Raw genomic sequence first — 219,430 nt, 5'->3', positions numbered from 1 at the left:
CCTGATGGTCGCACTCGCGGAACGAGTTCTTCCCGAAGAGGGTGTCCATCTCCAGTCCTGCCAGCGTGTCGGCGACCTCGTCCGGGTCGGCGCTTCCGGCCTCCTTGATTCCGTTTGCGACCATCCGGATGGAGTCGTAGGCGACGCGCGCGAAGTTATCCGGTTCGGTTCCGTTCGCCTTCTCGTAGGCCTTCACGAACTGCTGGTTGTCGCCGACGTCTATCTTCGGCACGTATCGCGTCCCGCTGTAGAGTCCGTCGGCGGCCTCGCCGAGCGCGCCCCGAACGACCTGGAACGTTCCCGTCGTCGTCATCACCTTCTTCTGGCCGACCAACCCCTGCGATTTCGCCTGTTTTGCGAAGTTGATAAGGTCGCCGCCGGTCGAGCCGACGACGACCACGTCGGCGTCAGAGTTCTTTATCTGGCTGATGAAGGAGTCGAAGTTCTTCGCGCCGAACTCCGCCCGAGAGACGCCGACCTCCGTGAAGTCCGCGCTCGACTTCTTCATCCGCGAGCGCCACTCGCGGAGCACCGACTGGCCGTACGCGTAGTCCGCGATGTGGAACCACACCCTGCTCCCGAGGTTGTTCAGCGTCCACTCGGAGCAGGCTTCCGCGATCTGTGCGGTGTTCGTCTCGCAGCGGAAGACGTACTTGTTGCAGTTCTTCCCGGTGATGGGGATGGCCGCCGCACCGGGGGAGTAGATTACGCTCTCTTCCGACGCGAACTCGTTGAGACCGAGCGCGACTGAACTGGAGATCGCACCCATCAGGAACGACGCGCCGTGCTGTTCGACCAACCGCTGTGCCTCCTGCTGGCCGGTTTCGGTGTCGGCCTGCGTGTCGCCGTACTTCGCGTCGATGGTGAACTCGTACTCGTCGCTGTCGTTTATCGTCTGTATCGCCAGTTTCACTCCTTTCCGTTGCTCCGCCGCGAGTCCCGCGTACGGTCCGGTCATCGGATTGAGAACACCGTATTTGACCGTATCGACGCTTCCTCCCCCACCGCCGCCACCGATGTTCCCGAGACACCCCGCCACGCCTGCCAACCCGCCCGCCCCCACCGCGCCAAGTACGGCGCGCCGAGTCGTTCCGAATCTGTTTGCCTGCTTCGGATTATCGTCTGCCATGCCAACAAGGAACAAGGCGTGACTAATAAATGATTGTATATTATTGACTGAATTTCTTCGACGGAACGGAATTGTCGAGAACGTGTCGGAGATTTCCGTAGACGCGACCGGTTTTCCCGTCCGCGATAGCGTTACCGTGACTCGTATCACCGGGGGAAATGCTCTCGCGTTTGATAGTCCCTCGGGATGATGAACATCCCCGGCGAATCGCCGACGGCGACCGACTTCTGGCGACGGGTGTCGATTCGACGCTCTTCGGGTGCTTTATGGCACCGCGAACCCTGCCCTCGGATGAAATGTACAAACACGTCGCATTACTGGTGCGCAAAGAGGGGATGAGTCACGGCGAGTTCGTCGATTACTGGCAGATCAATCACACCGAAATCGCCCGCGAGATCGAGGGCGTCGTGAAGTACGCCACGGTGCTCCCGGTGAATCCCGAGGCGGCCGAGTTCGACGGTATCGCCGAGCTTTACTTCGACGACCTCGACGCCCTGCACGACGCGCTCGGGAGCGAGGGATCGCGGGATTACGACCCCGCCAAGGGGAAGGCGAAGGAGGCTCGCGAGGACGTGGACAACTTCCTCGCCATCGAGGAGCGCCCGCGGTTCATCGGCGAGGTCGTCACGCAGAAGGACGAGGTGGGCGGCGAGACGGACGGTCTGTACAAACACAGCGCGTTTCTCGTCCGCAAGGAGGGGATGAGCCACGATGAGTTCGTCGACCACTGGCAGAAAAATCACACGCCCATCGCCCGCGAAATCGAGGGCGTCGTGAAGTACGACACCATCCTCCCGACCGACCCCGAGAACGCGGAGTTCGACGGTATCGCCGAGCTTTACTTCGACGACCTCAACGCCCTGCACGACGCGCTCGGGAGCGAGGGATCGCGGGATTACGACCCCGCCAAGGGGAAAGCCAAGGAGGCCCGCGAGGACGTGGACAACTTCCTCGCCATCGAGGAGCGCCCGCGATTCATCGGTGAAGAGACCGTGCAGAAGGACGAGATACGGAACTGAAACGACGGATTTGACCGACTGTTTTTCTTCTTGTTCGTTTCACTATCTCTGCTGATGAGTAAGTTACGCGGTGTATTATCCCGAAAGTTCCCAGTCGTTTGCAACCCGCGCGCCACTGCGACAGAAGCCGACCAGCCGCCGAGAGTTCCCGCTTGTCAAGCACGAAAACCGCCAGCCCGTCCTTGCCTCTCCCCGGCGGAGTGAAAGGGCGAGGGGTACGAGGCGCGGAGCGCCTCGATTTCGAATGGTGAAACCGTGAGCGGGGAGACGAAACACGACCCCGCAAACCCCACAGGCACGATTGAAAGGAGTGCCGAGGCGCGCAGCAGGGGGCGCGCGATGGTAGCACGCGAGGGCTTTCTGAGACTCTAACTTTCTGTTCGGAGAATCAGCAAGCAGGAAGACTTTCCGTGATACAGTCATCCCGCTGTCATTGTCGAATGGAGTCCGAACGAGAAACGCTATTCTCTACCGAATTTCACTCGAATCAACGACCGCTAGCAACTCCCCGTATCGCTCGTTCGAGCCGAGTAGCACCAACGTCCAGCCGGGAGGACGAAATCAGACCGCGCGAAGACGAACGACGAAGCCGGAAGCAGTGTCACCAGAGCGAAGAGCAGGAAGGGACTCGCGGCGGCGACGAGACCGCCGAAGAACGTCAGGTCGTCCGCGGAATACCGCGGCCCCGAGTCGGGGTGCACGAGACCGAGGTGGAACGCGACACACGCGACCGCGAACTCGACCGAGCCGAGGACGACGGGGGGCTGCCACTCGACGAACACCGTCGCCATCCCGGCGGCCACGACGGGAGCGCCGCCGACCACGAGGAGCGTTCGAACCTTCGCCGTGCGGGTGCGACCGATCGCGCCGGGAATCGACGCGAGTGATGCGGAGATAGTAGGGGGAACCAACCGGTAGAGATAGAGTTCCTGAAGAGATTGCTGACGAGACCGAACAGGACGAGCACCCAGCTGAGCGACACCGGGAGCGTCACCAGCGGCGATAGAACCGAATCGCCCGGCAGTGGGCTGAATAGCTCGCTGACGACGGTTCCGACGAACGGACCGACGACGGAGAGTACGGCACCACGGGCGACGAATCTGCGCTGACGCCGGGAGAAGCCGAGTTCGGGGTCGCCCGGAACTCTGGACGCGCCCGGAATCACCAACCCGGTCGAGACGAGCGCGACGCCGACGAGGGTGGTGACGGCGACGATCAGAAAGAGGAATATCGCGCCGAGCGAGACGCGGCCCCCGACCCGAGCCGGAGCGCGAGCAGGCCGTCGAGGTACCGCCACCCGAAAGCGATCGCCGCGAGCCCCGCCACCACGAACGGGATTCGAACCCTCGGCGGAAGGGGGAACGAACGTTCGGAAATTCTACTGGTGTGAGCCATGGATTCTTTCGGAAAGTAACTAGTAAAGAATTGTCTGGCTGGTTGAAGGGAGATAAAAGGGGCGAGACGACCGCACGCGAGATCAGCCGACGAAGTACATCGCGGCGAAGAGCAACGCCAGCAAGAGGAGCAACACTATCACCGGTTTAAACGCATCGAGGATCGAACTCTCGGGCTTCTTCGAGCCGGAACTCGTCAGCGGTCCATTCATAGTTTAAAAGCCAAAAACAGGCGATAAAAGCCCTGTGCGGGTATCATCGGATGTTGGAGACGAATGCCACCGACTGGTCTTTATAAACGATTAAGACGCCAGCCTTCGATTTCCGGGTATGAAACTCGGGACAGGGTTGTTCACCTGCCAGCGACGCCCCGACGACGACCGTTCGATGACCGAGATCTACGACGAGATGCTGGAACTCGTCTCGGCTATCGACGCCGCGGGTCTCGACAGCGCGTGGGTGTCGGAACACCACTTCGCCGAGGACGGTTACCTCTCGGCGACGATGCCCTCCTTGGGTGCGCTGGCGACCCGCACCGAGAACGTCGAACTCGGGACCTGCATCGCGCTCGCACCGCTCTACGACGCGGTTCGCCTCGCGGAGGACGCCGCGACGGTCTCCCTGCTCGCCGACGGCCGCCTCACGCTCGGACTCGCCATCGGATCGAACCCCCGCGAGTTCAAGTCGTTCGGCGTCCCGCGGGAGGAGCGAGTCGAACGGTTGATGGACGCGACGAATCTCCTGCGGGCGGCGTGGTCTCCGGGGTCGCTCGACTACGACGCGGAGTTTCACGACGTGTCGCCCGACGCGAGCGTGACGCCGAAACCCGAATCGAACGTCCCCATCATGTTCGGCGGGGGAGTCAAACCCGCGGTCAGGCGGGCGGCCCGCGTTTCGGACGCGTGGTGTGCTCCCTCGTCGCTCTCCGTCGAAGGCGTCCGCAAACGGAAGGAGGATATCGAGCGCGTTCGGGAGGAGGAGGGACTCGAAGGCGACTTCGAGGTGTACGTCCTCCAGCACGGGTTCGTCGCCGACTCGCGCGAGGAGGCGTGGGAGGCGATGAAACCCGGCTACTTCTACATCCAGCGCCGGTACGCCGAGATATTCTCCGGCGAATCGGTGGCCGAACTCGACGCCGAGCGAAAGGAGGATTTGAAAGAGCAGGCCATCTTCGGCACACCCGAGCAGGTCGCCGAGGAACTCCGAGCGTACCGCGACGCGCTGGGCGACGATATCCACTTCATCTTCCGCACGTACCACCCCGGCATCGGCACCGACACGATGGTCGTGTGCGTGGAGCGTCTCGGCGACGAGGTCGCCCCGCTCGTCCGATAGCACCGCGTCGGGCGACACGGACTCGACGGATTCTCCGTCGACACCCCACCGTTTCCGCTGTTCTACGACCGTTTCCGGCGTCCGAAACGGTCGAGCGACGCGAGCAGTCTGGCGCTCTCCTCGCGGCGTTTATCGGTCTCACGGGGACGAAGTGTCCGTCTGACTACGTTCGACCGCGGAGTTGGACGAGGAGAGCGCCGACGCCGACCAGTCCGATGGCGATCAGGTGAAGGCGGTGAGCGCCTCGCCGAGAAACGCCCAGCCGAGCACCGCGACCTGCACCAGCATCGTATTGTTGATGACAATCGATTCGACCGCGGAGAGCGTCTGAAGCGTCCGGTTCCAGAGCGTGAACGCGAACGCGGTGTTCACGACGGCTAACCAGCCGACGACGAGCCAGTTCTCCGGCGTGAGATACGGAACGCCTTGCGCGGCGACTCCTGCGCCCAGAAGGACGAGCGACCCGAAACCCATACTGAGTGTGGTGACCGTAAGCGAAGAGAACCGCGCGAGCCGGTTGAACCGACGGCCGAGAACCGACGGGAGCGCGTTTCCGACCAGTGCAACCACCATCACGCCGAGTCCAACGAGTTCCGCGGTCGGAAACCGGAGCGGATAGAAGTAGGCGCCGACGCCGACGAGGAGCACGCCCAACCCGAGGCCTTGGCGGCGCGACGGGCGCTCGCCGAGGAACGGGGTGCTGAACAGCGCGACACCGACTGGGGTGAAGATCAGCACGAGGCTAACCGTCGCGGACTGGTGATGTTCAAGACCGACGAATTAGGCCCCTGCGTGACCGCGTAAAGCAGGAGACCGAGGAGCAGCAGGAATCCCCAATCGCGCCGCGAGAATCGGTCGAGCGTCACCCATGCAGACCCGTTCTGATTTGTAGGAATCCATCCTCCGAACCTCTGGGCCTTCTGTGCTGTCCGGATGGATATAGCGAAGTGCAATATACGACGTGCCTCACGTCGCCAACAGAACGACGGCCCCGACCGCCAACCCGATTCCCGCCACGTCGCGCACGTCAACCGACTTGCCGAGGAAGACGATGCCCAAGACGGCGGCGACGACGAAGTAGAGCACGGTGACCGTCGTGACGATGGCCCTGTTCCCGCCCTTGAGGGCGGCGTAGTAGCTTATCGACCCGATTACGGAGAAGAGTCCGCCGACAACCGCGAATGCGACGCCCGAACCGGCGAGCGACACCGCCCCCGACTGCGCCGCGATGTAGGTGAGCGCGACGCCGACGCCCACCGCGTAAGAGACGGCCATCGCCACTTCCGGCGCGAGCATCCGAGTGGAGAAATCGGCGAACATCGCCCACATACCCACGAGACTGTTCCGAGCAGCGCGAAGAGAACTGCGGTTCGAACCATGCGCTGGAGCGCGTCCCGCACCGAGGAATCGGTTTGGATTCCGGCGGAGCAAATGCGGGCTACCGACGTTCAGTGGCGTCCTGTTCGCTGCGCAGTCACGGCATAACAAACTCGGTCGTCCGCGACCAACGCGCATGACACGCACTGCGACACTCGTGTTCGTCGTGCTCGTCGCGTCCTGCGCAGGGGTCACGACCCTGTTCGGAAGCGCGGTCGAGGCGGAGACGGAACCGGAACCGGCCGAAAGCTGGAACCGAACCTACGGCGGTTCGGGCGACGACATCTTCGCCGACATCGCCCGAACCGAAGACGGCGGCTACGTCCTCGCCGGCGAGACGGAGCGTTCCGGCACCGGAATCGACGGCTGGGTCGTGAAGATAGGCGCGGACGGCGAACAGGAGTGGGCGCGAACGCTCAGCGGACCGGGGACCGACAGGCTGTACTCGGTCGTCTCGACGGACGACAGGTACGTGGTCGCCGGGCGAACGGATCGCGACGGAGGGGCGCGAGGCTGGGTGGTCGAACTCGCCCCCGACGGTGCGACGCGGAACGAGCGAACGCCCGGCGTCGGAGCGTTCTACGGGGTGGAGCGCGACGGCGAGGGGTACGTTCTCGCGGGATGGACGCGGGGCGACTCCGGCGCGGCGGGATGGCTCTTAAAACTCGACGGTTCGGGGTCGAGAACGTGGGAGCGAACCTACGCCGCCCCGGACGGCTACTCGACGGGGCGACTGAAGGCGGTCGTTCCGACGTCGAACGGCTACTTCCTCGCCGGCGAGGTGGAGGGCGAAAGCCAAGACGCGTGGACGCTACGGGTCGGAAACGGGGGAGACCGACGCTGGCAGCGGACGCGGGGTGGCTCGGCCAGTGAAGCCGTCTGGGCGGCGGCGGGCGGTGACGGCGGAGTCGTGCTCGCGGGCGAGTCGGAAAGCGGCGACTCCCGCGACGGCTGGGCGCTTCGCTACGGCGCGAACGGCGAACTCACGTGGGAAGAACGGTACGGCGGGGAGCGCGACGATTGGCTCGACTCGGTAACGCGAACGGAGGACGGGGGATACCTGTTCACCGGCGGAACGCTGACGGGTGGAATCGGCAGCGCGGACGGGTACGTCGTGAAGACCGACTCGGACGGGCGCGTCCAGCGGGAGACGGCCCACGGAAGCACCTCGTGGGACAAGCCGTGGCCCGCGATTTGGGCGCACGACGGCGGCTACCTCCTCGCGGGACAGACTGGCGGCTTCGGTGCGACGGGGATGGACGGTTGGGTGCTCCACCTCGGTTCGGACGGACACGGCTCCGATTCGGCGCGAACGACCGATGAGCGCGACGACAGAGCAGGGGGGTCGACGAAAAGCGAGACGACGGACGGATCGGCCTCGGGAGGAAAATCGAGCCTCCCCGGATTCACGGCCCTACTGGCGCTCGTCGCGCTCGCGCTCTCGGCGTTCCTCTGGCGAACGCGCTCGAAAGAGTAGGGTCGCTATCCGCCTTTCGTCCCCCGCGTTTCGAGCGCCAAAATCGGATGTTCGTCGAGGATCGTGGCGCCGCCACGCGATTTCCGATGGAAGACACCGATCCGATAAGATCGAGATACTGACGGTTTTCGGCACAGTCGGTGAAACGGAATGGTCTGTTGATTTTAATTATTATCGAGGTTCTTTTATCCTTGTAACCAGTTTGCCCCATCAATTGAACAGTAACGGTTCGTGAGACTATGAGAGAAGAGCAACTGACAGAACGAGTGGCGGAACTCGACCGTGACGAGTACGTGGCGTATCGAATCAAAGGAGGTGACGACGATGTCAGCACGCGGATAATCCGGGAAGTAGAGGCTATCGTCGGAACAGACGATGACAAGACGACGTGGCTCTACGACAGTATCGACCCGGACGCACTTGACGCCATCTTCAGTCGAAAACACGACGGAACGCCGCGGGAGGACGGAAAGGTCGTCTTTACTGCCTGTAATTGCAAGATTTCCGTTCGCGGTAGCGGCGAGATAACGGTATACGTTCCGAGAGACGACACCTCCAGGGAGTGATCGAATCGATTTCGAAACGGTATTGATGGTGCGCTCGTGAGTCGCGTTAAGAACCGATTGATGACCGACAAAGCAACCGTTTCCTTCCGCGAACTGTGCCGCGAACTACCGGTACAGACCGGCCTGTTCAGTTTCGGCCCCGTGGCGCTCGGGGTCGCCCAGTTATGGAACGGCTACTCGCACGAAACGGAACTCGCGTTCCACGCGCTGTTCGCGCTCGTCATGGTCGGGTTCGCCGTGCTCGTCACTCGCTACCATCTCGCCGCGTTTCGGCTGAAGAAATTGGAACGAAGTTAAGTGGTTCCGGCGGTTGCGCCAGTTCTCGTCCCTCGGCCGGCGTAGGCGTTATACCCGGCGACGACCGCGACGATTACCCCGGAGATGACGTCGCTCCAGAACGCTTCGCCCACGGCCATGACGAACGGCACGAGTATCATCCACAGCCCCAGCAGCGCGACGAACGACGAACTGCCGACGCTGGCGGACAGCCCCTTCGACATGCGGTAGTAGTTATACCCCGCGACGAGGAAGATGGCGGCCCCGATGATGAGGTTGTTCCAGTAGCTCGCGACGGACATCGTCGGGTAGACGAACGCCGAGATGAATATCCACGCGCCGACCAGCGACACGAAACCGCTCAGCCACCTCAGATTCGACTCCCCGGTATCGGTTCTCCGCGTCGTTTGCTCTCTCGTTTCGGTTTCACTCATCACTTATTTCCTCCGAGCGAGGGTAGGCCGAGTGAGCGAATAAGCAGCGCGACCGTTCAAGAACTAATGAACCATTACACCCGACCGGGGTCGTGCGTCTCGAACCACTCGGTCAACTGTTCGAGACGGTGAACGGCGCGGTCGGGGTCGCCGATGTTGTGGTTTTCGTCGGGATAGACGACCAGTTTCGACGGGACGCCCTGCTTTTTCACGCTGACGTAGAGCTGTTCGGACTGCGAGGGTGGACAGCGCCAGTCTTCGCCGCCCGCCGTGACCAAGAGAGGCGTTTCGACGTTACCTACGTCCGTGATGCTGGAGGCGGCGTCGTACGCCTCCGGATTCTCCCACGGCAGGCCGAAATCGTTCTCCCACCACTTGTGGGCGTCGTCGGTGCCGTAGCACGACCGCAGGTCGTAGATGCCGTGTTCCGCCGCCGCGGCCGCGAACCGATTCGTACTCGTGACGAGATAGCCGGTCGTGATACCGCCGTAGGAGAAGCCAGTGACGAAGGTGCGGTCGGAATCGACCCAGCCGCGTTCGACGAGGTGATCGACGCCCGCGAGCACGTCTTCGACTTCTCGCGGCCCCCACTTCCCGCGGATGACTTCGCTGAACTCGCGCCCGTAGGAGCTACTGCCACGGTAGTTGGGCCGGAGCACGACGTAACCGCGGTCGGCCCAGTAGGCGTACTCGAACTGGAACTCGGGCGCGTCGTAGGAGACCGGCCCGCCGTGAATCGAGACGACAAGCGGGCGGGGGTCGGGGTCGTCGGGGACGAAATCGGGAGGGTAGTAGGCGATACCTTCGATATCGTCGCCCGCGTCGTTCTCGAAGACGACGCGCTGGCAACCCGGCATCGCGTGGGTCTCCTCGAACGCCCCGTTGAGGTCGGTGAGCCGAGTCGGTTCGCCGGTTGCGAGTTCACCCGCGTCCATCGCGTACAGGTCGCCGACCGTCTCGGGTTCGGTGAGCAGGAAGGCCGCCTTCTCGCCAGCGAAGTCGAACGTTCGAATCGTCCGGTAATCGCCCCGCGACCCGAAGGCGAACTCGGGGTCGCTCCCGTCTGCGAAACAGCGCACGAGCCGGACGCTCCCCTCGTCAGCGATGGGCGCGAGAACCGTCTCGTCGTCCAGCCAGCGGAGTCTGCTCGCGTGGGAGACGGTTCTGTCGAGCGATGCGGTGATCGACCGGTACTCGTCGTCTTCCGCGACGTACACCTGCGTCGGAACGTGCCAGTTCGTAGCGTCGCTCCCGACGAACGCGAGGCGAGAACCGTCGGAACTCCACCGGGGCGCACCCGCGGTGAGTTCGGAGTCCGTGACCCGACGGAGGTCGCTCCTGTCCGGGTCGATGGTGTACACGTCCATCACGCTCGAATCGTCCGGACGCTCGGTGCGGTTCGAGATGAACGCGATTCGCTCCGGTCCCCACGTCGGTCGCAGGCCGGACATGGGTTCGTACGTCCCGCCGCCGTAGGTGTTGTCCAATCGGCGTTCCTCCCGAGTCGCCACGTCGACAACGAACAGGTAGGTCGTCACGTCGTCCAGAAAGCCCTTCCCGTCGAATCGGTGCTGGAGGCGCTCTATCTCGACCGGGCCGCCGTCCCGTTGGTCGGCGAGATACTCCTGCTCCGCCTCGGTCGGGTCGCGCGCAGCGACCACGAGGCGGTCGCTCTCCGGTCCCCAGTCGAACTCGCGGACGCCCTCCTCGCGGTCGGTCACCTGCCTGGCGTCGCCGCCGCGTTCGAGGTCGAACACCCACACCTGCGATTTCGGTTCCTCGTCGCCGGTTCCCGCCGCGTCGTTCTCGCCGTCTTCGGCGTCTTCGGCGCCCTCGCCGTCCGAATCGTCGCGCACCGAAAGCGCGGTGTCCTCATCGCGGGCGGCCAGAAATCCGAGTTTCGACCCGTCGGGCGACCACTTTGGCGACCCGGCGTCGGACGCCCGCGAGAGTCGATACGGGTCGTCGCTTCCGTCGGTCGGGACGACGAACTGGGACGTTCGCCGTTCGTCTTCGTCCCGGTCGAACTCGCTCGCGACGAAAGCGAGGCGGTCGCCGTCCGGCGAGAGCGCGATGTCGGCCGCGAGCGTCAGATCGTAGAAGTCCGTCAGTTCGAACGTCTCGGTCATCGATGGCACGTCTCACGCGAGGGATATAGTTGTACGGTCGCCAGCAAGTCGAGCGGAATCGAGCGGTACGGAAGATGCGCCCGCGTATCAGGCCACATTCCACTCTTCGACCGTCCGCTCCTCCTCGAATCGCGCGCCGTCCAATCCCGAGATATCCACGAGCGACGCACTCCCCTCGAAGACGAGTTCCGCGACGAGTTTTCCGGTCGCGGGCGCGTGCTGGAACCCATGGCCCGAGAAGCCGACCGCGTTCACGAACCCCGGAACCGTCTCCTCGATGATGGGGTGGTGGTCGGGCGTGACGGCGTACAGGCCCGCCCAGCCGCGGCGGACGCGGGAGTCCAGGCCGAAGTAGGTCGCGCAGTCGGCGGCGTGTTCCAGCGCCTCGACCGTCCAGTCCAGGTCGGTCGTTCGGTCGTAGGCGTCCGGGTCGGCGCTCGCTGGAGACGAGAAGTGACCCCCGACGAGCGCGGCACCGTCACGCTCGGGGCGGAAGTACGACCCGGTGTCGAGGTCGATGGTCATTGGCACCGACTCAGGAACCGGGGTTTCAGGCTCGACGACGACGATCTGACGGCGTTCGGGGACGACGGGGAGATCGATGCCCACCATCCCGGCGATTCGCCGCGCCCACGGGCCTGCGGCGTTGACGACGAAATCCGCCTCGATTCGGCCCCCGGTCGTCTCGACGCCGACGACCGCGTCCTCCTCGCGGAGCACGCCCGTCACCTCAACACCGGTTCGAATCTCGGCACCCGATTCGCGGGTACCCGTGGCGAATCCTTGGAGCGCGAGGTGTGGGTCCGCGAAGCCGTCGGTTGGGGAGTACGTCGCGGCACGGAACGCTTCGCACCGTAGACCGGGGCAGCGTTCTTGGGCTTCTTCGGGCGTTAGCAGTTCGCTCGGGACGCCCCGTTCGTTCTGCACGGCGACGGCGTCGGCGAACCCCTCCGCGGTCGCTTCTTCGCGCGCCAGAAAGAGGTAGCCGGGGCGGCGGTAGGCGATGTCGGTGTCGAACTCCTCCTCGAATTGCTCCCAGACCTGCGCGCTTGCCTGCGAGAGCGCGACGTTGACGGGCGTCGAGAACTGGGCGCGGATACCGCCCGCGGAGCGTTCTGTGCTCCCGGCTCCAATGTTCGAGCGCTCGCAGACGACGACATCGGCTCCGCGCTCGGCGAGGTAGTACGCGCCCGCACAGCCCACGATACCTCCGCCGACGATGACCACTTGCATGACTCGGAGTACGAACCGCCGGGTAATGGTTCCACCGCCGGAAGATAAGATGGACCGGGACGAAACGCCGCCATGGTTCGAATCCTCTCCGACGCCGACGTTGCGTCCCTCCTCGATATCGCGTCTCTGCTACCGGTCGTCCGCGACGCCTTCGTCAAGCAGGGTCGCGGCGAAGTCGAACGCCCCGCCAGACCGCATTTCCCGGTCGGCGCGGGACTCACGGGCGACGACCCGCTCGGAACCGGACTCATCATGCCCGCCTACGTTCACGGGGCAGACCATTACGCCACGAAACTGGTCGCGGTTCACGAGGGGAACGCCAACCGAGGGCGTCCGACCGTCAACGCGCAGATCGCGCTCACGGACGCCGAGACGGGGGAACCGGCCGCCTTCGTCGCCGGGACGAGGATCACGAACGCGAGAACCGGCTGTATCGGCGGACTCTCAGCCGCCGAGCTCGCACAGTCGCCGGTCGAACTCGCGCTCGTCGGTGCTGGAACGCAGGCCCGATGGCAGGCGCGCTGCATCGCCGAAGCGACCGAGCTCGAATCGGTTCGGGTGTACTCGCCGAGCGACTCCAAACGCGAGTGCGCGGCGGAACTCGAATCGGAGCTCGACGTTCCGACGAGAGCGGTCGAATCGCCGCGCGACGCCGTCTCGAACGCGAACGTCGTCGTTACCGCGACGACGGCGACCTCGCCCGTCTTTCCCGGCGACGCGCTCGAACCGGGAACGCTCGTCGTCGCCGTCGGCGCGTACACCGCCGAGATGCGCGAACTCGACCGCGCGACGTTCGAGCGCGCCGACGAGGTCTTAGCCGATGTCCCCGGCGAGGTTGCGGAAATCGGCGATCTGCGGGCGACCGACTTCGCGGAAGACGACCTCGTGCCGCTCTCGGACGTGTTCGACGGACGCCCCGGCCGCGACGCCGAATCCGAAATCATCGTCGTCGAAAGCGTCGGCTCCGCCGTGTTAGACGCCGCCGCGAGCGAGCACGTTCTCGAACGAGCGGAGACGACGGGGAACGGCCGGGACGTAGAGCTGTAGCGAAAGCTGGGGGGTCTTCGTAGGGATATTTCTATGGAGCTATCCGGATAGCTTTCCGGATTCGGGACAGGAGAAAGAAGCGAACTGGCGGACGTTACGGAAAGATATCCAGAGAGCTATCTGAAGAGATAGCTAACTCGCCAGGGAGCCCCACCCGGCAGTGGGACGTAAAACAGGTGAATAATGGCCCCGTATTTCGGATATCTGAAAAGTTATCCAAGATTCTATCCGGACAGATAGCTATCTAGATAGCTATCCGAATAGTTCAACCCAATTGTCTGACGAGATTTTATGAGGGGTAAGCGTATAACGACCGACTGTATGAAACGGGCCATCACACTGTGGAGCGAATCCGGCGGGGTCGGCAAGACGACCATGGCGACCAATGTAGCCGCCGCGCTGGGACGACGAGGCGAACGGGTGCTCGTGATCGACTTGGACCCCCAACTTGGCAGTTTGACCGACCACGTCGGCTACCAAGAGTTGAAGACCGGCGACCGCGACCATCTTGGCCACGTCCTATTGGACGACGAGAAAGACGTTGGCTCGCTCATCGTGGAAGCGGGGGACTTCGACCTGCTGCCGTCTCACGAAGGGCTTGCGAACATTGAAAGCGAGATGGCCGCGCGAAACACCTCGCTTCGAGAGTTTCAACTTCGATCCGCGCTCAAACCCGTCGCGTCGGAGTACGATTACTTCATCATCGACCCGCCCGCGACGCTGAACGTTCTCGTCGACAACGCGCTCGTCGCGGCGCGAAACGTCGTCATCCCCATCGAGCTCACGCGAAAGGGAAGCATCTCCATCGAAGGGCTGGAAGATACGCTCGACAGCATGGAGCGCGGATTCCGGAAGTTCGACGATAGTTTCACGCTCGGAATCCTCGCCGTGGTTCCGAACGAAGTGGGCGATTCCAACATCTACCGAGACACGCGCGAAGAGTTGGAAGCCGACGGGAAACCGGTGACGCCGTTCGGCGTGCGAAAGCGCGACGTGCTGAAAGAGGCGTGGAAGAACCAGATGAACGTGTTCGAGTTCGCGGAGAGCGACGAAACCCGCGACCTGCGCGAGTACGAACACGACCTCCTCTCGAACTTCGTGCATCTCGCCCGGATCATCGAGCACGGAACCGTCGATACGCCGGAGGTCGAAGCATGACCAAAGACGACCGCTACGGTGCGACCGACGACGATTACGGCGACGATCTCGACGGTTACGATTCGGAGACTGCGAGTCCGAACACGGACGCGACGGATTCCGCGACGACCGAACCCGAATCGGCCGCCGATTCGCTCCCGTTCATCTTCGCCCGCAGAACCGTGAAAGCCGATCGGGAAGCGGTACCAGTGTACGTTCAGGACGAGACGGCGGCGGAGATCGGCGACCTCGAACGCGAACTGAGTCAGACATTCGACGGCGACAAGGTGATGGCTCTCGACGTGCGGGAAGCACTCATCCGCGCCGGGCTGGAGAACTCGGACGACGTGCAACGCGTGATGAAAGAGTGGGGGTACGGTCGTCGGTGAAGAAGTAGGCTACGTCTTGCGGATATCTCGATAGCTTTCCGAATATCTATCTACCAAGATGTGTGGAGAGTTGTCGAGTTAGTAAGGCTGGCGAATCAACTTAGTTACTATCCAGAAGAACGGCTTCAGGAGGAGGAATGCCGGGAAGGACAAGCGTACACAGCTGGCCAATTCAGTTCCCTCGACAGGGCGGGCGGTCGACCGACTCATATGGAAAATGTGGCCGTGTCGGCGAACCAATCTGCGTTGACGGTGTCGGTGCCGGACAGCTCACAACTCACTCGAGAAACATTCTTTATTGTGCCAGCGGTCGGAGATAAGACGAGATGGGTTTTCACACGTTCGACCCGGAGAGGGCGAGCAAACTGGAGGACACGGAGCGATATCGGTACGTCTCCCGCGACGAGTTGGTCGGGTATCTCGACGGCTCCGGCGACAATTTCGTCGCCGACCTCGGGAGCGGCACCGGTTTCTACACCGGCGGTGTCGCGCCCTTCGTCCGGAGCGTGTACGCCGTGGACGTGCAGGAAGCGATGCACGACCGATACCGAGAGAAAGGCGTCCCCGAAAACGTCTCGCTCGTCACGGCGGACATCGCCGACCTACCGTTCGAAGACGGCGAACTCGACGCCGCGTTCTCCACGATGACGTTCCACGAGTTCGCCAGCGAGGATGCTCTGGCGGAAGTCGCCCGCGTCGTCCGACCGGGCGGACGTGTAGTCATCGCCGACTGGAGCGCCGAAGGGTGCGGCGAGAACGGGCCGCCGGTCGAGGAGCGCTACGATCTCGAAACGTCGCACGAGCTAATCGAGTCCGCCGAGTTCGAGATTCAATATGGAGTTGAACGACCGGAGACGTTCGTTCTCGTCGCGCTGCGATGAGATGAATCGTCGATCCCTGCTCAGCGTGCTGGCGCTGGCTTCGAGCGCGGGGTGCGTCGAACATCCCCTCCCGACGCTCCGCGGCGACGTGACGCGAAAACGAGTCGTCGGCCCAGCGGGAGCGCTGCTTGTCGTTACGGAAGACGATATCTCGGTAGAAAGCGCACGACTCGCGGGTGACTTTCCGCGTGAGCGAGAGCGAGAGCGTGGCAACACCTCCATCACCGGAAAACAATTCGAAAAACTCCCGCAAGTTGAGTTTCGTGTGATGATTCGGCACGGAAATAGAAGCTATGTCGACGATATCGAATCGGGCGAAACGGGGGAGTATCGAACGAATCGAAGTGTGTTCAACCGACTGATGGCCGCCGACCGAATCGAGTTCCAAATCGACCTGGTGAACCGACCGTCGCTGCTCACGCTGAGTCGCGTGGTTCGAACGGGACGAGTCGAACGAAAGTGGATCGTCGGGACACACAGGAAGGAGCCGGAAGGCGGACGAAAACGACCGAAGCAATACGAGTTGTTGAACGACTCCGAGGACGAAATCGAGGCGAACCGGTCGGTTCTCGACGCCGAGCGAACGGTGGGGGCGAAAGTCGGTGCGAAGTTACGGAAACGGTTCGATACTCTCGGCTACCATCTCGCTATCGAACACGACGGGCGTCGACAAATCTATCGGACGAAACGACCACAGTTCAATAGGGCCCAGGTCGGAGGACAAAGGACGTTCGAGGTGGACGGCGAGTACGGTGGGCAGTTAGTTCGGTACCTCTCACGGGAGAGTGGGAGGTGATAAATCTCATTTCGCTATATTATTCTGGAGTCTCGTTCTCCGAGCGTCTCGGCGTCGAAAAAATGATGCTCGTTTCTTGACTCGTTTGCGGTCATCGGCGGCGGCCCGTCGTTGGGAACTGTTCCCGCGCCGACTTCCGTATCGGCGGTCGCGCTCGTCGCCGCCGCGTTCACCGCCGTACTGTACCTCCTCGTGGGGTTCGTTTTGCTCGGTGTCGCCGTGTCGGTGGTGGCTTCCTCGTTGTCCACCGAGACGGCCCGCGATTCCCGTTTCGCGGTGACTCCCGGCGCTGACTTCCATCGTGGGGGTTTCCGGCCTCGGCCGTCGAACGCGAGGGGCGGCGCGTATCGAAACGATCCGACGCCTGACGACTAGCTCGGTCGGAGGTGCCCTCGTCGAATCGCCGCCCACCTCGAACGTAGCGGCTGGATTCGTGACGGTCATGGGATTCACGCTCAGAGTCGTCCCGCTCGTGCTCTCGTGGTTTTCTCGTCCGTAGGTCGTCCCGTTTACCACCGTATCGCGGAACGGGATTCTGGTCGCTCCGGTCGTCCCGGTCGGTTTGGTTCCTCTGATCGTCTCGCTCAGTTCGATTTCTCTGGTCGTTCCGATCGTGCGACATCGGATTACACCAGAGAGGAGTTCGGCGTGCAGTTCCTTTGGCGTGGTGGCGCTCCGTCGAATCGCGGTTACGGCGACCGGTTCCGGTAGCGCTCGGCAGGCTCTAACAACTCCAATGACGTAGTGGTCAGAGCACCCAGATGTTACCGAGTGACACACTTAACCGTCTTCGGCCCTAACCTCAGGTAAGTCCGGTCGTCGGAACGAAACCCCGCGGTCGGAATGGAGCATGAGCAAGGAGAAAACGTACGAGCAGTTGTACACCGAAACCATCCCCTCCGTCGTCTCCGTCTACGTCACGCCGCGAAACGTCGCCGGACGGGCGCGGTCGGGCGCGGGGTCGGGATTCGTCTACGACCGCGAGGGGCACGTCGTCACGAATCATCACGTCGTGAGCGGTTCCGATGAAGTGGAACTCAGATTCAGCCAGGGCGACTGGCGATCCGGAGGGGTAGTCGGCCGGGACATCGACACCGACCTCGCCGTGGTGCAGGTAGCCGACCTGCCGGAGTACGCGAACCCGCTCCCGGTGGCGGCGGACGAACCGAAACCAGGCCAACGAGTCGCCGCCCTCGGGAACCCGATGGGTCTCGACGGAACCATTACCACGGGCATCGTCAGCGGGACGAATCGCTCGCTTCCCACCGGCAACGGGTTCGCCATCCCCGATACGGTGCAGACCGACGCCGCCATCAACCCCGGAAACAGCGGCGGTCCGCTCGTGACGCTCGACGGCGAAGTCGTCGGTGTCAACCGTGCTCGGCAAGGCGACAACATCGGATTCGCCATCTCGGCTGCTATCGTCGGGCGCGTCGTTCCCGACCTGATCGCCGACGGTTACTATCGGCATCCGTACCTTAAGGTATCGACACTGGACGTCTCCCCGCTCGTCGCGGAAGCGAACGGTCTGGCGGAGACGGGCGGCGTCCTCGTCGTCGACGTGCGCCTCGGCCCGGCGAGCGGTGCCCTCGTGGGCTGCGAAGCGGTTCGAGTGCTCCGGGGACGCGAGATTCCGGTCGGCGGGGACGTCATCGTCGGCGTGGACGACCGGGCCGTCCGCTCCCACGAGGAACTGATGCGATACCTCATCACGGAAACCCATCCTGGCGAGGTGGTCGAGGTCAAACTCGTCCGAGACGGGCGACGAACGACCGAACCGGTGACCCTCGGAGAACGACCGAAGAACTCCGGGCATGATGGCGTCAGCGTCATCGTAGAGTGATTTTGAGCGGAGAAAACAACGGAAGCGGTGGTGTTAATTCGAACTGGCGATCATTTCGGAAACAACGGAAATAGTGGTGTTCGATGGTGATCAAAGTGCCAGCGAGGACGAACGACGGGTGAACGATGGGCGAACGACGGACGTGAACGGCGAGTAAAGCGAACGGTGTCCGTGGCTGAATCTGGTCGCGAGTACGGGTCGAACAGCGGAAACGGCAGGGTTATCGAAAGAAGAGTCATTCGTGAGCTGTTCGTCGGCGAGCGGAGTTTTGCCGAACAGTCATCGAAAATTGGAATTCGAAAACAGCAAAAACAGCGGAAATGGTGGTGTCTGACGCCCCGCCGTCCGGGAAAAATCATGAGTAAGCCTCGTGGCGATGGGCAAACCCGGCGTTGGTGGTTAATCGGTGTTGATGGTCAACCAGGGTTGAATCATTCTGTGCTGGTGGTCAACTCGTGCTGCCGGTTAGCTATCGTTTTCTTCGACGAGCGATTGGTAGTACGGGCGGATGCTCTCGTGGACGCCGGCGAGTTCGATGGTCTCTTCGAGTGCACTGACGACGAGTTGCAGGTCTTGTTTCAGGGCGTGTTCGCGGTACTTCCCACCCGACATTCCCTCGTTTTTCTCCGTCGAGGAGATGACGCCGAGCATGGCGAGGTCGGCGAGGTGGTCGCGCATTCGTCTGCTGGTGAGCGCTTCGGTACCGATGTGGTTGCACAATTGTTCGTAGCGCGGACGGATGTCGCGCGACCGGGCGGGGGTGTTTCCCTCGGCTTCGATCGACGTGAGCGCGTAGAGGATGAGGCGGGCGTGTTGCGTGAGATCCGCGACGCCCTCCATGATTCGGTCGCGTTCGAGCTTCCGCCGCGCCTCTTGGACGTGCTGGTCGACCACCTGTTCCGCGGCGTCTTTCCGCGCGAGGTCACCGGCTTCGAGGAGCAAGTCGAGGGCTTGCCTGGCGTCACCGGCATCCTGTGCGCCGTAGGCGGCACAGAGCGGAATCACGTCCTCCGCGAGCGCGCTCTCGTGGAACGCGACTTGGTCGCGCTGGCGAAGCACCTTCTGGAGTTCCGTCGCGTTGTACGGCGGAAACGAGACCTCCTTCTCGCAGAGCGACGAACGAACCTTCGCCGACAGGGAATCGCGGAACGAGAGGTCGTTGCTAATTCCGATGAGACCGATTTTGGCGTGTTCGAGGTAACCGTTGCTCCGAGCGCGCGGAATCTGGTAGAGGATAGAGTTGTCGTTGATGTGGTCGACCTCGTCGAGGACGATGATGATGGTTCCACCGACCTTGTCGAGTTCGTCCCACAGGAAGCTGTAGACCTGCGCTTGCGGGTAGCCGGTGTTGCTGATCTGGTCGGCGGGGTCGCGGAGCGTGTTGACGAGTCGAACCGCGACCTGATAGCTCGAATTGAGCCCGTCGCAGTTGATCTCGATGACGGAAAGCGAGATATCGTCGTACCGGGCGGCGTCCTCTTGGAGTTGTTTGAGCAGGAATCGCGTCGCCGCGGTCTTCCCGACGCCGCTTTTCCCGTAGAGAAAGATGTTCGACGGGGCTTCGCCGTTGATGATCGGCTGGAGCGCGGCGTGGTACTCCTCTAACTCGTCGTCCCGACCGACGAGATTGTTGGGAGTGTACTCCTCCAAGAGGGCGTCTCGATTCTTGTAGAGGGAGTTATCTCGGTCGAAACTGAACGATGACATTACCGAACTCTTTCACCGAACAGTATATAAAACTGGGGCGTCCGTTGTTTCTTCTGTCTCCCGATGTTTAAATATCTGCGTGGTTGGAAGGAGTGCGTTGTTTCCGATGTCCGTACTCGGATTCGATGGTCTGGTTCGAGGTTCGTCTTCCTCGATGGTCGTAATTTCTAACGGTCGCGATTCTCCAACGGTGTGTGATTGAGGAAGTACGAACACGGCCGATTTCGCTCGACCATCGACTGACGGGAAGGGAAGAACAGCGGAAACGGTGGGGTAAACGCAGGATGGAGAGAGGGGGAGAAAGGACTAAAACGGTTGTATGGAGATGGACGCGAGAGAATTCCGAAGTCTAGCGTTTGCCCGATACTTCGGGTTCGTCCCAGGATTTATAAACACACACCCACCCCACGATTTCCTGTGTTTGGTAGGGGTGTAGTGTAATAGCAGAAAAGAGACTCTAATGAGTCGATAGTTTTATCATCCACTCCGTTTAACCTTACCCGTGGTACTAGAACAAAGGATTGGTTGAACTCAGTTCAACTATAATCCTGTTTTTTCGGCGTTGTTTTGCTACTGTTTTCGTTGGTAGTTCCCCCGACTTCGTTTCCCGTCGATGTGTACTCCATATTCCCGTTGTCGAATCGAAGGATGAAGTCTCCACCCACCTACTGACGGCAATTCGGCATTTGACCCCTCTTTCCTACTTCTTCGTTTCGAATTCGACTACTCGCTCTCCCAAGATCCGTCGCTGCTTTTCCCCTTTACCGATAGACAAGAACAACGGAAACGATGGGGTGGGTGTCTGAGAGCCGGTGTCCACAAGAAGCGAACGGTAGCGAGACACTTCACTCATCGAAGTCCGATTTCCGTCGTTCACTCCACCCGTCCAAACAGCGGAAATCACGGGGTCTCTGTCCCATCGAAGTCGCCCATCACCACGCGCTCGCATGGCTCGTCGGCGGAGATTCGATAGTAGAAGACGGAGAATGACAGACACTCTTTCGGGGGTGACGAACGATGTTTGACTCGGGTCCGGTTCGGGAAACAGCGGAAACCACGGGGTCGATTCGATACGAGAATAGATACGCTACAGATGCGAACCGCTCGGACGTGGTCGATGCCGATTTAGACGCAGACGTGCTCTCCCATCGACGAACCGGCCGGAACTCTTCCATCGAGTTCAAACAGCCTCCGTCGTTATCCGAGCGTCTCCACGTGACCCAACCGCTCGCTCATCCACCTCTATCGACGCTCGAATCGTCAGAAGACCGTCCTTCGGTGATTTCGTCTCCGCCAAAACACCGGAAATGGTGGTGTCCGACGAAAGCCGAACTTACACGTCGGTTGACTGAAACTCGACTTCATCGCACGTTCCGCAACCGTCCGAACCGGAGGGATCGAGGTAATCAAAGGAATCGAAGAAACCAGTGTATCAGAGTAATTCAATATCCCCGTCGAGTGACTTTGCTCCGCGCCGAAACAACGGAAATCGCGGTGTTGCGGTCTCGGCCGCTGCTCCTTTGGAACGGCACTCGGAATCGCTCCTTCAGAACCACTCCCCCGGAATCGCGATCTCGAGACTACTATCTTTGCTCTCTCGAATCGAGCGGACGATTTCGACCCGCGGCACGCGCCGACGAGACGGTTCGAAGTCGATTCGAGAACGACTCGAACTCCCCGAATTATCGGTTCTGTTCGACTTCCAAAATACGTGCGTCACAGCCCTCACAGGTCGCGGCCACGACCTCCATCGAGCGACAGCAGGACTCGACTGTCTCTTGTTCCGCCGTGATAGTACCGCCGCACTCCGGGCAGGTTTCGAGGAAGATACGGAGACCACTCAGGATACGACTCTGGTTATCTACGGTGAGTTCGTCCCAATCGTCGTATCGGTCGCCGAGTACGCGAGCAGCGGCGAGGTCGGCGACTAGCGCGGCGCGGGACTCCCACTGCCCGAGTCGTCGGCCGTCGATTCGTGCGAGGAAAGCGTTGTCGTGTTCTTCGAACTCCAGATTCGCCTCGTCGGCGTCGAGGATGCGGCTCAGGTCGCTCTTCTCGGCACCTTCCTCCATGACGCGCTCCATGGTGTCGTGCCAAGTCGTTCGAAATTCCTCGTCGAGACAGAGGTCGTCGATCTCCTCGCACGAGGCGATTACGTTCGCTTCGGTGAGCACTTCCTCCGGTTCGCGGTCGGTCTCCTGCGGAGCTGGCGTCGCCGTTTCGTGCTTGTCGAACAGTCGCAGCAGCCGGTTGGGGAAGTATCTCTTCGTGAGCGTCGGCGTCCCGGGTACGAAATACCCGCGAAGATAGATCGCCGCCAGACTGAAAGCGAAGAAGACAACGCCGAGGAGCGGCGTGACGAACGTCAAACCAGCACTGACGAAGACAGCCATCGTCACGTTGACTATCGTACAGGGGGTACAGCGGTTCTTCCCCGTGTACTCCGGCTGTCGGAAACGGTCGACGAATCTCGGGAATTCCGTACTCATTTCGTTCACTACGATTCCGCTTCACCAATATATACTTATTGTTGAACATGGATGAAAAAAGGCGGCGTGTCGCACCTCGACGACGCTCTATACGTAAGATAGCGATTTCCTTTTTCGTCGTTCCCATCCTCCTACTCTCGTCGTTCGGACGGTTCCGCACGCGGAAGGCGAATTGTCACGGCGCTCCCTCGCGGTTGGTTCGTGTTGAATGTGAGTTCACCGCCGAACTTACCGACGACCCAATTCGTCAACCCCAGACCGAGTCCGCTCCCGTGCTGGAGTGCCGTCTCCCGCCCTCGCTGAGCACCGACTGTTCTTCCTTCGGAATCCCCGGACCGTCGTCGGTGACTGTTATCTCTATCCACTTCCTTCGGTTCGACTCGACAGTCGCCGCCGCGATAGTCACGACCGGGCTTTCCCGGTCGTTGTGCTGGACCGCGTTTTCCAGTATCTCGTTTACGACGGTGTCGAGCGTCTTGTCCCCGTACACCCAAGAGACGTCTGGTAGGTCGGCGGTGAGTCCCACGTCCGGATACGATTCTCGGGGGTAGGAACAGGCGCGTTCGACGATACCCGTGATTTCGATGGCAGTCCTCGTTCTGCTCTTTCTGTCGAGCGTCTTCCCTATCTCGTGGGCCTTCTCACTGACGTCGATCGGTTCGGTCGCTTTCCGTTTTATTATCTCGGCGCTCTCCGCTGTCTCCGGAATTGATTCCACGAGGTTGTCCGCGTGCCCGAGTACGACGTTCAGGTCGTTCCGGAGGATGTGACGGAGGATACGGATGAACACCTGAAGCTGCTATTCCCGGTGGAGCAACTCCTATCGCGTTCGGATCGAATTTATCGCGTACGCGATGCTGTTTCCGAACTTCGAGAGAACGCGCTGTTCGGTTTCGTCGAACGCGTGCGGGTGGTCGGCGTACACGTTTAGCACGCCGTAGACGGAGGCTTCGTACCGGAGCGGAATCGCGGCTCTAGAGCTGCGGTCGCGTTCGAGCGCCTGCTCTCTCCACTTCTCGGACGAGTCGTCTACGTTCTGGATGATCTGTATCTCCCCGAGTTCGACGGCCCGCGAGGAGGATCTGGACTCGTCTCCCGCCCTTCCATCGCGAAACACGGCGTCGAGATACTCCGCCTCGGTTCCGATGGAAACGCGCGGAACGACCTTCCCGCCGTCCACCTTCCCTATCCACGCAAAGAGATACGATTCCGAATCCGCGAGACGTTCGCAGACGGACTCTTCGATCTCTTCGCGGGTCGTCGCTTCGAGAAGTGACTGGCTGACGTCCCATATCAGGTCGTTGATGTCGATCTGCCTGCGGACGGCCCGCTCGGTGCGTCGATGCGAGACGGCGTTTTCGATTCGATTTGCGAGCACGACGAACTGGCGTCGGCCCGTTCCCTTCCGGAGATAGTCGGTGACACCAGCCGAAATCGACTCGCTCGCCGTCTTCTCGCTACCGCCTCCGGTCATGAGGATGACCGGAATCTCTGAGTGCTCCCGCCTGACGGCATCGAGCAGTTCGAGTCCGTTCATCTCCGGCATCTCGTAGTCACTGACGACGCAGTCGAACTGCTCTCGTTCGAGTCGGGCGAGGGCCTCCTTCCGGTGATTCTCGGTGTGAACCGTCACGTTAGGGGGGTTCTTCCCTGAGGACATTCGACGCGACCGTCGCGAAGAACTCGTTATCTTCGACGTGCAACACCCGGAAAGGGCGACCTTTCATTCTACACTACAGGTCTTGAAGATGACTGATGAATAACTTTGTTCTGTTCCTCGCTTCTCACTTGGTAGTATAAACCGATGGTCACTGATGATCCTCTCTCTCGGCTTAAGCGCATTTAAGCACATCTACCCCTCGACATTTCCGACCTTGAAGCGTCGGTTCAGTTCTCCGAAACGGGTCTCGAACTTCCGATACGAGAACGAGCGGACGACCCTCTGGTCCCCTTCTTCGAACTAGCGGGAACGTGGCTCGCACTCTATCCCCGCGAACTGCTCGCCGAGGACACGACCAACTCCCCCGATGGAAGCGGGTTCGAGGGGGGTACCCTCGCTCACAACGTCGAATCGAAGACGAGCGTGGACGCGGCTCTCGACGAGGCGGTCGCGTCGGGCGCGGAGCCAGTCAAACCGGCACGAGATACCGATTGGGGCGGCTACGCCGGCTACTTTTCCGACCCAGACGACCACCTCTGAGAGGTCACGTGGAATCCTCACTGGGGGTTCGACGAGTCCAACTAATCTCCAGACACCGCGTCGCCTTCCCATCCTTCGCTGTACACCGACTCGTCGGGAACTTCGATGGCCGCGAGTTTCTCCTTCGTTTCGACGACCATCTCCGGCACGCCGCAGACGTAGAACTCAGTCGCTTCGGGGTCGGGAACCACCGCTTCGACGTGATCTTGGACGTGTCCAGTTCTCCCTTCCCACTCTGTTTCGGAGAGCGAGTAGGCCACGGTGAGGTTCTCGTGTTCCGATTCTAACTGGTCGAGCGTCTCACGATACATGATGTCCTCCTGCGTCTTCTCGCCGTAGAGGAAGGTCGCCCGCCCCTCGCCCGCTCGAAGATATTGTTTCAGCATCGCCATCATCGGCGTAATACCGGTGCCGGTCGAGACGAACGCAACGTCCGATTTGAGATTTCGGAGGTAGAGGTTCCCGCCGAGGTCTTCGATTCGAATTGTATCGCCGGGTTCCCGGTCGTGCATGTACACCGATGCGGTGCCGTCGTCGTACCGCTTTATCGCCAGCGTGATGCTGTTCGTTCCCGGAAGCGACGTCGCGGTGTAGGGACGAACTACCTCGTCGTCCGCGTCATCTTCCTCATTCTCGCTGTTCTCGCCACCTTCTCTCCCCTCGTCGTTTCCATCGCCCGATTCGTCCTCGCCGTTCCCGTCACCGTCTCCGTTCTCCGCTTCTCGTTCGAAGTGGAGGTGCGTGTGCTGGCCGGGTTCGAAATCGAACGGTTCGTCGTCGACCAGTCGGAACTGTTTCACTCGCGGCGTCATCTGATGTATCGACGCGATTTCGACCTCTCGCATGGGCGACGAAAAGTCCGTGCGGCCCGTAAACGAACTGGCCGAGGAACCACCGGCCCGGAGCGGGCGGACTCCACGGAAAGGCCGGAGGGCATAACTGCGCCGGAGACGGAGCTATTTCATGGCAGACCTCTCCGACCTCCCCGCCGACTTGCCCCGGAACAAGCGTCGTTCCATGCGGCGAGTACGGATGGTGAGCAACCTGCTGGACGAGGCGTTCCGCGTCCCCGGCACGAACTTCCGATTCGGTCTCGACCCGGTTCTCGGCATCCTTCCGGTCGGCGGCGACGCCGCCGGCGCGCTCATCTCGCTCTACATCGTCGGGGAAGCGTATCTGATGGACGTTCCCCGGCACGTTCTCGCGCGAATGATAATGAACGTCGCCATCGACGCCTTCGGCGGGTCGATACCCATCCTCGGGTCGCTCTTCGACGCCACGTGGAAGGCGAACCGACGCAACCGCGAACTGCTCGAAAAACACGTCGAACGCTACTGAGGGCTCGCCGTTCGTTTACGTCTCGCTCGTGAGGAGCTGGGCGATCGAAACCGCCGCGAACGCGGCGACGAGAACCACGCCCCAGACCAGATCGGGAATCAGCGAGACGGGAGGGACGCCGAGCCACGCTGCCGCCGCCGTCAGCACCCCGATGGTGGTGATGCGGCGGTAGTAGCTGAACCATGGGTCTTCATCGTCGGTTTCTGACTCGGCTGCCCGCTCGATTTCCTCCGCGTTCTTTCCTGGGAGGTCGAGATATGGATCGAACTGGTCGGCCAGCGGGCCGCGCTCGACGATGCCGCGACTCTTCTCGTACTCGATGATACCCTCGCTCTCCAACTTTGGGAGATGTGATTGGTACAGTGCGATGTAGACGCGCTGGCGCTCGTCGGAGGTGAGCGCTTGGAGCGTCGTGTCGTTCTCCCACGCCGCCACCTGCTCGGCGACATCGCGCATCTCGACCGGGCCGTCCGTCCCCTTCAGGTAGCGCAGGGCGTACCGACGGCGTTGGGTCTGGAGGATGTGGAATATCTTATCGCGCGATAAGGGTTCCGGATGTTCCGTTTCGGTACCCCCGAATCCGTCGGTCGCTGCCGAGTTGGATTCGGCACTCATCGTTCTGCGGTTTGGTATGCGTCGCTTTCTCCTCGTCGTCGGTCGTTCAAGCCGGGATTGCCGTCACCGTTTCTCGTTCGGTATCCTTCTCCTCCCGGTAATCGGTCGTTTCGTTGCTCGCGTGCCATGTACTTCAATATAACCGGTGCATTTTAAAAAGGTACTGGGTTCGCGTCGACGGTAAACGGCTCGTTTACGTTTCATCCACATTTCAACTGCTCGGCGGTAGTTCCACGTCCGTGAACGTTCTCTACGCCGAGTCCGTCACAGGGCTTTTAATATCTCGAAAGCGAAGTTTTCTCCGACGATGGCGAGTTTCGATAGGGGAGAGTATCGACGGGTCGTTCGTCGGTTCTCGAATGACGTTCACGAGCGGATGGCCGCCGGGATGAGCATGCACTCCGCCTCTACCGCTTGGTCGGCGAGTGCGTCGTCGACCTCTGGAACCGCGAGGTGTCGCTTCGTATCTGTGAACTCTCCGAGCGCGACCGGAGATCGACGTGGTGGCCGAGGTGGTTGCCGAAGACGCAAGCGACACGCACGCAGACTACGAGGTGTATATTCGAGCGATGGCGTTCTCCGTTCTCTCGTAGGACGTCCGCGAGATGGTCGAGAGCACCGTTCGGATAGATGCCGAAGTACCGGACTCCCGCGACGCTCACGAACTTCCCGAGTAGGCAATACACTTACCCATTATGAGGCCGTCTTTCCGTTATGTCCGACTCGGATCGCGCTGACGAGGAGTTCTCCCCCTGCGCTAACTGCGGAACCCTCATCGATCTCGCCGACTTCCACTCTACTGTGATCGTCGAGCGCAGCGTCACCGCCGACGAAACCGAACGAGTGACGCTCCATTTCTGTAGCGACGACTGCTTAGAAGAGTGGACGGGGCCACTACCGGAGTGACTGGCAACACGATTCTCGGGTAACCGGAACGTACCGTAAAAACGCTCTTACTACTTTACCCGCTTTCGAGTCCTTCTCCCCGTATGGAGCTTCCGCGCCCCGAATCGCCGTGGAAACGCGCCGCGCTCGTCGTGGGTGCCGTCGTCGGATTCCTCGTGCTCTCGCTCATCGGCTTGCCCGTCGTGCTGCTCGCCGTTGAGTTCGTCGTCGGAACCGCGGCGACGGTCGTCTCGATAATCACCGAACCTCGTAGGGGTCGGCGTCCGGCATGAATCGCCCCAAATCGACCGTCTGCTGGTAGTCCGAGGCGAGGATGGCGTTCAGCCTCGCTCGGAGTCGGTCGGCGTCGCGCGGCCCCCACTCGCGCGGGTCACGAATCGGCACGACGAGAAATCCACGACCCTTGATCTCCTGCGCGTGGATCGACTCCATGTCGACGTCGTACTTCTCGGCTTTTGCGGTGAACTCCCGGAAGACGTGTTCGGTCGCGCGTTCGCCGACCGGAAGCAGGACGTGCGCCGCGATGGCCCGGAGTTCCGCGTCGAAAAATCGCTCCATGTCGGCGTACTCCGCCGGGGTAGGTTCCCGACCGTCGGGCGGACAGCACATGTGGAGGTAGCTCGCGAACAGGTTCGCCACCGCCGGTTCGTCGCTGTAGGCGTCCCCTAGAAAACCCGCGTCGTTCAGCACCGGCTGGAGTTTCTCGCCGACCTCGCTTCCGGTGAAAGGGACGCCGGTCTCGGCTCCGCCGTGGACGCCCGGGTGGTCCCCGACGACGTGGAAATCGGCGTTCGCGTCGCCGTAGCCGAACACTGCATGCGCTCCGCCTGGGATACACTCGTACTCGCAGGGGGGACGCATTCCGAACGGATTGCTCGTTCTGTCCGTGACGTTCTGCACGGGACTTCGTAACACCGTGACCGTTAAAGGCGACGCGGTTTTCGGCTCGAATCGGCCGGTCGGTTTACGGGAATCGAAGTCGAACTGTTTGGAATGTCGAACACTGACAGCGGTTCGATAGAACTATCCCGACCGGAGGCGAGAACGATCATCTCGGCGCTCTCGGAGTTCCAGACCGCGGCCGGGGGGAGCGGGGGCGAGCGAGCCCTGAACGTCAGAGAGCACGTGAAAGAGGAGTTCGGTTTCGAGGAGGAGGAGACGCCGAGCGCGCTGTTCGAGCGATTCGGCGAAGGATTCTTCGATGACACCAGCAGCGAGACCGACAAGTTGTCCGACCGGGAGGCGGAGACGGTCGTCTCCGCGCTCTCGTCGTTCGAGAACGAAGCGCCCGACGAAAACCGCAAGACGCTCCGCGACGTTCGACGCCGGTTTGAAAACGAGTTCGGCGTGAACAGTGAAGGGATGTAGTCCCGGCCTACTTCTCGTTCACTTCCAGCACCCGCCCCGCAGCAATAGTCTGTCCCATGTCGCGCACCGCGAAACTCCCCAGTTCGGGAATCTCAGAGGACGGCTCGATGGAGAGCGGTTTCTGCGGTCTGACGGTCACGACCGCCGCGTCGCCGCTCTGAATGAAGTCGGGATTCTCCTCCTCGACCTCGCCGCTCGCCGGGTTGATCTTCTGGTCGATGGCTTCAATGGTGCAGGCGACCTGCGCTGTGTGGGCGTGGAAGACCGGCGTGTAGCCCGAGGTGATGACCGAGGGGTGTTGCATCACGACGATCTGGGCTTTGAACGTCTCCGCGACCTTCGGCGGGTCGTCCGCCGGGCCAGCCACGTCACCGCGCCGAATGTCGTTCTTGCCAACGCCGCGGACGTTGAACCCGACGTTGTCGCCCGGTTCAGCTCGCGGCACCTCCTCGTGGTGCATCTCGATGGTCTTCACGTCCCCGCTCACGTCGCTCGGTTGGAAGGAGACGGTGTCGCCCGTATTCAGCGTCCCCGTCTCGACGCGCCCGACCGGGACGGTTCCGATACCGGAAATGGTGTAGACGTCCTGAATCGGCAGGCGGAGCGGCGCGTCGGTCGGCGGTTCCGGTTCGGGCAGATTGTTCAACGCTTCGAGGACGACGGCTCCGTCGTACCACGGCGTGTTGTCGCTGTGGTCGACGACGTTGTCCCCCTCCAGCGCCGATACCGGGATGAACTCGGCGTCCTCGGTGTCGAAGCGAACTTGGTTCAACAGGTCTTTCACCTCCGCGACCACCTCGCGGTAGCGGTCTTCGTCGTAATTGACCGCGTCCATCTTGTTCACAGCGACGATGAGTTCGTTGATGCCGAGCGTGCGGGCGAGGAAGACGTGCTCTTGGGTCTGCGGCTGGACGCCGTCGTCCGCGCCCACCACGAGCACCGCGTTGTCGGCTTGGCTCGCGCCCGTGATCATGTTCTTCACGAAGTCGCGGTGACCCGGCGTATCGACGATGGTGAAATAGTACTCGTCGGTGTCGAACTCCTGGTGGGCGATGTCGATGGTGACGCCGCGCTCGCGCTCCTCGGCGAGGTTGTCCATCACGTAGGCGAACTCGAAACCGCCTTTGCCCTTCTCCTCGGCTTCCTTCTTGTGCTGTTCGATGACGTGCTCCGGGACGCTCCCCGTCTCGAAGAGGAGTCGTCCGACTAAGGTGGACTTTCCGTGGTCGACGTGGCCGATGATGGCTAGGTTCTGGTGTGGTTTGTCTGGCATATCCCCATTCCCCGTAACTAATGTTCTCGTTCGCCAGCCACAAAAACAGTTGCGCCGAAATCGTCTGTTTCCCGTCCTATGAACGTCGAATTAATTCGCTGGCGGATACCACTATTTCCGGAGGAGTATTTATAATTAAAACGTGATGGTAACAATATATCATATGTCATCGCTCTCTCGTCGCATGGTTCTTCGGCTCGGCGGTGCGACGCGCGTTTCCGCAGTATCCGGATGTTCTGGTCTCGCTTCTAGTCGACCCCCCGACGACCGCGAATCGTGGACTTCGAAGTCACAAATTTCGACGACGAACCGCACACCGCCCACGAGCTCCTCCGAAGAGGCGGTAAATCGGTCTCCTGCGAGTCGCCTCGGCTGAAAGCCGGTGACCCGGACGCTCCTTTCGAGGGTGAGTTCGAGGGATATCCGACCGAGCGAGGTGCCGACGTCATCTACGCGTCGCGGGACGACAAGCCGGAGGAACGGCGGCGGAAACCCGATTTCAGCGATTACAACTCCGATTGTATCGGGTTTTGATAGAGGTTAGAGGTATCGTCGAACGACATTCGCGGATTTCCATCTGGCAGACGTCGGACTGTAACCCACCCGGAAACTGATTTCGAAAACGACGCTTGCCGCTCCCCGCCGTTTTAAGCCACTCACGCGCCTCGTTCCGGTATGAAAGCCGCAGTCCTGAAAGCCTACGGCGAACCGCTGGCTATCGAGGAGGTATCGGAACCCGACCCGGCGGAGCACGGCGTCGTCGTCGAAACCGAGGCGTGCGGAATCTGCCGAAGCGACTGGCACGCGTGGCAGGGCCACGGCGAGTGGGCGGACGACCAAGTTCCCGTCGGGCAGATTCTCGGCCACGAACCCGCTGGACGTGTCGCGGCGGTCGGGGAGCGGGTCGAGAGCGTCCGGGAGAGCGACCGAATCGCAGTTCCGTTCAACCTCGGACGCGGGCACTGCGGATACTGTCGGAACGGTCACGGCAACGTCTGCGAGAACGGCATTGCTCTCGGCTTCGAGGAGGCCGCCCCCGGCGCGTTCGCCGAGCGGGTTCACGTTCCCTATGCCGACTACAACGCGGTGCACCTCCCCGACGGCGTCTCGCCGGTGGAGATGGCCGGGCTCGGCTGTCGGTTCGTGACGGCGTACCACGCGCTCGCCCATCGCGCCGACCTGACGCCGGGCGACTGGGTCGCGGTTCACGGCTGCGGCGGCGTCGGCCTGTCGGCGGTTCACGTCGCGGACGCCCTCGGCGCGAACGTCGTGGCGGTCGACGTGGACGACGCGAAACTAGACCGGGCGCGGGAACTCGGCGCGGACGAGACGATAGACGCCCGGGGAGAGGACGTACCCGCGACGATTCGCACCCGAGTCGGCGGGGCGCACGTCTCCGTCGACGCGCTCGGCATCGCCGAAACCTGCCGAAACTCCGTCGACTGCCTCCGCCGCCAGGGCCAGCACGTCCAACTCGGACTGACGACCGACGAGGAACGGGGTGAGGTTTCCCTCCCTACGGACGCGATGACGATGCGCGAGATCACCTTCATCGGTTCGCGCGGAATGCCGCCCTCGCGGTACGGCGAACTCCTCCGGATGCTCGAACGCGGGGCGCTCTCGCCCGAGAAACTCGTGACGAAGACGGTGTCGCTGGCGGACGTGCCCGCCCGCCTCGCCGCAATGAGCGAGTTCGAGACGACCGGAATCGAAGTCGTGGAGTTCTCGAGTTAAGGTGTCGCCCGGTCAGCGGTCGAAGAGAAGGAAGAGAAAGCCGAGACCGAGCGTGACGGAGATGATACCGGCCATCACGAATGACTCGCTGGCCGTACGGAGCCGAGACGGTGTCGAACTTGGATAGTACGAGCGCGCCGACGCTAACGAAGAGCGAACCGAAGTCGACGAACAGGGGCGTTTTCACCAATCGAACGTTCATACGATATGATACCTTCGCGGACACATCAACGCTCCTCTCGTTCGCGTACCATTTCAATCTCGTTCTAGCGTGACGCTTTGCGTCTCGGTCGGGTACGCTGGCGTCGATACTCTCGGCACTTATATGATAAACGGAATGTCTATTTTAGGTATGGGTTCCTCGACCGGTCTCGACCTTCCCCGAATCGTCCTCATCGTCCTCCTCCTGCTGGCTACTCCCGTTATCGCGTTCTTCCTCATCGCCGGTGCGGCGACCGCCGATACCGGTTTCGTCGAGTGGTTCTGCATCGCCGTGGTTCCGCTCGCGCTCCTCGGAACCGGGCTCTACTTGCTGACCGGCGACGAGCCGAGCTGGTGGCGGTCGGTCGAAAACCGGGCGTAGGAGGCGTCTCACACCGGCGCTTCTTCGAGACAGCGCACCTGCTCCCAGTCGCGCGTCTCGTCCAGCCGGTAGAGGCGCTGGCGAGCGTCCGGGATGTACACCTCCTCTTTGACGGCACCGATATCCGTCAAGTTGTCCAGCGCGCTCCTGACTGTCCGCGCAGAGAGCCGCGACCGTTGGACAATCTCCTTTTGCGTGTGAGAACCGTCGTACTCCAGAACTTTGAAGACGAGCTTCGCACTCGGGGGTAGCTCGCAAAGGCTCGCCAGCGTCTGCTCTTTCATGGACGGGACGACGAACGCCGACCACTAAATTACTCGCTAACTTGGAGGTAACCCAGTGTCGTGCGTGTCACCGGTAAAAGCGGAGGTTCTTTTATGGATGACTGTGAATCATAGGGTATGCAGCCTGAACTTGCAAGTCGGGAGCGTGCGTCCGACGTAGACCGACTCTTCTGCCGGGAGTGCGGGGAACGTTTCGACGCCGACACTGCGACCGACGACGGTTGGCGATATCGATGCCCGAACGACGACTGCGACGGGGAGGGCATCCGAGAAGACCTTTATCCGGTAGAGGACGTACTGCCCTCCCGCCAATAGCCGAGACGGCTTTCGACCATCGCTCCCGATGGTTTTCTTTCGCCGACAGTTCGATGCAAATGCTTTAAGTCGCCACGCTACTCGAAGATGAACGTCGAATGCGGATAGACGGACTACTCATCTAGGTGCTCGCAACCCTCATGCTCGTCGCCGGACTCTCGCTCACCGGCTACGCCCTCCTCCAGTCGCCCTAGGGTGACACGACGTACACGTTCTCGGTCGAGCGGGTGAACGAGAACGAACCCGGCGTGCGCTCCGCGTCGATGGAGTACGGCGATCTCGCACTCGAGGCGCGCGTCGCCTTCGGGCGCGCGAAGCTCGGCGGTTCGTATCGGTTCCCCGAGAAGCCCCCGTCGCAGTTGGACGCCCACTCGTTCGTCATCACCGACGACGCCGTCTACGCGCTCGAAATCTCCAAATGGGAGCACATCACCGAGCGCATGGCGACCCTGTTCGGCGGGACGATAACCGCGCTCATCGGCGTCTTCGTCTCGTGGCTCGACGTGGTCAGCGGATTCCGCTCGCGGACGAACTAGCTTCCGGTCAACTCCGCCACTTCCTCGACCAGTCGGTCGGCGTACTCGCGTCTTATCCGAAGCGCCTCCTCGCGCGGAAGCGTCCATCCATGTTCGATGCGGTCGGATATCGGGTGGTAGCGCGTCGTGTCGAACCCCATCGTCGTCAGGTAATCCTGCACGCGAAGCGACCCGAGTCCCTCGTTGATGGCCGCGGTGCTGAGTTCGCGTACCTCTGGAAACGGCGGGATTCCTATCTTCTCCGTCCGCACGCCCGTCTCCCCGACGACGACGTCTTTGTACTCCGTCTGCTGTAGGAGGTTCGCGACGTCGCTCACGAGGCGGAGGATCTGACTCGGAAGCGCGGTGTCGGGCGCGCGCCACTCGACCGTCGGCGACCGGTGGCGCAGGCGAACCGGCGTCAGCACCGCGTCTTCGCGCTTGAAATATCGGGAGAACGTCCCCGTGTCGATGCCGCGCTCCCGCGCGATGAGTTGGAGGACGAAATACTGCTCGTCGATGCGCTCTTCCCACTGGTCTTCGCTCTCGGCGTAATCCCAGAGGTCGCGATAGCGCGCGAACGTCGAGTGCGACTCGTAGCGATACACCGCGGCGCGGGAGGAACTCGCCAGTTTGCTCCCGTCGAAGTACGGTGACGAGGAGACGAGCGCGAGCGCCGGGTCGAGCGCCGTGAGCAGGTTCAACTGCCGAACGACGTTCCCCCGGTCGAAGTGGACGTGCGTCCCCGCGCAGTTCTTCGCGTACGCCATGTCGTCCCCGTACATCCGTTCCAGCAGCCGCCCGCGTTCGCTGGTGACGGGAAGCGATTCGCGGGCCAGCGGCGTTCCGAGCGGAACCAGCGATAGGCCGCGTTCGTCCGCCGCGTCGCAGACGGTTCGCAGTACCGACCCGAACTCGCGGCGGAGTTCATCCGTGTTCGAGACGGGCGGCGTCTGCACCTCTATCAGCGGCGCGACGAACTCGGGAACGACGTGCTCGCTCACCTCGGCGATGTCGCCCGTGTCGGTCGCTAGTTCTCCCAATTCGTCGACGACCCAGTATTCCGCTTCGAGTCCAATTTTCATCTCCCCTCCCCGGTCGGTGACCGTCGCCGTCCCCCTCGTACCTTCCGTCCCCCTCGAACTTGTCGTCCACCGCGTTCTCGCTTCCCCATCATATCCGGCGCCTCGGGAGTCGAATGTCACCGAGCGATAGGAGTAGTAGGACACTCATCTGTTAATATCTTACGCGGATTATGTCCCTTCAGAGCCCCCAGAACGAGACGATTCCCGCAACCGTCACGACCGAGAGAAGCAACTGGAGTGGCGCGCCAATTCGGAAGTAGTCAGTGAACTTGTACCCGCCCGGTCCGTAGACGAATAGGTTGGTCTGGTAGCCGACCGGTCCGAGGAACGACGTCGAGGCGGCGAACGTCACCGCGAGGACGAACACGAAGGGGTTCGCGCCGATGCGAATCGCCGCCTCGATGGCGACGGGAATCATGAGGACGACGCTGGCGTTGTTGCTGATGACTTCGGTGATGAGGCCGGTGGCGATGTAGAACACCCAGAGCACGGCGATGAGGGGGAGGAAATCCGCGCTGGCGGCGACGAGACCGCCGAGCAGTTCCGCCCCGCCAGACTGTTCGAGCGCGATGCCGAGCGGGATGACGCCCGCGAGCAGGAAGATGACGTTCCACTCCACCGAGTCGTACAGTTCGGTGGGTCGCAACACTCCGGTTGCGACCATCGCCACCACGCCGCCGAGCGCCGTCACGAGGATGGGGAAGACGCCGAGCGCGGCGAGCGCGACCACGCCGAAGACGATGGCGATCGCCGCCGGAATCTTGTCGGTTCGGTAGTCGGGGTCGGACGCCTCGTGCGCGACGATGAAATCCCGGTTCGCGGAGAGGCGGTCGATGCTGTTCGCGGACGCCTGCACGAGCAGGGTGTCGCCGACGCGAATCGTCACCTGGTCGAGTCGGTCGTGGATAAGTTCCCCGTGGCTTCGAAAGGCGAGGACGGTGGCGTCGTACCGCTCGCGGAACGTCGAACTCTCCAGCGTCTCGCCGACGAGCGTGGAACCGGACGGGACGACCACCTCGACCAGCGTCTGCTCCTCGCCGGGCCGCATCTCCGCTTCCGTCGTCGGCGTTCCGACGAGCGTCAACTCGTCCAGCGTCACGAGCGAACGGAGGGTCGAACGGTCGGTTCAGAGTTTGAGCACGTCGCCCACTCGGATGGTCTTCTGGCCGAGGGGCTCGATGAACGTCTCGTCGTCGCGGACGATCTGGAGGATGTCCGCGTCGAAGATCGCCCCGTCGATGGCTTCTTCGGCCGTCTTGCCGACGAACGGCGAGCCGTCTTCGACTCGCACCTCGGTGAGGTAATCTTCCATCTCGTACTCTTCGATGTAATCTTCCTGCGGCGGCACGCGTTCCGGCAGGAGTCGATGACCGACGAGCAGGAGATAGAGGCTCCCGGTAACGAGGACGATGAGTCCGAGGCCGGTGAACTCGAACATCGAGAAGGCGTGAAGCGAGGGGTGCTCGTCGGCGAGTCGCCCCGCTACGTTGCTGGCGAGGATGTTGGTCGAGGTGCCGATGAGCGTGAGCATCCCGCCGAGCATCGAGGCGTAGGAGAGCGGGATGAGCAGTTTCGACGGGGACGTTCTCCCCTCGTGCGCGAGGTCGGTGATGACGGGAACGAGGATCGCCACGACGGGGGTATTGTTCACGAAACCGGAGGCCGGGCCGGCGACGCCGATGGTGGCGAACAACTGCTTCCGGAGGTCGGTGCCCGCGAACCTCGTCAGTCTGCTCCCCAGAAGCTGGACGACCCCGGTCTGGCTGACGCCCGAACTCAGGATGAGCATCGCCAGCACCGTGATGGTCGCCTCGTTCGAGAATCCCGAAATTCCTTCTACCGTGTCGATTCCGGTCCACGGTTCCAACACCATCAGCGTAACCATCACCAGAATTACCGTCACGTCCACGGGCAACAACTCGGTCGCAAAGAGCACGAGCGCGAGCACGACGACGGCGAACACTACCAGCATATCCGTCGTCACGCCCGTCATCCCGGCCTGCAACATGCCCGAAAATACGGAGGTACCTCGGAAAAAGGTTTCCAGACGACTCGCGTAAAAACGTTTCAATAAGTTATGGATGCGTGTACTAATAGATTAGAAAAATATTTCAAGTGCTTTCGAGTAAATCATAGCATGGCGCTTTCCGTTCTTCTCGCGGTCGGCATCGTCACCGCGATCTTCGTCGGTGTAAACGTCGGCGGCTCTTCGACGGGGGTCGCGTTCGGCCCCGCGACGGGGAGCGACGCGCTTTCCATGCGTCGCGCCTCCGCGCTGATGGCCATCTTCGTCTTGCTCGGGGGAGCGACGCTCGGTACGCACGTCGTCGAGACGCTCGGCGGCGAGTTCGTCGCGCCCGAACATTTCACGCTCGGCGCCTCCATCGGTATCCTACTGTTCACCGGTCTCGGCATCCTGCTCGGCAACGTGCTCCGCGTCTCCGTCAGCACGAGTGAAACGGCGGTCGGTGCCGTCGTCGGGATGGGTGCCGCCCTCGGCGTTCTCGACTGGTCGGTCGTCGGCGTCGTCGTGACGTGGTGGTTCGTCTCCGCGGTCGCCGCGTTCTGGGTCTCGGCGGTCGTCGGGCGGTACCTCTACAATTCGCTCGTCTCGTGGCTGGCGCTCGAATCGAACCGTCGGGCGAAACTGGGACGGACGGTCGTCATCGTCGTCGGGTGCTACATGGCCTTCTCCGCCGGGGCGAGCAACGTGGCGAACGCGGTCGCGCCCCTCGTCGGCTCCGGTCGACTGGCGATGAACTCCGGCGTCGCAGTCGGCGGCCTCGCCATCGGCGTCGGAGCGTTCCTGCTCGGCCCTCGAACGATGAAGACGGTCGGAAACGAGATCACGGATCTGCCGGTCGAAGCCGCGCTCGTCGTGGAAGTCGTCTCTGCCACCATCATCACCGGTCTCAGCTGGGCCGGCATCCCTGCGAGTCTGGCGGTGACGACGACGATGTGCGTCATCGGACTCGGCTGGGGTCGGGCCAGTCGCCGCGTTACGTTTGGTTCGGCGCTTCGTTCCGGTTCTGCCGACGAGTGCAACAGGCGGGAAGATGGCAAGTTACAACTCTACGACGATGGCGTCACGAGGCGCGTCGTCTCCACGTGGTTCGCCACCCCCATCCTCGCCGGGGCGGTCGCGTTCGCCGCCTTCGCGCTCGTCGGGCGGTTCCACCTCCCGTAGCTTGGTCGTCCTCGTTTTTCATCCTGTCCGGTCACTCGACCAATCGCTCTATCGTCCCGATTTCCTCCGGTGAGAGACCGTAGGCCCGATAGACAAGTCGGTCGATGGCGGCGTCCGTTCGCGCCAGTTTCTCGTCTAGCTCAGCCGCGCGACGGCAGGAATCGACGAACTCCTCGGCGTCGTCGGGCGACGGTAGGCGAAGCGATTCGAGTCGGTCGCGGAGCGAGATGGTCTTCGTCGCCCGGTCGGGGAACGCGTCGCCTTCGACCGCCCGCGGGACGTACCACCTGAGCAGGTCGCGCCACGCCTGGTCGCCATCGAACGCCAACGCGGGAATCGACTCGGTCTCGACGAACCCCCACGAATCGGTGTTTCCGATTTCCCTTCCTCCCCCCTCGCCGGGTCGGTACCGCGCCGTGGCCGCGAAGACGAGTTCTCCGCCTCGCTCCGCGACCGACACCGTTCCGAGTCGGAGTCCGTCCCGCGCGCTCGTCGTCTCGGTCAGTATCGAATCGCCGAGCGAGTCGGCGAGGTCGCCGAACAGCGGTCCGTCCGCTTCCGGAAGCCGGACGACGATGTCGTCTCGTTCGCGTCGGAGGTCGCTCATTCGGGTTGCCAGCGCGGCCAGCGCGTCGCGTTCGTTCGTTCCGGCGGGGACGGGCAACTGCGTTGCGAACATCGGTTTGAACCGGAGGTACCCCCCGCTGACGTGCGTGCCGCCGTACACTTGCCGGAACCAGCAGGCGGCCGCGCTCGAGTTGATGACCGCGAGGAGGTATCGAAGCGGGAGGTCGGAGTGAGAACGCGGGCGAACGCTGTAGAGCGTGTTGAGGGCGTAGAAGCCGTCCGCGTCGTACGTCGCCATCGGGCGGTCGCTGATATCCCGAAGCAGCAGCTTCTCGCACTCGAAGACCCCCCGGTCGCGCAGACCGCCGTATTCGCCCTCGCCGATGAGCGACGGGTCGAACCGTATCCACTCGTCGTCCCACTCCAATCCGTAGCGCGAGACGTCACCCCCGCAGACGAGTCTCTCGCAGTCTGGGCCGGGGTCGTCCGCGAAGAGCTTCTCCCGCACGTTTCCGGTGTGGATTCCCTCGGTCAGACCGACGTGTTCCCCGAAATCGTCGTGGTCGCGTCGAAGTCGCTCCGCGATGGGGACGAACGCGGGGTCGATGCCGACCGGAATCACCCGGTCGCCGAGTTCGTCCACGAACGACCGCGAGAACGTCGTCTCGGTCGCCCGATGGAGCTCCCTCGGCGAGTCGGCCCGCCGGACGCGAATCGTCTCGGTCGGCCCCGCGTCCGTCTCGACGGTGACGACGAGCGGGTAGACGCTGGCGTCCGCGAACACCGACACCGCCGACACGTCGAGCAGTTCCACCAGTCGGTGTCGGTCGAGAAGGTGGTTCCGGAGCGTCCTCCCGTACTGCGCCGTCGTCCACTTGTTCGGGACGACGCACGCCACCCGGTCGCCGAGTTCCGTCATCCGCTCCAGAAACGGCACGTAGAGATCGAACGCGCCCGTCGCTGCGGCGTACCGCTCCTTGAGGTCGGTTTTCGTCTCCGTCGGGATGTGTCGGCTCCGAACGTAGGGCGGGTTTCCAACGACCGCGTCGAATCGCCTCCCTCGGAGCACGTCCGGCCCGTCGCCGGCGAGCGCGTCGCCGACTCGGAGGTTGTCATCCGGCCAGACGCCGGTTTCCAGCCACACCGCCGACCGGGCGAGTTCTACCGCCAGCGGGTCTACGTCCACGCCGAAGACGGAGTTCTCGGCGACGTACCTTCGCGCTTTCCCCCCCGGTTCGTCGCGCGACTCCGCGAGTCGGTCGATGGCACGGACGAGAAAATGACCGCTCCCCATCGCGGGGTCGAGCACCCGCGCGTCCCCCGCCCCGTCGAGCGCCTGCGAGACGGCATACTCGACCACGTCTTCCGGCGTGTAGTACGCGCCGACCGCCGCCCGGCGCGTCGGCGCGTCGACGAGTTGAACCCCGTCGTCGGTCGCGGCCGGCTCGCGGTCGAGTAGCCGCTCGTACATCCCGCCGATGTGACGGGTCGAGAGGGGTTCCAAATCGATATCGGCAACCAGCGACGAGAGCCGCGCCTCCGTCGCCAACGACAGCGAATCGAGTCGCTTTCGCTCCGCTTCGAGTTCCGGCCCAACGGCGAACGGCGGTTCACTCCGCCCTCGCGCCGCCGCGAACTCCGCGACGAGAGCGCGAAACACGCCGACCAGAGCGGCGTCGAACGCTCGTTCGAGGTCGTCTGCGTCGTCCGCGTCGAGTAACCCGTCCGTGACTAGTTCGGTGGCCAGTCGGACGGTTTCGTCCGTAATCTCCGCATCGAGCCCGTCGTCGCCGCGGAGCGCGTCCATTGGTTCCGAATCACTCCCCGGTAGGATAACTCTACTCCGCGTACAGCGAGTAGGCGATGGCGGCGAAGCCGATGACGGTGAGCGCGCTCTCGATGACGAGCACGAAGTCGCGGTTCACGGTGAACACCTGATCCGCGAGCCCCGCGAGAATCGCACCGAGGGTGACGACGCCGAATCCTATCGCCAACGACCGAAGCGCGGGCGACCCGGTTCGGCGGTACGCTTTGAGCGCGAAGTACGTTATCACGCCGCCGAGGACGAGCGTGAGCGTCTTCAGGACGATGACGAGTGGCGTGACGTTCATGTTTCCTTTCGCACCTCCTCCCAAAGTCGTTCGAGGCGTTCGTCGGTCGTCCGCGGCGGTCGCTCTATCGAGACGTCGAACTCGCGGTCGTCCGTCAGCGCGATGTTCACGGACTTGACCGCGATTCGATACCGCGACGTGTGGTGTCCGTCTTCGCGAATTTCGGTCAGTTCTGACACGAGCGATGCGTCGCTCAGCGTGTCGAGCTTCCGGTAAAGCGTCGAAAGCGGGATGTCGGTCGAATCGGCGAGTTCGCGTGCTGTCATCGGATTGTCCAACTCCATGATGATTCGTCGGCAGGCGGGGTCATCGAGGGCGTCGAGGATGTCCTGCAGTTCGGGCGCGTCGTCTGCCAAGTCCCGCACCATTCGCCCCCACCTTTCTCGGCTCGACACATAACTGGTTCGACTACTGCGAACGTTCTCGTCCCCCGAGAATCGCCGAAAAATCGCCAGAGGGAGCGGAAATCTACCCCACCATTTCCGCTGTTCACCGACGAAAACCGAGGAGTCGGTAATCGCGGTCGGGCTCGTACCTGCGGAAGAGCAGGCTGTTCGCCAGCACGCTCACGCTGGAGAACGCCATCGCGCCGGCCGCGAGCGCGGGTTGCAGGAGGCCGAGCGAGGCCAGCGGAATCATCGCCGTGTTGTAGCCGAGCGCCCAGAAGAGGTTCTGTTTTATCTTCGAGAGCGTCCCCCCCGAGATGCGGACGGCTTTCAGCACGTCGCGCGGGTCGTCGCGCATGAGGGTCACGTCCGCCGCCTCGATGGCCACGTCCGTTCCGCTTCCGATGGCGGTTCCGACGAAGGCCGCGACGAGCGCCGGAGCGTCGTTCACGCCGTCGCCGACCATCATCACTCGCTTTCCGTCCGACTGCACGTCTTCGACCGCGTCCGCCTTCTCGTCCGGAAGCACTTCGGCGTGGACGCCGTCACGGTTGATCCCGACCTGCTCGGCCACGGCGCGCGCGGTTCGCTCGTTGTCGCCCGTGAGCATGAGCACGTCCAGACCGCGCGCTCGGAGGTCGGCGACGGCCCCTTTGGCACCTGCTTTCACCTCGTCGGCGTCGGCGACCACGCCCGCCAAGCGACCGTCGACCGCGACCAGCATCGCCGTCTTACCCTCGCGTTCGAGTCGTTCCATCGCACCCTCCGCGGGCGTCGGGTCGATTCCCTCGTCGCGGAGCAGTTTTCGGTTTCCGACGAGGACGGTTCCGCGGCTCGTCTCCGCCCGGACGCCGTGTCCGGGGACGTTCTCGAACGAGGCCGGTTCTTTGACCACAACGCCGCGTTCTCTCGCACCCTCGACGATGGCTTCCGCGAGGGGATGTTCGCTTCCGCGTTCCGCGCTGGCCGCCGCGGAGAGGACGAACTCCTCCGTCGCTTCGGGACGCGTTCCGCTCTCGACCGCCTCGACGCCGCCGTCGGCGGCGGGTTTGATGGCGACCACGTCGGTCAGACGCATCTCGCCCTCGGTGAGCGTTCCCGTTTTGTCGAAGACGACGGTGTCCACGTCCTTCACTCGCTCCAGCACGTCGCCGCCTTTGAACAGGACGCCGGTGCGAGCGCCGATGGCCGTGCCGACCATCGTCGCGGTCGGCGTTGCGAGCCCCAGCGCGCAGGGGCAGGCGATGAGTACCGCGCTAGCGAAGACGACAATCGCGAACTCGAACTGCGAGACGCCCCCGCCCGCCGCTTCGGGGCCGCCCGCGACCGGACTCCAGAGGGGGAGCACGTCCACGAATCCGGCGAGCATTTCGGGGAAGAGATACCAGACGACACCCCAGAACAGCGCGTTGGTGATGACTGCCGGGACAAAGTAGGCGCTGCTCCGGTCGGCGAGGTTCTGAATCTCGGGCTGGCGGGACTGGGCCTCATTCACCATCCGAACGATCTGCTGGAGGGCTGTCTCCTCGCCTACCCTCGTCGCGCGAACCGTGAGCACGCCGTTCTCGTTGATGGTCGCGCCTATGACCTCGTCCCCCTCGCGTTTTTCTACTGGAACGGACTCCCCGGTAACCATCGACTCGTTCACCGCGCTCTCGCCATCGACGACGACGCCGTCGGTCGGAATCTTCTCGCCGGGACGGACGCGGAGCAGGTCGCCTTCTTCGACTTCGTCCAGCGGAATTTCGCGTTCGTTTCCGTCCGCAACCACCGTCGCGGTGTCGGCTTCCAGTTCGAGCAGTTCGCGGAGGGCGTCGCTGGCGCGGCCCTTCGACCGGGCTTCGAGCCAGTTGCCCATCGTGATGAACACCAGGATGAGCACCGCGCTGTCGAAGTAGGTTCCGCCGGGGACGAGGTTCAGCAGGACGGCGACGCTGTAGAGGTACGCCGTGGTCGAACCGAGTGCGATGAGCACGTCCATGTTCGCCGTCCCGTTCCGAACGAGTGCCGTGTAGGCGTTCTCGTAGAACTCCTTGCCTAACGCGACCTGCACGGGCGTCGCCAGCAGGAACTGAATGAGGCGAATATCGACGCCGAACAGCGTTTCACCCAGAAATTCGGGGAAAAAGAGGTGTTCGAACATGAAAAAGACCAGCGGGAGCGCGAGCACCGCTCCGAACAGCGTCAGGCGAAATTGTTTTCGAATCTCCGCGTGGCGGGCCGCTCGCCGGGCGTCTCCGCCCTCGTCCTCGGTTTCGTCTTCTCGAACCGGCGCGTAGCCCGAAGCCTCGATGGCGTCGTAGAGATCCGCGACGCTCGCTTCGGCGGGATTGTACTCGACGCTCGCCTCGTCGGCGGCGAAATTCGCGTCGGCGCTCACGACCCCGGGAACCGCTTCGAGCGCCGTTTCGACCGACTCCGAGCAGTTCGTACAGGACATATCCGATACGCCGACGGTCGTCCTCGCGCGAATCGGGTCGTACCCCGCATCCTCGATGGTCGCGTAGATATCCGCCAGAGAAACCTCGTCGGGGTCGTACTCGACAGTTCCCTCGTCGGTGGCGAAGTTGACGGTCGCTTCCCGCACGCCGTCGAGCGATTCGAGCGCCGCCCCGACCGTTCCGGAGCAGTTCGCACAGCTCATCCCGCGGATTTCGAGTTGCATTTTTTCTGCCACGGTCATTTCCTTGTCACTAACTACGGCGTCCTTATTCATGCACCTTCTCCTTTGAGAAGTTCGGATATCGCCTCCCGAAACCTTCGATTCATTAGGTCGACACGCCGAAACGCATCATCGAAAGAACCGAAATCGGGAGCCGACCCGTTTCACCGACCGAACTCCGCCCTATCCGTAACGTTTTAAGTAAAAACGAAGACAATTCGTGGTGATGCGTCGCGCCCTCCTCGCGTTCGTGCTCGCCCTCTCCGTCGTCACCGCCGGGTGTAACTCCTTTTTGACGGCGTCGGGCCGACTCCCGCTCTCGAAACGACTCACCTCTCGGGCGAACTCGTTCCGGGATTGTCGGCGGAAGGGGTCACTGACCGCGGCGAACTGACGGAGGCGCACGCCCGGATACTCCTCGAAAAATCGTTCACGGTTCGGTCTCGTCTCGTCGAGCGAGCCGCCGACGGCAGCGTTCTGGGGCGAAGGAAGTCCGCCACTCGAGTCGGGTCGAACCACAGTCACTACTCCATTTACTCTGCCAGCAACGGGTCGATGGTAGACGTATTCTTCCGCTCTCCCGGAAACGGATCGGCGGCGGGCGAACGCGAGGCCGAGTTCGCCGTGTGGTCGAAGGGAAGCCTATCGCTGGTGGCGACGACCGTGGACGGCCGAACCAACTACGGACGCCGTCGAGGTGGGGGCAGATTCCTGGTCGGTGGTGTCGGATCGGCCACGAACCACGACCGCCTGTACGTCCTCTTCACTGCGATGAACGTCACCCGCGTCGAACGAATCGAGACGGCGGAATCGGGAACGCCGACGTACAGGGTCGTCGCAAACGACCTCTCTAACCCGGTCGCGCTCGCGAGCAACGACGGTTTCGATTCGGTCGAAAACGCCTCGCTCGTCGCCGTCGTCGATACTTCGGGATTGGTTCACCGCTATCGGTTCGAAGCAACCGGCGTCAGGAACGGGAATCGAATACACCCTATGGAGACGTTCGAGGTGACGAACGTCGGCGAGACGGCGGTGAAACGACCGTCGTGGTACGCGGAGGCGACGAAAAACAACTCGCGGCGGTGACTCACCGCTGACCGGTCAGTGCTCGTTCGGTCACCGCCGCCGAGCGCGCCTCTCGAATCGCCCGTCCGCCGAGAGCCGCCAGCAGGACGCCGATTATCGCGTCGCCCCAGAGAGGAAGCGGTCCGGCGGTTGCGACGACGAATGGGCGCGTCGTCTGCCAGAGGCCGAGCAGTCCGAGGAAGCCACCCGCTGCGATGCCCGTCGACCGTCCGCGCCACGTGGAGATCGCTCCGTAAAGCGCGAGGAGCAACACCGCGACTCCGACGAGCATATCGTTCCAGAAGTTCTCGGCGAGCATCGCCTCGTAGACGACGAACGGTGCGACCAGTAACCAGACGCCGAGCGGTGCGCCCGCCACGACGGCCCTGTTCTTCCGCATTGCTGTACGCTTCGAACGACGCTTCCGACGATAAGTCGAACGGCTATCTAATCAAACGAACTTTCAATAAAACAAGCTCAGATGATTTATCTGTGAGAACCACGTAGCGACGATCGATGCGAGACACCGCGACATTATCGGATTCGCACACGGTCGTGAGCGAGATCCTGATGCCGAACGACGCGAACAACCTCGGGCGGGCGCTCGGCGGGTCGATACTCCACTGGATGGACATCTGCGCCGCCATCGCCTCCCGCCGGTTCCCCCGACGACAGGTCGTCACCGCGTCGATGGATCACGTCGATTTTCTCGGTTCCATCGATCTCGGCGACATCGTTGTCGTCGAAGGGTACGTGTTCGAAACCGGGCGAACGAGTATGGACGTGCTGGTCGACGTTTGCGCGGAACGACCGAGCGAAAACGCGGTTCAGGACACCGCGACGTCGTTTTTCACGATGGTCGCGCTGGACGACGACGAGCGACCGACGGACGTTCCCGACGTCGCTTGTCCGACTGACGAACAGGCGATGCTCCGCGACGACGCGCTTCGGCAGCGTCGCGAGCGCCGGGAGTCGCTCGAAACCGCCCGCTAGGACCAGTCGAGCGACCCGGCGTCCCGGTATTCGGCGACGTTCGTCTCGAAGAAGTTCTTCTCCCTGTTCAAGTCCGTCGCCTCCGACATCCACGAGAACGGGTTCTCCGCTCCGTATCGCTCGTCCATCCCGAGTTGACGCAGCCTGCGGTCGGCGACGTACTCGACGTACTCCGCGAACTGTTCCGCGCTCATCCCGACGATGCCCTCGGGACAGGCTTCGCGGGCGTAGATCTTCTCCAGTTCGACGGCTCGTTTCACGAGTCGGTTGATCTCCGCTTCGAACTCGTCCGTCCAGACGCCCGAGTTTTCGCGGCGAATCTCCTTGATGAGGTCGATGCCGAACGCGAGGTGGAGCGACTCGTCGCGCATGATGTACTCGAACTGCTCGCCGACGCCGACCATCTTCCCCTGTCGTTTCAGGCCGAGCATCATGGCGAAGCCCGCGTAGAAGAAGATGCCCTCCATGATGACGTAGAATCCTACGAGGTCGCGGACGAGCGCTCGCACATCCTCGGTCGTCTCGACGCTGAAATCGTCGCGGTCGATGGCCCGCGTAAGTTCGACGACGAACTCGTCCTTCTCGGCGATGGAGGGAATGCGGTCGTACATCCCGTACAGATGCTCGGGGTCGAACCCGAGCGAGTCACAGCAGTAAATGAACGTGTCTGTGTGGATCGCTTCCTCGTAGGCCTGCCGGAGGAGATACTGGCGGCACTCCGGCGCGGTGACGTACTCGTAGAGGGCTAGCACGACGTTGTTCGCTGTCAACGATTCGGCGGTCGAGAAGAAGCCGAGGTTCCACTCGACCAGCCGTCGCTCCTCGTCGCTCAGTTCGTCGCCGTTCCACTGTCGCACGTCGTCGCCCATCGGAATCTCCTCGGGCGTCCAGTTGTTGGCGACGCCAGCGCGGTAGTACTCACGCGCCCAGTCGTAGTCGATGGGCAGGATCTTGTTTGGGTCGTGTTGATTGTCGATGTCGAGTATCGGCATTGTTACTCACTGACAGGCGTCGCAGGTCGGGTCTTCGACGCTCGGCACGTCTGTGGTTCCGTCGTTCGTCCCCGTCTCGTCGCTCGCTCGGGTCTCATCGTCCGTCCGCGTCCCGTCGGTTCGGGTCTGCGTCTTTCCGTACTCGGCCATGTCGACGGTGGATTTCTCTATCTGGCTCGCGCCGAGCGTTCGCAAGTAGTACGTCGTCTTCAGCCCGTGTTCCCACGCGAACTGGTAGATATCGTCCAACAGTTGCCCGTCGGAAGACGGGAAGAAAACGTTGTGCGACTGACTCTGATCTATCCAGCAAGCTCGCCGCGCGGTCAGCCGAATCTGGTGGCGCGGGTCGATTTCGAACGCGCCGCGGTGCAGTTCGCGGAGGTCGGAGGGGATTGATTCTATCTCCTGTATCGACCCGTCGTGGTACTTGATGCGGTCTAACATCTCGGCGTCCCACAGGTCGCGTGCCTTGAGGTCACTGACGAGACGTTCGTTCACGACGGTGAAATCCCCCGTGACGTTTGATTTCACGTACAGGTTCGAGTACATCGGTTCGATGGAGGGCGTCGTCCCCGCGATGGTCGAGATAGTCGCGGTCGGCGCGATAGCCATCGTGTTGGAGTTTCGCATTCCCTGGTCGGCGACGTGTTCGCGGACGCGCTCCCAATCGAGGCGCTCTTCGAACTCGACCGGAATCTCGTAGTCTCGTTCGTCGGCGAGCAGTTCCACGGTATCCTGCGGCAGCAGTCCGCGACTCCACTTCGACCCCTCGTAGCTGTCGTAGGTGCCTCGCTCGCGCGCCAGTCAGGAGGAGTTCAGGATAGTGTGGTACGAGACGAACTCCTGCGTTTCGCCCGCGAACTCGATAGCGCGCTCCGACTGCATCGGAATCCCCTGCTCCAACAGCGCGTCGTGAAAGCCCATCACGCCGAGACCGACGGGACGGTGGCGCATGTTCGAACGCTCCGAGTCCTCGGTCGGGTAGAAGTTCAAGTCGACGACGTTGTCGAGCATCCGCATCGCCGTTTCGACGGTGTCGGCCAACCGCTCGTGCCGGAGCCCGTCCTCGGTGACGTGCCGGGCGAGATTCACCGACCCGAGGTTGCAGACCGCCGTTTCGTCAGTGCTCGTGTTGAGCGTAATCTCGGTGCAGAGATTCGAAGAACGGACGACGCCGGCGTGGTCTTGCGGCGACCGAACGTTGCAGGCGTCTTTGAAGGTTATCCACGGATGTCCGGTTTCGAACAGTCGCGTCAGCATCGTCCGCCAGAGTTCACTCGCCTCGACCTGCTCGTACTGTCGAAGCTCTCCTCGCTCGGCTTCGCGTTCGTAGTCTTCGTACCGCTCCTCGAACTCGGCTCCGTAGCTACCGTGCAGATCGGGAACCTCGTCCGGCGAGAAGAGCGTCCACGTCTCGCCCTCCCGAACCCGCTTCACAAACAGATCGGGAACCCACGCCGCGGTGTTCATGTCGTGGGTGCGTCGGCGTTCGTCGCCCGTGTTCCGACGGAGGTCGAGAAACGCCGGGAAGTCGAGGTGCCACGGTTCGAGATACGCGCAGGCCGCCCCCCTCCGCTTTCCGGAGCGATTGATGGCGGCGGTCACGTCGTTGCTTATCTTCAAGAACGGGACGATACCGCTCGACTCGACGCCCGTCGATTCGATGAGCGAACCGGACGCCCGGAGGTTCGTCCAGTCGGTGCCGATGCCGCCCGACCACTTCGAGAGGCGGGCGTGGTCGCCGTATCGCTCGAAAATGTGATCCAAATCGTCCGCTATCGTCGTGACGTAACAGGACGATAGCTGCGGTTGAGTCGTCCCCGCGTGGAACAGCGTCGGCGTCGAGGGAACGAACCGAAGTCTCGACATGACCTCGTAGAACTCCGTCACGCGTTCCTGTCGCTCGCTCACCTCCTCCTGGAGCGCGAGACCCATTGCCACCCGCATCCAGAACGCTTGTGGCAGTTCGATGGGCGCGTCGTCCACCCTGAGGAAGTATCGTTGCGAGAGCGTCTCCATCGCCATGTAAGAGAGTAAGTCGTCTCGGCCGGGCCGGAGCGCGTTGGCGAGACCGTCGAGGTCGTACGAGAGCAGGCGTTTGTCCAGCAGATCGGCGTCGACGCCTCGACGGACGTTCTCGACGAACGTCTCTCTATACGCTCGTTCGTCGTTGTGCGAACCGACGACGTTCCGTCGATACCCTTGTTGGAACGCGTCCGCCGCGATATCGTCGTACGCCGGGTCGCGCTCGATGCGCGCGCTCGCCGCCTTCGCCACGGTGTCGTACTTCTCATCGCGGGTCGCGCCGTCGTACAGCTCCCGCTCCACCTCGCGGACGAGTTCGTCGACGGCGTCGTCCGTGACCGATTCGACCCCCGTTTGCGCTCGTTCTACTATCGAGCGAATCCCCTCGCTCGTCGTCGTGCTGTGACTCATTGGCTCCACCCTGCCCTGACCGACGACGGAGGTATAAAGCTTTCCAAGTAGACTTTCATTTCCTAAAGTCTATTTGATTTACGCGAGAGTTAGTTCGTCTCGTGTATCTTCTCGCCGCGGTTCAGTCGCTCGGCGATGACGTAGGTCTGTTCGGCCTCCCGGCGCGTCGGGAAGTGGGCGGCCATGTAGCGAGCGAGCGCGACGAGCGCCAGTTCCCGCTCGCGCTCGTCCTCGCGCAGGTCGAACTGGGCGAACGACGCTTCGAGGTTCTGGAGCGTGTGGAAGCCCGCGTCTTCGCGCAGGAGGGCTCGGCCGAGCGTCCGCTTCAGGTCGGCGGGGTCGCCGCCCGCCGCGAAGTGCTCGGCGACGAGCGTCGCGGCGTCGTCGACGCCTCCCTCCTCGTCGAACGTTTCGAGCAGTTCGTCGCGGAGTTCGGCGGGGTCGGCGTCTGATGCCGCGACGTTCGGCAGGGGCACGGGCGGCGTGTTCAGGAAGCGGTCGAGGTAAACGCTCATCGCGCCCGTCAGGACGCCCCGATACAGCGCGATCGAACTCGCGCGCCTCGCGGCCCGCTGGACGGCGTTGTTGTAAGTGAAGGTGTGGTGAACGGTGTTCCAGTCGTTGAACTCGTTCGACGTACCGAACTGCGCGATTCGCATCACCGACGCGAACGAGATGCTATCGGCGAGTTGTTCGCAGGTCGCACCGTTCCGGACGGCGTCCGTCAGCGCGTCGAGGATGGCGTGCGGGTCGTCCGAGAGCAGGGTGTCTGCGAAGTCGTCGGGTTCTTCCCACGTCTCGTTCGCTCCCGCTTCGACCAGTTCGGGCAACTCGTCGAAGGCGTCGAACAGCAACTCCGCGATGTCGATGGGTTGCGTCCACGAGGAGAGTTCTTCGCTCCGCCGGGCGTCGGTCAATCGCGGGATGACGCTCGGCAGGACGGTCGAGGCGTGCTCCCAGCCGACGTGATCTAACAGTTCGAGGCTCTTGTTGATGAAATCGAAGCTGTGGCCCGCGTCGAGGTAGAGGTGGTCGGTCGCGGCGGCGTAGAGCATTTCGGCGACCTGCTCGGGTTCGAGCGTCGCGATGGCGGTCTGGAGGCAACGTTCCGCGCCGTCGTCGTCGCGCACCTCCGCGCAGTCGCGGAACCACCGCCGGAGACGCTCCGCGGACACGTCCTGCGTCTCGAAGGAGGGCTGGTCGAAGTGCGGCGCTTCGCCCTGACAGTCCGACGCGACGTGGCGCAGCCCCGTGAACAGCGCCCGCGGGCGGTCGTCGGCCCGGAGGTCGGGGAGCACGTTTGCCATGCAGGAGTGGATGGTCAGCCCCGAACTCCAGCCCTGGTCGCGGTAGCGTGTTCCGAACTCCGCCCCGATTCGCAGGGGTTCGGACGCCGAAACGCCCTCGTTCGACAGGCCGATGACCGACTTGGCGACCACGAGACGGAGGTTCTCTTCGAGGCCGGTTTCGAGCCGCCCTTTCCAGCGTTCTTCCGGCGACTCGTCCGGCTCCGGGTGGAGGTCGACGTACACGTCGCCGTCGCGTTCTTCGATAGGGTACGCCTGCACGTCGTCGGCCCACGGGTCGAACGTGTCGCCGCACGAGAGTTCGAACCGAGCGTGGTGCCAGTGGCAGGTCAGGATTCCATCGTCGACGCTGCCATCGCTCAACGGGAAACCCATGTGCGGACAGCGGTTATTGACCGCGCGAAACTCCCCTTCGTGGTAGAACAGCGCGAGCGACCGCCCGCCGCGGTTCACCAGCAGTCGTCCTTCGTCTCGGAGTTCGTCGGCGTCGGCTACGCGAACGAACGTCTGGTTCGTTGCCATGTACGTTCGTTTGGTACACGTCACCAAAACCCTTCCCTGAAACGGATTCCTGTTCGGAGTCCGTCAGTTCGACACGCCCTCTTGGAGTCGTTCGTACCGGTCGGCGAACTGCGACCGACACGACGGACAGCAGAAGTGGTAGAGTTCGCCCTCGATGCGGGTGGACTCGCCCTCGCTCGTGACGGTGTTACCGCACTCGACGCAGTCGGGGACGAATTCAATGGTTCCCGGCTGCGGGTTCCACTCGTCCTCCACGAGCAACTGCACGTCGTATTCGAGGACAGCGTCCTCTCCGATGGCGTCCGAGAGGAGCGTCTCGACCGCCCGTTCGCGGAGATTCGTCTTGCAGACGAGGTGCGCGTCGGCGGTGACGAAGACGTGTTCGACGCCCTCGAACGACGCCAGCGACTCCTTGACCTCGTCGACGTAGCCCGGTCTGGCGTTGACGGTGACGAGAAGCGAGAGGCCGTCCGTGAGGATGCCGTGGTCGAGATCGACCGTGAAGCGGCGAATGACCCCCAGTTCCTGCAGGCGCTCGACGCGGTCGGACACGGTCGGCGGCGAGAGACCGACCGTCTCGGCGATCTCGTTGTACGGGCGGCGCGCGTCCTCCACGAGCAACCGGATTATCTCCCGGTCGGTGTCGTCGATCTGTCTCATTGCGTTTCGTTTGGGATAGGGTGATAAAACAGCTTTCGATATTTCGATTCCGCGTCGTCGGATACCTGTGTATGATGGGTGCGAATGCAAATTCCCTTCGGGAAATAAATGAATTATCCGTCGATGGATGGCGAGGGAGAACCGCGCTACGGACTCGAAACCGAGAAAAAGGTCGAACGAGAAACTTCCCGCATGGTAACGACGATTACGGTCGATGGAATGAGTTGCGGCGGCTGCGAACGGAACGTCGTCGACGCGCTCGAAGATATTTCGGGCGTCTCCGAGGCGAGCGCCGACCACGAAAACGGAACCGCGACGGTCGAAGGCGAGGCGAACATCGACGAACTCGTCACTGCCGTCGAGAATGCCGGCTACTCGGCTTCTCCCTGAAGCGTTCGTCTCTCCTCGCGCGCTTCTCTCACTCGTTCGAGGAGCGCGCCGACGTTCACCGTCTCGCCGGTTGCGGCGGACTCGTAGGCCGCCTCCGTGAGCGCCGTCACCTGCAACCCGAACTGGCCCGACACCGCCGGTTCGCGCTCTCCCTCGACCACCTGCACGAACGCGGCGAGTTTCCGTCGGGTTAGTTGGCGGAATCCGGTGGTCGATTCGTCCTCTCGGACGTGCGTCGTCCCGTCCGCATCGACGACGGTCATCTCGCCGTCGTGGTAATCGATGCGCCCGTCCGTCCCCCAGATGACGATTCCCTCGTGCGGGTCGGCCTTGGATCCGTCGCCGGTCACGCCGATGCTCGCGGTGATCGTCTTCCCGTCGCGTTCGAGCGTGGCGGCCAGCGCCGAGTTGACGTCGACGTCGTGGCCGCGGGTGTCGGTCACCGTTGCGACGGACGCGGGGCGCGAGTCAGTCGTCCAGAGCAGTGCGTCGAGCAGGTGCGACCCGGAGTCGTACAACTGACCGCCGCCCGACAGGGAGGGGTTGGTTCGCCACGTTCCCTTTTGAATCGATATCCACTCCTGCCCGAGATAGCAGTTGACCATGTGAACGTCGCCGATACGCCCGCTCTCGACCGTCTTCTTGAGTTCGCGGAACAGAGGGTGGAAGTGTCGCTGATAGCCGACCTGGAGAACGCGGTCGAGTTCGTCCGCCGTCTCGACGAGGTCGACGGCATTCTCGATGCCCGTCGCCATCGGCTTCTCGACGAACACGTCCACTCCGGCGCGGAGGCAGTCCATCGCCTGCTCGTAGTGGAGTGTGTGCGGCGTGACAATGCTGACCGCGTCCAGTTTGTCCCCGTGCGCTTCGAGCATCGAGTTGTGCTTCTCGTACGCGGGCGCTCCGTGCGCCGATTCGAACGCCTCGCGCGACGCCACCGAAACGTCCGCCCCCGCGACGATTTCGACGCCGTCGATGTCTGCGAGGATGTCGAGTTCGATGCTTCCGAGACCGCCGAGGCCGATGGCCCCCAGTCGCGTGCCCATACTCGTCCCGCAGTATCTCGCGGTGATAAATGAATCGGATTCTATGAACGACGGTCTTCGGCCCCGAACTTCCCGGACGGCCGAAATCGCCTCATCTATCGAGAATACGTTTGCCAGCTTACTATTCCTTCTTCTACACCTTATGACGTGTTTCGAATCGCCCAGAACACCTATTGAAAGTCGCGTCGGCCAATTGATAGAGGGGTGATAGAATGGCCGATGTAGCAGTAATTCACATGGATATGATGGCGAAAGGAGGTGGGGAAGCGGTGGCGATGAACGTCCTCGAAGCGCTTCAGGGCGACCACGACGTGACGCTACTGACGCTGACGACGCCCGACTTCGAGGAACTCAACGACTACTTCAACACGAACGTCGACTCGGTTTCGGTGCAGAAAGCCGGTCACCTCGCGCCGTTCGTACACGACACGTACGGACTGAAGTACTACGTCCTCCAGAACGCGTTGCTCAGTCGATACGCCCGGCGTCACGCGGACGAGTACGACCTGCTCGTCAGCACGATCAACGAACTCGGCCTCGAAACGGATTCCGTCCAGTACATCCACTTCCCGTTCGACTGGACGGTCAGCCTCGACAACCGCGAGCACATCTTCCATCCCACGGTGGAGGACGACTCCTTCTACGAGAAGCTCTGTACGCAGATCGCGGGTGTCAAACAGGAGGATATCCGGGCGAACACCCTCTTGGCGAACTCCCGCTGGACGGCGTCGGTCGTTGAAGACGCCTACGGGACGAAGCCCCGAGTGGTTCATCCGCCCATCGATACGAACGAGTTCGAACCCCGTCCGTGGGAGGAACGCGAAAACGGGTTCGTCACCCTCGGTCGAATCGAGCGAAGCAAGCGCATCACGGAGATGATAGAGATCATCGACGCACTCCGCGAACGCGGTCACGATACCCACTTCCACATCATCGGCCCGACGGTCGACGAGGAGTACCGCGAGGAAGTGGCCGAGATGGCGCGAAGTCGTCCGTACATCGAACTGGAGGGCGAGGTTCCGCGGTCTACGCTCGTCGAACGAGTAAGCACCCACAAGTTCGGTATCCATGGCAAACAGTTCGAACACTTCGGGATGGCCGTCGCGGAACTCGCCGCTGGCGGTGCGATTCCGTTCGTTCCGAACGACGGCGGACAGCACGCCATCGTGGACGGCCGGGAGGAACTGCTCTACGAGTCACCGTCCGATGCAGTCGAGAAGATAAACGGCGTGCTGTCCGACCCGTCGCTCCAGCGCGACCTCCGAACTCGTCCCGACGAGATACGCCGTCGGTTCGGTCGAGAACGCTTCCGCGACGAGATTCGCACCGTCGTGACGGACGCGCTCAAACGGTCGGACGGTCGCCGCTCCGGCGTGCCGATCGAACTTCTGGACGACGTGACCGAGAGTACCGATTAACGCCACTCCGAGTACACCGCTTCCAGCGATTCGACCGTTCGCTCCCACGTGTAGTTCTCCTCGGCGTACGTCCGGCAGGCGCGAGACGCCGACCGACGAGTTTCCGGAAATAGCTCCGCCCACGCCGTCATCCTCCGCGCCAACGCTTCGGGGGTCGTCGCCTCCGCGAGCACCGGCGTCGGAACCGCCGGTTTCGATTCGAGATCGGAGAGCAACTCAACCGTCCCGCCGACCGGCGTCGCCACCGCCGGAGTTCCGCTGGCGAGGGCTTCGAGCGTCGCTAGCCCGAACCCTTCTAGTTCCGTCGTCGGCAGGACGAACAGATCTGCGGTGGCGTACGCGCTCGGCAGCGCCTCGTCCGGGACGTATCCGAGGAACGCGGTTTCGTCGGCGACGTCGAGTTCGTCCGCCGTTCGCTCCAGTTCGTTTCGGAGCGAACCATCCCCGGCGATGTAGAGTCGGGCGTCGGGATGCTCCGCGACGACGTGCGAGAACGCTTCGAACAGCAGGTCGTGACCCATCCGCGGACTGAGCCGACGTACGGTGAGAAACGACGGTGCTCCCGTCATCGACTCGAATTCGCCCGCCCCCGGATGGAACGTCTCGATATCGACGCCGCCCGGCACGACCTCCGACCGGGAGGCCTCGTCGTACGTCTCGCGCATTCGGTCGCGCATGAACTCGCTCAGGGTGATGACGCCCCTCGTCCGGTCGAGAACGAACTGCTCGACGGCAGTTCGAACCTTCGCGTTCAGCTCCCGCCGCGATGTCGACCCGGCGTCTGCGTTCCGCGTTCGAATTCGGTACTCGGTCGGCCACGGGCTGTGGAACGTGGCGGTTCGCGGAATCTCGTCGTCAGCGCAGAGATGAACCAGCAACGACGTGACCGGCCCCTGAAAACTGAGCAGGTCGAGCGGTTCGTTCTCGCTCGCCTCCCGCACGAACTCGTCGACGCGCCCGAGTGCAGCCGGAACCTGCGAGAGAACCTCGTCCGCCCGTCGGTTGGCGACCTCGATGTCGTACCGATACACGTCGATTCCCGCGACCGATTCGCGGCGCGGAACGTCGCCCCGACGCCGGGTGACGACCGACACGCGGTGGCCCCGCTCGACGAACCGTCTCGCGGTCTCGTAGACGTAGCGACCGGTGCCCCCGGAACCGGGGTCGGGATAGAAGTCGTGGGAACCCGCGAGGATGTGCATGGTCGTCGTTCCACGTCCGCGCTCTAATGCACACCGGCCAATGCTTAGTTGACCCACCCCGTCGAATAGCAACAGGGGACTACAATGGTGGAATATGATTTCGACGATAAGGTAGCGTTCGTGACCGGCGCGGCCCGCGGTCAGGGCCGTTCACACGCGGTTCACTACGCGAAGCACGGGGCCGACGTGGTGGCGACGGATATCTGCGAAACGAACGAGCAGTCCGGGTACGAGATGGGCGACAAAACCGAGTTGGACGAGACGGTCGAACTGGCCCGCGAAGAGGGGGCCGACGTTCTCGGCGTTCAGCTCGACGTTTCGAAGGAGGGCGACGTGGAACGCGGCGTGGAGCGGGCCATCGAGGAGTTCGGCCGGATAGATATCCTCGCCAACAACGCGGGCGTCGCGCCCGCTGCCGGGTTGCTGGAGATGGATGAGGAGACGTGGGACTACGCGCTCGAGGTGAACCTGAAAGGGATGTGGCTCTGCGCCAAGCACGTCGGACTACACATGGCGGAACGCGGCGAGGGCGGACGCATCGTCAACACGTCCTCCACGGCGGGACTCGTCGCCTCGCCGGGACTCGGCCACTACACCGCCGCCAAACACGGCGTGCTCGGTCTGACGAAGACGCTCGCCATCGAACTCGCACCGCACGACGTGACGGTCAACGCCGTCTGTCCGACCGCCGTGGACACGGCGATGGTCGGCGGCATCATCGAGAACATCGACGACGAACTCGCCGAACTCGCGGAGCAGTCCGGCCCAGACAACGTGCTCGGGGACATCGTACAACCGGAGGACGTGAGCGCGGCGTTCATGTGGCTCTCCAGCGACGAAGCGCGCTACGTGACGGGTATTTCGCTTCCGGTCGCGGCCGGGGCGACCGCGATCTGAAAGCGTCGGACGTCCCCCGAATCAGAAGCTTCGTGCCGGAAAGCGAACCTACTAAGCGGTGGCCGACCGATTCTTTGCATGGACGATACATCAGTCGATAAGGGGTTGGAGAATGTCGTCGCGGGCGAGACGCGGCTCTCGTCCATCGACGGCGAGGCCGGGGAACTCGTCATCGGTGGCTTCCCTCTCGCCGAACTCGCCGCGAGCGCGACGTTCGAGGAGACCGTCTTCCTGCTGTGGAACGACCGCCTGCCGACGGCGGACGAACTCGACGATCTCCGGGCCGACCTGCGCGAGTACCGCACGATTTCGGCCGAGACGCGGAATCTACTCCGAGAAGCCGCCGACCGAGGGCAACCGGCGATGGACGCCCTCCGGATGGGCGCGGCGAGCGCTACCCTCGCCCGAACCGACGGCGAGAACCCGGAGCGGGACGCCCTCGTCGCCGTCGCGCAACTCCCGACCGTGGTCGCCACCTACTGGCGATGCCGAACGGGAGCGGAGCCGATCGACCCGCGTTCCGATCTCGACCACGCCGTGAACTACCTCTACATGCTCACCGGCGAGGAACCGAGCGAAGCGGCGACAAGAGGGCTAGAGACGTACCTCAACACGGTCGTCGACCACGGGCTGAACGCCTCGACGTTCACCGCCCGCGCCATCGTCTCGACCGAATCCGACGTCATCTCCGGGGTCACCGGAGCGGTCGGTTCACTGAAGGGGCCGCTCCACGGCGGCGCTCCCGGCCCGGTGTTGGACATGCTGTTCGACGTCCGCGAGACGGGCGACCCCGAAGGGTACGTCGCGGAGACGCTCGACGCCGGGGAGCGACTGATGGGCTTCGGCCACCGCGTCTACCGGGTGCGCGACCCGCGAGCGGAGGTGCTGTCGGACGCCGCCGAGCGGTTCTACGCGGACGACGGCGACTCGGCATTCTTCGAAATCGCGCGCGAATTCGAGGGAACCGCCGTGGACGTGCTGGCGGAGCGCAGACCGGACCTCTCCCTGCAGACGAATGTCGAATTCTACACCGCCGTCCTCCTGAACGGCATCGGCGTGCCTCGCGATCTCTTTACAGCCACCTTCGCCGTCTCGCGCGTCGGCGGCTGGACGGCCCACTGTCTCGAACAACTCGAAGACAACCGGATCGTTCGCCCTCGGGCCCGATACGTCGGGGAGACCGGTCGGACGTGGACGCCCGTCGAGAGCCGGTAGCGCGGTCGCGGTTCAACCACTGAATTCCCGACTCGCCGTCAGTACGGATGAGAGTCCGGTCCCTCGGGGAACGTGTACGCCGACAGCCACGGCGGTGGTTCGCGGTCTTTCGCCCACCGGAACAGGTCGCGCTTCTCGTTGGCGTAGTAGAGTCGGTACGCATCCATGTAGTCGTCCGCCTTCCACTTACCCGTCACCTGCGGTGGGTCACCGGGCGCCCCCGGCCAGTCGAGCGCCGCGACCCGGTCGTCGTCGAGTCGGCGGACGGTCGCCCACGAGCCGTGGAACTCGTCCTCCGCGTGGTTCCAGCGATATCGCCACTCGTCGTGAGCGCAGGCCGTGTACTTGCGGAGATACTCCCAGTTTTCGAGCGCCTGCGTGGCCCACCGCGTCAGCGGATGGTCGGGGTGAGTAAAGTACAGTTCCTCGCCCTCGTATCCGCGAAGCTGTGCCGCCGTCGTCAACACCATCGAGCACTCGAAGACACTGCTCGTGACGTGACGGTCGACGAGCCATCGGGCCGCCCGTTCTAAATTCCTGTCCAACCAGAACGCGTTGACCACGGCGAAATCTACGTCCGCTCCCGAATTATGTCCACCGGCCGGTTCGACGGAACGTCGGCGTCCCTGGATTCCCGCAGTCTTCGTATCCGAGCGAGCGAAGCGCGTACAGCAGGTCAGTGCGAGCGTACGACTCGCGGGCGGTGACCGGCCTACCGTCGTCGGTGAATTCGGCGGTTCGCTCGGCGAGGGCGTCCATTTCGACCGCCGGTTCGTCCTCCAACGCTCGCTCGACGGCGGCGTCCCCACCGCCGAGGGTGTACCGTTCGACCTTCGACTCGACTCTACTCCGGAGGTCGCGGAGCGTCCGGTGACCGCAGCGTTCCGGGCTGCGGATCTCCTTCGCGTACTCGACCAGTCCCCGGTTCGCCGCCACTGCTTCGTCCCAGTGCTCTACGGCGTACACCGCGAGCGATTCGAGCGAATCCGCGTCGGCGACGAGCGAGTGTTTCTCGGGGACGCAGTCGTAGATCCACGGCTCGTCGCGCAGGAGGAGCACCTGTCCGCTGGCGGCTTGCTCGAACGGCGTCCGGGCCATCGTCTCGTACTCGCTGGCGCAGACCGCGATATCCCCCGTTTCGAGCGCCCACTCGTACGTCTCGCGTGACGCCTTGGAGTGGACGTCCACCCACTCGCGGCGTCGGTACTCGTCCGGAATCGGTTCCATGCTCGTCATCAGCGTCCGAACGCCAAACTCGCGGTAGAGCGTCTCAGCGACCGCCAACACGTCGTCGGCGTGTTTCTTCGACCACAGCGACCCCGCGACGTGGAGCCACTCTGGTTCGTCGCCGTATCGTTCCTCGAACTCGTCGAATTCGACGGGGCTTCCGCTCTCTATCGCCCCGTCGAGCGTGGATTCGACAACGTCCTGTCGAAGGAACTCGCTCGCATGCTCTCGAAACGCCGCCGCGTCTATCCCCGCCGTGAACCAGATACCGTCCGCGAACGCGGTTCCGCAGAGCTCCATCCGCATTTGGTAGGCGTCGCGGTAGCGACAGAACCGATACTTGAACGGCACTTGGAGGTCGTGGACGTTCGCCACCACGTCGAACGGTCGAACTTGCGCCGCCCAGTGGTCGGTGTAGTCGAGTAACCACTTCTTGAGCGTGAACCGTCCCGTTCGTAGTTGGTCTACGACCACGTCCACGTACGCCCCTTGCTTGTGGATGGCCGCTTCGAGCGCCGTCAACTGGTCTTCCGTGTAGCCGTTCTCGGTGAACATCGATCGGCGCGGATGGTCGGCCATGAACGGTTCCGCCTCGACGAGCGTCACTCGCTCGCGGTCGGCCAACACGTCGCTCTCGTCGTAGTTCGCTCGCTCGCGGGGCGGGAGCAGCCAGTAGACGTGTATCGTCTCGTCACGGCGTAGCCACTGTCCGACCCACGACACGGCGTCGTTGAGCGTTCCGCTGCTGCTCGCGTCATCCAGCCGGTACACCTCCGGAACGATGAGTACGCGCATTCGCTACCCTCGCGTGACGTTTTCGTACCACGGACTGGGGCTTGAATCTGCGGGCCTTCGAAACGTTTAGACGCGCACCGACCAATCTGGGGGCATGAGCGACCTGTTGGTTCGCGCGGCGCGAGGCGAACGCACCGAGCGTCCCCCCGTCTGGTTGATGCGACAAGCCGGACGGTACATCCCCGAGTACCGCGACATCCGCGAACGATACACGTTCAAGGAGGCGATCAAGACGCCCGAGGTGGCGGAACGAATCACCCTGCTCCCGTGGGAACTGTTCGAACCGGACGGTCTCGTCATGTTCTCCGACATCCTCACCGTCCTCGAACCGCTCGGCTTCGACTACCGCATCGAGAGTGGCGTCGGCCCCGTCGTCTCGAACCCCGTGACCGGCCCCGACGACGTTCCCGCGGAAGCGGGCGACGTGGCCTCCGACATTGACTACGTTGGGAAACTGCTCGAACGACTACGGGAGAGCGTCGGCGACCGAACCAGCATCATCGGCTTCGCCGGCGGTCCGTACACCCTCGCTTCCTACGTCGTGGGCGACGAACCCACCTCTCGCAAGCCAATCCGTCGATTCCGGGCGAATCATCCGGAGGCGTTCCGCGACCTGCTCGAAGCGTTCACCGGCGTCGTGGAGGAGTACGTCGCCTATCAGGTCGAACGCGGTGCGGACGTGGTGCAGGTGTTCGACACGTGGGCGGGCGTGCTGACCCCCGACGACTACCGGGAGTTCGTGCTGCCGCTCCACCGGCGCATCTTCGATGCCATCGACGTACCGTCTATCGTCTTCGTGCGCCATCCCGGCGGCAAACTCGATCTGCTGGCGGAATCGGGCGCGGACGTGGTCGGACTCGACTGGACGGTCGATATGGCCGACGCGCGAGCGGAACTCGGCGAAACGCCCGTGCAGGGTAACCTCGACCCATCGTACCTGCTCGGCGATCCCGAGTTCGTCCGGCGGAAGACCCGTGAGGTCATCGAAAAGGCGGGCGATTCGGGACACGTCCTGAATCTCGGCCACGGTATCGACCGGACGACGCCGGTGGAGAACGCGAAGGTGTTCGTGGAGACGGCGAAGGAAGTCGAGCGATAGGGAGCGCAGTCGGAACGAGACTGTAGGACGCTACGTCATCGTATCACCGGAACGAACTGGTTCCGTTCTCGGTTATAAACTCACGCCCGATTCGCCAGCGACTCGGCCAACTGCCGGGCTTCGCGGATCCGACTCGGCACGCCCATCCGGGCGGTGTAGTTCGTGGCGAGGTGGACTCCTTCGGGCATCCGCACTTCGTCGAGTGCGTCCCACGAGGTGTCGTAGGCGGGGAACCCGCGTCGGAGGCGGGCAACGTTCAGCACGTCCGCCTCTGCGTCCATCACCTTCTCGAACTCCGTCGCTGCGATACTGCCGAGGGTCTCGTCGTCCTCTTCGACCAGTTCGGGATTTCTCATCCCGCCGAGGAAGACGGTGTAAACCCCGTCCCGGCCGAACATGCTCGCGTTCCACGAGACGCCGAGCGTGTCGAGGCCCTCGTCGTTGCGCACCTGATAGCCGAATCCGTCCCGGTCGCAGTCGGCGCGGAGATGCACCAGCGCGAGCGGATTGTAGTTCAGACGCTCGAGGGCGCTTGCTGCGGTGGGCGCGAGGGTTGCTAGCAAGTCGGCGCTCACGGCCGCAGGTGTGGTGACGACCACCTCGTTCACCGCGAACTCCTCGGCGTCGGTTTCGAGGACGTAACCGTCCTCGGTTTCTCGAACCTCAGTGACGGGCGTTTCGAGGCGGACGTTCTCCGCGTGGGCGTCGTACAGGGTTTCGGGGAGCGTCTGCACCCCCTCTTCGAAGGAGATGGCCGGTGCGGACGTGCCGCCCGCCATCGCCCGCTTCAGGGCCGGTTCGAGCAGGGAACCGTACTTCTGCTCCAGTTTCATCACTCCCGAAAGCGCGTGTTCGACCGGCATCCGCTCGGGTTCGGAACCGTATGTCCCGCCGAACAGCGGACCGAGGAGGTTTTCGTAGACTTCCTCGCCGAACTTTCGGGTGAACAGCTTGGCGGCGGTTTCGTCGGGCTCCGCCGGAGCCGTTTGCGGTTCCTTCAACACGTCCAGTTTACCCCGCCACGACAGCAGGTCGGTGTGGCCGAACTCCTCGATGGAGAACGGGGCTCGACGGAGTGCGCCGTTCGCGTAGACGAACAGCTTCGTGTCCCCAGCTTCGATGACCTCGTCGTCCAGTCCCAGGTCGGTGATGAGTTCGTCCACCGGGTTCGTCCGCCGTAACCGCTGTGGTCCCCACTCCAGCAGGTAGCCATTGACGCGCCCGCTCCGAATCACGCCGCCGGGTTCGTCGTCGGCTTCGAGAACGACGTACTCCACTTCCCCCTTGTCGAGGTGGTGGGCGAGCGCGAGTCCCGTGATGCCGGCGCCGACGATACCGACCGTCATCGGCCGAAGGGAGCGTTCAGGCACATCGTGTCCGGGGAATCCTTACACCGACACTGGCGGAACTGGTAGTACGATGGGTCGAAGCCGGCGACGAACGGCTCCACGAGGTCCGCGAGGACGCCAGCGAATCGCTCGTTGTCGTGTGGAACCGGGACGCGGTAGAAGTCGAGTCCGACGGCTTCCGCGTCCTCGCGGAGATCGTCGTCCAGTTCCGACAGCGTCTCGCTCTGTTCGTGCATGAAGCTGATGGGTTCGACCACGACGCGCTCCGCATCGATATCGGTGACGACGTCCTCGACCTCGGGTTCGGTCCACGGAATCTTGCGGTTGCCGTGATTCTGGAAACCGAGCGAGTACGATTCGACGCCGAGTTCGCTCGCCATCACGTCGCAGAACTCCTCGACGTACCGGTCGTAGCGACTTCCCTCGTCGAGATAGTGGGTGGGCGTCCCGTGCGCGGAAAAGAGCAGTTCGGTGCCGTCGTCCGCGAGATTGAGTCCCACGTCGTCGGCGTACGTCCGGACGTTGTCGGCTCGAATCCGGTTGTACGTCGGATGTCGGTGCCAGCCCGTTATCTCGTGTACCGGAACGTCCCAGTCGCGTTCCGCGACCGCGTCCGCGAGTTCTTCGAGCGATGCGACGGTCGTGGAAGCGCCGCAGAGCGGATAGACGGGGAGTCCGACGAGTTCGTCCACGCCGTCTTCGCGCGCCCGTTCGATCGCGTCCGCGATGAACGGTTCCGTGAACTGCTTCCCGACGTAGGTCGTCGCGTCGAACCCACGAGCGTCGAGTTCGGCCTCCAGCGTCTCCGCCTGCGCTTTTGCCTGCGGGTCGAGCGGCGACCCACCGATCTCCTCGTACTCCTCGATGAGGCCTGGAGCGCGACGTTCGGCCAGTTGCCGGGAGCGTTTTCGCGCTTCCTCCTGGGTGGTATCGCCTTCGAGGTCGGCGTTGTTCATGAAGATGCGCTCCAGATAGCCGAGGACGCTCTCTCGCGTCGGTTCGGACGGTTCTCCAAAATTGAGCATGACGACGCCAGTAGTCATGTTCGATTCTCGGGACGGACGCGCCGAATAGTTGTCGTTTGCCGGCCTGCAACCCGTCGGAGTTTTTCCTTCGACGGTTTCCGTCGGAACGTACCCTCAACCGACCTCGAAACGTGGTGGTAATCTCGTTTACTTTTTCGATTTCGGTCAGTTCGTTCTGTTTTCGTTCGTTTCCTCATGTCGGATACATTTCGCGAGGCGGAATCGTCCCGTTTCCGAACTCAGTTTCGACGTCGGTGCCGGACGGAATCGAGGGCGCGCTACAACTCGCATACGACCTTCGCCGGAAACGACTGCTTTCGGGATTCGATCCTTCCATTGTTGATTCTTGACACAATGCTCCCGGAACTTTCGTTGCTGATATCTGTGGTGGTTCTATGACATCGATTTCTACACAAAACTTAGAATATATTTCGTAGTCCTCACTTTTTGCAACGACTTTCACTCTACATACCAATGATTAGTTACATATGTTCGACGCTCGTGTACTCCTTCCGGATGTCAGAGAAATCAAACGTCACGCGGCGACGCTTTTTGAAGGCGACGGGGGGTGCGGCATCTGCTGTTGCGCTCACCGGTATGGCCGGTACGAGCGGTGCTCAGCAGTCGAACCAACAGGGAAGCGATAGGACGCTCCAACTTATCAACTCCACGATGAGTACCCTCGACCCGATAAAGGCGACGGACACCGCCTCGGGGACGGTCATCCAGCAGGTGTTCGACCCGCTGATGAACTATCCGGAGGGGAAGATTGCGGTCGAGAACCTGCTGGCCGAGAGTCAGGAAGTGTCGGACAACTTCACGACGTACACGTTCACGCTGAAGCAGGGTGCACAGTTCCACAACGGAAAGGAAGTCACGGCGCAGGACTTCGTCTACTCGTGGGAGCGACTGGCCGCCTCGGAGAACTCCCGGCGGTCGTACTTCATCCTCGACTCCATCGGGGTGAGACACCAGACGGACGGCGACGGTAACTACCGACCCGGGTCGCTCGCGGTCAACGCGAGGGACAAGTACACGCTGGAGATGGAACTCAAAGAGCCGTTCCACTCCACCCTCGAGATGCTGTCGTACACCTCGTTCGCGGCGATTCCGGAGGGTCTCGTCGGCGATGTTCAGGGCTATCAGGGGGAGATGCCGTACCAGCGGTTCGCCACGAGCAATCCGATCGGCGCGGGACCGTTCGAGTTCGACCACTGGAGCAGCAACAACGAGGCGGTCGTCACGCGGTTCGATAACTACCACCGAGGAAGGGCCGACGTCGCCGGAGTTCGGTGGAGCATCATCGAGGACGACCAAGCCGCCTACACCTACTTGATGAACCAGAACGCCGACATCGGGTTCAACGAGCAGATTCCGACGGCGCAGTACGACCCGAGTAAGGTGACCATCCAGAACACCGACCAACTCGGACGCAAGTCGGGCACCTACGGACCGGTGCAGAACGGCGAGACGATGAACTACCTCGCCGTGCCGACCATCAACGCCTTCTACCTCGGGTTCAATACGAGCACAGTCGAGAAACCGGCACGGCAGGCCGCGGCCTACGCACTGAACCAACAGGTCGCGGTCGACCAAGTGTTCAAGGGGCGCGGGGAGGCCGCGTACCACTTCACGCCGCCGCGCATCTACCCCGGCGGTGCGAACGCGTATGACCAACACGCGCAGAACAACTACCCCTACGGGTACGACGAGACGCAGCTCCAGCAGGCTCGACAGGTGATGGAGCAGGCGGGATACGGGAACAACAACCGGTACCAGTTCACGCTCACGACCTACGAATCGACGACGTGGCAGGAAATCGCCAAGATTCTGCGCGACCAACTTCAGGCGGCGTACATCGACCTGCAACTGGAGCAGGCTCCGTTCTCGGTTCTGCTCAACCGCGGCCGGAGCGGGAATCTTCAAGCGTACACGCTGGGCTGGATTATGGACTGGCCCGCGCCGGACAACTTCCTGCAACTGCTGTACCCGCCGCGGACGGACACCTCGCAGTCCGATCCGTTGGCGTACACGAACTGGTCGGGGACGCAGGCAGCGAATCAAGCGACGCAGGCGTGGAATCGGATACAGAACAACCCCGCACCCACCGACCAAGCGGAGCGAACCCGCAATCGGGCGTACGTCCAGATAGAGGAAGCGAACTGGGAGGACGTGACGTTCCTGCCGGTGTATCACCGCACCGACGAGCGGTTCTCCTATCGGTCGATCAGCATCCCGAAGTTCGGCGCCGCCGGTGCGAGCAGGCAGATGTACGACACGACGACGTGACGACGGGTTCGCGGGGTCAGAGCCACTCCGCGGCCCATGTCTCTATTTCCTCGAAGATGGGACAGAGCGAGCGACCCTTCTCACTCAGGCTGTAGTAGGTCGCTATCGGCGCGTCCTCCTCGGTGCGGCGACTGACGAACCCCGACTCGCGCAGGTCGTCCAGTACGCGAGAGAGCGTCCGCGAACTCGCGCCGGTGGAGCGTTTGAGTTCGTTGAACCGCTTCTCGCCGTCCAACAGATCGTAGAGGACGACCAGCCGCCACTGAGAGCCGATCTGCTCGAACGACTCGACGACCGAACATGCACCCGCCTCGGCGGTTTCCGATGACATCGGTGTAATCTGGTTACGTCTACGCCCGCGAAACCATAAATCGGTTCGGGTTCGAATCAGGTAACGTAATGATACCACAATCGGGCGCGAAACACGACTCCTTCCTCGAAACAGGACGGATGCGCCATCCACCACCGGACTGCACCACGTAAAGAACTTCTGCACCGACATGGAGCGAACGCGGGAGTTCTACGAGAACGCCCTCGGCCTCCACGCGGTGAAGATGACCGAGAACTACGACGACCCCGGAACGCTGCACGACTACTTCTCGCCGACGCCGGAGGGCGAACCGGGCACCGTCATCAGCTACTTCGAATACTCCGGTTCGGAGGGGCGACCCGGCGGCGGAGCCAACCACCACTTCGCGCTCGGCGTCGAGGACGAAGACGCCCTCCGCGAGTGGCGCGACCACCTCCAGTCGCGGGGCGTCCGCGTCTCGCCGATTCGGGACAGAACGTACTTCGAGAGCATCTATCTCTCTGACCCGGACGGACTCACCATCGAGTTCGCCACGTCCGGGCCGGGATTCGAAGCGTCCGATTCGGCGAAAAATTTGGTTCGGGAAGCGGGCGAACTCGCGGCGGGCGTGGATGCGAACCTCGTCTTGCTCCACGTCACGACCACCGAAGAGTACGAGAACACGCGCAATTCCTTGGAGCGTATTTCCTCCCTCGAAACCTCGCACACCGCCGGACAGGTGCTCGAAAGGGCTCGCCAGTTCGTCGCGGACATCGGGCGAGAAGTGCTCGACGGTATCGACGTGGAGTACGAATCCGTCGGGCGCATCGGCGACGAACGCGACGAGATTCTCGATGTCGCCCACGAGTACGGTTGCGACCACGTCTTTCTCGCGGGGCGGAAACGGTCGCCCACCGGGAAAGCTCTCTTCGGCAACCGGACGCAGTCGGTCATCCTCGATTTCGACGGCGCGATCACCGTCGTCACGGAGTAACGAACCCCACGTTTTGTTCGAATCGCAACTGGTAAGTTGTTCACTAGTTACTCTCTAACCGAATGCTTGGCCGACTACTCAAGGGTGGGCCGGTTTCTGCGCCGATAGCGCTGTCCCGGGACGACCTTTTCACCCTCTGTCGCGTCGAGCGTCGGCGACACGCCATCGCTGTCATGTCCGAGGTCGAAACCGCGATTCCGATGCGGACGCTCGTCGAGGAAGTGACGGCCCGGGAGTTCGGCCCAAACGCGACGACCAACCAACGAACCACCGTCTACACGACGTTCTATCAGCAACACGTCTCCGTGCTGGAGGACGCCGACGTGCTCTCCGCCCCCGACGGCCCGAGCGGGGTGCTCTACCCCGGCGAGAACGCGCCCCCTATCGCCGAACTGCTCTCGTACGTGGACGAGATCTCCGACTGATTCGTCACCACTCGCTTCCGAGTCTCCTGCGCGCGACGAGGTAGCCCGCGTGGGTACGCCACCGTCTCCCGCTCTCTCCGTGTTCGACCCGGTAGCGCGACCCGCAGGCCCCGCACCGCCGTCGCGCCGGGCGTTTCACGGCCTCCGACGCGCGATAGCGGCGAGCCTCCCAATCGCAGGACGAGCAGACGAGTCGGAGGCGCGCGTCGGCGAACGACCGACAGTGCCGGGGCGCGTCGAGTTTCCGCGCCTTCTCCGCGAACCGCGAACCGTGTCCCGACTCGCCGTACCGCTGGAACTCCCACGCGTGAACCAGTTCGTGGCGAATCGTTCCGGTGAACTCCTCCCACCCGAACGCGCGGTAGGCGTCCCACGTCAGCCGAATCGTCACCAAGTCGGTTCCTCGATGGTAGATGCAAGCCCCCGCCCGGCGCGTCGCCCGCTCCGAACACTCCCAGTCGACGGCGGAGAGGTCGACTTCGATGGGAACCGTCTCGGCGTAGCTCGCCGCGGCGTCGAGCAGTTCGTCGCGCGTCGTCGGTTCCATCCGGCGGTGGCTTCTCACCGTCGGGTCATAACTTTCCCTCTTGCGGGCGAAGCGTTACGTATGGCAACCGCGAGCACTGCGCCACCCGACACCGCGAGAGAGCGACTGGTGCGGACGTTCTGGGAGCGACACTCGAATCCGAAGAGCGGCTGGACGCGGGCGCTCTCCTATCCGGTGTTGATGGCCGCGCTCTATCGCCACGACTGGAAACTGCTCGGAGCGACGATACTCTTCGTCGCCGTCAACCCCGTCCTCTTCGCGAAACCCGACCCGGAGAAAGCGAAAGATAGCTGGATGTACAGGGGCGTCCTCGGCGAGCAACTCTGGCTGGAGCGCGGCGACAAGCGCGGCTATCCGAACGTGTTGAACGCGCTCAACGTCCCGGTCTTCCTCTACGGACTTTACGTGGCCTATCGTCAGAAACCTCGCGCGACCGCCCTCTGTGCGCTTCTTTCCGCCGGACTCAAACTCCGGTTCGTCGGCGAGATGGTGCGCTACTACGAGACGCACCGCAACGACCGTCGGGGGAACCGAGAAATCGCCTGAATCGAGACCCCGAACCCGTTAGTCGAGCGTCGCCAACTCGTCGTCGGAGAGGTCGATGGTCGACGCTTCGACGTTCGAGCGGAGGTGTTCGACGCTCGACGTGCCGGGTATCGGAAGCATGACAGGCGAGTGGTGGAGGAGCCACGCCAGCGCGATCTGGCGGCGCGACGCGTCGTGCGCCTCTGCGACCTCGTCCAGCGCGTCGGCTTCGTCGCCGAGGTCGCCCGCGCCGATGGGAGACCACGGGATGAACCCGATCCCGGCGTCCTCACAGGCTTCGAGTACGTCCTCGTGCTCGCGGTCGGCGACGTTGTACCGGTTCTGGACGGTGGCAATTTCGACGATATCACGAGCGGCGTCGAGTTGCTCTACGTCCACGTTGCTCAGCCCGACGTGTTCTATCTTCCCCTCGTCTTTCAGCTCCGCCAGCGCGTGGACGGAGTCCTCGAACGCCACGTCGGGGTCGGGGCGGTGGTGTTGGTAGAGGCCGATGCTGTCGGTGCGGAGGCGGTCGAGACTCCCCATAATGGCGTTTCTGAGGTAGTCAGGGTCGCCGTTCGGAATCCAGTTCCCGTCGTCGTTCCGGAGCAGACCGCCCTTTGTCGCTACAACGAGTTTGTCGGGATAGGGGTGGAGCGCTTCTCCGACGAGTCGCTCGCTGACGCAGGGTCCGTAGGAGTCCGCCGTGTCGATCAGATCCACGCCGAGCGAGACGGCTTCGTGGAGCACGCGGCGAGCCTCCGCCTCGTCGTCCGGTCGCCCGATGATGTTTTCGCCGGTCAAACGCATCGCCCCGAAGCCCAGTCTGTGAACCGTCGTCTCCCCGCCGATATCGAAGGTATCACTCTCGTTTTCGAGCGCCATACCGGTAGAAAGGCCGACGACGCATAACATCTTTTGGCGGTCTTCGGACGCTGCGAGGGAGTATCTATAAACCGTTTCCCCTCTTGCTCCGTAGTATGTCGCAGGAAGTCTCTCGGTTCGACGGCGAATCCGGTCTTCCGCCCGCCGTCTACCAAGCACTGCAGACGTTCAAAGCGGGCGTGCTGAGCACCGGTCTGATGGTGTTCATCTTCCTCGTCGCGGAGGCGGAGGCACGCTTCGAACTCGGCGTTCCCGCCGCGGTTGCGAAGTTCGTTGGGATGCCCAACCGGCTGTATCTCGGGTTCATCGTCTTCGTCATGTTCGGGGCCGTCGTCTGGCCGCTCCTGTTCGCGGCTATCGAGGGCCGTATGACCTCGCTGCCGGGCGGCGACGATATCGGCATCCGCGGAATCATCTTCGCGTTAGTGCTCTGGGTCGCGTTCCTCGTCCTCGGATCGGCGGGCCTCCAACTCGCCGGACCGTTTCTCGTGCTTTATCTCGTCTTCTCCCTCATCGCCCACCTCGCGTACGGCTACTCGCTGGGCGTGCTGTACGGCCGATTCACCCGGTGATCACTCCATCCGCTCCTCCAACCACTGCCACTCGCGAGAGAAGGACCCGTCCTCTTTCAGGTTCCACACGTCCGCGTCCGTGACGACTGGTCCCTTCCGGTAGGATTGGAGCATGTTCCACAGCCAGACGAGCGTGCCGAGCGCGATGAGAATCGCGCCGATGGAGGCGATCTGCTGGAGCGGTTCGAACCGCTCGGCGTACCGCGCGTACCGTCGCGGTAGACCGAGCATCCCGAGCACGATGAGGGTGTTGAACGCGACGTTCACGCCGATGAAGCTGAGCCAGAAGTGCACCTTCGCGAGCGTCTCGTTGAACATCCGCCCGGTGAAAAGCGGGTACCAGTAGTAGACGGCCGCGAACATGCCGAAGGGAATCAGCCCCATGATGATGAGGTGGAAGTGACCGACGACGTAGTAGGTGTCGTGGTAGATGAGGTCGACGGGGATGGCCGCGAGGAAGACGCCCGTCACGCCGCCGATGATAAACGTCGCTATCCCGCCGACGCAGAACAGCATGGGTGCCTCGAGGCGAACCCGCCCGTTCCACATCGTCGAGATCCAGTTGAACACCTTCACCGCGCTCGGCACGGCGATGGCGAGCGACACCGCCATGAAACTCACTCGGAGGCGCGGGTCGAGTCCCGTCGTGAACATGTGGTGGGCCCAGACACCGAAGGAGAGCACGCCGATGGCCAGCGTCGAGTAGACGACGAACTTGAACCCGAACAGCTTCCTGCTCGAAAACTTGGGGAGGATGAGGCTGACGAGTCCCATCGGCGGCAGGACGAGGATGTACACTTCGGGATGGCCGAAGAACCAGAAGAGGTGCTGCCAGAGTATCGGCCCGCCGCCCTCCAGCGCGAAGAACGTGGTGCCGAAGTTGCGGTCTAACAGGAGCATGATGAGCGCGCTGCCGAGCAGCGGGAATGCGAACAGGATGAGACCGGCCTGCGTGAGGAGCGTCCACGAGAAGATGTCCAGATCCGACCACTCGACGCCGTCGCCCCGTTGCGTGAACGTCGTGGCGATGATGTTGATCGCGCCGATGGTGGTACTGACCCCCGAGAGGTGGAGACCGAGCAACAGCAGGTTGATGGTCGGATTCTCCTGTTGGCGCGACAGAGGTGTGTAGATCGTCCATCCCGTCTCCGGCGGTTTGAGCATGAAGAACGGGCGGGCCGCCGCCTCGCCCAAGACGGGTTCGATGATGTGGCCGCCGACGTCGGAGATGAGACCGAAGCGGACCAGCAGGAACGCCGGGGGGAGGAGCCAGAAGCCGATGGCGTTCAGTCGCGGGAATGCCATGTCATCGGCGTCGAGGAGCAGCGGGAGGAAGTAGTTGGCGAAGCCGAACAACACGGGCGTGGCGAAGAAAAAGAGCATCGTTACGCCGTGCATCGTGAACAGCCCGTTGTACGTCTCCGCGTTCCAAACGTCGACGTTGGAGGTGAACAACTCCGTCCGCATCATCATCGCGTCCATCCCGCCCCAGAAGAACGCTACCGAGCCGAGAAGCAGGTAGAGCGCGCCGATGTCTTTGTGGTCGACCGTCGTGATCCATCTGACGAGTCCGGTGGGTTTGCCGTATCCGGTCTCGAAGCCGGTGACGTAGCCGCCGTCGGCTTTGGCGGTGGGCGTGGTTTCGAGGTCTAACGAGCGAGCGATCCAGAGTGCGACCGCTATCAGTGCGAGTCCGAGCAGTGCACCTGCGGCGGCCTGACCGAAGCGATTCATTGTGGGCGTGTGGAACGAGTTATCGTCGGGTGTTGGCGATAGTTTAAGCGCTATACGGTTCGTACTGCTGAGTTAGAACGGACCTCCCTTAACCGTCCGGGCCATTCTCAGTATCTGAAAACGCGCTCGGTTTTAGACGGACTTCTTGATTGGAACTCCGACCACCGGATGGTTCGTCTGCAAGAGCACCGACTGGGTGATGCTTCCGAACAGCACCTTCTGGGCGGGGCTCCGCTTCTGGCTGAGACCGATGACTATCTCGTCCGCTTCGAGGTCATCTGCGAGTGTAAGCAAGTCGTGCGCCGGGTCGCTGGCATCGGTGTTCTGCTCCGTCTCCACGGTGCACGTCTCGGCGAGTCGGTCTTCGAACACCCCGAGCGCCTCCCGGCCGTCCTCGACCTTCTCCTCGTCGTTCCCGCCGTGAAGCGAGTTCACGGCGTACACCGTGTCGTCCTCGCTGAGTCGTGACCGGAGGTAGTCACAGATGCGCTCGCTCGTCTCTGCGCCGTCGGTTCCGGCGACGATGTGGGCCATACGCGTGACAAGAACTGGTGTGGGTATAAACCGGGTGGGAGAGTCGGTGGCACATCTCTCGCTCGCTACAGGATTTGCCGTTTCCTTCGGCGCGAGTGAAACATTCACCGTCGCCGTTTCGGCGGCCTCTCGTCGTTCCGCAGGATTACTACGTTTCCGACGCCCATCGTCTCGCATGGACGCTGTCGCACGACTCGCGGAGTCCGTCCGCGAGGCTGACACGGTCGTCGCGCTGACCGGGGCCGGTACGAGCACCGCGTCGGGTGTTCCCGACTTCCGGAGCGAGTCCGGCGTCTGGAACCGATTCGACCCCGAAGATTTCCACTATCAGCGGTTCCGAACCGACCCGGCGGGATTCTGGGCCGACCGCGTCGAACTCCACGAGACGATGTTCGGCGGTGATATCGAACCGAACCCCGCCCACGACGCGCTCGCCGAACTCGCGGAGGACGGTCACCTGCACGCGATTCTCACGCAGAACACTGACGGCTTACACGCCGCGACGACGCCGGCGGAGTTGGTCGAACTGCACGGCAACGCCCACCGGGCCGTCTGTGACTCCTGCGGTCGCCGAACCGACGCCGCGTCCGTCCGGAAGCGCGTCGAATCGGGAGAACGCCCGCCGCGTTGCGAGGACTGCGGCGGCGTCATCAAGCCCGACGTGGTGCTGTTCGGCGAGCGACTGGACGAACGCGACCTCCGGCGCGCCCGCGAACACGCGAGGCGGGCCGACGCGTTCCTCGCAATCGGTTCGTCGCTCAGCGTCGAACCCGCGGCGTCGCTGCCGCGGGTCGCCGCCCGCTCCGGCGCAGTGCTGGCGATAATCAACCTCGACGAAACGCCCGTCAGTCCGATGGCCGATTATGACGTGCGCGGCGACGTGACGGAAGTACTTCCGAAACTCGCGGAGCGCGTCGAAGACGCGTGAGCGTCGAGGTCGATAGTTCGATTCGTTCTCGCGTTCACCGCCGCCCTCCCCGCTACCGCTCGCGCTTTTCGCCCGTTTCCCGTTCGAGAGTCATCTACCCAACATTTTTGGTAGGTGACTGGATAAGGGGTAGTATGCCGGACGCGACGAAGCGACGAGAGGCCATCTTCAACTGCTCTCCGGAGGAGCGAGAGCGTCGCGGATACTCGTCCGCGGACGTACAGGCGGCGCTCCTCGACGTGATAGAACGCGGTAGCCGGGAGGAGAAGGTCTTCACCGACGTGACGTTCCCGGAACTCGATTTCGACTACGCCGATATCGAGGGAGCGAACAAACACCCGGTCGTCTTTCGGAACTGCACGTTCGGGGGTTCCGCGCGGAACACGCCGACGTGAAAGTGCCCGTCTCGTTCGAGGGCTGTACCGTCCACGGTCTCGACCTCGAAGGGGCGCGGTTCGAGTACGACGCGACGTTCGTGAGAACGACGTTCACCGACGAGGTAGCGACGTTCTCGGCTCCGGTAATCGCGGATGAGACGCGATTCGAGGACGACGCGAGTTTCGCCGACGTGACGTTCGAGGGCGTTCGGTTCGCCGACGACGCTGACTTCGACAACGCGAAGTTCACGTCGGCGAACTTCCTGCACACGCGATTTGGCGGCGTTCGACGACCGAATCGACTTCCTCGCAGAGGCCATCGACGACGACACCTACGTCGATTTCACCGACGCTACGATCAAATCCGGCGTCGTCAAACAACCCGCCGACGAGTGGGTTCGCTACGATTTCACGCTCGCCAGCCTCGGCGATATGACGCTCGAATCCAACGATGGTCGGGGTCACCGGAAACTGCTGGACTACATCCGGTTATGCAAGACGGAGTTCAGCGAGTTCGACGGCTACGAGTTCGACTTCTCGGCGTACACCGAGTATCTCGACCGCAACGACTGGCGACTCCACACGTTCGACGAGAACCCCGCGGAGTACGAGTACGCCGAGGCGATGACGCCCGAAACCATCGAAACGACGTATCTCAAGGCGAAGAACGCCGCGTCTGCGGGCGGCTCCGTGAAGGCAGCCGGCGAGTTTAGAATCAAACGACAGCAGTACGCCCGCCGAAAACACGTCGCCATCGTTCGGGATGCGAGCGCCGACGCTGGGTCGCGGCTACGCAATCTGAGTCGCGTCGCCGAAAACTACTTCCGCGACATCTCGTGCGGACACGGGATGTGCCTCTCTCGCATCCATGGTGGTGTTCTTCGTCGCACCGCTCCTCCCCGCGCTTCTGTTCGCGTTCGGCGGGCCGTCGTTCCTGACTGATGCCGGCCAACTCGATTCGCTCTCCCAACTGGCGACGTCCGAGGGTCAATCTTTCATGTACAAGAACCTCCACTTCAGCTACATCACCTACCTCACCATCGGCTACGGCGGTATCGGCTCGACCGGTGCGCTGGCGCGGATGCTCGCCGGTCTCGAAGTATACCTTAGCGTCATCCTCGGCGGATTGTTCCTCTACGCGCTCGTCAAGCGCTCGGAACTCTGACTTGTCCTGTTTCCTCGTTCGGAAAAGGTATAAATTCTAGTTCTCCGAACCGTTCGACCGACGATGAAGAACGTTCTTTCCAGCATCGGAGTTGGGTCGGCGACGGTCGATACTGTCTTCCCCACCACCTCGGTCACCGCGGGGGAAACCATCGATGCGGAGGTCGAAATCGAGGGTGGGTCTTCGAAACAGCAGGTCGACGACGTCTACTTCGCACTGGTGACGCGCTTTCGGCAGGACGAGGGGAGTTCGAACACCGTCGTGGACGAGCTCCAGCTGACCGACGAGTTCACCATCGACCCCGGAGAGGAGCGAACGATTCCGGTAACGATAGACGTTCCGTCGGAGACACCCGTCACGATGGGTGGTGGCGACGTGTGGGTCGAAACGGGACTCGACATCGATTGGGCGCTCGACCCGAGCGACAAGGACGAACTGCAGGTTAAACCCGGCCCGCATCTCGCGGCGTTCCACTCGGCACTGGGCGGTCTCGGCTTCGACGTGCGAACCGTCGAGATCATCACGGCCGAACACACGCCGTTCGACCCGGTGCACGGTTTCGTCCAGCAGTTCGAGTACCGTCCGGTCGCCGACAGGTTCGCGAACCGATTGGACGAACTCGAATTCGTCTTCAACCCGACCGACGACGAACTGCAGGTGCTCATGGAGGTCGACCGCAAAGGCGACCCGGTCACCGGATGGATGCGGTCCGACGAACACTCTTCCAAATTCGAAATCGAGACGACCGACGAGAACGCGATCGCCGAGAAGGTCGACGACATCATCGAACGGTTCGCTTGAGGTCGAATCGTTTTCCAGAACCCCTCGTCGAACGAACGTTTATGCTGTTGGGAATATAACTATAGAACGTTACGTATGGCGTCACTCGGCTACATTGCGAGCGCCCTGGTGATGGGGTTCATGTTGGTCGCGCTCGCGCTCGGAATCGCGCGCGGACGGAAATGGAAACAATACGCTACGGAGCGGGACGAACGCGATACCGTCGCCGTTCTCCGAGGAATCGCGTCGAACCCGACCGTCTGGGTGCTCAGTTTCGTCCTGTTCTCCCTCGTGGCCGGTGCGGGGGCCGTCCTCTTCGTCAGCGGCACGGCGGTTCCAGCGTCGTTGCGACGGGGCGCGCGGCTGGCGGTCGTCGCCTTGGCGGTCGTGCTGGGCGGCGGCTACATCTTCTGGGGGACGTACCAGTCGTCGCGTTATCGTGGACTGGACAGCGCGCAGGCGACCCTCGCGGCTCTCTGGGTAGGGGGCGCTCTGTTCGTGCTGGCCGTGATCGTCAAACTCGTGACGGCCTAGAGGATAGAATAGGACGCCGCGAGAGTCAGCGCGAGCGCGGCGAGCAGCCCCCCGAGTACGACGAACGCGATAGATCGCGGTTCGTATCTGAGATGCTGGTAGTACCCTGCGACGAACAGCGCCTTCACGAACGACAGCGCGATGATGGCCGCGAAGCCGGTCCAGTACGGTACGTTTGCGAACTCGACGAGCACCTGCGCCGTCGCCATCACGAACAGGAGGACGTAAATCGCCGTGTACAGTTTGGTCTTTGTCATGGTTACAGGATGTAGAACAGCGGGAAGAGGAACAGCCAGACGATGTCCACGAAGTGCCAGTACAGCCCGAAGTACTCGACCGGTCGTTCGTCGTCCAGATACGCCCCGCGCCACGCCCGCGCGACGAGGTACAGCACGATGAATAGGCCGACGATGACGTGCGCCGCGTGCAGTCCGGTCGTCAGATAGAACGTCGAGGTCTGGACGTTCGCCGAGAGTGTCTGTCCCTCGTGGAACAGCTCTTGCCACTCGAGCGCCTTGTTCACGAGGAAGGCGACGCCGAGGACGAACGTGACGACGAGGCTCGCCACGAGTCCGCGCCTGCTCCGGCGTTCCGCCGCCACGAGCGCCAACACGACGCTGAAACTGCTCGTCAACAGGAGATAAGTGTTGACGAGTCCGGGTAGCGGGTCGTGCGGAACCGGATGCCACTCGACCCAGCCGTGAGCCACCCGGATGAAGACGTACGACCCGATGAACGCGCCGAACAACACCACATCCGAGGCGAGGAATATCCACATTCCGAGCTTCGTGTTCTCCACGCCGGCGAAGGGCCAACTCTCGCCGAACGGGCCTTCGGCCACGTGGAATCGCTCGCGGGCCATCGAGACGAGCGCGAACGTCCCGAGCGCGAACCCCCCGCCGAGCGCGAATAGGTAGGCGGTACCAGCCATCCCGCCGGCGAGTTGGCCCTGTTTGAACCCGGACAGGCCGAAGAACGTGATAAACGCCCCGACGCCGACGACGAACGGCCAGATGCTCGCGTGATCTTCGGTGTGCCCGACACCTGTCGCACCCCCGTCGGGCTGGACTTCCGTCGAGGCTTGGACGGCCGCGCGTCCCTCGCCGCCGTCCGCCACGCTCGGTTCGAACCGGAGCGACCCGCCGGAAAAACTCGGAATCCCGGGGAAGTTTTCGAGCGGCGGCGGCGAGGGAATCGCCCACTCGGTCGTGGTCGAGTACGCCCACGGATTATCGTCCGCGGCGTCGCCGGAGACGAGACTCTTCGAGAGGTTGTAGAACATCACGAGGAACGAGACGCCCAGAACGAACGCGCCCACGGTGGCGAGGCGGTGCCACGGGATGAAGGCTGCGTCGTAGACGAAATCACGGCGCGGCGTCTCCCAGACGATGAACATCGGGAAGTAGAGGAGGTTGAAGCCAACGAAGTACAGCGCGAAGTGAACCTTCCCGAGGAACTCGTCGTACATCTTCCCCGACATCTTCGGGAACCAGTAGTACAACCCACCGACGAGGGCGGTCACGCCGCCGACCATCACGTAGTGGAAGTGCGCGACCACCCAGTAGGTTCCCCGGAACTCGTAATCCAGCACGACCGCACCGAGGAAGACGCCCGTGATGCCGCCGATGATGAACAGCAGTAGCGCGCCGAACGAGAAGAGGAAGGGCGTCGTGAATCGCACCCGTCCCTTTATCATCGTATAGATGAGCGCGAACACCATCAGGTCGAACGGAAGCGAGATACCGATCGTCGTCGCCATGAACAGCGTCTTGATCTGGAGGTTGATGCTCGTCAGGAACATGTGGTGCATCCAGACCATGAAGCTCTGGAGCGCCACGAGGATCATCGCCAGGATGAACCACTTGCGCCCGACGAGTCTCCGACCGGTGAACGTCTGGAACGTCTCGGCCATCACGCCGACCGCCGGGAAGAAGACGATGTACACCTCGGGGTGGCCGAAGAACCAGAAGAGGTGCGCCCACAGTATCGACCCTCCGGCGTCCGCCGTGAAGTAGGTCGTTCCGATGAGGCGGTCGGAGGCGAGGATGAGCAGCGCCGCCAGCAGTGCGGCGAACGCGAAGAGCATCATCCAGACGGTGAGCAGAATCGTCCACGAGAACAGGGGCATCTTCCAGAGCGTCATCCCCTCGGCGCGCATCCGGTGCATCGTCGTCAGGAAGTTGACCGACGAGACAGTGACCGAGGCGACGAACAGGATCAGCGCGAGTATCGCGGTCGACGCCCCGACGTCCGGCGTGTAGACGGGGAGGTTGAGGGGGGCGTACATCGTCCAGCCACCTGCCAAGCTTCCGCCCTGGAAGAACGAGACGCCGAGGAGGAGTCCGGAGAAGAGATAGAGCCAGTACGACAGCGCGTTGAGGCGCGGAAACGCGAGGTCTTTCGCGCCGAGCTGTAAGGGAACGACGTAGTTGGCGAACCCGAACGCGAACGGCGAGAGGAACCAGAAGATCATGATGAGACCGTGCGTGGAGACGGCCTGATTGTACGAAATCTCGGAGAGAACGCCCGTCCCTGGCGTCCACAACTGCATTCGCATCAGGAGTGCCAACACCCCGCCGAAGACGAGGAAGAACAGCGCGGTGATGGTGTAGAGGATTCCCACGTCCTTGTGGTTCGTCGTGACGAGCCACCGTCGGACGGAACTGGTCGGCGGAAACGCGCTGTGGTGGGTTTCGTCGGTCATGGTGTCGTGGTTGCAGTGGTGGTCGTCGAGTTGTTCGTCGTAGTGGTCGAGTCGTTCGTCGTGGTGTTACCGGAGGTCGTCGCGTTACTGGTCGAGTTGCTCGTGTTGGCGTACCACGCCTGGTACTCGCTCGGTTCCATCACGACCACCTCCGCGGTCATGTAGGAGTGGCCCGCCCCACAGAGTTCGAAACACCGAGCTTCGTAGGTTCCCGTCTCGTCGCCGATGAACCACGTGTCGGTTTGCTGGCCCGGTATCGCGTCCGTCTTTACCCGTAGCTCGGGGACGCCGAACGTGTGGAACACGTCGGTCGAAGTGACGGTCAGCTTCACCTCCTTCCCCTGTGGCACTCGAAGCGTGTCGCTCTCGTGGCCGTTCGGATAGACGAACGTCCAACTGAACTGGGAGCCGACGACTTCCACCTCCAGCGCGTCCGGGTTTTCCGCTGCCGGGTCGCCTTCGACGTAGAGGAGCGTGCCGTACGTCCAGAGGACGAGCGAGATGACGATGATGGCACTTAGCGAGAAGGAGTACGCCAGTTTTTGCCCGCCTTCGCTTCCGCTCGGAAGTTCACCGAGGGTAGGGGGCGTGAACTCACGAGAGCCGTTGCCATCTCGGTATTTGTACGCGGTGTACACCATATACCCGATGACGACGACACCGACGAGTACGCCGAGCACGAGGAATACATCGAAGATCTGCTGGAATACCTCTGCTCGTGTTCCACGGGGGATCAATCCATCCGCTTCACCTTGCAGGGGGAATAATCGGATGTACCCTGCCATCTCTTTAACTTTAATGATTTTCTATTCACTTAGTGGTTTCGGAAATTGGGGATCGGGAACGTTTTTACCACTTCACGTGGTATGAACCATCATGGCAGATAATGACACACAAACCGTCGTTGATGTCGACGTTAGTGAAGATGTCGCAGAGCCGGACTTCGACAGTCTCACCGGAATCGTCGTAGACGGGTTCATCGGTGCCGTCGGCGGGTTGGTCGGCACCGCAGTCATGACCGCCGTGCTCATCGTCGCCGCAAGCATCAACGTGTTCGATCTCAATTCGTTCGTCGTGCTCGCCGACCTCACCGGAGCAGGGGCGCTCTACCCCGCGAATCCGGCGGCAATCGGGTACCTCATCTTCCTCGCGGGCGGGATGATAACGTGGCCCCTCCTGTTCGCCTCCATCGGGTCGTATCTGCCGGGCGAGAAGTACGCCACCAAAGGTATTCCCTATGGCTTCGTCCTCTGGACAGGCTTCTCGCTGGCGTTCTACGAGGGCTACGCGGGAATGGCGTTCGCCCTCTACCTCGTGCTCACGCTGCTTAGCCACTTCGCCTACGGCTTCGCGCTCGGTGCCGTGTTCGACTATCTCTCGAAGCGCCCGACGACGTTGGTGTGAGTCGTCCCCGTGCGCATCCGGCGGACTCCCCCGCTATCGGTCGGGCGGTTCCAGCGAGGTCGAGTACACGGATTCCGGGTCTCGTTGGTGTGCCTTGAACTTCTCGACGAGGTCTTCGAGGTCTTCCCCGGTTCGCATCTGATACTCCGAAAGTATCGAAACGAGTTGTCTGAGTTCGTCGTCGGTGAGATTCACTGTGTTCGACATACGGGTCCGTAGTGGACGACGACTCAAAGGAATCACGGCGGCCACCGGTGTCCGGTTACTCGTCGTAGGGCCACCGTCCCCCAATCTTCAACTCTTCGACGTAGCCCTCGTCGATCTCGTCTTTGATATCTTCCCGCGATTTGTGCGGAATCTCGCGTCCGTCCTCCGCCAGCGCGACCACGACGTTCGTCAGCACGAGCGCCAACGCTCGTAGGTCGCGGATGTCCAGTTTGTCCAGCGTGTCGGCGTGGGTGTGGCCCTACCCGCGCCCGCTTCCCTCCGAGCGCGAGTAGGCCATGACCGCCGGGACGCCCTCCTGGACGAACGCCCACTGGTCGCCGTGCGGGCTGATTCCATCGCGCGTCGAAAGCGGGACGCGCAGGTTGTCGGTCACCTCCTCGAACGCCTCGCCGAGTTCCTCGAAGCCGTTCGTGCCGACGCCGAGGTTTCGGGAGTTCCCCGCCCCGTCGATGTTGACGACGCATTTCACCGAATCCAGGTCGTGCGTCTCGGCCCAGTGATAGGCCCCGTACAGGCCGATCTCCTCCGATCCAAACGTGACGAGTCGGACGCGCCTATCGAGTTCCACTTGGCCGAGCAGTCGCCCGATTTCGGCGACGAGCGCGCTTCCCGCCCCGTTGTCGTTCGCCCCCTCGCTGATGTCGTGGGCGTCCACGTGCGCGGTGACCAGCACCTCGTCGTCGGTGTCGGGGCCGACGATTGCCTCGACGTTCCGCGAGTTCGTTAGTTCGTTCCGACAGTCGACCGAGAGGGTCGCCGACTCGCCCTCGCACTCCCGGCGCAAGCGAGCGCCGATCTCGGCCGAGACGCCGACCGCCGGAATCGGCCCGGGGCGGTTGTGGTAGCCGACTTCGCCGGTCGGCGGGAGGCAGCCTTCGACGTGGTTTCGGAAGACGAAGCCGACCGCCCCGACGTCCGCTGCCCCGGCGTACTTCTCCATCCGGTGGATCCAGCGGTCGTGCCCCTCCGGTGTCTCGCTGGACGCCACCGCTATCTTCCATTTGAGGTCGCGCTCCTCGAAGTCCTCCGGGAGACCGTAGCCCACGTCCACGAGTTCGCCGGTCGCATCCCCGCTCGGCGTGCCGGGGAGCGCGATGACCTCGTGGGGTGCGGTGAGCGTCTCGTCGCCGACGGCGAGCGACGACGACCCGCGCCACCAACCGGGAATCTCGAACTCGTTTATCTCGACTTCGCGTGCGCCCGCACGCTCAAAGGCGCGACCACTCGCGCGCCCTCGGCTTCGCCCCCCTGTCCCGCCATCCGGTTTCGAACCGCGACGAGCGATTCGAGCGTCTCCCACGATTCCACGCTCGTGTAGGCGTCTCCGACGACCGATTCGGGTATCCGTGACATACTCTTCCCTCCCGCCGGGCTACCAAGAACCTCCGGAACCCGGCACGCCTTACGGCCAATCGGTGCTTTTTCGGGACGGCCTGCGTGTCGTCGGACGTGTTCGACGACTTTTGTGGGTTCCCTCGCGCCGTCTACGTCGTCGCGGTCGGGCAGTTCATCTACCTCTTCGGCTCCGGCGTCGTCTACCCCTTCGCCACACTCTACTTCTACGGCGAGGTCGGCATCCCCTTCACGCTGGTCGGAATCGGCCTGTTGGCGAACAACGTCGCCACCGCGGTTGGAAATGCCGTCGGCGGCTACCTCGTCGACCGATTCGGCAGAAAACCGGTGATGGCTGCGAGCATGGCGCTCTCGTTCCCGGCTCTCGCAGCCTCGCGCTGGTGCGAACCGCCCCGGAGTTCGTCGTCGTCGCCGCCGCGGCGGGCCTCACCCTCGGCCTGTTCCCGCCCGCAAGTCAGGCCATGCTCGCCGACCTGACGCCTCGAACCGACCGCGAGCGCGCCTTTGGCCTGCTCAAAGTCGTCGACAACGCCGAGTTCGGCTCCGGATTCGTGGCCGGCGGTGTCCTCTACGGACTGGCGAAGACCGCCGTCTTCGTCGTGGACGGCGCGACCTGCGGCGCGGTCGCCGAAAACTAGCTTCAGACTTGACGCGAGGTAGGCGTCCCCAAATCGGTTTTTCCTCCCTTACTACGCGCGGCAAAAGCCGCCTAATTCCGCCGAAGGCGTCACATAACAATATAGGCGGTCGTGAACGTCTGAGCTATGCCCGGCGTAACTGGTGGTACTGTTAGCAGTCGAGCGCTCGGCGAGATGTTCGACGCGATGGACGACGAGTCGTGGTACGAGACCGCTGAACTGTCGGCGGGAGAGTGCCGAATCGGCCTCGTCCATCACGGAGAGAGAGACCGAAACGGATGGACGACGTGGCAGGACGATGGGAAGGTCGGCGTGCTCCACGGCGTGGTGTCGAACCGCGCGGACCTGGGGCTTTCGACCGCCGAAATATTCGAGCGAATGCTCGACGACCCCGACCGAGTCCTTCCGGAACTCAGCGGACCGTTCCTGCTCGCGACCTCCGACCGAACGTCCACCGTCGTCGCGTGCGACAAACTCGGGACGCGACCCTGTTACTACTCGACGGTTCACGGCTTTCTGTTCGGAAGCGAACTCAAATCCCTCGTCACCCAACTCCCCGACCCGCGGATGGACGACCGGGCGGTGAGCGATATGCTGTTCATGGGCCACGTCTTCGGTCGGAAGACGCTCGTGAACGACATTCGCTCGCTTCGCCCCGCTTCCTACCTCCGATTCGAGGACGGCAACGTCGAGACGCGTCGCTACTGGGAACCTGACTTCGGCATCGCCTCGCAGGAGGGGTACGTCGACGAGGCGGTTCGGCGCTATCGGCGGGTCGTCTCCAACGTCGCCGACACCATCGACGGCCGGGCGGGGGTGTGGCTCTCCGGCGGCCTCGACAGCAGGACGCTCGCCGCCGCCCTGAAAGACGAGATCGGCCCCGTCCAGACGTTCACCTACGACAATTCGGCGACGCAGGAAGACCGAATCGGCGCGAAGCGCGTCGCCGAATCGCTAGAATTGCCGAACCAGTTCTGTGAGTACTCCGCCGAGGAGTTCGTGACCGCCATTGACCGCGGCGTGAGCATCATGGACGGGATGTTGCAGTGGTCGTTCTTCATCAACCTCCCCGCGGCGCTGAACGATGTGTCCGGGCAGGTCGACGTGTTGTTCGAAGGCAGCAGCCAGGGGGAGTTCTTCGGCGACGTGATGTATCGCTCTCACCTGACGAGCAAACAGCCGGTCGATGCGCTGGTCGCTCAGAAAGCCCAGATGTCCCCCGCTGACGTGCAGTCCCTCCTCAGTTTCGACATGATGCCGAAACAGTCGTTGGGCCGTGTGGTCGAACGGAGCAGACAACCCCGACGCGAACATCGAACGCTCGACGCGCTCTGGGAGATATTCGCGGACTCGCACTTCCGGTCGAATCGCCTCTACCGGAGCCAAGCCGGAACGCGCGTTCCCTTCGCCGACGGCGAGTTCATGAACCACGTCGCTCGAATGCCCTACCGGCGATACCGAATCGGTTCGATTCCCGGCACGCGCGGCAAGATTCCGTCCGCCGTCGCGCCCCTCAAACTCGAAGTGGCCCGGCGGGTCACCGGCCCCGCGGCGAGCGTTCCGTACAATCGAACGAACCGACCGCCGACCTCGCCGCTCGCCCTCCACGCGGCGGGGTTCGTCGCGGACAACGTGAAAAAGCGCGTCGTCGGGCCGAACACCTGTCGGATAGGTCGTTGGTACCGGGACAACTCGACGATGCGGTCGTTCGTCGACGACCTGCTGGACGATGCCTGCGAGCGCGACCGCTTCGATTCGAACGCGGTGCGCGACCTCCAGCGCGATCACTTGGCCGGACGCGTCGACAACCTCCAGCCGATATCGGCCGTCACGACACTCGAACTCTGGGCGCAGAAGCACCTCGACGCGCTTCGCCCCACCGCCGGCCAGCGCGTTCCTGTCCGATAGACGGACGAAGAAACTTAAGTTTCCATTCTTACATTGAATTCAAATCAGAAGTTTCATTAATGCCCGATTTGACGTTTCTGATGCATGGCACGCGACGAAACAGCAAGCAAGGCTCGATCAGAGACATCGCTACTCGGCCGACGGTCGTATCTCCGGCTGACAGGTGCGGCGGTCGCGTCGGCGGCAGGCGTTGCGGCGAGCGGAACGGCGGCCGCCGCGAACTATCGAATCGTCACCGTCTCGGCCGGTGAGACGAAAACCATCCAAGTCGGGAGCGGCGAGACGTTCGAAAACGTGCTCATCGACCAGAGCGCGGACGGCGCACAGGCGAAACTCGTCGCCACGGGAAGCGACTGGACGATTCGAAACGTCGGCTTCCGCGGGAAGGCGGTCGGTTTCGGCGACGGCAGTTTCTACCAGATCATGCCGAACGTCGACGCCGACAGCACGGGCGTCATCGAGAACGTCTATCTCGGCGACGGCTGCGAGAAAGTAGACGGCGAAACCGGCTACGCCGGCGGTATCTGGGTGCAAGACGAGCACGCCGGAACGCTGACGGTGCGGAACTGCAACCTCCAGCGGTTCTCGAACAACGGTATCTACGCCAGCGGGCCGGGAGTACCCGAACACGCGACAGGAAACGGCCCCGTGCAGGTCGAGGGCTGTTACGTCGCCGACTGCGACATCGCCAACGTCCGCCTCGGCACGTCGGGGTCGTTCATGAAAAACAGTGTCATCGAAGTGACTGGCGAGGGGCCGCAGAACCGCAACGGTCCGAACCGCCGCGGCTTCTGGGGTTGGTACGCCGACATCCCGATAACGAACAGCGACATCAGCGTCGGCGGTTCCGGCGCCGGCTACGCGGTCAACGGCGGCTTCCACGGCGGGAGCGTCGCCGTGAAGAACTCCGACGTGCAGGGCGGCACGACGGGCAGCGTCACCACGACCTCGGTCGGGTCGAACCCGGACACGTCCGTTCCGGCGGGCATTCCGAACGATGCACAGCAGGCGGCAAAAGGAGGTGGAAAGTCGGGAAACGGTAGTAACGCCGGTGACGGGGGAGACTCCGGAAACTCCGGTGATGGCGGCAAGTCGAACGACGGCGAAAACTCCGGAGACGGTGGGAAAAAACACCCCGCGAATCTCCCGAAGACGGTGACGGTCTTCGGCGGTCGCCCCGACGCACCAGCGTCATACAGCATCTCGGTCACCGGCCGCATCGCGCCGAAGGCGGGCGCGGCCCCGGTCGAAACGTCGGACGAGGTTCGACGGCGAACCATCGACGGCGTCGTCGTCGGCGCGAGCGACTGCTACCGATTCGCGGGCCGAATCGAAAAGATAGACGTCGACGACGGCGCGACGGTCTTCGTGAGCGAGTCCGACTGATTCCGAAGAGAAAGCACTTATCTTCGGTGGTCGTCGTCCTCGCTAATGCCCTCCACCAGACGCACGTTTCTCGGAGCGACGGCGGTCGCGCTGTCGCTCGCGGGATGTACCGCTCGTTCGGCTTCCGTGACCCGGCGCGAATCCCCCGACGAGTTCTCTTCGGACGTGTCGACTCCGCTGGTCGAGAGCGGAGCGATCCCGTTCGCCGTCGTGACGGTCGGTCGTGAACGCTCCGGCGACCCTCAACCGCGTCAGTTGTGGGTCTGGAACGACAGTTCGGCGCGAACCATCGCGCTCGAACTGACGCGCCGGTCGAACTCGCTGGTCAGTGATTCGAAGGAGTCGCTGTTCACCGACGAGACGCGGTACGACGCCGACGCGATCTTCGTCATCGAACTGCGGAAACCGGCGACGTACGTCCTCGACATCGCGGTCGGGGGGAAGACGGAAGACGTACGTTCGCGTTCCTCGCTCGCAGTTCGACTGCAACCACGCGACCACCGCCTTCGCGGTTCATTCCGACGCCACGGTCAAGACGGAGACGATAGCGACGACGATGGGCTGTCCGGACGGACTTTTCTAAAATACGATGTCCTTTGATTTCCGTATTCAATGGTTTTTCTGAATTTCGGTGTAAATTTTTACCACTATCACCCAGTCTGACGAAAACTTATAACCGTGAGGGAGACAGTGGCGATACAGGCTGGTTTGGAGTGGGTCGACTCTTGAACGACGAAACGACGAACGAAACATCCGAAAATCGCCGAGCCACGGTTGTCCTTCCGATACTGGCAGTCTGCTGGCTGGCGTTTCTCGCGTACTCGGAACTCGGCGGCGACGGAGCCAACGTCGATCTCGTCGCCATGACGCTCGGCGTTGGACTGATGGTCGCCGGCGTGTTTCAGTTTCTTCGCGCTCCCGCCGAAGCGGACGAGTGACACCGAAAGACCGAGGCCGACGCGGCACCAAGCGCTAGCCATGGCGTCCCTCGGTGCGTTTCTTCTCGTACAACTCCTCGTTACGGTCGTGCTGCTGTCGGTCGGCGGCATCCTCGTCTACCGCTGTCTAGCGTCCGACGAGTGGACGCCGCGGGGGTTATCGGACGCGGAGAGCGACGCCGGAATCGACGAGGAGTGGCATTAGTCCCGCCACTGGGCGTGTAGCTCGCTGTGGTGCGCACGCTCATCGGGGTCGGTGACGACCGAAGTCATCCCCTCCCGGTCGAGCGCGTACCGTCGCGCCTCGTCGCGCGCGACGAACGACCGCTTTTTGAGCTCCGAGAGGAGGCTCTGAATCTGCTCGATGGACGCCGTCACCTCGTCCGCGAGTTCGTGAACCGTCATCGGGCCGTTCGACGCGAGGGCGGCGATGATATCCCACGTGTGGTCTTCGTTGCAGAGCGACTCCCGGCGTGCGGCGGCGATTCGAACCACGACCGGCCCGGCGTTCGCCAGTTCGACGAGCGACGCCGATTCGGGAATCGGCTCCCCCGAGACGGCGCTGCCGAGTTCGTAGCCCCGCTGGCGGAGTCGCTTCTGATAGGCTTCGACCGGGTCTTCGCCGTCGGGTTCGTCTTCGTGCTCCGTTTCGACTTCCGAGTCCACCGCCTCTTCGTCGTCCGCCGACTCCTCGGCGTCGTGACGTTCCTCCGGTTCGACCGTCTCTTCCGATTTCTCGTCGTCGAACCCTCCTTCCCTCGCTTCGAATGCGCCCAGATCGGTCTGGTCGTTCGCCAGTTCCGACACTCGGTTTTCGAGTTCGTGGATTCGTTCGTTCTTCTCGTGAAGTCGCCGTTCGAAGTCCTCCGGGCCGCCTACGTCACCGTGTGCGAGCGCGTTCGCCATCTTCCGCGCGGCGGCAGACACGTCCCGCGCCGTCTGGAGTTCGCTCTCCAGTTCCGCGATCCGTTCTTGCTTGCGCTCCAGTTGGCTTTCGAGTTGGGCGACTCGGTCGTGTTCCTGTTCTTTTAGCTCCGTTATCTCCTCCAGATCTCCCATCAGCGCATCGCTGACCGACTTGAGTTCCGGACGCTCGAAATCGTCCAGTCCGGGCGTCGCGCCCGCGTCGAAGGTTCGCTTGCGGTCGAACTGCACCCGTCGGATTCCGCCGTCGGTCCAGTCCGTCTGGACGAACCCTTCGCCGGCGTTCAGGTCGGGCACGGTCTCGCCGTACTCGTCGCCGACGATGCGGCTGACGACCTTCGTGTCGTTCTCCCACGTGAGGCGATGCCAGACCAACCAGTTCGCCTGCGTGATGAAATCTTTTTTCACGTCGGCGGGGCGCTGGCTGATGCCCATGACGCCCAATCCGTGTTTCCGTCCGCGCTTGCCGACCTTGATGAGCATCTTGCCCGTCTCGCCCATCCCGCCGCCTTCCGGAATATACTCGTGGCACTCCTCGACCACCAGCAGGAACGGCTTTTTCAGCTTCTTCTCCTTGGCGAACAGGTGGCGGGCCGTCTCGCGGATGAGCTCGTCGGCCTCGTCGTCGTCCAGATAGCCCGACACGTCCACGATGATGGGGACGTTCTGTTCGAGTGCGAGTGACGCCACCTTCTCGGCGTGTTCGGCCCCAACCTGGATGTCGCACTCCTCGTCCGCGCCGACGTGCAGGAGTTCGTACTCCTCTTTCAAGCCGTAGTACTCACCGTCCGCGTCGATTATGGCGACCGGGTAGCCCGCGTCCAGCAGTTGCTCCACGATGACGGACGCGGTGTTCGACTTGCCAGACCCCGATTTTCCGGTGACGAAGCCGCGCCCCGTCAGGATTTCGACCACCGGAATCGTCACTTCGGGGCCATCGGAGACGAGGTGCCCCACCGACAGATGTTGTTCGTTGTCCATTTTCTTGCATACTGATATCGACAGATGTTCCTTCAACTTTTGCATCACTCGTCGGGTCGGTGTGAACCGCTGACGGGTTTGGTTCCGGCTTCATACGTAAACCCTCGGACGCCACAACCACTATTTCCGCTAGCGTTCAAGTCTCGGCCGAGTGACCAGCCATGCCGATACCGGGAGACGACACGTTCATCGAGGACGAACTGGACGACGCGGCGCCGGACGAGGAGAACGAAGAAGACGAGGACGAAGGGAGTGAGGCGACCGAGGTGAACGGGAAAAACGAGGGAGAGTGACGTGACCAACGTCGCCGTCGTCGGCGCTGGCGTCGCCGGACTCGGCGTCGCGTACGCGCTGCGCGACGACGCGGACGTAACCCTCTTCGAACGAACCGACCGCGTAGGCGGTCGTGCCGCCACTGGTGCGCAGGCCGGGTGCGTCTACGATACCGGAGCGAACTACGTCAAAAGCGACGACGAGCGCGTCTCCCGCGTCGTCCGAGAGCTCTCGGACGACGCGGTCGAAGTCGCGGGGTCGGTCTGGACGTTCGACGCGGACGAGACGATTTCGGAGGGGCGGGACGAGGACGCGCCGAAGTGGACGTACCGGGACGGCATCGAAACGCTCGGCGAGCGACTGCTCTCCGCGAGCGGTGCGTCCGTCCAAACCGACGCTCGAATCACGACCCTCCGCCGCGACGAGCGATGGAGCGTCGAAGATGCCGAGGGGAACGAGTTCAGTCCGTGGGACGAACTGGTGCTCACGCCCCCGGCCCCGATTACCGCGTCGTTACTCGATGCCGCGGATTGGGACGACGACCTGGGTCGGGAACTCCGAGAACACGTCGGCCACGTTCCGTACCGAACGATTCTGTCCGTCGCGCTCCACTACCCTTTCGAACTCGACCGACCGTACTACGCGCTGGTGAACGCCGACAAGGCGCACGACGTTGGCTGGGTGGGCCGCGAGTCCTGCAAACCGGGACACGTGCCCGCCGGGGAAAGCCTCCTCGTCGTCCAGATGGCCCCGGGTTGGTCGGCGGAGCACTATGACCGCGACGACTCCGATATCGCCGCGTCGGTGGCGGACAGCGCCGCAGACCTCCTCTCCGACCACGCGCTGGCGGCCCCGGACTGGTTCGACGTCATCCGTTGGCGGGACGCCCTGCCGAATTCGGGTGCCAACGGAGATCTTCTCCGTCGGGCCGAAGACCGGAATCTCCGATTCGCCGGCGACTGGGCCGAAGGCGACGGTCAAGTTCACCTCGCACTTCGCTCCGGTCTCGACGCGGGCGACCGAATCGCCGAGTAGGACGATGACATCTCGAACCAGTTATCGGATTCCGATGGTCGAAGCGAAATAGGTCGTTCACAGCCGAGTATAGTGGATATCCGACGATATCAGACTTCGGTTCGATTGTAACGAGACGAATCGCACCATAAGAGCGATAACCGTTCGGTGCCCACCATGCGTCTCAGAAAACTCTGAAAGGAAATCGTACCATGCACCGACACAACCAGCGAGTCGTCGCGGCGTTCGTCGTCTTCCTCGTCGTCGCCACCGTGCCCCTCGCGTTCGTGCTTCCCGCCAGCGCGAACGCGCCCGCCCGACACGCGACGCCGGCAGACGGCGCGGATACCGAACTCAGAACCATCGACGTCCCGGACGGTGCGGAAACGCAGTTCCACTACCCTGGGTCGCTGGTGGAGTCGCTGGAGTACGCCGAACTGGACGCGACGGCGAGTTCGACCATCGTCCGAAGCTACAGTCGGTACGACGGTTCGAACCCACTCGACAACGTGACGCGGTCGGCGGTACACGATGCCATCGTCGACGACCCCGGTCTCTCCCTGTCGGCGCTCAGCGACCGAACCGCGATTCCCCGCTCGACGGTTCGGTATCACGTCCGAATCCTCAAGGAAGAACGACTGGTCGAAACGGCGCGAGTTCGCGGGAAGCGTCGCGCCTACCCCGCCGATGACGACGACCCCGAACTAGCCGCGTCGCTGTCCGACGATTCGACGGCCACGCTGCTCGAAACCGTCGCCCGAGACGGCCCGGTCAGTGTCTCGGAACTCGCCGACGCGCTCAACCGGACACCGGGTACCGTCTCGTACCACTTGGAACGCCTCGCGGACGACGGACTCGTGGAGCGAGAGCGCGCGGGGAACGCCGTCGTCACGACGCTTCCCGACCGCGTGCGCGACGCTATCGACGCCGACTGAGCGGTTTCGAGGAACTGGTCATAATCTCCTTTTCCCGTCCGGAGTAACTAATGATCGGGGAGCGACGTCGGGGCTCGTTCCCCCGAGAACCGTGTCAACCGACCGGACGCGCGGCAACCGGACTCGTTCCCGTGTTCGCTCGCCGTGCGTCGAACGCGAACGCGGAACGACCGCCAAGACTTCGGCCCTCAGAGTGTTCACACCCGTCACGTCGATTTCCCGTCTAATTAGCCCCTAACTAACAGACGAAAATAGCCGCCTGAGAGACCAATCGACCGTCATCATGCATCGCCGACGCTTTCTCGCGGGTGCGCTCTGCGGGTCGACGGGGTTCCTTTCGGGTTGCAACGTCTTCGGCGAATCGAAACCGAAGGTGAATCTGGAGTACATCGTCGTCCGAAACCTGGACGACGAGCCACACACGGTCGACATCGAGGTCGTTCGCGAGGGCGAGACGATGGTCAGCGAGACGCTGTCCGTCGAACGAGTGGGAACCAGTGACGATTCGCTCGCGCTCGTCGTGGACGACGTCGACCTCGAACCCGCAGTGTACGAACTGCGAATGAAGTTCGTGGACGAGGAGGAGTGGGAAGATGCGCCGTTAGAACCCGTGGACAGGGGTGACTGCTTCGCCAGCGAGATTCGAATCACGGAGTCGGGCGGCCTTTCGGTCTGGAGAGCCGGTATCTCCGACTGTTAGTCGCTCGATTCCGGTCACAGCTCCGAGTCGGCTTCGCTCTCGAAGCGGCGCTTCGCTCGCTCCGAGAGCGCCCGATTCATGGCCTCGTACCCCCGACGAGCGTCGTCGGCCACGACGAAGGGGACGAGTAGTCCCGAGAGGCGCTCGCGGTTGACGAACCGAGTTCGGTCGTCGTCAAGTGGTTCGAGTTCGAACGTGTGTCGACCCTCGAACAGCCGCGACGAGAGAACCTGCCCAACCCACTGAAGTCGTCGCTCAGGAGTCATCGCGGCGACAGTGACGGGCATCGTCCGGCTCCGCGACCGCCCCGATCGAACTCGAATCTCAACGGTCGAACCCTCGCGGAGGTCGCCGCTCGCGTCCGTGATGTGCGGATTCCACTCCCGGTACGCCGGAAGGTCGGTGAGAACCCCCCAGACGGTTCGCGGCGGCGCGTCGACCTCCGTCTCGACCTGTATCTCTCGCGTCACGGTTCACGTTCGAGCCCGAAGTCGATGAAGGCGACGGCTCCCGGGATACCCCGAAACGATGCCGGCCCGCTACACCCGATGCAGTCGCCAGCGTTCGTAGAAGCAGTCCACGCCGGAATCGCTCTCCTCGAAGGTGACGGTTCGTCTCTCGCCGGAGGGCAAGAGCGCGTAGAACTCGCCGTCCTCGATGTCCCGCGTCGCGGGGATCAGTGTCACCCCCGAGCCCGAGTGCGGCCCCTCGAACGCGAGTCGGAGCACCTCGCCGTCGCGGGAGATGGTCGCCCGCTTGACGCCGCGGTAGGCTTCGTACTCGCCGGTCAGACCGTCGAGGCGCTTTCGGCGGCCGAAGAAGGGCGTTGGTTCTTCGGGATTCGCGCCGAGCAGGAGCGCCAGCACGCCCTCGCCGAGCGCCGAAAGTCCGTGATCCGGCGCGGTGTTCGCGGCGAGCGCGACTCCGTAATCGCCTCCAGCGAGGAAGCCGAGGTAGGACGAAGAGACGCCGAGCGAACCGCTGTGTCCGACGACGGTTCGGTCGCTGAGCTCCCGTCGCCGCCAACCGTAGCCGTACGGGCCGGCGTCAGTGTCGACGTGCCCCGCGTGCATCGCGTCGAGCGAGTCCCGCGAGACGGGGCTCGCGCCCTCGAACTCGCCGCGCATCTGGAATCGGAGGTAGTTCGTCAGTTCGCGCACCGAACTCAACAGCCCGCCCGGCGCGTGGCTGAGTTCCCTGACGGGGAGCGCCGTGGGTTCGGGCTTCCCCTCGTCCAGCACGTAGGGCGTCATCACGTTGTCGTCCGATTCGAACTCGTCGGCGTCGAACGTCGAGCGCGCCATCTCGAGCGGTTCGAGTATCTCGTCCGCGGCGTACTCGTCGAACGACCGCCCCGAACGCGCTTCGATTATTTCGCCGAGGAGCATGTAGCCGCTGTTCGAGTAGAAGAACCGCTCGCCGGGGTCGTCGGCGACCTCGTCCGCCGCGTTGCGGACGTGGTAGTGAAAGTCGCCGCGGTCGGCCATCGGTATCCCGACCTCCTCCAACCCCGCCCGGCGCGAGATGAGCGTCTCGCTGACGCCAAGCGAGGGCATCCCCGAGGAGTGGGTCAGCAGGTCGTGAATCGTCGCGCCGTTCGGGTCGACCGGAAGGTGGTCGGCGACGGGGTCGGTCACGCGGAGGTCGCCGGCCTCCTGCAACCGCATGATCGCCAGCGCGACGAACGACTTCGTGACGGATGCGACCCCGTACAGCGTGTCGGACGTCGCCGGTCGGTTCGACGCTAAATCGCGCGACCCGTACCCGTCGACGAAGACGACCTCGTCGTCGCGCACGACCGCGACGCTGACGCCCGGCACGCGATGGTCGGTCTGCCACTCGACGAGAAGCGACTCCAGCGCCCGCTCGTCCGTCTCCGAAAGCTTCGAACTGTCCATGGACGGGAAATTCGAACCGCCGGACGATAAATCCAACCCGGCGGATTTCACTTTCACTCCGCTCTGGTGAACTATTTGTTTTCCTCGTTCGAAGCGCGGGGCATGAGACTGATGCGACGACTCGGAGTGTCCTTGGAACGAGAGACTCCCTATGAGTGTAAGGGGTGCGGTGCCACGTTCGGAGTACAGTATCAAGTCTGTCCCGAGTGCGGCGGTTACACCATTGAACGGGACGACTGGGACTGACGAACCGCGAGTTCGTCACCCCGTTCCACGCCGTCCGCCACGCCCGCCCGAAACTCGAAGACGCGGTCTCCTTCCCCCTGCTCGAATCCCGTCCACACGTCCAGTCGGGCGACGCGCGTCACCACCCCTTCGGTCGTCCAGACGACGTCGAGCGACAGCGGTGTCAGCAGCGTCGAAGCGCGGCGTTCGTCCACCGACTCGAATTCGAACGACAGTGCGCACTCGTCGCGTCTAACCAGTCGAACGAGTCCTCTGACTCGCGCCCCGAGCGTGTCGACCCGTTCGACCCACGGGACGAGCGTTCGTTCGCTTTCGCCGCGTCGATGGACGACGCGCATCATCGTCCGTTCGATTCCCGAACACTCGTACGTTTCGGGTCGAACCCCACCAAAAGACGTGCTCTGCGTCTTATCATCTTGAAAATCGAGATAAGGTTTCTATAAACGTTCGGAAATAAAACGATGTGAAAGACAATATCAACCGCAGCTCTCTCGAACCAGAACTCGGTCGCCGCGAGTTCGCGCAGTCGATGACGGGTGCCGCCGCCGTGGCCGCCATCGGCCCTGCCAGCGCGGACGAACGCGCCGACGCGCGCGGACTCGACCCCGTCGCCGAGTCGTTCACGCCGACTGGTGCAGGTCGAAACCGGCACGCCGCTCGCGGGACTCCAACTCACGCGGGTTCGAAACTGGATACCGACGCAGAAAGCGACGCCGGACTACGGAATCTACGACGACTTCATCCGCTGGCAGGGATGGAACGCCTGTCGCGCGGTCGGATTCTTCGACGCGCGCTGGGAGGTGTCGCCGGAACTGGGCTACCTGCGGTCGACGTCGGTCACGCCTTTTCGAGCCGATAGTTTCGTCCGAGAAAGAGCGTGAATACGTGGGGGTGACCAGTCCGGCGAACACCGTGAAGATGCTTCCGCGCAACCCCTCGAACAGGAGCGGGACGTAGAGCTCGGGGAGGGCGATCGACAGCCAGAAACTGACGATCTGTATCGGTGCGGCGACGAACTGATGGTTCAGCACGGAGAGGATGTCGACCAGCGACATACCGATATACGGTAACATATATAAATAAATTGATGAATTAACCGGTACTAACCGGTTGTTAATCCGGTGTCGGACGCCCGGCGCCGAACCACTCGACCGTGCGTATGGTCGAAACGAGGCACCGTCACGGCGTTCCGTTCTCGCTCGTCCGACGACTGACGAAGCAAAATCACGTGACGGTGGCCCGTAAGACAACCCCCGCGGGTGGACAGATACCCCGTCATGCCATTTCCCGTCCGAGCGTATGACTTCCACCCATCTATCGTCTGACAGGGCTTTATGATTTTTCAGGTGCTACGTGAGACGTACACGAGTTGTGTCCCACGGAGGCCATTCCAATGAGTAAGTCAGAAAACAATACGTGGACGGGAATGTACCGGACGACCTACCACACGAAACACGACTGGACCGACGCCGAACCGCTCAGCACGACGGTGATGACGGCCGTCGCCGAAGCGATGGACGAAGACCCGGCCGATATCGGCCCGCTGTACGAGCGATTCGACCCCGACGCGCTCGACGGACTGTTCAGTCCGCGACCTGGCGGAATACCCCGAACGGGCGGTCACGTCGCGTTCACGTTCGAGGGGTACCACGTCTTCATCCAGAGCGATGGCCACATCGCGGTTCATCCGCCGGAAGAAGGAACATAACTTTTTGTCCCTCCCGTTCTCACGGGACGACAGACGCGATGATTCAGTTACCGATACGGCGGTGTTCGAACTGCGGCTACATCGGTCCCGTCGGGCGGTTCAAGACGGACGAGCAGGAACTGACGTGTCCCCGGTGCGGTAACGAACTCCCCGGGACGTTCGACCCTCGACTGGCATGACCGGGACGACGCTCGCCGCCGCGATGGAGGAGTACCTCGTCAGCATCGAAGGCGGGAACTACCGCGCCAACACCGAGTCTGCGCTTCGACGGTGGGCCGATTGGCTCACGCGGGAGCGCGGCGTCACGCACCTCGACGACGTGGAAGTCATTGACTGCCGTCGGTACGCTCGCTACCTCAAGCGACAGGTGCGCGAGGACGACCTGAAAGCGTCCACGGCGCACACCTACTACGCCTACGTGAGAGCGTTCCTCGGGTTCTGCGAGGCCGACGAACTCCTCTCGCAGAATCCGGCGGCCGTATCGCGCGCGCAGGCGGAACTGCCGGAGGACAACGCCGACACGGATCGCCAGTTCTGGTCGGAGCGCGACCGGAAGGCAATCCTCGCGTTCATGGACGAACGAGTCGAGCGGGCGCTCGACGGCGAGGGCGTCTCGCGCGAACGGGCGTATCGCGACCGCGCGCTCGTCCGCCTGCTCGCGCTCTCGGGCGTGCGCGGCGCGGAGGTGTTCCGCGACCCCGGCGACGAGAAGCGAACCGGCATCGCGTGGCGGGACGTGGACATCGAGAGCGGCGCGGTTCGCGTCTTCGGTAAGTCGCGGGAGTACGAGTACGCCCAACTGCCCCGCAAGGCCGCCGAAGCGTTGGAGCGCTACCGCAGAGTGTCGGAACCGCCGACACCACGATTTCCGGTGTTTCCGACCGACCACGCGCCCTCGAAGTATCGGGCCGCCCGCGAGCAGTTGCGCGAGGAGTACGACGAGAAGCGCGTGGAAGCGATCCTCGACGCGAACGACATCGACGACGTGGTGCGCGAACACGAGGTCGTCATCCCCGCCATCTCGACCCGCGGCGCGCGCAACCTGATGAAACGACTCTGCGAGGAGGCCGGACTGGGTATCGACGGCGAGTACCTGAAACCCCACGGCGCAAGGCGCGGATTGGGCCATCAGTTGTACAGCGAGGGTCACGCCGAACTCGCGCAGTCGGCGCTCCGCCACGCCTCCATCACGACCACTCACGAGAGCTACTCGAACATTCGGGCGAGCGAGACAGCGGAGCGAGTGGACGACGTGCTTGAGGACTGAGCACCTCGTCGGTCGTACTCCGGACGGGTACCGATTATGGGGGGACGCTAGTTACGCTGTCGGCGGACGGAACACGACCGAATGAATCGCGGCGGAGAAGCGTCCGAAGTATAGCATACGATAGCGTTGAGTAGGTAGAGCGACTAGAGAGAACGACTGCCAAAGGTGATAGTAGAATGACAACATTCACCGTCGAAACAGCGTGCGGAACCGAGAAATCGTTCGACAGTTTTCGTCGAGCTAAAGAGGGGAAAGAGACGCACGTCACCCTCTGCGATGAGTGCGACGCGGACGACGTCTCCATCGAACAACCGACGCGAACGGAGACCGAGGAGTCGCAATCGAAGCCCGACTCCGCCTCGCTAGTGACAGACGGCAGCAGCGGCCTCGAACCGAAAGCGATGTCGAACGAGATGCCGGACACGGTGCAGATGGATCCGCTCGACATCGTTCCCGACTACATGATCGACGAGGTGGACGGCCAACCGACGATCAACAAGCGGGGGTACGCGGTCATCGCCCGCCAGTTCGACATCATCGTCAACTCCGAGGCCATCACGACGGCCGGGGAGACCGACCACCAGTACGCGGAGTTCAAAGCGAGCGCGTGGAAGAAAGAGGACGGGCCCGAACAGGCGTACACGGGTCACGGCACGGCGCTCGCGTCCGAGAACAGAACCGGTATCGAGAACAACTTGAACGAGATGGCCGAGACCCGCGCCATGAAACGGGCGGTCGCGTGGGCCTCCGGTATCGGGATTCTCGCGTGGGAAGAGATGCGAAACCACCTCGACGAGTAGCGCCGAAACGTGGACGTTCGGGATGAGGGGTGTCGGCGACCTCCCGTCTCCGACCGCTCGAACCATCTGTTGTCAGAATTGTCAACTCATTATTCATCGGATAGGTGACCGATACCCTCCAAAACGATAGCCGCCCTCGTCCTCGCGTCTACCCTCGGGGTCGCCGTCAGCGGCGTCGTCGGTCTCGACGGATAGGCCGAGAACCCGAACGAGGACACCACCGCCGACCTGTACCAATTGCCAAATCCGGTCAACGCCACAGCCAAGTGACCGATTCTCTCGCCCGTGACACCCTCGCGGCGCGGATAGCTCGTCGATTCGAGGGACGGACCAACAAGCCCATCTTCCCGCGACTCCGAGACTCGGCAATGAGGTTGCGCCGGACGCTGACGCTCGCCCTACTCGCGCTCTCGCTATCGGCGGGCGTGGCGTCGGCCCACGGCGTGACGACGCGCTTCGACGCGCCAATTCCGCTCTCCTTGCTGTTCGGCGGCGCGGGAGCGACCGTCGCGCTCACGGCGCTCTTTCTCACCGCCACGGTCGACCGCGTACCGACCGAGATGCGCCGGACGGCGCTCGTCTCGCCCCCCACCGCGAGCGCGCTTCGACTCGCCGCACGAGTGCTCTTCCTCGCCGCCTTCGCGTTCGTCCTCGCGGCCGGCGCGCTCGGTTCTCCGAATCCGAGGGAGAACCCGGCGACCCTGTTCGCGTGGTCGGTTTGGCTGAAGGGCGTCGGCCTGCTGGCGGTGCTGTTCGGCAGTCCGTGGCGGACGCTCGCGCCGTGGCGAACGCTCCACGACGGACTCTCAGCACTGGAGGGCGAGGAACTCGCTCTCCTCGACTATCCTGAGTGGCTCGGCGACTGGCCCGCGCTCGTCGGATTCCTCGCCCTCGTCGGCGTCGCGGAGAACCTGACGGCGGTTCCCGACTCGCCGCGTTCGACCGCCGCGCTTCTCGCGGGCTACGCGCTCCTCATGCTCCTCGGGGGCGTCCTCTTCGGTCGGGCGTGGTTCCGCCGCGCTGACCCCCTCGCGGTGCTCTACCGCCTGTTCGGTCGGGTCGCTCCGATTCGAATCTCGGGCGACGAGGTCGACCTCCGCCCGCCGTGGCGCGGTTGCTTACCCCCGGTTCGCTCGCTGGCGCTCGCGGCGTTCGTGGTGACGAGCGTCTACACCGTCAGCTTCGACGGGTTCACCGAGACGCCGGAGTACCAGACGCTCCTGTTCTCCGCTCGGGACGCGACCGGACTCGGCCCCGTCGTCTCCGTCCCGCTCTATCTCGGGGGTTTTCTCGCCTTTCTCGCCGCCTTCGCACTCGTCGTGGTGCTCACCCGGCGCGTCGCTGGCGTGGGGGAGTCCCGCCGCGAGACCGCCCGCGCGCTCGCGCCGACCGTCGTTCCCATTGCGGTCGCCTACGAGGTGGCGCACAACTACCCCTTCGTACTCCAGCAGTCGGCGCGCCTGCTGGGGGTGCTCGGCGGGCCGGAACTCGACCCCCTTTGGTGGCTCTCGCTTCCGGCGTTCTGGGCGACGCAAGTCCTGCTCATCGTCGCGGGACACCTCGTCGCGGTCGTCGCAACCCACTACGTTGCGCTGGAACGCTCCGACCGCGTCGGCCGGGCGCAGCTCCCACTGACCGCGCTGATGATCGGCTACACCGTCCTCTCGCTGTGGATCATCTCGCGTCCGGTGGCGACCTGACGGACTTCGCCGGTCGTTCGACGCCGGTTTCGACGGGCGTACCAGAACCCCTTTTCTCGCGTGGTCGCTAGCGTTCGGGTGATGAGCGAATCGACGCGCGGAGTTCCCCGACGCGAGTTCATGAAAGCCGCCGTCGCCATCGGCGGGTCGGCGGCGCTGTCGGCGTGTCTCGACAGGGGCGGGATGCCCGACGTGCCGCAGGGCCCGTCCGACCCCTCGAAACTTCCGGAGCGCCAGCACGCGTGGAACCGGTTTCTCGCCACGGACGACCACGGGAACAACGTGGCCGCCCGCCATCAGGTGCTCCTCTTCCTGAACTACGCCGGGAACGGAACGCCGAGCGATTCGGAGCGAAAATCGGTCGAGAAGGCGTTTCGGAGCCTCGAACGCGCCTACCGCCGGAGTAACGACGGACTGCTGTTCTCGGTCGGCTACTCGCCGTCGTACTTCGGGCGGTTCGGCGCGGGCGACGTGCTCCCGAAACCGAAAGCCCTCGCGCCCTTCGAAGACCCGAAACTGGACGAACAGGACGCCGTCATCCACTTCGCCAGCGACCACGCGCAGCTCGTGCTGGCGGCGGAGGAGGCGATGTTCGGCGAGCGCGACGAACTGAACGGCGTGAGCGTGACCGGGCTGTCCGGCGCGTTCGAGAAGGCGAACCGTCGAACTGGATTCGTCGGCGACGGCCTGCCCGCGAACCATCAGGACGTGTCCGGGATTCCCGACTCGAAGCCCGTCCCCGAGGAGTCGCCGCTCTACATGGGGTTCAAATCGGGCTTCGAGAAGAATCAGGCGTCGGAAGACCGCGTGACGATAAGTGACGGCCCCTTCGCGGGCGGGACAACCCAACACGTCTCGCGGATTCGCCTGCACTTGGATCAGTGGTACGAACAGGACAGCCGCGACCAGCGCGTCGCCAAGATGTTCTGTCCGGTGCACGCCGAAGAAGACCGCGTCGAAGGCGCGGGCGACAACCTCGGCAATTCGAGCGAGATGGGCGACGAGTGCATCGAACACGTCGAGGAACACGCCCGGAATCGAGGGATGGTCGGCCACTCCCAGAAATCAGCCGCGGCGCGCGAAGACGATTCTCCGGTCATCCTCCGCCGGGATTTCGATTCGACCGATGGCGGCGAGGCCGGACTCCACTTCGTCGCTGTCCAGCGCGACATCGCCGACTTCGAGAAAACGCGCGAGGCCATGAACGGCACCGACCTCGCGGGCAACTCGTCGGTCGGCCAGCGGGTCAACAACGGAATCTTGCAGTACATGACCGTGGAACGCCGCGGGAACTTCCTGGTTCCGCCGCGCTCCCTGCGGTCGCTCCCGAGGCCGAACCCGTAGACTCGACGCTTTTCACGTAGCCACAACGATTATTGAAACTCGCCGCCCACTCCCGTCGGGGTGAGGGTAATGGAAGTAAATTCGCTACGAGACCTGTTCGTGTACGAACTGCAGGGCATGTACGACGTGGAGAACAAACTCGTCGACGCGCTGGACGATCTATCGGTCGAGACGACCAACGAGGACATCAGTCAGGCGTTCGCGGAACACCGAAGCGAAACCGAAACGCACGTCGAACGACTCGACGACGCGTTCCGCGCGCTCGGCGAGGAACCGGAACGACGAGACGACAAGGTCATCGACGGACTGGTGGAAGAACACGACCGATTCGAGGGCGTGGCGACGAACGACGACGTGCGCGACATGTTCGCGCTCGGTGCCGGAATGAAGTCCGAACGGGTGGAGATAACCAGCTACGAGGGGCTGCTCATGCTCGCAGATCAACTCGATTTCGGCAACGACGTCACTGACCCGTTGGAGTCGAACATGTCCGACGAGAAGCAGGCCCTGAGCGACCTGCAGGAACTCGCCGGTGGCTCGAAACTCAAATCGCTCGTGAGCAGAATCACCGGCTGATCGACCGTCCTTTTTGGGTACCTTCGCGGCGTCGGCTTCGAATCAGGGTTCGAGTCGTTTCGGGGGATGTCTGACCACGTCGACGCCCAGACTGTAGTAGTAGGCCGGTTCCGAGTCCGGTTCTTCGATGTTGTTGGCTTTCAACGCCTCGTTCGTTCCGACGGTCGCCTCCGCCTGCGAGAGCGACCAACGCGGATGTTCCACGTCGAGGTACCGCACCGACCCGTCACCTACCATCGCGTAGAGACGACGCCGTTCCGCGAGGAACTCCGCACTCGACCCCGGTCGCGGCCGGAACAGTTCTCTGCTCAGTTCGTATCGCGCCGAGAAGCGAAGCGGCGGCGCACCGCGGTGCGTGCGTTCGCTCGCGAACCGAACGCGGCCGTCGGACTTGTCCATCCGAATGCGCGCTGAAGTACGGCAGATCGAACGCCAGACGGGCGCCGAGGACGCTCGGCAGACCGTTGGCGTCGAGGTTGTAGAACAGGATGCCGGGTCGTTCGTGACCGGGCGCGGTGACGTACGTCCGGAGATTAAGTTCTGGGAGGTTGTAGCCCATCGATTTCGGTGCTCCTCGAGGACGGAGGCCGACGTTCCTGAATGCCACGACGGAGAGCCACGCTCGCCCGTCGTACGTATCGACCGAGAGCGCGTCGGGGAGGTAGCGGGCGACCACCTCCGGTTCGACCGACCGGTTGGCGAACAGGAGGTCGCGCCACCCCATCTCGAAGTCGATCATACGGTGCACGACGGCCTCCGCTGTAGGAATGGTTGTGCCCGATTCGAAACGCTCAGACCGGTTCCAGTCCGTTCTCCTCGCGGAGCACGTTGATGTACTTTCGGAAACCGCTCTCCAAATCGTAGCGCGGTTCGTAGCCCAACTCCTCCTGAATCGCGGTCATATCGAGTTTCTGTGTCCACGGTAGTTCGCCCTCGTCGGATACCTCCAGCTCGGCGTCGGGAACGAGCCTCTCGACCGTCTCGGCGGCCTCTCGAATCGTCGCCACGGTTCCGCGGACGTTGTAGACGCGCCGGTCTACGTCGCCGTCCGGTGCGAACGCGGCGAGGCTGAACGCCTGTGCGATGTCCTCGACGTGCTGCCAGTCGATGACCTGGTCGCCGTACTCCACGCTGAACGGTTCGCCGAGCGCGGGCTTTTCGATGATGTCCGCGAGGAACGCCGATCCGCCGGTTTCTCGGTAGGGACCGTAGGCGACGGTCGGGCGCAGGGCGACGTGCGAGAGGTCGTGGTCTTCGAAGTACACCTTTGCCTGATGCTCGTTGAACTCCTTGGTCGCGCCGTAGAGCGTGTCGGGATAGACGAGGTCGTCTTCGGTGACCCACCCATGGTCGTAGTTCGCGGGCGGGGCGAAGACGGCGGCGCTGGACGCCCACGCCACGCGCTCGACTTGGTCGTCGAGGGTGCGCGCCGCCTCGAAGACGTTGTTCGTTCCCTGCACGTTCACGTCGATGGCGAGGCGCGGGTTTTCGCGCGCCGTGGTCGTGAGCAGGGCCGCGAGGTGGACGATTCGCGTCGCACCCGTCTCGCGTACCGCTCGAAACACGTCCGTCGGGTCGGTGATGTCGCCGCGCCGAACCCCCACGTCGTCTGCGACCCCGAGTTTCTCCAAGATGCGCGTGTCGGTTGAGAGATCGTAGGCCACCACGTCGTGTCCCCGTTCCACGAGTTCCTTTGCCGTGTACGACCCGATGAAGCCTGTCCCGCCAGTGACGAGCACCGTCTCGCTCTGTGCCATGCGTTTGCAGTCTCGGGACGACGGGAAAAGGTTTTCTTCCGGTCGGCGGACTCCACCGAATCGGGAGCAGTCGTGCGATCACGTCTCGGTTCTCGCGCCGAAGGAGTTCGCTTCCACGTTCCCGACCGAAGGAAACTCACGGAGGGCGGGAATCAGATACCAGTACACCGCGACCAGACAGTAGCCGAACGCGGAGACGCCGATGACCGTTTCGCTTCCCACGACACCGTCGAGATATCCGCCGAGAAGCAGACCGAGGGGGCCGAGGACGGCGGTGAGGCTCCCGATGGTCGAACTCACCCGTGCCAGCAGACCGTTTGGAACGCCGGTTTGGAGCGTCGTGCTGACGAGAACGTTGTAGACCCCCACCGGCACCGCCGACGCCCCGTAGAGGGCGAGGACTGCGGGCGGCCAATCGAGCACGACCGACCCGGCTCGTCCGGCGGTTGCGACGAGAAAGCCGCTGATGGTCACCCGACTCAGACGAACAGACTCGAACCGCGACGCCGCGAGCGACCCGAGGAGGGTTCCGACGGTCGTCGCCGCGACGATGAGCCCGTACGCTCCTGCACCACTGAATTCATCCGCGAACGCCGGTAGCACCGCCGTCGCCATCCCGGTGAAGATGCCTGCGAGGCTCGCGGCGACGACCATGTGACCGACGGTGGAGCGTCGAACGACGCCGAAGCCTTCGCGGATGTCGTCGAGATACTCTCCCGCCGTCGAGGACGCACCGGTCTTCTCCGTCGGAGGGATACGGAGCAAGCCGAAAAAGAGTGCGCTGGCCGCGAACGTCACGCCGTTGACTACGAACAACGCGACTGCACCGACGAGGGCGATGAGTACGCCGGAGACGGCTTCCGCCGTCGCGCCGAGCGCCTGCTTCGTCGCCGAGTCGAGCGAGTTGGCCCGAGCGAGGAGGTCGTCGTCCACGAGCCGCGAGAGGGCGGCTTGCTCGGCCGGTGCCGTGGCGCGACGGAGCAGCGCGAGCACCGGAACGACCGCGAGTACGACGAACGCGTTCAACCGTCCGAAGTAGGCCGCGACCGGCACGGCGAGAACCACGATACCCTGTGCCGCCTCGACGAACACCAACAGCCGACCTAGCCGCGAGCGGTCGACGAGGGGGCCGAAAACGAATCCGAGAGCCTGCGGAACTCGCGCTGGAAACCCGGCTATCCCCGTGTAGAACGTCGAACCGATGAGTTCGTACACCAGCCACATCGCCGCAATGAAGTACAGTTTGTCGCCGACCCGGCTGACCATTCGGCCGAGGTACAACCGTCGAAAGTCGGAATTTCCGAAAAGGGTCGCAACTTTCCGACCGACGAGCCGATTTCGCCACCGGTTCGATTCGCTCGGTGTCTCCTTATCCGCCATGTTCCGTTGTCGTCTCGCTGCCGTTATCACCGTTCGGCGAATCACAGTTCTGTAATCGAGATGGCTTCTTTGCGGGAGATTGATGGTTTGGGAGGATGAACCGGCGACCATGGCCGAGCGAACGGAGGACGCGACGGACGCGCTCGAAGCGTTAGGAAACGAGATTCGGATGTCCATCCTCCGAGAACTCGCCGACGCCGACGGTTCGCTCTCGTTCACGGAACTCCGGAAACGGGTCGGACTCCGCGACACCGGCAAGTTCAACTATCACCTGACGAAGCTCTGCGAGTACTTCGTCCGCCAGACCGAGACGGGCTACGAGCTAGGCCACGCCGGAACGCGCGTTATCACGGCGGTAGAACCGACCGCGACGGTCGACGGGGATTAAGCGAATGAAGGGAATTCGTGTCCCGTCTGCGGCGACGAGAACTGCGAGAAGCTCTTTCACGTCCATCTGACGCCGCCGTGGGCCTAACGACGGCCAATCAGAACGGTCAGCCCGGCTTCGGTCTCAGTGCGGGACTTGCCGCGCTCGCTGGAATCATACTGCTCGCCCGGCGCGCGTAAGGACTCGCTCGGTGCGCGGATTTCCGCGAACGCATGATTCATCTTTCCGGTCGAACCAGTTCGAAGGGAGTCATCAGTGAACCGACCGTCATTCTCCGTCTTTAGCGTCTCGCGGGAGACCGCGCTCGTCGTCGGTCTCGTCGGCGGCGCGGAGTTCGTCAACCACACGTACCTCGTCCTCTTCCCGCCGATTCTCCAGATTCTCGCCACCGAATTCGACGTCTCCCTCGCCATGCTCGGCGTCGCCATGGGCGTCCAAGGGTTCACGAACGCCCTCTTCCAACTCCCCTTCGGCTACCTCTCCGACAACTACGACCGCCGCATCGCCCTCGGACTCTCGCTCGCGCTCAGCACGGGAAGCGTGTTTCTCGTTGCGTTCGCGCCTACCTTCGAAATCCTCCTCCTCGGGCAGGCGTTACTGGGTATCGGCATCGCCGGTCACCATCCGACCCACTTTCCCCTGCTCGCCGACGCCACACCCGAACACCTTCGCGCCAGAGCGTTCAGCGTCCGGGGATTCCTCGGTAGTCTCGGCTTCGCCGCTCCGCCCGTCTTCTTCGCGGCCACGCTCACGCTTCCCGGCATGACGTGGCGGTACGCCGCCGCGCTCATCGGTCTCTTCGGCGCCGTTTACGCGACGATCACGATGGCGGCGTTCCAGCGATACGTCGGTACGGACGTGACCGCTCCCGAACCGGAGCGAAAAGACCCCGACGAATCGGTTCCGCTCCGCGAGTCGGTCCGCCGCGAACTCCGGGCCATCGTCGCATCGCCGACCATCCTCGCGCTCGCCGTCCTCGCGCTGGTGGCCTCGACTGCGAGTTGGGGGCTCACGACCTACACAGTCGTCTTCCTTCGTGACGGCTACGGTCTCGCGCTCGACGCCGCGAACCTGACGCTCTCGGCGATGTTCGTGGTCGGCGCGGTGATGGTGCTCGTCGGCGGCGACCTCTCCGACCGCTTCTCACCGGGGCCGCTCATCGTCGGGAGCTACACCGCCGTCGTCCTGTTCGTGGGGCTGCTTGCTACACTGGCGATTCCAGTGGCGGTCGCGGTCGGTAGTCTTCTCCTCGTCGGCGGAATCCGGTCGCTCGCCGGTCCAGCTCGGTCGAAGCTCGCCGACCGTCTCTCGACGCGGGCGGATCTCGGTCGCAACTTCGCGCTCATCACGGTCGGCACGATGACCGGAAGCGCGCTCGCTCCGCCGTTGTTCGGCGCGCTTATCTCGCGGGCCGGGTTACAGACCGCGTTCACCCTCATCGCCGGAATCTCCGTCGCGGCGGTTCTGGTCACGCTGTTCGTGCTGTACCGGCGAGACGTGAGCGGTCTGGCGGCGGGCGCGGTGAAGACGGAGTGACTCACATAGCTGTCGGGAGTTCCTGAGACGCCTCGCCGACCGGCGAATCGGCGAACGGCGGTACTGCTGTCACAAATGAGTCCGGGCAAAACGGCGATCAGGCCGGCTTGTGAGCCCTCACGGAGAAGGTCAACGGGTAGTCTTCGTCGGGAATCTCCCAGTGTCCGTCCGCGCGCTTCCGCATTCGGCCTGGAAACTGCTCGAAGGACGCGAAGGAATGTTCGCGGAGTTCGTCGACCGCCAGTCCTGCGTCGACGAGCGCCGTGACGATTTCCCCGAGCGAGTGCGACCACTCGTGGGTGACGGTGTGTTCGACGTTCGCCTCAAAATCGGCGTAGCTTCCGTCCTCGTCGAAAGTCAGCGGTTCGTCAGAGAAGTACGGCCAGTCCGACCGAACTGCGTCGTCCTCGTCGACTCGTAGATCCATGAATACGTGGCTGATCGGATGGAGTTCGGCGAGTTCGTCCCAGTGAGAACGGTTCCTGTCGAGTCGCTCCTCGTCGGTCATACCGTCGGGCTAGGAGAGGGCATGGATAACTTCTGGCGAGCCAGTCTCCGCGTATCGACGCTCGTATATATCGCCTATTTCACGTGACGGCAAACGATTCGGTCGAGGCCAATTGCTCGTCTATTCGTGTAGTCCGCCGACTTCCGCGTAGAACGACGACTGCAACTGCTCGGCCATGTCCTCCTCGCGGTCGATTCGAACGTCGACGACGAGAGGATGGTCGCTCTCTTTCCCCTCGCGGAGCGCGATGCCGAGTTCGTCGGGCGTCGTGACTCGCACGCCCTCGGCTCCGAAGCCTTCCGCCACGCGGACGAAGTCGGTGTCGTGGAATTCGACGCCCGCGATGTCGCCGTCCGCTTCCTGCATTTGGCGCACCATGCCGAGGCTCGTGTCGTTTAGCACGACGAAGGTGGGCGCGACGCCGTACTCGACGGCGACCTCGACGCTGGTCATCGTCATGGCGAACCCGCCGTCGCCGGCGACGCCGATAACGTCCTTGTCGGTCGAAATGGCGGCACTGACGGCGGCGGGGGCGGACCAGCCCATGCCGCCGACCCCGCCGCTGCCGAAGTAGGTTCGGACGGCGGGCGTTCGGAGATAGTTCAACAGCCAGAATCGGTTGTTGCCGGAGTCCGCGGTGACGATGGTGTCCTCGTCCACCACCGCCTCTATCTCCTTGACCGCGCGCTGGGGTTTAATGGGCGCGGCGTCGCTCTCGCACTCCTCGGTGAAGAACGATTCGCGGGCAGTTTCCGTCCGATTGCGCGCCCAGTCGTTGTCGGCGCTTCCGGCGTCGACCAGCGCCCGAAGGCTCTCTTTCGCGTCGCCGATGAGTCCAACGTCGGCGGGGTAGACCCACCCCGCGTTCCGGGTGTCGATGTCGGCGTGAACAATGGTCTGTTCGTCCGGACGGATGAATGACGGTGCTTGCCAGTTCGTGTCCATCGGGTTCATCCGACAGCCGACGACGAGGAGGGTGTCCGCCTCGCTGACCACCCGATTCGCGCCTTCGTGCCCGAACGAGCCGATGACCCCCGCCGCGAGGTCGTGGGTTTCGGGAATCGTCGACTTGCCGAGGTAGGAGGTAACGACCACGGCGTCGTAGGCTTCGGCGACCTCTTGCAGTTCGTCGTAGGCCCCCGCCGAGTGAACCCCGTTTCCGGCGACGATGACGGGGCGCTCCGCCGATTCGAGGGCGTCTTTCGCCGCCGCCACGTCGCGGTCGGTCGGTCTCGCGTCCCAATTTCGAACCTGCTTGTCGCTGTCCCAGACCGGGGGCGTCGGGTCGTCCGGCACGTCGTCGGTTATCGCGTTCCCGTCGAGGATGACGGCGGTCGGTCCCGAACGCCCCGCCGTCGCGTGTTTGAACGCCAGTTGGACGCTCCGCAGGGTCTCGGTCGGCGTTCGCGGGAACCAGTGTTCTTTCGTCACGCCGTCGAGAATCTTCGGGAGCGAGAGGCCGCCGTAATCGCCCCGCGACTGCTGGTACGGCGCAAGCGTGGAGTAGTTGCCGCGCTCGCTCGCCTCCGTCAGGACGACCATCGGCGAGGACGCGAGCCGGGCCTCCATCTGTCCGATGGTTCCGAGACTCCCTATCCATGGACCCTGTCCGGCGAGCACGGCGGGTTTGCCGTGGAGTCGACCGTACATCTCCGCCATGACGCTCCCCTCGCGTTCGTCGCGCGGTCGGACAACGTCCACGCTCGACTCGGGGAGGTCGTCCAGTAGTTCGATGACGCGTCCGCCGGGATAGCCGAACACGTACTCGACACCCAGCGATTCGAGCGCGGAAACCAGCTCTTCGCTGGTGGTCGTCATACGTCCCCTCCGGTGTCGCCAACGCCTGTCATGCTAGCCGAAGCCACCCGCCGTGCTCTCTTTGATCTGTCGATTCCCTCGATTTCGACTTCGGCGGGCACCCCGATTCGATTCGGGCGACCTTTTATAATAGATACCGAACCAAGGATTCACCAGTGAATCGAAACGACCGAACCATCGTCGGACTCGCCATGCTCGCGCACGCGATGGTTCACACCTACGAACTCTCGTTCCCCATCTTCATCAGCGTGTGGCTATCGGAGTTCGATGCGTCGACGGCGACGCTCGGCGTCGTCGTCTCCGTCGGCTACGCGTTGTTCGGACTCGGAGCACTGCCCGGCGGCATCCTCTCCGACGCCTACGGCTCGCGCCGCCTCATCGTCGCCTGCCTGCTCGGTATGGGCGGGTCGTTTCTCGTCCTCAGCGTCGCGCCGACGCTTCCGGTCGTCGCGCTGGCGCTCCTGTTGTGGGGTGCCGCGGCGAGCGTCTACCACCCGTCTGGCCTCGCGCTCCTCAGCAAGGGCGTCAGCGAGCGCGGGAGCGCCTTCGCCTACCACGGTATGGCGGGGAACTTCGGCATCGCCTTCGGACCGCTAGCGACGACGCTGCTCCTCCTCGCGTTCGACTGGCGAACCGTCGTCGGCTTGCTCGCCGTCCCGGCGCTCGTCGCCGCGCTGCTCGCGTTCCGCACCGACATCGACGAAGCGGCGGCGGTCGAGGGTCCCGCGGACGCTCGCTCGGACGCCCGCGCGGACGGCGGTGTCTCCTCCCTCTCGGAGTTCTTCCGCGACTCGCGGACGCTCTTCGCGGGCTGGTTCGTCGCCGTCTTCGGCGTCGTCATGATGTCCGGTCTCTACTACCGCGGCGTGCTCACCTTCCTCCCGGATCTGCTCGGAGGACTGGAACTGTTCTCCTCGGTCGAAGTCGCGGGTGAGTCGCTGAAACCCGCCCGCTACCTCTACGCCGGACTTCTCACCGTCGGGATGGCCGGTCAGTACGTCGGCGGAAAGCTGACCGACAGGGTGGAGAACGCCCGCGCCATCGCCGTCGCCTTCGGAACGCTGGCGGTCATCGCGCTCGCGTTCATCCCCGCCGCGAACGCCGGACTCGCGCCGTTGCTCGTGGTCAGCTTTGTCCTCGGCTTTTGCCTGTTCGTGGTGCAACCGCTCTACCAGGCGACGGTCGCCGAGTACACGCCCGCCGGGGCGCGAGGCCTCTCCTACGGCTACACCTATCTCGGCGTGTTCGGCGTCGGCGCGCTCGGGGCGGCCATCGCGGGGTTCGTCCTCGATTACTTCTCACCGAGCGCGCTGTTCGCCGTCCTCGCGGGGTTCGCGGTCGTCGCGTCCCTGCTCGGCGCGCTGCTATCGATTCGAGGGGCGGACGCCGGCTGAGGTGAAGTGCTTACCGACCTCTTCCATCACCTTCGTCTCCGCGCGGGCGAGGTGTTCCCATGCCGTCGTGGAGGCGATTCCGACCTCGTCGGCGATGTCTTCGATGCTCGTCTCCTTTTTCGCCCGGTAGTAGCCGAGTTCGATGGCCGTCCCCAGCACCTCGCGCTGGCGGCGCGTGAGTTCGTGGAGGACGCGGGAGAACTCCAGTTGCTCCTGTTCGGTCAGTTCTCCGAGTTCGACGTTCCGGACGAGGTCGGCGTCGTTGCCCGCGCGTTCGAGCGAGGCGACGATCTCGTTCAAGTCGTCGGAATCGTCGAGGTACACCGTCCAGCGTTCCCATCCAGCCGTGATGGTCGTTCCGGTGCGGTAGTGGACGCCCATGTCGGTCAACCGCTGTGAGATGCTGTCCCACCGGTAGCTGTCGTAGGTGATGGCGACCAGCACGCGACCGACGTTGAGCGGTGTCAGCGGATCGACGTCCAGCACCGCGTCGGCGGCCGCGAAGTCGTCGAGGAACGCTTCGATGGACGATTCCGGGCCGGTTATCTCGATGATGCGCTTTCGCTCGGCGGCGCTACCAGTCATCGAGGAGACGGAACGGAGCGTTATCGAGGGGTGCTCTGCGCTGATGTCGCTCTCGGGTTCGCCGTGGTGGCGAACCAGGAGCGTCACTTCTCGCATGGCCGTGAGTGAGGCAACCAACGAAGTTGAAACTTCGCATCGAATATGTTGGATTTCTGAATATAACGAGACTTAATTATATGACAACGAAACATGACGGCTGTGGGATCCGAATATAGACGGTGGTGGAGCAAAGTGCACTTGTTACTGTGAACATACATAGCATGGGAACTGGTGACAGAATTTCAGACGCGGATATTAGCGGCCCGGTAGTCGACCGGCGAACAACGATGAAATTGCTCGGCGTGGCGGGGATGACGAGCCTGGCCGGTTGTTCCGGCGGCGGTGGCGGCGGTGGCGGCGGTGGTGGAACGACCGAAGGCGGCGGAACGACCGACGTCCCCTCGAATAATCAGCGCGGCGGCCGACTGAAAGCCGGATGGTTCACCGGGAGCATCGACGTACTCGATCCCCCGTTCATCAGCGTCGGACAGTACTTCCAAGTGGCCGCGAACGTGTTCAGCGGTCTCGTCACGCTGAAAAAGGATCTCACGATTCGGGGCGATTTAGCGAAAGATTGGCAGGTCAGCGACGGCGGCAAGAAGTTCACGTTCAATCTCCGGAAGGGCGTGAAGTTCCACAACGGGACGGAGTTCACGGCGGACGACGTGAAGTACACTATCAACCGGACGATTTCGGAGGAAACCCCCGCCGCCTCGAAGCTGGAATCGCTCAAGGCGGTCGATAGTGGCGGCGTCGTCGTCAAGGACGACCACACCGTCGAACTCACCTTCAAAGAACCGATGGCCCCCGCGCTCGTCTACCTCACGCGCGGCCCGGGCCGCGCGGCGACCATCGTCAACAAGGAGGCCATCGAGAAGATGGGCGCGAAGAAGTACAAGGTGACGCCGGTCGGCACCGGTCCGTTCCAGGTGAAACAGCACAAGGTCGGCTCCGGCATCACGCTCGAAGCGTTCGACGACTACTTCGAGAAAGACAGCGAGGGTAACGTCTTACCGTACTTAGACGGCATTGACATCAAGCCGATTCCGGAACCCGCGACGCTCGTAAACGCGCTTCGGAGCGGCGACATCGACTTCGCCAACCTCGTTCCGCTGGAGAACGTGAAGAAGGTCGAGTCGGCCAGCAGCGTCTCGAAACTCGAAGCGCCGGGTATCAACTGGTACGGATTCGCCATGAACCAGCGCCGGAAGCCGTTCGACTCGAAGAAAGCCCGCATAGGAATCGCCAAGTCCATCGACAATCAGGCGTTCGTCGACGCGGCGTACTTCGGCAACGCCCTGCCCGACACCGGCCCCATCAACAAGGCGACGAACTGGGTGTGGCGCGACGACAAGCCGAAAGACCAGAAGTACGACCCGGAGAAGGGGAAGAAGCTCATCGAGGAGGCGGGCGCCAAGGGCGCGTCGTTCCACATCCTGACGACCAAGAGCAGCCTCCGCGGCGCGAAGGCGATGCGCCAGCAGTTGAACAAGGCGGGGTTCAACGTCAGCATCGAACAGGTGACGAGTTCGACCTACTGGGAACGCTACGAGAAGGGGAACTACGACACCACCATCAGCGGAAGCGTCGGCGACCCCGACCCCGACCAGTCGCTGTGGAACTTCTATCGCAAACCGGACGACGGCGGCGTCTGGAACTGGATAAACTACTCGGACGACAAGACACACAACCTGCTGGCGAAACAGCGCAAGGCGCTCGACAGAAACCAGCGCAAGAAGGTGCTCCAGCAATTGGAAGACCACCTCATCGCGGAGGTGCCCCACGCCTACCTGATGCACCAGAACGACATCGCCGCGAAACGGTCGAGCGTGAAGGGGTTCACCCACATCCCCTTCATGCGGAACTTCCACAGCACGTGGGTAGAGAAATAGATGCGCCGGTACGTCGCAAAACGATTCGCGCACGCCGCGTTCATCATGTGGCTGGTGGCGACCACGGTGTTCTTTGGTCTCCGACTGATTCCGGGCGGGCCGGTTCGAACCATGCTCGGACAGGAGGCAACCCCGAAGGCGGTGGCTGCGCTCCGCGCGAAACTGGGCCTGAACAGGCCCCTGTACGTCCAGTACGTCGACTGGCTGGTGGACATGCTTACGCTAAACTTCGGCGACAGCCTCAGCACGGGCCAGTCCGTCACCACGCTCGTCGGACAGGCCGCGCCGAGAACGCTCTCCATCGCCGTCATCGCTATCGTCGTCGGCCTCGGCGTCGCCGTTCCGACGGGAATCGTCAGCGCGACGCGCAAAGGCGAGGGCGTCGACTACGTGGCGACCGTCGCGGCGTTCCTCGGCGTTTCGATGCCCGCCTTCTTCGTCGGCATCCTGCTGGCGCTCGTGTTCGGCGTCTGGCTGAGCGTGCTCCCCGTCTACGCGTACGTCCCCCTGAGCGAAGGGGTGGTACCGTGGTTCAAACACGTCATCCTCCCCGGCATCGCGGTCGGACTACCCTACGCCGCCGTAGTGATGCGGATGATGCGTTCCTCACTGTTGGAGGTGCTGAACGAACCGTACATGCGCACCGCCCGAGCGAAGGGCGTCAGCGGTCGCGTGATGCTCTACAAGCACGCGCTCCAGAACGCGCTCATCCCTGTGGTCACCGTCGCGGGCATCCAACTCGCGCTGGTGCTCGTCGGCAGCGTCACGGTCGAGATCGTCTTCGGCATTCAGGGGCTCGGTCGTCTACTCGTGGATTCGATGCTCGACAGGAACTACCCGGTGACGCAGGCGGTCATCCTCATCGTCGCCGCCGTGATGGTGTTCACGAATCTCGCGGTGGACTTGGTCTACACCGTCATCGACCCGCGCATCGGCTACGGGGGTGAACGATGACGGAACACGGCGAACCGGGCGTCGGGCCGAATACGCCCGCCGAACCGGGGCCACCCGACGTACCGCCGGAGTACCGGGAAGAAGAGCGCTACGAGGAACACAAATCGACTCGCCAGCGACTCGTAGAGGGCATCCTGCGCGACCGGATGGCGCTGTTCGGTGCCGTCGTGGTCGTCCTGTTCGTCCTCACGGCGGCGTTCGCGCCGTTCGTCGCGCCCCACGACCCCGACGCGACGTTCGGATTCATGAAGGAACCGAACGCGTACTCGGAGGGCAACTACGATCAGGACGCGGGCACCGAGCGCGTCTGGCACCCCCTCGGGACGGACTCGTTCGGCCACGACATCCTCTCCCGGATCATCTACGGCGCGCGCGTCTCGCTTCTGGTCTCGCTGGCGACCGTCGCGGTAGCGTTCTCGCTCGGCACGTCCATCGGCCTGCTCGCCGGCTTTTACGGCGGGTGGATCGATAGCGTGCTGATGCGCTACGTGGACTTCCAGTGGGCGTTCCCGGAACTCATCCTCGGGGTCGGCATCATCGCCATCTCCGGTGGATTGGGCGTCACGAACGTCGTCATCGCCATCGGAATCGCGTACATCGACGACTTCGCCCGACTGGTCAGGGGTGAGGTACTGTCGCTCCGCGAGGAGGAGTACGTCATGGCCGCCCGCGCCATCGGGATGACCGACCGGCGCATCATGACCCGCGAGATACTGCCGAACGCGGTCGCGCCGCTCATCGTGCAGGCGACGCTGATGATTCCGCTCGCCATCCTCGCGGAGGCGGGCCTGTCGTTCCTCGGGTTGGGCGTCAAGCCGACGACGCCGACGTGGGGACTCCTGCTGTCCGACGGGCGACAGTTCATCGGCGAAGCGTGGTGGATAAGCGTGATGCCGGGCCTCGCCATCATGGTGACGGTGCTCGCGTTCAACATGTTCGGCGACGGCCTGCGCGACATCTTCGACGTGAGCGAAGGGGAGGTCGAGAGCCGATGACCCTGCTCGAAGTCGACGGACTCCACACCAGATTCCCGACGCCGAGAGGCACGGTCGACGCGGTGAACGAAGTCGACCTGCGAATCGAATCGGGCGAAATCGTCGGTCTCGTCGGCGAGTCGGGGTCGGGCAAGAGTGTCCTCGCCGAGAGCGTCATGGGCATCGTCGAAGAGCCGGGCGAAATCGCGGCGGGCGACATCCGACTCCACGGCGAATCGCTCCTCGACTTGCCCGAGCCGGAGCGCCGCGAGATTCGGGGCGGTACCGTCTCGATGGTGTTCCAAGACCCGATGAACAGCCTCAATCCGACGCTGACCGTCGGCGAGCAGGTAGCCGAGATGATTCGGCTCCACCAGCCGGTCGGCGAGTCGGTGAGTCTCCCGGCGGAGATAAAGCGCAAAATCGTCGGGGCGGCGAAGAACGGCGAGGCGTGGCGCAAAGCCATCGAGATGCTGGAGAGCGTCGAGATTCCCGAACCCGAGAGCCGCGCGACCGACTACCCCCACGAGTTCTCCGGCGGGATGCGCCAGCGGGCGATGATCGCGATGGCGCTCGCGGCGGAACCCGACCTGCTCATCGCGGACGAGCCGACGACCGCGCTCGACGTGACGATTCAGGCCCAGATTCTGGACGAACTCCGCGACCTGAAAGACGCCTTCGACACGGCCATCCTGCTCATCACGCACGACCTCGCGGTCGTCGCGGAGGTCTGCGACCGCGTGAACGTGATGTACGCCGGGGAGATAGTCGAACGCGCGGAGGCGGACGCGCTGTTCCGCAATCCCCAACATCCCTACACCCAGGGACTCATCGCCAGCACGCCCCAACTCGACGCGCCGACGGACGAACTCGAACCCATCGAGGGTAACGTCCCCGACCTCATCGACATTCCATACGCCTGCCACTTCGCGCCGCGGTGCCCCGAGTCGAAGCGCGAGTGTTACGAGATTCACCCCGACTTCCGCCCAGTGGGGGAGTCGACCGGGTATCGCGGTCAGTCGCGCGGCGACGAGAACGAGGGTCATGTCGCGGCGTGCCTGCGCCGCGGTCCCGAGGAGGAGCAATTATGAGCATGCAGACGACGAGAACCGACCAACGTACCGACGAGAAACCGTTGCTCGACGTGCGGGGGTTGAAAAAACACTTCGACCAGTCGGGGGGCGTCCTCGACAGGCTCGTCGGCGACTCGGCCGACGTTCGAGCCGTCGACGGCGTAGATTTGACCGTCCGCGAGGGTGAGACGCTCGCCGTCGTCGGTGAGTCGGGCTGCGGCAAGAGCACGCTCGGACGGACGATACTCAACTTACACGACGCAACGGCGGGATCGGTGCGCTACCGCGGCGAAGATATCACGGGACTGCCCGCGAAGGAGATGCGACCCTACCGCCGAAAGCTCCAGATGATCTTCCAAGACCCGCTTGCGTCGCTGAACCCGCGCCAGACGGTCGGCGAGATCGTCACCGCCCCGATGGAGGTTCACGACGTCGGCGCGGACGACGAGGAACGCTTGGAGCGGGCGAAAGACCTGCTCGGGCGCGTGGGGCTGAAACCGGGGCACGTCGAGCGCTACCCCAACCAGTTCTCCGGCGGACAACAACAGCGCGTCGGCATCGCACGCGCGCTCGCGCTGGAACCCGAACTCGTCATCGCGGACGAACCCGTCTCGGCGCTGGACGTGTCGGTGCAGGCTCAGATCCTCAACCTGCTCGACGACCTCCAGGAGGAGTTCGGCCTCTCGCTGGTGTTCATCGCCCACAACCTGAGCGTCGTGCGTCACGTCGCCGACCGCGTCGCGGTGATGTACCTCGGCGAGATAGTCGAGATCGCGCCGGTCGAACGGCTGTTCGACGACCCGCAGCATCCGTACACCAAGTCGTTGCTCTCGGCGGTTCCGCGCATCGACCCGGGCGATAGGGACGAGCGCATCATCCTCGAAGGGACGGTTCCCTCGCCGATGAATCCGCCCTCGGGCTGTCGCTTCCACACTCGGTGTCCCGTCGTGATTCCGCCGGACGAGTGGGCCGGTACGGAAGAGGGCTTCCGAGACACGTTTGTGTTCCGGAACCGCGTCCTGTCGGGCGAACTCGACCCAGACGCGGCGAGAAATCGCCTACAAGCGGAGGGTCGCGGAACCGACGACGAGACCGTCGCGTCCTACCTCGTCGAACAGTTGCTCCCGCGCGACCCGGCGGAACTCCCGCCGAACGCCGCTGACGCCGTCCGCGAGGCCGCCGCCGCGCTGGCGGCCGAGAACCGCGAGCGGGCGGAAGAGGTGGTCTCGGAGGCGTTCCCCTCGCCCTGCGAGCGCGAAACGCCGCCCGACGTAAAAGCGGCGAACGGCCACATCGCCGCCTGTCACCGGGTCGAACCGAACGATTCGACGTAGTCGACCCCGTCGAAATCGCTCGGCGTCGTCGGATACCGGGCGTCCTCGAAATCAGGGTGTTACGGCAGAAACGCGTCCCCGCCTTATTTTCTGGCACGTATCGGTAACACGTTCGGTAACAATCGTTTTGCGCCGGGACGACGAGTGCCGAGAGGGGGTAGACAGGACGACCATGACCGCCGAAGAAATCGAAACGCTCGCTCGCCGCATGCAGCAAGACGTGTGGAACGAAAGGAACTTAGACGCGATAGACGAACTCCTCGCCGAGGATTTCGTCCAGCACTCCACGTGGGGGCCGTCGAAGGTTCGCGGCCGCGAGGAGTTCAAACGACAGGTCGCGGCGTTTTACGAGGCCTTCCCCGACTTGGAAGGAACCGTAGACGAGGTAATCGCCGACGGCGACAGGGTCGCCAATCGGTTCACCATGCGCGGAACGCACGAGGGCGAGTTCATGGACATCGAACCGACCGGAAACGCCGTCGAACTGACGGGAACGATATTCGCCCACGTCGAAGACGGGAAGATCGCGGAGCGGTGGGTCGTTGACGACATCCTCGGCTTCTTGCAACAGCTCGGTGAAATCTCCGACCGATAGTCGTTTCCGGCGTTTCGACCGGTCACCTAATCGAAGATTCGCTCCTTCGACTCCTCACTGAATCCGCCGCTCGCGTTCTTCGCGGTCTCGTAGACGCGTCTCAGTTCCGCTATCGGCTCGTCGTGGGCGTCGACTCGCAGGTCGTGGTAGGCGGTCGTTTTCGGGGCTTTCACCCGCACCACCGCCGAGGTGTGACCGCGCTTGTCGCCGCCCGCCTCCTTTCCGGCGGCGAGCGTGTCGACCAGTCGGGAGACGAGGTCGCCGTCGCTTTCCGCGAACGTTTCGACCAGCGCGTCGAGCGTCTCCTCGCCGACCAGCATGTTTCCCGCGATGGTGACGCCGCGCTCCTCGTGAACTCGGTGGCCGAACCAATCGTCGCAGCCGTCGCCGGAGAAGGCGTAGGCGTTCCCTCGCGCGTCAAGCCCGTGAACCTGTCTGAGGTCGCTGTGGTCGTCCTGTTCGAGTAGCCCGTCCAGCGCGTCGTCCACGGCGAGGTCGGGCAGGAGCGCGACACCTCGCCTCCCGAGACGAACGTTGACGAAGCTCTGCGTGCTGATGACGCCGTCGTGGCTGATGCAGGGTGCGAGCGCGCCGACCGCCGGGGCGTCGGTGGCGACCGCCACTCCAAAGCTGGTGCCCTCGTCCGACTCCTCGCGGACGCAGATGGAGAACGTCATGCGTTCCGGATTCGCGCGCTCCTCGATAAGCCCCACACCGGAACTATTTGGTGGGTGTTTTAGGGTCGTTTCCGAGTACGTTACGGTATGCCGAAACCCGACCTAGACCGGTTTACCTCCCGTCGTTCGACCGTCTACGCACCAAATGGAATCGTCGCTACCAGTCAACCGCTCGCGGCGCAAGCGGGCGTCTCGATTCTCGAACGAGGGGGGAATGCCTTCGACGCCGCCGTCGCCACCGCCGCGGCGCTCAACGTCGTCGAACCGACGAGCACTGGACTCGGGGGCGACGTGTTCGCGCTCTACCGCACCGCGGACGGCGAGGTCGGCGCGATGCGAAGCTGCGGCGGCGCGCCGAGCGAAGCGACCGTCGAAAACGTCCGCTCCTCGGTGGGGGCCCGTCCCGATAGCTCGAAGTGGTATCCGAGCAATCGGGGCTACGCGGTCGACGAGGACGCGACCGACGACCTCGAGATGCCGTTTCTCGGCCCGCACGCCGTGACCGTCCCGGGCACCGCGCGAGGCTGGGAAGCAACGGTACGGCGGTTAGGTCACCTGTCGCTCGGCGACGTGCTGCAGCCGGCGATCGAGTACGCGACGGACGGCTACCCCGTGTCGGAGGTCATCGCGTCCCACTGGACGGGAGCCGAAACCCTCTTCGAAACCGACAACGCCCGCGAGGCGTACCTGAAAGACGGTCGCGCCCCCGGCGCTGGCGAGACGATGGCGCTTCCTCGCCTCGGCGAGAGTCTCCGGAAGATATCGGAGGAAGGCGCTGACGTGGTGTACGAGGGCGACATCGCCGAACAGATCGCCGAGGAGGTTCGGTCGCACGGCGGCTTCATGACGGTGGACGATCTCGCCACCTTCGAACCCGAGTTCCTCGACCCGGTTTCGACGATTTACGGCGGAGCCGAAATCTTCGAACTCCCGCCGAACAATCAGGGTCTCATCGCGTTGGAGGCGCTCAATATCGCTGACGAACTCGGCGCGGGCGACCATCCTGTCGACTCGCCGGAGCGCATCCACTACTTCGCGGAGGCGATGAAGCTCGCCTTCCACGACGGGCACCGCTACATCACCGACCCGGAGTACGAGGAGGTTCCGCCGCTCGCGTCCGAAGAGTGGGCGCGCGACCGAGCGGCAGGCGTCGACGAGACGGCGAACCATGACGTGTCTTTTGGCGTCCCCAATGCGAACGCGGAGGACGCGGACACCGTCTTGCTCTGCGTCGCCGACGGCGAGGGCAACGTCGTCTCCTACATCAACTCCCGGTTCGCCGGGTTCGGGTCGGGGCTGGTCGCCGGCGACACCGGCATTGCCCTCCAGAATCGCGGGGCGTCGTTCTCGCTTGACCCCGACCATCCGAACCGCCTCGAACCCGGAAAGCGTCCGTTCCACACTCTGATTCCCGCGTTGGCTCGATTCGACGCGGACGACTGGGCCGCCTTCGGCGTGATGGGCGGGTACATGCAACCGCAGGGTCACGTCCAACTCGTCTCGAACGTCGTGGACTACGACATGCCCCTACAGGCCGCGCTCGACCGTCCGCGGTGGCGCTATCGGGAAGACGGCACACTCGGCGTCGAGGGTCGGATGGCCGGTAACCTCTCGACGAAACTCGCGCGAAAAGGTCACGACGTGCGCGTGCTTCCGCCGTCGCTCTTCGGCGGCGCACAAATGGCGAGAAACGACGGCGGCGTCCTCTCGGGCGCGACGGAACCGAGGAAAGACGGAACGGCCGCCGGGTACTGAACCACCACCGGAGACCGAATTATCGTTCGTTTCAGTCTTCTTCAGTTTCGTCACCCGCTTCGCTTTCCTCGTCTCCCTCGTGCTCCGTTTCCTCCGCGGAGCTACCTGGCGTATCGTCGATCTCTATCTCCATCGGCCCTTCGTCGGCGCGTCCGAGGTCTTCGAGTTCCTCGCGAAGGTCGGGTTCGCCCCCGCGACGCTTCCCGAAGAAGTAGCCGGCGATGAACGAAAATCCGATCAGTAAGAGCATCCGAAGTCCGGACCCCGAACTACCGTTCTCCGCTTCTCGTTCCACGTCTGTCGTGTCGTCCAACATGGTGGTTCGTTTGCGAGAGAGTGACTTTTCCGTTGCGGTCGGCGAAGGAGGGTTGGTACGTTCGACGCCGAAACGCCGTGACTTCGTCTCCACGTCGAACTGCTGGAAAAACCGAAGTCGGGCCGGGGAAACCCCGAACCCCCCGAAACTCGCTTAGACTTCCGCGTCGGCTTCGACCGCGGAATCGCCTTCGGTCTCCGCGGACGACCCGGACTCCTGCATCTCGCGGAGTTCGGTTTCGACTTCTTGTCGTCCTTTCTTGAACTCACCCATGGCTTCGCCCGTCGAGCGCGCGAGTTTCGGAATCTTGTTTGCACCGAAGAGGAGTACTGCGATGAGCAGAATCACCGCGAGCTCCATCCCACCGGGAATCGGCCCGAACAGCGGAATCATTTCAACTACCATCTGTGGTAAATCATCGTAGGTGGTCATTTATAGGCTTTTTGCCCCGTGCCAGAAGTTGTCATGGGGTCGCACTCGCGCCGATTCACGTGTGCCGGGTTTCGCCTCGGCGTTCCACGAACTCGACCACTGCCTCGGTTCCCCGAAAGCCGTCGGCCATCCGCCCGACGAGTTCGCCGTCCTCGAACAACAGGAGGGTCGGGACGCTTCGGATGTCGTACCGCTCCACGAGCGAGAGGTCGTCGCCGGGGTTCACCATCACGACCGTGGCGTCGGTCGCGCGCGCCACGTTTCCGACCACCGGTTCGATGGCTCGACAGAGCGCACAGCCCTTCGTGTAGCAATCGACCAGCACGAGGTCGCGTTCGGCGACGACGCGGTCGAGTTCGTCGCCGCCTTCGACTCGAAGCGGTTTTTCGAAACGGTCGCCCACGCTTTGTATGGGTTCTCGCCGCATTTGGGACGTTCGCTTTCGCACGCGTCGACGCTCGTCCGACGAAGAAACGCGACCGATTCGGTTCGCGGGTGCGCTACCGATTCAGGTGTGTCGCTCGATTTCCGCGCGTAGTTTCTCCGCCATCTCGCTCTTCCCCTCGTTCGTGAACGAGAGTCGGGTCATCCGTTCGTCCAAATCGGTCATCTCGGAGAGGAGGCCACCGCGGCGGTCGACTTCGAGGTTCACGTCGAGTCGGTCTTCGGACTCGCTGGGGACGACTTCGAGTTCGTCCAACTTTCCGGAGAACGGCCCGGAGCGTGGGACGAACTCCATCTCCTGAACGAATTGCTGGCCCGAGAACAGACCGCCAGGTGCCGACTCGCACTTCGCGGTTCGGAGCGTGAATCCGAGCGAGTCGAAGGCATCGAAGAGGGTGGCGAGCCGCGGGCCGGGGTCGATCTGCACCGGGTCTTCGTCGTCGGGGTCGACCGCCCACTCGATGTCGAGGCCGGTTTCGAGCCAGACGTTCGTGCGCCCGACCGTGACGGGTGCGTCGATGGGTACGTCGATGGTGATGGGGAACGTCTTCTCCTCGTCCGGGCCGACGGTGAACGGCTCCGCGACTTGGAACTTGTCGATGACGCCCGTCTTGGTGCTGTCGTCCGTCTCGTACCGGATCAGCAGCGCGAAGTAGATGGCGTCCACTTCCTGTTCGGTCGAGCCGCCTTCGACGTGAACCTCGAAGTCGACCGACTCGCCGGCTGTCAGCGTGGTCTTCGGGAGGATGGTGTCGACGCGGGCGGCACCGATTCCGACGCGGGAGAGGATTCGTTTCATCCCGGCGGTTATTTCGTCCATTTGCGATATAAGTTTTCCCGCCGCGCCGTGCTATCGTTCGACACAGTTTTGTGTCCCGCCCGCGCGCGTTTTGGCGGATGACCGACCCTGCCCCCGAGTCCGCCGCCCGCGAGTATCTGCTCGACGCGCACGAGGAGACGGTCGCCTCGGTTCTGCGGTGTGCCGACAGGGTCGCCGGAACGTGGGAAGCCGACGCGACGACCGACCGTGAGGCGATCGTCGAACCCCTTTCGCGCCAACTGCGCGAGACGGGGTTGCTGGCGCGTTTTCCGGACGTTCTCTCCGGGGCGGTGTCCGCCGCCGGACTCTCGATGCGCGCGACGCCGGTTCCTGCGCCGCCGTACGTCACCGTGACCGGTCGCGGGCCGATGCTCCGCGCGACCGTCTCGGCGGGTCGGCTGGTCGTTCTGCTCCGCGCGTTCGACGTGATTCGTGAGGGTGAGACGTGCTACGTCCGCGGGCCGGACGACCTTCGAGCCGCGGTTTCGGTCGATTTCGTGTAGCCGGGGTAAACTGTAGCGGTCGCCGAACATCCGGGTACAAATCAAACATTCTGACAAAAAATTTAATCCGGTGATAAGGATATAATCGTCTCGTGCCACCGAGTACCAGACGACAGGTTCTCGCAAGTGCGGGTGCGCTCCTCTCGGTCGGTGTCGCCGGCGGAGACACCGCTTCGAGGGATTCCCACCCCGAACCGCTCTCCGACGCCCCGCGTCCGGACGACCTACGAAATCGGTTCTTGGCGCGCGAATCACCGGTCGAAACCGTCGCAACGAATCTCGAAGTTCCATGGGGTACCGACGTTTCCTCCGACGGGACGCTCTACTTCACGGAACGTCCGGGGCGCGTCAACCGCCTCGGTTCCAATGGGGTCGAACTGCTCGCCGAAATCGACGATACGTACGCGGTCGGCGAGGGCGGTTTGCTCGGCCTCGCGCTTCATCCGAATTTCCCCGCCACGCCGTGCCTGTACCTCTTCCAGACCTATGAGGACGACGGAATCGTACAGCGCATTCTCCGATACCGTCTCTCCGGCGGTGAACTGGAGCGCGCGGCCGTCGTCTTCGACGACATCCCCGGGGCGAAACGACACACGGGCGGTCGTCTCGCGTTCAGGCCGGACGGCGACCTCTACGCCTCGGTCGGCGACGCCGACGAGGCAGAGAAGGCGCAGAATCCCGAGACGCTCCACGGGTCGATTCTGCGACTCGACGCTGACGGGTCGGTTCCCGATTGCCGCGGGCCGGTGTTTAGCTACGGCCATCGGAATCCCGAAGGCCTCGCGTTCCATCCCGACACGAGGGCGTTGTACAGCACCGAACACGGCCCGGACACGGACGACGAAATCAACTACATCGAACGCGGGAACAACTACGGCTGGCCGGTCGTGACCGGGAAGAGCGAAAATCCGTCGTTCACCGACCCCCTCGCGTCCTACACGCCGACCATCGCACCTGCGAGCGCGGCGTTCTACGACGGTGCGTTCTACTTCGGAACACTCGCGGGCGAACACCTCCACCGAGTCACGTTCGGCCCGGACGGCCGAACGGTCGAGTCCGACGACCGACTGTTCGAGGGCAAGTTCGGTCGCGTCCGGAGCGTCCTCGACGGCTCCGACGGTCTCTACTTCGTCACGAGCAACCGGGACGGACGGGGAACTCCGGCGGATGACGACGACAGGATACTCCGATGGACGCCTTAAGGCGGTTCGACACCCACGGTACCCGCCGCACCGCCGGCCAGCGCGCCCTCCAGCGCGAACAGGAGTCCAAATAGCGCGGGGAGCACGATGGCGATTTGGGCGTCGTACGCCGCGGCCAGTTCCGACGGGATGCCGCTCGTCGCGATTAGGTAGTTCAGCCCCCAGATCGCGCCGACTTCGCTTCCGGGCGTCGTCATGGTATGGCGGAGGACGAGCGCGAGCGCGCCGCCGCCGACCCCTCCCGCGAGAAAGCCGTGCAGAAGGCCCGAACGCCAGTCGCCCCCTGCGAACCACCCGGCGGTGTATCCTCCCGCCAGTCCGGCCATCAGGAGCGCCAGCGCCGCGGTTACTCGAACGCTTTGGGGAAGCGGGATGGTCGCACCGGCGAGCACTGCGAGGAGTTGTATCAGTACGCCCGCACCGACCGCTTCGAGACGCATACTCCGCGCTCGGTGCGTGACGCGGGAAGATGTTTCGGCTCTCTGCCCACCGCTTCGACTCCCACTCTTAAGCCACTGCTCGGCGTATCGCGCCCATGGCGCAGGAACTCGCGGACGGGGTCTGGCTGCTCGAACTCGCGGTTCCCGTCGTCGGAGCGAACGCCTTTCTCGTGGACGACGGCGAGGTGACCCTCGTGGACGCGGGCCTGCCCCGGTTTGGGGTACGCCGCGAACTTCGGGACGCCGGGTACGACCCGAAAGCTGTCGACCGAGTGCTCGTCACCCACTACGACGTAGACCACGTCGGCGGTCTCCGAGACCTCCCCGACCTCGACGCGCCCGTCTTCGTCGGCGAGCGCGACGCGGCCCTTCTCTCTGGCGCGTACGACCCGCCGCTGCTCCACCACAAAGGCGCGTTCCATCGTCTCTCTCGCGTGCTCGTGCCGATACCCGCCCGCTTCGGCGTGCACCCGCTCGAAGACGGTGCGCACATCGGCGGATTCACGGCCTACCACACCCCCGGTCACAATCCGGGGCACACGGCGTACGTCCACGACGAACTCAGCGTCGGTCTCCTCGGCGACCTCGTCTGGGGGCGCGGCGGCGCGCTGACGCCGCCGAAGTGGTGGGATTCGTACGACACGCGCGAGATTCGGCGGAGTATCCGACGATTCACTCGGTCGGTGCCGTCCGTCGAGATACTCTGTCTGGGTCACGGAAGGCCGATCCGCACAGGCGGTTCGGAGGCGCTTTCTACGCTTGCGAATCGAGTGTGACGCTCTCCGATCACGTCATCCCGTCCACCGTTTCGTTCACTCGTCTCTCCCTCGGATTCCACCCGAAAGAGACAACATCTCTACACAATAATCACTATCCTGTGCGTCCAATCACGACACGAAGTGGAATGGGGATACGATATCTCGTCACCGGAGCGACCGGCGCACTCGAAAATGCCGCCGTCCAACGACCGCTCGAATCGAATCCGAACGACCGACTCCGCATCTTCGTCCGAGGCGAGCGACGCACCGTCGCGCGGTGCCGGAGGGCCGAGCGGTGACGGTGCTCTGGAACCGACGTTCCCGCGCGGTGTTCGCCGCGATAACTCTGGGTTTCGGCGGGTACGCCTTCGCCGCCGTGGTCGTCCTGCTCGCCGCGCTCGCGCTCGTCGCAGTCGGGATTCCCGTCCTCGACCAACCCTCGCTCCTCGTCGCCGTCTCGGTGGTGATGGGACAGGGCGTCGCGTTCGGCCTGTTCGCGCTGGCGTACCTCCGGTACACCGGCCGAAGTCTCGACTACGTCAAGATGCGCGTCCCGACGCTGCCCGACTTCGGCTGGGTCGTCGGCGGGTTCGTCGTCTTCTACGGCGGTCTCATCGCGGTGTCGCTCGTGCTCACCACCTTCGGAATTCAGTCCGCGCAGAACGAACTCACGAGACTCGGCGAGCAAGACCCGCGGGTCTTCTTGCTCCTGATTCCGCTCTCGTTCCTGCTCATCGGCCCGGGCGAGGAGCTGCTCTACCGGGGCGTCGTGCAGGAACGACTCCGCGAATCGTTTGGACGCTGGCCCGCCATCGCGCTGGCAAGTCTCATCTTCGCGTTCGTCCACGTCTTCTCCCTGCAGGGTGCGGGGAAGCTCGTCTACCTCGGCATCCTCTTCGTCCTCTCGCCCGTACTAGGCGCGACCTACGAGTACACTCGAAATCTCGTTGTTCCGGCGCTGATCCACGGCGCGTTCAACGCCCTCCAGTTCGGACTGGCCTACCTGATGGTGACCGGTCAGCTTCCGTCGTGAGGTAATCGGTTCGGTCGCTCGGCATCGCCGCGGCGCTAGCGGTTGCGTTTCCATCGCAGAATTTGAAACTCCGAGTAGCCCCCGTATGCGATCTCCAGCGACCCCATCCACCAGTTCCACTTCTCGGGAAGCAGGAGGTCGTCCGGCGCGTCGCGCAGGTTCGACACGACCGCCTCCGCGGACAGTTTGACGCCCGCGTCGGCGCGGTACCGCCTGGAATCGGAGAGGTCGCCCGCCTGCCGGACGACCACCCGGCGCTCCCCGTCCGGCGCGTCGAACGCCTCGCACAGTCGTCGGTCGAGTTCGGTCGCGTCCATTTAATATCGTGCTCCCCGTCGCATCACCCATGCCCACCGTCTTCGCCGTGGACGAGTACGAGGCACAGGAGTACGACGGCGTGCTCGTACAGGAACACGCCGTCGTCTGTCTTAACGATGACCCGCCGCTCGCGCGCGTCATCCCGTTCGAGAAGGTGAACCACGTCGACGCCGACCCCGACCTGCTCCTCACTGACTCGGAAGTCCCCGATTCGTTCTTCGGCGGCGCGGAGTACGCCTTCGTGGATGTCTCGAAATTCGACCGAATCCAGCTCCATCTGGAGGATATCGAGCGAGAGCAGTACTGACGACCACCTTAACTTCCGACGAAAAATGGTTTTTCACTGTCCATTGTGATTTTCCGATAACGTTCGTGTGTTTGAATGATTTAGTTAATTAAATTTAGATGGGTAAAATAGTGACACATGGCCTATGAGCCGAAACAGAATTGCAACCCAGTTGGAACGGCATCCGAAAATGATCGGCTTCTTCTTCGCGGTCGGATTGTTCGTGGCACAGGCAGGAAGTGTGGCGGCAAACGTCGGTGAAGCCTGTGCTGGCCCTTGATTACAACTCACCTTCAAGTAATTCATTGCTCCATTGAAGTTTCTCATTAAATTTTATGGGGATCGTTTCAAGCCTGAGATAGTCCTGAAGCTCTTCTGAGTTAAGGATGAAAGTGTCGATTTCTCCTGATGTCAAGTACCTCGTATTATCCTCTGTAATGTGCGTTGCCAGTAAGGACCCGAGACCGAAGTGAGGAAGAGGATAAACTCGAACAGAAACCGAGTATAATCCTGGCTTCAGTCGATTAATTTCTGGATAGGTAGCTGCCCCACTTTCGTTTTGCACAAGCATTATCCCACCATCTCCGACCGTGATGTACCGATACCCGATCGAAACCTGCTCCTGCGCAATCGACAGCGCGACCCGGAGAGGAAATCCGCAGTTCAAGAGCCGAGCGAGCGGTTTTCCGACCTTCGTCGCGATCCGGTTCGCCACCTCCGAGAGCGTGACGACGCCGCCGAAGCTTCCTGCGTCGACCAGCGCCTCACCCTGTTCGTAGGAGCGACAGGCGTTCAGGAGGAAGGCTTTCACCCGCACGTCCGAGAGCGTCCGGGCGTCGAGGTAGCCGTCGGAGCAGCGCATCCCATTGATGTCGACGTGGCCGATGTAGTGCAGGAAATCCGAGGGCGCGGCGAGCAGTTCCCGCAGTTTGTCGGTCGTGAGGTTGTAGTGGAGGTTCACGTCGAACTGGAGCAGGTCGCGCAGGCCGTAGTGTTCGACCACCGCGCCCTCCTCTTGCATCAACTCGTCGTTGCAGACTATGTGAATCTCGATGTGATCCTTCTCGGAGGGTTCGCGCTCCAGTCGCCTGCGCTGGGAGGTCGCCGTGACCTTGTTCGCGCCTAGGGGGTAGCCCTCGCCGACCCACGCGTGTTCGACCGTCCCCGGCGGGTCGGGCTTGAAGATGTTCTCCACCACCTCCTGCTCGCCCGCGCTCCGAACGAAGTCGTCACCTACGGCGTGAGCGTCCCGGAAGAACTCCTCTTGCGCTTTGAGCGTCGGCACGACGTTCATCTCCGTGGGATTCGGCGGACAGCGCACGAGCGCGAGGTCGTTGGCGACGAACGGGAGGATGTTACAGTGCTCGGGAATCGGCGTCACGTCGGTCGTCAAATTCCACTCCGGAACGAAGCCCCGAATCGTCTCGAACGGAACGTCGAGGTAGGTTTCGAGTCGCGCCGGGAGCGACGCGTCGTACAACTCGCCGAAGTCGACGTCGACTAGCGGTTCGACCTGCCGACGCTCGTGTAAGTCCACCTGATAGTACCCCTCCGTCCGGGTCAGGCAGTCGAAGAAGAAGGACTGTTGGAGCGTCCTGTGAACCGTCGTTTCGTACCCGTCCGGCCCGTCGAGGTCATACTCGAACCCGTCCGCGACGAGGCGCGGCGATCTCCCGGGAACCAGCTCCGCTCCGAGATAGTACGCGAGCGGCGCGGCGGGGTAGACGTACTCCTGCTCCGGCGGGAGCACCAGTTCGACCTCTGTGTCGGGCCGGACGAGCCCCTCCGGCGCGTCGAACTCGTCGCCGAGTTCCACGAGCGGCGGGTGGCCGCGGAGGGTGGGAAACGACCGCTCGGAACTGGTCGTCTTCAGCGCCGACCCGAACAGCGACACTGCGCGCATCACGTCGCGCATATCCTCCGTCGTCCTGATGGTGCCCGCCGGACGTTCGTGGAACGACCGCGTGCCGACTCGGAGAGCGACGGTGTCGTCGAACGACAGCATCACCGCCTGATCGCCGTGTTCGATGGTGAGTGTGCTCTCGATGGCGAGATACAGTTTCATCGGAGCCGTCGTCAGTTCGAGCAAGTAGGCGTTCGGCTCGAGATGCGCGTCGGTGCGATCCGCGTTGTCCGTGACGAACGTCCCCGTCTGCGTCCGAACGAAGACGTTCCCTAGCTTCGGAATCTCCACGCCGCTCGTCTCGACGGTGACGGCGTCGTCCACCGGAAAGTAGAACTCCTTGGGGTTCGTTTCGCGCGGCGTCACGGCGTCGTCCGTGTACAGCGCGAACCGGGCGTTCTCTATCGGATCCGTTATCAGCAGTCCGGCTCGGTCGGGGTGAGCGATGACCTGTGAGTGCATGCTAAAGCTTGGTCCAGATGGTCGTGATGTCGTGCCGCGGGACGTGCCATCGTTGTTCCGCGGCCAGCGTATCGCGCTTCCGCAGTTCGATTCGCGCGTCGAACAGCGGCGATAACTCCTGCACCGTCGCCGAATCGTCCGGCAGCGGCAGGTGGACGTGTCCCATGCCACGAACCCCGCGGACGAGCGCAGCGACCGTCCGGAGGAACCGCTCCGTCGGGGAAAGGTCGTTCGCTTCGAGCATATACTCCAGCGAGTCGATGCTGACCCTGAGTTCGGCGGGGTCGAGTCCCTCGGCTACATCGTCGAAGTAACCCACCGCCTGCACGAGTTCCTGCCTGAGACGGTTGAGTTCGCTCCCCTCGTCGGCCTTCGGGAGTTCGATATCGTCGGCGGTCGATGGTATTGCTCGGTCGATTCCACACGGGTCGATTATCCACACGTCCGGGGCGTTTCGCTTCACCCCCGACGGCAGACAGTCGTCGATGTGCTCCGACGTGGCATCGGTGAACGCGAGCAGGCGCTTGCGGCCGCAGTTCGGGTCACCGAGCAAACGCTTCGTCGCTTTCGCCGTGACGTGTTCCGGCACCTCCCCCGTTATCAGCAGGGCACAACCCTGTCGTTTCAGCTCCCGTAACGCGGCGTCGAGGTCTCGCACCCCGTCGCTTCGATCCTGTGCCTGCGCGAATGACATCCTTACTGGTAATTAGAACAATAATAATAAAGCTCTTACTACTGTCGAAATAGATGTTCGAAATCGCGTCGCGTTTGAGTCACCGTCTCTCCGCCACACCGAGAGAGGTACGCGAGCGACGGGCAGTCACCCCGCGAGCGCCCGTTCGATACCTCTCTCAATTCGCTCGGCGTCGGGGAGGTACGCGCTTTCCCGAGCGAAGAAGGGGTACGGCACGTCGTACCCCGTCACGCGCTGGACGGGTGATTCGAGGTAGTAGAACGCCTCGTCGTTGATTCGGGCGACGATTTCTGCCCCGACGCCGAGCGTTCGCGGCGCTTCGTGGACGACGACGCAGCGCCCCGTCTTCTTCACCGACTCGACGATGGCGTCCGAATCGAGCGGCGAGATGGTTCGAGGGTCGACGACTTCGACGCTGGCATCGACGCTCGTCGTCGCGTCCAGCGCCGCTCGGCGCATCGATCCCCACGCGACGACGGTCACGTCCTCGCCCGACTGCACGACTTCCGCCTCGCCGAGGGGCACGACGTGGTCGCCTTCCGGCACCGACTCGCGCATCGCGCGGTAGAGCCGAGTCGGTTCGAAGAACACGACAGGGTCGGGATCGCGTATCGAGGCCGTTAGCAGTCCCTTCGCGTCCGCCGGGGTCGCCGGAACGACCACCTTGAGGCCGGGAATGTGTGCGAACCCCGCCTCGAAGCTCTCGGAGTGGTGTTCGAGCGCTCGGATACCGCCGCCGTAGGGCGTCCGAATCGTCATCTGGCAGTTGTACCGACCGCGGGTGCGACTGCGAATCCGCGCGGCGTGCTGTTGCAACTGGTGGAACCCCTGATAGATGAAGCCCTGAAACTGTATCTCGGGAACCGGATTCATCCCCGCCGCCGCGAGTCCGACACCCATCCCGACGATGGCCGACTCGGCCAGCGGAACGTCGTGCACTCGCTCGGGAAACTCGTCGATGAGGTCTTGGGTCGCCCGGAAGACGCCGCCGTCGACGCCGACGTCCTCGCCGTAGACGACCATCCGATCGTCGCGTTCCATCTCCTCGCGCAAGGTCGTCCGAATCGCCTCCACGAGGCGTAGTTCATTCGCCACGCTCGAACGCCTCCCGTTGTCGCTCGATGGTCGGTGGCGTCTCCGCGAAGACGAACTCGAACATGTCGGCGTACTCTACCGTCGTCTCTCGCACCGCCTCGATGGCGTCCGCGAGTTCGTCCTCGATTTCGGCGTCGATCCCTTCGACGTCGTCCGCCGAGAGGACGCCTTCGCTTTCGAGGTACCGCTGGAAGCGAAGGATGGGGTCGAGCGTCTCCCACTCGCGTTCCTCGTCCTCGGTTCGGTAGACGGAAGGGTCGTCCGCCGTCGTGTGCATCGACCGCCGATAGGTCATCGCCTCCACGAAGACGGGGTCGCCGCCCCGCGCGCTCTCGATGGCGTCGGTGACGACCGAGTAGACGCCCAACACGTCGTTCCCGTCGACCTGCACGCCTTCGATGCCTGCGGCTATCGCCTTCTGCGCCAGCGTCTCTGCGCGGGTCTGTTTCGTCCGCGGCGTCGAGATGGCGTACTGGTTGTTCTGGCAGACGAAGACGACCTGCGCGTCGAGCGCACCTGCGACGTTCGTCGCTTCGTACACGTCGCCCTCGCTGGTCGCCCCGTCGCCGAAGAACGTCAGTGCGACGCTGTCCGCTCCGCGAATCGTCTCCGCCCACCCAATTCCCGCGGCGTGGAGGGCCTGACTCCCGACCGGAATCGACGGCGGCAGTTCGCGGTGTCCCTCCGGAATCTCCGCCCCCTCTTCCATCCCCATCGCGTACTCGAGGATCGCTTCGGGCGGTATCCCTCGCGCCAGAAACCCGGCCTGTTCACGGAACGAAGGTACCATCCAGTCTCGGTCGGTGAGCGCCATCGCGCTCGCCACCTGCGTTCCTTCCTGCCCGATACCCGGCGCGTACGTTCCGATCTCCCCGCGCCGCTGGAGGGCGATGGCTCGCTCGTCCAGTCGCCGCGCGCGTTTCATTTGCCGGTACATCTCTCGAAGCTGGTCGTCGCCGATATCTGGCACGAAATCCGTATCGACCGTCCCCTCCGCGTCCAGCGCTTGGACGAAATCGATATCGAACTCCGCGACCCGGTTTCGCGGCATGACACCGTCGTACGACGGCCTCCCACTTAGGTTGAACTGCCGCCTCCGTCCTCGTCGCTCTCGGTCGGTGGAACCGACTCGATACCGTCCTCTTCATTCTCGCCTTCGTCGCCTTCGTTCCCGTCCTCGTCTTCCCTTCCGACACCTCCGCTCTCGGTTTTCCCGCCCCTTCTTTCTCTTTCGGGCGAGTTACCCGCCTTCTCGGTCGCGTCACCCTCGTTCTCCGTTCCGTCGTCGTTCGTCCCGGACGCTTTCTCACGTCCGGCGGGTGGCGTCGAAATCGGCTCCCCTCGAATCAGTTTCGGGAGGACGATTCGGCCGAACTGGACGAGCAGGACGAGCAACAGCGGGCCGAGGAAGATGCCGTACCAGCCGAACAGGAGCGGTCCGAAGATGTACGCGAACAGCATCAGTCCGCCGTGCAGTTCGCGGTCGGTCAAGTACGGTCGAACGGCGACTTCGGTTACGCGGTCGACGACGACCGCGAAGACGAGGACGACCGCGATCGGAAACCAGAGGGAGACGACCCCTCGACCGAGGGCGCGGGCGACGAGGTACGCCGTCACCGGGAGGTAGACGAGTTTCGTCCCGACGACCGGGACGAGGCTGGCGATACCCGTGAGCAGGCCGAGCAACGTCGGGAGGGGGATGGAGAGGCCGGGCGGCGCGACGAAATCGGCGATATTGAACGCCACGGCGGCGACGAGCGTGACGACGAACGCGTTCAGGATGCTCCCGAAGTACACGGTCCGGAGGTTGCTGTCGACCGCCGCCGCGTAGGCGTAGGCGGTGCTCCGCTCGTCGGCGATGTCGCGGACGAACCACCGAGCGAGTCTGTCGTCGTCCCGAAGAAGGTAGAACGCGAGCGCCAGCGCGACGAACAACTGTAAGAGCGCGGTTCCGAACGCGGCGAGCGCGTTCACGACACCCCCGAGCAGTTCCGGGCCGCCGAAGCGGACCCACTCTTCTCGGTTCGCACGGACGAAATCGAGCATCTGCTGTGGGCGCAGCCGCAGCGAGGAGAGGTCGAGGTAGGGTCGGAGGACGCCCTCGTACTCCGCCAGCGGTTCGCCCGCGATGGCGGCGACCTCCGACGCGCTGACCGCGATCGCGTACGCGACGAGGACGACGACCGGGAGCGCGACCGCCAGCAGCGCTGCGGCCGCGGCTACCCCCGGAAAGTCGAGCCGCCGCGCCATCCTCTCGTACACCGGTCGCGTCGCGTAGTACATGAACAGGCCGAGCACGACCGTTCCGACGAACGCGTAGAGGACGAACAGCACCGCGATACCCAAGACGCCTCCGACGACCCACCACGCGAGACGCGACCGACTCCGCGGCAGTCCCAGTTCCCCGCCCATACCGTCCGTACGCGATTCGAAGGTAAATCACTCGGGGCGGGTCGCGTGGTCAGAACGACTGTAGATTCTCCCCCGACCGCGAGAGGGGGATTTTTACCTCTCCCGCGCGACGTGAAGGCCGATGCCGAACGTCTTCGCGGAACGAACTCGACGATGTCGACGGCGACTCCGAGCGGTCGACGCGGACGCGGCCGTCCTGTTTCCGAGCACGAACCTCTTTTACGTCTCCGAATTTCGGGAGCACCCCGGCGAGCGACACCTCCTCCTGTTCGTCCCGGCCGACGGCGACCCCGTGTTCGTCGTTCCGGACATGTACGGCGAGCAGATAGCCGACGAGTCGTGGGTCGCGGACGTGCGAACGTGGAGCGACGGCGACGACCCCCTCGACCTCGTCTCCGCCGTCGCCGACGACCTCGACCTCCGCGGCGGGCACCTGCTCGTGGACGACACGATGTGGGCGCTGTTCACCCAAGACCTGCGGCGCGCCCTGCCGGAGGCGACCTTCGGCCTCGCCGGCGAAGTGCTCGAACCCCTCCGGATGCGGAAAGACGAATCGGAGATCGAGACGCTCAGCCGCGCCGGCGAACTCGCGGACGAGGTCTGCGTCGAAATCCGAAAACTCGGCGAGGACGCCATCGGGATGACCGAGCGCGAACTGGCCGGGGAGATCGAAACTCGCCTCGCCGAGGCGGGCGGCGAGGAACCGGCGTTCGACACCATCGTCGGCTCCGGCCCGAACGGCGCGAAACCCCACCACGGCCACGGCGACCGGCGAATCGACTACGGCGACCCCGTCGTCCTCGACTTCGGCGCGTTCGTGGACGGTTACCCCGGCGACCAGACCCGAACCGTCGTGTTCGCCGGAACGCCGCCCGAGGAGTTCGACAGGGTTCACCGCGCCGTCCTCGACGCGCAACGGGCGGGCGTCGAGGCGGTCGAACCCGGCGTCACCGCCGAATCGGTCGACCGCGCCGCGCGCGAGGTCATCGAGTCGTACGGCTACGGCGAGCAGTTCATCCATAGAACCGGCCACGGCGTCGGGCTGGACGTTCACGAAGGCCCGTACATCGTCTCCGGCAACGACCGCGAACTCGAACCCGGCATGGTGTTCAGCGTCGAACCCGGTGTCTACCTCTCCGGCGAGTTCGGTGTCCGAATCGAGGATCTGGTGGTCGTCACGGAGGACGGCCGCGAGCGACTGAACGATTCCCCGCGGACGTGGCGGGCGCTCTGAACGGCGTCTCACCGCGTTCGAAGCGCACACAGCGCGGCGACTCCCGCACCGAGTGCGAGTCCCGCGGCGACGAGGAACGTCACCGACCATCCGATATCGAGGACGAGGACGCTCGTCACGGTTCCGCCGAAGATCCCGCCCCAGAGCTTCGCCGTGAGGAGCACCGCGTAGTTCTCCGACGAGTACGCCTCGCCGTAGTACTCACCGACGAGACCCGGCATGATAGCGAACGAGGGACTTCGGAAGAACATGGTGATTCCCGCGAACGCGACGAACGCCCAGTCGAGCGCGAGTCGCCCGGCGACGACGGTCGCGGCGAGCGCGACTCCGCAGAACACCAACGAGATGACTAGCGTTCGCTCGCGCCCGAGCCGATCGGATAGGGTTCCGAGAACGAGAACGCCCATCGCCTGACCCAGCGCGACGAGCGAGGCCGCGGCGGTCGCGGCCGTCGACGAGAGTCCGAGTTGGTTCGCGTACACAACCACTTTCTCGATGAGCATGAGACCGACGCCGTTCACGACGACGAACACGGCGTACAGGAACCAGAACCGACGCGTCCGAACCATCGTTCGCCACGTGATAGCGGAACCGGTTGCGGCGTCCGTTCGAGACGCTCGCACCGGATTCTGCGCGTCCGTATCCGGGTCTCTGAGGATAGCGGCAGCGACGAGCGAGGTTCCCCCTGCTGCGGCGGCCAACACCAATAGCGTGGGGACGTAGGCCGACTCGGCGCCGCGACGGATGAACGGTATCAGGACGAAACTCGTTCCGCTGAACGCCATGCTCACGGCGCCGGTCGCCATCCCCCGCCGCTTCTCGAACCACCGCGATGGCGTGTTCACCGCGATATCGTACACGATTCCGACGCCGGAACCGCCGAGGGCGAACCAGAGGTACAGCGCGGGTAACGTCGGTGCGAGAGCGGCGCCGCTGAATCCGGCGAGGAGCAGAACGCCGCCGACGAAGAGCGGAATCCGCGGCCCCCAGTGGTCGCGTATCCATCCCCCGGGGAAGGCGGTGAGCGTCTGCGCGACGATCAGTATCGAAAATATCGTCCCGGTGGCCGTCTCGGAAGCCCCGGCCTGCGCGCTAAGCGGGCCGCGGATGACCGGCCACGCGTACTGGTACGTTCCCGCCGCCCCCACGGCTACGACGACGGCGGCGACGAACCCCCACCGGGAAGAACGGAGACGATTCCGAGCCATGTCCACCCCGTCTGCAACGACGTACTTCGTCGACGAAAATATAACACGGGGTACAATTACGGACTTCGTTCACGGTGCTGCGTCGAACAGCGGTGGGGCCGAGAGCCTCTCGAATCGGTACCGACGAACCCGACGAAAGCCGAGTCGGTCGAGTCCAACCGGTTCGATTCGACGCGCTCCGTCAAACGGTCGTTTCACCCTTCCGAACGGTTTTCTCGATAGACCGATACGTGGAACCATGCGCCGCCGCCAACTCCTCGCCCTGTCGGTTTCTTCTCGGTCGCCGGCTGTCTTGGGTCCGCCATCGGAGATCGTCAGGGCGTTGCCTACGCAGACCTGCCCGCGGAGGCGCGGAAGGAGGTTCGAATCGCGTACGAGCGGGGCGAGTACGCGACCTGCGAGTCGATCGCGCTGTTGGACGAGTTCGAAAATCCCGACGATGCCGTCGTCCGGTACGACGGTCGCGCCTACGAAATCGTCGTCGCCGTCGGGAACCACGGGCCGAACGCCGAGTGCAGTTCTACTTACTCCCTCGAACTCGTTCCGGCCTGACTCACAACGGTCGTCTCGGGGTCACGACCGGCCCCTCCGGCCCGACGCCGACGGCCGCTTCGACGCCGAACACGTCGGCCAGCAACTCCTCCGTCACGACCTCGCCGGGCGGTCCCCAGTCGTAGGGTTCACCGTCGCGCAGGGCGACGAGATTGTCGGCGTAGCGGGCCGCCTGCGCGATATCGTGCAGGACGATGGCGATGGTCAATCCCCGTTCTCGCGCGAGCGTCCGGACGACCTCCAGCACGCGCAGTTGGTGGCGCAGGTCGAGGTACGTGGTCGGCTCGTCTAGCAACAGCACGTCGGTGTCCTGCGCGAGTACCATCGCTATCCACGCGAGCTGTCGCTGCCCTCCGCTGAGACTGCCCATCTCCTCGGCCCGGAGGTGCGTGACCCCCGCGAGTTCGAGGGCGCGCTCGACCGCCTCGTGGTCGTCCTCGGTTCTCGAATCGAAGAACCCCCGATGCGGGTAGCGCCCGTGGTGGGTGAGCTCTTCGACGGTCAGATTCCCCGGCGACTCGTTCTCCTGCGAGAGCAGCCCAAGTTTCCGAGCGAGGGCTTTCGTCCCGAGCGTCCGCACGTCCTCGCCGTCGAGTCGAACCGTCCCGTTCTCGGGGTCGAGTTCCCGGGAGAGCGCCTTGAGCAGGGTGCTCTTCCCGCTCCCGTTCGGCCCGACGAGGGCAGTTATCTCGCCCGCGGGGATGACGATGGACTCGCACTCGACGACCGGCTCGTCGGTGTCGGGGTAGCCGATTTCGAGCTCTTTGCCGAGCAGTTCGCTGGAGTCGACTTCCCGTTCTTCCAGTTCCCGTTCCTCCGATTCGCGTTCGACGACCATTCCGCCGTCCGAGATTCGTTCCGTCATGGTTCTATCTCATCCACGTGTTTTCGAACGAGGCGTCGTCCGCGCTCTGCGCGTCGCTCGCGTTCGGCGTCGTCTATCTCCAGCGCGAGATGCTCGCACCGGAGCCGTTCGCGCATTCGCCGTTCGTCCTCCGCGGTCGCGTCCGGGGGTGCGCCGTCCGCGACGAGTTCGGCAATTCCGTCTTCGAACTCCGCGCCGCCGTACCGACCGTCTCGAACCGTCCAGTCGTAGTAGTAGTCGGCGACCTCCTCCCAGAGTCCCTCCTCTTCGCGCCGAACGTCGCGGACGAGCGCCAGTGCCGCCCGCGCTCCGTCGCCCGCGTTCACGATGGCTTGGTGCTCCGCTTCCTCCGCGAGCCAGCCTGTGACGTACAGCCCGTCGACCGCGGTGCGACCGTCCCGGTTCGCGTCCAGTTCGTCCGCGAACCGGGCGAGGTACTCGTCGTCGTAGACGGAGGCGGCCACGAGCCGTCTCGTTTCGACCTCCCGCCCGTCGCGCGTCTCGACCATGAAACCGTCGTCGGTTCGCGCGACCTCGACGACCGTGTCCTCGACTATCTCGCAGCCCGCCAGTTCGGCCTGCTCGCGACCGAGCGAGAGGAACGTCTCCGGGGGAACGCCGCCGGGGAAGCCGAGGAAGTTTTCGAGGTGTGCACACTGGCGAATCGCCGCACAGCCCCCGTCGAACACCAGCGCGTCGAGGTCGTATCGCGCGACGAATATCGCGGCGGAGAGACCGGACGCGCCCCCGCCGACGATCACCACGTCTCGTTTCGTCGTTCGCTCCGTCATCAGAGTTCACCCAGTTTCTTTCGTTTCCGCATGAGATAGAGGAAGTACGGACCGCCGACCAGCCCCGTCACGATTCCGACCGGAACCTGCACCGGATTCAGTGCGAGTCGCGCGCCCACGTCCGCGCCGACCACCAGCGCGGGACCGACGAACAGACAGCCGAGGACGACCTTCCGGTAGTCGGTTCCGACGACGTTTCGGACGATGTGCGGGACGATGAGGCCGACGAAGCTGACGATTCCGGCGACGGAGATGGCGGCGCTCGCGGCGAGGATAGCCAGCGCCGAGAGGGCGAACCGGACACGCTCCACCGACATCCCTAACGACCTGGCTGTTCGCTCGCCGAGGAGGAGGAGGTTCAACTGGCGCGACGCCAGCAGTCCGACCGGGACGACGAACAGCGTCGGAACGAGGATGATCCGCACCTGCTCCCACCCGACCCCGGTGAGCGAACCCGTCGTCCACGCGAGGGCGGTCTGGACGACGCCGATGTCCTGCGCGAAGAAGAACAGTCCCCGCTGGAACGAGTAGCAGATCGTGCCGACGATGAAACCCGCCAGCACGAGCCGAATCGGACTTGTGCCTCCCTTCCACGCGATGGCGTAGACGACCAGAAACGCGGCGATGCCCCCCAGCGCGGCGAACACCGGCAGGAAGAGTGACAGTCCGCTGAAGACGACGAGGGTGAGCAACACCGCGAGCCCGGCCCCGTGGCTCACGCCGAGGATGTACGGACTCGCCAGTTCGTTTCGCGTCACGGCTTGGAAGATGGCCCCCGAGATTGCGAGGTTCGCGCCGACGAGAACGGCGACGAAGACGCGGGGGAGCCGGATGCTCCAGATGATGGTCGTCTCGTCGCTCAGACTGACGTTCCGTGGCAGTTCGTTCCCGAACAGGAGCGCCGACAGCACCTCGGGATTGGTGACGACCTTCGGGTCGAACACCGCGTTCCACGCCTGCGCCAGCGTCGTGGAGTACGCTCCGAAGCTGACCTGTATCAGTGCGCCGAAAACGACGATGCAGATACTCGCGAGTACGAGCGCCGCGAGCGACCCGTCGAACGTCTTCCGAATTCCCGTCTCGAAATCCTCCATCATGTGTACTCGTGTCATCGCTTCGAATCCGACGCCGGAGTGAATCCGATTCGGCTTCGCGTTGCGACCCCTTCGGGTTTTAGGTCGCCCTAACTCTGAATAAGAGCTTTGGTTTTGCCACCGGATTCGAAAATCCCTCATTTCGCACGCTGTCGAAGGAGAATACGGGTTCGTTGCGCTGCTTCTACACGGAAACGATATCGGCGACGCGAGCGAGATGCCTACCGTGCTCGCGCCGTTCGGAAGTCGATTCGCCGCTCACCGACGGCGGTCGTCGGTCAGAGGTTGCCCTTTACGATGTCGCCGACCCGTTTGCGGTCGAACAGCGACTTCGAGACGTCGTACACCTGCTCCGCCGCGCGCTCCGTGACGACGAGGTTCGTGATGGGTCCCTGGTAGAGCGGCCCGCCGCGGTAGACGTCGCCGTTCTTCACCGCCGTGAGTTTGCTTCCGACGGTGTGACTCTCCATGAACGAAACGACGGTGTTCTGGAACTCCTTTTTCGTCTGCTGTTCGTGCCCGCGAAGCAGGAGCACGTCCGGGTCAATTTCGAGTAGCGTTTCGAAGTCGACCTCGCCGCGATTGCTGTGGAAATCTCGAACCGACGTGTTGGCGAGCGCGTCGCGGACTTTCAGGTCGCGCCACTGTTTGAAGCTCGTCCCCTCCGAGATGAGGTACGGCGAGAAGGATTTCGGCTCGTTTCCGCTCGCCCACAAAATCGCCACCTCCGGCCGTTTCTGCTTCTTCGACGGGACGACCGATCCGAGCTTCGTCTGGAACTCATCGTGCAGCGACGCCAGCGCCTTGTATCGGTCGGTGCGCTGGAAGACCTTCGCCAACTTTCCGAACGCCTCGTAGAGCGAGTAGTAGCGGTAGTCCTTGTGCCACTGATAGCCGTGCGAGAAGATGCTGTTTCCGAAGAAGGGACCGACTCGCTTGCTGATCTCGTCGACGTCGGACTGCTTCCAGCCCTTGAATCGGTTCATCAGGAAGTTCGGGTCGATTACGTGCACGTCCGCGCTCAGTTCGTAGAACAGTTCCTTGCTGACGCCGTCCTGATAGAGGTCGGTCATCTTGCTGGCATCGACTGAGACGCCCGGAATCTCGTCGTAGTACTGGGTGTGATACCGGCTCGTCAGCCACACCGCCTTGGGCGGTTCGACGCCGAGCGCGACGCCCATGTCGGCCCAACTGCCGTTGTTGGCGACCCACTTCTTCGGCACCGACTCGAACTCGACTTTCCCGACCGGCTCCATCGATACCGAGTACGGCCCCGACTGAGCGGTGGTACCGCCGGTTTCGCTCGTTCCGGTTCCACCGTTCTTACCATCCGTCGTCTGTTTCGAACCGTCGCCGTTTCCGCCGGTACAGCCGGCGAGCAACGACGCACCCGCGACGCCGCAACCTGTGAGCAAGCGTCGCCGGGTGACGGTTTTCGACTCGTCTGCGACCATGTTCACGTTTTAGGCTCACCTAAAGACACGTAAACCTTCCTATTTTTCGGCAACCCTAAAACCTCTCGGGTGACAGGTCGATAATTTTTCCCGTCACCCGAAGAACGTGACGGTCTAAGCTCAAGTACCTCCCTATCGTACGACGAGTGGGAACGGGGAAACGAGACGATGGGGGAACAAGACGACACTGGAAAGCGGCCAGCGGTACGCTCGGCGATCGACAGACGACTCTCGACGATGGGACGGCGGCGGTTCGTTTCGACGCTCGCAGGGGTCGGTTTCGGCTCGATGGCCGGCCTGCTCACGCCCGACGACGTGCTGGCGGCGGGCCGCGACGAAGTTCCGCTCGTGTACGGCCACGTCCGAACTCCGGACGACCGCGATTCGAGTTCGAAAGGAGTCGAACCACGGACGACGACCGTTCCGGCGGACTGGTTCGCGGATTTGCAGGCAGCGTTCGACGCCCATCGACGACTCGGCTCGCACTTCCGTCTTGGCGTCGTCGGGAGCGCCGTCGTTCCGGGGGAGTTCGGCGGGCGAAACGCCGCGGTCGCTGTGGACGTGACCGACGACGAGGCCGGCGGCGAGGTTCCGGAGTCCGTGGGCGACGTGCCGGTCGAAGTGACCCGCGTCGAACCGGAAATTTCCGAATCGACCGACCGTTCCTCTGACGAGACGGTCGCGGGAAAGCGCGTTCCGGGCGGCGTCACGTGCTCCAATCGGGACGCCTCCGGGACGCTGGCTCCCGCGATGTACGACGGCGAGACGCCGTTTTTCGCCACGTCGAATCACGTTTACGGCGGCGACGGCGGGCGATATCGAGGCGAACCGTTCTTCCTCTTCGGGAGCGGCGGTGCGCGGAAGATAGGCGAGGTTCGACGGGGTTATCAGCTCGACGACTTCGTTCGAATCGACCCGGTGAATGGTTTTCGACCGACGAGCGAGATCCGCGGCGCGTCACCATCGGCCGTCGTCGGACGGTTCTCCCGCGAGGGGCTCGCCGAACTCAAAGCTCGCGGCGCGAAAATGGAGAAAGTCACGCCCAACACCGGCCACACGTCCGGCACGATCCAGGCCATCGACGGGATGACCTGCGCCTACGGGAAGGTGTGCAAGCGCGGTCAGCTGAAGTGGGGGTCGCAGTCGGACATGGTCGACGGCGACAGCGGAAGCGTCAACTACCGCCCCGACCCCGAGAATCCGGGTTCAGGCGTCATCGTCGGCGGGTTGAACAACGCCCGGACGTGGTGGCCCGGCGAGGATTACATCTGGGGGACGGCGGCCTATCGCATCGCAAACGAACACGGCTTCACGTTCGCGCCACCGACCGCTGGCGCTCCGTGAACTCCACTTCGACCACCGTCCGCCCGCCGAGTCGCTTCGAAATCTTCCCGGCGAGGTTCCGCGACAGCCGCGGATACGACGTATCGGCCGGGCGACTCACGAGCACGGTGACCTGCTGCCTGTCGTCCACGAGTCCCATGTCGTCGAACTCAACCTGCACCTTGACGAGTTCGAGTTCCCGGTACCGCTCCTGTTGGAGCACCTTCTGCACCTCTTCGTTGACCGTGTTCTCCGTCTGCATCTGCTGGGCCATCATCCCGCCCGCACCCACGAACGAGACGAGGAGGACGACGATGGCGGCGAGCGTCGGCGCGGCCTCGCGGAGCTTCGTCCCGTTTTCGGGCCGATAGCCGAGCGCCCAGAGCGCGCTCCCGCCGGTGACGTTGATGGAGATGGCGTTCACGACTAGCAGGACGAACGCGCCGAACGAGACGACGGGCGACCCCCACGCGAGACCGACTCCGACCGCTGCGGCGGCGGGGATGAGCGCCGCCGCGATCATGACGCCGACGAGCGAGACGGGCAGGGCAGTTGCGAGGCCGAGCGCGCCCGCCGCCCCCGCGCAGAGGCCGACGACGAGCGAGAGGAAGCCCGGCGAAACGCGCTGGCTTATCTGGTTCACTGTCATCACGTCGAGGGCCGGCGGGATGAACTGCGCCGACTTGAGCGCCCAGCCGAACACCGTCGCGCCGACGATGGCGACGGCGAGGCCGAGCACCTGCGAACGCAGCCCGTCGCGTATCATGTGGCTGTCGTTCAACACGAGGCCAACGCTTGTCGTCATCGCCGAACCGACCTGCGGGGCGATGACCATCGACCCGACCACGAGGGCGGGCGAGTCGAGGAGCAGTCCCGCCGTCGCCACGATGGCCGACAGGACGGTCATCGTGTAGTAGGTGAGCGGACTCGGATTCATGCCGATGGCTTTCGTCCGAATCTCTTCGGTGGCGATGCTGTCGTCCTGGTCGTTTCCCTTGACGAACCTGTTCTCCAGTTCATCGATGTTCGGCGTCTTCGCCGTCTCCACGCTTCCGACGACGGTGTAGCTGTCGTCCAGTCCGGCGTCTCGAAGGTCGGTGAGTACGCCGTCCACTGCCTGCGCCGGCACCGGGAACTGGACGACGGCGGAATCGTCCCCGTTCTTTCCTCGCGCGTGAGCACGTAGTCGATGTGCTCATCGTCGAGGATGGAGAGCACCTCGTCCCGACAGTCGTCCTGGACGAGAATCTGGATAAGACGCATGGCCGGAGACAACCGACCGGGGATTGAAAAACGTTCTGTGCGGTTTTCGATAGTGTTACGGACAAACGACGTTCGATTTTCGTTACGATTCGGCCGAACGGGAATCATTAAGAGTGGTGCGCGATAGCCGACAGGTATGAGGTTGGAGGACTACTGGGGGGTCGGGCCGAAGACGAGCGACCTGCTCGAAGCCGAACTGGGGGTCGAACGGGCGGTTCGGGCCATCGAAGCGAGCGACGTTCGCGCCTTGACGAACGCGGGCTTGACGCGCGGGCGAGCGACGCGCATCCTCCGACAGGCCAACGGCGGTGAGGGGATGGAGGTGCTGGCGACCCGCGACACGCGCTCCGTCTACAAGACGTTGCTCGACCTCGCCAGCGACCGCGCCGTTACGCCCGACGCCGGCGACCGGATTCGCGTCATGACGCCGGTTCGCTCCCGCGCGGAGGCCGACGAACGACTCAATTCCGTGATGGAAGCCGTCGAATCGTGGCACGGCTTAGACGACGCGACCCGCGAATCCGTCCTCGCCGCCTACGAGGAGTACGACGGAAGCGAACGCACCGCGGTCGAGACGGCCCTCGCGCTTCAGGCGACCGGCGCGACCGACGGCGCGTTCGCCCCCATCGCGGACATCGACGCCGACGCGCTCGACGCCGCGGTCGGCGCGCTCGGCAAACTCGACGGCGACGGAGTCGCGGAGGGGGCGGACGCGGAACTCGACCGACTACGGAACGCGTTGGAGGGGGTCGAACGACTCGAAAGCGGCGCGCTCGACGTGCTCGAATCGGTGCAGTCGGGTGACGTGCGTGGCCCCGAGGAGTTCCGCGAGAGCTACGTCGAGTACGTCTCGCGAGAGACCGACATCGAACCGCAGCGCGTCCGCGACGCGACGGTGGGGGAGGCGACGGACGCCACGGATTTTGTCGGCGGGTCGCTCCGTGAACTCCTCGCCGAACAGCGCGCCGCGGTCGAGGAGCGCGAAGCGCGCGTCTCGGAGGAACTCGAAACCAGAATCGAGGAGGCCCGCGACGCCATCGACGCGTCCGTTTCGGCGGTGAGCGACCTCGCCGTCTCGCTGTCACTCGCCCGCTTCGCTGACGAATTCGACCTTGCGCGTCCCGAGTTCGTCGAACAGGGCTTCGCGGTCGAAGGGTCGCGGAACCTCTTTCTCGCCACCGGAAGCGGAGACGTCCAGCCCGTCACCTACGGCGTCGGCGACCACGCGGTCGCGGGGCCGCCGAAGGGCGACCGCGTGACCGTCCTGACGGGGGCGAACAGCGGCGGGAAGACGACCCTGCTCGAAACGCTCTGTCAGGTCGCCCTGCTCGCCCAGATGGGGCTTCCCGTCCCCGCGGAGCGCGCGCAGGTGTCGGTGTCGGACGCCATCGTCTTCCACCGCAGACACGCCAGTTTCAACGCCGGGGTGCTCGAATCCACGCTCCGAAGCATCGTCCCGCCGCTCACCGACGACGGGCGCACCCTCATGCTCGTGGACGAGTTCGAAGCCATCACGGAGCCGGGAAGTGCCGCCAACCTCCTCCACGGGTTGGTCGGCCTGACGGTCGACAGGGGCGCGCTCGGCGTGTTCGTCACCCACCTCGCGGACGACCTGAACCCGCTCCCCCAACAGGCCAGAAAGGACGGTATCTTCGCGGAGGGGCTGAACGAAGACCTTGACCTGCTCGTGGACTACCAACCCAGATTCGATACGGTCGGGAAGTCCACCCCCGAGTTCATCGTCTCGCGGCTCATCGCCTCCTCGAACGACCGCGCCGAGCGCGCGGGGTACGACGTGCTCGGGCGGGCGGTCGGCGAGGCGCTGGTGCAGGAGACGCTGGATTCGTGGGCCGAAGCCGAATAACGAACCGAGTCCTCTCGGTTCGCTGCCGAGCACGAAGCGACGCTCGACGGAGTTACTCTTTCGGGCGTTTGAACACCAGTGCGCTCGTCTCGCTCTTCGGTCGACCGCCGAGACTGCGACTCGACCCCGTCAGCGACGCGGCGAGTTCCCATCCCCGTTCACCGAGCGCGTCGAGGCCCGCCTCCGTCGGTTCGTCGCTGTTACTGAACAGGCCGTCGTTCGATAGGTCGACGATCTTGTACTCCCACTCTGTCATGGTGTGTATCGGTGTGTTCGTCGGTATATGTTTTCTGTTGAACGACGGTACTGTCAACGGGCATTCAATACGAATGATTCACTCCCGTTCCCGAAGTCGCTCGCGATCGTCCTCACGAAATCTGTCTTCGACGTCCTCCACGGTCTCCGTTTCGAGGAGGCGTTGAAGCTTTCGTTCGAACTGCTCGTCGGTGAGTTCGCCCCGCGCGTAGCGGTCTCTGAGGGTTTCGAGGGCGTCCTTGTTGTTCAGCTCGATTGGCTCGTCTGGCTCTTTCGACCCCTTTTTCCCGCCGGACCAGTCCCACGCGTCGTTCCACCAGTCGGGGTCGTCCCACCAGTCGGCGTCCCACCACTCCTCGCGGTCGTCCTCGTCGCCGAACAGCAGGGCGACGACGGGGATCACGACAACGTAGCCGACGAGGAGCGCCGCGAGCCACCAACTCTGGCCGGTGAAGAGGGCGGCGAGCCAGAATCCCGTGACGAGTATCGACGCGATCTCCGTCGCGTTCTCGGCGAGGCGTTCACGGGGCGTGTCGCTCATGTGAGTTCGTTTCTTTCACATTGTATAAAATATCGCCGTTTCGACGGAGTCGTTCGTGTGACGAGACGAGGAGATGGCTGTCGACGGAGTCGTTAGTCACCGCGAAGCGAGGTCCTTCACGAACGCGTATCCGAGGGTTTCGATAGTCACCTACTGTGAGATTTCAGGGTCGTGGAAAATAGATTTAATCCTCGGGGGAACGTCGTCGGTATCGTGTCCCGCATGTCTCGGCGTCCCGACCTTGAAACCGACGAGCGGAAGCCGGGTAAGACTATTTTCGTCCTGTTCGTCGTCGGTGCGGTCGTCCTCGCCGGTTGTTCGTCCTCGCAGCCGAGTACGACCACGCGAACCGCGACCCCCTCGACCACCGCCAGCGAGACGGCGACCGGGCGGAACGGAAGCGTTGGAACGACCGAGGATGGAGGGGCGACCGGCGATGGATGGACGGTCACCATCACGAGAATCGTCGACGGCGACACGGTGGAGTTCAGGTACCGAAACGGAACCACCGACACTGGACGACTGCTCGCGTCGATACGCCCGAAGTTCACACCTCGAACGACCCGGCGGAGTTCGAGGGCGTCCCGAACGACGACGCCGAGGCCGCCTGCCTCCGCGACTGGGGTCACAAGGCCAGCGAGTTCGCGTGGACGGAACTCGCGGGCGAGCGGGTGACCGTCTTCCTCGACCGGAACGAAGGGCCGCGGGACAGGTACGACCGCCAGCTGGTCTACGTCCGCGACGACGGGACTCTGTTCAACTACCGACTCGTCGCGCAGGGGTACGCTCGCGTGTACGACAGCCAATTTACCAAGCGCGACCGCTTCTACGCCGCCGAGTCCCGAGCACAGCAAAAGGGCGTGGGTTTGTGGGAGTGCCGGAACGGCCAGCGGACGACCCGACCTGAAACGGGTGGTGGCGGGAATAGCGAGGGTGACGGAGGTAGCGACGGTTCGAGAGACCTCACCGTCACTCGAATCCACGCGGACGCCGACGGCAATGACCACGACAACCTGAACGACGAGTACGTCGTCCTGAAGAACAGCGGAAACGACGGACTCGACCTCTCCGGCTGGACGGTCTCGGACGAGGGCGGACACACCTATCGCGTCCCGTCGGGAGTGAGGCTCGCATCCGGCGAAACGGTGACCCTCTACACCGGGAGCGGGTCGAACTCCGCGTCCGAACTGTACTGGGGGTCGGGGAGCGCTGTCTAGAACAACGGCGGCGACGCGATACTCGTCTCGAACGCGGACGGGACGGTCGTCCTGCGGAAGGAGTATTCAGGCTGATTCGAGCGCGGCGGACTACCCCTTTCCGGACGTTTACCTACTTCGGGACGGTTGAGTCGCACATGGAGTACAGAAACCTCGGCTCCACCGGCACGAAAGTCTCCGAACTGTGTTTCGGCACGTGGCGATTCGCCAAAGAGTCGAACGGCACCGTCGAGACGGACAGGAGAACGGCCCACGACCTGCTCGACGTGGCGTGGGAGCACGGCATCAACTTCATCGACACAGCGAACGTCTACGGCGACCCGAGCGGTACCAGCGAGGAGTGGATCGGCGACTGGCTGGCGGGCTACGATAGGGAGGACTTCGTTATCGCCTCGAAGGTGTATTTCCCGTTCGACAGCGATAATCCGAACGGGAGGGGCCTCTCGCGTAAGCACATCCGTAAGCAGATTCGGGGAACCCTCGACCGCCTCGGAACCGACTACCTCGACCTCTACTACATCCACCGCTGGGACGAGACGACGCCCATCGAGGAGACGCTCTCGACGCTGACCGAACTCGTGCGCGAGGGGAAGGTGAACTACCTCGGCGCGAGTTCGATGGCGGCGTGGCGGTTGACGAAGGCGCTCTGGGAGAGCGACGTGAACGACCTTGAGCGATTCGAGGTCACGCAACCGATGTACCACGCGGCGGCGGGCGAGGAGGTGCGGGACTACCTCGACGTGTGCGCCGACCAAGACCTCGGCGTCTGCCCCTACTCGCCGCTGGCGGGCGGCTTCCTGACTGGAAAGTACGAGCGCGACGGAGACTCGCCGGAAGGGTCGCGCGCCGACCTCACGGACTCGTTCGAGGAGTACTACGTGTCCGAGGAGGGCTGGCAGGTGTTGGACGAGATTCGGTCAGTCGCGGACGAACTCGACGCGACGCCCGCGCAGGTCGCGCTCCGCTGGCTGATTCAGCAACCTGACTTCGCCTGCACGCCCATCGTCGGCGCGCGGACGGTCGACCAGTTAGAGGAGAACGTCGGGGCCACCGACATCGAACTCTCCGGCGACCAGTTCGACCGCATCGCGGACGCGAACTAACGTCCGACCGTCGACTCCGCCGAAGGGGTTGGGAAAACGTAATGATTCCTCGTGTTGTCTGTGGTGCGAGGTGCGGCGGGGTGGGGAGAGAACCGGCGCACCGACAGGGGGAAACCAATGACACAGACCTACGTCGGCGCGATAGATCAGGGGACGACCGGCACCCGGTTCATGCTGTTCGATCACGGGGGGCAGGTCGTCGCCAGCGCCTACGAGAAGCACGAACAGATCTACCCGGAACCGGGGTGGGTGGAACACGATCCGCTCGAAATCTGGGAGAAGACACAACGGGTCGTCGGGACGGCGCTCGATGACGCGGAAATCGACGCCGAGCAACTGGAGGCGCTCGGCATCACCAACCAGCGCGAAACGACGCTGCTCTGGGACGCGGACACCGGCAAGCCGGTCCACAACGCCATCGTCTGGCAAGACCGGCGGACGACCGACCGCGTCGAGCAATTGGAAGACGAGGGGAAAGTCGAGGAGATTCGGTCGAAGACGGGCCTCGAACCAGACGCGTACTTCTCGGCGACGAAAGCCGAGTGGCTGCTCGACAACGCCGATCCCATCAAACTCCAGCGCGCTCGACCGCAGGACGTGCGGGAGCGCGCGGAAGCGGGGGAGGTGCTCTTCGGCACGGTCGATTCGTGGCTCGTCTACAATCTGACGGGCGAGCACATCACGGACGTGACGAACGCTTCCCGGACGATGCTGTTCGACATCCACGAGATGGACTGGGACGACGACCTCTGCGCAGAGTTCGACGTCCCGCGTGCGATGCTCCCTGAAGTCCGCCCGTCGAGCGACGACGACACTTACGGCGCGACGGACTCGGAGGGCTTCCTCGGCGCGGAGATCCCGGTCGCCGGGGCGTTCGGCGACCAGCAGGCAGCCCTGTTCGGGCAGACCTGCTTCGACGCGGGCGACGCGAAGAACACCTACGGCACGGGGAGTTTCTTCCTGCTCAACACGGGCGAGGAAGCGGTCGAGAGCGAGCACGGTCTGCTGACGACGGTCGGCTTCCAGCGGTCGGGCGAACCCGTCCAGTACGCCCTCGAGGGCGCCATCTTCATCACTGGTGCCGCCATCGAGTGGCTCGTCGATATGGGGTTCATCGACGACGCGGCGGAGACCGAGACCCTCGCACGAAGCGTCGATTCGACGGACGGCGTCTACGTCGTGCCCGCGTTCACCGGACTGGGCGCGCCCCACTGGAACCAGCGCGCACGGGGCACCGTCGTCGGACTGACCCGCGGTACCCGGAAAGAGCACGTGGTTCGGGCGACGCTCGAAAGCATCGCCTACCAGACCCGCGACGTGGCCGAAGCGATGGAAGCCGACAGCGGCATCGAGGTCGAATCGCTCCGCGTGGACGGCGGGGCGGTGAAGAACAATTTCCTCTGCCAGCTACAGGCCGACATCCTCGGTGCCGACATCGTCCGGCCGGTCGTGGACGAGACGACCGCGCTCGGCTCCGCGTACGCCGCCGGACTCGCGGTCGGCTACTGGGACTCCGTGGACGAACTGCGGAAAAACTGGCAGGTAGACCGCGAGTTCGAGACGGAGATGGCGAGCGAGGAGGCCGACCGGAAACACGACCGCTGGAAGGAGGCGGTCGAACGCTCCCTCGAGTGGGCACGGGAGGGAGGTGAATGAGATGGCCGAAGAGTACTGGGGGGGGAAGTACGTCAACGAACTGGTCGGCACGTTCATCCTCATCCTGCTCGGCGACGGCGCGGTCGTCGTCTCGGTGCTGACGGGCGGGTTCGACCTGTTCGGCGTCGCCGTGCTGTGGGGATTCGCGGTGATGTTCGCGGTCTACTGGGTCGGCGGCGTCTCGGAGGGCCACATCAACCCGGCGGTGACGATAGCGAACACGGTCTGGCGGGATTTCCCGTGGAAACACGTTCCGGGCTACGTCGTCTCGCAGATAGTCGGGGCGTTTCTGGCCGCCGCGACGCTGTACGTTACGTGGTCGGGCTACTTCCGACAGTTCAGTCAGGCGAACAACGTGGTTCGGGGCCAACCGGGAAGTTCCATCACGGGGATGACGCTCTGGACGTTCTTCCCGAACCCCGTGTTCGCGGGCGTGAAGGTCGGCGATTTCAACTCGCTCGAGGAGGCGGCGTTCCTAGTCTCGTTCCCGCAAGCGTTCTTCAGCGAAGTAGTCATAACGGCCATTCTCGTCGCCGTCATCTTCGCGCTCGTGGACGACTGGAACCCGATGGGAACGAGGGCTACACCCGGTCTCGCGGCGTTCCTCATCGGCCTCCTCGTCGCCGCGCTCGTCCAGTACGAGGCCCCGATTAGCATGGCGGCGCTGAACCCCGCCCGCGACCTCGGCCCGCGAATCTTCGGCTACCTCGCCGGATGGGGAGAGATAGCGTTCCCCGGACCGAGAGGCGGCTGGTGGCTCCCCGCCACCTCAACCACGGTCGGCGGAATCGTCGGGGGCGGGCTGTACGACCTCCTGACGCGGCGGTACGTCAGGCGACTCGAAGAGGAGGAGATAGCACCCGAAGAACCGCAAGTCCACGATGAAGAAGAACACGAACCCGAGGAAGCGAGGGTTCACGAGGAAGACGACAGCGAACACCCGACAGGGGGGAGCTAAGCAGTCACCGTGACCGACGCCGACGACCCGAGGTACTCGCTGGGCGACTACCTCCGACTGGTGTTCCTCGATCCGGTGACGCTCGCGGGGCTGGTCGTCCTCCTCGCCGGTATCGCGCTCGTCGTCGTTTCGGATCCGAGCGCGCCGACTCGGACGCCGTTGCTGGGCGGGTCGCTCATGCTGGTCGGAACGGTGCTGTTCGCCCTCGGCTACACGCGGGCGCAGTGGGGACTGAAACGCTGGGGGCGATAGCATGAAGCGGGTCGCTCGCTAACCCAAAAGGGTGAGCCAGATAGAGCGCACCGTGACCGTCGTTCCGGAGGCAGGACTCCACGCCCGACCAGCAGCGCGATTCGTCTCGACCGCGAACGAGTTCGACGCCGACCTCTCCGTCGCCAAAGACGAGGACGAGCCAGTGAACGCTCGGAGCATGCTTTCGGTCACCGCCCTCGACGCTCGAAAGGGTGACGAAGTCCGTCTCGTCGCCGAGGGTGCCGACGCCGAGGCCGCACTCGACGCGCTGGAGCGAGTTCTGACGACGCCGGAGGACGAGGAGAAAGAGGGAAGCGAAAAAGAACGGCGAGGAGGGGAGGAATCGTGACCATCGAACTCTCGGGAATCGGCGCGACCCCCCGCGTCGGCGTCGGAACCGTCGTCTGGCATCGTGGAACGACGGACTTGTCGGAACCGCCGGACCCAAAAACGGTCGACGTCGACGAGCAACTGGCGGCGTTCGAGGCGGCCTGCGAGCGGGCCCACGAGGAATTAACGGACGAGCGAGAACGAGCGGAAGAGCGCGTCGGCGACGACGAAGCGGCGATATTCGACGCCCACCGGGCGTTCCTGGACGACCCAGAGATCACCGGCAGCGTCGAAACCGCCATCGGGAACGGACTCCCCGCGCCGCACGCGGTTCAGCAGGCGTTCGAAGACCCTATCGCTCGGCTCGAAGGACTGGAGGGGTCGACGGCGGAGCGCGCGGACGACCTTCGGGACGTGCGCGACAGACTCCTCCGAATCCTGACCGACCGCGAGCGCACCGACCTCGGTGACCTGCCCGACGGTTCGATACTCCTCGCGGAACGACTCGCGCCGAGCGACACGGCGCGACTCGACCCCGACGCGGTCGCCGGGTTCGCCACCCTGTTCGGCGGTCGAACCTCGCACGCCGCCATCTTCGCTCGGTCGCTCGGGATTCCCGCGGTCGTCGGCGTCGGCGACGAACTCGCGCAGGTCGGCGACGGACGGGAGGTGCTGGTGGACGGCGAAGACGGCGTCGTCATCGTCGACCCGGACGACGCCGCCCGCGACCGCCTCGTCGGTGCCGCTACCGCCGTCACCCGCGACCGTGTCTCGACGGCGGACGGTCGTCCTGTCGAAGTCGCAGCGAACGTCGGCACGCTCGCGGAGCTCGACGGCGTGGTCGAGCAGGGGGCCGACGGCATCGGCCTCTTTCGAACCGAGTTCCTGTTTCTCGACCGCGACTCGCCGCCGGACGAGGACGAACAGTACGACGCCTACGTCGAGGCCGCGTCCGCGTTTCCGGGGGACAGGGTCGTCGCCCGGACGCTCGACGTGGGCGGCGACAAGCCGATACCGTACATTGACGCTCCGGAGGAGACGAATCCCTTCCTCGGCGAGCGCGGGATTCGGCGTTCGCTCGGCCCCGACGCCGACCTGTTCGAGACGCAGTTGCGCGCCCTGCTCCGCGCTACGGCGGAAGTCGACGATCTCGCCGTGATGTTTCCCCTTGTCGCTCGGGTCGAGGAACTCGACGCCGCGCTCTTGCGGGTCGAAGCGGTCGCCGAGGAACTGGCGGACGAGGGTATCGACCGCGCGATTCCGGAACTCGGCGTGATGATAGAGACGCCGGGGTCGGCGTTCGTGGCCGAGGAACTGGCGACGCGCGCGGAGTTCCTCAGCATTGGGACGAACGACCTCACGCAATACGTGATGGCCGCCTCCCGGGAGAACGCTCGCGTCGCCGACCTCCACGATCCGCTTCACCCGCCCGTCCTGCGAGCGATTCGCCGGACGGTCGAAGCGGGCCACGAAGGGGACGCGTGGGTCGGGATGTGCGGTGAGATGGCGGGCGACCCCGAACTGACGGAACTACTCGTCGGCCTCGGTCTGGACGAACTGAGCCTGAGCGCCGTCACGGTGCCGGACGTGAAAGCGCGAGTCGCGGAGTGCGACGCCGAGAGCGCCCGCGACCTCGCGGAACGCGCCCTCTCGGCGGAGACGCGGGACGAAGTGACGTCGATACTGGAGGGGTGACGTCGAGTTCCCACAGTTCCGTAACCGCGGGAAACCGACGTTACAGCTTCGAGACGTCCGCCGCCTCCTCCGCCGCTTCCAGCACCGATTCCAGCGTCGCTTTCGGACTGGTCGCGGCGACCGCCGCGTTGACCGCACCTTCGAGAACCGGAGCGTCCGCGATTCTCGCGTCGGCGTCGGATTCTTCGATAGCGATTTCGGTGTTCATCACTGCACTTCCGAGGTCGACCAGCACGACGACGCCGTCCTCGTCGGCGAGGTTATCGAGGGCCTCCTGAATCGCCGGGGCGCTCGTTCCGACGCCGCCGTCGGGGTCGCCGCCCACCGCTTCGATAGGTGCGTCACCCGCCATCTCGGCGGCGACTTCGCGGATACCTTCGGCGGCCCGCCCGCTGTGCGAGACGACGACGAGACCGATCATTCAGGCCTCCTCGTCCACGGCCGGTTCTTCATCCGTAGACATCGCCTCGTCCACGTCTTCCCCGTCGGGAACGGTCGGCGAGGTCGCGTCGGCGTCGAGGTCGCCGTCGCCGAGGTACTCGACCGCGATCTCCCGTATCGCTTCGAGGATGAAGAGGGTGCTCGTCGCGCCGGGGTCTTGGTGGCCGACCGACCGCCAGCCGAGGTACGAGGCCCTCCCCTTCGTCGCCCTGATGGGCGTCGTGAACTTTACTCCGCGCTCACAGGCGTCCACCGCCTTCGTCAGGGATTCGACCGGCGGGAGGTCGTCCTGTTCGACGGACTTCTTGTAGGTGTGGACGGCGGGCGTCAGGGCGTCGACCATCGTCTTCGCCCCGACCTCGGCGCTCCCACGGTCTTTCACCTTCTCCAGAAACGCCTCGGCGAACGCCACGGTCGATTCCGCCGTGAGGCCGTCTTCGAGTTCCGCGCTGGCGGTCATGAACGACCCGCCGTAGAGCGGTCCGGCGGCGCCGCCGACCTCGGAGACGAGCGTAACGCCAATCGTCTTGACGAGTTCGGCGGGGTTTGCGTCGTCCATCTCCTCCGTCTTCTCGCGGGCCGCCCGAAACCCGCGGTTCATGTTCGACCCGTGGTCGGCATCGCCGATGGCCGAGTCGAGGTCGGTCAGGTGCTCCTTCTCGTCCGCCAGTCGCTCCGAGACGCGTTCGATGGCCGCGAGGGTCGCCTCGCGTTCGATTTCTGTTGCTCCCATCTGTATGCTGGTAGCACGCTACGAGGTGGGGTAAACTCTTTCCCCTTCGGCCGTTCTCTCAGCTCGGGCGGTCAGTGGTTTTTTTGCTCGAAGGTATTCAACAGGGGGTGATTCACCGTACTCGCGGTGCGTCTATCGCTCGCCGGAGAGTTGAATCGCATGGGAGATGACGTACATCAGAACGATGCCGGAGCCGACCGCGAGGACGAACTGACCCGCTAAAGCGAATAGCATTCCGGCCGTCGAGCGACCGCCCAGCAGAAACACCATCGCGAACGGGACGAGCGCGATCGCCACGAATACTCCGATGAGTTTGGCGAGCGGTATCGCTTCCACGAGGATCTGAGTCGTGTCTATCGTTTCGGTTCCTCAGTCGACGAACGGCGCGGAAGGCGGCATCTTTCGGAATTTTGATGATTATGTGCCTATAAGTATTCTCTGTCAAATGCCGAAACGATAAGTACACCACTGTATTGCGCACTAATCGCCCTTAGCCGTTTAGTTCGTGGTGCTAATTTTTCAATCGCGATTATGACCCCCCTCTCTTTCAGAACAATCGTTACTCATCGTTCTCTTCTCTACAATTTTTCTTTGAGTCTACAGACGGCACATATCTCTCACTGGTTCACTACCATCATGAAAGTAACTTGCCGTCGTGTGCTTGCTACTGTTGCCACAGCAGGAGCCGGAATAGTTGTGTTTGCGGCCAACTCGGATGGCTGTGGCCAAGCCATTCCATTCTTCGAGTCGGCTTGGCCTCACGATGGAGAAATTGGAGTCTCTCCTGTAAAATTAATTCCCGAAAACACTACTGTAATCGTATTCTCGAAGTTTCCCGACTCTGAGCAGTCACTACTCCAAACGGCGGCTGATACTGGCTCCGTCCGGGTTTGTCTCGCTAAGAGGGACGAGCAAGCCGACGTACTCAGGTCATTTGCGAATCGAGTGAGTGGCGATACGTACCTCCGGTATGAGGGTGGCTACTATGGTCTCTGGGTTCGCGTTGAAGACATGGTAGTTTCCAGTACAGCCGACCCCCCGTAGGGCAATTGTGAGGAAAGGTCAGCCACGAACCGATAAGTCCACGCTCTATATCTAACAGCAGTCGTTAACCCGAAACCGAACGAAAAATCGCGTCACGAACTACTGTTGAACCTTCAACGCCGGTGTGTCCGCCGGATGCGCGAGCAACCCCTTCAGTTCGTCGTCCAGTTCCAGCACCGTCACCGAACAACCCTCCATGTCGAGCGAGGTCATGTAATCGCCCACTCGCGCGTCCCACGTCGTCAGGTCGCGCTCGTCCAACAGCGACTGGAGCTTGCGGTTCACGATGTACAACTCCATCAGCGGCGTCCCGCCCATTCCGTTGACGATGGTGGCGACTTCCGCGCCCGACTCGGAGTTCAGGTCGTCAAGCACCTGCTCGGTCAGTCGCTCGGTTATCTCGTCGGCAGACATCATCTCGGTGCGCTCGACGCCGGGTTCGCCGTGGATGCCGATGCCGAGTTCGATCTCGTCCTCGCCGAGGTCGAACGTCGGTTCGCCCTTCTCGGGCGTCACGCAGGAGGTCAGCGCCGTTCCCATCGTCGCCACGTTGTCCACGACCTTCTGGGCGACGCGCCGGACTTCGTCCAAGTCCTCTCCGCGATCCGCCATCGCGCCCGCGACTTTGTGGACGAAGATGGTTCCGCAGACGCCGCGCCGGCCGGAGGTGTACAGCGAATCCTCGACCGCCACGTCGTCGTTGACGACCACTTCGGCCACCTCGACGTCGGACTCCATCTCGGCCAGCTCGCCGGCGGTCTCGAAGTTCATCACGTCGCCCTCGTAGTTCTTGACGACGTTGAGCACGCCCTCTCCGGCGTCGCAGGCCCGGATCATCTCGCTGATCTCGTCGGCGGTCGGCGAGGTGAACACCTCGCCCGCTGCGGCCCCGTCGAGCATCCCCGGCCCGAGGTAGCCCGCGTGCGTCGGTTCATGACCGCTTCCGCCGCCGCTAACGACGGCGACCTTCCCGTCGACGGGCGCGTCGTTCCGGACGAGGACGTTCGAGTCCGGCAGTCGCCGAACCTCGTCCGGATGCGCCGCGACCATCCCGTCTAGCATCTCGTCCACGACGGCGGACGGTTCGTTAATGAGCTTCTTCATGGATCGTGCTAACAACCTACCCGTCGGCGCATAAGGATTCCCTTCGGTTGCGTGAGAGTTTCGTCGGTACGGAACTCGCTCTTCCTCGACGGACACCGAGTCTCACGGGGCGAGCGACCGCTCCATCGCCATCACCGGAACCGTCACTCGGCGTCCCTCGTACTCCATCTCGCGCGGTTCCTCCCGCACCGGGCGATAGCCCCGTCGCTCGTAGAATTCGATCGCGTTAAGCGAAGCCTGTAGTTCGAGTCGCTTCGCTCCCGTCCCGAGGGCGTACCCTTCCAGGTGGGCGAGGACGGTCGAACCGACGCCCCGTCGGGCGTACTCCGGGTGGACGTACACCGCCCTGACTTCATCGTCCGCCGGAACGACGTGTCCGAACCCGACGATGTCGTCGCGCTCCGCGACCACGACGTGATGGCCGTCGTCTTCGATGGGAGATTGGTCGAGCTCCCCATCTTTCGCCGCCCACGCCGACACTTGCGTGTCATCGTACGCCTCAGGGCCGAACGCGAGCACGGACTCGGTGTGGAGTTCAGCAATCTCCGGTGCATCGTCGGCCGTTGCGACGCGAATTCGGGACATCTCCGTCTCGACGTTCGCGGCGGATACCCATCAGTGGGTCGATGGTGCAGATTCGACTGCGGTTCGGGCGAGCGTCCGCGAATCCGCTTCGGCGAAATCATCAGGTAAGGTGTCATTCTCGGGGTAGTCGAGGCATACAAAACGTTTATCAATTATCGAAGTTTCGATAGGAGAACGAAATCCTTCGAAACATGAAACGGTTCGAATCGGCCGAACGCGAGTTGCAGGCGAACCAGCACCGCGAGCAGGTCGGCACGCTCTCGACCCGCGACGTCTCCGATCTCATCGTGTCGCTCGACGCCGACGACCCGAAGCGCCCCGCGCGAGCGCCGCGTAGTCGCTCGCGGAGGTGGCCGCGAGCACCCCCGAGCGCGTCCCCGTCTCCGACCTCGCGCAGGCGGTGACCGACGACGACCGGTGGGTTCGTCGGGGCGCGACGTGGGCGCTGGCCGAAGTCGCGCAGACCGACCCTGTGAGGGCACGTCCGGTCGTCGAGCGTGCCATCGACCTGCTTCCCGACAGCGACCCGCTGGTGCGCGAAAACGCCGTCATCACCGTCGCCGGGGCGTCGAAGTATCCGCGGAAAGCGGAACCGGCCATCGTATCGCTCGCGGAGCTTCGGGACGCGGACGACGGACTCGTCCGCCGGTACGCGACCGAGGCGCTTCGTCACGTCGTGGACGCGCTCTCGAAATCGACGCTCTCCGGCGACCCGCTCGTCATCAGCGTGAGCGACCCGCGGTTGGCCGACCTACTGCCCGCCGAGCCGAACGTCGTGCAAGTCGGCGAGACGGGGGGACGACGGGCCGATTCGTATCGTCCCGACGTCGTCGGTCGATGTCGACGCGCGGGCGACTGCCGGAACGGGGCGCTTCCGGCGTCGTTCGGCCGCGCCGTCGAGAGGTGGTCGACCATCGACGACCACGACCACGTGCTGACCGTGCGAGCGCACGGCGACTCGCCCGTGCCGTGGCTCGCCACGGAGTTCACCGACGGCGGAACGCTAGGTGACTACTTCGACGCCGAGTTCGACGCGGCGCTCTGGTTCGCACATCGAATCGCGCGCACCGTCTCGCACGCTCACGCTCTCGGCGTGATTCACGGAGGGTTGTCCCCCTCTTCCGTTCGATTCTCGACGACGTTCGGGTCGACGTGGCCCGTGTCGAAGGTCGGCGACTGGGGATTCGCGGGCGTGGCGGCCGATGTACGGCATCCTCCCGTCCCTCCGGTCTTCGCGGCACTGGAGCACGTCGAATCGGAGGCGTTCGGCGTCGTCGACCACTCGACGGACGTGTACGGACTCGGGGGCGCTCCTGTACGCGCTGTTCACGGGGCATCCGCCGTTCGCCGGGGAACCGCACGTCGTCGTCGTCGTCGGACAGGTCACCTCGACAGACCCGCCCGCGCCGACGGAGCGCAATCCGGAACTTCTCGACGCGGCGAACGACTTGCTCGTCCGCGCGCTGGCGAAGCGTAAACCAGAACGCTACGAGACAGTGGACGACCTGCTGGTCGCGCTCGAACGGTGCATCGAGACGTGCGACCCCGAATAGGTCGAACGAATTAAATAATTGAACGCTCATTTCGAGACAGGTAGATGACCATCCCACTCGCACAGGTCAGCACCGACGCCGGGACGAACGTCGTCCGGTTCGCCGGCTCCGGTCTCCTCGCGGTCTCCGCTGGTGTCTTCGGGTTCTACGCGTTTCGGAACCTACAACTGAATTGGTTGGAGTCCCAGCACCCATTCTGGCGCTATCTCGTCCCAATCGGGCTCGCCGGCGCGCTGTAGGGCGCGCTCGGCGTGGCGGGGACACTCTCGTCCGGACGCTGGCTGGTCGCATTCGGACACGCGGCGCTCCTCTTCTGTACGGTGTTTCTCGCGTTCGCCATGCGCGAACTTTACTACAATAGCGCGCTCGCTCCGTCGCCGGACGAGCGTCGGATTCCGTTCTCGCGGTTGCGGCGAATCGAACTGGGGTTCGTGAGTATTATCCTGCTGGAGCTGTTGGTCGTCCTCCTCCTCGGTCACGGGTCGATCGTGGCGGTCGTCAAGGGCGTCGGCAGCATCTCGTTCGCGGTTTACGGCGTCGTCTTCGGCGAACGACTGGAGTCGCTCACGCAAGGAACGTCGGTCGATACGCTCCGGCGACACCTGCTTCCCGTGCTCGTCTGCGCCGGACTCCTCGTGTTCGCAGATCTTGGCGTTCACGTCGGTTTCGGCCCCCTCGTCGTCGATAGCATCGAGAGCGTCTTCGTCGTGATGATCGGCGGGTTCCTGCTCACGGCGACGGTCCGGCTCCAGCAGAACGTGCGCGGGCTCTCCGGCGGTCGCTGACCGGCTCTCCGAGAGCGAATCACCGCCGACTCGCCCGCCGATTCAGATTTTGTGCAGATGCCCGTTCTCGCAGTACGGACACTCGACGTCCGGGCCGGGTCGGGTGCTGACGCGCCCGCACATCGAGCACGCTCTGACGAGTCGCTCTCGCCGCCGACACTCCCGTTCGATCGTCACCAACCGAGCCTCCGTCTCCGTGAGATGTCGCCGAAGCGAATCGAGTTCCGCGCAGAGTTCTTCGACCGTCCGAAGCTGATTTCGGTCAGTTCGACGCCTCCGCGGGTCGATTCGCTGTTGCCGATTCCGTGACACCCTCCCGCGTTCGTTCGTTGGCATAGTCCCTGCGGAGGGGAACGGTACGGACGGTTATGAAGCGGTCGCTCGTCGCGTCGGTGAGGCTTCGAGGTCGGCCCGACGTTAGCCGGTCGCGTCGTCGGGTCGGGCAACCGGAAGCGGTGCGTACAATCGCTTGCGGGCGTCGGGAACGTACAGCCGTTCTTCCACGAGATCCTGCTCTTTCAGTTTCGTCAGCGCGTCGCGCGTCGTCCGGGCGGGTAACAGAGCGTCTTCGCGCACCTGTCGCTGCGTCAACGGTGCGTCATCTTCTAAGACCCGGTAGACGAGTTTCGCACTGGGTGGCAGTTCGAGAAGTCGTTTGAATCGTTGCTGTGGAGTCGTTTCACTGCCGGAGCGCCCGGCAAAAGCGACCACTGGATTTTGACATACCGGTTTCGTCTTCGCGCTCCGTTCGGTTATTTATTTCGGTTTTCGGAGAAAAATACCGGTCACGGAACTACGTATCGGAGTTAACTGCCGTCGAACTCCCTAACCACAAGATATAAAATTGCCTTAGTGAATGGTTTATCAACAAACTGCTTCAATCTGAAAAATCTGAACATTTAAATCAACTATGGTTGATGACGAATCAACGGTTCTCGTCGTCGACGACGATGAAGACGTAACGGATCTCTACGCGACGCGGCTAGAGGATTCCTACAATGTCCGACGGGCATACGAAGGCCACGCGGCATTGGAAAAACTGGACGACGTAGTGGGTGTCGTCCTGCTCGACCGTCGGATGCCCGGTCTTTCCGGCGACGAGGTTCTCGAACAGATACGAAACCGCGACCTTCACTCGCACGTGGTGATGGTCACCGCCGTTAAACCGAATTTCGATATCATCGATATGGGATTCGACGACTACCTCGTCAAACCGGTGTCGAAAGACGACCTCTACACGACCGTCGAAGGGATGCTCACGCACGTCGAGTACGACGCCCAGATGCAAGAATACTTCTCGCTCGTTTCGAAAAAAGCCGTGCTCGAAGCAGAGAAAGACGAGGAGGTACTCTCCGAGAACGACCAGTACCGAGAACTGACGGCGCGGGTCGAGACGCTCCGTGAAACCGTGGACGACGCGCGATCGAGCCTCCGAAACCACGACGATTTCGTCGGCGCCTTCCAAGATCTCTCTTAGGCTCGCGCTTCCGTGCTCTTCGTCGCAGTTTCGCTGGCCGCTTTGCGGCCGCCCATGGCGAGGCCGACCATCGATAGACCGCTGGTGAGCACGCTGACGCCGAACAGGAGACCGAGTGCCCACGCCGCATCCGCAGGCCACCCGATCCAGAGCAGTCCGGCGAGCAGGAGCGAGACCACACCGCTAGCGACCACCCACCCCCAACTTCTCTCCGGTCGGAGCGCGAACCCCATGACGAGTTCGACGACGCCGTCCACCGCGAGGTACGCGATGAGGAGGAGCGTCAATGTCGAAAGTCCGAGTATCGGATTGATGACGAGCGAGAGGCCTGCGATACCGTAGACGACCACGAGGATGACCTGCCAGAGGACGCCCTTCCAGTCGCCCGCGGAGAACGCGTGAACCGCGTGTAGTCCCGCCCCGCCCAGCAGCGCCGCGCCGATCAGCACCGACAGCGCGACACCGGTGACGAACGGGAAAAAGATGGCGATGACGCCGAGCACTGCGAGGATAGCCCCGACGATCATCAGCGTTCGCCACGCCGTGTCTGCCGTACTCCGGCTAGTCGTGTCGCTCACTTTCGTACTCATTTTTTAATCCAACCCAAGTACGACGGCGAACGCCAAAACCGATGGGGCCGTTTCTCGGTTCGCCGACCGACGGCCCGACTTCCGGAACTGTGTATCAGTAATAATAAAGTACCGGTATTCGCAGGTTTCGGGTATGGCTGTCGAGGACACGGACGAGATTCTGACCGCGCTCGGCGCGGACCAGGAGGTGTTCGGAACGGCGGAAGCGCGATTCGAACACCGACTGCTCTCCGCGCTCGTGGACGCGCGCCGCGACGACGTGGACTACTGGCGACTGTTCGAACTCACGGAACGCTTTCAGCGGGCCGCGATCTGCGCTTCGTTCGCGCAGGACGAGTTCGGTCCCGACCACGCGGACGTGCGGGAAGAGACGGTGCAGTACTCGCAGATCGTCCACGCGACGGCGCGAGCACGCGCCGCGGGCGCGCCGGAGCGACGACTGCTCGTCAACATCACTAGCGTGTACCAACTGTTCGAGGACGAGTGGTCGAGAGAGGAGTGACTGTCGGTGCAGTTCGAAAGAAAATCTCGTGTACCCCTACCCGAGGTGAATTCGAGCTGTCGGGGATGGGATAAATGCTTTGTGTTCCGCGGTCGTCTCAGAACGCGAGCGCGTAGACGTTCTCGGCATACTCTCGACCGCCCAGTTCGACCGTCGCCTCGTCGTCCTTCTCGAAGCCCAGTCCGAGGTAAAACTCGTTGCCCATCTCGTTGTCCGCGAGCACCATCGCTCGCATTCGTTTCATGTTGAAATCCTGCAAATCCTCTCGCAGGCGCTCGTGCAGCGCAGTGCCGACGCCTTCCCCCCAGTCGTCCGGGTCGACGTAGAGTCGAAGTACGTCGCCTTCGTCCTCGTGGCAGACGGCGTGACAGAACCCGAGAAGTTCCTCGTCCTCGACGGCGACGAGGAAGGCCGTCCCGGGTCTGTCGAGGGCGTCCGCCAGCGATTCGTTCGAGTACCACGACGCCACCGTCTCCGTGATGGTCTCGTCGTTCAAGATCTCGTCGTAGGCTTCGTTCCACGCGCGGTGGGCGACCCGTCGAATCGCCCCGAAATCACCCTCGTTCGCGGGTCGAATCTCCATAGTTCTCTCCTCCATCTTCGCTTTCGCCGTGTCGCACGGTAACAGTTCTGAATCACCAGTGCGGTTGCAGAAAGGAAGTTTAGCTTGCTTCGACGGTCGGACGCGACTCTTCGAACACCAGTTTCGCCCCCGGTTCGATACCCTTCCGGTCGGCGAAGCCTTGGCGCATCTCGACGACGTACTTCGCGGGTGCCTCGCTTGTGTAACTCCGGAGTTCGGAGTCGCTGGCGTTGGGTTGTGGGTCGGCGTGCGCGATGTTGATGACGGTGCCGTTCGCCGAAACGAAGACGATGTCGAGCGGAATGAGCGTGTTCTTCATCCAGAACGACTGCGTCGAGGCCCTCTCGAAGACAAACAGCATCCCGTGGTTGCGGGGAAGCGACCGTCGATACATCAGCCCGTGCGACCGTTCGTCCGGCGAGTTCGCCACTTCGAGCGTCACCGTCGTCCGGTTTCCGTCGGCGACGAACGCAGCGGAGACGTTCTCCTCGGTGTCGGTCGTCGTGTGGGTGGCCTGCCCGGTCGGTTGCGTCCCTCCGTTCCCCAGTCCCATCCCCGCACAGCCGGCCAGAACGGTGAGGCAAGCGACCAGCAGGGCAGTAGTCACGCGCATGACCCGTACGACGGGTGCTATCGACAAAAATCGGGGTGGTTCTCTCAGCGTTCGCGGCGTCGCTCTCGCTACGTCCCCGTCGTTCGGAACCCGCCGCCGAGCGTTACGTTCCCCCGCATCGATTTCGGGTGGTACTCGCAGTAGTACCGGCTCATCTCCTTCTTGGCGGTGAACGTCACGTGTCGCGTCGCGCCCGGCGCAGAGGCCGATTCGGTGGCGGCGAGTTCGTTACCGTTCGAATCCTCGACGATGAATTCGTGTTCCTTTCCGTCGATGTTTATCCAGACGAGCGTGTACGTCCGGCCGGCCCTGAGCCGCAGATCGGGGTTCTCCTTCCCGTGAATCTGCGACGGTGCGAGGCCGAACCAGTGTTTCACCTCGCCCCCGAGAATTAACGGCGTCCCCTCGACGGATATTCCCCGCGTCGTTTCCTGAGCGCCTGTCACGTCGCTCGCACCCGCGAAGATTCCAGCGGCACCGAACGCTTGCAGTACGGCTCGTCGCGTCGCCCCGCCGTCGCGGTCTGCGTGTCGGTCTGTCATCGTTTTCCCTCGGTCGGCTACCACGCTCTCCGGTAAAGGATTCGCGTACCGTTCGACGGTTCGCCGGTTCGAATTCCCGGCTTAACCGCGCCCAGCGACGGTGCCGCGTCGCCGACCGCGGGCGGAAACGCCCGCTTAAAGCACCGCCACGAGGAATCCGACGAGTAGCGACACCGTGACGACCAACTGGAATATCGCGGACGCGAGCAGTCCGACCACGGCGTAGGCGGCGGTTCGCGCACCGCTCCGAGCGTCCCGCGTTCGATAGAACTCGACCGCGAACGCGGCGAGCGCGACGCCGACAAACATCCCGAGCGGCCCGGTGACCAGCAGGGCCAACAGTCCGACGACCGCGGCGGCCGCGGCGGTCCAGCGCGACCCGCCTCCCATCCGGGCCGAAACCGCGCCCGCGGCGTACTCCCCGACGACGGCGATACCGCCCACGACCGTCGCGCCAACGACGAAGAGGAGTCCCGGTTCCGAAAAGTCCGTCCCCCACCAGTAGCCGTACACTCCGGCGAGCGACAGGGGGACGCCCGGTAAGAGCGGGAGGACGCTCCCGAGGACGCCGGCGAGCAGGAGGGCGAGGGCGACGAGGAAGAGCCAGTCCATACCGACGCATCGCACCCGACGCGGATAATCGCTCGGATTGCCCGATAGCTTTTAGGCGAAGCGACCAACCATCGAGCAATGACGGTGCTCGTCGCAGGGGCGACCGGATTCGTCGGACGCCACCTCGTTCCCGAACTCGTGACGCGCGGCGAGGATGTCGTCGCACTCGTACGCGACGCCTCGACGTACGACTCCCCGGCTGGCGTTTCGGTCGTGGAAGCCGACCTCGAAGACCGAGAGAACCTCGTCGGCGTCTTCCGCGGCGTGGACGTCGCGTACTACCTCGTCCACTCGATGGGCGAAGCGGGAGATTTCGTTGCGCGCGACCGGTTGGCTGCGCGAAATTTCGTCGACGCGGCGCGCGGAACGAGCGTCACTCGCGTCGTCTATCTCAGCGGACTCGGCGGCGAGCGTGCGACGCTCTCCGACCACCTGAAATCCCGGAGGGAGGTGGAACGAATCCTCGCCGAGGGCGACTACGACCTCACCGTTCTTCGGGCGGCGATTGTCGTCGGGGCGGGGAGCGCAAGCTTTCGAATGGTTCAACAACTCGCCGCGCGACTTCCCCTGATGATAACCCCGCGATGGGTTCGAACCGAGTGCCAACCCGTCGCCATCGACGACGTGGTGAAGTATCTCGTCGGCGTCCTCGACAGCGCCGAGACGAGGGGCGAGACATTCGAAATCGGCGGGCCGGACGTGCTGACCTACGGCGAGATGGTCGTCCGGACGGGCGAGATGCTAAATCGTCCTTCTGTGATGATTCCCGTGCCCATCCTTTCGCCGAAGCTCTCTGCCTACTGGGTGGACATCGTGACCGACGTGCCGAAGGAGGTCGCCCACCCGCTCATCCTCGGCTTGAAGACGCGCACCGTGGTCGAAGACGACCGAATCCGCTCGCTCGTCCCGGTCGAGTTGACGCCGTTCGACGAGGCGGTTCAGCGAACCGTCGCGTGAACCACGTTTCGCGGTGGCGAAGTGCGCGTCTTTGCGCACCTTCGTTCGCTCCCGTGGCTGAACTATTTAACTGATGACGGCATACGTCGGAAACAGGGATGGCAGTCATGTCCGACAGCGAACCGTCGTTCTCGATTCCGCACCGCCCGCGTCGGCGGTATCCGCGACAGGGTGGCGTCTGCTACGAGGGCGAGACCATCTTCCGGCTCTCGCCCGGTTCGGACTGTTCCGAGGAATGTCTCGTCTCCCTCGTGACGGGGATACTGGACGACGACACGTACACCTTCGGCGACTGGTTCGACCTCCCCGTGCCGATGTATCTCGTCCGCGACCACGACTGCGACACGACGTTCCGCGTCGTCGTCCGCTACGGGTCGGTCGAGCTACACGTTCTTCCGGATACTCGATCATCCGCCCTCCGCGCCATCTACCGACGGCTCGCGGCGCGTTCGGACATCTCGTGGAGCGTCTCGTGCGAATCGAAGCCCGACACCTGACGTCGCGCGAGAAGTGTAATATTAAATACCGTTGGTGCAGAACATGAGCAATGGCGATCCACGCAGACACCCGCGATTGGACCCTCCGCACCGCCCAGAACCACGACGAGATGTGAGCGCTCGCGGACGAAGAAGGCATTCGGGAAGCGCGACTGGCCTACCCCTCCAGTTGGCTCTTTCTGACCCGCGACGCCGCGACCCGCGAACTGGTTCGGCTCGCCGCGGCAACGGGCGGCGAGTGGGAATTCGACGAATTCGCGCGCGAACTCGGTCAGGACGCGGAGCGCTTCGAACGGAGTCTGGACGACCTCGTCTCGCTCGGCGCGTTTCGAGAAGAAAACGGAATCTACCGCCCGAATCCGGAGAGCGTCGTCGCCCGAACCGCCGGACGACTCCGACGCGCCGCCGCCGAACACGGCGCATCTGACGGCTTCCCCGACTTCGCTACTCCGGAGGCGGTTCGGCTGATGCTAGACGCGCTGCTCTCCCCGGACGCGGACGAATCGTTCACACAGGACGACCTCCACGAATTCGTCGGTCTCCCCCGAAAAACGGTCTGGATGCACGTCGAACGTCTCACGAGTCTCAGAGTGCTCGAAACATCCGGCAGTGGCTACGTGACGAGCGAAACGAACCCGGTTCTCGGGCACGTCAGAGCACTCGACGCGGCGGTTCTCGGGGCGGCGCTCTTGCCCTAGATCGCCTGCGTCTGGGCGAGATCTTCGCCGACGTACTGCTCTTCCCACTCCCGGCGCGCTTCGATCTCCCGCGCTCCTCTGCGAGTGAGCGTGTAGTAGTTCGTCCGGCGGTCTCGCTGGCCCTTCTCGACCAGCCCTTTGTCCACCAGCGAGTCGAGATTCGGGTAGAGTCGGCCGTGATGAATCTCCTTCTCGTAGTAGGCTTCAAGCTCTTCTTTGATGGCGAGGCCGTGAGGTTCGTCTAACCCAGCGATGACATACAGCAAGTCCCGCTGGAAACCAGTCAGGTCGTGCATGGTTCTCCCTAGGACTACAGAATCATGCAATAGACAAAAGAGTGATGGCCAAATCGGGTTATACTCTTCGTCTGCTTGCGGTTTACCTCTTCCACTCTCCGTCCCCTTCGGACGTGCGACCTGTTGCTCGAACGACATTAGACGGCTATCCCCAAACCGTGAACTATCTTCACGGTTCGTCACGTCCTCGCTACGGCGCTCGGCGTCGGTGGACATCTCCCAGCGAAACGGCGCGAGAATCGAAGCGTCGATGGGCGTCCGTTGCGGTCGATTCAGATAAAATAAGTGACAAATATGGGGTGCGGCGATACTTGAATTCGACATCGGATTTAAGCCGATATGTCTGTTCCTCTCTGGCATGGCGACAGGGAACGAGACCCTCGACTTCGAGACGTACCGCGATTCGCTCGGCTACGAGCCGTCCGACGCCCACCCCGCTCTCGCCGCCGACCTGCGCGCCGAGGTCGACGGCGAAGTCCGCTTCGACGAGTACACGCAGGTGTTGTACGCCACGGACGGAAGCATCTATCAGGCTCGCCCGGCGGGGGTCGTCTTTCCGACCTGCGCCGAAGACGTGCAGGCCGCGGTTCGCGTCGCCGCCCACCACGACGCTCCCGTCCTCCCGCGCGGTGCCGGGTCGTCGCTCGCCGGACAGGCGGTCGGGCCGGGCTGCGTCGTCCTCGACTGCTCGCGGCACATGGACGCCATCGTGAACGTCGACCCCGAAAACCGAAAAGCGGTGGTCGAACCCGGCGTCGTTCAGGACGACCTGGACGACCACCTCGAACGGTGGAATCTGAAGTTCGCGCCCGACCCAGCCTCCTCCAACCGGGCGACGGTCGGCGGCGGCATCGGCAACAACTCGACTGGGGCGCACTCGGTTCGGTACGGCATCACCGACGCCTACACCGCCGAACTGGACGTGGTGTTGACGGACGGGTCGCTCGTACACACCCGCGAAGTCGTCCTCGACAGCGAGGAGTGGGACGAACTCGTCGGCAAGGACGACCGCGAGGCCGAACTGTACCGCGCCGTCCGAGGGTTGGTCGAGGACAACCGCGAGGAGATAGCCGCCCGCTACCCGACGCTCAAGCGCAGCGTCAGCGGCTACAACCTCCACAAGGTCGTCTACGAGCGCGACGGCGAGACGTGCATCAACCTCTCGAAACTGTTCGTCGGGGCGGAGGGGACGCTCGGGGTGGTCGTCCGCGCTACCCTCGACCTCGTCACCCGCCCCGAGGAGACCGCGCTCGCGCTGTACTGCTACGACGACCTCGTCTCAGCGCTGGCGGCGGTTCCCGAGGCGCTCGAATTCGACGTGAGCGCCGTCGAGTTGATGGACGACGAGGTGTTCCGACTTGCCCGCAACTCGACCGAGTTCGCGGCGGCCGCCGAACCGATTCCGGAGAGCGCGGAGGGCGCCCTGATGCTGGAGTTCGACTCCGAACTCCATGACGATTTCGAGGGCGCTATCGCGGAGACGACGGCCCACTTCATCGGCGCGGGCGAGGCGTTCGACGTGCTCGAAGCCTACTCGGACGAGGAACGGGCCAAACTCTGGAAGCTCCGGAAAGCCGCCATCCCGCTCCTGATGAGCATGGAGGGCGACCCGAAACCGTACCCCTTCATCGAGGACGCGTCCGTCCCGCCCGAGGAACTCGCCGAGTACGTTCGGGAGTTCATGGCCGTCCTCGAAGATCACGACACCACGGCGGCCTACTTCGCCCACGCCGGGAGCGGAACCCTCCACATCCGCCCCATCCTGAACCTGAAAGAGGAAGCCGGCATCGAGACGATGCACTCCATCGCCGAGGACGTAACCTCGCTGGTGCTTGACCATCACGGGGCCTTCTCGGGCGAGCACGGCGACGGTCTCGCCAGAACCGAGTTCAACCCGAAAATGTACGGGTCACAGCTCTGGAGCGCGTTTCAGGAACTGAAGACGACGTTCGACCCCGACTGGCGGATGAATCCCGGCAAGGTCGTCTTTCAGGAGGACGCGGACATGCGCGAGAACCTCCGGTACGGTGTCGAGTACTCCTCCATCGAACCGACCACCGTGCAGGATTTCTCCGACGAGGGCGGCTTCTCGCACCTCGTCGAGCTCTGCAACGGCTGCGGCACCTGTCGTCAGACCGGAAGCGAGACGATGTGTCCCTCCTACCGCGGGATGAAAGACGAGATGACGACCACGCGCGGCCGAGCGAACCTCCTCCGGGCCGCCATCAGCGGCGAAATTCCGACCGAGGAGATATTCACCGACCGGTTCCAGAATGAGGTGTTAGACCTCTGTCTCGGCTGCAAGGGTTGCGCCCGCGACTGCCCGACCGGCGTCGATCTGGCGAAACTCAAAGCCGAGGTAAAACACGCCAAACACGAGAAGGATGGCGCGAGCGTCCGCGACCGCCTGTTCGCCGACATCGACCGCGTCTCCGCGCTCGGAAGCGCGCTAGCCCCCGTCTCGAACTGGGCCGCGAAGCTTCCGGGTGCGGACTACGTCGCTGAGAAGGCGTTCGGCATCGCCCCCGAGCGGGACGTTCCTCGATTCCGGCGGGAGACGCTCGTGGACTGGTTCGACGCCCGCGGCCCCCAGATTCCCGCGGACGTCGCGACCGAGCGCGTCGTCCTCTTCCCGGACACATTCACGAACTACAGCCACCCCGTCCCCGGCAAGGCCGCCGTCAGAGTCCTCGAGGCGGCGGGCGTCAACGTGCAGGTTCCCGCCGACCTCGCGCCGAGCGGTCGAGCCGCCTACTCCGAAGGCTTTCTCGACAAAGCACGAGAACAGGCCGAAAGTAACGTTTCAGCGCTCGAATCCCGCGTCGCCGACGGCTGGTCGGTGGTGTTCGTGGAGCCATCCGACGCGGTGATGTTCCAGGACGAGTACCGCGACCTGCTGGCGGACTCGTCGGCGGCGCAGGCCGTCGAGGAGGTCGCGGCGAACGCGTTCGGTGTCTGCGAGTTCGTCGACCGCAAGCGATTGGACGACGGCATTGAGTTCGACTCGGTGGACGAATCGCTCGCCTACCACGGCCACTGCAACCAGAAAGCCCTCCGGCGCGACCACCACGCGGTCGGCGTCCTCCGACGCGCGGGCTACGAGGTCGACCCCCTCGACAGCGGTTGCTGCGGCATGGCCGGCAGTTTCGGCTACCGCGCGGAGCAGTACGACCTCTCGCAGGCCATCGGTCGAATCCTGTTCGAACAAGTCGAGGAGAGCGACGCGGAGTCCGTCGTCGCGCCCGGTGCGTCCTGTCGGACGCAACTCGAAGATTACGAAAAGCGTCCTCCTCATCCCATCGAGAAGGTCGCGGACGCGTTACACCGACCATAACTTTTTATCGGAGAACGTGCCACGTTCGGCCATGTCCGCCGACACCGTCGCCGCCTTCCGAGAGTCGCTCCAGGAACTCGGCGTCGAGTTCGCCCGGACGACGCACTCCGCGAGCGCGGAAACGAACGCGGAGTGCGTCGTCGAACCGAACCCGCGGTCGGGACGCCGCTTTCCTTCGACGGCGTCTCGCTCCCCGCATCCGTCACGCGCGACCTGATTCCCGCCGACGTAGCGGAGCGCGAGGCCGTCCTCTATCCCGACCCCTCCACGAACTACATCCACGTCGAACGCGGAAAAGCCGCCGTGCGGGTGCTCGAATCGCTCGGCGTCGCGGTGCGCGTTCCGAAGTTGCCTTCGACGGGGCGCGCACCGCTCTCGCAGGGGATGGTCGAGACGACGCGGGGGCACGCCCGCCACCTCGCCATGCTCCGGCGCGACTACGACCACCTCCTCTCCGACCCCGACCCGCTTCGGGAGAACAGCTACGAACTGCTGGAATACGTCTACGGTCTGTTGGAGAACGGCGCGAACGCGGATGCCCTTTCGTCCGACGGAACCACGCGCCGAGTAACCTACCACGCCCACTGTCAGGCGCGGACGCTCGGCATCGAACCGTACACTGTCGCCGTGCTCGAACGACTGGGTTACGACGTGGAGACGACCGACGCAGAGTGCTGCGAGATGGCCGGCAGTTTCGGCTACAAAGCCGATTACTACGACCTGAGCGTCGCCGTCGGCGAGTCGCTGTCCGAGGAGATAGCCGACGAAATCGTGTTAGCGAGCGGTGCGTCCTGTTCGGAGCAGCTCGACGCGCTCCCCGTCGAGTCGCCGCGTCATCCGGTCGAGCTACTGAATCACTCCATGGAATAATTTTAAATCCGATGACTGATTTGTAATTGACGGATAACGAGAGCGACTCATCAGATGCAACCTATCGAAATTACCTATATCGTACTCAGCGTTGTCCTCGCGACGACCGGTCTCACCATGGTGGGGCTGGCGATACGGGCGTACATCCAGACGTCCCGCCGGTCGATGCTCATCCTCTCGGTCGGGTTCTCGATTCTCGTCGCGGCCGCCATCGCTACCACGTTCAGCGCGTTTCTCTACGACTTCCAGAACAGTCGGGTACTATTGACCGTGAACTACGCCGTCTCGACGGTCGGCTACTTGTTCGTCATCTACAGCGTGACGGGTTCCGACTGACGGAGAAACGATGCCGGGTGCTCACCGACCGGAAAGAACCGACGGTGTCGACTGACCGGAACGGAGTGACGGCGTTCACCCGAACCGTACCTGGTAGCTATTTTTCCCTCCCGTGCGTTCGATGGCGTATGAACGAACTCAGACAGGCGGTGCACTCCGGCGAGTCCGTCGTCGGCACGTGGCTCTCGATCGGACACCCGACGGTCGCGGAGGTGAGCGCCGAACTCGGCTTCGACTTCGCGGTCGTCGACGCGGAACACACCTCGATGTCGCTGGAAACGGTCGAGAATCTCACCCGCGCGGTGGACGCCGCGGGCGGCGAGACGGTGCCTATCGTCCGAGTGCCCGACGCCGACTCGACTCGAATCAAGCGTGTCCTCGACACCGGCGTTTCCGGTGTTATCGTCCCGATGGTGGAGACGGTCGAACAAGCCCGAAAAGTAGTCGAAGCGACGCGTTATCCGCCGGATGGAAGTCGAGGCGTCGCCGGCGCTCGAGCTTCGACGTACGGACTCGAACTGGCCAACTACTTCGAACGGGCGAACGACGAACTCCTCGTCGTCGCTCAGATCGAGACCGCGGAGGGCGTCGAGAACGCGGCCGCTATCGCCGCCGTGGACGGTATCGACGCCCTGTTCGTCGGCCCGACTGACCTCTCGGCGTCGGTCGGACGGTTCGGCGAGACGGACTCGTTGGACACCGAGGTTTCCGCTGTCTTGGACGCGGGACGGGAGACCGACACGGCGGTCGGAACCATCGCCTTCGACACCGAGGACGTGGCGCGGTGGGCGGACGCGGGATTCGATTTCCAGGTGGTCGGCGTCGACTTCGGGTACGTCATCGATGGCGCGACTCAGGCGAAACGAGCGTACGAGGACGCGACTCGATGACGCTCGTCTGCTATCGGTGCGGCCGCGAGGCGGCGGCGGGTGCGCGCTGCGAGTGCGGCGAACCGCTCTGGTTGACGGCCGACGCCGCCGATTTCTCGTGGTCAGACTCGCACGAGCGAGGCGTGTGGCGCTACGCCGACCTGCTTCCGGTGGAGCCACCGCCGGGCGTCGGGTCGGTGGCGGGCGGGACGCCGCTGCTCCGCACGCCGCGGCTGGACGAGTACGCCGATTGCACGCTCTGGGTCAAAGACGAGGGGAGGAATCCGACCGGGAGTTTCAAAGACCGGGGGAGCGCGGTCGGCGTCGCCCGCGCCCTCGAAGCGGGCGACGACTGGGTCGGTACCGTCTCGCACGGTAACATGGCGATGAGCGTGGCCGCCACCGCGGCCGGCGCTCGAACGAACTGCCTCGTCCTCGTGCCCGACGACATCCCCTCGGAACGTCTCGCACACATCGCACAGTACGACCCCGAGATAGTGCGGGTCGAAGGGGACTACGGCCGACTTTACGACGAGAGCCTCGAACTACGGGGCGTTCGGTTCGTCAACTCCGACACCCCCTACCGAGTCGCGGGCCAGAAGACGACGGCGCTGGAGATCTACGAGGCGTTTGCGGACGCTAACGACTCGCGGAGTTCGCCGTTCGGCGGTTCCGTCGGAGGCGACGCTCCCAGCACTCCTGACGCCATCGTCGCCCCCGTCAGTAGCGGCGGACACGCGAGCGCCATCTGGAAGGCCCTGCGCGAACTCCGCGAGGCCGGCGCGCTCGCCGCGCTCCCGCGCCTCTACTTCGTGCAGGCGGCGGCCTGCGACCCCATCGCGCGGGCGTATCGCTCCAACGCGGACGAGGTGACGCCGGTCGACGGGGACGAGACGGTGGCGTACTCCATCGCAAACGCCGACCCGCCGAGCGGGAATCGCGCGCTGGCGGCGGCTCGAGAGACGAACGGGGGCGTTCTCTCGGTGTCGGACGAGGAAATTCTCGACGCGAAGCGTCATTTCGCCCGTCGAGCGGGTCTCAGTGTCGAACCGGCCTCGGCGACGACGCTGGCGGGAATTCGCCGACTCTCAGAGCGAGATAAAATCACGTCCGACGATCACGTCGTCGCGGTTGCGACCGGCACCGGCTTCCGCGAACAGACCGCGACTGCCGCGACTCCGCAGGAGACTCGGATGGCCGAACTCTCGAAGCTGGTTCGGTCGCTCGTCTCCGGGTCGTCCGGATAACAGCGCGCCGGAACGTAGCCGGTCTCGATGCTCGCCCCGTTGCTCACCACCTCCATGCTCGTGAACACGAACTCGGGGCCGTACCGGTTCGGTCACCGTCCCGTTCATCGGGCCGATCAGCGCCTTCCCCTCGTCGCCCGTCACGGTATCGCGGTAGGTGATGACGAGGCTGTAGCTCACCCACTTCGGCTCGACCGACACGGTCACGTTTCGGCAGGTGTAGTCGATGTCGGCCGTCGGCGTTACGAAGTCGGGTTGGCTCGTCGCCAGCCGGAACCGAATCCGGCCCCCGCGACCGCCCCCACGGTTACCACGACTAGCAGCGTCAGCGTCGCTCCCCCGGATTGCATACTGCTAGCACCCCTCGAACTCAGTTAGTAGTTGTTGCCACCGATTCGCTCGTGTAGTTACCCGTTGATATCGCCGTCGGGGATATCGCTACTCGTCGGCGTAGCGAATCTCCTCGACGACGCGGCGCTCGCCGTCCTTGTACCGGTAGACGACGCCCTCTTTTTCGTCTCTCGTTGCACGGTGCGTCCCGTCGCAGAAGGGGTAGTCGTCGGAGAGACCGCACAGACAGAGCGCGACGTTGCCTTTCTCGTCGTCGAAGTCGTCCTCGTCGATTTTTAGCGGGCCGGTCGCGGCGTGGCGAACTTCGCGGGCCATGGCGGAGTTTGTGCCTCTCGACACTTCAATATCGCCGGACGCCCACCGGCCGCGGGCGTTCAGTCCTCCGCAACCGTGTCCTCTGAAACGTCGTCAGCGACCGTTTCGTCCGCGACCACCTCCTGAACTCTGATTCCTTTCGACGCGAGGTGGCGCAACTGCTGGCGGGCGAACTCCTCCTCGCGCGTTCCGCGCGTGGCGAGCACGTACATCCGCGCGCGCCCGGCGGGTCGCATGGTTCGTCCGGCGCGTTGCGCGCCCTGCCGCCGGGAACCGCCGAGACCGGACGCGACGATGGCTAACTCTGCGTCCGGCAGATCGATTCCTTCGTCGCCGACGCGAGAGACGACGAGGGTGTCGAGGCGACCGTCGCGGAACGCTTGTAGGTGGCGCTCTCGCTCGGCGTGGCGCATCTGCCCGCTGACGAAGGGGACGTCCAACGCCTCGGCGATGTCGTCGCCCTGCTCCAGAAACTCCACGAACACCAGCGCCTTCGCGGTCGGATGTTCGGCCAGCAGGTAGCGAATCTCGTCTATCTTCGCGGGGTTCGACGCCGCTATTTGGCGCTTGCCGTGCTGGGTGGCGTTGGCGTACTCGCCGTGATACGTCTCGTCGTCCCAGCCGACGTATTGAATCTCCACTTCGGGTTCGGCGACGAAGCCCGCCTCGAACAGGGCGTCCCAGTCCGTGCCGATGGGCGGACCGATGAGCGTGAAGATGTCCTTCTCCTTGTCGTCCTCCCGAACCGGCGTCGCCGACAGTCCGAGCCGATGTTTCGTCTGGAGGTTCGCGCTCCTGCGGAAGACTCGACTCGGGATGTGCTGGCACTCGTCGTAGACGATGAGACCCCAGCGCCGCTGGTCGAACAACTGGCGGTGTCTGTCCATCCCGGCGGTCTGATAGGTGGCGATGGTCGCGGGGCGCACGTTCTTCTCGCCGCCGTGGTACTCGCCGACCTGCTCCGGCGAGAGGGTGGTGTGCGCGAGCAATTCGTCGCGCCACTGTCCCGCGAGTTCTCGGCTCGGAACGAGGATCAGCGTCTCCCCGGCGACAGCTTCGAGGACGCCCATCGCGGCGACCGTCTTCCCGCTTCCCGGCGGGCCGACGAGGACGCCCGATTTCATCTCCATGAACTCCTCGACCCACTCGCGTTGGTAGTCGCGTAGGTCGAGGCGGAGTTCGACGGGGAGTTCGTCGCCGGTGTCGAGGTCTCGCTCGTCTCGAACGGGGTAGCCTGCTTCGTAGAGCATTCGCTTGACCTCGGCGACTTTCTCCTCGGCGACCCAACTCTCGTCGTCCGCGATGGACGCGCGCAGGTGGCTCTCGTCCAACTTCTGTCGCGCGACGTTGCCCATCAGGTCGTCGCTCGCGGCTTGGAGGACGACGTAACCGTCGTCGTGCGTGTAGAGGCGGAACTGTCTGGCGCGCTTCCACTGCTGTTCGACGAACGCCTCCAAGTCCGGCGACGGCTCCGGGAGCACCTGTCGAACCGTCCGCATCAGCTCGTCGAGGGAGTCGTAGGGCGCAGACCAGATATCCTCCTGGCGTACTTCGTAGGAGTAGCTTCCAGTTCGGGTCGTGTCGGTGAGGTGCGCGAACTGCGATAGCTGTGCGCGGGTGAACTGTCGGGGCTGGTCGGCGACGATTTCGCGGCGTTTCGGGAAGACGACGATTCGCTCCCGGTCGGCCAGTCGCTCCCACTCGGTCGGGAACCAGACGACCGGGTCGCTCTCCACGTCGAGACGGGCTACCTCTCGCTCGTTGGTCAGACGCTCCAGCGCGCGATTCGCCGCTTCGTGCGAGCAGTCTAGGGCGCGCGCCACCTCCTCGGCGGTGAGCACCGGTCGCCCGATATCCTCGATGGCGTCGTAGAAATCCGAAATCTCGTAATCCTCGTCGGTCACTGTCGAGCGATTGGGGCTCCCGCCGAATACTCGTTACGACTCTCCGCGGTCGTCAGACTCCCCTCGGCCGGAAGCCTCTACTCGGTCGTAGGCTCCCGCCTCGCGGAGCGCTCCGCGTTTTTCGAGGACGCTCGGGGTTCGACACACTCCGCGCGCGTCGGCCGCTTGCGGGACGGTGCAGTTGTTGCAGTTCTCGCAGACGACGGCGGTTTCGCGGGGTTCGGCCCTTTCGTCGAGGATTCGGGCCGGAAGCCGCGGTTCGGCGTAAAACGGCCGTCCCATCCCCACTGCGTCGCAGTCGCCGCCGGCGAGCAGGCGGTCTATCTGGTTCCGGGTTCGGATGCCGCCCTCCGCGAGCACCGGCACCGAGACGCGCTCCGCGACCTGCCGGGTGTACCGACGGTTCCACGCCGGTTCGAAATCGTACATTTTGGACTGCAACCAGTTGAGCAGGGCGACGAGACCGGTTCGCGCCGTACTTCCAAACGCCTCGGCGTAGCCCCCGCGGAATCGCTCGTCGCGCCACGCGCGGGCGGGAAACTCGCCGCGGACAATGCTCGCGTCCCAGAACACCGACACCTGCACCGGGACGAGCGCATCGAAACCCGCCCCGGCGAGTCGCTCGCAGATTCGCACGCCGTCAGCGAGCGAGACGCGTCGCCGGACAAACGGCGGCGCGGCCGTCTCGGCGGGTACTTTCGTCACGACTGGCACGTCCCGCCCCGCTCGGTCGCGGATCTCCTCGAATACGAGTTCGATGAATCGCGTTCGTGCGGCGAGCGAGCCGCCGAATTCGTCGCTTCGGCGGTTGTAGAACGGCGAGAGGAACTGCTGGACGATGCCCGCGTTGGCCCCGGCGATGTGGATTCCGTCGTAGCCAGCATCGACAGCGTACTCGGCGCTGCGCCCGAAATCCGCCGCGAGGTCGTACACCTCCTCGGTGTCGAGGACGTATGGGTCGTAGTCGAGAAATCCGACGCGGTCGAGCGCGCGAAGCGCGCGCGGCGGGCGCGAGACGACGAGTTGCTTCAGGTCGGGGTGGTCGGCGCGGTAGCCCGCGTGCCACGTCTCCATGCTCCGCAGGCCGCCGTGTTCGAGTTGCACGAAGATTCGGCTTCCGTGGTCGTGTACGGCATCGGTCAATCGCTCCAATCGCGCGACGAACTCGGGGTCGCTGACGCGGGTCATCCCCGGCGCGGCGCAGCCGCCTTCCCCGCGGACAACGGTCGCACCCTGACATATCAACCCCACCCCCGACTCGGCGGCGGGTTCGAGTTCCCGAATCAGCGTATCCACTGCGTCTGGGCCGTTTCCGGCGCATTCGAGGAGCGGTGCGCGATAAAGCCGATTTCGAAGTTCGACACCCCCGACGTCGAGCGGGTCTTCGAGTGCGGACACTACGAATAAGTGTTCGGCGCGTTCGGGGGTAAAGGTTCGTGATAGTTCGACGCGGTAGAGAATTTTCGCGTCGCCGGGTCCGTCGTTCGCGACCGTTCCCCGCGTCGGCGAACGACGCTCCTCCTCTCTCTCTTTCTCACTCGAAGACGATTCCAGCGACCGCTCTCCTGTACAACCACCGAAACGGGACGAAGAGGAGGACGGCGACGCCGAACAGCAAGCCCACGAACGCGCCGCCGCCGGCATCGAAGGAGATTGCGACCGCGGCGGCGAAACCAAGCGTTAGGAGTAGGTAAGCGGTGAACAGCAGTGCACGACCCGACTGCCCTTTCATCGGAAACACCGTCAACGCACCCACCATAGTCTCTTTTTCGAGGCGAGGCGACATCAACGTGACTCTCGCCCCCCTCGTTGGTCGTAGGTCGAAGTATCGCCGGTAACCAACTCCGAACGGCGTGTGCATTTATCCGTCTCGAAGTCGAGTTACTCGGTATGCGTTCCATTCGCCTCGAACGCGCGTTGAGTCGCGCTCGTCACGCCGCCATCGGCGCGGCGATCGGTGGTGCTGTGGGTGGATTGATCAGTCGAAAGACGGCGAGCACCGGCGGTGCCGTCGGTGCGCTTGTCGGTGCGACTATCGGCGAGAAACGGGCGACCGCTCGCTCCCGTTTCGAGCAGGTGAAAGAACACGGGCAAGGACGTATCGAACGAGTTCGCAGGTAGAAACCGCGGCGTACCGCCGCGCGAGTGACGGACCTACTTCTTTCGCTCCCCAATCCCGAGGAATGCGAGGGCTGCACCCGCGAGCGCGGCGTTCTTGAGGAAGTGATTTCGCTCGTTCTGTCGCTGCTGGCCCTCGTGACTCCAGAAGTCGTGTATCGTCGGCGTCACGCCGACGAAGAAGGCCACGACGGAACTTGCCGCGACTGCGGGATAACGCCACAGGCTGATACCGACGCCGCCGACCAGCAACAGCCAGTGCGACGTGACGACCGAGAGTTCCGGCTTCGGTACCCCCTTCGACTCGGCGTACGCGCTCTGAGCGTCGACGTTCCTGAACCCAGAGATCGCCGTCAGGATGAGCACGCCGCCGTAGAGCAGTCGAGCTATCCTGAAGGCGGTCGTGTCTGATACTTTGTCGTTCGTCTCGGACATACGGACGTCGGTAGTTCGCGCTCGCGTAAAGGTGGCTCACAACCGGTGCGATTCGCCGCCTCACTTCCACTTGATAGAACAGCCGCGCGAAGGCATGAACTCCAAGTCCACGTCCTCGCCCGCCAGTACCGAATCGATGGCGTCGCGGACGTATATCTCGGTGGGTTCGTCGTCCGGATTGAGTGCGTCGTCCAGTCGTCCGTGGTACGCGAGGGTGAACGTATCACCCGAGTTTCGCAGGAGGAACGGGTCGGGCGTACACACCGCACCGTACGCCTCTGCCACGTCCTGCGTCTCGTCGCGGAGGTAGGCGTCGTACCGGATGCGACCTTCCTCGACCCACTCCTGCATCGCTTCGAACGAATCGTCAGGATACTCTTCGGCGTCGTTCGAGTTGACGCCGACCACGGCCACGTCGTCGTACTCCGCCGCCACGTCGTTCAGCAGGTCGAACTTGGCCTGCGCGTAAGGACAGTGGTTGCAGGTGAACACGAGCAACACCGCGTCGTACTCGGCGAAATCGGCGAGCGTGTACGTCTCCTCGTCGGTGCCCCGCAGTTCGAAGTTCGGAACCGGGTCATCGCGTCCAATCTCCGCCTCGGACTCTTTCATCACCATGCCCGAAAGTTCCCCCCGAGCGTAAAAATACGTTGTCCTGAACCCATCGGTCTCAGTCGGACCGCCCGACCGAGAAGGATCGGCGTCCGCCGAGCTATCGAAGTTCTTCGGGCGGTCCGCCCGGCAGTCGCTCCCGGTCGTGTTCCTCCCCGAAGTCGAGTTCCGGCCCCTTCGGGACGATTCGCTTCGGATTGATGTCGCCGTGGCTCCGGTAGTAGTGCTCCTTGATATGGTCCATCCGCACCGTTTCGGCGACCCCCGGCAACTGGTAGAGTTCCTTCAGGTAGTTCCAGAGATTGGGGTAGTCCACGACTCGCCGCACGTTGCATTTGAAGTGCGTCGCGTACACCGCGTCGAAGCGCACGAGCGTCGTAAACATGCAGAAGTCCGCCTCCGTCAGCGCCGGCCCGCAGAGGTAGCGTTTGTCGGCGAGCACGCCCTCCCACCGGTCAAGCGCGTCGAACAGGTCGGTCACGGCTTCCTCGTACGCGGCTTGCGTCTCCGCGAACCCCGCCCGGTAGACGCCGTTGTTGATCGGTTCGTAGATCGCGTCGATCGTGTCGTCCACCTCGTCGCGGTACTCTTCGGGATAGAAGGTCACGTCCCGCTCAGCGATACCGTCGAACGCGGTGTCGAACATCCGCATTACCTCTTCTGACTCGTTGTTCACGACGGTTTCGCGCTCTTTGTCCCACAGCACCGGAACCGTCACGCGCCCGGTGAACTCGGGGTCGGCTTCGACGTACACCTCGCGCAGGTAGTCGGCTCCGGTGACGGCGTCGGCGGTGCAACCGGGTTTGTCGGGTGAGAACTCCCACCCGTCGTTCCGGCGGTAGGGGTCGACGACTGACACCGAGATTTCGTCTTCGAGCCCCTTCAGCGCCCGCGTGACGAGCGTTCGGTGCGCCCACGGGCAGGCGTACGAGACGTAGAGGTGGTAGCGCCCCGACTCCGCCGGAAACTCGCTCCCCTCGCCCGCCTCGACCCACTCGCGGAACGTCGTCTTCTGGCGCTGGAACGCGCCCTCGTCGTTCGTCGTCTCGTAGGCGTCCCGTTTCCACTCGCCGTCTACGAGCATGTTCATGTCTACCGATAGGTTCTCGCGCGGTTTAGCCACACCGCTTCACCACGTCTCTTCCGGAACTCTCCCGTCGAGCGGATGCGGAAGGAGCCGTATCCGGCGGCGGCCGCCTGCGAAAGATGTCCGCTTAGCGCGTGCGTTGGCAAATTCTCCCGATAGCTATCTAGATATATGAGTAGATTTTTGTCTAGATTTCCAAATAGCTATACAGAAATCCACCCGAATAGTCCCGAAGAGCCGTTCTTCGGATTCGGTCGCGGGGGTCGGTCCGAGCGTTCTAACTCCACAATTCTACTCGTCATCCGGTCGCGGCAGCGCGACGAACGAAACCCGCTCGATGGAGAAGGGGTCGTACACCGACTGGTGGCACGGGCAGTAGATCTCGTTCGCGGCGTTGAACTTTGCGCTGGTCGGGTCGGCTTTGAACAGCGGGACGCAACAGAAGTGCGTACACTTGTCCATGATGGCGATGAAACCCTCCTCGGTGCTCGCTTGGAGCCACTGGTTCTCGTTCGCCATTTGTCGTACCTGCTCGCTTCGAATTATCTGAATCGGAATCGTTCCGCTGGCCGGAACGTCCTGTGACCGCCACGTCGCCATCGCGGGCTTCCCGAGTCCCGATTTGCCGATACCGTTCCCCCACGATTGGTAATCGTCGAAGTCCGCGATGTTCACCCTGTTCCCGCCGGAAACCTCCTGCGACTGCCACTCGTACTGCGCCGACGACGTGTAGCGAAAGTAGTTGTCCTGGTCGGCCTTGGGTTCGACGCCGGGATACGTCTGGACGCCGCAGTACTGGAACCACTCCGAGGAGTAGGTGACGCCGCCGATCTCCATCTCCGCGACGGTGACGGTTCGACCTTCCTGTTCTCGCTGTTGTACGTTCGGCCAGATTCCTCGGAGATTCCCTTCGTCGTCTAACTCGACCGGAATCTGCGGCATCGGTCGCGGTGCGGGTCCGGCGACGTTCTCGACGCCGAAATATTGGACGATACCGCCGCCCGCACCGGACGGTGCGGTGGCCGTGTTCAGCATCGCCGCCGTTCCCGTGCCGATTCCCGCCAGCGCCGCGCTTCCGACGACTCCTTTGACGAAGCGACGGCGCGACGTGTCCTCCGGATACTTGTCCGCCTCTGACATTTTTGTTCACCTTCGCGCGACGGGGCACGGGTCGCGTCGTCCCGCACCCTCCGCGCAACGATTCGGCTAGGGATGCACCACTCTTTGTTATTCGTCGGCTCACTCGGTAGATTCCCCGGCTTACTTCGCAACGCGGCCGAGAAATCGGTCGTTTACCGGCGCGGTTCTCGGAGGATTGACCGCCCTCAGACGGGCGACGATTAATCGTTTCGGTATTGATGATATTTCGAATCTTATTCGACACCACGTACGTCCGCGATTACCGCATCTCACGCCCAATAGAGATATATGCCGAATGTAGCGACAATGTACTAGTAAGAGCCACAATCCGCCAGAACGGATATCGAGTGGCGTATCCGGGCTGGACGAGATATTACAGGGCGGACGCGTTTCAGGGAGGAGTTACCTCGTTCGCGGCGACCCAAGCACCGGGAAGACGCTTTTAGGGATGAACTACCTCACCGCGGGCGTCGACGCGGACGAGACGGCGCTGTTCGTCAATCTGGAGGAATCGGAAGACGGCATCCGCGCCAACGCGGCGGCGGTCGACATCGACCTCTCCGACGTTCACTTCCTCGATTTGAGCCCCGATTCTGGCGTGTTCACCGAAGAACAGTACTACCACGTCTTCGCACCGAACGAGGTCGAGCAGGAACTGTTGACGCAGGCGATCACCGACCGCGTCGAATCGCTCGCCCCAACCGCGTCTTCATCGATCCGCTCACGAAACTCCGATATCTGACCTCGGACGAGTACCAGTTCCGCAAACAGGTCATCGCGTTCATGCGCTACCTGAAAGAGCACGGGACGACCGTCTTGGTCACCTCCGAGAACACCGAGCTATCGCCGGACGACGACCTCCAGTACGTGACCGACGGCACCATCGAACTCGAACGTGCAGAGGCAGGGCGCACCGTCAGCGTCCCGAAGTTCCGCGGGTCGTCCATCTGCATCCGCGAGAGGAGCCACTCGATGCGAATCGGCGCGGGCGGCATCGAGATACATCCGGAGCTCGAACCGAGCGGAGGAGGGTGCGAGTTCACGGCCGAACCGCTACCGTCCGGGCGCCCCCGAGATGGACGAACTGCTCCACGGCGGGCTGGAGCGCGGGACGGTCACGGTGATCAGCGGGCCGACCGGCGTCGGCGTTCCGACCACCTTCGACGCCGGGAGGACGACCGATGCGGGCGGTGTGATTCGGTACGTTTGGGAGTTCGGCGACGGCACGATGGTCGAGACGGAGACCCCCACCGTCTCGAACGCGTTCGAGTCGGTCGGGTCGCGCGCGGTTCGGGTGACCGCCTACGACGCCGCCGGTAACGCCGACTCCGCGACGCTCGACGTATCCGCGACCGAAGCGCCCGCGATTCGGGCGGCGAGCGACCGCTGGGTTCCTCAACGGGAGCGAGGCCACGCTGGACTACGACGTGGCGAACGCGGACGGAGCGGACGCGGAGTACGCCATCGACGACGGGGCGTGGCGACCCGCGTCCTGCCCCGTGACGGTCGCCGGTCTCGCTCCCGGCGACCACTCGGTGGCATTCCGACTCGTGAACGAATCGACCCCGCTCCCCCACGAGTCGGCGTCCGACACGGCGACCCTGACGGTGGACGTCGAACCGCCGGAACTCACGGTCGAGGCGGGTCAGCAAGACGTGCGACCCGGCACCCCTCTACGCGCGGTCGTTTCCGACACCGCGATTTCCGATGTTTCCTACCGGACGAACCGGAGCGAGAATGGCTCTCTCGCATCATGAGGTACGCTCGGCGAGCACCGCTCGTCCTACGGGGTCGACACCTTGGAGTGGCCCGTAGCTCCGACCGAATTTGTCGTCACTGCGCGCGACAGGGCAGGAAACGTCCGAACGGAGCGTGTCGTCTTCGATCGGTCGCGACGGCGACCGACCAGGTCACGACCGCAACCGGGGAGCTGACCGCGCGGCCTGAGACGGACGACGTCAGGAGCGACGGCCAGCCAGGCTTCGGATTTCTCGTCGCGCTCGTCGCGTTGATTCATCTCGTCCGTAAGAGACAACGCATTTAACCCTCTCGCGGTATCCTTCGGCAATGCGAATCGAGAACAGTTTCATTCCCGTCCGCGGGGTGGGCGAGAAGACGGAACGAAAACTGTGGCGAAACGGGGTCACTCACTGGGACGAGTTCGACCCTTCCTTCGTCGGGAGCACGACGGGCGACCGAATCGAGTCGTTCATCGCCACCGCCAGCGAGCAGTTGGACGACGGCAACTCGCGCTTTTTCGCGTCCGAGTTCCCAAGCAGCGAGAGCTGGCGACTCTACGAGAACTTCCGCCCGAACACCTGCTTTTTCGACATCGAGACGACTGGTCTGAGCCACCACTCCAGCGTCGTCACCACGGTCAGCCTCCACCGCGACGGCGAGACGACGACACTCGTCCGCGGCGACGACCTCACGCGAGATGCCCTCCGGCGCGAACTCGGCGAGTCCGACCTGCTCGTCTCGTTCAACGGAAAGCGATTCGACCAGCAGTTCCTCGAACACGAGTTCGACCTGTCGCTCGACACGCCCCACGTCGACCTGCTGTACCCCTGCAAGCGTCTTGGACTGACCGGCGGGCTGAGCGCGGTCGAATCGGAACTCGGAATCGGTCGCGGCGGGATGGACATCAGCGGCGAGGACGCGGTTCGACTCTGGTATCGGTACGAAGCGGGCGACGAGGACGCGCTGGACACCCTCGTTCGGTACAACCAGTACGACACGCGGAATCTGGAGACCATCTTAGACCACGTCTGCGACGCGCTTCACGATGACGTGTTCGCCTGCCATCTACCCTGAGAGGTCAGTTCGCCACTCGATCACTCGGGACTCCACTCCCCTTCGAGGAACGTAGCGACGGCGAAGAACACGACGAAGAACGGACACGCCACGAAGATGGCGTCGCTCCACGCCGCGTCGACCGCGATGACTCCGAGCAGCGACGCGATGTCGGCAAGAAAGAAGACGACGAAGTTCGGTCGATTCGGAGGGCGGTTTCGCCTGTATGTCCGCTACGCGACGTTACAAGTCAATCTATCGAAACGAGTGCGTCTTCGCCGCCTTGGAACTCCGCCACGGCGCGAACCGGCGCACCGTCCACACCGCCGACCGAGAACGGAAACGCGTACAGCGTGAACCGCTCCGGCAGTCCGTCGAGGTCGGTTAGGTTCTCCACGATGAGGCGGTCGTCTCCGAGGAGTTCGTGGTGGGCGGGCACGCCCTCAGGTTCGTCGTCGCGGGCGTTCTCGGCCGGCGTCGGGTCGACGCTGAGGGCGTCGATGGCGACGTGGTAGCCGCGGTCGGCGCACCACGCGGCGGCGTCGCTCGTGAGATACGGGTGGTCGAAATAGGCGTCCGTACCCCAGCGAGTGTCCCATCCCGTCCGGAAGACGAGTAGGTCGTCCTCGGTCGGTTCCGGCAGGTCGTCGCACTCGACGGCGTCTCGCGCTCCTTTTCCGCGGCAATCCACCAGCAGGGCGTCGAATGCGAAGGTTTCGATGGGGAACGAATCGAGCGATCGCCCGTCAGGTTCGGTATGACAGGGGGCGTCGACGTGCGTACCGCTATGGCTTCCAAGTTCGAGGTGCGAGACTCGGTAACCGTCCACCTCGTGAGTCGCATGTGGAGCGATCTCGACGGAGGGGTCGCCGGGGTACACCGTCGTCGTCTCCAGCGGGTGCGAGAGGTCGCGATACATCCCCTCTTCATTCCCGCGTCGGCGCAATAAATCCCGCCGTTCGAGAGCTGGATTATCAATCCTTTTACCGTTACCACTTACGTCCGTCGTCGTACCTCCTACTCCGATAGAAATATACTCTCACGGCGGCCAAATACGGCAACATCACATATGACTGACAATTCAATGACGAGGATATCAACGGGGACGGCGGGACTGGACGAGATCGTAAACGGTGGTTTCATCGCAGAGCGAAGCTATCTCCTCCGCGGCGACCCGGGCACCGGGAAGACCATTTTGGGGATAAATACCTCACCGCGGGCGTCGACGCGGACGAGACGGTGTTATTCATCAACCTGGAGGAGTCGGAAGACGACGTTCGCGCCAACGCGGCGGCGGTCGATATCGACCTATCCGACGTTCACTTTCTCGACTTGAGTTCGGACTCCGACGTGTTCACCGAAGAACAGTCGTACGACATCTTCGCACCGAACGAGGTCGAGCAGGAACCGTTGACGCAAGCGATCACCAACCGCGTCGAATCGCTCGACCGCTCCGCGACGGAGTTCGCCGACGCGGTTCGACAGGAGGTCGAAGCGAACGACACCAGCATCGTCATGATAGACGGTATCGACGGCTACAAACTATCGCTTCGGGACGACGACGAGCGCATGCTGATTCGCAAACTCCACACGCTCTGTCGCTACCTGAAGAACGCGGGCGTGACCGTATCCTCGTCGACGAAATCGACACTATCACAGGTGAATTTCAGGCGATCGAGGCCGGAATCAGCTACCTCGCCGACAACATCGTCTTCCTCCGCCACCTCGAAACGACGGGCGAGATGCGGAAGGCCATCGGCGTTCTGAAAAAGCGCACGAGCGATTTCGAACGCACGCTTCGGGAGTTCCGCATCACAGAACACGGTATCATGGTCGGCGAACCGTTGAACGAACTCAGCGGCGTCCTCACCGGTTCACCCGAGCAGGCACTGGAGCAACCTGCGACGCGGCCGGAAGACGCTCGATGAACGACACCGCTCTCGTCTTCGCGCTCGGGAAACGGGAGCGCAATCTCGAACTGCTCGCCAACCTTTTCAGAAGCGGTGACTACGATGTGGAGATTTCGACCTCCATCGCGGAGTTCGACCGACTCCTCGACCGACGGAACGACGTCACCATCGCCGTCCTCGACGTGGATGGATTCACCGAGGATATCTGGAAGTGGTGCAACCAGCTCAACGACCGCGATATCTCCATGCTCGTTCTAGCCGCGGAGATTCCGCCACAGATGCGCCAGATGGCCGTCAGCCGAGGCGCACAGTCCCTCCTCGAAAACCCGGTCGACAAAGCCGATTTGCAGGCGACGATACGCGGGCTGATGGAGTATATCCGGATGAACCAGTAAACGACTCCGTTTTCGCTCGGCAGGGAGAACCGATGACGAGTAGGTTACCGTCCGTGGGGGAGGGCGGCGCGGAGAGGGCCGAAGCGGTGCGGGTGGCGAGGACGGTGTTCGCTACATCGTCATCAGTTAGCGATTCTCCGGCGGAATAATTCAATTCTATTCCGAAACTATCGATAGTATTGAAACCAACCGTACTATTCTGACCGTCGGAGTTTGTGCCGGAACGCCCTGAGTACGTCTCGCCCCGTTTCGGTCAGCGTTACCTGTTTCTGTCGGCCCACCTTCCGGACTTCAACGTACCCGTCCTCGGTCAACGGATCGACGATGTTCGCGTTGAGCAGGGCGAACTTCGCCTTGTCGTTCGCAGGGTCGCTGTCCGCGATGAACGTCAACCTCGATTCCTCGGCGTGGTCGATGATATCCTTCTTCTTCGGCGAGAACACTTCCGTATCCGCTTCGTCGAGGTAATCCATCACGGCCACCTGGTCGCGCGTCGGCGATTCGATGGGATAGGTCGGAAGCACCTCTTCGCCGACGTAACCGTAGCTCTGGCGTTCGTCGTGGTCTTCGTATGTGTACCCTTCCGGATGGACGTAGTAGGCGGTCGCGTCCGTCGCCATGCAGGCGATGGCCGCGCCGACCGCGGAGAGTTTTGACCCGCTAGCGACGTTTACGCGAACGATATCGTCACCGTGCTCGGAGACGAGGGTGGTGACGACGCCGAGCACGGCGTAGATGTCGAGCAGATCGACGGTACGCGTCCGCACGTCGACGCCTGCGTCGTCGAGTGCCGCCTTCAGTTCGTCGTGATAGTCGGGTCGTTCGGCCGACGGTTCGTCGTGTTCGAGGAGATACAGGACGTCGACGCCGTGCTCTCGGATGGGGCCAAGTATCCGGTCGTACTCGAACCCCAACGGCGCGATATGAACCTCGTCGATGGAGCGCATCGTCCGGCCGTTCGCACGCATCTGATAAAAGCCGGCGGTTCCTCTGTCACCGAATCCATTGCGGACGTGTCCGACTCGTCCGGCCCACCGGCCCGTTTCGACGCGAAAATCGTCGATGGAGTTTTCGCTGCGGAACTGGTCAAGGAACGGTTCCGCGGTGGGACGCCGATTGTGTTTTCGTGGCGGGCGGCCGTTGACCGAAGCACCGCGGACGCGCTCGTCTCAGGCCGAACTTTGTCCCCGCACGAATTCGACGTCAACGACGACGTCTTCTCCCGTCGTTTCGGTCAAACGGTCATCGATACGCTGCGCGACGTCGGGTGGTAATCGTGCATTCGGCCCGTGCGCCACGACGACACTCACATCAGCTGGGTTGCCAAAGAGAACGTCGTCGACATCGTAGTCGACGGTGACCGTCTCGAAATCTAGCTCACCGAACTGACCGCTGTCGACCATCGCTTCAACCTCTGTGTTTGCACCGGTCTCAACGGTTCCGACTTCGAAGGATGCCCAGGTGACGGCGCCGAGGACGACCGACAGCAGGACGAGGCCGAGAACGATGGTCGCGATTCGGATGCGAACCGCTCGGAGTGCCCGAGTCGCATGCTCCCTTTTCTCGGGGCGGTAGCCGGCAACCCACAATAAAATGAGCGCCGAGAGGTTGATAGCGAGTAGGTTCACCAGCACGAGGACGCCAGCAGTGAGGACAACGTCGGGATATCCCCACGCGAGGCCGAGGCCTGTGGTAGCGGCAGGCGGGATGAGTGCCACTGCGATGGCGACCCCAACGAGTGACGACCCAGCCCCCCGGATGATGCTTACAGCACCGGCAATACCCGATCCCAGTGCCAGAAAGAGCGCGAGGAAATTCGGAGACGTTCGTTCGAGGACTTGTGGAATCGTTCGGATGTCGACCGGCGGCAAAAGGACAGTCTCTTTCAACAGCAGGCCGAGGACGGCGGCCGTCACGACTGCAGCGAGCAGGCCGGTTACCTGAAGTATCACACCACGCGATGTCATGTCGGTGTCCGCGAGAACCGCTCCAACACTGGCCGAGATGGCCGGTCCCATCAGCGGCGCGATGACCATTGCCCCGATGATGGTTGCCGCCGAATCAAGGAGTAACCCAGTCGTGGCGATGAGGGTGCTCACCACGAGGAAAATGAAAAATGTTGAGGACGCGGGAGCGAGATCCTCGGCATGTGCAACAAGTTCATCACGCGAGATACGGTACCCCCGGTATCGATCTTTTAGTGCCCCGATACGCTCGGAGACCACTGTCTCTGTCGGCATGACGATGGTATAGGAATTTTCCTTGATGCCTACCGCATGCAACTTATCGAGGACGGGTTCGACGCCAGACGTGGGTACCGGAAAGGAGACCAGCGCTTCGAAGTCCCCACGGCCAGTCTCCTCCCAGACGGCGTAGTCAATCCCTTCTTCATCGAGTACCGAGAGAATGTTTACTCGGTCACCCTCCGGAATGAGCAACTGGATGAGACGCATGCGGAAATTACGTGCTATTGATATATGTAACCATCTTCTCATACGTTCGGCACTTCTCTACGGTTTTCCTTTCTCGCTCGAAGGAGCATACCAGTCGACGATCGCGAAAAATATCGCTCACAGTTCGTCGTCCGGCGGTCGTTTACAACCTGCCCTTACGCGCAGTCAGCAAAGGGGGTGGTCGAGGCCGTCGCGTCGCCGCAACGATCCCGAGATAGACCCACTCGTCTGCTACTGATTTGAAAGAGGGTCTGTTGCCAATCACCATCGGAGCGTTAAGTACGTGACACAGCAAAAAGTCGAGACGTCGTCTCTCGTCCGTCAGCGGGCGGTTCCAACGGTTTCGCGGGTCGTGGCGCGGCGGCCTTTTATCCAGCCCCCGATGGCACCGGCGACGGCACCGGGAATCGCGTGGGCGATTAGGACGAGCAGTCCGAGTGCGAGTCCCGTGAAGGCCGGGAAGAGACCGGCGAACAGGGCCCCAAACACGGCCCACACGACGAGTAGGACGACTCCTCCAATGACGGTGGCGAGCCCACCGTGGACGGCTCCGCGTTCGACACCGACGACCATGTAGCCGGCGATAAAACCGCCGATGAGGCCGGGTAACGCCTGTGTGAGTCCCGTCATTTCCGTGAGCGGGGCGAACCAGGCGACGAGTAGTCCGAGAATGAACGCAGTCAGGAATCCGGTGATTACAGCTTTCCAGTTGATTTCCATGGTCAGCTAGGAGTAAGCTTCCCAAAGTGATAAACATTCTATAAAATAATCCGTCTTGTTTGTAGTTCCTCTTTCCCCGAGAGAGGGGTATTTAGCCGATTCAGCCCCGACCGCTAACCGTACAGATGCATACGTTTGACAGCAACTTTATTCGTCGGCGAGTACCGCGAATGATTTGCTGACGCGTTGTTTCCTGATTCGGTTTTATCGAGCGACGCAGTTTGGATCGCGCCCCTCCGGTCGCATCGTCGAGATATCGAATTTAATATCGCAATATAGGGTTTATAAATACGAACGCTGCCGCCTTACGGGCTGTATGAGTCTTCGAATGGTGTTTTACGCTGAGAGCGGAAGCGATTTATTCACTTCTGCTTAGTTCCATAAGCGGAAGTGGACACCCCACGGTACCCCCGAATTGATCTGTGCACGCAGTTCGTGGTGCGAATTGGGTGGTCAATCGAGATCAGCCGCCTGGTTGCTGGAGAAAGACTAGTCCGCGGTCGATATCACTCGCGACGATACGGTTCCCTGCGAAGACTGCCGTCCAGAACGCGGAGCCACCGGCATTGTACGAACCGATTTCGGTAGGGTTTGTCGGATCGTCGATATCGAATACGCGAACACCGCCACCGTACCACGACGTGTAGAGCGTGTTAGCCGTCACGTCGAAGTTGTGTGACGTGCGCAGTTGACGAAGAACCTCCGGGTCTTCCAGGTCGAGAACCACCCCATCGCCGGCATCGGCCTCTTTCGTGCCACCTGCAGGTGCCTCGATGGTGCCGACCCTCTCTGGCGAGTCGAGATTCGTCACGTTCCAGATGTCGATGCCACCAGGTTCGTCCAGAAACGTTTCGGCACCGACGTACACTCGGTTTCCGTCCGGCGATGGTTGGACGTAGTGGGCGTTTCCGGGTAGGGAATTAAAACGTCGATTCGGAAATACGGTATCGAAGTAATCTGGGTCACCACCAAGGTCGAACGGTCGAATCTGCTTCGTTGCCTGGGGAGCAGCACCGAACTGGGAGACCACTTGCACGTCACTCGGGTCATTCACGTCGAGAACGACGACGCCAGCGTCCCAGTAGGCCACGTATGCGAGACCATCCTGTACGAACAAATCGTGACTGTTGTTGATCCCAGCACGGGCGAACTTTGGACGGTCGTTTCGCAACAACCATCGCCCAGCCCGTGCAGGTCGGGTCGGGTCGGAGATGTCGACGATTTCTATCCCCGTATTACCGAAGATCCGAGCCTGATCGACTTCGCCGTCCCCGTTCGAGTCCACGAAGTGCGGTTCATTGATGACGAGGTAGGCCAAGTCGCCATCGATGAAAAAGTTGTGGACGCCACCATTCGCGTTGTAGAACGACAACTGTCGCGCCTTCGCAGGGGTTGATACGTCGTAGAAGGCGACACCGCCAGGCCCTGGGAAGTTGGCGTCGTTAGCGAGTCCAGCGACTTTACCGTTCACCTTCGCGTCCAACGTATTGGGTGTCGGAAACTCCTCGGATGGGAGTTCGAGACGTGCGACGGTACGGGGCTGTGTCGGGTCATCGAAATTGACGATGACAAGTGCGCCAAATCGCCCTCCCTTGTCTCCCATCCTGACACCCGTCGCGGCGACGTAAGCATGGTTCCCTTGCACGACAACTTCTTGAGCACCGGCTACCGGATGTCGGCCTGCCACGTTCAACCCGTCAGCCTGCGTGGTAGTGGTCTCCTGTCGGCCGGTTCTCCGCTGTTCAACCGAAGTGGCGGTTCCGATAACTTGCCCTCCAATTATGCCACCAGTTAGAGATTTGAGGAATGATCTCCGAACGAAATGTCTTCGTGTCGTCTTTTCTTCCCCCACCATACGCTCTAGTGCAACTTCGGCGTGTATCAATGTCTCTGCTAACTGAGTGACGTTTGCCCAAACAATTTATTTACGTCATTGGGAGAGCGTGTCCTGAATATGGTATTCGATTGATTGCACTCAACCCGAGACGGGTGATTGACATGGCTGCTGAGGGTTCATGTTTGCTCTCATGGCCTACTTTGTTTTTCATCGATCGATGTACGAAGTTGCGTTCTTTGCCGTTCCTGGGTTGATTGGGGTGGGTCTGTACATCTATCGATATATATATATATATATATATATCTCTATCAAGGTAGAGCAGGATTTAATCAAATTTGTGGTATTTAGGTGGTGTTGGGGATAGCCACATTAAATACCTATCCAAAATGGAACGCAAGACAGCAGTGAGGTGCGTTTCTGAGTTCACGGCTATCGGGTGTGTTCACTTCCGCCGTCAAATATAAGCAGCAGTGGGCACACCTGGGATCCCCTTCTCGATCTGTGCGCAGCTCGTGGTGCGAATCTGGCACTGTTGAATTACGGCCAGTCGGCTGGCAACTCGTCTTCGTGGTCGTCCATCAATTTGAGGAGTGGCGCGATGTCGGCGAAGTTTGGTCCCCGCCGAATCGTCTCCGTGATGGGATGCCACTTGATGTAGCCTTTATCGGCCATTTTGGGAAGGTGGACGTGGTGCAACTGTGTTTTCAACCCTTCGATCTCATCCTCACTTGTCTCGTCTGGAGTGAACGAGTCCGTCGTGAACTCGCCTTCAGTACGTGGATTGTGGTTCGACACTGCCAGCAGGATACGCCGGCGGTGTGAGTCACGCAGCATGTCGAGCATCGTGTCGAGTGACGCTGAATTGGCGGTTTGTTGCATGGTTGTCTAATTGAAGTTACGGAACGGCCGGACTCGATAAGCGTTCCGCGTGACGACCCACGCGAAGAGAACAAGGGAAAACCCTACGCGACCGGTGAACCTCCGAATGGCCCAGTCATTTATTGATTCTCGCCAAATAGTGCATTTGAGAATGGGGGAAAGAACAAACGGTGGCTCGCCATCGCGAGCAACGCCTCGTCGACGGGAACTTCTTAAAAAAGCGATCGTGACAGGCGCTGGGGCGTCGCTTCCCGCCGGTTGTGCTACTCCATCCGAGAAGCAATTGCCGTGGAATTGGGTTCAGGAAGCACACTTACAGCCGGTTACGACGCTGCCCGACAACGTCACGCGCCCCTGGATCGGTCCCCACTTTTGGAGTAACCGGCTGCAGGACTGGCGGTTACGTGCAGGCAAGATTGAGTGTCTCCGCGGTGAGGCTAGCTACGAAATACGGACAGTGAGCGTGTTGACCCGTGAAGTCGTGGCAGGACGCCTCCCAGGACGTCTCCGCGTCACGACGGGGCTCGCAGGACATCTGAATCGGGATGGGTTTTGTGGGTTTCTGATCGGCGTGGGAGGCCCCGAACTGGAGTATCGTGCGGCGGCGTTAGCGCAGCGCGGATCTGGGGAAGGTGGTGGATTATTGTGTACGCTCGGTCGGGACGGACGGCTCCAATTTCGGGAGCATACGAACGAGGTCGACCCTTTAGCCTTTGGTGTACAGGCGGCAGAGACGCACTATCCGATCGGTGGTCTAACTCGTCCTGCAGCGGACGATCGGATTCAACTCGATCTTGAAATCCGTCCGCAGCGTGCCGGTCGATTCGAACTACGATTGACAGCGTGGAATGAATCGAGAGGGGAACTCCTCGGAACGGCGATACGCCGCGACGTCCGCGACGAAGCGGTGGCTGGAAACATCGCGCTTGTCTCCTCACCGCCACCTCGACGGCCGGGTGCTTGCTGGTGGTTCCAAGACCTCCGAACGGGTGGGGAGAAGATTGCGAACCGTCCAGACCGAACCTTCGGACCGATCGCCGACACGCTCTACACGGTAAATGAGGGCGTCCTTCGACTGTCGGCACAGCTTACACCGGTGGCTGAAGAAGAGGTAGAGAGCATTCGGCTCGATTATCGGCCGGCGGGAACAGCGGAGGCCTGGCGGCGGGGATCGACCGCCGAACTACAACCAGGATACGCGGCGTTGTTCCGGTGTGAGAAGTGGGACCTGACGCAGGTGTGGGACTATCGCGTTGTCTATCGCTCTCGCACCGCTGACCCAGTCGCATATCACGGGCGAATACGGAAGGATCCCGAATCCGGAGCCGACGATTTCACGATCGGCCTGTGTAGCTGCACCACACCGGCAGCACGGGCCCTCGAAGCGGGACGGATCGATCCAGATCGTTCGCCGGACGAATACCTGGGACGATACACGCCGGAGAACATCTATTTCCCCTACGCTGATTTAGTTCAGAACCTCCACCGGCAGCGTCCCGATCTGCTCGTCTTTACCGGGGATCAGATCTATCAGAACAGTCCGACGCGAGTCGAAAGCCGCGAAAACCCGACGCTCGATTATCTCTATAAGTAGTACCTCTGGCTGTGGGCGTTTCGGTCGCTCACTCGAATCACGCCAACAGTAATTCTCGTTGACGATCATGACATCTATCATCAGAATGTCTGGGGCGAAAAAGGACAGGGTGCACCGGACAACGTATCTCGCGAAGGGGGATACGTCGGGACGGCGGGATTCATCAACTTGATCCAGCGGACACGGTGCAGTCACAACCCAGATCCGTACGATCCGACGCCGGTCAAGCGCGGAATCGATGTCTATTATACATCATTTCGCTACGGCGGGGTTGACTTCGCGCTTCTCGAAGACCGGAAGTTCAAATCGAGCCCCTGACGGGACGACGCAAAGGCCACGCAAACACAGTCAAAGAAACTCCTTGGGAAGCGAAAAAAGCGATTTCTGCGACGCTGGATCGCCGACCTCGACGATGATGCGGTTCCTATTTGTCTGAGCCAGAGTCTCTACGCATGTGTCGAAACCACGGTGAACGGCTCACCGGCACGGGATCTCGACTCAAACGGCTATCCGCCAGACGGACGTGACGATGCGATTCGACTGTTCCGGGACGCAGGTGCTCTTGTACTCTCTGGTGATCGACACTTCGCGACGTTGGTTCGGCACGGGATCGAAAATCACACCGACGGTGTGCTCGAGTTCAGCGGTCCTGCAGTTGCCTCGCTCTACCAGCGGTGGTTCAATCCTAAGCCACTGGCGGCAGATACGAATAATGTATCGCTCAGGGATTTCACCGACGTCTTTGGAAATAAGGTCCGAGTATACGCGGCAGCGAATCCAAAGCTCACGTTACGAGCGTATCGAAAGCGGTACGGGACGCAGGGACAGGCGATCGGTCGCCGATGCCCTGTGTGCGAACTGGACGGCGTGACCTCCCGGCCGAGTAACGAGAGGTGAGTGTGAATTTGGTCTTCTCTACAACGGTTTCTGTGCGCCGGGAGATGGTGCCGGCGCACCAACGGAGAGTCGCATGGTGTCGTGGTGTCGGGTCAGTGCGTCGGCGAGGTGACCCCAATGCACCAGATCATCTACACACTCGTCGAAGCATCGACTGAAGATTACGTTCTTGCCTACCGGGGGTTACCATTCACCTGCAACGTAGTTCACCGTGTCTTTGACCTGTGATAACGGGGGTTAATCATCATTCATGGATTCCGCGTTTCATTAATCTCGATGTCGCGCTCTCTGAGTTCATCGATGAACAGTTCGGGGTCAAGGAGTTGCTCGGGCGGCTTGGCTCCCGTGTCGAGTGCGTCACCGCGGCCGATGAGTTCTGCCGCGATTCCCATCGGCACACCCGTCCAGACTGCGGTCGCCTTCAATCCCCAATCGTCGAGTCGGGACTCCACGACTACGGTAAGCTGATAGTGAGTAGGTTCGCCGTTTTCCTTGCCAGTCACGTCCACTTGGAACGACTTCCACTCCTCGATTGCGCCAGGTTTCGGCTGTCGGTCAAGGTGCCAGTCGAGGAATTCGCGGGGACTGAACTCAGTCCCCTTGAACTCGAGTTCTTCCTCGCTGGTGAGGTTCAACCCAATGAGCACGTCACAGATGTTCACAAGGTCGGGCGAGAACGCGACCCGGAAATCTACGGTTTCGACACCTTCGAAAGTGTAGGGCATCGTCGCCAGTTCGGAGTGAATACTGTGGAACCCCTCGACCTTGCCGACGGGATCCGGCAACGTGTAGGTTCCGCGGCCGGAGAGGGGTTCGAGTTCCTTGAACTCGCCATCCTTGAAGACGATGGGGTTCATGGTGAGTTCGTCCAAAATTGTCTTGGCCGAATAGGCGAACCCGTCGCTGCCACCCTTCGCCCCGGTTCGGATGTGAACTTCGTCCACATGATCGAGATGGCTCGCACCCTGCGCGGCCGCGATGTTCGTCAGTCCCGGGCTGGCGCCGATGCCGAGGACGGCTGTGAGTCCGGTCTCATCGAACGCCTCGTCGAGTTCAAGTTGTTCTTGCGTCTTGTGGTACAATCCACCGAGGTCAAGATAGTGAACTTCCGCTTCCAGACACGCTTCCATCACGTCAACGTTGAAGGCGTAGGGGAGCGCGTTTGCCACCACGTCCGCGTCAGCGAGTACTTCGACTAGTCGGTCGTGGTCGGTTACGTCGACTTCTGCCGTGTCGATTTCGCCAGGAAGATCGGCAGCGAGGTCGTTAGCAGCGTCAAGGTCGGCGTCCGCAATAACCAATTCAACGTCACTGTTCCCTGCGAGTTCATGAGAAGTTGCTCGACCCATCGCACCGCAACCGCCGAGTGATACCACCTTCATGTCAGTAATTCTTATAGTTCATCATAACTGCTTTCGTTTGCGTCATCGCTTCGAGGTGCCATTTGCTTCCATACCGGCCACCAGAACCGCTCTCGCCGTATCCGCCAAACGGAAGCAACCGCTCCCAGTAGTTATTGGTTTCATTGACAAACACGCCACCCGCCTTCAGCCGATTGGCAGCGTCGTGGGCGCGTTCGAGCGAGTCAGTGAAGATGGCCGCCTGAAGGCCGTACCGCGAACGATTGGCAATTTCGATGGCCGCTTCGTAATCGTCGACGCGGACGACCGGCGTCACCGTGCCGAACGTCTCCTCGGTGGCGATATCCATCTGTTCGGTCACGTCGTCCAGCACCGCCGGGTCGTAGAACAGGCCGTCGGTGCCACCGCCGGTCAACAGTTGTGCGCCCTGCTCGACTGCATTGTCGACGTGGTCTTTGACCTTCCGCTGGATGCGTTCACTCACCATCGGTCCTACGTCGGTTCCCTCCTCGAAAGGGTCGCCGAGCGTGAGGGCTTCGGTCTTCTCGACCACGGCATCGACCAGGTCGTCGTGGATACCTTCGGTCGTGATGACGCGCTCGGTACCGCAGCAGACTTGGCCGGCGTTCCAGTTGCTCCCCATCACGATGCTCTCGGCCGCGTGATCCACGTCGGCATCATCGAGCACGAGGATTGGATCCTTCCCGCCCATCTCCAGCAGACATTGAGCGTTGCGCTCCGCAGCCGTCTTCGCGATTTGCTGGCCAACCTCGGTGCTACCGGTGAAGGCAATGAGTCTAATGTCTCTGTGACCGACCAACTCCGCGCCGGTTTCGCCCGCACCCGTAATGAGGTTGAAGGCACCGTCCGGAAGGCTCGACTGCTCGAACGCCTTCGCAATGTGATATGCCGTCAGCGGAGTTTCCTCCGCCGGTTTGAACACTACCGGGTTGGCAGTGGCGATGGCCGAGTAGATGCTACCCCCGGGAACTTCGAGCGGGAAGTTCCATGGGCTAATGACCGCACACGGACCGTATGGTTCGCGTTGAGTGTACGCGAAGCGTCCCCGAAATTCTGAGGGGACGACGTCGCCGAACAGGCGGATGGCGTCGTGTGCGTAGTCATCGCTCGATTCGATAACGTACTCGGTCTCTTCGTAGGACTCGTGAAGCGGCTTTCCCTCTTCGCGGGTGATAAGTTCGGCGATTTCGTCCTCGTGTTCCTCGAAGTACTCGGTCACCTCGTCAAGCACTGCGGCCCGTTCGAATGCGGTCATCTCCTCGAGCTCGCGTTGCGCGCGGCGAGCCGCTTCAACCGCTTTCCGCACGTCTTGAGAGGACGCGCTCGGTACAGTGTCGATGACCTCACCTGTGACCGGCGAATCGACCTCAATGCCCTCGCTGGACTCGGCGTCCAACCACTCTCCACCTATGTAAAGCTGTCTCATGTGTGGGTCACTCTATCAAATGGGAAGGTGTGCCAAAAATCTTTCTGGAAATCAGGATGGGAGACGGAAAGATTTCGTCTAAAACGCTATAATATCGAAGTGACTGCTGGTTCCCCCGACAAGGGGGGCCACCATCATGAGAAGACTGTCAGAGCGACGGGTCGCCGAGCGCAAGGTGCACGGACTTACTTTGTGTGTACTCCGTGAGCGCCTCTTTTCCGCACTCGCGGCCAATACCGGATTGCTTGAATCCACCAAACGGCGTTCCAGGGACGGTGCCAAAGTACTGATTTACCCAGATACTCCCTGCCTCAATGTCTGCGGCCGCCCGATGCGCACGTGAGGCGTCCTGCGTGAACACTCCGGCCGTGAGTCCGTAGGTCACGCCATTCGCCACATCGATGGCTTCCTCGTAGGTTGAGAACTCCAAGAGGAACTGAACTGGCCCGAACACCTCCTCCTGTGCGATTCGCATCTCCGGATCCACATCGCCGAACACCGTCGGTTCGAAGAAGTATCCACCCTTGAATTCCGCGTCAGTGGGACGACTTCCACCCGAGAGAACAGTCGCTCCCTCTTTTTTGCCGAGTTCGACGTACTGTTCGACTTTCTTTCGATGCGTCGCATAACAAAGCGGTCCCTGATTCGCATTCTGAAGCGGATCGCCGACCGTCCGAGCTTCCACGGCGTCGAGATAGCGATCGAGAAACTCGTCTTTCACGTTTTGGTGGACGATGAGACGGGTTCCTGAATCACAGGACTGTCCGTTGTTGTAGAGTCCAGCGACGACCGCCGTCTGCGCTGCCGCTTCCACGTCGGCATCGGGAAATACGACGAACGGGTTCTTCCCACCGAGTTCCAGCGTGACGGGCGTCACGTCGTCCGCGGCCGCCCGCATCACTTCCTGGCCGACGGGAACCGACCCCGTGAACGACACTTTTTGAATGTCATCGTGGCCGGCGACTGCAACACCCGCCTCGTCACCGAATCCGGGAACGACGTTCAACACGCCGTCCGGTAGAACACCCTCCGCGAGTTGAGCCGCTCGTATCACCGCGAGGGGGGCCTGCTCTGCCGGTTTCGTCACGGAAGTATTTCCCGCCGCGAGGGCCGCGCCGACCTTCCAACCCATCAGGAGGATCGGATAGTTCCACGGGAGAATCTGGCCGGTCACGCCGTACGGTTCCCGCCTGGTGTATGCGAACGAGTCGTCGCCGACGGACGGCACTGACCCTTCCTCGCCAACCGCCGCCGCGGCATAGTACTCAAAGAAGTCAAGACCCGTCGCAACGTCCGCACGTGCGGCCGATAACGGCTTTCCGACTTCGAGAGTTTCGAGGAGAGCGAGGTCGTCGAGGTGGTCACGAAGCACGCCCGTCCATTCCCGAATAGCGTCGCCGCGTTCCATCGGTGTCGTCTCGCCCCATTCGTCTTCGTACGCCGCTGCAGCGGCGGCTACCGCGTCGTCAACGTCCTTCTTGTGTCCGCGTGCCACGTCCGCGATGGATGCCGCGATCGCGGGGTCGTCGGGTGCGAACGTCTCGTCGGCCACCGCCGCTTTGGTCGCACCACCGACGACGACGCCGAACGTGACGCCGTCGGTCGCGTCTTTGATTGCCGATTCGTGATTTGCTCTGAGTGAGTCGGTGTAGTCTGTCATTGGAAAACGGGTATCGTATTCGTGATCGTCCCAGGTAGGATCAGTGTGCTCACCGTGTTAGCACGACGGCGTTATCGGCCGACCACCCGACTGCCACGTTCTGCCCGGTCGAGAAATACTTGCTGCGGTCGGTTATCTGCATGTCGACGGTGAGTCTCTGGCCGTTTGGCAGGTCCACAACGAACTTGCCGAGGTTCCCTTTGTATATTTCGTCCGTTACGTCGGCCTCGAAAACGTTGTCCAGTCCTCGGGCATCTTTGCCTAATCGGATTTTCTCCGGCCGGACGGCGAACGACACCTCCCCGTCGGCGTCCGGTTCGTGCGGCACGCGAAACGAGAGTCCGTTGCACTCGACGACCGCGCCGTCTGGCGTCTCGGTATAGCTACCTCTGAGGAGGTTGGTCTCGCCGATGAAGTCGGCGACGAACTCCGTCTCCGGCTCCTCGTAGATCTCCGTCGCGGATCCAAGTTGCTCGAGGTGACCGTCGTTCATGACGGCAATTTGGTCGCTCATCGTCAGCGCCTCCTCCTGGTCGTGAGTCACATAAACGAACGTAGTGTCCAGCTCTTTCTGTAGGTTTTTTAACTCAACCTGCATGTTCTTTCGAAGTTTTAGGTCAAGTGCACCAAGCGGTTCGTCGAGTAACAGCACCGTCGGCTGGGTGATCAGTGCACGGGCGAGCGCCACTCGTTGCTGCTGGCCGCCCGAAAGCTCGCTCACTTTCCGTTCCTGGTAATCGGGAAGTTCGACCAGTTCGAGGGCTTCGGCAACGCGGGCGTCGATCTCTTCGCTTCCGGTTCGACTGACGAGCCGCTTGAAAGCGGCGCCGAACCCACCATTCGTAGCGACACCACCGTCGGTCGCCTGGTCACGGTCGGGGAATCCCTGCATCTCGAGGCCGAACGAGATGTTTTCGCCGACAGTCATGTGCGGAAACAGCGCGTACGACTGGAACACCATGCTCGTGTCGCGTTCGAACGGCGGAATGTCGTTGACGCGCTCGCCGCGGATGAACACGTCACCGCTCGTGGGTGTCTCGAACCCGTCGATACACCGCAGTAGTGTCGTCTTTCCGCACCCCGACGGGCCGAGTAAGGTGAGGAACTTTCCGGCTTCGATGTCGAGACTTACGTCGTCGACCGCCACAACGTCGTCGAACCGCTTCGTGATTCCGTCGAGTCGAACATCGTAGCTCACCATGTATCAGGCGTTCTTGATCTCGGTCCACGCACGGCTGTAGGCCTGCGTCGCTTGGCCGATGTTCTGGATGTATTCAAGTTTCTTCATCGTCTTCGGGTCAGGGTAGATGCTCTTATTGTTCAGAATATCCTTGCTGATGTGCTTCTCGGCCGTCTCGTTCGGGCTGCCGTAGTAGGTCCAGTTGGTGATGCGCGCACCGATCTTCGCGTTCAAGTAGTAGTTGATGAACGCGTGGGCGGCATTCGGATGGGTTGCTTGCTTGGTGACCGCGCCGTTGTCCACCCAGATAACGCCGCCCTCGTTCGGCACCGTGTACCCGATCGGCGAGGAGCCGTTTTTGTACGTCTCCCAGTACGCCTGGAATACGCCGCCGGACCACGCGTGAACCGGGCTCGCCTGTTTGTTGATGAGGTTGGTGGTGAAGTTCGAGGAGTCGTACGTTTTGAGCAGGCTCTTCTGGTTGATGAGCATCTCTTTCGCCTCCTCGATCTTCGCCTCGTCTTTCGTGTTCAGCGAGTAGCCGAGCCGTTTCAGGGCCGCGCCGATGGTCTCTCGCATGTCGTTGAGCATCGTCATCTGACCCTTCCACTTCTCGTTCCACATCGCGTCCCAGGAATTGATGTTCGCGTTCCCACCGAGCATCTCCTTGTTGTACCCGATGCCGGAGGTTCCCCACTGATACGGCGCAGAGTAGGTTCCGGGGTCGGGGTCGTACGGTGTGTCGGTGAACTTCTTACTGAGATTACTGTAATTGGGGATCTTCTTCTTATTTAGTTTCTGAACCATTCCCTGGTCCACTAAAATGTTGATCATGTAGTCACTGGGAAACACAAGGTCGTACTGGTTGGTTCCGCCAGCCTTGAGTTTATTGAACATCTCCTCGTTAGAGGCGTAGTTCGAGACATTGACTTTCACGCCGTAGGTCTTCTCAAAGTCCTGAATCGTACCGTCGGGCCAGTAGTCGCCCCATTGGAAGATGTTCAGTTTGTTCTCAAGCTCATAGTTGAGCTCCTTCAGATCGTACTTTTGTCTGGGATTAGCGCTCCCCGCGGTCGTACCGGACGTCGTCGTGGTCGTCCCTCCGGTTTGATCCTTCGACCCGCTCCCACCAGTACAGCCAGCGAGCCCCGTTAATCCGACCGCCGCGAGGGTGCCGGTCGTCTTGAGAAATCGTCGCCTGCTGTCTCGGGACTTACGGTGTTTGTCCATGTGTATCACACCAGCTCTTTTCGGTTAGAAGGGTGTATATGACATAAAGTTTGGGGAAAAAGCCCCCAATATCCGAAGTTTTTTCTACCATATCGGCCCCTCGAACCATTGGGCGACCGCGACGACCGCCATCGTGACGATGATTATGAGCGCGGCAACCACGTTAACGCCCGGCGTGATTCCCTGACGAACCATCGAGAAGAAAAATATTGGCAGGGTGTTCTGGTTGCCGATGATGAAGAAGGTGACCACGAAGTCATCGAAACTCATGGCGAATGCGAGTAACGCACCGGCCATGATACCAGGTTTCAACAGCGGGAGCGTGACGTATCGGAATGTCTCAAATTCGTTTGCGCCGAGATCCTTGGCCGCCTCCTCTAACGTGCGGTCGAACCGCTGTAGTCGCGCGAGCACGACGATAGCGACAAAACTGATGTCAAACGCGATGTGGCCGATGACAGCAGTGTGAAGTCCGAGCGACATTCCAACGATGTTGAAGAACAACAATAACGAGATTCCCATCACGATGCTTGGGATGATGATGGGCATGTAGACGACTCCGGTAAAAAATCCTTTGCCGGGAAACTCGTAGCGGTCAAGTGCGAACGCCAGCATTGTCCCGAAAACGGTGCTGACAACGACGGTAGCGACCGCGATTTCGACCGAGTGGGCGAGTGCCGTGAACGCGGCGTCCGGATTGACGCGGGCGACTGTTTCGCCCGCGAGCAATGCCTCGTACCATTCGGTCGTGAACCCTTGCCATACCAACGCGTATCGAGAGTCGTTGAACGAAAGGGTGATGAGAACGGCGATGGGGACGTAGAGGAACAGGTAGACCAGAACGGCTTCGACCGCCAGTAACGTCCCCCCGTGTCGAAAGAACAGCGAGCGCAACCGGGCGAACCGGCTGCGACTCGACGTTTCCGCGCTCATGCGAGATCAGTGCTCCCGTACCGCTGATAAACGGCTATCGCAAACAGCATGATTCCCATCAGGGTGAATGAACCCGCCGCGCCGAGCGGCCAGTTACCCGCCGCGCCGAATTGCTCTGCGATGAAGTTACCGATCATCTGACTGTCTGTGCCGCCGAGCAAATCGGGAATGACGTACGCTCCGGTGCTCGGGATGAACACCAATAGGCTCCCGGCGATGACGCCGGGCATCGATAGCGGGAACACGACCCGACGGAACGCCTGAAATCGGTTCGCCCCCAAATCCATAGCAGCCTCCTGAAGCGTGAAGTCGATCTCCTCGATGCTCGCGTACACGGGGAGTATCATAAACGGAATCCAGATATACACCAGCCCAACCATGACCGCAAACCGCGAGTTCATCAGCGACTGCCCGGCCTCGAAGAAGGGAAGAAATCCTAGCGCGTTCGTCAGGATACTATTTCCTGATAGAAGGATTTGTATCGCGTAAATGCGGACGAGGAACGACGCCCAGAAGGGGAGGATTATCAGCACCAACAACAGGTCTTGATACTCCTCGGGCGCGATGCGACCCACGAAGTAGGCGACGGGATAGCCGACGATGAATGAGACTACGGTTGCCACCACTCCAAAGCCGATGCTTTTTAGCGTCAGTTGCACGTAAGGTGTCGGTTCACCCGCCGTAAGTTCGACGCTGAAGGGAAGCAGCACCTCCACCACCCACGCGACGGTGAACCACGCGGCCTCCGGCACGGTCGCATCATCAGGGATGAAGAACAGGCGATATTGTTGGAGGCCGAGGTACTCCGGACTAATGAGAACCTCGCCGAAGGCCCCTCGCTGTCCGAAACTGTAGTAGAACATCACGGCCAATGGAACGAGGAAGAACGTGACCAACCAGAAGGTGCTCGGAGCGATGTTCACGACCAGTCCACTCCAGCGGTTCCTGCGTAGCCGGCGGAAGAGCCCTGTCTCTGCCTCGACTTCCTGTTCCCGCGTTGTGGTTTCGCTTGCCATGCGTTTCCTTGCCATGTCATCGTCCTCCCACGAAATAAGTTTTGTTCTATTTCCGATTCTTCCGACTATCTATCGGCATAGGTGCCGGGGTGCGGACAAAGTTTTTGTCTCCCACCCGCATACCTCAGGAAGCACATGGACGACGGCGAAACTTTCGTGATTGCTCTGTGCCAGTACGAACTCCGCGATGCGGAGTCGCTCGATGGGCTGTTACGGCGCGTCGATTCGTCCTTTAACCATGCGGGCGATGCCGACCTGTATGTGCTCCCGGAACTGTTCGTTAGCGACTATCTCGAAAAGACGGGAGACGCCGACGCAGCGACCGTCATCAACCCCGAGAGGCAAGCACAGTTACATGAATTCCTCTCGTCGGCCGCGAACGAACGCCGTGCCGTCATCGTCGGCGGCTCTTACAACGTCATTGACGGGGGTTCGACTTACAACCGCTGTCCCATCGCGGTTCCCAGCTCGGGTATTCGTACGTACGATAAAACTCACCTGATTCCGGAGGAGCGCCGACAAGGGAAACGAACCAGAGACGAGCCAGCACCGGTCGTCCAGCACAAGGGCGTCGGCATCGGCGTCGCAGTATGTTACGACGTGGAGTTTCCGGGTTTCGTCCGTAGTCTTGCGAATCGCGGTGCCGAGGTCGTCGCCGTGCCGTCGTGGACTGCCGACGAGGCAGGTTACCAACGCGTTCGACGCTGTTCTGCGGCGCGCGCAGTCGAGAACCAGCTGTACGTCGTACAGGTCAGCGTCGTGGGTGCGCAACTTGACGGCGACCTCTCCGGAACCGGACGGTCAGCGGTGTTCGCACCCTGTGACGACGTCGTAGGGCCACACGGAACGCGGCTTTCGCTGCCGCGAGATGAGGAGGCCGCGGCTACCTGTTCGGTCGATGTGACCGCGCTCCGGAAGTCGCGGACGGACGCCGCCGTCAGACCATACGCCGACGCGAACCGGCGAGAAGACTGAACAACACGTGAAGAAACGGAACGATTAGGAGAATTCAGTAGGAAAATGAACAATATGAATCTCGATGAAATCGACCGGAAGATACTCAAAATACTCCAAGCCGACGGGCGAACCGCTCTTTCCGAAATTGCCCGTCGGCTCGACATGGGAAGTGCCACGATCCACGAACGCGTGAACACGCTCGAAGCTGAAGGGTACATCCAAGACTACCGGGCAATACTCGACTCGGAACTGCTCGGATTGGACAACGTTGCCTTCATCCGCATCCAAACCGAGGCCGGTCACTTCTCGGAGGTTGCCGAACGCCTCGCCGAGGAGACAGCAATTCAGGAGATACACGAACTCACTGGCGAGGCCGACCTCCTACTGAAAGTACGGTTCGGCGAGCGATCAGAACTCACCGACCTGCTAAGCCGCATCGGCCGGTACGAAGGAGTTCTCTCGACGGCGACCGACATGGCCCTCCGGAGTGTGAAAGAAGAGCAGCGACTAGACCTCTCCGAATGATGACTAGTTGGGATATCTCACCGTCGGTGCGAACCGAAGTCGGTCGATTAGAGAGCGTGCTCGTTCACGAGCCCGGCCCGGAGTTCAGCACCGTGGTCGACCCCGACGAATGGGATTGGGACGGCCTGCCCCGACAGGAGAGCGCGGCGAGCGAACACGCAGCGCTGGTCGAAGAACTAGAGGAACGCGGCGTGACGGTTCATCGGCTCAACGACGCCTGTGAGGGTCTAGCGGAGTCGCTGTTCGTCCGGGATGTCGGATTTGCGATTGAGGGTGGGTTGGTCGTCGGGAAGATGGTCGAAAAGACCCGTCACGGTGAGGAGCGCCGAGTGACGGAGCGCGCAGTCGAACTTGGTATCCCAATTTATCACACCGTTCACGGATCGGGTGGGTTCGAAGCCGGAAACATGGTGTGGATAGAGGAGGAGACGGTCGCCATCGGGCGGTCGCGGACGACCAACGCCGAGGGCATCCGGCAGGTTCGAAATGTGTTCGAATCATATGATATCGACGTGGTTGACGTTCCCATCTTCGGCAGCACAGAGAGCACTGGACAGACGCACCTCGCGCTCGTGTTCGGCATGGTCGACACCGATCTCGCGCTCGTGTACCCGCAGGCGGTTCCCGCCGAGTTCGTCGAAGTCCTGCACGACCGGGGAATCGAAACTATTGAAGTACCGATGCGCGAACAGCGCAATCGGGCTACGAGCACCATCGTGGTTGAGCCAGGGGAAGTACTAGTGCCGTCTGGAAATCCGTATATCCGGAGCGCACTTCTCGAACGGGGGATGGACGTCGTCGAACTTGACGTGCGAGAAATTCGAAAGACTGGTGGAGGATTGAAAGGACTGGTACTCCCCCTCGATCGCTCCCAGTAGACGTATTATTTCCCTCTAATCGGGGGAAATACCGCATCATTTTCGTAATAGGGGGTATTTTACCAAAGATTTATTGGGCACTCCTCCGTCGTATGGTGCAATGAGCCTCGGTGACAAAGAGCAAGAATCGGATCACACGGAGCGGCTCCGAGATCGAACGCCGAAAAGCGAGCAATTCCACGACCGAGCGTTGAACGTCACACCTCTCGGTGTCGAGTCGAACGTCCGGTCGTTCGACCCCTACCCGTTCTACGTCGAGGAAGCTGACGGATCGTATCTCTACGACATCGACGGAAATGAGTATCTCGATTTCTTGCTAGCGCTCGGCCCGATCATCCTCGGCCACGGCCATCCCGAGGTGCGAGAGGCCGTCAAGAAGCAGGTCGATACCTGCGACTTGACTGCCACCCCTCAACCGGTCGCTATCGAATTCATGGAGAAAGTCGCAGAGATGACCCCGAGCATTGAGAAGGTGCGGCTGTCGAATAGCGGGAGCGAAGCCACGATGCACGCGATGCGAGTTGCGCGCTCGTACACGGGAAAAGACAAAATCGCTAAACCCGAGGGCGGCTACGCCGGAGCACACGACTACGCACTCCAGAGCGTCTACGCCAGCGAAGATGCCCTCGGGCCGGCCGACGCACCCAATACCGTCTCGTACGGAACCGGCATCCCCGACGCGGTGAGCGACACCGTGGTCGCTTTCCCGTTCAACGACAAAGAGGCAACCGAACGCATCCTTCGTGCGCAGGCCGACGACCTCGCGGCGGTTATCATCGAACCCGTCATGTTCTCGTGCGGCTGTCTACTTCCCCGCGACGGTTACCACGAGTTCCTCCGCGACCTCACGGAGGAACTGGGAATTGTCCTCATCTGGGACGAAGTGATGACCGGATTTCGACTCGGTCCTGACAGCGCACAAGGGAAATTCGGCATCTCACCCGACATGACGACATTCGCCAAGGCCGCCGGCGGCGGCTATCAAATGGCCGGGTTCGGCGGTAAGGCCGAGATAATGGAGGAAATCATCCCGCCGAAGAAGAAGGAGGCCTCGAAGTGGAACTCCTCCACTTTCCATGGCGGCACCTACAATGGTCACCCGGTTTCGGCCGCTGCGGGGCTGAAAACGCTCGAAATCCTCGACGAACGCGACGTGTACGACCACATCGACCGACTCGGCGACCGGCTGTTCTCCGGGCTCCAAGAAGTCGCCGACGACATTGGCGTCAACGCGAACGTCCAACACATCGGTTCAATGGGGCAAGTGTACATGACCGACCACGACATCCATTTCTACCGGGATTCGTGGCGCGCCAACGAAGACCAGTTCGCCGATTGGTGGCTAGAAGCCGCCGCCAGCGGTGTCCTGTTCGGCAATCCAATGCAGGGCGAGCGATTCTTCACCACCTACACACATACAGAAGAAGAAATTGACCACGCACTAGAAGTTGCTGAAGACGCATTCCGGGCTGTGAATCACGAATACGAGTAAATCATGAGTGAACAAGAGTGCAGTCCGGCTGATAAATACGACGACTACGTAATGCCCATCACAAAGGGCTACGATCCGTTCACCGTCACCCGTGCGAACGACACGACAATGGTGACGACAGAGGGCGACGAATATCTCGATTGCTTTTCGGGTATCTCGGTGACGAACGCTGGGCACAACAACCCGAACGTGGTCGCGGCAGCGAAGGCCCAACTCGACGAACTCGTCCACACCTGTTCGTACATCTATCGCAATGAACCGGTAGCGAACCTTGCTGAGCGCATCGCCGAAATCACGCCCGGCGACCTCCAGAAGACATTCTTCTGTAACTCGGGCACCGAAGCGGTTGAGGGTGCGATTAAACTTGCACGGAAGTACACCGGTTCGAAGGAGATTGTGGCGCTCGAAATGGCGTTCCACGGGCGAACACTCGGGAGTCTATCACTTACCGGCAACCATGCTTACAAGCATGGAATGGCCCCAACAGTCAACGACGTGGTTCACGCACCGGCATCCTACCAGTTCCGATCACCGTACGGTGACTTACCGGCTTCGGAGTTCGCCGAAGCCGCTGCTTCTGAGTTGGAACGAACTATTGGCACTCATACAAGCAGAGATCTCGCGGCGATCGTGCTCGAACCCGTGATGGGGGAAGGTGGTATCATCGTCCCGCCGGTGGGATATCTCCGACGTGTCCAAGACATCGCCCACGACTATGGTGCGCTCCTTATCGTCGACGAAGTCCAAACCGGTTACGGTCGAACGGGAACAATATTTGCGAGCGAACAATTCGGTATCGAACCCGACATCCTCACACAGGCGAAGGGTATCGCCGACGGACTGCCTCTCGGGGCGTTCACTGCGTCAGCCGAAATCGCCGATTGCTTCGAGGCTGGCGACCACCTCTCAACGTTCGGCGGTAACCCAGTATGCTGTGCCGCCGCCCTGGCGAATATCGAAGAACTTGAGACTGGTATCGTAGATAACGTAGTAGAACAGGGTAATTGGCTCGGTGACCAACTCGCGGACATCGAAGCTGAATACGATACGGTCGGCGAAGCACGCGGTCTTGGCTTGATGCACGGCGTCGAGCTGGTAGCGTCAGATACATCACCTGCGAAGACGGCGGCAGTGGTGGTCAAAAACCATGCACGTGACAAACACGGAGTGATACTTGGTGTGGGCGGATACTACAAAAATGTCGTTCGATTTCAACCGCCGCTGACCATCACTCGCGAGAACCTCAAACGAGCAGTCGATGCACTGTCTGATGGTATCGAATCTGTCGAACGATAATATGTCAGTCGCAAGCTACGACATCATCGTCGTTGGTGGCGGTGTCATCGGCTGTGCCGTCGCTCGGAAACTCGCCACTCACCTCAACGTACTCATCATCGAACGGAAACAAATCGCTGCGGAGGCAACTGCGCTCGCCGCAGGCGAGATTACGATGGCACCATCCTACACAGATAGCCCATCCATCTCTGACTATGCTAACGAATTCTTCCGTGATTACGACGGAACCGGACAGTTCGAGTTCACCGAACGGCCGAGCCTCGAACTTGTCCCACGTGATCACGAGCAAGAAGCACGTAGGCGCGTCGAACGACTAGCCACCGACGGCGTCACTGTTTCGTTCATGGAACCGGACGCTGTCGAAGCAGATTTCCCTCGGTTCGATCTCGAGGAATTCGTCGGTGTAGTCAAACACCAAGACACCGGATTCGTCGACCCCTACACGTTCACGATGACGCTAAAAGACGACGCCGAGTCCCGAGGCGCGACAATCCTGACCGACACCACGGTGACGGGCCTTCGCATCACTGACGAGCGTGTGAAAGGCGTCGAAACATCTTCAGGAACGTTTGACGCCCCCTACGTCGTGGTTGCTGCAGGGTGGCGAACCGAACGTTTCCTCCGCGACCACGTCCAACTCCCTATCCGGCCATATCGAACTCAATGCGTGGTGCTCGACCCCAACGAAGATGCCGGAAACGAATTCCCAATGGGGTGGATTCCCGGTGAACATGTCTACTTCCGTCCAGAGCACAACGGCGACCTACTGGTCGGCGGCTGGTCGTTCGCCGAAGATGATCCTGAGGGCGCAAGCAAGAGCGAAGACAAAGCATTCCGCGACCACGTCGCCAACCTCATACCGAGATTCCTCCGGGGGTTCGAACGAGCTAGGTTCGTCAACGGGTGGGCTGGCGTAGATGGAGCCACGCCAGACACTCATCCGATAATCGACGCACCAAGTGATGTTCCCGATGGACTTGTAATAGCGAGTGGTTTTCACGGTCGCGGGGTGATGACCGCTCCCATCGCTGCGACAGTCGTACAATCTCTCATTGTCGGAGAACGGTGTCCATTCTCACGAGCTCCATTCGTTCTCAGTCGATTCGATTCACGCTCGCCGGACTTCGAGTTCCACAGCATCAGTGCTGGGGATTGAATTTCTCTGGGATGTTCAATGACGAGCGTTCAACCGTCGCAGGCAAGACTCGGTGGGGCGAACTCCCGGTCGCGGCATCGGTAGACACAGAACCTACTTCGCTCGCGAACTCGGCCCAAAATCATTCGGGGGATTCTTCCTCCTGCTCTCCGTGGTTCAGTTCGCCAACAGGGTTCCACACGGATTCGGCGGTGCGCGCCAGAAACGCCTCGCGGAGGCGAGGACGTCCAATGAGGAACTGCTCGGGCTCACACTCGGAATCTCAATAGCCAGCGGTCTTCTTGCCACCATAGTTACAGACGTTGGGCGTCATCCCCTAGTATCGTATACGGGGATTCCGAATGCGGCCTCCCTCGCGATCGTTCTATTCGTCGGGCTAGCGCTGTTCTTGCCCCTCCAGTTCTTACTCGCAGGAACGGGGAAATTTGGAGTCACGAACTGGATAGACCTTCTGCGGGAGGTGACGAAAACTGTATTCCAATCCGTACTTGTACTGCTCGGATTGAGTGTACTGGGGATGACAATCGGGTTTACCGTCGCGACGGTTCTTTGCATCCCAATCATCTTCTATTTCCTTGGAATTCGACCGTCGATTCCGACACGGGCCACTGTGCGCTCCGTCTGGGACTACGCGAAGTTCAACGTCCCATCGAACATCGTCGGGAAGGCATATACCCGATTTGACGTTTTCTTCCTTGGTTGGATTGGACTCACAGCCGCAGTCGGGTACTACGAAATTGCGCTTTCACTCACCGCTCTAGCCACGCTGATATCGAATGTGGTGATGGATGGCCTAATCAGCAAGATCAGCAACCTCACGAGCCGCAACCGCTCAATCAGCGAGATGGTCACGTCCACCATCTCGTATACAAGCATGCTCTCCATCCCGATGTTTGTCATCGTCGCCTTCTTCGGTGAGATCATCATTGGGACGGTTTACGGCGCTGATTATGTCGCCGCCGTCCCCTTCCTCCTCGGCATTGCTTTGTACCGCATCATCCAGACGCAACGTGAACCCCTGGTCAGTGCTGTGAAGGGGATGGGGAGTCCGGATGCTATCTTCCGAATTTCCTCGATCACCGTCACCGTGAATTTCATCCTCGGTGTTATCCTTGTCCTATCGATCAGTGCTATCGGCGTGATCATTGCGACGATTATTGCAGAGACGCTCCGCTGCCTCCTTCTTCATCGAGCGCTCCGACAGAACAACACGATAGTTCCAGTGCTCCCCGACCCGCTCCGCGCACAGTTCCGAAGTGCGGCAGGGATGGCTGTCATCATGGCTGGTCTCACTCGCGTTCTGCCAACCACCCTTCAATCAAAAATCCTGGTCGGCACAATTGGCGTCGTCACGTATGTCGCATGCCTCCTGCTGCAGGACGGCCTCGCCCGACGGTCACTTGTCAGCGTTGGTCTCACCGTCAACGAACTCTTGACCGACGGAAAAACGCGTGATCAAACGACTAGCTAAGCGCACGGTGCAGTTCCAACCATTTACCTCGGTTATTTCTCAAGTACCGAGTTCGAGATGACGCATACAAGTGTAGACTCCAGTTGGTTACCGCCAAGCATCCAACTGAGCAATATCGCTCACATCGGCAGTGATCCATGCATCGTCTTTCGTGATGTCGGCGATAATCGCGATGGCAGAGCAGTTCCTATCATGCACCGCATCAATTGCGAAGACGATATTTGATGTGCGATTGCCATCCCGCTCACTATATGATGAATCAGGCATTTTGATAGTTTTATTTCGTTAATTTCTTGTCGTTTCTTGCTCACTAAGTCTCTTCACCTTCACATTCCCAGCCATAATAAAAGGAGATTCTGACCATTTCTTCAAATCCTCATCAGCGCGGCCTCTCACTACTCTCCGGTTGAGTTCTGCGATAAGTTTCTATTTGAGGAAGGGTGAAGTTTGTGTGAGTCCACGTTTACGGATTCTAAGTGACAAGCCTACCGGTGATGGCGGCACGGGATGCCAGGAAATGGAACGACGCGTTGGCATTGCCGATCGTGTATTCGACAGTCACGCCCGCGGGTTGGTTGCTCAAGATAGTTCGCTAAATGGTGCCCGATTACAATTAATTATTAATAAATACATAAAAAATATAATCACTATCTCATGGCGATAAAATACGAGACACGGTGGCGCGAGCAAGCGACCCACGGTGACAAGAATCAGAGAAAGAATCCTCGGAAGGAATTCTGCGACTTCTCGTACCCATAGAATTATATAAACGAACAGTGTCCTACTTAATAATGTCAACCAAGCGGAACGCTCTTAATTCACAGTGAGAGTACGACGGAGGTGATGAGATGGTGACATCCAAAAGTCCGTCAGAGCCATCAAGTTTGTCATTGGATGTCGTCCTCGGCGTCGTAGCCAGTGAGGATCGTCGCCTCATTTTGCGCTACCTCCGATCCACCCCTGATAGCGGCACAACAGTCGACGAACTCGTCGAATACTTAGCTAATCGAGCCAATCAGGGTGGAATCCATGATCGCGAACATATTACAATTATCCTTCACCACAGATAGTTGGCAAAGTTAGCTACTGTCGGGCTGATCGAATACGACGTTCATACCCAGCGTATCCACTACGTGAAACACGAGTTCGTTGAGACTTTGCTGGACGAAATAACTCGTTAGAATGACCTACTAAGTGAACAGTTCGCCAGTGTCGTACCCAGTTAGTTGTCTGTGGCAGTATCAATGATTTCGTCGTATGTGACAATCACATGGCAATTCGAATACTCGAAGCGCACACGACCGGTATCTAGCGAGGCAATGACGCTATTGAGGGCATCTGGATCAGTAGCGTCGTAGAGAGGAGGCGAGCGGAACTCATTTCCCCTATACGAACGAGCGTAAACGTATGCCAACAGGGGTCATCATCGCTGGCGGTCGGTCTATGCGCTTTGGCGATCGGGATAAAGCCGTCGCGAATCTTGCTGGTACGCCGATGATACGCCGTGTGGCAAACTGCTTCATCGATTCTGTTGACGCGCTGGTCGTGAACTGCCGGCCGGATCAGGTGCCGATGATTCGCGCGGCGCTGAAGGAGTATCCCCGCGAAGTTACTGTCGCGGAGGATCCGGAGCCCGATCAAGGACCGATGGCGGGTATCCGAACCGGCCTTCAGGCCGTCGATTCCACGTACGCCTTCGTTGCCGCATGTGATATGCCATTCATCGACCTGGGAGTTGTCGAACACCTCTTTGAGCGGGCAATGGGGCACGACGCGGCAGTTCCGCAGCTCGAAAACGAATGGTTTCAGACGACCCATGCCGTCTACCGTGCAGCGCCAATGGCCGAGGCGTGTGGCAAGGCGCTTGCGGCGGGCGACCACCGGATCATCGACCCGTTGTTCGAACTCGACTACGTCGTCATCGACGAGGAAGAGATTCGCGAGCACGGCACGATAGAAACGTTCGAGAACGTCAACACCCAGGAGGAGTTCGAAACAGCCACGAAGCGCTTCTAGTCCACGACAGCGACCAGTGGCTCGTCGTCAGTCATCCGTGTGAGCGCGACGTGGGGGACGTCCGCTCGATGGAGGACTTCGGCCGCAATATCACGCCCGACCTCTTCGAGCGCACCGTCATCGACCTTGTTCACCACCGGAATCACCGTCGCATCGTCGGGAACTCCCTTGAGGCCGCCCTGCTCATCGGCTAAGACGGTGGCAACGTCCTCCGCGGAGATGATATCGCCTTCCGACAAGCCGGTGATGGCCGCGACCTGTTCAGGTCGGTGGACGTATTCGTCAGTGAGCGCCTTGCCGACAATCTGCGCACTGGCTATCGGCAGAATCGTCCTCGCAGTCGACGGAATCTGTGGCTCACAGTCGCCAGGAGCCTTAAACTCGCTCATTCGCGCACCGTCAGCTTTCACAAGAATAGCATCAGCGATGTTCTCCTCCGCAAGAGTCGCGACAGTATTGGTGTCATACCCTTCGTAGCGGTCGTCGCGGTCGCGCCGAGGGACGAGGCCGAGCGGCCACGCCTTCGCCCTTTGGAGTGCCACGCTGGGATTTTCGGTCACAACTATCTCGCTGACATGCCGGTCGAAAACGGGGATTCGGACTGTCGCCGTCACGACGGCCCGTTCGATGCGTGCGGCGAGGGCGTACAGCGTCGATTTTTTGCCTCCTGCACCCACCGTGCACACCGTATCCGTTCCTGCGCCAAGCGCTTCTACGAGATTCATGCTTCCATTGACACCTCTTCCAATAAAAAAGTGCGTGGAGTTTTACTGCAGAGTCCGTCTGCCCGGGTGTGGACGAGGCCGAAAGACGATGAATGCCCTGATTCTATAACGGAACTGGTGATACTTCGGTTTCAACCCTTGTAGAACGATGCAGAAATGATAAACAATCTATCATATTAGAATCGAGTGAGTACGGACTGACGTGCGTCTACACCCGCCGTCTCCCTCAACCCACATGCCACAGTTTATATTTTGGAAGTACGCCGTTTGGACAGGGTCACTCTACGAATTGTTAGTGACGCTCTTGCGAATTCGATCGGCGATTTCGGCTCTAGAGATTTTGGGAGCATCCTCTTTCCACACTCTCGTGAGAACGAGATCTAATAGATTTAACCGCTCCAGTAATTGGCGAGCTTCATCCCGTTCAATGTTCAGTTCTCGCGTGACCTCGTGTATCGTTATCGAAGATTCAACTGCGTCTGCAAGATGATCAATCGACACCCCGTCCGGAAGTCCAATTCCGTCAGCGATGAGTGGCTGATTTCCGACATCTTCCACAGGGTCATCTGTATCTGAATCTAACCCATCCGTTATTTCATCCGACCGTCCGTCGGTGGTAGTCAACCCGGAATCGCTAGTCGAACGCTCAACATTGTTTTCGCCTTGCGTCATCGGGGAACCGCTATCGTCGCGTTCTGGTGACGCTGCGTTCTCGGCGTCAGAACTCGACACAGTGTTGTAGGTAGCCGGTTCGTGAATGCCCGCTTCGGTCATGTAACGGCGGACGGTCTCGGCCGAAACATCCATCTCGATCACTTCGGCCATCTCGATGAATGTATCGCACGAGTCGTAGATCCGTTGAAGGTATTCCGTGTCTTCGAACGGTGGGAGATCCTCGGTTCGTGCTGTATCGAACTCGTCCTCACGATTTGATTCTCCCTGAAATACCGGAGGATGGTCGGGCCACGGGGAGGGTTCAGCTTTTCGTTCGTCCGTCGGTTCTTCGACAGCATCCGTACTCAGATCCGCATCTACTGTCTCCTCTGAAGTGCTCTTACGGATTTGCTGTACTGTGTTTTTCTCTCTAGCGATACCCGGTTGTTCTGTCTCATCGCCGGGGGCGATGGTCACGACTGACGTCACCAGAATTGTTCCATCTTCGATACGCACGCTTTCTGCTTCTTCGACCGACACTCGCTCGTTTTCGATTCGGTTCGCCGTCGGGAGAGAAGACGCCGGAAAGTCGACCTGCAAACTACCATCTTCCTGAATCGTCACGGCCGTCGGCGAGAGAGCGTCCTCTGAATGGCCAGTCAGTGTCGCACACAGCGGAACAGCGACATCGACGGTAGCTCGGAGCTCACCCTTCGACTGGGAGTCGCTGGGTCGAGTCGCCTCTACGCGCTTTATCTCTGCCCGCCCCGACTCATAATGTTCGAGTGCTTGGGAGAGCCACCAAAACGTGTTACAAGTTCCCATGGGCATAGTTAACTCGATGGTGCACCTAACAGGGGAAATAGGTACATCATGAATTATCCGCATGTTTAAATAGCGCCCTTTAATTCGTAACTTTAGCGATAGTGATTTGCTTTCTCCAGAGGTACAATGGAGCGCTTAGGGGTAACCCGGGCGGTTTTAGCAATAAATCGCTCGAAAACCGGATGAGGTATTTAGCTAGTCTTCGGAGATTTGGAGGCGACCCAACCAGTATACGTAAACCTTCTTGTGGGCTTGTAGACTATAACCTGCTAGGGACGATATGGCTAAACGAACGGTAACACTGCAACGAATACATCTGAACGTACCGAAATGTTCGAGACGGAGTACACAACCCCAATATGTCTATCATCGTTAGATCATATATCGAACATGGACGACTCGCCCTCGTCCCTACGTTAAGAAGTCTCGATGAGGTCAAGATTAGAGTTGTCACACAGGGAACCACCAGTCCTGGAACCACCGTCTTCCCGTTTCTTATTGAATACGACGACCGCGCAGAACTCGAGGGGATACTCGACGGTGACCCGACGGTCAACGAATATGAGCTCGTAGATTGGACCAACGGGGCGGGAATCTATTATATTGAGCATACACCCCAGACGGAACTCATTAGCACGGTGGTAACGAATGTGAACGGCCTCTTAGTACACACGGAGACGAAGGGGAACGGCTGGCTTATCAGACTACTCCTGCCCGATAGGAAAGCTCTCAACAGCATCTGGGAGTACGCAAACGAGAACGAAATCACGCTTGACATCATCGAGATATACAGTAACGACGATACGAGAACTGAGATGTCTTATGGGTTGACCGACGAACAGATGATCGCGTTGAAAACCGCTTACGATAAGGGATACTTCCAAGAACCACGCGATATCTCGCTCAGTCAGGTTGCCGACGAAATTGGCGTATCATCGACAGCGATGAGTGGCCGATTACGCCGCGGGGTGCGGAATCTCATTGCCGCGACAATCTCGGAGGACGACAGCGAGGAGTGACCGTCGACGGTAGGGGCCGAGACGAGCTTGCCCTCGTTCCCGTCTTCGAACCCTGTAAAACACATGGATTGGGATGGTTCGTGTGCAACCGGGCTAACATTTAACAGTCAAATCTATTCTATACGAGCTGTGGGATATTCCTACTGTCGCAAGAGCGAATAAATAGTCAAAAGCAAGGCCCTTGGTGGGAGTAGACTTAGTCAATGCTCTCAGGGTCGGGATTTCCCTTGCCGTCTGTGACCATGCCGCTACTGGTGACGGCATTGGCGTCATCCTCCACGGATCGTTTCTGGATGTGTTCGGCGAACTGTTGAGATTGCAAGATTTCGTACTCGTTACTGAGTCCTTGGTAGACTGTGAAGCACATTACGATGAGAATGAGTGCTAACGGGAAGCCGGTCGCGATCGCTGCGGTCTGTAGCGCATTCAGACCGCCACCCCACAGCAAGAGTGCCGCGACGGCGCCTTCGGTGACCGCCCAGAAGATACGCTGTGTCTTGGGCACGTCGTGCTTACCGCCGGAGGTAAGGTGATCCACGACCAACGACCCTGAATCAGACGACGTAACGAAGAACGTTATAACGAGAAGCGTGGCCAGACTGCCGGAGATGGCGCCCAACGGGAACTGTTCCAGTAGAGCGAACATCGCGACAGTTTGTCCGGCTTCGTTGTAAATGGCGAGTGCTTGACCGTTACCGTTTAGCGAGTTAAACAGCGCACTCCCGCCGAACGTCGAGAGCCATATGGTCGAAAACAGCGACGGGAGGAACAGCACACCAATGACGAACTCCCGGACTGTTCGACCTTTCGAGATACGCGCGATGAACATCCCGACGAACGGGGACCACGCAATCCACCAAGCCCAGTAAAACACTGTCCAGCCAGAAACAGTGGCTGAACCATTGCCCTGTGTGCCGGTGAAGAAAGAAAGCGATAGGAAGTTTCCGAAGTAGGTGCCTAGACCCTGAACCCACGTGCCGAAGATGTATACCGTAGGGCCGACGAGAATCATGAACGTCAGCAAAATAAACATCAAGTAGAGGTTCACCGTGCTCAAGCGCTTAATACCGGCGTCAAGGCCTGCTGCAACAGAGGCCGTTGCGATGGCCGTGATTCCGGCGATGAGGATTATTTGTGGAACTATCCCCGTCGGGATATTCACGATGCCGAGGATGTTACCACCGACGTACGAGAGTCCGGTATTGACCTGAGCAACCCCGAGACCGAGTGAGGTCGAGAGGCCGAACAGGGTCGCGAACACCGTCACCAGATCGATGACGTGGCCCGGCCATCCGTAAATGCGCTCGCCGAGCAAAGGCCAGAAGATCGACCGGAACGTCAGCGGTAGGCCGCGGTTGAACGAGAAGAAGGCGAGGCCAAGGCCAACAAGGCCGTAGATGGCCCACGGGTGGAAACCCCAGTGGAAGAACGTCTGCGCCACCGCGGCTGACGCTGCTTCGCCAGTCTGCGCCTTGTAACCGAAGAACCCCGGAACATTCCCGTAGTAGTACAGTGGTTCGGAGACACTGTAGAACATGAGGCCAATCCCCATTCCGGCGCTGAACAGCATGGCCATCCACGAAAAGTCACTGAACTCCTTCTCGGCTTCGACGCCACCGATTCGGATCGACCCAAATTTCCCGAGTGCGAAGTACAGAATCGTCACCATGAAGATGTTTACTGCTAGGAGGAAGAACCATCCGAAGTTCCCCTCGAAGAAGCTACGAATCGACGAATAGATGTTGGCTGCCTGCGCACCGAGGATCAGGGTTACTACGGTAAACAACGCGATTAACCCCAACGCAACCGGAAAAATGACTGGATGGATGTCGAACCCGAACTTCTGAATGTTTCTATCACCAGGCTTCCGGTCGGACTCAGGGTGGAACAGCTCTACCTGCAACCCGCTCGACACTTCTCCCGTGGTCTCCTCATTTTCTGCCATACGTTGCCTCTGTTACGCGGAGTGGCTGCTGTCCATTCGATATCATTGTTCTTGCCCTGCGTTCTGGAACGTTTGGCACTTTTGTACCTCGTGGCGTTCCGACGTGAATTACATCCATTCGCTTCTGTCTTGACGTTCTATAGTGAGTGGTGGCACGCAGCCCCACTATCGATCAGGTCACACTGTATCGGATTGCGATGTGTTACACAACCTCAACCCCGTAATCTAATTGAAAACAGATAAAACTTCGGCACAGCCCGACCGTTGGCCACTGCATACTTACCGTTCGAACACGAAAATAAGCGCCCTCAGTCGACTTGGTGCAAAACGGCTATTACTGGTTTGTGAGCAGGACATGCATCAGGTGCCAGTCGAAAACAACTAATGAACGGTGGTTGATACATCGTGTTTGCCGTTTCGTTCGTTTCCTCGTGGCATTCACCGAACCACACGAGACGGATACAGGGCGGTGAGTCGATCTGTCGAACCCCGGAGGTAGTCACGTCCCCCAATCCCACCGGGAATTCTACCATCGGCATCGAGGCGGATGTGGAAAGCTCGGCGGCAGTATTTTCTTCCCTGACTGGGTTATCACCGATATGGTAATCCTATTAGCGACGGCCGCTGCCGGTCTCGTTCTACTTCTGTTTAGCATCGCACTGCTGGCGATGTCGTCTGGGAACTTGCAGGTGGCCGGACTTTGCTTTCTGAGCGCAGCGATCGTGATTTACCTCAGAGAAACGCGCCTCGTCAACTCGTGATGAGATCAGACACTGGGGCCATCACGCAGTGGTTGGCGTTTGACCGTGAGCGGTGTCACTTCTCTCGGCCATCATCGCCTCACCATGTCCCTCGTGCTCTTGGTGAAGTCGTTTTTCGTCATCTCACGACACGGGTGTACGGTGCGTACCCGAGAAGGCCGATGAAATAGAGCACATCTACGGGCGACCTGAGCGCGGCTGCAAAGTTCTGTTCCGTGGTCGGCGCCTTGCTTTGCTTCTTCGCTCCCATCGTTGGGGATTAAGATAGAGTCGTACGGAATCGATCGTATAGTTTGTCCTCTACAACCTGCCATCAAACGAGTTTCCGCCTCTTCTGGTTAACGGACGCGTCGAGGAACCTGACGGTCTTCTGCGGACTACGAACACTATTTATATGGTTTTTGTTATATCTTCGACCGAATAACCGGCCGTTTCGACAGCGTTGATTATGGAGTCCGCGTGTTCCGCGCCACTAGCTTCGACTCTGAACACCAGGTATGCTTCACCGATTTCCAAGTCGTCGACTGATCGATCGTGTCTGACATCGCGAATATTCGCCCCCTTATTCGCGATGATTCCGGATAATTCCTCCATCTTTCCAGGTCGGTCGTTGATGCGGACGCGGAGCCGAAGGAGTTGTCGGCGTTCGGTCAGCGCGTGAACCAGCACGGTTTGAAGTCTGGTCATGTCGAGATTCCCACCACAGAGTAGGGGCATCACCGTTTCGCCCGTGACGTCGAGATCGTCGCTCAAGATGGCAGCCACGGACGCTGCCCCCGCGCCCTCGACGACCTGCTTTGCTCGCTCCAGCAACA

At 62.5% G+C, this 219,430-nt stretch carries 241 protein-coding genes and 8 pseudogenes (2 of these 249 cut by a window edge); 127 read left to right on the top strand and 122 right to left on the bottom strand.

The genetic code is table 11. The features are described 5' to 3' along the window. Positions 1–1,129: the 5' portion of an ABC transporter substrate-binding protein gene (locus LIW51_RS21430; RefSeq protein WP_227377056.1), read on the bottom strand. 128 nt of this gene lie to the left of the window's left edge; 1,129 of the gene's 1,257 nt are visible here — the first part of the coding sequence; the start codon lies at positions 1,127–1,129; its stop codon lies beyond the left edge, outside the window. Positions 1,130–1,425: 296 nt separating this feature from the next. Between LIW51_RS21430 and LIW51_RS21425 the strand changes: the two genes are divergently transcribed. Then, positions 1,426–2,148, top strand: a complete 723-nt coding sequence (locus LIW51_RS21425) for an EthD domain-containing protein (RefSeq protein WP_227378309.1) — start codon at positions 1,426–1,428, stop codon at positions 2,146–2,148. A gap of 497 nt (positions 2,149–2,645) precedes the next feature. Here the strand turns inward: LIW51_RS21425 and LIW51_RS21420 are convergent, their stop codons facing one another. The 3 genes from LIW51_RS21420 to LIW51_RS38660 form a co-directional block, all read right to left on the bottom strand. Then, positions 2,646–3,059 carry a hypothetical protein gene (locus LIW51_RS21420; protein WP_227377055.1) on the bottom strand — a complete coding sequence of 138 codons (414 nt, stop codon included), beginning with the start codon at positions 3,057–3,059 and terminating at the stop codon, positions 2,646–2,648. A gap of 304 nt (positions 3,060–3,363) precedes the next feature. Next, positions 3,364–3,543 (bottom strand): hypothetical protein, encoded by a 180-nt coding sequence (locus LIW51_RS21415; protein ID WP_227377054.1) that lies wholly within the window; start codon positions 3,541–3,543, stop codon positions 3,364–3,366. Positions 3,544–3,625: 82 nt separating this feature from the next. Beyond that, entirely contained in the window at positions 3,626–3,754 is a 129-nt protein-coding gene (locus LIW51_RS38660) for a hypothetical protein (RefSeq protein ID WP_255767522.1), read from the bottom strand. Positions 3,755–3,872: 118 nt separating this feature from the next. On the opposite strand from LIW51_RS38660, the gene LIW51_RS21410 reads away from it, so the two are divergent. Then, entirely contained in the window at positions 3,873–4,877 is a 1,005-nt protein-coding gene (locus LIW51_RS21410) for an LLM class flavin-dependent oxidoreductase (protein WP_227377053.1), read from the top strand. Between the two features lie 222 nt (positions 4,878–5,099). On the opposite strand, the gene LIW51_RS21405 is transcribed toward LIW51_RS21410, so the two are convergent. Then, on the bottom strand, positions 5,100–5,615 hold the full coding sequence (locus LIW51_RS21405; protein WP_227377052.1) for a DMT family transporter: 516 nt from the start codon (positions 5,613–5,615) through the stop codon (positions 5,100–5,102). Positions 5,616–5,843: 228 nt separating this feature from the next. Then, complete coding sequence (locus tag LIW51_RS21400; protein WP_255767521.1) at positions 5,844–6,206, bottom strand: EamA family transporter; 363 nt, start codon at positions 6,204–6,206, stop codon at positions 5,844–5,846. 184 nt (positions 6,207–6,390) lie between these two features. Here LIW51_RS21400 and LIW51_RS21395 point away from each other — a divergent pair, with 184 nt between their 5' ends. The 3 genes from LIW51_RS21395 to LIW51_RS21385 all read left to right on the top strand — a co-directional run bounded on the left by LIW51_RS21395 (position 6,391) and on the right by LIW51_RS21385 (position 8,594). Continuing rightward, the gene (locus LIW51_RS21395) at positions 6,391–7,731 is read left to right on the top strand and encodes a PGF-CTERM sorting domain-containing protein (protein WP_227377051.1); all 1,341 of its coding nucleotides are present in this window, start codon (positions 6,391–6,393) and stop codon (positions 7,729–7,731) included. Between the two features lie 239 nt (positions 7,732–7,970). Beyond that, the gene (locus tag LIW51_RS21390) at positions 7,971–8,297 is read left to right on the top strand and encodes a HalOD1 output domain-containing protein (protein WP_227377050.1); all 327 of its coding nucleotides are present in this window, start codon (positions 7,971–7,973) and stop codon (positions 8,295–8,297) included. A 36-nt stretch (positions 8,298–8,333) separates the two neighbouring features. Next, positions 8,334–8,594 carry a hypothetical protein gene (locus LIW51_RS21385; protein ID WP_227377049.1) on the top strand — a complete coding sequence of 87 codons (261 nt, stop codon included), beginning with the start codon at positions 8,334–8,336 and terminating at the stop codon, positions 8,592–8,594. On the opposite strand, the gene LIW51_RS21380 is transcribed toward LIW51_RS21385, so the two are convergent. The 3 genes from LIW51_RS21380 to LIW51_RS21370 form a co-directional block, all read right to left on the bottom strand. After that, positions 8,591–9,007, bottom strand: coding sequence for an SPW repeat domain-containing protein (locus LIW51_RS21380; protein ID WP_227377048.1), 417 nt, complete (start codon positions 9,005–9,007; stop codon positions 8,591–8,593). The two genes, LIW51_RS21385 and LIW51_RS21380, sit on opposite strands and share 4 nt — an antisense overlap. 74 nt (positions 9,008–9,081) lie before the next feature. Continuing rightward, positions 9,082–11,136 carry a S9 family peptidase gene (locus LIW51_RS21375; protein WP_227377047.1) on the bottom strand — a complete coding sequence of 685 codons (2,055 nt, stop codon included), beginning with the start codon at positions 11,134–11,136 and terminating at the stop codon, positions 9,082–9,084. A gap of 87 nt (positions 11,137–11,223) precedes the next feature. After that, positions 11,224–12,369, bottom strand: a complete 1,146-nt coding sequence (locus LIW51_RS21370; RefSeq protein WP_227377046.1) for an NAD(P)/FAD-dependent oxidoreductase — start codon at positions 12,367–12,369, stop codon at positions 11,224–11,226. Between the two features lie 72 nt (positions 12,370–12,441). Between LIW51_RS21370 and LIW51_RS21365 the strand changes: the two genes are divergently transcribed. The 5 genes from LIW51_RS21365 (at position 12,442) to LIW51_RS21345 (ending at position 16,619) form a co-directional block, all read left to right on the top strand. Next, entirely contained in the window at positions 12,442–13,416 is a 975-nt protein-coding gene (locus LIW51_RS21365) for an ornithine cyclodeaminase family protein (protein WP_227377045.1), read from the top strand. A gap of 291 nt (positions 13,417–13,707) precedes the next feature. Continuing rightward, the gene (locus LIW51_RS21360; protein ID WP_227377044.1) at positions 13,708–14,574 is read left to right on the top strand and encodes a ParA family protein; all 867 of its coding nucleotides are present in this window, start codon (positions 13,708–13,710) and stop codon (positions 14,572–14,574) included. After that, on the top strand, positions 14,571–14,942 hold the full coding sequence (locus LIW51_RS21355) for a DUF7970 domain-containing protein (RefSeq protein ID WP_227377042.1): 372 nt from the start codon (positions 14,571–14,573) through the stop codon (positions 14,940–14,942). Before LIW51_RS21360 ends, LIW51_RS21355 begins: the two co-directional genes overlap by 4 nt. A 326-nt stretch (positions 14,943–15,268) precedes the next feature. Further along, complete coding sequence (locus tag LIW51_RS21350; protein ID WP_227377041.1) at positions 15,269–15,823, top strand: class I SAM-dependent methyltransferase; 555 nt, start codon at positions 15,269–15,271, stop codon at positions 15,821–15,823. Between the two features lies 1 nt (position 15,824). After that, positions 15,825–16,619: a hypothetical protein gene (locus tag LIW51_RS21345; RefSeq protein ID WP_227377039.1), complete on the top strand. Its 795-nt coding sequence runs from the start codon at positions 15,825–15,827 to the stop codon at positions 16,617–16,619. A 6-nt stretch (positions 16,620–16,625) separates the two neighbouring features. Here the strand turns inward: LIW51_RS21345 and LIW51_RS21340 are convergent, their stop codons facing one another. Next, a complete protein-coding gene (locus LIW51_RS21340) occupies positions 16,626–17,399 on the bottom strand; it encodes a hypothetical protein (protein ID WP_227377037.1) in 774 nt (257 codons plus the stop codon). Positions 17,400–17,469: 70 nt separating this feature from the next. Here LIW51_RS21340 and LIW51_RS21335 point away from each other — a divergent pair, with 70 nt between their 5' ends. After that, positions 17,470–18,462: a S1C family serine protease gene (locus LIW51_RS21335; protein WP_227377036.1), complete on the top strand. Its 993-nt coding sequence runs from the start codon at positions 17,470–17,472 to the stop codon at positions 18,460–18,462. A gap of 465 nt (positions 18,463–18,927) precedes the next feature. Here the strand turns inward: LIW51_RS21335 and LIW51_RS21330 are convergent, their stop codons facing one another. The 4 genes from LIW51_RS21330 to LIW51_RS21315 all read right to left on the bottom strand — a co-directional run bounded on the left by LIW51_RS21330 (position 18,928) and on the right by LIW51_RS21315 (position 24,318). Beyond that, entirely contained in the window at positions 18,928–20,169 is a 1,242-nt protein-coding gene (locus tag LIW51_RS21330; protein ID WP_227377035.1) for an orc1/cdc6 family replication initiation protein, read from the bottom strand. Between the two features lie 1,682 nt (positions 20,170–21,851). Continuing rightward, a complete protein-coding gene (locus LIW51_RS21325; RefSeq protein ID WP_227377034.1) occupies positions 21,852–22,658 on the bottom strand; it encodes a DUF8054 domain-containing protein in 807 nt (268 codons plus the stop codon). A gap of 247 nt (positions 22,659–22,905) precedes the next feature. Then, positions 22,906–23,448: a sensor histidine kinase gene (locus tag LIW51_RS21320; RefSeq protein ID WP_227377033.1), complete on the bottom strand. Its 543-nt coding sequence runs from the start codon at positions 23,446–23,448 to the stop codon at positions 22,906–22,908. A 30-nt stretch (positions 23,449–23,478) separates the two neighbouring features. Further along, on the bottom strand, positions 23,479–24,318 hold the full coding sequence (locus LIW51_RS21315; protein ID WP_227377032.1) for a response regulator: 840 nt from the start codon (positions 24,316–24,318) through the stop codon (positions 23,479–23,481). A 204-nt stretch (positions 24,319–24,522) separates the two neighbouring features. On the opposite strand from LIW51_RS21315, the gene LIW51_RS39350 reads away from it, so the two are divergent. After that, the gene (locus tag LIW51_RS39350; RefSeq protein ID WP_368411858.1) at positions 24,523–24,858 is read left to right on the top strand and encodes a VOC family protein; all 336 of its coding nucleotides are present in this window, start codon (positions 24,523–24,525) and stop codon (positions 24,856–24,858) included. 41 nt (positions 24,859–24,899) lie between these two features. On the opposite strand, the gene LIW51_RS21305 is transcribed toward LIW51_RS39350, so the two are convergent. Continuing rightward, complete coding sequence (locus LIW51_RS21305; protein ID WP_227377030.1) at positions 24,900–25,703, bottom strand: ferredoxin--NADP reductase; 804 nt, start codon at positions 25,701–25,703, stop codon at positions 24,900–24,902. 118 nt (positions 25,704–25,821) lie between these two features. On the opposite strand from LIW51_RS21305, the gene LIW51_RS21300 reads away from it, so the two are divergent. After that, the gene (locus LIW51_RS21300) at positions 25,822–26,196 is read left to right on the top strand and encodes a DUF4112 domain-containing protein (RefSeq protein ID WP_227377029.1); all 375 of its coding nucleotides are present in this window, start codon (positions 25,822–25,824) and stop codon (positions 26,194–26,196) included. Positions 26,197–26,211: 15 nt separating this feature from the next. Here the strand turns inward: LIW51_RS21300 and LIW51_RS21295 are convergent, their stop codons facing one another. The 3 genes from LIW51_RS21295 to LIW51_RS21290 all read right to left on the bottom strand — a co-directional run bounded on the left by LIW51_RS21295 (position 26,212) and on the right by LIW51_RS21290 (position 27,473). After that, on the bottom strand, positions 26,212–26,811 hold the full coding sequence (locus LIW51_RS21295) for a DUF7344 domain-containing protein (RefSeq protein WP_227377028.1): 600 nt from the start codon (positions 26,809–26,811) through the stop codon (positions 26,212–26,214). Beyond that, positions 26,808–26,939 (bottom strand): hypothetical protein, encoded by a 132-nt coding sequence (locus LIW51_RS38655; RefSeq protein WP_255767520.1) that lies wholly within the window; start codon positions 26,937–26,939, stop codon positions 26,808–26,810. Before LIW51_RS38655 ends, LIW51_RS21295 begins: the two co-directional genes overlap by 4 nt. 279 nt (positions 26,940–27,218) lie before the next feature. After that, complete coding sequence (locus LIW51_RS21290; RefSeq protein ID WP_227377027.1) at positions 27,219–27,473, bottom strand: hypothetical protein; 255 nt, start codon at positions 27,471–27,473, stop codon at positions 27,219–27,221. 52 nt (positions 27,474–27,525) lie between these two features. Here LIW51_RS21290 and LIW51_RS21285 point away from each other — a divergent pair, with 52 nt between their 5' ends. Both LIW51_RS21285 and LIW51_RS21280 read left to right on the top strand, forming a co-directional pair. Further along, positions 27,526–27,717 (top strand): DUF7576 family protein, encoded by a 192-nt coding sequence (locus tag LIW51_RS21285; protein ID WP_227377026.1) that lies wholly within the window; start codon positions 27,526–27,528, stop codon positions 27,715–27,717. 83 nt (positions 27,718–27,800) lie between these two features. Beyond that, positions 27,801–27,989, top strand: a complete 189-nt coding sequence (locus tag LIW51_RS21280; protein WP_227377024.1) for a hypothetical protein — start codon at positions 27,801–27,803, stop codon at positions 27,987–27,989. Here LIW51_RS21280 and LIW51_RS21275 read toward each other — a convergent pair. Next, a complete protein-coding gene (locus LIW51_RS21275; protein ID WP_227377023.1) occupies positions 27,955–28,617 on the bottom strand; it encodes a uracil-DNA glycosylase family protein in 663 nt (220 codons plus the stop codon). The two genes, LIW51_RS21280 and LIW51_RS21275, sit on opposite strands and share 35 nt — an antisense overlap. 93 nt (positions 28,618–28,710) lie before the next feature. On the opposite strand from LIW51_RS21275, the gene LIW51_RS21270 reads away from it, so the two are divergent. After that, positions 28,711–29,085 (top strand): hypothetical protein, encoded by a 375-nt coding sequence (locus LIW51_RS21270; protein WP_227377022.1) that lies wholly within the window; start codon positions 28,711–28,713, stop codon positions 29,083–29,085. Positions 29,086–29,092: 7 nt separating this feature from the next. On the opposite strand, the gene tuf is transcribed toward LIW51_RS21270, so the two are convergent. After that, positions 29,093–30,358, bottom strand: a complete 1,266-nt coding sequence (gene tuf / locus LIW51_RS21265) for a translation elongation factor EF-1 subunit alpha (RefSeq protein ID WP_227377021.1) — start codon at positions 30,356–30,358, stop codon at positions 29,093–29,095. 276 nt (positions 30,359–30,634) lie between these two features. Between tuf and LIW51_RS21260 the strand changes: the two genes are divergently transcribed. The 3 genes from LIW51_RS21260 to LIW51_RS21250 all read left to right on the top strand — a co-directional run bounded on the left by LIW51_RS21260 (position 30,635) and on the right by LIW51_RS21250 (position 32,675). After that, positions 30,635–30,892, top strand: a complete 258-nt coding sequence (locus tag LIW51_RS21260) for a hypothetical protein (protein WP_227377020.1) — start codon at positions 30,635–30,637, stop codon at positions 30,890–30,892. A gap of 141 nt (positions 30,893–31,033) precedes the next feature. After that, positions 31,034–32,092, top strand: coding sequence for a zinc-dependent alcohol dehydrogenase family protein (locus tag LIW51_RS21255; protein ID WP_227377019.1), 1,059 nt, complete (start codon positions 31,034–31,036; stop codon positions 32,090–32,092). Positions 32,093–32,444: 352 nt separating this feature from the next. Beyond that, a complete protein-coding gene (locus LIW51_RS21250; protein WP_227377018.1) occupies positions 32,445–32,675 on the top strand; it encodes a hypothetical protein in 231 nt (76 codons plus the stop codon). 8 nt (positions 32,676–32,683) lie between these two features. Here LIW51_RS21250 and LIW51_RS21245 read toward each other — a convergent pair whose 3' ends face one another. Beyond that, positions 32,684–32,959, bottom strand: coding sequence for a winged helix-turn-helix transcriptional regulator (locus LIW51_RS21245; protein ID WP_227377017.1), 276 nt, complete (start codon positions 32,957–32,959; stop codon positions 32,684–32,686). Positions 32,960–33,076: 117 nt separating this feature from the next. Between LIW51_RS21245 and LIW51_RS21240 the strand changes: the two genes are divergently transcribed. Then, entirely contained in the window at positions 33,077–33,274 is a 198-nt protein-coding gene (locus tag LIW51_RS21240) for an HVO_2901 family zinc finger protein (RefSeq protein ID WP_227377016.1), read from the top strand. A 215-nt stretch (positions 33,275–33,489) separates the two neighbouring features. Next, positions 33,490–33,810 (top strand): annotated as a pseudogene (locus tag LIW51_RS21235) (hypothetical protein); the annotation flags it as partial. Here the strand turns inward: LIW51_RS21235 and LIW51_RS21230 are convergent. Both LIW51_RS21230 and LIW51_RS21225 read right to left on the bottom strand, forming a co-directional pair. Further along, a complete protein-coding gene (locus LIW51_RS21230) occupies positions 33,807–34,994 on the bottom strand; it encodes a glutamate-cysteine ligase family protein (protein WP_227377013.1) in 1,188 nt (395 codons plus the stop codon). The pseudogene LIW51_RS21235 and the gene LIW51_RS21230 overlap by 4 nt on opposite strands. 58 nt (positions 34,995–35,052) lie before the next feature. Continuing rightward, a pseudogene (locus LIW51_RS21225) lies at positions 35,053–36,846 on the bottom strand (SLC13 family permease). Positions 36,847–37,011: 165 nt separating this feature from the next. On the opposite strand from LIW51_RS21225, the gene LIW51_RS21220 reads away from it, so the two are divergent. Then, on the top strand, positions 37,012–38,061 hold the full coding sequence (locus LIW51_RS21220) for an inorganic phosphate transporter (protein ID WP_227377012.1): 1,050 nt from the start codon (positions 37,012–37,014) through the stop codon (positions 38,059–38,061). Positions 38,062–38,092: 31 nt separating this feature from the next. Here LIW51_RS21220 and LIW51_RS21215 read toward each other — a convergent pair whose 3' ends face one another. The 4 genes from LIW51_RS21215 to LIW51_RS21200 form a co-directional block, all read right to left on the bottom strand. Continuing rightward, positions 38,093–40,435, bottom strand: coding sequence for an Eco57I restriction-modification methylase domain-containing protein (locus LIW51_RS21215; RefSeq protein ID WP_227377011.1), 2,343 nt, complete (start codon positions 40,433–40,435; stop codon positions 38,093–38,095). A gap of 31 nt (positions 40,436–40,466) precedes the next feature. Next, complete coding sequence (locus tag LIW51_RS21210; RefSeq protein WP_227377010.1) at positions 40,467–40,739, bottom strand: DUF7521 family protein; 273 nt, start codon at positions 40,737–40,739, stop codon at positions 40,467–40,469. Further along, on the bottom strand, positions 40,736–41,107 hold the full coding sequence (locus LIW51_RS21205; RefSeq protein ID WP_227377009.1) for a transcriptional regulator: 372 nt from the start codon (positions 41,105–41,107) through the stop codon (positions 40,736–40,738). The genes LIW51_RS21210 and LIW51_RS21205 overlap by 4 nt, the downstream gene beginning before the upstream one ends. 121 nt (positions 41,108–41,228) lie before the next feature. Next, complete coding sequence (locus tag LIW51_RS21200; protein WP_368411805.1) at positions 41,229–43,841, bottom strand: heavy metal translocating P-type ATPase; 2,613 nt, start codon at positions 43,839–43,841, stop codon at positions 41,229–41,231. Between the two features lie 172 nt (positions 43,842–44,013). Between LIW51_RS21200 and LIW51_RS21195 the strand changes: the two genes are divergently transcribed. Then, the gene (locus LIW51_RS21195) at positions 44,014–44,181 is read left to right on the top strand and encodes a hypothetical protein (protein WP_227377008.1); all 168 of its coding nucleotides are present in this window, start codon (positions 44,014–44,016) and stop codon (positions 44,179–44,181) included. Next, entirely contained in the window at positions 44,145–44,873 is a 729-nt protein-coding gene (locus LIW51_RS21190) for a hypothetical protein (RefSeq protein ID WP_227377007.1), read from the top strand. The genes LIW51_RS21195 and LIW51_RS21190 overlap by 37 nt, the downstream gene beginning before the upstream one ends. 1 nt (position 44,874) lies before the next feature. On the opposite strand, the gene LIW51_RS21185 is transcribed toward LIW51_RS21190, so the two are convergent. Further along, the gene (locus tag LIW51_RS21185) at positions 44,875–45,252 is read right to left on the bottom strand and encodes an SPW repeat domain-containing protein (protein WP_227377006.1); all 378 of its coding nucleotides are present in this window, start codon (positions 45,250–45,252) and stop codon (positions 44,875–44,877) included. 116 nt (positions 45,253–45,368) lie between these two features. On the opposite strand from LIW51_RS21185, the gene LIW51_RS21180 reads away from it, so the two are divergent. After that, on the top strand, positions 45,369–45,845 hold the full coding sequence (locus LIW51_RS21180) for an acyl-CoA thioesterase (RefSeq protein ID WP_227377005.1): 477 nt from the start codon (positions 45,369–45,371) through the stop codon (positions 45,843–45,845). Here the strand turns inward: LIW51_RS21180 and LIW51_RS21175 are convergent. The 4 genes and pseudogenes from LIW51_RS21175 to LIW51_RS21160 all read right to left on the bottom strand — a co-directional run bounded on the left by LIW51_RS21175 (position 45,842) and on the right by LIW51_RS21160 (position 51,762). Further along, positions 45,842–46,837, bottom strand: coding sequence for a ribonucleotide-diphosphate reductase subunit beta (locus tag LIW51_RS21175; RefSeq protein WP_227377003.1), 996 nt, complete (start codon positions 46,835–46,837; stop codon positions 45,842–45,844). The two genes, LIW51_RS21180 and LIW51_RS21175, sit on opposite strands and share 4 nt — an antisense overlap. 6 nt (positions 46,838–46,843) lie before the next feature. Continuing rightward, a pseudogene (locus LIW51_RS21170) lies at positions 46,844–49,273 on the bottom strand (ribonucleoside-diphosphate reductase subunit alpha). An 89-nt stretch (positions 49,274–49,362) separates the two neighbouring features. Next, entirely contained in the window at positions 49,363–51,102 is a 1,740-nt protein-coding gene (locus LIW51_RS21165; RefSeq protein ID WP_227377001.1) for a Rieske (2Fe-2S) protein, read from the bottom strand. Between the two features lie 63 nt (positions 51,103–51,165). Then, positions 51,166–51,762: an AsnC family transcriptional regulator gene (locus LIW51_RS21160; RefSeq protein WP_227376999.1), complete on the bottom strand. Its 597-nt coding sequence runs from the start codon at positions 51,760–51,762 to the stop codon at positions 51,166–51,168. A 192-nt stretch (positions 51,763–51,954) separates the two neighbouring features. Here LIW51_RS21160 and LIW51_RS21155 point away from each other — a divergent pair, with 192 nt between their 5' ends. Continuing rightward, positions 51,955–52,152 carry a heavy-metal-associated domain-containing protein gene (locus LIW51_RS21155; protein ID WP_227378306.1) on the top strand — a complete coding sequence of 66 codons (198 nt, stop codon included), beginning with the start codon at positions 51,955–51,957 and terminating at the stop codon, positions 52,150–52,152. Here the strand turns inward: LIW51_RS21155 and LIW51_RS21150 are convergent. After that, positions 52,134–53,198: a Gfo/Idh/MocA family protein gene (locus LIW51_RS21150; protein ID WP_227376997.1), complete on the bottom strand. Its 1,065-nt coding sequence runs from the start codon at positions 53,196–53,198 to the stop codon at positions 52,134–52,136. The two genes, LIW51_RS21155 and LIW51_RS21150, sit on opposite strands and share 19 nt — an antisense overlap. A 212-nt stretch (positions 53,199–53,410) precedes the next feature. Here LIW51_RS21150 and LIW51_RS21145 point away from each other — a divergent pair, with 212 nt between their 5' ends. Continuing rightward, positions 53,411–54,616 (top strand): glycosyltransferase family 4 protein, encoded by a 1,206-nt coding sequence (locus LIW51_RS21145; protein WP_227376995.1) that lies wholly within the window; start codon positions 53,411–53,413, stop codon positions 54,614–54,616. On the opposite strand, the gene LIW51_RS21140 is transcribed toward LIW51_RS21145, so the two are convergent. After that, positions 54,613–55,818: a glycosyltransferase family 4 protein gene (locus tag LIW51_RS21140; RefSeq protein ID WP_227376993.1), complete on the bottom strand. Its 1,206-nt coding sequence runs from the start codon at positions 55,816–55,818 to the stop codon at positions 54,613–54,615. The genes LIW51_RS21145 and LIW51_RS21140 overlap by 4 nt on opposite strands. Positions 55,819–55,902: 84 nt before the next feature. Here LIW51_RS21140 and LIW51_RS21135 point away from each other — a divergent pair, with 84 nt between their 5' ends. Then, positions 55,903–56,715 carry a mycofactocin-coupled SDR family oxidoreductase gene (locus LIW51_RS21135; RefSeq protein ID WP_227376991.1) on the top strand — a complete coding sequence of 271 codons (813 nt, stop codon included), beginning with the start codon at positions 55,903–55,905 and terminating at the stop codon, positions 56,713–56,715. Positions 56,716–56,793: 78 nt separating this feature from the next. Beyond that, positions 56,794–57,930, top strand: coding sequence for a citrate synthase/methylcitrate synthase (locus tag LIW51_RS21130; protein ID WP_227376990.1), 1,137 nt, complete (start codon positions 56,794–56,796; stop codon positions 57,928–57,930). A 38-nt stretch (positions 57,931–57,968) separates the two neighbouring features. On the opposite strand, the gene LIW51_RS21125 is transcribed toward LIW51_RS21130, so the two are convergent. Next, a complete protein-coding gene (locus tag LIW51_RS21125; protein WP_227376989.1) occupies positions 57,969–58,493 on the bottom strand; it encodes a hypothetical protein in 525 nt (174 codons plus the stop codon). 25 nt (positions 58,494–58,518) lie between these two features. Continuing rightward, positions 58,519–59,952 (bottom strand): hypothetical protein, encoded by a 1,434-nt coding sequence (locus tag LIW51_RS21120; protein WP_227376988.1) that lies wholly within the window; start codon positions 59,950–59,952, stop codon positions 58,519–58,521. 94 nt (positions 59,953–60,046) lie between these two features. Here LIW51_RS21120 and hemE point away from each other — a divergent pair, with 94 nt between their 5' ends. After that, a complete protein-coding gene (hemE, locus tag LIW51_RS21115; protein WP_227376987.1) occupies positions 60,047–61,051 on the top strand; it encodes a uroporphyrinogen decarboxylase in 1,005 nt (334 codons plus the stop codon). An 80-nt stretch (positions 61,052–61,131) separates the two neighbouring features. On the opposite strand, the gene hemG is transcribed toward hemE, so the two are convergent. Continuing rightward, positions 61,132–62,421: a protoporphyrinogen oxidase gene (gene hemG, locus LIW51_RS21110; protein ID WP_227376986.1), complete on the bottom strand. Its 1,290-nt coding sequence runs from the start codon at positions 62,419–62,421 to the stop codon at positions 61,132–61,134. Then, positions 62,394–63,443: a ferrochelatase gene (gene hemH, locus LIW51_RS21105; RefSeq protein WP_227376985.1), complete on the bottom strand. Its 1,050-nt coding sequence runs from the start codon at positions 63,441–63,443 to the stop codon at positions 62,394–62,396. The genes hemG and hemH overlap by 28 nt, the downstream gene beginning before the upstream one ends. A gap of 498 nt (positions 63,444–63,941) precedes the next feature. Here hemH and LIW51_RS21100 point away from each other — a divergent pair, with 498 nt between their 5' ends. After that, the gene (locus LIW51_RS21100) at positions 63,942–65,714 is read left to right on the top strand and encodes an ABC transporter substrate-binding protein (RefSeq protein ID WP_227376984.1); all 1,773 of its coding nucleotides are present in this window, start codon (positions 63,942–63,944) and stop codon (positions 65,712–65,714) included. Between the two features lie 16 nt (positions 65,715–65,730). Here the strand turns inward: LIW51_RS21100 and LIW51_RS21095 are convergent, their stop codons facing one another. After that, positions 65,731–66,045, bottom strand: a complete 315-nt coding sequence (locus LIW51_RS21095; protein ID WP_227376983.1) for a winged helix-turn-helix transcriptional regulator — start codon at positions 66,043–66,045, stop codon at positions 65,731–65,733. A 79-nt stretch (positions 66,046–66,124) separates the two neighbouring features. Between LIW51_RS21095 and LIW51_RS39345 the strand changes: the two genes are divergently transcribed. Both LIW51_RS39345 and LIW51_RS21080 read left to right on the top strand, forming a co-directional pair. Next, positions 66,125–66,997 (top strand): VOC family protein, encoded by an 873-nt coding sequence (locus LIW51_RS39345; protein ID WP_368411857.1) that lies wholly within the window; start codon positions 66,125–66,127, stop codon positions 66,995–66,997. 62 nt (positions 66,998–67,059) lie between these two features. Then, on the top strand, positions 67,060–67,422 hold the full coding sequence (locus tag LIW51_RS21080) for a DUF7344 domain-containing protein (RefSeq protein WP_227376982.1): 363 nt from the start codon (positions 67,060–67,062) through the stop codon (positions 67,420–67,422). Positions 67,423–67,426: 4 nt separating this feature from the next. Here the strand turns inward: LIW51_RS21080 and LIW51_RS21075 are convergent, their stop codons facing one another. Further along, on the bottom strand, positions 67,427–67,969 hold the full coding sequence (locus LIW51_RS21075) for a SprT-like domain-containing protein (RefSeq protein WP_227376981.1): 543 nt from the start codon (positions 67,967–67,969) through the stop codon (positions 67,427–67,429). A 60-nt stretch (positions 67,970–68,029) separates the two neighbouring features. Here LIW51_RS21075 and LIW51_RS21070 point away from each other — a divergent pair, with 60 nt between their 5' ends. Next, complete coding sequence (locus tag LIW51_RS21070) at positions 68,030–68,515, top strand: DUF6653 family protein (RefSeq protein WP_227376980.1); 486 nt, start codon at positions 68,030–68,032, stop codon at positions 68,513–68,515. Positions 68,516–68,533: 18 nt separating this feature from the next. On the opposite strand, the gene LIW51_RS21065 is transcribed toward LIW51_RS21070, so the two are convergent. Further along, positions 68,534–69,379 (bottom strand): aldo/keto reductase, encoded by an 846-nt coding sequence (locus LIW51_RS21065; protein WP_227376978.1) that lies wholly within the window; start codon positions 69,377–69,379, stop codon positions 68,534–68,536. 95 nt (positions 69,380–69,474) lie between these two features. On the opposite strand from LIW51_RS21065, the gene LIW51_RS21060 reads away from it, so the two are divergent. Further along, the gene (locus tag LIW51_RS21060; protein WP_227376976.1) at positions 69,475–69,951 is read left to right on the top strand and encodes a DUF6789 family protein; all 477 of its coding nucleotides are present in this window, start codon (positions 69,475–69,477) and stop codon (positions 69,949–69,951) included. On the opposite strand, the gene LIW51_RS21055 is transcribed toward LIW51_RS21060, so the two are convergent. Together LIW51_RS21055 and LIW51_RS21050 are read right to left on the bottom strand one after the other, a co-directional pair. Beyond that, positions 69,952–71,685, bottom strand: coding sequence for a cbb3-type cytochrome c oxidase subunit I (locus tag LIW51_RS21055; RefSeq protein WP_227376974.1), 1,734 nt, complete (start codon positions 71,683–71,685; stop codon positions 69,952–69,954). Positions 71,686–71,817: 132 nt separating this feature from the next. Then, a complete protein-coding gene (locus tag LIW51_RS21050; RefSeq protein WP_227376972.1) occupies positions 71,818–72,219 on the bottom strand; it encodes a universal stress protein in 402 nt (133 codons plus the stop codon). Between the two features lie 175 nt (positions 72,220–72,394). On the opposite strand from LIW51_RS21050, the gene LIW51_RS21045 reads away from it, so the two are divergent. Then, positions 72,395–73,147, top strand: a complete 753-nt coding sequence (locus LIW51_RS21045; RefSeq protein WP_227376971.1) for an SIR2 family NAD-dependent protein deacylase — start codon at positions 72,395–72,397, stop codon at positions 73,145–73,147. Positions 73,148–73,281: 134 nt separating this feature from the next. Continuing rightward, positions 73,282–73,542 carry a hypothetical protein gene (locus LIW51_RS21040; RefSeq protein ID WP_227376970.1) on the top strand — a complete coding sequence of 87 codons (261 nt, stop codon included), beginning with the start codon at positions 73,282–73,284 and terminating at the stop codon, positions 73,540–73,542. Here the strand turns inward: LIW51_RS21040 and LIW51_RS21035 are convergent. Further along, positions 73,455–73,793: a hypothetical protein gene (locus LIW51_RS21035; RefSeq protein ID WP_227378319.1), complete on the bottom strand. Its 339-nt coding sequence runs from the start codon at positions 73,791–73,793 to the stop codon at positions 73,455–73,457. The two genes, LIW51_RS21040 and LIW51_RS21035, sit on opposite strands and share 88 nt — an antisense overlap. Here LIW51_RS21035 and LIW51_RS21030 point away from each other — a divergent pair. From LIW51_RS21030 to LIW51_RS21010, 5 genes are all read left to right on the top strand, one after another. Beyond that, positions 73,716–74,237, top strand: a complete 522-nt coding sequence (locus tag LIW51_RS21030) for a pentapeptide repeat-containing protein (protein ID WP_227378304.1) — start codon at positions 73,716–73,718, stop codon at positions 74,235–74,237. The genes LIW51_RS21035 and LIW51_RS21030 overlap by 78 nt on opposite strands. Next, on the top strand, positions 74,215–74,466 hold the full coding sequence (locus tag LIW51_RS21025) for a hypothetical protein (protein WP_227376969.1): 252 nt from the start codon (positions 74,215–74,217) through the stop codon (positions 74,464–74,466). Before LIW51_RS21030 ends, LIW51_RS21025 begins: the two co-directional genes overlap by 23 nt. Beyond that, complete coding sequence (locus LIW51_RS21020) at positions 74,393–74,689, top strand: hypothetical protein (RefSeq protein WP_227376968.1); 297 nt, start codon at positions 74,393–74,395, stop codon at positions 74,687–74,689. The genes LIW51_RS21025 and LIW51_RS21020 overlap by 74 nt, the downstream gene beginning before the upstream one ends. Positions 74,690–74,752: 63 nt before the next feature. Further along, positions 74,753–75,490: a sporulation protein gene (locus LIW51_RS21015; RefSeq protein WP_227376967.1), complete on the top strand. Its 738-nt coding sequence runs from the start codon at positions 74,753–74,755 to the stop codon at positions 75,488–75,490. A gap of 75 nt (positions 75,491–75,565) precedes the next feature. Continuing rightward, complete coding sequence (locus LIW51_RS21010) at positions 75,566–76,003, top strand: hypothetical protein (RefSeq protein ID WP_227376966.1); 438 nt, start codon at positions 75,566–75,568, stop codon at positions 76,001–76,003. On the opposite strand, the gene LIW51_RS21005 is transcribed toward LIW51_RS21010, so the two are convergent. Genes LIW51_RS21005 through coxB form a run of 3 tightly spaced genes read right to left on the bottom strand, consistent with a single transcriptional unit; the run spans position 76,000 to position 79,492 of the window. Further along, complete coding sequence (locus LIW51_RS21005; protein WP_227376965.1) at positions 76,000–76,260, bottom strand: cytochrome C oxidase subunit IV family protein; 261 nt, start codon at positions 76,258–76,260, stop codon at positions 76,000–76,002. The two genes, LIW51_RS21010 and LIW51_RS21005, sit on opposite strands and share 4 nt — an antisense overlap. 2 nt (positions 76,261–76,262) lie before the next feature. Then, positions 76,263–78,707, bottom strand: coding sequence for a cbb3-type cytochrome c oxidase subunit I (locus LIW51_RS21000; RefSeq protein WP_227376964.1), 2,445 nt, complete (start codon positions 78,705–78,707; stop codon positions 76,263–76,265). After that, entirely contained in the window at positions 78,704–79,492 is a 789-nt protein-coding gene (gene coxB / locus LIW51_RS20995; protein WP_227376963.1) for a cytochrome c oxidase subunit II, read from the bottom strand. Before coxB ends, LIW51_RS21000 begins: the two co-directional genes overlap by 4 nt. Before the next feature lie 91 nt (positions 79,493–79,583). Here coxB and LIW51_RS20990 point away from each other — a divergent pair, with 91 nt between their 5' ends. Beyond that, positions 79,584–80,111 carry a DUF6789 family protein gene (locus LIW51_RS20990; protein ID WP_227376961.1) on the top strand — a complete coding sequence of 176 codons (528 nt, stop codon included), beginning with the start codon at positions 79,584–79,586 and terminating at the stop codon, positions 80,109–80,111. A 33-nt stretch (positions 80,112–80,144) separates the two neighbouring features. Here LIW51_RS20990 and LIW51_RS20985 read toward each other — a convergent pair whose 3' ends face one another. Both LIW51_RS20985 and LIW51_RS20975 read right to left on the bottom strand, forming a co-directional pair. Beyond that, on the bottom strand, positions 80,145–80,318 hold the full coding sequence (locus LIW51_RS20985; protein ID WP_227376960.1) for a hypothetical protein: 174 nt from the start codon (positions 80,316–80,318) through the stop codon (positions 80,145–80,147). Between the two features lie 55 nt (positions 80,319–80,373). Continuing rightward, positions 80,374–81,692: pseudogene (locus LIW51_RS20975) on the bottom strand (M28 family peptidase). Between the two features lie 96 nt (positions 81,693–81,788). Between LIW51_RS20975 and LIW51_RS20970 the strand changes: the two are divergent. The 7 genes from LIW51_RS20970 (at position 81,789) to LIW51_RS20940 (ending at position 86,767) form a co-directional block, all read left to right on the top strand. Beyond that, a complete protein-coding gene (locus LIW51_RS20970; protein WP_227376956.1) occupies positions 81,789–82,169 on the top strand; it encodes an MFS transporter in 381 nt (126 codons plus the stop codon). Further along, positions 82,073–82,330 (top strand): MFS transporter, encoded by a 258-nt coding sequence (locus tag LIW51_RS20965; RefSeq protein WP_368411804.1) that lies wholly within the window; start codon positions 82,073–82,075, stop codon positions 82,328–82,330. Before LIW51_RS20970 ends, LIW51_RS20965 begins: the two co-directional genes overlap by 97 nt. Before the next feature lie 126 nt (positions 82,331–82,456). After that, entirely contained in the window at positions 82,457–84,238 is a 1,782-nt protein-coding gene (locus tag LIW51_RS20960; protein WP_227376954.1) for an asparagine synthase-related protein, read from the top strand. A gap of 84 nt (positions 84,239–84,322) precedes the next feature. After that, positions 84,323–85,624: a hypothetical protein gene (locus LIW51_RS20955; protein ID WP_227376953.1), complete on the top strand. Its 1,302-nt coding sequence runs from the start codon at positions 84,323–84,325 to the stop codon at positions 85,622–85,624. A 45-nt stretch (positions 85,625–85,669) separates the two neighbouring features. Further along, positions 85,670–86,224, top strand: coding sequence for a hypothetical protein (locus tag LIW51_RS20950; protein WP_227376952.1), 555 nt, complete (start codon positions 85,670–85,672; stop codon positions 86,222–86,224). Positions 86,225–86,349: 125 nt separating this feature from the next. Beyond that, positions 86,350–86,562, top strand: coding sequence for a hypothetical protein (locus tag LIW51_RS20945; RefSeq protein ID WP_227376951.1), 213 nt, complete (start codon positions 86,350–86,352; stop codon positions 86,560–86,562). A gap of 40 nt (positions 86,563–86,602) precedes the next feature. Further along, positions 86,603–86,767, top strand: coding sequence for a hypothetical protein (locus LIW51_RS20940; protein ID WP_227376950.1), 165 nt, complete (start codon positions 86,603–86,605; stop codon positions 86,765–86,767). Here the strand turns inward: LIW51_RS20940 and LIW51_RS20935 are convergent. Next, entirely contained in the window at positions 86,764–88,467 is a 1,704-nt protein-coding gene (locus LIW51_RS20935) for a helicase HerA domain-containing protein (RefSeq protein ID WP_227376949.1), read from the bottom strand. The two genes, LIW51_RS20940 and LIW51_RS20935, sit on opposite strands and share 4 nt — an antisense overlap. Positions 88,468–88,628: 161 nt before the next feature. Here LIW51_RS20935 and LIW51_RS38650 point away from each other — a divergent pair, with 161 nt between their 5' ends. The 4 genes from LIW51_RS38650 to LIW51_RS20920 all read left to right on the top strand — a co-directional run bounded on the left by LIW51_RS38650 (position 88,629) and on the right by LIW51_RS20920 (position 91,389). Then, complete coding sequence (locus LIW51_RS38650) at positions 88,629–88,760, top strand: hypothetical protein (protein WP_255767519.1); 132 nt, start codon at positions 88,629–88,631, stop codon at positions 88,758–88,760. Position 88,761: 1 nt separating this feature from the next. After that, positions 88,762–89,775, top strand: a complete 1,014-nt coding sequence (locus LIW51_RS20930; RefSeq protein ID WP_227376948.1) for an NAD(P)/FAD-dependent oxidoreductase — start codon at positions 88,762–88,764, stop codon at positions 89,773–89,775. 191 nt (positions 89,776–89,966) lie between these two features. After that, entirely contained in the window at positions 89,967–90,689 is a 723-nt protein-coding gene (locus tag LIW51_RS20925) for a winged helix-turn-helix transcriptional regulator (protein WP_227376947.1), read from the top strand. A gap of 283 nt (positions 90,690–90,972) precedes the next feature. Further along, positions 90,973–91,389 (top strand): hypothetical protein, encoded by a 417-nt coding sequence (locus tag LIW51_RS20920; protein ID WP_227376946.1) that lies wholly within the window; start codon positions 90,973–90,975, stop codon positions 91,387–91,389. 14 nt (positions 91,390–91,403) lie between these two features. Here LIW51_RS20920 and LIW51_RS20915 read toward each other — a convergent pair whose 3' ends face one another. From LIW51_RS20915 to LIW51_RS20905, 3 genes are all read right to left on the bottom strand, one after another. Next, positions 91,404–91,859, bottom strand: a complete 456-nt coding sequence (locus LIW51_RS20915) for an SRPBCC domain-containing protein (protein ID WP_227376945.1) — start codon at positions 91,857–91,859, stop codon at positions 91,404–91,406. A gap of 69 nt (positions 91,860–91,928) precedes the next feature. Continuing rightward, positions 91,929–93,287 carry a serine hydrolase domain-containing protein gene (locus LIW51_RS20910; RefSeq protein ID WP_227376944.1) on the bottom strand — a complete coding sequence of 453 codons (1,359 nt, stop codon included), beginning with the start codon at positions 93,285–93,287 and terminating at the stop codon, positions 91,929–91,931. A gap of 215 nt (positions 93,288–93,502) precedes the next feature. Next, positions 93,503–93,874, bottom strand: a complete 372-nt coding sequence (locus LIW51_RS20905; protein ID WP_227376943.1) for a DUF192 domain-containing protein — start codon at positions 93,872–93,874, stop codon at positions 93,503–93,505. Between the two features lie 122 nt (positions 93,875–93,996). On the opposite strand from LIW51_RS20905, the gene LIW51_RS20900 reads away from it, so the two are divergent. Beyond that, positions 93,997–94,392, top strand: coding sequence for a hypothetical protein (locus LIW51_RS20900; RefSeq protein ID WP_227376942.1), 396 nt, complete (start codon positions 93,997–93,999; stop codon positions 94,390–94,392). Between the two features lie 46 nt (positions 94,393–94,438). On the opposite strand, the pseudogene LIW51_RS40470 reads toward LIW51_RS20900, so the two are convergent. Beyond that, positions 94,439–94,588: pseudogene (locus tag LIW51_RS40470) on the bottom strand (DUF8028 family protein); the annotation flags it as partial. A gap of 338 nt (positions 94,589–94,926) precedes the next feature. Here LIW51_RS40470 and ddfA point away from each other — a divergent pair. The 4 genes from ddfA (at position 94,927) to LIW51_RS20880 (ending at position 97,308) form a co-directional block, all read left to right on the top strand. Beyond that, entirely contained in the window at positions 94,927–95,241 is a 315-nt protein-coding gene (gene ddfA / locus LIW51_RS20895) for a DdfA family disk-determining factor (protein WP_227376941.1), read from the top strand. A gap of 38 nt (positions 95,242–95,279) precedes the next feature. Next, complete coding sequence (locus LIW51_RS20890; RefSeq protein ID WP_227376940.1) at positions 95,280–95,420, top strand: hypothetical protein; 141 nt, start codon at positions 95,280–95,282, stop codon at positions 95,418–95,420. Then, positions 95,417–96,508, top strand: coding sequence for a tyrosine-type recombinase/integrase (locus LIW51_RS20885; RefSeq protein ID WP_227376939.1), 1,092 nt, complete (start codon positions 95,417–95,419; stop codon positions 96,506–96,508). The genes LIW51_RS20890 and LIW51_RS20885 overlap by 4 nt, the downstream gene beginning before the upstream one ends. Positions 96,509–96,684: 176 nt before the next feature. Further along, positions 96,685–97,308, top strand: a complete 624-nt coding sequence (locus LIW51_RS20880) for a hypothetical protein (protein WP_227376938.1) — start codon at positions 96,685–96,687, stop codon at positions 97,306–97,308. 93 nt (positions 97,309–97,401) lie between these two features. Here the strand turns inward: LIW51_RS20880 and LIW51_RS20875 are convergent, their stop codons facing one another. Continuing rightward, complete coding sequence (locus LIW51_RS20875) at positions 97,402–97,545, bottom strand: hypothetical protein (RefSeq protein ID WP_227376937.1); 144 nt, start codon at positions 97,543–97,545, stop codon at positions 97,402–97,404. Positions 97,546–97,574: 29 nt separating this feature from the next. Here LIW51_RS20875 and LIW51_RS20870 point away from each other — a divergent pair, with 29 nt between their 5' ends. From LIW51_RS20870 to LIW51_RS20860, 3 genes are all read left to right on the top strand, one after another. Beyond that, a complete protein-coding gene (locus LIW51_RS20870; RefSeq protein ID WP_227376936.1) occupies positions 97,575–99,008 on the top strand; it encodes a hypothetical protein in 1,434 nt (477 codons plus the stop codon). Between the two features lie 81 nt (positions 99,009–99,089). Next, the gene (locus LIW51_RS20865; protein WP_227376935.1) at positions 99,090–100,352 is read left to right on the top strand and encodes a DUF7405 family protein; all 1,263 of its coding nucleotides are present in this window, start codon (positions 99,090–99,092) and stop codon (positions 100,350–100,352) included. Positions 100,353–100,421: 69 nt separating this feature from the next. Then, the gene (locus tag LIW51_RS20860) at positions 100,422–100,928 is read left to right on the top strand and encodes a YciE/YciF ferroxidase family protein (protein ID WP_227376934.1); all 507 of its coding nucleotides are present in this window, start codon (positions 100,422–100,424) and stop codon (positions 100,926–100,928) included. 42 nt (positions 100,929–100,970) lie between these two features. Here the strand turns inward: LIW51_RS20860 and LIW51_RS20855 are convergent. The 3 genes and pseudogenes from LIW51_RS20855 to LIW51_RS20845 all read right to left on the bottom strand — a co-directional run bounded on the left by LIW51_RS20855 (position 100,971) and on the right by LIW51_RS20845 (position 104,065). Continuing rightward, positions 100,971–101,652: pseudogene (locus LIW51_RS20855) on the bottom strand (YqjF family protein). Between the two features lie 67 nt (positions 101,653–101,719). Then, positions 101,720–102,685: an NAD-dependent epimerase/dehydratase family protein gene (locus tag LIW51_RS20850; protein ID WP_227376933.1), complete on the bottom strand. Its 966-nt coding sequence runs from the start codon at positions 102,683–102,685 to the stop codon at positions 101,720–101,722. A 78-nt stretch (positions 102,686–102,763) separates the two neighbouring features. Continuing rightward, positions 102,764–104,065: an MFS transporter gene (locus LIW51_RS20845; protein WP_227376932.1), complete on the bottom strand. Its 1,302-nt coding sequence runs from the start codon at positions 104,063–104,065 to the stop codon at positions 102,764–102,766. Positions 104,066–104,147: 82 nt separating this feature from the next. Here LIW51_RS20845 and LIW51_RS20840 point away from each other — a divergent pair, with 82 nt between their 5' ends. From LIW51_RS20840 to LIW51_RS20830, 3 genes are all read left to right on the top strand, one after another. Next, positions 104,148–104,453, top strand: coding sequence for a winged helix-turn-helix domain-containing protein (locus LIW51_RS20840; protein ID WP_227376931.1), 306 nt, complete (start codon positions 104,148–104,150; stop codon positions 104,451–104,453). 77 nt (positions 104,454–104,530) lie between these two features. After that, a complete protein-coding gene (locus LIW51_RS20835; RefSeq protein WP_227376930.1) occupies positions 104,531–104,632 on the top strand; it encodes a PGF-CTERM sorting domain-containing protein in 102 nt (33 codons plus the stop codon). Between the two features lie 76 nt (positions 104,633–104,708). Continuing rightward, a complete protein-coding gene (locus LIW51_RS20830) occupies positions 104,709–105,989 on the top strand; it encodes an MFS transporter (RefSeq protein WP_227376929.1) in 1,281 nt (426 codons plus the stop codon). A gap of 97 nt (positions 105,990–106,086) precedes the next feature. Here LIW51_RS20830 and LIW51_RS20825 read toward each other — a convergent pair whose 3' ends face one another. Together LIW51_RS20825 and LIW51_RS20820 are read right to left on the bottom strand one after the other, a co-directional pair. After that, positions 106,087–106,497: a hypothetical protein gene (locus LIW51_RS20825; protein WP_227376928.1), complete on the bottom strand. Its 411-nt coding sequence runs from the start codon at positions 106,495–106,497 to the stop codon at positions 106,087–106,089. 120 nt (positions 106,498–106,617) lie between these two features. Further along, positions 106,618–108,315: a thiamine pyrophosphate-binding protein gene (locus LIW51_RS20820; protein WP_227376927.1), complete on the bottom strand. Its 1,698-nt coding sequence runs from the start codon at positions 108,313–108,315 to the stop codon at positions 106,618–106,620. Positions 108,316–108,470: 155 nt separating this feature from the next. On the opposite strand from LIW51_RS20820, the gene LIW51_RS20815 reads away from it, so the two are divergent. Next, positions 108,471–109,709, top strand: coding sequence for an MFS transporter (locus LIW51_RS20815; protein ID WP_227376926.1), 1,239 nt, complete (start codon positions 108,471–108,473; stop codon positions 109,707–109,709). On the opposite strand, the gene LIW51_RS20810 is transcribed toward LIW51_RS20815, so the two are convergent. Beyond that, on the bottom strand, positions 109,680–110,390 hold the full coding sequence (locus LIW51_RS20810) for a helix-turn-helix domain-containing protein (RefSeq protein WP_227376925.1): 711 nt from the start codon (positions 110,388–110,390) through the stop codon (positions 109,680–109,682). The genes LIW51_RS20815 and LIW51_RS20810 overlap by 30 nt on opposite strands. Before the next feature lie 164 nt (positions 110,391–110,554). Between LIW51_RS20810 and LIW51_RS20805 the strand changes: the two genes are divergently transcribed. The 6 genes from LIW51_RS20805 to LIW51_RS20780 all read left to right on the top strand — a co-directional run bounded on the left by LIW51_RS20805 (position 110,555) and on the right by LIW51_RS20780 (position 117,155). Beyond that, on the top strand, positions 110,555–112,225 hold the full coding sequence (locus tag LIW51_RS20805) for an ABC transporter substrate-binding protein (protein WP_227376924.1): 1,671 nt from the start codon (positions 110,555–110,557) through the stop codon (positions 112,223–112,225). After that, positions 112,226–113,179, top strand: a complete 954-nt coding sequence (locus LIW51_RS20800; protein WP_227376923.1) for an ABC transporter permease — start codon at positions 112,226–112,228, stop codon at positions 113,177–113,179. It abuts the gene before it with no gap. Beyond that, positions 113,176–114,174, top strand: a complete 999-nt coding sequence (locus tag LIW51_RS20795) for an ABC transporter permease (protein WP_227376922.1) — start codon at positions 113,176–113,178, stop codon at positions 114,172–114,174. The genes LIW51_RS20800 and LIW51_RS20795 overlap by 4 nt, the downstream gene beginning before the upstream one ends. Next, the gene (locus LIW51_RS20790; RefSeq protein WP_227376921.1) at positions 114,171–115,244 is read left to right on the top strand and encodes an ABC transporter ATP-binding protein; all 1,074 of its coding nucleotides are present in this window, start codon (positions 114,171–114,173) and stop codon (positions 115,242–115,244) included. The genes LIW51_RS20795 and LIW51_RS20790 overlap by 4 nt, the downstream gene beginning before the upstream one ends. After that, positions 115,241–116,560, top strand: a complete 1,320-nt coding sequence (locus LIW51_RS20785; protein ID WP_227376920.1) for an ABC transporter ATP-binding protein — start codon at positions 115,241–115,243, stop codon at positions 116,558–116,560. Before LIW51_RS20790 ends, LIW51_RS20785 begins: the two co-directional genes overlap by 4 nt. 172 nt (positions 116,561–116,732) lie before the next feature. Then, on the top strand, positions 116,733–117,155 hold the full coding sequence (locus LIW51_RS20780) for an ester cyclase (RefSeq protein ID WP_227376919.1): 423 nt from the start codon (positions 116,733–116,735) through the stop codon (positions 117,153–117,155). A 26-nt stretch (positions 117,156–117,181) separates the two neighbouring features. Here LIW51_RS20780 and LIW51_RS20775 read toward each other — a convergent pair whose 3' ends face one another. Continuing rightward, positions 117,182–117,832, bottom strand: coding sequence for a DUF1028 domain-containing protein (locus tag LIW51_RS20775; RefSeq protein ID WP_368411856.1), 651 nt, complete (start codon positions 117,830–117,832; stop codon positions 117,182–117,184). Positions 117,833–117,919: 87 nt separating this feature from the next. On the opposite strand from LIW51_RS20775, the gene LIW51_RS20770 reads away from it, so the two are divergent. Further along, complete coding sequence (locus LIW51_RS20770; protein ID WP_227376917.1) at positions 117,920–119,587, top strand: gamma-glutamyltransferase family protein; 1,668 nt, start codon at positions 117,920–117,922, stop codon at positions 119,585–119,587. A 31-nt stretch (positions 119,588–119,618) separates the two neighbouring features. Here LIW51_RS20770 and LIW51_RS20765 read toward each other — a convergent pair whose 3' ends face one another. From LIW51_RS20765 to LIW51_RS20750, 4 genes are all read right to left on the bottom strand, one after another. Next, positions 119,619–119,903 (bottom strand): hypothetical protein, encoded by a 285-nt coding sequence (locus LIW51_RS20765; protein WP_227376916.1) that lies wholly within the window; start codon positions 119,901–119,903, stop codon positions 119,619–119,621. A 153-nt stretch (positions 119,904–120,056) separates the two neighbouring features. Then, complete coding sequence (locus LIW51_RS20760) at positions 120,057–120,308, bottom strand: Sec-independent protein translocase subunit TatA/TatB (RefSeq protein ID WP_255767518.1); 252 nt, start codon at positions 120,306–120,308, stop codon at positions 120,057–120,059. Between the two features lie 82 nt (positions 120,309–120,390). After that, positions 120,391–120,738 (bottom strand): thioredoxin family protein, encoded by a 348-nt coding sequence (locus LIW51_RS20755; RefSeq protein ID WP_227376915.1) that lies wholly within the window; start codon positions 120,736–120,738, stop codon positions 120,391–120,393. A 105-nt stretch (positions 120,739–120,843) separates the two neighbouring features. Further along, positions 120,844–121,578 (bottom strand): sporulation protein, encoded by a 735-nt coding sequence (locus tag LIW51_RS20750; RefSeq protein ID WP_438267407.1) that lies wholly within the window; start codon positions 121,576–121,578, stop codon positions 120,844–120,846. A gap of 98 nt (positions 121,579–121,676) precedes the next feature. On the opposite strand from LIW51_RS20750, the gene LIW51_RS20745 reads away from it, so the two are divergent. After that, complete coding sequence (locus LIW51_RS20745; RefSeq protein WP_227376913.1) at positions 121,677–122,102, top strand: DUF7988 family protein; 426 nt, start codon at positions 121,677–121,679, stop codon at positions 122,100–122,102. 92 nt (positions 122,103–122,194) lie between these two features. Further along, complete coding sequence (locus tag LIW51_RS20740) at positions 122,195–123,304, top strand: PQQ-dependent sugar dehydrogenase (RefSeq protein ID WP_227376912.1); 1,110 nt, start codon at positions 122,195–122,197, stop codon at positions 123,302–123,304. On the opposite strand, the gene LIW51_RS20735 is transcribed toward LIW51_RS20740, so the two are convergent. Then, on the bottom strand, positions 123,301–123,744 hold the full coding sequence (locus LIW51_RS20735; protein ID WP_227376911.1) for a hypothetical protein: 444 nt from the start codon (positions 123,742–123,744) through the stop codon (positions 123,301–123,303). The two genes, LIW51_RS20740 and LIW51_RS20735, sit on opposite strands and share 4 nt — an antisense overlap. A gap of 95 nt (positions 123,745–123,839) precedes the next feature. On the opposite strand from LIW51_RS20735, the gene LIW51_RS20730 reads away from it, so the two are divergent. From LIW51_RS20730 to LIW51_RS20720, 3 genes are all read left to right on the top strand, one after another. Continuing rightward, a complete protein-coding gene (locus LIW51_RS20730) occupies positions 123,840–124,520 on the top strand; it encodes an MBL fold metallo-hydrolase (RefSeq protein WP_227376910.1) in 681 nt (226 codons plus the stop codon). 128 nt (positions 124,521–124,648) lie between these two features. Then, a complete protein-coding gene (locus tag LIW51_RS20725; protein ID WP_227376909.1) occupies positions 124,649–124,801 on the top strand; it encodes a hypothetical protein in 153 nt (50 codons plus the stop codon). Continuing rightward, positions 124,780–125,535, top strand: coding sequence for a CPBP family intramembrane glutamic endopeptidase (locus tag LIW51_RS20720; RefSeq protein WP_227376908.1), 756 nt, complete (start codon positions 124,780–124,782; stop codon positions 125,533–125,535). Before LIW51_RS20725 ends, LIW51_RS20720 begins: the two co-directional genes overlap by 22 nt. A gap of 35 nt (positions 125,536–125,570) precedes the next feature. Here the strand turns inward: LIW51_RS20720 and LIW51_RS20715 are convergent, their stop codons facing one another. Then, on the bottom strand, positions 125,571–125,852 hold the full coding sequence (locus LIW51_RS20715; protein WP_227376907.1) for a WNWW family protein: 282 nt from the start codon (positions 125,850–125,852) through the stop codon (positions 125,571–125,573). 29 nt (positions 125,853–125,881) lie between these two features. Between LIW51_RS20715 and LIW51_RS20710 the strand changes: the two genes are divergently transcribed. Both LIW51_RS20710 and LIW51_RS38645 read left to right on the top strand, forming a co-directional pair. Then, complete coding sequence (locus LIW51_RS20710) at positions 125,882–126,160, top strand: hypothetical protein (RefSeq protein ID WP_227376906.1); 279 nt, start codon at positions 125,882–125,884, stop codon at positions 126,158–126,160. Positions 126,161–126,284: 124 nt separating this feature from the next. Next, positions 126,285–126,419, top strand: coding sequence for a DUF7503 family protein (locus LIW51_RS38645; protein ID WP_255767517.1), 135 nt, complete (start codon positions 126,285–126,287; stop codon positions 126,417–126,419). Here the strand turns inward: LIW51_RS38645 and LIW51_RS20705 are convergent, their stop codons facing one another. The 5 genes from LIW51_RS20705 to LIW51_RS20685 form a co-directional block, all read right to left on the bottom strand. After that, positions 126,420–128,504: a caspase family protein gene (locus LIW51_RS20705; protein ID WP_227376905.1), complete on the bottom strand. Its 2,085-nt coding sequence runs from the start codon at positions 128,502–128,504 to the stop codon at positions 126,420–126,422. Between the two features lies 1 nt (position 128,505). Continuing rightward, entirely contained in the window at positions 128,506–129,198 is a 693-nt protein-coding gene (locus LIW51_RS20700; protein ID WP_227376904.1) for a DUF7504 family protein, read from the bottom strand. A gap of 126 nt (positions 129,199–129,324) precedes the next feature. Further along, entirely contained in the window at positions 129,325–130,293 is a 969-nt protein-coding gene (locus tag LIW51_RS20695) for an alpha-ketoacid dehydrogenase subunit beta (protein WP_227376903.1), read from the bottom strand. Continuing rightward, positions 130,283–131,344, bottom strand: a complete 1,062-nt coding sequence (gene pdhA, locus LIW51_RS20690; RefSeq protein ID WP_227376902.1) for a pyruvate dehydrogenase (acetyl-transferring) E1 component subunit alpha — start codon at positions 131,342–131,344, stop codon at positions 130,283–130,285. The genes LIW51_RS20695 and pdhA overlap by 11 nt, the downstream gene beginning before the upstream one ends. Before the next feature lie 26 nt (positions 131,345–131,370). Next, positions 131,371–132,705, bottom strand: coding sequence for an AI-2E family transporter (locus LIW51_RS20685; protein ID WP_227376901.1), 1,335 nt, complete (start codon positions 132,703–132,705; stop codon positions 131,371–131,373). A gap of 121 nt (positions 132,706–132,826) precedes the next feature. Here LIW51_RS20685 and LIW51_RS20680 point away from each other — a divergent pair, with 121 nt between their 5' ends. Then, positions 132,827–133,939 (top strand): M24 family metallopeptidase, encoded by a 1,113-nt coding sequence (locus LIW51_RS20680; protein WP_227376900.1) that lies wholly within the window; start codon positions 132,827–132,829, stop codon positions 133,937–133,939. Positions 133,940–133,947: 8 nt separating this feature from the next. On the opposite strand, the gene LIW51_RS20675 is transcribed toward LIW51_RS20680, so the two are convergent. Further along, on the bottom strand, positions 133,948–135,147 hold the full coding sequence (locus LIW51_RS20675) for an MFS transporter (RefSeq protein ID WP_227376899.1): 1,200 nt from the start codon (positions 135,145–135,147) through the stop codon (positions 133,948–133,950). 303 nt (positions 135,148–135,450) lie between these two features. Between LIW51_RS20675 and LIW51_RS40465 the strand changes: the two genes are divergently transcribed. Beyond that, positions 135,451–135,699, top strand: a complete 249-nt coding sequence (locus tag LIW51_RS40465; RefSeq protein ID WP_497007402.1) for a DUF7979 domain-containing protein — start codon at positions 135,451–135,453, stop codon at positions 135,697–135,699. A 1-nt stretch (position 135,700) separates the two neighbouring features. On the opposite strand, the gene LIW51_RS20665 is transcribed toward LIW51_RS40465, so the two are convergent. The 4 genes from LIW51_RS20665 to LIW51_RS20650 form a co-directional block, all read right to left on the bottom strand. Further along, the gene (locus LIW51_RS20665) at positions 135,701–136,564 is read right to left on the bottom strand and encodes an ABC transporter ATP-binding protein (RefSeq protein WP_227376897.1); all 864 of its coding nucleotides are present in this window, start codon (positions 136,562–136,564) and stop codon (positions 135,701–135,703) included. After that, the gene (locus LIW51_RS20660; RefSeq protein ID WP_227376896.1) at positions 136,561–137,355 is read right to left on the bottom strand and encodes an NAD(P)/FAD-dependent oxidoreductase; all 795 of its coding nucleotides are present in this window, start codon (positions 137,353–137,355) and stop codon (positions 136,561–136,563) included. Before LIW51_RS20660 ends, LIW51_RS20665 begins: the two co-directional genes overlap by 4 nt. Then, a complete protein-coding gene (locus tag LIW51_RS20655) occupies positions 137,355–138,467 on the bottom strand; it encodes a FecCD family ABC transporter permease (protein WP_438267377.1) in 1,113 nt (370 codons plus the stop codon). The genes LIW51_RS20660 and LIW51_RS20655 overlap by 1 nt, the downstream gene beginning before the upstream one ends. Positions 138,468–138,727: 260 nt before the next feature. Then, positions 138,728–139,903 carry an ABC transporter substrate-binding protein gene (locus LIW51_RS20650; RefSeq protein ID WP_227376895.1) on the bottom strand — a complete coding sequence of 392 codons (1,176 nt, stop codon included), beginning with the start codon at positions 139,901–139,903 and terminating at the stop codon, positions 138,728–138,730. Positions 139,904–140,071: 168 nt separating this feature from the next. Here LIW51_RS20650 and LIW51_RS20645 point away from each other — a divergent pair, with 168 nt between their 5' ends. After that, positions 140,072–141,247, top strand: a complete 1,176-nt coding sequence (locus tag LIW51_RS20645; RefSeq protein WP_227376894.1) for a hypothetical protein — start codon at positions 140,072–140,074, stop codon at positions 141,245–141,247. Here LIW51_RS20645 and LIW51_RS20640 read toward each other — a convergent pair. Continuing rightward, a complete protein-coding gene (locus LIW51_RS20640) occupies positions 141,213–142,355 on the bottom strand; it encodes a TIGR00341 family protein (protein ID WP_227376893.1) in 1,143 nt (380 codons plus the stop codon). The two genes, LIW51_RS20645 and LIW51_RS20640, sit on opposite strands and share 35 nt — an antisense overlap. Before the next feature lie 270 nt (positions 142,356–142,625). Here LIW51_RS20640 and LIW51_RS20635 point away from each other — a divergent pair, with 270 nt between their 5' ends. Beyond that, on the top strand, positions 142,626–144,353 hold the full coding sequence (locus LIW51_RS20635; RefSeq protein ID WP_227376892.1) for a MutS-related protein: 1,728 nt from the start codon (positions 142,626–142,628) through the stop codon (positions 144,351–144,353). 52 nt (positions 144,354–144,405) lie between these two features. Here the strand turns inward: LIW51_RS20635 and LIW51_RS20630 are convergent, their stop codons facing one another. Together LIW51_RS20630 and LIW51_RS20625 are read right to left on the bottom strand one after the other, a co-directional pair. Further along, positions 144,406–144,609, bottom strand: a complete 204-nt coding sequence (locus LIW51_RS20630; RefSeq protein WP_227376891.1) for a DUF4177 domain-containing protein — start codon at positions 144,607–144,609, stop codon at positions 144,406–144,408. A 78-nt stretch (positions 144,610–144,687) separates the two neighbouring features. Further along, positions 144,688–145,149 (bottom strand): SHOCT domain-containing protein, encoded by a 462-nt coding sequence (locus LIW51_RS20625; RefSeq protein WP_227376890.1) that lies wholly within the window; start codon positions 145,147–145,149, stop codon positions 144,688–144,690. 314 nt (positions 145,150–145,463) lie between these two features. Here LIW51_RS20625 and LIW51_RS20620 point away from each other — a divergent pair, with 314 nt between their 5' ends. From LIW51_RS20620 to ptsP, 7 genes are all read left to right on the top strand, one after another. Continuing rightward, a complete protein-coding gene (locus tag LIW51_RS20620) occupies positions 145,464–146,366 on the top strand; it encodes a lamin tail domain-containing protein (protein ID WP_227376889.1) in 903 nt (300 codons plus the stop codon). A 137-nt stretch (positions 146,367–146,503) separates the two neighbouring features. Next, on the top strand, positions 146,504–147,469 hold the full coding sequence (locus LIW51_RS20615; protein WP_227376888.1) for an aldo/keto reductase: 966 nt from the start codon (positions 146,504–146,506) through the stop codon (positions 147,467–147,469). Positions 147,470–147,586: 117 nt separating this feature from the next. Beyond that, positions 147,587–149,125 (top strand): glycerol kinase GlpK, encoded by a 1,539-nt coding sequence (gene glpK / locus LIW51_RS20610; RefSeq protein ID WP_227376887.1) that lies wholly within the window; start codon positions 147,587–147,589, stop codon positions 149,123–149,125. 1 nt (position 149,126) lies between these two features. Further along, a complete protein-coding gene (locus tag LIW51_RS20605; protein ID WP_227376886.1) occupies positions 149,127–150,083 on the top strand; it encodes an MIP/aquaporin family protein in 957 nt (318 codons plus the stop codon). 9 nt (positions 150,084–150,092) lie between these two features. Continuing rightward, entirely contained in the window at positions 150,093–150,335 is a 243-nt protein-coding gene (locus tag LIW51_RS20600; protein WP_227376885.1) for a hypothetical protein, read from the top strand. A 40-nt stretch (positions 150,336–150,375) separates the two neighbouring features. After that, positions 150,376–150,684, top strand: a complete 309-nt coding sequence (locus tag LIW51_RS20595) for an HPr family phosphocarrier protein (RefSeq protein WP_227378301.1) — start codon at positions 150,376–150,378, stop codon at positions 150,682–150,684. Further along, on the top strand, positions 150,681–152,360 hold the full coding sequence (gene ptsP, locus LIW51_RS20590) for a phosphoenolpyruvate--protein phosphotransferase (RefSeq protein ID WP_227376884.1): 1,680 nt from the start codon (positions 150,681–150,683) through the stop codon (positions 152,358–152,360). The genes LIW51_RS20595 and ptsP overlap by 4 nt, the downstream gene beginning before the upstream one ends. A 40-nt stretch (positions 152,361–152,400) precedes the next feature. On the opposite strand, the gene dhaM is transcribed toward ptsP, so the two are convergent. The 5 genes from dhaM to LIW51_RS20565 form a co-directional block, all read right to left on the bottom strand. Further along, entirely contained in the window at positions 152,401–152,781 is a 381-nt protein-coding gene (dhaM, locus tag LIW51_RS20585; protein ID WP_227376883.1) for a dihydroxyacetone kinase phosphoryl donor subunit DhaM, read from the bottom strand. Continuing rightward, complete coding sequence (gene dhaL, locus LIW51_RS20580) at positions 152,782–153,534, bottom strand: dihydroxyacetone kinase subunit DhaL (RefSeq protein ID WP_227376882.1); 753 nt, start codon at positions 153,532–153,534, stop codon at positions 152,782–152,784. 132 nt (positions 153,535–153,666) lie between these two features. After that, the gene (locus LIW51_RS20575) at positions 153,667–153,870 is read right to left on the bottom strand and encodes a hypothetical protein (protein WP_227376881.1); all 204 of its coding nucleotides are present in this window, start codon (positions 153,868–153,870) and stop codon (positions 153,667–153,669) included. Between the two features lie 807 nt (positions 153,871–154,677). Continuing rightward, positions 154,678–155,682 carry a dihydroxyacetone kinase subunit DhaK gene (gene dhaK / locus LIW51_RS20570; protein ID WP_227376880.1) on the bottom strand — a complete coding sequence of 335 codons (1,005 nt, stop codon included), beginning with the start codon at positions 155,680–155,682 and terminating at the stop codon, positions 154,678–154,680. A gap of 102 nt (positions 155,683–155,784) precedes the next feature. Beyond that, entirely contained in the window at positions 155,785–156,267 is a 483-nt protein-coding gene (locus LIW51_RS20565) for a GNAT family N-acetyltransferase (RefSeq protein ID WP_227376879.1), read from the bottom strand. Positions 156,268–156,458: 191 nt separating this feature from the next. Between LIW51_RS20565 and LIW51_RS20560 the strand changes: the two genes are divergently transcribed. The 4 genes from LIW51_RS20560 (at position 156,459) to LIW51_RS20545 (ending at position 158,605) form a co-directional block, all read left to right on the top strand. Then, the gene (locus LIW51_RS20560; protein WP_227376878.1) at positions 156,459–156,671 is read left to right on the top strand and encodes a hypothetical protein; all 213 of its coding nucleotides are present in this window, start codon (positions 156,459–156,461) and stop codon (positions 156,669–156,671) included. Further along, positions 156,617–157,744 (top strand): HEAT repeat domain-containing protein, encoded by a 1,128-nt coding sequence (locus tag LIW51_RS20555; protein WP_227376877.1) that lies wholly within the window; start codon positions 156,617–156,619, stop codon positions 157,742–157,744. The genes LIW51_RS20560 and LIW51_RS20555 overlap by 55 nt, the downstream gene beginning before the upstream one ends. Before the next feature lie 120 nt (positions 157,745–157,864). After that, on the top strand, positions 157,865–158,059 hold the full coding sequence (locus LIW51_RS20550; RefSeq protein WP_227376876.1) for a hypothetical protein: 195 nt from the start codon (positions 157,865–157,867) through the stop codon (positions 158,057–158,059). Positions 158,060–158,071: 12 nt separating this feature from the next. Further along, positions 158,072–158,605: a hypothetical protein gene (locus tag LIW51_RS20545; protein WP_227376875.1), complete on the top strand. Its 534-nt coding sequence runs from the start codon at positions 158,072–158,074 to the stop codon at positions 158,603–158,605. A gap of 42 nt (positions 158,606–158,647) precedes the next feature. Here LIW51_RS20545 and LIW51_RS20540 read toward each other — a convergent pair whose 3' ends face one another. Together LIW51_RS20540 and LIW51_RS20535 are read right to left on the bottom strand one after the other, a co-directional pair. Then, positions 158,648–158,941, bottom strand: coding sequence for a hypothetical protein (locus LIW51_RS20540; RefSeq protein WP_227376874.1), 294 nt, complete (start codon positions 158,939–158,941; stop codon positions 158,648–158,650). An 81-nt stretch (positions 158,942–159,022) separates the two neighbouring features. Next, positions 159,023–159,316 (bottom strand): hypothetical protein, encoded by a 294-nt coding sequence (locus LIW51_RS20535; protein WP_227376873.1) that lies wholly within the window; start codon positions 159,314–159,316, stop codon positions 159,023–159,025. 199 nt (positions 159,317–159,515) lie between these two features. On the opposite strand from LIW51_RS20535, the gene LIW51_RS20530 reads away from it, so the two are divergent. After that, positions 159,516–160,082 carry a HalX domain-containing protein gene (locus LIW51_RS20530; RefSeq protein WP_227376872.1) on the top strand — a complete coding sequence of 189 codons (567 nt, stop codon included), beginning with the start codon at positions 159,516–159,518 and terminating at the stop codon, positions 160,080–160,082. On the opposite strand, the gene LIW51_RS20525 is transcribed toward LIW51_RS20530, so the two are convergent. Continuing rightward, complete coding sequence (locus LIW51_RS20525) at positions 160,079–160,672, bottom strand: HdeD family acid-resistance protein (protein ID WP_227376871.1); 594 nt, start codon at positions 160,670–160,672, stop codon at positions 160,079–160,081. The genes LIW51_RS20530 and LIW51_RS20525 overlap by 4 nt on opposite strands. 133 nt (positions 160,673–160,805) lie before the next feature. Between LIW51_RS20525 and LIW51_RS20520 the strand changes: the two genes are divergently transcribed. Further along, positions 160,806–161,174: a hypothetical protein gene (locus LIW51_RS20520; RefSeq protein WP_227376870.1), complete on the top strand. Its 369-nt coding sequence runs from the start codon at positions 160,806–160,808 to the stop codon at positions 161,172–161,174. Positions 161,175–161,271: 97 nt separating this feature from the next. Here LIW51_RS20520 and LIW51_RS20515 read toward each other — a convergent pair whose 3' ends face one another. From LIW51_RS20515 to LIW51_RS20500, 4 genes are all read right to left on the bottom strand, one after another. Next, positions 161,272–161,757 (bottom strand): GNAT family N-acetyltransferase, encoded by a 486-nt coding sequence (locus tag LIW51_RS20515; RefSeq protein WP_368411854.1) that lies wholly within the window; start codon positions 161,755–161,757, stop codon positions 161,272–161,274. A gap of 79 nt (positions 161,758–161,836) precedes the next feature. Continuing rightward, positions 161,837–162,370, bottom strand: a complete 534-nt coding sequence (locus tag LIW51_RS20510; RefSeq protein ID WP_227376868.1) for a DUF192 domain-containing protein — start codon at positions 162,368–162,370, stop codon at positions 161,837–161,839. A gap of 68 nt (positions 162,371–162,438) precedes the next feature. Then, entirely contained in the window at positions 162,439–162,912 is a 474-nt protein-coding gene (locus LIW51_RS20505) for a plastocyanin/azurin family copper-binding protein (RefSeq protein ID WP_227376867.1), read from the bottom strand. Between the two features lie 135 nt (positions 162,913–163,047). Continuing rightward, positions 163,048–163,524, bottom strand: a complete 477-nt coding sequence (locus LIW51_RS20500; protein ID WP_227376866.1) for a DUF456 family protein — start codon at positions 163,522–163,524, stop codon at positions 163,048–163,050. Between the two features lie 78 nt (positions 163,525–163,602). Here LIW51_RS20500 and LIW51_RS20495 point away from each other — a divergent pair, with 78 nt between their 5' ends. Beyond that, positions 163,603–164,481 carry an NAD(P)H-binding protein gene (locus LIW51_RS20495; RefSeq protein WP_227376865.1) on the top strand — a complete coding sequence of 293 codons (879 nt, stop codon included), beginning with the start codon at positions 163,603–163,605 and terminating at the stop codon, positions 164,479–164,481. A gap of 107 nt (positions 164,482–164,588) precedes the next feature. Further along, positions 164,589–164,978, top strand: coding sequence for a hypothetical protein (locus tag LIW51_RS20490; protein ID WP_227376864.1), 390 nt, complete (start codon positions 164,589–164,591; stop codon positions 164,976–164,978). On the opposite strand, the gene LIW51_RS20485 is transcribed toward LIW51_RS20490, so the two are convergent. After that, positions 164,909–165,394: a hypothetical protein gene (locus LIW51_RS20485; protein ID WP_227376863.1), complete on the bottom strand. Its 486-nt coding sequence runs from the start codon at positions 165,392–165,394 to the stop codon at positions 164,909–164,911. The two genes, LIW51_RS20490 and LIW51_RS20485, sit on opposite strands and share 70 nt — an antisense overlap. Before the next feature lie 51 nt (positions 165,395–165,445). On the opposite strand from LIW51_RS20485, the gene LIW51_RS20480 reads away from it, so the two are divergent. Continuing rightward, positions 165,446–165,676 carry a hypothetical protein gene (locus tag LIW51_RS20480; protein ID WP_227376862.1) on the top strand — a complete coding sequence of 77 codons (231 nt, stop codon included), beginning with the start codon at positions 165,446–165,448 and terminating at the stop codon, positions 165,674–165,676. Here the strand turns inward: LIW51_RS20480 and LIW51_RS20475 are convergent. Next, positions 165,673–165,972, bottom strand: coding sequence for a PadR family transcriptional regulator (locus LIW51_RS20475; RefSeq protein ID WP_227376861.1), 300 nt, complete (start codon positions 165,970–165,972; stop codon positions 165,673–165,675). The two genes, LIW51_RS20480 and LIW51_RS20475, sit on opposite strands and share 4 nt — an antisense overlap. A 358-nt stretch (positions 165,973–166,330) precedes the next feature. On the opposite strand from LIW51_RS20475, the gene LIW51_RS20470 reads away from it, so the two are divergent. The 7 genes from LIW51_RS20470 to LIW51_RS20440 all read left to right on the top strand — a co-directional run bounded on the left by LIW51_RS20470 (position 166,331) and on the right by LIW51_RS20440 (position 173,006). Continuing rightward, complete coding sequence (locus tag LIW51_RS20470) at positions 166,331–169,306, top strand: FAD-binding and (Fe-S)-binding domain-containing protein (protein WP_227376860.1); 2,976 nt, start codon at positions 166,331–166,333, stop codon at positions 169,304–169,306. 31 nt (positions 169,307–169,337) lie between these two features. Further along, a complete protein-coding gene (locus LIW51_RS20465) occupies positions 169,338–169,523 on the top strand; it encodes a hypothetical protein (protein WP_227376859.1) in 186 nt (61 codons plus the stop codon). Beyond that, the gene (locus tag LIW51_RS20460; protein WP_438267376.1) at positions 169,439–170,176 is read left to right on the top strand and encodes a hypothetical protein; all 738 of its coding nucleotides are present in this window, start codon (positions 169,439–169,441) and stop codon (positions 170,174–170,176) included. The genes LIW51_RS20465 and LIW51_RS20460 overlap by 85 nt, the downstream gene beginning before the upstream one ends. 54 nt (positions 170,177–170,230) lie before the next feature. Continuing rightward, a complete protein-coding gene (locus LIW51_RS20455; protein ID WP_227376858.1) occupies positions 170,231–170,512 on the top strand; it encodes a hypothetical protein in 282 nt (93 codons plus the stop codon). A 128-nt stretch (positions 170,513–170,640) separates the two neighbouring features. After that, positions 170,641–171,402, top strand: a complete 762-nt coding sequence (locus LIW51_RS20450) for an HpcH/HpaI aldolase family protein (RefSeq protein ID WP_227376857.1) — start codon at positions 170,641–170,643, stop codon at positions 171,400–171,402. Then, positions 171,399–172,628 carry a threonine synthase gene (gene thrC, locus LIW51_RS20445; protein ID WP_227376856.1) on the top strand — a complete coding sequence of 410 codons (1,230 nt, stop codon included), beginning with the start codon at positions 171,399–171,401 and terminating at the stop codon, positions 172,626–172,628. Before LIW51_RS20450 ends, thrC begins: the two co-directional genes overlap by 4 nt. Positions 172,629–172,655: 27 nt before the next feature. Further along, positions 172,656–173,006 carry a hypothetical protein gene (locus LIW51_RS20440; protein ID WP_227376855.1) on the top strand — a complete coding sequence of 117 codons (351 nt, stop codon included), beginning with the start codon at positions 172,656–172,658 and terminating at the stop codon, positions 173,004–173,006. A gap of 60 nt (positions 173,007–173,066) precedes the next feature. On the opposite strand, the gene LIW51_RS20435 is transcribed toward LIW51_RS20440, so the two are convergent. The 4 genes from LIW51_RS20435 to LIW51_RS20420 all read right to left on the bottom strand — a co-directional run bounded on the left by LIW51_RS20435 (position 173,067) and on the right by LIW51_RS20420 (position 176,957). After that, the gene (locus tag LIW51_RS20435) at positions 173,067–173,294 is read right to left on the bottom strand and encodes a CDGSH iron-sulfur domain-containing protein (RefSeq protein ID WP_227376854.1); all 228 of its coding nucleotides are present in this window, start codon (positions 173,292–173,294) and stop codon (positions 173,067–173,069) included. A gap of 59 nt (positions 173,295–173,353) precedes the next feature. Further along, positions 173,354–175,198, bottom strand: a complete 1,845-nt coding sequence (locus tag LIW51_RS20430; protein WP_227376853.1) for a DEAD/DEAH box helicase — start codon at positions 175,196–175,198, stop codon at positions 173,354–173,356. A 33-nt stretch (positions 175,199–175,231) separates the two neighbouring features. Continuing rightward, positions 175,232–176,596 carry an oxidoreductase gene (locus tag LIW51_RS20425; RefSeq protein WP_227376852.1) on the bottom strand — a complete coding sequence of 455 codons (1,365 nt, stop codon included), beginning with the start codon at positions 176,594–176,596 and terminating at the stop codon, positions 175,232–175,234. Between the two features lie 136 nt (positions 176,597–176,732). Continuing rightward, the gene (locus LIW51_RS20420) at positions 176,733–176,957 is read right to left on the bottom strand and encodes a hypothetical protein (RefSeq protein ID WP_227376851.1); all 225 of its coding nucleotides are present in this window, start codon (positions 176,955–176,957) and stop codon (positions 176,733–176,735) included. A 131-nt stretch (positions 176,958–177,088) separates the two neighbouring features. On the opposite strand from LIW51_RS20420, the gene LIW51_RS20415 reads away from it, so the two are divergent. Continuing rightward, the gene (locus LIW51_RS20415) at positions 177,089–177,319 is read left to right on the top strand and encodes a hypothetical protein (protein ID WP_227376850.1); all 231 of its coding nucleotides are present in this window, start codon (positions 177,089–177,091) and stop codon (positions 177,317–177,319) included. A gap of 33 nt (positions 177,320–177,352) precedes the next feature. Here the strand turns inward: LIW51_RS20415 and LIW51_RS20410 are convergent, their stop codons facing one another. The 4 genes from LIW51_RS20410 to LIW51_RS20395 form a co-directional block, all read right to left on the bottom strand. Continuing rightward, the gene (locus LIW51_RS20410; protein WP_227376849.1) at positions 177,353–177,751 is read right to left on the bottom strand and encodes a DoxX family protein; all 399 of its coding nucleotides are present in this window, start codon (positions 177,749–177,751) and stop codon (positions 177,353–177,355) included. A 60-nt stretch (positions 177,752–177,811) separates the two neighbouring features. Further along, positions 177,812–178,369: a thioredoxin family protein gene (locus LIW51_RS20405; RefSeq protein WP_227376848.1), complete on the bottom strand. Its 558-nt coding sequence runs from the start codon at positions 178,367–178,369 to the stop codon at positions 177,812–177,814. A gap of 94 nt (positions 178,370–178,463) precedes the next feature. Continuing rightward, positions 178,464–179,453, bottom strand: coding sequence for a glutathione S-transferase family protein (locus LIW51_RS20400; protein ID WP_227378300.1), 990 nt, complete (start codon positions 179,451–179,453; stop codon positions 178,464–178,466). A 288-nt stretch (positions 179,454–179,741) separates the two neighbouring features. After that, positions 179,742–180,590, bottom strand: coding sequence for a QcrA and Rieske domain-containing protein (locus LIW51_RS20395; RefSeq protein ID WP_227376847.1), 849 nt, complete (start codon positions 180,588–180,590; stop codon positions 179,742–179,744). A gap of 340 nt (positions 180,591–180,930) precedes the next feature. Between LIW51_RS20395 and LIW51_RS20390 the strand changes: the two genes are divergently transcribed. The 4 genes and pseudogenes from LIW51_RS20390 (at position 180,931) to LIW51_RS20375 (ending at position 183,404) form a co-directional block, all read left to right on the top strand. After that, a complete protein-coding gene (locus LIW51_RS20390; protein ID WP_227378299.1) occupies positions 180,931–181,332 on the top strand; it encodes an ATPase domain-containing protein in 402 nt (133 codons plus the stop codon). Further along, a pseudogene (locus tag LIW51_RS20385) lies at positions 181,278–181,544 on the top strand (ATPase domain-containing protein); the annotation flags it as partial. The gene LIW51_RS20390 and the pseudogene LIW51_RS20385, both read left to right, overlap by 55 nt. A gap of 121 nt (positions 181,545–181,665) precedes the next feature. After that, positions 181,666–182,634 (top strand): PKD domain-containing protein, encoded by a 969-nt coding sequence (locus LIW51_RS20380; protein ID WP_227376846.1) that lies wholly within the window; start codon positions 181,666–181,668, stop codon positions 182,632–182,634. Positions 182,635–182,657: 23 nt separating this feature from the next. Then, a complete protein-coding gene (locus tag LIW51_RS20375; RefSeq protein ID WP_227376845.1) occupies positions 182,658–183,404 on the top strand; it encodes a ribonuclease H-like domain-containing protein in 747 nt (248 codons plus the stop codon). Positions 183,405–183,633: 229 nt separating this feature from the next. Here LIW51_RS20375 and LIW51_RS20370 read toward each other — a convergent pair whose 3' ends face one another. Next, positions 183,634–184,302 (bottom strand): cyclase family protein, encoded by a 669-nt coding sequence (locus tag LIW51_RS20370; protein ID WP_227378298.1) that lies wholly within the window; start codon positions 184,300–184,302, stop codon positions 183,634–183,636. Between the two features lie 150 nt (positions 184,303–184,452). Here LIW51_RS20370 and LIW51_RS39340 point away from each other — a divergent pair. The 3 genes and pseudogenes from LIW51_RS39340 to LIW51_RS20355 all read left to right on the top strand — a co-directional run bounded on the left by LIW51_RS39340 (position 184,453) and on the right by LIW51_RS20355 (position 185,688). After that, a pseudogene (locus LIW51_RS39340) lies at positions 184,453–185,150 on the top strand (RAD55 family ATPase). Further along, the gene (locus LIW51_RS40000) at positions 185,126–185,311 is read left to right on the top strand and encodes a hypothetical protein (protein WP_227376844.1); all 186 of its coding nucleotides are present in this window, start codon (positions 185,126–185,128) and stop codon (positions 185,309–185,311) included. Before LIW51_RS39340 ends, LIW51_RS40000 begins: the two are co-directional and overlap by 25 nt. Further along, the gene (locus LIW51_RS20355) at positions 185,308–185,688 is read left to right on the top strand and encodes a response regulator (RefSeq protein ID WP_227376843.1); all 381 of its coding nucleotides are present in this window, start codon (positions 185,308–185,310) and stop codon (positions 185,686–185,688) included. Before LIW51_RS40000 ends, LIW51_RS20355 begins: the two co-directional genes overlap by 4 nt. Positions 185,689–185,882: 194 nt before the next feature. Here LIW51_RS20355 and LIW51_RS20350 read toward each other — a convergent pair whose 3' ends face one another. The 5 genes from LIW51_RS20350 to LIW51_RS20330 all read right to left on the bottom strand — a co-directional run bounded on the left by LIW51_RS20350 (position 185,883) and on the right by LIW51_RS20330 (position 191,532). After that, entirely contained in the window at positions 185,883–186,635 is a 753-nt protein-coding gene (locus tag LIW51_RS20350) for an HFX_2341 family transcriptional regulator domain-containing protein (protein WP_227378297.1), read from the bottom strand. Positions 186,636–186,857: 222 nt separating this feature from the next. Next, positions 186,858–188,141: a TIGR00341 family protein gene (locus LIW51_RS20345; RefSeq protein ID WP_227376842.1), complete on the bottom strand. Its 1,284-nt coding sequence runs from the start codon at positions 188,139–188,141 to the stop codon at positions 186,858–186,860. Between the two features lie 321 nt (positions 188,142–188,462). Next, positions 188,463–188,861 (bottom strand): DUF5518 domain-containing protein, encoded by a 399-nt coding sequence (locus tag LIW51_RS20340; RefSeq protein WP_227376841.1) that lies wholly within the window; start codon positions 188,859–188,861, stop codon positions 188,463–188,465. Positions 188,862–189,324: 463 nt separating this feature from the next. After that, positions 189,325–190,716: an LVIVD repeat-containing protein gene (locus LIW51_RS20335; RefSeq protein ID WP_227376840.1), complete on the bottom strand. Its 1,392-nt coding sequence runs from the start codon at positions 190,714–190,716 to the stop codon at positions 189,325–189,327. Between the two features lie 519 nt (positions 190,717–191,235). Beyond that, positions 191,236–191,532, bottom strand: a complete 297-nt coding sequence (locus tag LIW51_RS20330; protein WP_227376839.1) for a DUF7344 domain-containing protein — start codon at positions 191,530–191,532, stop codon at positions 191,236–191,238. A 526-nt stretch (positions 191,533–192,058) separates the two neighbouring features. On the opposite strand from LIW51_RS20330, the gene LIW51_RS20325 reads away from it, so the two are divergent. Together LIW51_RS20325 and LIW51_RS20320 are read left to right on the top strand one after the other, a co-directional pair. Further along, positions 192,059–193,171 (top strand): hypothetical protein, encoded by a 1,113-nt coding sequence (locus LIW51_RS20325; RefSeq protein ID WP_227376838.1) that lies wholly within the window; start codon positions 192,059–192,061, stop codon positions 193,169–193,171. A 468-nt stretch (positions 193,172–193,639) separates the two neighbouring features. Next, complete coding sequence (locus LIW51_RS20320; RefSeq protein WP_227376837.1) at positions 193,640–194,068, top strand: hypothetical protein; 429 nt, start codon at positions 193,640–193,642, stop codon at positions 194,066–194,068. A gap of 248 nt (positions 194,069–194,316) precedes the next feature. Here LIW51_RS20320 and LIW51_RS20315 read toward each other — a convergent pair whose 3' ends face one another. From LIW51_RS20315 to LIW51_RS20285, 7 genes are all read right to left on the bottom strand, one after another. After that, the gene (locus tag LIW51_RS20315) at positions 194,317–195,450 is read right to left on the bottom strand and encodes a saccharopine dehydrogenase family protein (protein WP_227378250.1); all 1,134 of its coding nucleotides are present in this window, start codon (positions 195,448–195,450) and stop codon (positions 194,317–194,319) included. A 1-nt stretch (position 195,451) separates the two neighbouring features. Next, a complete protein-coding gene (locus LIW51_RS20310) occupies positions 195,452–196,876 on the bottom strand; it encodes an aldehyde dehydrogenase family protein (protein WP_227378249.1) in 1,425 nt (474 codons plus the stop codon). Positions 196,877–197,024: 148 nt separating this feature from the next. Beyond that, positions 197,025–198,536 carry an aldehyde dehydrogenase family protein gene (locus tag LIW51_RS20305; RefSeq protein ID WP_227378248.1) on the bottom strand — a complete coding sequence of 504 codons (1,512 nt, stop codon included), beginning with the start codon at positions 198,534–198,536 and terminating at the stop codon, positions 197,025–197,027. Between the two features lie 49 nt (positions 198,537–198,585). After that, positions 198,586–199,737 carry an ABC transporter ATP-binding protein gene (locus tag LIW51_RS20300; protein WP_227378247.1) on the bottom strand — a complete coding sequence of 384 codons (1,152 nt, stop codon included), beginning with the start codon at positions 199,735–199,737 and terminating at the stop codon, positions 198,586–198,588. A 3-nt stretch (positions 199,738–199,740) separates the two neighbouring features. Further along, positions 199,741–200,946 carry an extracellular solute-binding protein gene (locus LIW51_RS20295; protein WP_227378246.1) on the bottom strand — a complete coding sequence of 402 codons (1,206 nt, stop codon included), beginning with the start codon at positions 200,944–200,946 and terminating at the stop codon, positions 199,741–199,743. Positions 200,947–201,030: 84 nt separating this feature from the next. Next, on the bottom strand, positions 201,031–201,879 hold the full coding sequence (locus tag LIW51_RS20290; RefSeq protein ID WP_227378245.1) for an ABC transporter permease: 849 nt from the start codon (positions 201,877–201,879) through the stop codon (positions 201,031–201,033). Next, complete coding sequence (locus tag LIW51_RS20285; RefSeq protein ID WP_227378244.1) at positions 201,876–202,910, bottom strand: ABC transporter permease; 1,035 nt, start codon at positions 202,908–202,910, stop codon at positions 201,876–201,878. The genes LIW51_RS20290 and LIW51_RS20285 overlap by 4 nt, the downstream gene beginning before the upstream one ends. 120 nt (positions 202,911–203,030) lie before the next feature. Here LIW51_RS20285 and LIW51_RS20280 point away from each other — a divergent pair, with 120 nt between their 5' ends. The 7 genes from LIW51_RS20280 (at position 203,031) to LIW51_RS20250 (ending at position 210,670) form a co-directional block, all read left to right on the top strand. Continuing rightward, positions 203,031–203,870 carry a nitrilase-related carbon-nitrogen hydrolase gene (locus tag LIW51_RS20280; RefSeq protein WP_227378243.1) on the top strand — a complete coding sequence of 280 codons (840 nt, stop codon included), beginning with the start codon at positions 203,031–203,033 and terminating at the stop codon, positions 203,868–203,870. A gap of 54 nt (positions 203,871–203,924) precedes the next feature. Next, positions 203,925–204,377 carry an Lrp/AsnC family transcriptional regulator gene (locus LIW51_RS20275; RefSeq protein WP_227378242.1) on the top strand — a complete coding sequence of 151 codons (453 nt, stop codon included), beginning with the start codon at positions 203,925–203,927 and terminating at the stop codon, positions 204,375–204,377. Next, the gene (locus LIW51_RS20270; protein ID WP_227378241.1) at positions 204,377–205,255 is read left to right on the top strand and encodes a dimethylarginine dimethylaminohydrolase family protein; all 879 of its coding nucleotides are present in this window, start codon (positions 204,377–204,379) and stop codon (positions 205,253–205,255) included. Before LIW51_RS20275 ends, LIW51_RS20270 begins: the two co-directional genes overlap by 1 nt. Positions 205,256–205,355: 100 nt before the next feature. Continuing rightward, on the top strand, positions 205,356–206,747 hold the full coding sequence (locus tag LIW51_RS20265) for an aspartate aminotransferase family protein (protein ID WP_227378240.1): 1,392 nt from the start codon (positions 205,356–205,358) through the stop codon (positions 206,745–206,747). A 3-nt stretch (positions 206,748–206,750) separates the two neighbouring features. Next, on the top strand, positions 206,751–208,043 hold the full coding sequence (locus tag LIW51_RS20260) for an aspartate aminotransferase family protein (protein ID WP_227378239.1): 1,293 nt from the start codon (positions 206,751–206,753) through the stop codon (positions 208,041–208,043). Position 208,044: 1 nt separating this feature from the next. Further along, positions 208,045–209,199, top strand: a complete 1,155-nt coding sequence (locus LIW51_RS20255) for an NAD(P)/FAD-dependent oxidoreductase (RefSeq protein WP_227378238.1) — start codon at positions 208,045–208,047, stop codon at positions 209,197–209,199. Between the two features lie 52 nt (positions 209,200–209,251). After that, the gene (locus tag LIW51_RS20250; RefSeq protein WP_227378237.1) at positions 209,252–210,670 is read left to right on the top strand and encodes an oligosaccharide flippase family protein; all 1,419 of its coding nucleotides are present in this window, start codon (positions 209,252–209,254) and stop codon (positions 210,668–210,670) included. Positions 210,671–210,757: 87 nt separating this feature from the next. Here LIW51_RS20250 and LIW51_RS20245 read toward each other — a convergent pair whose 3' ends face one another. Both LIW51_RS20245 and LIW51_RS39335 read right to left on the bottom strand, forming a co-directional pair. Further along, on the bottom strand, positions 210,758–210,937 hold the full coding sequence (locus LIW51_RS20245) for a DUF7556 family protein (protein ID WP_227378236.1): 180 nt from the start codon (positions 210,935–210,937) through the stop codon (positions 210,758–210,760). A 955-nt stretch (positions 210,938–211,892) separates the two neighbouring features. Then, positions 211,893–212,084: a HalOD1 output domain-containing protein gene (locus LIW51_RS39335; RefSeq protein ID WP_227378235.1), complete on the bottom strand. Its 192-nt coding sequence runs from the start codon at positions 212,082–212,084 to the stop codon at positions 211,893–211,895. Here LIW51_RS39335 and mobA point away from each other — a divergent pair. After that, positions 212,078–212,686: a molybdenum cofactor guanylyltransferase gene (gene mobA, locus LIW51_RS20235; RefSeq protein ID WP_227378234.1), complete on the top strand. Its 609-nt coding sequence runs from the start codon at positions 212,078–212,080 to the stop codon at positions 212,684–212,686. The genes LIW51_RS39335 and mobA overlap by 7 nt on opposite strands. Here the strand turns inward: mobA and yqeC are convergent. Both yqeC and LIW51_RS20225 read right to left on the bottom strand, forming a co-directional pair. Next, positions 212,683–213,411 (bottom strand): selenium cofactor biosynthesis protein YqeC, encoded by a 729-nt coding sequence (yqeC, locus tag LIW51_RS20230; protein ID WP_227378233.1) that lies wholly within the window; start codon positions 213,409–213,411, stop codon positions 212,683–212,685. The two genes, mobA and yqeC, sit on opposite strands and share 4 nt — an antisense overlap. Positions 213,412–213,693: 282 nt before the next feature. Next, complete coding sequence (locus LIW51_RS20225; RefSeq protein WP_227378232.1) at positions 213,694–214,890, bottom strand: DUF8073 domain-containing protein; 1,197 nt, start codon at positions 214,888–214,890, stop codon at positions 213,694–213,696. Positions 214,891–215,249: 359 nt separating this feature from the next. Between LIW51_RS20225 and LIW51_RS20220 the strand changes: the two genes are divergently transcribed. Continuing rightward, positions 215,250–215,909 (top strand): helix-turn-helix domain-containing protein, encoded by a 660-nt coding sequence (locus LIW51_RS20220; protein WP_227378231.1) that lies wholly within the window; start codon positions 215,250–215,252, stop codon positions 215,907–215,909. Between the two features lie 196 nt (positions 215,910–216,105). Here LIW51_RS20220 and LIW51_RS20215 read toward each other — a convergent pair whose 3' ends face one another. Beyond that, the gene (locus LIW51_RS20215; protein ID WP_227378230.1) at positions 216,106–217,854 is read right to left on the bottom strand and encodes a BCCT family transporter; all 1,749 of its coding nucleotides are present in this window, start codon (positions 217,852–217,854) and stop codon (positions 216,106–216,108) included. A 599-nt stretch (positions 217,855–218,453) separates the two neighbouring features. Between LIW51_RS20215 and LIW51_RS20210 the strand changes: the two genes are divergently transcribed. Further along, positions 218,454–218,615, top strand: coding sequence for a hypothetical protein (locus LIW51_RS20210; protein ID WP_227378229.1), 162 nt, complete (start codon positions 218,454–218,456; stop codon positions 218,613–218,615). Positions 218,616–219,005: 390 nt separating this feature from the next. Here the strand turns inward: LIW51_RS20210 and ilvA are convergent, their stop codons facing one another. Continuing rightward, positions 219,006–219,430 carry the end of a threonine ammonia-lyase gene (gene ilvA / locus LIW51_RS20205; RefSeq protein WP_227378228.1) on the bottom strand. It continues 823 nt past the right edge of the window, so only the last 425 of its 1,248 coding nucleotides appear in the window; its start codon lies beyond the right edge, outside the window; the stop codon is at positions 219,006–219,008.

The organism is Haladaptatus halobius, from assembly GCF_020618475.1.
GTDB classification, from domain to species: domain Archaea; phylum Halobacteriota; class Halobacteria; order Halobacteriales; family Haladaptataceae; genus Haladaptatus; species Haladaptatus halobius.
This window is presented reverse-complemented; position numbering and strand designations above follow the sequence as displayed.

What these genes read in the sequence shown, in the direction of transcription:
- LIW51_RS21425 (WP_227378309.1), top strand. Translation starts at nt 1,426, where the DNA reads ATGTACAAACACGTCGCATTACTGGTGCGCAAAGAGGGGATGAGTCAC.
- LIW51_RS21415 (WP_227377054.1), bottom strand. Translation starts at nt 3,543, where the DNA reads ATGGCTCACACCAGTAGAATTTCCGAACGTTCGTTCCCCCTTCCGCCG.
- LIW51_RS38660 (WP_255767522.1), bottom strand. Translation starts at nt 3,754, where the DNA reads ATGAATGGACCGCTGACGAGTTCCGGCTCGAAGAAGCCCGAGAGTTCG.
- LIW51_RS21410 (WP_227377053.1), top strand. Translation starts at nt 3,873, where the DNA reads ATGAAACTCGGGACAGGGTTGTTCACCTGCCAGCGACGCCCCGACGAC.
- LIW51_RS21400 (WP_255767521.1), bottom strand. Translation starts at nt 6,206, where the DNA reads ATGTGGGCGATGTTCGCCGATTTCTCCACTCGGATGCTCGCGCCGGAA.
- LIW51_RS21395 (WP_227377051.1), top strand. Translation starts at nt 6,391, where the DNA reads ATGACACGCACTGCGACACTCGTGTTCGTCGTGCTCGTCGCGTCCTGC.
- LIW51_RS21390 (WP_227377050.1), top strand. Translation starts at nt 7,971, where the DNA reads ATGAGAGAAGAGCAACTGACAGAACGAGTGGCGGAACTCGACCGTGAC.
- LIW51_RS21380 (WP_227377048.1), bottom strand. Translation starts at nt 9,007, where the DNA reads ATGAGTGAAACCGAAACGAGAGAGCAAACGACGCGGAGAACCGATACC.
- LIW51_RS21375 (WP_227377047.1), bottom strand. Translation starts at nt 11,136, where the DNA reads ATGACCGAGACGTTCGAACTGACGGACTTCTACGATCTGACGCTCGCG.
- LIW51_RS21370 (WP_227377046.1), bottom strand. Translation starts at nt 12,369, where the DNA reads ATGCAAGTGGTCATCGTCGGCGGAGGTATCGTGGGCTGTGCGGGCGCG.
- LIW51_RS21365 (WP_227377045.1), top strand. Translation starts at nt 12,442, where the DNA reads ATGGTTCGAATCCTCTCCGACGCCGACGTTGCGTCCCTCCTCGATATC.
- LIW51_RS21360 (WP_227377044.1), top strand. Translation starts at nt 13,708, where the DNA reads ATGAGGGGTAAGCGTATAACGACCGACTGTATGAAACGGGCCATCACA.
- LIW51_RS21355 (WP_227377042.1), top strand. Translation starts at nt 14,571, where the DNA reads ATGACCAAAGACGACCGCTACGGTGCGACCGACGACGATTACGGCGAC.
- LIW51_RS21350 (WP_227377041.1), top strand. Translation starts at nt 15,269, where the DNA reads ATGGGTTTTCACACGTTCGACCCGGAGAGGGCGAGCAAACTGGAGGAC.
- LIW51_RS21345 (WP_227377039.1), top strand. Translation starts at nt 15,825, where the DNA reads ATGAATCGTCGATCCCTGCTCAGCGTGCTGGCGCTGGCTTCGAGCGCG.
- LIW51_RS21335 (WP_227377036.1), top strand. Translation starts at nt 17,470, where the DNA reads ATGAGCAAGGAGAAAACGTACGAGCAGTTGTACACCGAAACCATCCCC.
- LIW51_RS21330 (WP_227377035.1), bottom strand. Translation starts at nt 20,169, where the DNA reads ATGTCATCGTTCAGTTTCGACCGAGATAACTCCCTCTACAAGAATCGA.
- LIW51_RS21325 (WP_227377034.1), bottom strand. Translation starts at nt 22,658, where the DNA reads ATGAGTACGGAATTCCCGAGATTCGTCGACCGTTTCCGACAGCCGGAG.
- LIW51_RS21315 (WP_227377032.1), bottom strand. Translation starts at nt 24,318, where the DNA reads ATGTCCTCAGGGAAGAACCCCCCTAACGTGACGGTTCACACCGAGAAT.
- LIW51_RS21305 (WP_227377030.1), bottom strand. Translation starts at nt 25,703, where the DNA reads ATGCGAGAGGTCGAAATCGCGTCGATACATCAGATGACGCCGCGAGTG.
- LIW51_RS21300 (WP_227377029.1), top strand. Translation starts at nt 25,822, where the DNA reads ATGGCAGACCTCTCCGACCTCCCCGCCGACTTGCCCCGGAACAAGCGT.
- LIW51_RS21295 (WP_227377028.1), bottom strand. Translation starts at nt 26,811, where the DNA reads ATGAGTGCCGAATCCAACTCGGCAGCGACCGACGGATTCGGGGGTACC.
- LIW51_RS38655 (WP_255767520.1), bottom strand. Translation starts at nt 26,939, where the DNA reads ATGGCACGCGAGCAACGAAACGACCGATTACCGGGAGGAGAAGGATAC.
- LIW51_RS21285 (WP_227377026.1), top strand. Translation starts at nt 27,526, where the DNA reads ATGTCCGACTCGGATCGCGCTGACGAGGAGTTCTCCCCCTGCGCTAAC.
- LIW51_RS21280 (WP_227377024.1), top strand. Translation starts at nt 27,801, where the DNA reads ATGGAGCTTCCGCGCCCCGAATCGCCGTGGAAACGCGCCGCGCTCGTC.
- LIW51_RS21270 (WP_227377022.1), top strand. Translation starts at nt 28,711, where the DNA reads ATGTCGAACACTGACAGCGGTTCGATAGAACTATCCCGACCGGAGGCG.
- tuf (WP_227377021.1), bottom strand. Translation starts at nt 30,358, where the DNA reads ATGCCAGACAAACCACACCAGAACCTAGCCATCATCGGCCACGTCGAC.
- LIW51_RS21255 (WP_227377019.1), top strand. Translation starts at nt 31,034, where the DNA reads ATGAAAGCCGCAGTCCTGAAAGCCTACGGCGAACCGCTGGCTATCGAG.
- LIW51_RS21250 (WP_227377018.1), top strand. Translation starts at nt 32,445, where the DNA reads ATGGGTTCCTCGACCGGTCTCGACCTTCCCCGAATCGTCCTCATCGTC.
- LIW51_RS21245 (WP_227377017.1), bottom strand. Translation starts at nt 32,959, where the DNA reads ATGAAAGAGCAGACGCTGGCGAGCCTTTGCGAGCTACCCCCGAGTGCG.
- LIW51_RS21240 (WP_227377016.1), top strand. Translation starts at nt 33,077, where the DNA reads ATGCAGCCTGAACTTGCAAGTCGGGAGCGTGCGTCCGACGTAGACCGA.
- LIW51_RS21220 (WP_227377012.1), top strand. Translation starts at nt 37,012, where the DNA reads ATGGCGCTTTCCGTTCTTCTCGCGGTCGGCATCGTCACCGCGATCTTC.
- LIW51_RS21215 (WP_227377011.1), bottom strand. Translation starts at nt 40,435, where the DNA reads ATGGACGCGCTCCGCGGCGACGACGGGCTCGATGCGGAGATTACGGAC.
- LIW51_RS21210 (WP_227377010.1), bottom strand. Translation starts at nt 40,739, where the DNA reads ATGAACGTCACGCCACTCGTCATCGTCCTGAAGACGCTCACGCTCGTC.
- LIW51_RS21205 (WP_227377009.1), bottom strand. Translation starts at nt 41,107, where the DNA reads ATGGTGCGGGACTTGGCAGACGACGCGCCCGAACTGCAGGACATCCTC.
- LIW51_RS21200 (WP_368411805.1), bottom strand. Translation starts at nt 43,841, where the DNA reads ATGAATAAGGACGCCGTAGTTAGTGACAAGGAAATGACCGTGGCAGAA.
- LIW51_RS21195 (WP_227377008.1), top strand. Translation starts at nt 44,014, where the DNA reads ATGCGTCGCGCCCTCCTCGCGTTCGTGCTCGCCCTCTCCGTCGTCACC.
- LIW51_RS21185 (WP_227377006.1), bottom strand. Translation starts at nt 45,252, where the DNA reads ATGCGGAAGAACAGGGCCGTCGTGGCGGGCGCACCGCTCGGCGTCTGG.
- LIW51_RS21180 (WP_227377005.1), top strand. Translation starts at nt 45,369, where the DNA reads ATGCGAGACACCGCGACATTATCGGATTCGCACACGGTCGTGAGCGAG.
- LIW51_RS21175 (WP_227377003.1), bottom strand. Translation starts at nt 46,837, where the DNA reads ATGCCGATACTCGACATCGACAATCAACACGACCCAAACAAGATCCTG.
- LIW51_RS21165 (WP_227377001.1), bottom strand. Translation starts at nt 51,102, where the DNA reads ATGGCAACGAACCAGACGTTCGTTCGCGTAGCCGACGCCGACGAACTC.
- LIW51_RS21160 (WP_227376999.1), bottom strand. Translation starts at nt 51,762, where the DNA reads ATGAGACAGATCGACGACACCGACCGGGAGATAATCCGGTTGCTCGTG.
- LIW51_RS21155 (WP_227378306.1), top strand. Translation starts at nt 51,955, where the DNA reads ATGGTAACGACGATTACGGTCGATGGAATGAGTTGCGGCGGCTGCGAA.
- LIW51_RS21150 (WP_227376997.1), bottom strand. Translation starts at nt 53,198, where the DNA reads ATGGGCACGCGACTGGGGGCCATCGGCCTCGGCGGTCTCGGAAGCATC.
- LIW51_RS21145 (WP_227376995.1), top strand. Translation starts at nt 53,411, where the DNA reads ATGGCCGATGTAGCAGTAATTCACATGGATATGATGGCGAAAGGAGGT.
- LIW51_RS21140 (WP_227376993.1), bottom strand. Translation starts at nt 55,818, where the DNA reads ATGCACATCCTCGCGGGTTCCCACGACTTCTATCCCGACCCCGGTTCC.
- LIW51_RS21135 (WP_227376991.1), top strand. Translation starts at nt 55,903, where the DNA reads ATGGTGGAATATGATTTCGACGATAAGGTAGCGTTCGTGACCGGCGCG.
- LIW51_RS21130 (WP_227376990.1), top strand. Translation starts at nt 56,794, where the DNA reads ATGGACGATACATCAGTCGATAAGGGGTTGGAGAATGTCGTCGCGGGC.
- LIW51_RS21120 (WP_227376988.1), bottom strand. Translation starts at nt 59,952, where the DNA reads ATGCGCGTACTCATCGTTCCGGAGGTGTACCGGCTGGATGACGCGAGC.
- hemE (WP_227376987.1), top strand. Translation starts at nt 60,047, where the DNA reads ATGAGCGACCTGTTGGTTCGCGCGGCGCGAGGCGAACGCACCGAGCGT.
- hemH (WP_227376985.1), bottom strand. Translation starts at nt 63,443, where the DNA reads ATGACTACTGGCGTCGTCATGCTCAATTTTGGAGAACCGTCCGAACCG.
- LIW51_RS21100 (WP_227376984.1), top strand. Translation starts at nt 63,942, where the DNA reads ATGTCAGAGAAATCAAACGTCACGCGGCGACGCTTTTTGAAGGCGACG.
- LIW51_RS21095 (WP_227376983.1), bottom strand. Translation starts at nt 66,045, where the DNA reads ATGTCATCGGAAACCGCCGAGGCGGGTGCATGTTCGGTCGTCGAGTCG.
- LIW51_RS21080 (WP_227376982.1), top strand. Translation starts at nt 67,060, where the DNA reads ATGCTTGGCCGACTACTCAAGGGTGGGCCGGTTTCTGCGCCGATAGCG.
- LIW51_RS21075 (WP_227376981.1), bottom strand. Translation starts at nt 67,969, where the DNA reads ATGGAACCGACGACGCGCGACGAACTGCTCGACGCCGCGGCGAGCTAC.
- LIW51_RS21070 (WP_227376980.1), top strand. Translation starts at nt 68,030, where the DNA reads ATGGCAACCGCGAGCACTGCGCCACCCGACACCGCGAGAGAGCGACTG.
- LIW51_RS21065 (WP_227376978.1), bottom strand. Translation starts at nt 69,379, where the DNA reads ATGGCGCTCGAAAACGAGAGTGATACCTTCGATATCGGCGGGGAGACG.
- LIW51_RS21060 (WP_227376976.1), top strand. Translation starts at nt 69,475, where the DNA reads ATGTCGCAGGAAGTCTCTCGGTTCGACGGCGAATCCGGTCTTCCGCCC.
- LIW51_RS21055 (WP_227376974.1), bottom strand. Translation starts at nt 71,685, where the DNA reads ATGAATCGCTTCGGTCAGGCCGCCGCAGGTGCACTGCTCGGACTCGCA.
- LIW51_RS21050 (WP_227376972.1), bottom strand. Translation starts at nt 72,219, where the DNA reads ATGGCCCACATCGTCGCCGGAACCGACGGCGCAGAGACGAGCGAGCGC.
- LIW51_RS21045 (WP_227376971.1), top strand. Translation starts at nt 72,395, where the DNA reads ATGGACGCTGTCGCACGACTCGCGGAGTCCGTCCGCGAGGCTGACACG.
- LIW51_RS21040 (WP_227376970.1), top strand. Translation starts at nt 73,282, where the DNA reads ATGCCGGACGCGACGAAGCGACGAGAGGCCATCTTCAACTGCTCTCCG.
- LIW51_RS21020 (WP_227376968.1), top strand. Translation starts at nt 74,393, where the DNA reads ATGGTGGTGTTCTTCGTCGCACCGCTCCTCCCCGCGCTTCTGTTCGCG.
- LIW51_RS21015 (WP_227376967.1), top strand. Translation starts at nt 74,753, where the DNA reads ATGAAGAACGTTCTTTCCAGCATCGGAGTTGGGTCGGCGACGGTCGAT.
- LIW51_RS21010 (WP_227376966.1), top strand. Translation starts at nt 75,566, where the DNA reads ATGGCGTCACTCGGCTACATTGCGAGCGCCCTGGTGATGGGGTTCATG.
- LIW51_RS21005 (WP_227376965.1), bottom strand. Translation starts at nt 76,260, where the DNA reads ATGACAAAGACCAAACTGTACACGGCGATTTACGTCCTCCTGTTCGTG.
- LIW51_RS21000 (WP_227376964.1), bottom strand. Translation starts at nt 78,707, where the DNA reads ATGACCGACGAAACCCACCACAGCGCGTTTCCGCCGACCAGTTCCGTC.
- coxB (WP_227376963.1), bottom strand. Translation starts at nt 79,492, where the DNA reads ATGGCAGGGTACATCCGATTATTCCCCCTGCAAGGTGAAGCGGATGGA.
- LIW51_RS20990 (WP_227376961.1), top strand. Translation starts at nt 79,584, where the DNA reads ATGGCAGATAATGACACACAAACCGTCGTTGATGTCGACGTTAGTGAA.
- LIW51_RS20985 (WP_227376960.1), bottom strand. Translation starts at nt 80,318, where the DNA reads ATGTCGAACACAGTGAATCTCACCGACGACGAACTCAGACAACTCGTT.
- LIW51_RS20960 (WP_227376954.1), top strand. Translation starts at nt 82,457, where the DNA reads ATGCCCGGCGTAACTGGTGGTACTGTTAGCAGTCGAGCGCTCGGCGAG.
- LIW51_RS20955 (WP_227376953.1), top strand. Translation starts at nt 84,323, where the DNA reads ATGGCACGCGACGAAACAGCAAGCAAGGCTCGATCAGAGACATCGCTA.
- LIW51_RS20950 (WP_227376952.1), top strand. Translation starts at nt 85,670, where the DNA reads ATGCCCTCCACCAGACGCACGTTTCTCGGAGCGACGGCGGTCGCGCTG.
- LIW51_RS20940 (WP_227376950.1), top strand. Translation starts at nt 86,603, where the DNA reads ATGGCGTCCCTCGGTGCGTTTCTTCTCGTACAACTCCTCGTTACGGTC.
- LIW51_RS20935 (WP_227376949.1), bottom strand. Translation starts at nt 88,467, where the DNA reads ATGGACAACGAACAACATCTGTCGGTGGGGCACCTCGTCTCCGATGGC.
- LIW51_RS38650 (WP_255767519.1), top strand. Translation starts at nt 88,629, where the DNA reads ATGCCGATACCGGGAGACGACACGTTCATCGAGGACGAACTGGACGAC.
- LIW51_RS20925 (WP_227376947.1), top strand. Translation starts at nt 89,967, where the DNA reads ATGCACCGACACAACCAGCGAGTCGTCGCGGCGTTCGTCGTCTTCCTC.
- LIW51_RS20920 (WP_227376946.1), top strand. Translation starts at nt 90,973, where the DNA reads ATGCATCGCCGACGCTTTCTCGCGGGTGCGCTCTGCGGGTCGACGGGG.
- LIW51_RS20910 (WP_227376944.1), bottom strand. Translation starts at nt 93,287, where the DNA reads ATGGACAGTTCGAAGCTTTCGGAGACGGACGAGCGGGCGCTGGAGTCG.
- LIW51_RS20905 (WP_227376943.1), bottom strand. Translation starts at nt 93,874, where the DNA reads ATGATGCGCGTCGTCCATCGACGCGGCGAAAGCGAACGAACGCTCGTC.
- ddfA (WP_227376941.1), top strand. Translation starts at nt 94,927, where the DNA reads ATGAGTAAGTCAGAAAACAATACGTGGACGGGAATGTACCGGACGACC.
- LIW51_RS20890 (WP_227376940.1), top strand. Translation starts at nt 95,280, where the DNA reads ATGATTCAGTTACCGATACGGCGGTGTTCGAACTGCGGCTACATCGGT.
- LIW51_RS20885 (WP_227376939.1), top strand. Translation starts at nt 95,417, where the DNA reads ATGACCGGGACGACGCTCGCCGCCGCGATGGAGGAGTACCTCGTCAGC.
- LIW51_RS20880 (WP_227376938.1), top strand. Translation starts at nt 96,685, where the DNA reads ATGACAACATTCACCGTCGAAACAGCGTGCGGAACCGAGAAATCGTTC.
- LIW51_RS20865 (WP_227376935.1), top strand. Translation starts at nt 99,090, where the DNA reads ATGAGCGAATCGACGCGCGGAGTTCCCCGACGCGAGTTCATGAAAGCC.
- LIW51_RS20860 (WP_227376934.1), top strand. Translation starts at nt 100,422, where the DNA reads ATGGAAGTAAATTCGCTACGAGACCTGTTCGTGTACGAACTGCAGGGC.
- LIW51_RS20850 (WP_227376933.1), bottom strand. Translation starts at nt 102,685, where the DNA reads ATGGCACAGAGCGAGACGGTGCTCGTCACTGGCGGGACAGGCTTCATC.
- LIW51_RS20845 (WP_227376932.1), bottom strand. Translation starts at nt 104,065, where the DNA reads ATGGCGGATAAGGAGACACCGAGCGAATCGAACCGGTGGCGAAATCGG.
- LIW51_RS20840 (WP_227376931.1), top strand. Translation starts at nt 104,148, where the DNA reads ATGGTTTGGGAGGATGAACCGGCGACCATGGCCGAGCGAACGGAGGAC.
- LIW51_RS20825 (WP_227376928.1), bottom strand. Translation starts at nt 106,497, where the DNA reads ATGACCGACGAGGAGCGACTCGACAGGAACCGTTCTCACTGGGACGAA.
- LIW51_RS20820 (WP_227376927.1), bottom strand. Translation starts at nt 108,315, where the DNA reads ATGACGACCACCAGCGAAGAGCTGGTTTCCGCGCTCGAATCGCTGGGT.
- LIW51_RS20810 (WP_227376925.1), bottom strand. Translation starts at nt 110,390, where the DNA reads ATGCGAGAAGTGACGCTCCTGGTTCGCCACCACGGCGAACCCGAGAGC.
- LIW51_RS20805 (WP_227376924.1), top strand. Translation starts at nt 110,555, where the DNA reads ATGGGAACTGGTGACAGAATTTCAGACGCGGATATTAGCGGCCCGGTA.
- LIW51_RS20800 (WP_227376923.1), top strand. Translation starts at nt 112,226, where the DNA reads ATGCGCCGGTACGTCGCAAAACGATTCGCGCACGCCGCGTTCATCATG.
- LIW51_RS20795 (WP_227376922.1), top strand. Translation starts at nt 113,176, where the DNA reads ATGACGGAACACGGCGAACCGGGCGTCGGGCCGAATACGCCCGCCGAA.
- LIW51_RS20790 (WP_227376921.1), top strand. Translation starts at nt 114,171, where the DNA reads ATGACCCTGCTCGAAGTCGACGGACTCCACACCAGATTCCCGACGCCG.
- LIW51_RS20785 (WP_227376920.1), top strand. Translation starts at nt 115,241, where the DNA reads ATGAGCATGCAGACGACGAGAACCGACCAACGTACCGACGAGAAACCG.
- LIW51_RS20780 (WP_227376919.1), top strand. Translation starts at nt 116,733, where the DNA reads ATGACCGCCGAAGAAATCGAAACGCTCGCTCGCCGCATGCAGCAAGAC.
- LIW51_RS20775 (WP_368411856.1), bottom strand. Translation starts at nt 117,832, where the DNA reads ATGACGTTCTCCATCTGCGTCCGCGAGGAGTCGGACGAGGGCACCAGC.
- LIW51_RS20770 (WP_227376917.1), top strand. Translation starts at nt 117,920, where the DNA reads ATGCCGAAACCCGACCTAGACCGGTTTACCTCCCGTCGTTCGACCGTC.
- LIW51_RS20765 (WP_227376916.1), bottom strand. Translation starts at nt 119,903, where the DNA reads ATGTTGGACGACACGACAGACGTGGAACGAGAAGCGGAGAACGGTAGT.
- LIW51_RS20760 (WP_255767518.1), bottom strand. Translation starts at nt 120,308, where the DNA reads ATGGTAGTTGAAATGATTCCGCTGTTCGGGCCGATTCCCGGTGGGATG.
- LIW51_RS20750 (WP_438267407.1), bottom strand. Translation starts at nt 121,578, where the DNA reads ATGAAACGAATCCTCTCCCGCGTCGGAATCGGTGCCGCCCGCGTCGAC.
- LIW51_RS20745 (WP_227376913.1), top strand. Translation starts at nt 121,677, where the DNA reads ATGACCGACCCTGCCCCCGAGTCCGCCGCCCGCGAGTATCTGCTCGAC.
- LIW51_RS20735 (WP_227376911.1), bottom strand. Translation starts at nt 123,744, where the DNA reads ATGCGTCTCGAAGCGGTCGGTGCGGGCGTACTGATACAACTCCTCGCA.
- LIW51_RS20730 (WP_227376910.1), top strand. Translation starts at nt 123,840, where the DNA reads ATGGCGCAGGAACTCGCGGACGGGGTCTGGCTGCTCGAACTCGCGGTT.
- LIW51_RS20725 (WP_227376909.1), top strand. Translation starts at nt 124,649, where the DNA reads ATGGGGATACGATATCTCGTCACCGGAGCGACCGGCGCACTCGAAAAT.
- LIW51_RS20715 (WP_227376907.1), bottom strand. Translation starts at nt 125,852, where the DNA reads ATGGACGCGACCGAACTCGACCGACGACTGTGCGAGGCGTTCGACGCG.
- LIW51_RS20710 (WP_227376906.1), top strand. Translation starts at nt 125,882, where the DNA reads ATGCCCACCGTCTTCGCCGTGGACGAGTACGAGGCACAGGAGTACGAC.
- LIW51_RS38645 (WP_255767517.1), top strand. Translation starts at nt 126,285, where the DNA reads ATGAGCCGAAACAGAATTGCAACCCAGTTGGAACGGCATCCGAAAATG.
- LIW51_RS20705 (WP_227376905.1), bottom strand. Translation starts at nt 128,504, where the DNA reads ATGCACTCACAGGTCATCGCTCACCCCGACCGAGCCGGACTGCTGATA.
- LIW51_RS20700 (WP_227376904.1), bottom strand. Translation starts at nt 129,198, where the DNA reads ATGTCATTCGCGCAGGCACAGGATCGAAGCGACGGGGTGCGAGACCTC.
- pdhA (WP_227376902.1), bottom strand. Translation starts at nt 131,344, where the DNA reads ATGCCGCGAAACCGGGTCGCGGAGTTCGATATCGATTTCGTCCAAGCG.
- LIW51_RS20685 (WP_227376901.1), bottom strand. Translation starts at nt 132,705, where the DNA reads ATGGGCGGGGAACTGGGACTGCCGCGGAGTCGGTCGCGTCTCGCGTGG.
- LIW51_RS20680 (WP_227376900.1), top strand. Translation starts at nt 132,827, where the DNA reads ATGCCGAACGTCTTCGCGGAACGAACTCGACGATGTCGACGGCGACTC.
- LIW51_RS20675 (WP_227376899.1), bottom strand. Translation starts at nt 135,147, where the DNA reads ATGGCTCGGAATCGTCTCCGTTCTTCCCGGTGGGGGTTCGTCGCCGCC.
- LIW51_RS20665 (WP_227376897.1), bottom strand. Translation starts at nt 136,564, where the DNA reads ATGACGGAACGAATCTCGGACGGCGGAATGGTCGTCGAACGCGAATCG.
- LIW51_RS20660 (WP_227376896.1), bottom strand. Translation starts at nt 137,355, where the DNA reads ATGACGGAGCGAACGACGAAACGAGACGTGGTGATCGTCGGCGGGGGC.
- LIW51_RS20655 (WP_438267377.1), bottom strand. Translation starts at nt 138,467, where the DNA reads ATGACACGAGTACACATGATGGAGGATTTCGAGACGGGAATTCGGAAG.
- LIW51_RS20650 (WP_227376895.1), bottom strand. Translation starts at nt 139,903, where the DNA reads ATGGTCGCAGACGAGTCGAAAACCGTCACCCGGCGACGCTTGCTCACA.
- LIW51_RS20645 (WP_227376894.1), top strand. Translation starts at nt 140,072, where the DNA reads ATGGGGGAACAAGACGACACTGGAAAGCGGCCAGCGGTACGCTCGGCG.
- LIW51_RS20635 (WP_227376892.1), top strand. Translation starts at nt 142,626, where the DNA reads ATGAGGTTGGAGGACTACTGGGGGGTCGGGCCGAAGACGAGCGACCTG.
- LIW51_RS20630 (WP_227376891.1), bottom strand. Translation starts at nt 144,609, where the DNA reads ATGACAGAGTGGGAGTACAAGATCGTCGACCTATCGAACGACGGCCTG.
- LIW51_RS20625 (WP_227376890.1), bottom strand. Translation starts at nt 145,149, where the DNA reads ATGAGCGACACGCCCCGTGAACGCCTCGCCGAGAACGCGACGGAGATC.
- LIW51_RS20615 (WP_227376888.1), top strand. Translation starts at nt 146,504, where the DNA reads ATGGAGTACAGAAACCTCGGCTCCACCGGCACGAAAGTCTCCGAACTG.
- glpK (WP_227376887.1), top strand. Translation starts at nt 147,587, where the DNA reads ATGACACAGACCTACGTCGGCGCGATAGATCAGGGGACGACCGGCACC.
- LIW51_RS20605 (WP_227376886.1), top strand. Translation starts at nt 149,127, where the DNA reads ATGGCCGAAGAGTACTGGGGGGGGAAGTACGTCAACGAACTGGTCGGC.
- dhaM (WP_227376883.1), bottom strand. Translation starts at nt 152,781, where the DNA reads ATGATCGGTCTCGTCGTCGTCTCGCACAGCGGGCGGGCCGCCGAAGGT.
- dhaL (WP_227376882.1), bottom strand. Translation starts at nt 153,534, where the DNA reads ATGGGAGCAACAGAAATCGAACGCGAGGCGACCCTCGCGGCCATCGAA.
- dhaK (WP_227376880.1), bottom strand. Translation starts at nt 155,682, where the DNA reads ATGAAGAAGCTCATTAACGAACCGTCCGCCGTCGTGGACGAGATGCTA.
- LIW51_RS20565 (WP_227376879.1), bottom strand. Translation starts at nt 156,267, where the DNA reads ATGTCCCGAATTCGCGTCGCAACGGCCGACGATGCACCGGAGATTGCT.
- LIW51_RS20560 (WP_227376878.1), top strand. Translation starts at nt 156,459, where the DNA reads ATGAAACGGTTCGAATCGGCCGAACGCGAGTTGCAGGCGAACCAGCAC.
- LIW51_RS20550 (WP_227376876.1), top strand. Translation starts at nt 157,865, where the DNA reads ATGACCATCCCACTCGCACAGGTCAGCACCGACGCCGGGACGAACGTC.
- LIW51_RS20540 (WP_227376874.1), bottom strand. Translation starts at nt 158,941, where the DNA reads ATGCCAACGAACGAACGCGGGAGGGTGTCACGGAATCGGCAACAGCGA.
- LIW51_RS20530 (WP_227376872.1), top strand. Translation starts at nt 159,516, where the DNA reads ATGGTTGATGACGAATCAACGGTTCTCGTCGTCGACGACGATGAAGAC.
- LIW51_RS20525 (WP_227376871.1), bottom strand. Translation starts at nt 160,672, where the DNA reads ATGAGTACGAAAGTGAGCGACACGACTAGCCGGAGTACGGCAGACACG.
- LIW51_RS20520 (WP_227376870.1), top strand. Translation starts at nt 160,806, where the DNA reads ATGGCTGTCGAGGACACGGACGAGATTCTGACCGCGCTCGGCGCGGAC.
- LIW51_RS20515 (WP_368411854.1), bottom strand. Translation starts at nt 161,757, where the DNA reads ATGGAGATTCGACCCGCGAACGAGGGTGATTTCGGGGCGATTCGACGG.
- LIW51_RS20510 (WP_227376868.1), bottom strand. Translation starts at nt 162,370, where the DNA reads ATGCGCGTGACTACTGCCCTGCTGGTCGCTTGCCTCACCGTTCTGGCC.
- LIW51_RS20505 (WP_227376867.1), bottom strand. Translation starts at nt 162,912, where the DNA reads ATGACAGACCGACACGCAGACCGCGACGGCGGGGCGACGCGACGAGCC.
- LIW51_RS20500 (WP_227376866.1), bottom strand. Translation starts at nt 163,524, where the DNA reads ATGGACTGGCTCTTCCTCGTCGCCCTCGCCCTCCTGCTCGCCGGCGTC.
- LIW51_RS20495 (WP_227376865.1), top strand. Translation starts at nt 163,603, where the DNA reads ATGACGGTGCTCGTCGCAGGGGCGACCGGATTCGTCGGACGCCACCTC.
- LIW51_RS20490 (WP_227376864.1), top strand. Translation starts at nt 164,589, where the DNA reads ATGTCCGACAGCGAACCGTCGTTCTCGATTCCGCACCGCCCGCGTCGG.
- LIW51_RS20480 (WP_227376862.1), top strand. Translation starts at nt 165,446, where the DNA reads ATGCTAGACGCGCTGCTCTCCCCGGACGCGGACGAATCGTTCACACAG.
- LIW51_RS20475 (WP_227376861.1), bottom strand. Translation starts at nt 165,972, where the DNA reads ATGCACGACCTGACTGGTTTCCAGCGGGACTTGCTGTATGTCATCGCT.
- LIW51_RS20470 (WP_227376860.1), top strand. Translation starts at nt 166,331, where the DNA reads ATGGCGACAGGGAACGAGACCCTCGACTTCGAGACGTACCGCGATTCG.
- LIW51_RS20465 (WP_227376859.1), top strand. Translation starts at nt 169,338, where the DNA reads ATGTCCGCCGACACCGTCGCCGCCTTCCGAGAGTCGCTCCAGGAACTC.
- LIW51_RS20455 (WP_227376858.1), top strand. Translation starts at nt 170,231, where the DNA reads ATGCAACCTATCGAAATTACCTATATCGTACTCAGCGTTGTCCTCGCG.
- LIW51_RS20450 (WP_227376857.1), top strand. Translation starts at nt 170,641, where the DNA reads ATGAACGAACTCAGACAGGCGGTGCACTCCGGCGAGTCCGTCGTCGGC.
- thrC (WP_227376856.1), top strand. Translation starts at nt 171,399, where the DNA reads ATGACGCTCGTCTGCTATCGGTGCGGCCGCGAGGCGGCGGCGGGTGCG.
- LIW51_RS20440 (WP_227376855.1), top strand. Translation starts at nt 172,656, where the DNA reads ATGCTCGCCCCGTTGCTCACCACCTCCATGCTCGTGAACACGAACTCG.
- LIW51_RS20435 (WP_227376854.1), bottom strand. Translation starts at nt 173,294, where the DNA reads ATGGCCCGCGAAGTTCGCCACGCCGCGACCGGCCCGCTAAAAATCGAC.
- LIW51_RS20420 (WP_227376851.1), bottom strand. Translation starts at nt 176,957, where the DNA reads ATGGTGGGTGCGTTGACGGTGTTTCCGATGAAAGGGCAGTCGGGTCGT.
- LIW51_RS20415 (WP_227376850.1), top strand. Translation starts at nt 177,089, where the DNA reads ATGCGTTCCATTCGCCTCGAACGCGCGTTGAGTCGCGCTCGTCACGCC.
- LIW51_RS20410 (WP_227376849.1), bottom strand. Translation starts at nt 177,751, where the DNA reads ATGTCCGAGACGAACGACAAAGTATCAGACACGACCGCCTTCAGGATA.
- LIW51_RS20405 (WP_227376848.1), bottom strand. Translation starts at nt 178,369, where the DNA reads ATGGTGATGAAAGAGTCCGAGGCGGAGATTGGACGCGATGACCCGGTT.
- LIW51_RS20400 (WP_227378300.1), bottom strand. Translation starts at nt 179,453, where the DNA reads ATGAACATGCTCGTAGACGGCGAGTGGAAACGGGACGCCTACGAGACG.
- LIW51_RS20395 (WP_227376847.1), bottom strand. Translation starts at nt 180,590, where the DNA reads ATGTCAGAGGCGGACAAGTATCCGGAGGACACGTCGCGCCGTCGCTTC.
- LIW51_RS20380 (WP_227376846.1), top strand. Translation starts at nt 181,666, where the DNA reads ATGGACGAACTGCTCCACGGCGGGCTGGAGCGCGGGACGGTCACGGTG.
- LIW51_RS20375 (WP_227376845.1), top strand. Translation starts at nt 182,658, where the DNA reads ATGCGAATCGAGAACAGTTTCATTCCCGTCCGCGGGGTGGGCGAGAAG.
- LIW51_RS20370 (WP_227378298.1), bottom strand. Translation starts at nt 184,302, where the DNA reads ATGTATCGCGACCTCTCGCACCCGCTGGAGACGACGACGGTGTACCCC.
- LIW51_RS40000 (WP_227376844.1), top strand. Translation starts at nt 185,126, where the DNA reads ATGCGGAAGGCCATCGGCGTTCTGAAAAAGCGCACGAGCGATTTCGAA.
- LIW51_RS20355 (WP_227376843.1), top strand. Translation starts at nt 185,308, where the DNA reads ATGAACGACACCGCTCTCGTCTTCGCGCTCGGGAAACGGGAGCGCAAT.
- LIW51_RS20350 (WP_227378297.1), bottom strand. Translation starts at nt 186,635, where the DNA reads ATGCGCTCCATCGACGAGGTTCATATCGCGCCGTTGGGGTTCGAGTAC.
- LIW51_RS20345 (WP_227376842.1), bottom strand. Translation starts at nt 188,141, where the DNA reads ATGCGTCTCATCCAGTTGCTCATTCCGGAGGGTGACCGAGTAAACATT.
- LIW51_RS20340 (WP_227376841.1), bottom strand. Translation starts at nt 188,861, where the DNA reads ATGGAAATCAACTGGAAAGCTGTAATCACCGGATTCCTGACTGCGTTC.
- LIW51_RS20335 (WP_227376840.1), bottom strand. Translation starts at nt 190,716, where the DNA reads ATGGTGGGGGAAGAAAAGACGACACGAAGACATTTCGTTCGGAGATCA.
- LIW51_RS20330 (WP_227376839.1), bottom strand. Translation starts at nt 191,532, where the DNA reads ATGCTGCGTGACTCACACCGCCGGCGTATCCTGCTGGCAGTGTCGAAC.
- LIW51_RS20315 (WP_227378250.1), bottom strand. Translation starts at nt 195,450, where the DNA reads ATGAAGGTGGTATCACTCGGCGGTTGCGGTGCGATGGGTCGAGCAACT.
- LIW51_RS20310 (WP_227378249.1), bottom strand. Translation starts at nt 196,876, where the DNA reads ATGAGACAGCTTTACATAGGTGGAGAGTGGTTGGACGCCGAGTCCAGC.
- LIW51_RS20305 (WP_227378248.1), bottom strand. Translation starts at nt 198,536, where the DNA reads ATGACAGACTACACCGACTCACTCAGAGCAAATCACGAATCGGCAATC.
- LIW51_RS20300 (WP_227378247.1), bottom strand. Translation starts at nt 199,737, where the DNA reads ATGGTGAGCTACGATGTTCGACTCGACGGAATCACGAAGCGGTTCGAC.
- LIW51_RS20295 (WP_227378246.1), bottom strand. Translation starts at nt 200,946, where the DNA reads ATGGACAAACACCGTAAGTCCCGAGACAGCAGGCGACGATTTCTCAAG.
- LIW51_RS20290 (WP_227378245.1), bottom strand. Translation starts at nt 201,879, where the DNA reads ATGAGCGCGGAAACGTCGAGTCGCAGCCGGTTCGCCCGGTTGCGCTCG.
- LIW51_RS20285 (WP_227378244.1), bottom strand. Translation starts at nt 202,910, where the DNA reads ATGGCAAGGAAACGCATGGCAAGCGAAACCACAACGCGGGAACAGGAA.
- LIW51_RS20280 (WP_227378243.1), top strand. Translation starts at nt 203,031, where the DNA reads ATGGACGACGGCGAAACTTTCGTGATTGCTCTGTGCCAGTACGAACTC.
- LIW51_RS20275 (WP_227378242.1), top strand. Translation starts at nt 203,925, where the DNA reads ATGAATCTCGATGAAATCGACCGGAAGATACTCAAAATACTCCAAGCC.
- LIW51_RS20270 (WP_227378241.1), top strand. Translation starts at nt 204,377, where the DNA reads ATGACTAGTTGGGATATCTCACCGTCGGTGCGAACCGAAGTCGGTCGA.
- LIW51_RS20265 (WP_227378240.1), top strand. Translation starts at nt 205,356, where the DNA reads ATGAGCCTCGGTGACAAAGAGCAAGAATCGGATCACACGGAGCGGCTC.
- LIW51_RS20260 (WP_227378239.1), top strand. Translation starts at nt 206,751, where the DNA reads ATGAGTGAACAAGAGTGCAGTCCGGCTGATAAATACGACGACTACGTA.
- LIW51_RS20255 (WP_227378238.1), top strand. Translation starts at nt 208,045, where the DNA reads ATGTCAGTCGCAAGCTACGACATCATCGTCGTTGGTGGCGGTGTCATC.
- LIW51_RS20245 (WP_227378236.1), bottom strand. Translation starts at nt 210,937, where the DNA reads ATGCCTGATTCATCATATAGTGAGCGGGATGGCAATCGCACATCAAAT.
- mobA (WP_227378234.1), top strand. Translation starts at nt 212,078, where the DNA reads ATGCCAACAGGGGTCATCATCGCTGGCGGTCGGTCTATGCGCTTTGGC.
- yqeC (WP_227378233.1), bottom strand. Translation starts at nt 213,411, where the DNA reads ATGAATCTCGTAGAAGCGCTTGGCGCAGGAACGGATACGGTGTGCACG.
- LIW51_RS20225 (WP_227378232.1), bottom strand. Translation starts at nt 214,890, where the DNA reads ATGGGAACTTGTAACACGTTTTGGTGGCTCTCCCAAGCACTCGAACAT.
- LIW51_RS20220 (WP_227378231.1), top strand. Translation starts at nt 215,250, where the DNA reads ATGTCTATCATCGTTAGATCATATATCGAACATGGACGACTCGCCCTC.
- LIW51_RS20215 (WP_227378230.1), bottom strand. Translation starts at nt 217,854, where the DNA reads ATGGCAGAAAATGAGGAGACCACGGGAGAAGTGTCGAGCGGGTTGCAG.
- LIW51_RS20210 (WP_227378229.1), top strand. Translation starts at nt 218,454, where the DNA reads ATGGTAATCCTATTAGCGACGGCCGCTGCCGGTCTCGTTCTACTTCTG.